The organism is Stenotrophomonas sp. Steno-Z10-BAI, from assembly GCF_056393115.1.
On sequence record NZ_JBWJOZ010000001.1, the window covers coordinates 336,628 to 564,679 of the forward strand.

Here is a 228,052-nt window from a genome sequence, read left to right on the forward strand (position 1 = left end):
GCCGTCGGCACCGGCCAGCGTGCGGCCATCGATGCGGCTCTGGTTGAGGTAGGAAAGCATCGCGGCGTAGTCGTTGGCCTGCTGTGCGTGTGCGGCCACCGGGGCGAGCAGCAGGCCGGTCAGCAGTGCAGTGCGCAGGGCGGTGTTCATTTGCCGGGTCCGCCTGCAGGCTGGCCGAGCGGGAACTGGGCAAGTGCGCCGCGGACCTGGTCGCCGATGCCGCGGGTGGCGTTGCCGACCGCGCCCATGGGGCCGCCGATGGTGTTGCTGAGCTGGCCGCTGGAGAGCATGCCGCTGTCGGTGACCTTGCCGAGCGTGCCGTTGACCGTATGGCCGGTGACGCGTTCGATGGTGGTGGCGTTGCGGGGAATGCCGGCGCCGGTGTTGGAACCGAGCGAGGCGTAATCGTCGTCGCTGAGTTCATCCATGCCGGTGGAGGTGCCGAGGGCGTGGCCGATTTCGCGGCGCGGTGAGGGGTCTGCGATCAGCGCCATGCCGGGGGGCGCAGGGCGGTACGCAGGCCGTGCGGAGACGTCACGCAGCAGGACGATTTCGCCGGATTGTGCTTTGACGCCCTGGCGTGCGCCGGAGGCGTCGGCGGCGGCCGGCACGATGAGTGCGGCGGCAAGCAGCCAGAATGTGGTGTGTCGTGTGCGGTGTGCGGCAACGCTGTCCATGGCGACCTCCGATGACATGCGGAGGGATGGAGCAGCATTCGTGCCAAGTTCCGGACGCCCGTGTTTCCGGGGTTTTTGTGGGAGTCCGGTTAATGGCGCGCAACATTGCTGTTACAGCGGCGTTAGCGTTTGTGCGTATGAATAGGTTTGGCGATGGACGGCGTTGCGCTGAGAGGCAAGCGTGGTGCGGGTGTATCACGGGTGTTACACCGGTTGATACAGGGGGTTACGGTGCGGATTCAGGGTGGATTCCTGGCGAGCGTAGCGCTTCACTATTCACTGGCGGAGGCGGCCGGCGCGTCGAGCGCTGGGCCACGCTACGCTTGCCGGCGGATGTCCCCCGGCGCCGGCCTGCGGCCGTCTCCTCCTCCTTGATTTCGCCCACAAGCGCAGCGCGGCCCATCGTGTCCAGCCACTGGCGCCTCACGGCAAACACCGGTTTGCAGTACGCCTACCACCGCGCACGAGCCCCGAAGCGGCCGGTAGGCGCCTGGGCAAAATAAAGGAGGAGGCCGTCGCCGCCAGGCGGCGGCCGGGGGACATTTGCCGAGGGGCCTGCCGGTCGCTTCGGGGCGTAACGCTCGCGGCGACCCCAAGCGGAAAAAAAGACCGGCTCTCGCCGGTCTTTGGGTGCTGCGTTCGTGCCTGCATCAGGACGTTCGTTCTTCGCCTTCATCCACGCCGAGGTTGGTGGATGGGTTGTCGTAGATCTCGCGGTCGAGCAGGCCGGTTTCCTTGGCGACGATCACCGGGACCAGCATCTGGCCGGTGACGTTGGTCATGGTGCGCATCATGTCCAGGATGCGGTCGATGGCGTAGAGGTAGCCGATGGTTTCCAGCGGAAGGTTGGCGGCGCTGAGGACGACGGTGGCCATGACCACGGCGGTGCCGGGGACGCCCGCGGTGCCGAAGCTGCCCAGGACCGAGGCGATCAGGACGACGATGTACTGCTCGGGGGTGAGCGGCACGCCGGTGTACTGGGCGATGAAGACGGCGCACAGGGCCGGATAGATCGCGCCGCAGCCGTCCATCTTGATGCTGGCGCCGAGGGGGACGGCGAAGGAAGCGTAGTCCTTGTTGACGCCGAGGTTGTGGGTGATCGAGCGCATCGCGGCGGGCATGGCGGCGAAGCTGGAGGAGCTGACGAAGGCGACCTGCATGCCGGGGGCGGCGCCGCGGAAGAACTTGAGCGGGTTCAGGCCGTGCATGAGCAGCAGGCTGCCGTAGACCACCACGATGTGCAGGGCGCAGGCGATGTACAGGGCGAGCACGAAGTTGCCGAGCGGCAGCAGTTTTTCGAAGCCGTAGCTGCCGACCAGGCCGGCGATCAGGCCGAAGGTGCCCAGCGGGGTGATCTCCAGCACGAAGCGGGTGACCTGGATCATGATCTCGCTCATCTGCCCGGTCAGCTTGCGTGCCTCGCTGACCTTGTCGCCGAGCTTGACCATGGCAAAACCGAGCAGGCCGGCGAAGAAGATCACCGGCAGGATCGAGCCGCGCCCGGCGGCCAGGACGGTTTCACCGGCGCTGTTGATGCGGGTGCCGATGCCGGTCAGCGCGTAGAACACGTTGGAGGGCACGACATCCATCAGCACCTTGATCACGCTGGGTACTTCGCGCGGGGTGTAGCCGTGGTCCATGCTCAGGCTGAGCGCGCCGTTGCCGGGCTGCATGACGGTGCCGACGGCCAGGCCCACGCACACCGCCAGCGCGGCAGTGATGATGAACCACAGGAAGGTGCGCCCGCCCAGCGCCGCCACGGACTTCTGACCGTGCAGCGAGGAGATGGCGTTGATCACGGCGAAGAACACCAGCGGCACCGCGATCATCTTGATCAGGGTGACGTAGAGATCGCCCAGCGGGCCGAACCAGGTTTCGGCCGCCGGCCCGAGCAGCCAGCCGGCCAGTGCGCCGAGGACGAAGCCGCCGAGGACCCGTTGCCAGAAGGGGATCCGCAACCAGGCAGAGACCAGCTTCATGCGCATTCCAGAGATGATTTGACAGCTAGGCACCTTAGCCCAAGCGGGGCCGTGGAACGAGGCGTACACGGAAAATCAGCGTGTCATCGGCGTGCCTTGCGGCGTTCTGCATAATGAACGCCCGTTTCACATGTGAGATGCATTCATCCATGTCCCGTTTCACGCCTCTGGTGGCCGCCGTCACCACCCTGCTGCTCGGCGCCTGCGCCACTACCGCTCCCTCCTCCAGCGCTACTGCCGGCGCGGTCCAGGTCGATGTGCCGGCCATTGCCCACCCCGCCGGGGAGACCCCGCAGTGGTGGTACCGCAGCGGTGCGGCGCGCGCGGCCAGCACCGGTGCGATGGACGGCAAGGCCAAGAACGTCATCCTGTTCCTGGGTGACGGCATGAGCCTGACCACGGTGGCCGCGGCGCGCATCTTCGAGGGGCAGCGCAACGGGCATCCGGGCGAGGAGAACCTGCTGTCCTGGGAGCGCTTCCCGGCCACGGCGTTCAGCAAGACCTACAACACCGATTCGCAGACGCCGGATTCGGCCGGCACGATGACGGCAATCACCACCGGCGTGAAGACCCACATGGGTGCAATCGGGGTCAGCGCGGGCACCCGCAATGACTGCGCCGACAGCCTGAACAAGGGGCTGCTGACCTGGTTGCAGCTGGCTGACAGCGCCGGCATGGCGACCGGCGTGGTCTCCACCGCGCGCCTGACCCATGCCACCCCGGCGGCGACCTACGCGCACTCGCCGGAGCGCAACTGGGAAAACGACACCGACGTGCCGGACGAGGCCAAGGCCGCCGGCTGCCGCGATATCGCCCAGCAGCTGTTGTCGACCTCGCGCTTCGGGCGCGGCCCGCTGGTCGCCCTCGGCGGTGGCCGTGGTGAATTCACCACCGTTGAAGAACGCGATCCGGAATACGACGACAAGGTCGGCCAGCGCCTGGACGGGCGCAGCCTGGTGACCGAGTGGCAGCAGGCGCACCCGCAGGGTGCCTATGTGTGGAACGCCAAGCAGCTGCAGGCCGCCGCGAACGCACCGGCGATCCTGGGCCTGTTCGAGCCGGACCACATGCGCTACGAAGCCGAGCGCAAGGAGGATCCGGCCGGTGAGCCCAGCCTTGCCGAACTGACCCAGGCGGCGATCGCCAATCTGTCGCGCCACCAGGAAGGCTATGTGCTGATGGTGGAAGGCGCGCGCATCGATCACGCCAACCACAGCGGCAATGCCCACCGGGCACTGACCGATACCGTGGCACTGTCCGATGCGGTGCGCGCCGCCGTCGAGGCGACCTCGGATCAGGACACCCTGATCATCGTCACCGCCGACCATTCGCATACGCTGAACTTCGTCGGCTACCCGGCACGGGGCAACCCGATCCTGGGCAAGGTCAAGGACAAGGGTGGCGAAGACGGCGCCGGCAAGCTGGACCTGGCCCGCGATGGCCTGGGCCTTCCCTACACCACGCTGACCTACGCCAACGGCCCGGGCTACACCGGTGCCACCAACCAGCAGCCGGTCGGCCCGAAGCGCTACCCGCACAACCCGAGCAGCTTTGATCCGAGCACCGGCCGGCCGGACCTGACCGCGGTGGATACCGAGCATCCCGATTACATGCAGGAAGCGCTGGTGCCCGCCAAGAGCGAATCGCATGGCGGTGAAGACGTCGGCATCTGGGCACGTGGCCCGGGCAGCAAGGCGGTGCGCGGCACGATGGAGCAGAACGCGATCTACCACATGATCGTGCAGGCCACGCCGCGCCTGCGCCTGCGCCTGTGCGAGGCCGGCACCTGCGACGCCAAGGGCGTGCCGGTCGAGCTGCCCAAGCCGACCGCGTTCGAGCGCCAGGCCGGCGATAGCAAGTAATGCGTGGGCTTCGTCACAGCGCAACGAGCAGGGGCCGCCTCGCGCGGCCCCTGCTGCTGGCAGCCAGCCTGCTCGCCTCCGGCATGGCCTGGGGCGCCGGCACCGGGTGCACCGCCTTCACCGAGGAAGACGGCCTGCAGCCCTTGGCCGGGTGCCAGTGGCTCAACGGCCGTCTTGCGTTTGAGACCAACGCGTTGGCGTCGTTGTCCTACGATCAGGACGGGCTGGCCGCGGTCCACGCCGGCGGCGGATTCCACTATGTCCGTGCCGATGGCCGGCAGTTGCCGGTGATCACCTTCGACAACGGCCCGGACTACGTCGTGGAAGGGTTGGTGCGCGGCCGCGTCGGCGCGCGCATCGGCTACTTCGATACCCAGCTGCGCCAGGCGTTCCCGGCCACCTTCGATTTCGGCTGGGCGTTCGATGACGGGGTGGCCCGCGTCTGCCAAGGCTGCCGACCAGGCACGCCGGACGATCATGGCCACATCGCGATGGTCGGTGGCACCTGGTATCGCATCGATCGGCAGGGGCGTCCTGCGATGGATGCCGGCACGCCATGACGGCCCTGCGTGGCAACGTCGCTGCGCAGCGCCGATACTGCCGGTCTGCCTGAGATCGCGCCCCCATGACAGCCCCGCTTCCCCATCCCCCGTCCGTCGCCCATCCCGTGCTGGTGGGCTTCAGCGGTGGGCTGGATTCCACCGTCCTGCTGCACTGGCTGGCCACCTCGCCGGCGCAGCGCACCGCGGGCCTGCGCGCCGTACATATCCATCATGGCCTGCAGGAGCAGGCCGATGCCTGGACCGTGCACTGCACGCAGGTGTGCGCGCGCTGGAATATTCCGCTGCGGGTGCTCCGTGTCCAGGTGCAACGCAACCAGGGGCAAGGGCCGGAAGCCGCCGCGCGGCATGCACGCCGTGAGGCATTCGCCTCGCAGCTGCTGCCCGGCGAACAGTTGGCGCTGGCCCACCATCGCGACGACCAGGCCGAAACCTTCCTGCTGCGGGCGCTGCGTGGCTCCGGGGTGGATGGATTGGCGTCCATGCAGGTCACCAGCGCATTTGGCGCCGGCACCGTGTGGCGACCGTTGCTGGAGGTTCCGCGCAGCACCCTGCGTGCGCATGCCCAGGCCGAGGGCCTGGACTGGATCGAAGACCCCAGCAACGCCAGTGACGATGCCGACCGCAATTTCCTGCGCCTGCAGGTACTGCCGCAGCTTCGTCAGCGCTGGGCGCAGGCCGATGCCGCCTTCGCGCGCAGCGCCGCGTTGTGCGCGCAGTCCCAGCATCTGCTCGACAGTGCCGACCGCGACGCACTGGAACGCTGCAGCGTCGGCCCCGGTGTGATCGACTGCGCGCGGCTGATGCGCCAGCCGGTGGAACGACGTGCACGCCTGCTGCGGCATTGGGTACGTGGCAGTGGCCTGCCGCCACTGCCTGCCGCCGGGGTCGAGGCGGTCGAACGCGAGCTGCTCCCGGCCGCGCACCATGCCGATGCGCAGTTTGCCTGGCAGGGTGCGCGCATCCGCCGTTGGCGCGGGCAGTTGCACTTGCTGTCGGCCAGCCTCGCACTGCCGGCCGACTGGAGCGTGCACTGGGATGGCCGCGCGCCGCTGGCCCTGCCCGATGGGGGCGCGCTGCGGCTGCTCGGCACGGACGCCGGGTTCGACAGCCCCGTGCAGATCCGCGCGCGCCGCGGCGGCGAGCGCATCCAGCTGCCCGGGCGCACACATTCCCATGCGCTCAAGGATCTGCTGCAACAGCAGGGCCTGCCGCCGTGGCAGCGCCGTCAGCTGCCGCTGCTGTTTGATGAAGACACGCTGCTGGCCGCGGGCGACCGCGTGATCGGTGCGGCCCTGCAGCCGTGGTTGCAGGCCCATCATGCGCAGTTGCAGTGGACCCCGGGCGCGGCGTGAATTGACCCCGCCGGGCCAGCAGCCCACACTTGGCGCATGGCAAAGAAGTCCCCCAATGAAACCTCCCCGGTCGCCCACTTCGAGCAGTCGCTGGAAGAACTGGAGCAACTGGTGGAGAAGATGGAAACCGGCGAAATGAGCCTGGAACAATCGCTCAGCGCCTACGAACGTGGCGTCGGGCTGTACCGCCAGTGCCAGCAGGCGCTGGAACAGGCCGAACTGCGCGTGCGCCTGCTCAGCGATCCGGCCCAGCCCGACACCGCCGTGCCGTTCGACCCGCCCAGCCATGACGGTTGAGGCCACGTTCGCGCGGTGGCGCGACCGTATCGAAAGCCAGCTCGACGCCAGCCTGCCTTCCCCGTCCGATGCCCCCCGAGGGCTGCATCAGGCGATGCGTTATGCGGTGCTCGGGGGCGGCAAGCGCATGCGGCCGCTGCTGGTCTATGCCGGCGGCCGGGTCTTCAGCGCCGACGAAAACGCACTGGATGCGCCTGCGATGGCGGTGGAGCTGATCCATGCGTATTCGCTGGTGCACGACGATCTGCCGGCGATGGACGATGACGCCTTGCGGCGCGGCCGCCCGACCACGCATATCGCCTTCGATGAAGCCACCGCGATCCTCGCCGGCGATGCCCTGCAGACGCGCGCTTTCAGCCTGATCGCCGACGCGGCGTTGCCAGCGCAGCTGCGCGTGGAGTGCCTGCAGACCCTGGCGCACGCCTCCGGCGCGGCCGGCATGTGCGGCGGCCAGGCCTTGGATATCGACGCCACTGGCCATCAGCAGCCGTTGCAGGCTCTGGAACGCATGCATGCGCTCAAGACCGGTGCGCTGATCCGCGCAGCGGTGCGCATGGGCGCGCTGTGCGGCCAAGCACCTGCCGCGGATATGGCGACGCTGGATACGGTGGCCTCGGCGCTGGGCCTGGCCTTCCAGGTGCGCGATGACATCCTCGATGTCGAGGCCAGTTCCGAACAGCTCGGCAAGACCGCTGGCAAGGACGAAGCGCAGGCCAAATCGACCTTCCCGGCGCTGCTGGGCATGGACGGTGCCAAGGCGCATCTGCGCACGTTGAGCGAGCAGATGTTCGACGGTCTGGCCGGCTATGGTGAGTCGGCCGATGCCCTGCGTGCGCTGGCCAAGCTGGCGGTTGAGCGGGATCACTGAGCGATCGCGCAGGCCGCCACGCATGGCGTGGCCCTACAACGCCAGGACACAAAAAAACGCCCGGGATTCCCGGGCGTTTTTCGTTCCAGCGCTGCGGATCGATTACTTGATCAGGCGCAGCGTGAACGGATAACGGTAGGCTTCACCGTTGTTGGCCTTGACCGCCGCCAGGATGCACAGCACCAGGTTGGCGATCCATACCAGGGTCAGCAGCAGGCCGCCGATCAACACGACCAGCAGGATGGTGGAGATGACGTAGGCGATCAAGACGGTGATCTGGAAGTTCAGCGCTTCCTTGGCCTGGTCGGTCACGAAGCCCTTCTGCGGGTCATCCTTGTTCACCAGCCAGATGATCAGCGCACCGATGAAACCGGTGAAAATACCCAGCAGGTGGGCTACCAGCGACAGCGTACGCTGGTCGGCCGGTGCAGCGCCGGCCGGCGGCGGCGGCGGGGTGGTGACGTTATCGAAATCGCTCACGTGAAACTCCTTGTTCGAGGTAATGGGTAGTGCACGCGGCAGGCTCCCCGCCTGCCAGGGCAGCCTCCATAGAATACGTCAATCGTTACCAGCAACGGTCATTCGTCCTACAAGGATCGACCCGGTGTGCACGTGCGAGCGCGGGTCGATGTCGGTACCCACCGCTTCGATGCTGGCGAACATGTCCTTGAGGTTGCCGGCGATGGTGATGCCGTCCACCGGGTAGCTGATCTCGCCGTTCTCCACGCGGAAGCCGCCGGCACCACGCGAGTAGTCGCCGGTGATGCTGTTGACGCCCTGTCCCATCAGTTCGGTGACCAGCAGGCCATTGCCCATCTGCCGGGCAATGGAGACCAGATCATCCGCGTTGGCGGTGACCTTGAGGTTATGTACGCCACCGGCGTTGGCGGTGGTCGGCAGGCCGAGCTTGCGTGCCGAGTAGCTGCCCAGGATGTAGCGCTCCAGCACGCCATCGCGGATCAGCGCTGAATTGCGGGTGGCCACGCCATCGCCATCGAAGGCGGCCGAGCGCAGCCCACGGCGCAGCAGCGGCAGCTCTTCGATGCCGAACCAGTCCGGGAACAGGCGCGTGCCGACGCTGTCGAGCAGGAAGCTGGCACGGCGGTACAGCGCGCCACCGGAGACGGCGCCGAGCAGATGGCCGATCAGCGAGCGGGCCACCTCCGGCGAATACAGCACCGGCATCTGCGCCGTGGTCATCGAGCGCGGCTCCAGCCGGGCCACGGTACGCGCGGCGGCACGGCGGCCGATCGACGCCGCATCGTCCAGGTCTTCGCGGGCCAGCGCGCTGCTGTACCAACCGTCGCGCTGCATGCCATCGCCCTGCCCGGCGATCAGCGCGCAGCCGATCGAATGGTGGCTGCTGCGCTCGCGGCCGATGAAGCCATGCGAGTTGGCGTACACCGACAGGCTCTGCGCGGTCGCCGCCGAGGCACCATCGGAATTGCTGATGCGGGTATCGGCCTCACGGCCGGCCGCTTCGCAGGCCAGGGCCAGATCCAGCGCCGCATCGGCGCTGAGTTCCCAAGGGTGCCAGCCGTCCAGATCCGGGAATTCACGGGCCATCAGCGCCGCCTCGGCCAGGCCGGCGGCCTCGTCGTCCTCGGTGTGGCGGGCGATCGCGCAGGCCTGGGCCACGGTCGACTCCAGGCTGCTCTCACGCAGGTCGGCGGTGCTGGCGCTGCCCTTGCGCTGGCCGACGTAGACGGTCACGGCGATGCCGCGGTCACGGGTGGACTCGACCGTTTCGACCTCGCCCAGGCGCACGTTCACATCCAGGCCGCGCTCATCGCTGCAGCTGACCTCGGCCTGGGTGGCGCCCAGGGCCTTGGCCCGCTCCAGCAGGCGCTGGGAGATGTCGGCCAGCTGCTCCAAGCGCTGCAGGCTGTCGTCGGCCGGGGAGACTTCAGGGGAGATCACGTTCAATGCTTTATCCTGTACAGGTGAGTGCCCGGCGCGACGCCGGCACAGTTTACGGATGTGGAAATAAGACGATGCGCGGACGCGACGAAGAAACCGGTGAATTCCTTGATATCAGCCGCAGCCAGAACCGCCGGGCTGCGCTGGACGTGCTGGCCCTGGGCGAAAAGCTGGTCTCGCTGACCCCGGCCCAGCTGGCGCGCCTGCCGGTGCCCGACGATCTGCTGCCGCACATCGCCGAGGCCAAGCGCATCACCGCGCATATCGCCCACAAGCGCCAGCTGGCGTTCCTGGCCAAGCACATGCGCCGCGAAGACGACGCCGTGCTGGATGCGATCCGCGATGCGCTGGATGCCAACAGCGAGACCTCGCGCCGTGAAGTGGCGACCATGCACCGCGTGGAAGACTGGCGCGAACGCCTGCTCAAGGACGGCGACAAGGCGCTGGGCGCGTTGCTGGACGAATACCCGCATGCCGACCGCCAGCAGTTGCGTACGCTGGTCCGCAACGCCCAGGCCGAAAAGGCCAAGAACAAGCCGCCGCGCGCCTACCGCGAGATCTTCCAGCTGCTGCGTGCGCTGCTGCTGCCGGCCGCGCTCGGCCTGGAAGGCGTGAACGCCGGCTCCGAAGACGCGCTGGACGACGCGGTCGACACCGACAGCGACAGCGACGAGAACGCCGAGGACTGAGTCCCGGCGCTCACGCGGCGGCGCCAGCACCCCGCTGGCGGCCGCGTGATCAGGCAGCGCAGGCGAATGCATCCCGGCTCAGGCCTGCGTGCCGCCCACGGTGATGCCATCGATCAGCAGGGACGGCTGGCCCACGCCGACCGGCACGCTCTGGCCATCCTTGCCGCAGATGCCCACGCCCTCGTCCAGGGCCAGATCGTTGCCGATCATGCGCACTTTCTGCATGGTTTCCGGCCCGTTGCCGATCAGGGTGGCGCCCTTCACCGGCGCGGTGATTTTTCCGTCTTCGATCAGGTAGGCCTCGGTGGCCGAGAACACGTACTTGCCACTGGTGATGTCGACCTGGCCACCACCGAAGTTGACGGCGTACAGGCCACGCTTGACCGAGCGGATCATTTCTTCCGGATCGTGCTGGCCGGCGCGCATGTAGGTGTTGGTCATGCGCGGCATGGTCATGTGCGCGAATGATTCACGGCGGCCGTTGCCGGTCGGGGCCACGCCCATCAGGCGCGCATTGAGCGAATCCTGCATGTAGCCGACCAGGATGCCGTCTTCGATCAGTGTGGTGCACTGGGTCGGGTGGCCTTCGTCATCGATGTTCAGCGAGCCGCGGCGTCCGTCCAGCGTGCCGTCGTCAACGATGGTCACGCCCGGTGCGGCCACGCGCTCGCCGATCCGGCCGGCGTAGACGCTGGTGCCCTTGCGGTTGAAGTCGCCTTCCAGGCCGTGGCCGACCGCTTCGTGCAGCAGCACGCCGGGCCAGCCCGGGCCCAGCACCACGGTCATCACCCCGGCCGGGGCCGGAACCGCCTCCAGGTTCACCAGCGCCTGGCGCAGCGCCTCGCGGGCAAAACCTTCCGGGCGCCCATCGGCGAACAGGTCTTCATAGCTGTAACGGCCGCCGCCACCGGAGTAGCCCGACTCGCGCCGGCCGTGCTGCTCGACGATCACCTGTACGTTCAAGCGCACCAGCGGGCGGATATCCGCGGCGAGCACGCCATCGCTGCGCGCGATCAGGACCGTATCCACGCCGCCGGAAAGGCTGACCATCACCTGCTGCACGCGCGGGTCGGCGGCGCGCAGGTAGCGGTCCAGCCGCTTGAGCATCTCCACCTTGGCCTCGTTGCCCATGCCATCGATGGGGTCCAGCGCCGGGTACAGCGCGCGGCCACTGCCACGCACCAGTGAGCGGGCCGACTGTGCCCCGCCCTCGCGGGAGATGGCGCGGGCCGAGTTGGCCGCGGCCAGCAGCGCGTCGCTGTGGATGTCATCGGAGTAGGCGAAGCCGGTCTTCTCGCCGGCGATGGCGCGTACGCCCACGCCCTGCTCGATCGAATGCGCCCCGTCCTTGACGATGCCGTCCTCCACGCTCCAGCTCTCGCGGCGCGCGTGCTGGAAATAGAGATCCCCGAAATCGATGCCCGGGCCCAACAGGGTGCCGAACGTGCGTTCCAGACCGTTCGCATCCAGCCCGGCGGGCAGCAGCAGACGGTCGGTGGCCAGCGAAAGTGCGTTGTTGTTCATGCTCTTTGATCTGTGGGCGCCGGGCGCAATCGCAACCCGGGCGCGGGAAAGGGGTCAGCGCGCCGGCGGTGCGGCCGGGGCCGGCTTGGGCGCTGCGTCGCGGTCGATCACATCGACCTTGGGTTCGGCCCAGGGGCCGGTCACGCGGTACGTCTTGGCGCCGATCTCGCCCAGCGGCTTGGACAGCACCGCGTTGGCCGCCGCACCGACCGCCGCCCCCACCGGCCCGCCGGCGACCGCGCCGACCACGGTCAGCAGGTTGCCGGCGCGCGGGTTGACGTCGATGGTCTGATCGAAGCGTTGCTGGCGCAGGTCGGTCTGGCCGCGGATGGTGATGTTCGCCGCCGGGCCTTCGATCAGCACCTTGTCGGTCGTGGCCATGCCGTCGGCGAACGCCACGCGGCCCTCGACCTGGTTGAAGGCGAAGCCCTTGGAGAAGAAATCGCGGAAATCGAACATCAACCGGCGCGGCAGCTGGGTCACACTGAGCAGGCCGAGCACGCGCCCGGCACCGGGTTCGAGTTCCAGCAACTGGCCGTTGCGGGCCTGCACATCGAGCTGGCCCTGCAGCGCGCCGAGCTGGAAGTCGGATGGGCCGCCCTGCCAACCGGCCGACATGGTCAGCTGGCCCTGACCGCCACGCAGCTGGCCGCCGTAATCGAGATTCTGCATCAGCCCGCCGAGGTCCTCGCTCTTGACCTGCACGTTGAACTGGCTGCGCGCGGCCTCGCCCATGCCCATCCAGCGGCCATTGACGTCGATCTCCTGCTTGGGCGCGCGGAACTGCAGCTGGTCCACGCTCAGGCCGTTGGCCATCGGCCGCGTGCGCAATACCGCCTGGCCGAGCTTGGCCTTGCCGAACTGGAGGTCATCGATATCCAGCGACAGCGGCGGGATTTTGGCCGGATTGGTGTCATTGGCACTGGCCTGGACCCGCGCCGGCAGGGCCACGTCCGGTGGCAGCAGGATCGGAGCGCCATCGCTGGGCGCCTTGACCGGCGTCGGCAGCGATTGCCAGTGCACCCGGCTGAGCTTGCCGACGATGGTGCCGCCCTCGGCATTGGGCACGGTCAGGCCGCCCGCCAGCGAGGGACCGTCCAGGCGCACGTCCACGCTGCTGCTGGTCGGCCGCAGTTGCAGCCGGGTCTGTGGGAACACGCCACCGGCAAGCAGCAGCTGGCCGACCTGCACGTCCACCTGCCGCAGCGGCATCGGGTCCTTGCCGTCGCCGCCGTCCGGCGAGCGGGCCAGGGCGATCCACTCCAACGCATCCAGCGAGCCGCTGCGCCCGTTCACCACCAGCCCGCTGGCCGGCGGATCGCGATCCACGCGGTCGCTGCCGAGGGTGACCTGCACGCCGGTCTGGTTGTCATGCGTGCGCGCGGCCAAGGCCAGGCGCTGGCCGAAGGCGACATCCACACGGCCGCTGCCCATCGGCAGCTGTGCGGTGACGTCCGTCGCCAACGGCGTGGCGGCGGGCTTGTCCAGCGGCGCAGGCAGTTCCAGGGTGGTGCCGACCAGATCCGAATGCAGCTTGAGCACGGTGGGCGGCTCGACCTTGCTGGCGGCCGCGACCTTGGGCAGGGTCACCCCGATGGTCCAGCGTGAGGTGCCCTGGATGTAAGGTTTGAGCCAGTTCAATTCGGGCGCCCGGTCCAACAGCGCGCCGGCTTCCAGCGAGGCGGTCAGCTCGGATTCGAAGGCCTGTTGCGGATCCCGCACGAACTCCCCGGCGCGCAGGCTGAGCAGCCCGTCCTGGCCCTGGTGGCGCACGGCCAGGTGCTCCGCATCGAAGCCGCCGTGGCCATAGCGTGCCGTGCCGCGCATGTTCTCGAAGACCAGGTCGAAACGCTTGTCGGTGAGGGTCGCGCCATTGAGATCGACCGTGCCCTGCAGGTGACCGCCGCCGTCGTCGTGATGCAGTGGCTGCAGCAGGTCGAAGGTGACCGCGGCCGGCCCCTTCGCAGTGAGATTGTCCAGCGTCTCGCCATAGGTGGCCTGCAACGGACTCTGCTTGAGCATGGCCAGCAGTGCACCGGCATCGCTGCGGCTGGTGGCCTTGACGTACAGATCGGTCTCGCCGAAATCGGGAATGCCGGCATCGAAGTGGTCCACCGCCACCCCGGCCAGGTCGCCCTTGCCATGCAGTTCGAAGCCCGGGCCGATGAAGGCGATATCGGCATCGACCTTGTTCATCGCCGGCCAGTCGTGCTGGAAGCGGATGCTGCCGGCGTCGATGTGGCCGGTCGCCTCGAAGCGGCCGTTGTTCTTGTCGAACGGCCAGTCTTCCAGATCGCCGGTCACCAGGCCCACGCCGCCACGCACCTGGCCGGAGACCAGGGCGGCATCCAGCCAATCGGTGGCGGTCTTGCTCATCTTGGAATGGATCCAGAAACGCTTGGCCGCCGTCATCGGCACATCGTCGATCCTGGCCGCCAGTTCCAGCCAGGGGCGCGTGCCGTTGTTCTGGAACCAGATGCCGCCGCGCACATCGGCGGCGTAATCGGTGCCCTGCACGCGCAGCGCCGGGGTGCCGATCCGCCAGCCGCCGGCCTCATCGCGCCAGCCCACCAACCGGCCGGCCAGGCGCACGTCGTGGCGCTCGCCAAAGCCGCTCGGCCAATCGAAATGCATCACCTGCTGCGGCTGCAGATCCAGGGTGAAGCCATCGGCATCGCCGTTGAAGCGCCCGCCCACACCGCTGAGCCCGGGCGAATGCCCGACCGCCGCGAAGCGGATGTCTTCCAGATCCCCGTCGACCGACAGCGGGCCGCCCTGCTCGCCTGCCACCCGTACGCGGGTCATGCGCACCTGCGGTGCGGCCTCGTGCAGCCACTCGCGCAGGCCGGGATCGATCCGGTCGGTCAGCGCCAGCCCCCGCAACAGCGCGGTGGCATCGATGTTGTCGCCGGCCAGCGCGAAGTGCTGCCCGCCGGCCAGCAGCAGCCCATCCAGTTGCTGGGTGCTGCCTTCCATGCCGATCCGCAACCGCGGCGCATCGGCGCGCCAGCCACCCTGCACCCAGCGCCAGCGTGCGCGTAGTTCCAGCGTGTCCAACGCGAGCTGCGGGTGGGTGCCGTCCGCCAGCTTCACGCCGCGCACCTGTACGTTCTGAAGGTCCGCATCGGTGGTGACCATCACCACCCGGTGATCGCGCAGGTCCACCCACGCATTGAACTCACCGGTACCCTGCTGCAGGCCGATGCCGCCGAACTGCAGCAGCGAGGACCACGCCCGGAAGTCGGCCGGGTCGGCCGAGAACCAGGCCTGACCATCGCCGCGCTTGCGCTCGAATTCCAGCACCGCCGTCAGCGGCTGTGCGGACGGGTCGGCCCACGCACGCGCCCCAACCCGCAGGCGCTGGCCGTTGACGCGCAGGCGCAGGTCGATCCGCGGCAGCACGGCGCTTATGCCCAGCGAGGGCGCGTCCACCTTCAAGCGGCCACCGATCACCTGCAGCTCGCCGAGGCGACGCAGTGTCTCCAGTGGATCGCCTGCACCGGACTGCGGCAGGCCCTGCACCGACCAGCGGCCGTCGTCGGCACGCTGCAGCACCAGCGCCAGGCCGCGCAGGCGCAGCTCGGTCAGCGAGTGGCCCGGCAGCAGGCCGGCATACATCGAGACCAGCACCTCGGCCTCGCCGATGCGCAGGCCCTGCCCTTCACCGATGCGCAGCCCTGTGAGCTGCAGCAGCGGGCCGCGCCGGGTCCAGGCGGTATCCAGCGCATCGAAGCGCACCGGTTGGCCCGCGCGCGCACTCAACCACGCCGCCACCTTGTCCGGGTGACGCTCGGCCAAGGGCAACAGCTGGCTGGCAGTGCCGACCAGCAGCGCCACGCCCACGAGCAGGACCGCCACCGCATACACAGCATGGCGGCGGATCCGGCGCAGGCGCAGGCGCAGCGGTGTGCTCATCGGAACGTGGGAATGCCGGACCGGCCGCGGTCAGAGCAGCACGACATCGAACTGCTCCTGCAGGTACTGCTCGTCCGCCTGGAAGCGGATGCTCTTGCCCAGGAACTCCTCCAGTTCGGCCACCGCCGAGGATTCCTCGTCGGTGATGCGTGCGACCACCTTCGAGGAAGCGATCACCAGCAGGCGCGCCGCATCGAACTGACGCACCGCCCGGGTGATCTCGCGGAAGATCTCGTAAGTGACCGTTTCGGCGGTCTTGATCGAGCCCCGCCCACTGCACTCCGGGCACGGCTCGGACAGTTGCCGCTCCAGGCTTTCCACGGTGCGCTTGCGGGTCATCTCGACCAGGCCCAGCGGCGAGAAATCGTAGACGGTGGTCTTGGCATGGTCGCGGGCCAGCGCCTTCTCCAGGGTGCGCAGCACCTGGCGGCGATGCTCGGCATCGTCCATATCGATGAAGTCGATGATGATGATGCCGCCCAGGTTGCGCAGCCTCAGTTGCCGCGCCACCGCCTGCGCGGCCTCCAGATTGGTGCGGAACACGGTCTCTTCGAGGTTGCGCTGGCCCAGGAACGAACCGGTGTTCACGTCGATGGTCGTCATCGCCTCGGTCTGGTCGATCACCAGATAGCCACCGGACTTCAGCGGGACCTGCTTGTCCAGCGCCCGGCCGATTTCATCCTCGACCCCGAACATGTCGAAGATCGGGCGATCACCGCTGTACAGCTCCAGTTTCTCGGCCAGCACCGGCATGTACTTGGCCACGAAGGCCTGCAGCTGGTTGAAGGTCTCCTTGGAATCGACCTTGACCTTGTCCACGTCCTTGCGGATCAGATCGCGCACCGAGCGCAGCGGCAGGCTCAGGTCTTCATAGATCACGCTGAGCGGTGCGGCATCGCGGCCACGGCGCTCCACCACGTTCCAGACCCGCGACAGGTAGGCCACGTCTTCGGCGATCGCCTCCGCCGGCTGGCCTTCGGCATTGGTGCGCACGATGTAGCCGTAGCCGCCGTGCTGGGCCGACAGTTCGGTCACCAGGCTCTTCAGGCGGGCGCGCTCGGCCTCGTCCTCGATCCGGGCCGACACGCCCACCACCTTGGACTGCGGCAGCAGCACCATGTAACGCGAGGGAATGCTGATCTGGGTGGTCAGGCGGGCACCCTTGGTCCCGATCGGGTCCTTGACCACCTGCACCACGATGTCCTGGCCGTCGCGCAGCAGCTCGACGATCGGCACCGAGGACGGCGGCGGCAACGTGGTGCCTTCGGTATCCGGGCTGGCCACCGGGGCCGGGCGGATCACATCGTTGGCGTGCAGGAACGCGGCGCGCTCCAGCCCGACCTCGACGAAGGCCGCCTGCATGCCCGGCATCACCCGCTGCACCTTGCCCTTGTAGATGTTGCCGACCACGCCGCGGCGCCAGCCACGTTCGATGTGCAGTTCCTGCAGCATGCCGTTCTCGATGACGGCGACGCGGGTTTCCCGCGGAGTGACATTGACCAGGATTTCTTCAGACATGGGCGACTCCCTTCAGTTCGAACGTCTGCAGCAACTGCTCGGTCTGTTGCAGGGGCAAACCCATCACACCCGAATAGCTTCCCGCCAGATGGCGGATATATCGTTCGGCGCCACCCTGGATCGCATAGGCACCGGCTTTGTCCATCGGCTCGCCACTGGCCACGTAGGCTGCGATCCGATCCTCCTCGATCGCCGCGAACGTCACCTCCGAGACCACCAGCACGCCCTGTTCCCGGCCGGCAGCGACCAGTGCCACGGCGGTCATCACCTGGTGGGTGCGCCCGGCCAACGCGCGCAGCATCGCGCAGGCGTCAGCAGCATCGGCCGGTTTACCGAACACGCGCCCGTCGAGCACGACCTCGGTGTCCGAGCCCAGCACCACCGCCTCGGGGTCATGCGCGACAAGCGCCAACCCGGCGCGCGCCTTGTCGGCGGCGACCCGCTGCACGTAATCGGCGGCGGACTCGTCGGGCGCGCGGACTTCGGGCACGTGAAGCTCAAGCGCCTGGAAGGGTCGTTCCAGGCGCGCAAGCAGTTCGTTTCGTCGGGGGGATCGAGAGGCAAGATAAAGCATCGAGGAAGCATAACCTGAGCCTACTGTCTGAATCGCGAGCAACACGCTTGAATCGTGATCAACCCCATCAAACCTCACGACGCGTTCATCGCCCCGACACCAACCTCAACGTCTTCACAAGGAGATGTACATGCGCCGCCCGTCCCTGTCCCCGTTGCTGCTCGCCCTGTCCCTTGCCCTGGGAGCTTCGATGACCGCCCACGCCCAGTCCCAGCCCACCATCGCCGTGCCGGCCGACGGCACCCTGCTCAACATCTCGGCCAATGCCGAGGCCAAGCGCGTGCCGGACGTGGCCACGCTCTCGGCCGGCGTGGTGACCCAGGCCGTGGACGGCAACACCGCCATGCGCCAGAACGCCGAGCAGATGACCAAGGTGCTCGCCGCGATCAAGGCCGCCGGCATCGCCGAGCGTGATGTGCAGACCAGCGGCGTCAACCTGAGCCCGCAGTATCGCTATGCCGACAACGAGGCACCGAAGATCACCGGGTATCAGGCCAGCAACACGGTCAGCCTGAAAGTGCGCGACATCGCCAAGCTCGGCAAAGTACTCGACGCACTGGCCGCCCAGGGCGCCAACCAGATCAACGGCCCGCAGTTCGAGATCGACCAGCCCGAACCGGTCTATGACGAGGCCCGCCTGGCCGCGCTGAAGAAAGCCCAGGCCCGTGCGGAGACCTACGCCAAGTCGCTGGGCCTGCGCGTGCGCCGGATCGTGAGCATCTCCGAGAGCGGCGGCGGCAACTTCCGCCCGGTGATGATGCGTGCGGCGGCGGCGCCGATGGCGGCCGACGTGTCCACCCCGGTCTCGCCGGGCGAATCGACCGTGTCGGTCAACCTGGACGTGGTGTTCGACCTGGGCCGGTAACACGTCAGAAGAGAGCGGACCAGCGGTCCGCTCCTGCCTGGCATGACGGCGCCTGCGGGCGCCGTCATGCTGTCTGCGGCTGGATCCTGACTGCCAGCCAACTCGCCACCCTGCCCCTGACTTCCGGCCCACGCCGCGCTCGGGTATTGCTGTCAGTGCGCGGCCCCGCCTGACCCCATGCGCCGCGCAGGCACGTTGATGTTCCCGCACATCTGGCAAGGAGAGTGGAGCATGGTCCGTACCCCGTCCCCGGTTGTCCCGCTGCCCATCGAAGCGTCCCGCGTGCTCGGGTGGAGCACCGCCATCGCGGTCCATGCGCTGGCCCTGATGCTGTTGTTGATTCCTGCCGCACAGCCGCTGATCACGGCCCCGCGCGAGCGCATGCGGGTGAGCTGGGTGCTGCCTCCGCCGCCGCAGCCGGAGATCATCCGTCACCCTCCAGCGGACCCGCAGCGGCTCCCCCCGACCGTGCCCGTGACCACGCAACGCGCGCCGGCACCGCTGCCGACACCCACCGCCACCCTCGACGAGGCGCCCGCGGTGGCACCGATGCCCGCCAGCGAGACCGCCGCACCGGCGCTGGAACCGGCCCCCGCCGCGCCCTCGCCCGCCGCCGGAGCCCAACTGCAGTACCGCAGCGCGCCACCCCCGCCCTATCCCGTCGCGGCGATCCGCCTTGGCCAGGAGGGGACGGTCCTGCTGCGCATCCGGGTGGGCACCGATGGCAACCCCGTCGCGGTCAGCATCGAAAAGAGCAGCGGCTCTCGTGCTCTGGACCAGGCAGCGCGTCAGCAGGTAATGCGTCATTGGCGCTTCGTGCCCGCGACCGTCAATGGGCAGGTGGTCCAAGCCGATGGCCTGGTGCCGGTGGAGTTTTCGTTGCCGCACTGATGGGCTGGGAGGGCCCCGTCGGGGCTCTCCCCATTCACACAAGGCCCTCACACGATCTTTCGCGAATTAAGCAATTTTTCACACTTGCGTCACCTGCCGGAAACCTAGATTGGCGCCGTCGCCAGTGATTTCGATGACGACCCTCACACATGTAGGTTTTCCCAGTCAGGAGAGAAGCTGTGAAACACCCGATCCAACGCCGCGACGACAGCCGCCGCAATACCCTGGCCCATTCCATTTCCACGATCCTGACCAGCGGCGCGCTGCTGCTGGTGGGCGCCATGGCGTCGTCCTCCGCGTTCGCGCAGGAGCAGGCGACCAACCTTGACCGGATCACGGTGACCGGCTCGAACATCCCCCGCACCAACACCGAGACTCCCTCCCCCGTCCAGGTGGTCACCCGCCAGGAGATTGACCGCACCGGCAAGACCACGGTCGCCGAGTACCTGCAGACCCTGACCGCGGATGGGTCCGGCTCCATTCCCAAGACCTTCGGCAACGGCTTTGCCGGCGGTGGCGCGGGCATCTCGCTGCGCGGCCTGGGCGCCGGCTCCACGCTGGTGCTGTTGAACGGCCGCCGCATGGCGACCTACGGCCTGGCCGATGACGGCCAGAAAGTCTTCACCGATCTGAGCACGATTCCGCTGGATGCGGTCGAGCGCATCGAAGTCCTCAAGGACGGCGCTTCTGCGATCTACGGTTCCGATGCCATCGCCGGCGTGGTCAACATCATCCTGCGCAGCGACTTCAACGGCGCCATCCTGCGCGCCTCCTACGGCCTGTCCGGTGACAGCGACGGCGATGCCAAGAAGGCCACCCTGACCGCCGGTACCGGCGACCTGGCCACCGATGGCTGGAATGCGTTCTTCAGCCTGGACGTGGGCAAGACCGACGCAATCAAGATCAGCGACCGCAAGAACCGCAAGTGGATCGGCACCGGCGATATCCGCCCGTGGGGCTACGGCAACAACGCCCAGTTCCTGGGTGGCGCCGCGCTGTCCGGCGGTACCCGTGGCGGTGTGGGTCCGACCGGTTCGGTCTTCGACGATCGCGCCGTGACCGCTGACAATCCGGCCTTCCTCGTTGCGCTCCCAGGCTGTGCGGGCCTTACCACCATTCCTGGCCAGAACGACGTCACCGCACAGCAGCAGGGCTGCCTGTGGGATCCGAACCAGCTGTACCGTGACCTGACCCCGGAAGAGAAGTACGTCAACGTGTTCGGTCGCGCCAGCTTCGCCTTCGGAGAGGGCGGTGAGATCTACACCGAAATCGGCTACTCCAAGAAGGAAACCACCTTCAGCAACACGCCCTCCGGCGTGTCCGGCGGCTGGGGCTATCCCGGCGGCCCGGTCAACGCCAACAGCGGCGATGGCGCCACCGTGCTCGGCCCTACCCATCCGGACAATCCCATCCCCGGCCAGGCCTCGCGCCTGCGCTACTCGGCCTGGGATGTCGGCCCGCGCGTGACGGAGAACACCAACGAGTTCAACCGCTTCCTGGTGGGCGTGAAGGGCAACTGGGGTGAGTGGAGCTACGACACCGCCTACCTGCATTCGGGGACGGATCTGGTCAACAAGCGCACCGGCTTCCTGCGCTACAGCGCCGTGCAGTGCGCGCTTGGGAACCCGGCCTGCCCAGGCGGGGTGTGGCGCATCGGCGACAACGCCGGGCTCAATTCGCAGGCGCTGTATGACTACATCTCGCCTGACATCAGCGCACGCGCCAAGTCCAGCCTGGATATGTTCGACTTCACCGTGTCGCGCAGCCTGATGGACCTCAAAGGTGGCCCGCTTGGCCTGGCGCTGGGTACCGAATGGCGCAAGACCAGCAACAGCCTGACCCCGCAGACCTATACCGACCAGGGCGACATCATCGGCCTGGGTTACTCGGCCTATGACGGCACGCAGAACGTTTACGCCGGTTACGTCGAACTGTCCGCCCCGGTGCTGGAGCAGTTGGAACTGTCCGGCGCGGTGCGCTATGACAAGTATGAAAGCGGCGAGGGCAAGGCGACGCCGAAGGTCGGCATCAAGTGGACCCCGGCCGACTGGATCGCGGTCCGCGGCAGCTATGCCGAAGGCTTCCGCGCGCCGAATCCGGCCGAGAACGGCGACGGTGGCCTGGCCGCGTTCTCCAACGCTGCCGATCCCGTGCGCTGCCCCGGCGGCAACCCGGCCCCGGGCGCGACCGATGACGATTGCGGCGCACTGCCGGTCGCCATCATCACCCGCCCGAACCAGGACCTGAAGCCGGAGGAATCCAAGAGTTATTCAGTCGGCCTGGTGCTGCAGCCGACCTCAAGCACCTCGATGACGGTCGACGCGTGGCAGATCAAGCGTACCAACGAAATCGCCCAGGGCAGTACTGCCGAAGCGATTGCCGCAGGCAACGTGCTGCGTGACAACAACCTGCTCAATGGTGTTCCCGGCACCGGCAGCATCCTGGCGGTCAATACGCAGTACATCAACGCTGCATCGACCCGCGTCCGCGGTATCGATACCGACATCCGCCAGACCTTCGACATCGGTCCGGGCCAGCTGGAGATGGACCTGCAGTGGAGCCATGTGCTCAAGTTCGAGCGTACCGATGCCGACGTGACCGTCGACTATGCCGGCACGCACGGCAACTGCGACGTCACCAACTGCATCGGCACCCCGAAGGACCGCATCAACTTCGGCACCACCTGGAAGCAGGGCCCGTGGAGCGTCAGCGGCGTGGCCAACTACATCTCCAAGATGGAGAACACCGACTTCCGCGGTCCGGACGGCTCGTATCAGTTCGCCTATGCCGACGGCACCGACGTCACCAAGATCTCTTCGTTCACCACCTTCGACCTGTCCGGTCGCTGGAACATCACCGAGGCCTTCGAGTTGAACGCATCGGTGCAGAACCTGTTCGACCGCATCGCTCCGCTGGATCCGACCACCTACGGTGGCGTGAACTACAACCCGCTGCACTTCAGCGGCGCGATCGGCCGTTACTTCACCGTCGGTGCCAAGTACACCTTCGAATGAGGTAAGCGCACTTGGGGAACAAGGAGCCCGGGCATTGCCCGGGCTTTTTGTTTGGATCGCGGCACGCGGGTAAATCGCGGACAAGAAAAAGCCCCGCATCGCTGCGAGGCTTTTCTTCAAATCTTGGCGCCCGAAGTTGGACTCGAACCAACGACCCCCTGATTAACAGTCAAGTGCTCTAACCGGCTGAGCTATTCGGGCGGGGTGCGCATTGTAGCCCGTTTTTCGCGAGATGTAACCCGTCTGGCGACAACTATTTCACGCGCGGTGATACGGATGGTTGGCCAGCATCGCCGCGGCGCGGTACAGCTGCTCGGCCACTACCAGGCGCACCAGCATGTGCGGCAGCGTCAGCGGGCCGATCGACCATTTCTCATCAGCCATTGCCGACACTTCCGCCGAATGCCCTTCCGGCCCGCCGATCAGGAAGGCCAGGTCCCTGCCCTGGCCGCGCCAATGCTCCAGGCGCTGCGCCAGCTGCTCGGAACTGAGCGGGCGTCCCGGTACATCAAGCGCGACCACATAGGCATTTTTCGGCAACGCGGCGATCACCCGCTTGCCTTCGCCATCGGTCGCGCGGCGCGCATCGCGGCCCTTGCCGCGCAGGCCGGGTTCGATCTCGACCAGCTCGAACGGCAACCAGTGCGAGAGCCGCTTCTGGTACTCGGCAAAGCCCTGCGCCACCCAGGATGGGGCGCGCTCGCCGGTGGCGATCAGCTTGGCTTTCATGTCTGTCCTCCGCAGCCACCACAGGCGGCGCCGCAAAAGACAACGGCGCCATCGGCGCCGTTGTCGTGACCGGGCACGCTGCGATCAGCGCGCGTCGTAGTCGTCGTCCGCATCGTCGAGCAGTTCGATCGGCGGCTGGTCGCCCACGGTCCACAGCCGCTCGAGCGCGTAGAACTCACGCACGCGCGGCAGCATCACGTGAACGATCACATCGCCCAGGTCGACCAGCACCCACTCGGCTTCGCGCTCGCCTTCCACACCCAGCGGCATCACGCCCAGCTTCTTGGCGAACTTCACCACTTCGTCGGCGATCGACTTGACGTGACGGCTGGAGGTGCCCGAGGCGATCACCATGTAATCGGCGACGCTGGAGCGGCCGATGACGTCGATCTCAACGAGATCCTTGGCCTTCAGTTCTTCGGTGGCCCCGCGCACGCACTCGAGCAGCTGCAGAACGGAGGGCGCCGGATTGGGCAGTTGGACCTTGATGGTCTGGGGCTGGGCTTGGTTGCTCAAAGCGGGTCAACTCGATAAATGTGGGGCCGATTATACGGGGCGGCGGGCCCGCGCGTATTCACGACGGTGTCGCGCCGTACAGGCGGTGGTCGATGATGTAGCCCGCCACCGCCTCAGGCAGCAGTTGCCGCCAGGGCCCGGCGGCGGCGATCTGCGCGCGCACCGCGGTGGCCGATTCCTCGCGCAACGGCGCCTGCAAGCGCATCAGGCGCCCGGCCGACGCGCTGAACAGCTCACGCTCGTGGCTGGCCCAGCGCCCTTCCAGGGCCTGCGCCAGCACCGGGTCGCAGGCGGCGGCCAGGGGACTGCCGGGGCGGTCGGCGACGATGAAATGGGCCAGCTCGAACAGCGCTTCCCATTCGTGCCAGCTGGGCAGGGCCAACAGGCTGTCGGCACCGACCAGCCAGGCGATCGGCTGGCGCGGGCCCAGCTCGGCGCGCAGCTCGCGCAGCGTATCGACGGTGTAGGACGGCACACCGGGCTGGCGCTCGGCCCGGTCCAGCTCGCGCCGGTCCAGCAGCAGGCCGGGCTCATCGCCGATGGCCAAGGCCAGCATGGCCAGGCGCTGTGCGGCATCAGCGCCGGGGGCGGCACGGTGCGGTGGATCGGCGGCCGGCAGCAGGCGTACGGCTACCTGCAGCTGGTCGCGGGCGGCGCGGGCAATGGCCAGATGGCCCAGATGGACGGGATCGAAGGTCCCGCCGTAATAGATGCGCAGCCCCATGGGCTCAGGCCCGGGCGAGCAGGCGCACAGCGCGAGCTTCGGAGACGGCGATCAGCAGCCGCTCCAGCGCCAGCCAGGCGTCGCCATCGGCGCGCCCCTTGGCGATGCGGTCCACCAGCCCGGCTTCGGCCACGAAGCGCTCCCAGCGCTTGACCTCGGGATGGCGCTGCAGCGCGCGCTTGAACGGCGCCTGCCGCGATTCCCAGATGCCGCGGCTCTTCATTTCCGCAGCCAGGTTGCCACCGCGCGCCTGCACCCGCGCCAGACCGGCGGTGGAGAGCAACTCGCGGATCACGATCGGCGTCAGCGCCGCCACCGCTTCACCTTCGGCACGCAGGCCGGCGATCATGCGCAGCACGGCCGCAGGCTGACCCGAGAAGGTCGCCTCGACCAGACGGAACACGTCATAACGGGCGGCATCGGCCACCAGCGATTCCATCGTGTCCACATCCAGGGTCTGGCCATCGGCCAGCAGCGCCAGCTTGTCGATTTCCTGGGCGGCGGCGAGCAGGTTGCCTTCCACCCGTTCGGCCAGGCGCTGCACCGCCTGCGGGTCGGCGCGCAGGCCCTTGCCACGCAGCCGGCGCTCGATCCACTCGGTGAGTTCATGCGGCTTGATCGCCCAGGCCACCGAGATCACCCCGGCGCGGCCAACGGCATCGGCCCACTTGGTCTGGTGGGCCTTGCTCCATTCATTGCAGGTGATCAGCAGGATCACGTCCGGCGCCGGGTTGGCACAGAACTGGCTGATCACTTCGGCGCCTTCCTTGCCCGGCTTGCCACTGGGCAGGCGCAGTTCCATCAGGCGACGTGCACTGAACAGACTGGGCGCGTTGAAACTGGCATCGAGCTGGTGCCAATCGAAGTCACGGCCATCGGCATCGAAGACTTCGCGCTCGTTGACGCCCTCGGCGCGTGCGCGCGCCCGCACCGCATCGGCAGCTTCCAGCACACGCAGCGTTTCCGGACCGGCGATCAGGTAGACCGGGGCCAACGGCTGGCTGGCCGGTTGGCTGGCAAGCTGTTCGGGGCGCAGTTCCATCCGGGCAGGCCGATCCGCAGGCGGACCGGATTCAGTGTCCCTGCGGGACGTCGGCGGGTACCGCCGGTGCCGGGGTCGGGGTGGTAGTGGGCGTCACGGCCGGAGTCGTGCCGGACTTGGCCGGGGCACGGCCATGCTCCAGTTCCGCGCGGACCACGCTGTCGATACGCCGCATGATCGAGGCGGACATCTCACGGCGCAGTTCGTCGGCGAGGATTTCGCGTTCGGTGGTGGTACCGGTGGCGTCGGTCGGCGGCGACACGTAGTCGCGTGAGAGTTCGATCACCTGCTGCGGCACCAGCTCGCTGCCGTCTTCGCGGCGGAAGATGAAGATCACCGCATAGCGCAGGCTGTACTCCTGGGCACGGCCCTGGGCATCGATCGCAATCGGCAGATCGCCCCAGCGCTCGGACAATACCTGCAGCTGCGAGGCCGGGCCGGTGCTGTCCGGATCCGCCAACTGCGCACCGGAGGCCTGCAGGCCACGGCGGAGCAACTTGACCAGCTCACTGTAAGGCGCGGTGGAGACCACCTGCACCGCGGCCGTATCGGCCGGCAGCATCAACTTGTTGCGCAGATGGAAGCCGCACCCGGCAAGGGTTGCGGTCAGGACAAGGGCAAGCAGGAATCGGGTCATGGATACAGTCTGTAGGAGCGCGGCGGTCGCGGCAACAAGCAGTGATCCTGCCGGATGCCGCGTGAACAGGACTTGATACCGGACGGTCTGCAGGATCTGCCTGCAACCGGCCCTTGGAGATCGGTACCACCGGAGGCGCAGGCCCCCGGTGGCACGACGGGATCAGCCCTGCGGGGCCGCCACGATGTTCACGATCTTGCCCGGCACGATGATGATCTTGCGCACGGTCAGCCCTTCCAGGAACTTGGCCGCATTCGGCTCGGCCAGGCCCAGTGCTTCGATCTGATCACGCGGCGCATCGGCAGCGACGTCGATGGTGCCGCGCAGTTTGCCGTTGACCTGCACCGCCAGGGTCACCGCATCGCGCACCAGCGCCGCCGGATCGGCGTCCGGGAACGCCTGGTCTTCCAGCAGTTCCTCGGCGTGGCCCAGCACCTGCCACAGCGCATGGCTGGCATGCGGCGTGATCGGGTTGAGCAGCAGCACGGTGGCGCGCAGTGCTTCCTGGCGCACCGCACGGCCCTGCTCGCTGACGTCATCGAACTTGGCCAGCGCGTTCATCAACTCCATCACCGCGGCGATCGCGGTGTTGAAGCTGTGGCGGCGGCCGTAGTCGTCGCCGACCTTGCCGATGGTTTCATGGGTCTTGCGGCGCAGCGCCTTCTGCTCGGCATTCAGCGCGGCCACGTCCAGCGCCGGGGCGGCGCCATCAGCGGCATGCTTCTGCACCTGGGCCCACAAGCGGCGCAGGAAACGGGCCATGCCATCCACGCCGGCTTCGTTCCACTCCAGCGACTGTTCCGGTGGCGCGGCGAACATCGAGAACAGGCGCACGGTGTCGGCGCCGTACTTGCCCACCATCACCTGCGGGTCCACGCCGTTGTTCTTGGACTTGGACATCTTCTCGGTGCCGCCGATCACCACCGGCTGGCCGTCGGCGATCAGGGTCGCCCCGACGATGCGGCCGCGCTCGTCGCGCTGCACATCCACATCGGCCGGGTTGATCCAGTCCTTGGAGCCGTCCGGGTTCGGGCGGTAGTAGGTTTCGGCGATCACCATGCCCTGGCACAGCAGATTCTGCGCCGGCTCGTTGCTGTCCACCATGCGCGCATCACGCAGCAGCTTGTGGAAGAAACGGAAGTACATCAGGTGCAGGATCGCGTGCTCGATGCCACCGATGTACTGATCCACCGGCAGCCAGTAGTTGCCCCGCTTGTCCACCGCATCGCGGGCACCCGGCGAGGTGTAACGCGCGTAGTACCAGCTCGATTCCATGAAGGTATCGAAGGTGTCGGTCTCGCGCTCGGCCGCGCCGCCGCAGTCCGGGCAGGTGGTCTTGCGCCATTCCGGATCGGCCTTGATCGGCGAGCCGGTGCCGACGAAGTTGACGTTCTCCGGCAGGACCACCGGCAGCTGCTCTTCCGGTACCGGCAAGGCGCCGCACTTCGGGCAGTAGATCACCGGGATCGGGCAGCCCCAGTAGCGCTGGCGGCTCACGCCCCAGTCGCGCAGACGATAGTTCACGCGGCGCTGGCCCTGGGCCTTGCGCTCGAAACGCTCGGCCAGTGCCTCGAAGGCGCCCTGGAAGTCCAGCCCATCGAACTCTTCGGAGTTGACCAGCTCGGTCTCGCGGGTCTTGTCGCCGTACCAGTCCTGCCAGCGCGTGGCGTCGTACGCGCTTTCTTCCTTGCGCAGCGACTTCAACGCGATGACCTGGCGGATCGGCAGGCCGTACTTGTTGGCAAATTCGTTATCGCGCTGATCATGGCCGGGGACGGCCATCACCGCGCCGGTGCCGTAACCCATCAGCACGAAGTTGGCGACCCACACCGGCACCTGGGCGCCGGTGACCGGATGGATGGCGCGCAGGCCGGTATCCATGCCGCGCTTTTCCTGGGTTTCCAGCTCAGCCTCAGACACGCCGCCCTGCTTCATCTCGGCCAGCAGCGCGGCCAGCGCCGGGTTGGACTTGGCCGCGTGCTGGGCCAGCGGATGTTCGCCGGCGATGGACACGAAGGTCACGCCCATCACGGTGTCCGGCCGGGTGGTGAACACGCGCAGCGGGTCCAGCGTGCTGCCGTCGGCGTCACGCACATCGAACTGGATCTCCAGCCCTTCCGAGCGGCCGATCCAGTTGCGCTGCATGGTCTTGACCGAGTCGGGCCAGCCCGGCAGTTCGTCCAGGCCGTCCAGCAGTTCCTGGGCGTAATCGGTGATGCGCAGGAACCACTGCGGGATCTCGCGCTTTTCCACCAGCGCACCGGAACGCCAGCCGCGGCCGTCGATGACCTGCTCGTTGGCCAGCACGGTCTGATCGATCGGGTCCCAGTTCACCACCGCGTTGCGGCGGTAGGCCAGGCCCTTGCGCATCAGGCGGGTGAACATGCGCTGCTCGTGCACGTAGTACTCGGGCGTGCAGGTGGCGAACTCGCGCGACCAATCGATCGCATAGCCCATGGCCTTGAACTGGCCACGCATGTGCTCGATGTTGGCGTAGGTCCACTTGGCCGGCGCGGTCTTGTTCTTGATCGCCGCGTTCTCGGCCGGCAGGCCGAAAGCATCCCAGCCCATCGGCTGCAGCACGTTGTGGCCGGTCATCCGCTTGTAGCGGCTGATCACGTCACCGATGGTGTAGTTGCGCACGTGGCCCATGTGCAGCGCACCGGACGGATACGGCAGCATCGAGAGGCAGTAGAACTTCGGCTTCTCCGAAGTCTCGGTGACCTCGAAAGCACGGGTGGCATCCCAGTACTGCTGGGCGGCGGATTCAACCTGCTGCGGATCGTAAACGTTGGGTTCGACGCTGGTCATAAAAACGCTAGTGCGGCGGCAAAGCGGCACAGGGTACCGCAGTGCGGCAAAGGGCTCCAATCGACGTGGCCCACCGTCGCGGCCAAACCTGTCATCTCATTGAATTGACTGGGGATTGGCCAAACACCTCCGCCCTCGCCGCGCGCCACGGCGCGTGCCGGGGCGCAGCAACGGCGGCGGCTGTGCTCAGGTGCGCCGCGTGGAGGGCGCCAACGGCAGCACCGCCACCAGCCAGACCAGCCAGACCCCGAAGGCCACGCGCTGGGCCATCGGGGCCGGCAGCAGGGCCTGCAGCGCGAACGCGGCAAGCAGCACCCCCACCCCGCAGGCCAGGTGCAGGCCGCCCACGGCGCGCCACGCCGGCAGCCGCAGCGCGCCGATCCCGGACATCATCGCGCCCGGCACGAAGGCCAGCACCCACACCATCCAGGCACTGGCGTGGTACTGGCTGGCCGGGTTGTCCAGATCACGGGTATCCAGCGGCAGCACGCCCATCGCGGTGAAGCCGACGCCGGCCAGCATCAGCAACTGCGCACCCACCCGCATCGACCACGGCGCGGTGCGCGGCACCCGCAGCAGCAGGCGCAGCGCAACGAGGCTGGCGAGCAGGCCGGGCAGCGCGAAACCGAGCATGTTGAACGCCTGCGCATGCGGCACGTCCATCGCCCCGAGCAGCGCGACCGGATGGCCGACCGGATCGAACAGCGGCAGCGCCGCGCCGAAGCCCAGCACCGCGCCCACGAACAACACCGCGGCGGCAATGCCCAGGCCACCTTCCCAACGTTGGATTCCCTGCATGCGGCTCACCCGGCTGCGTCTGAAGGCCTGCATTGTCGCTGTTCCAAGCGGAATCCGCCCGTTGGGGTTGCGTCCGGCCGCGGGCGGCACCATACACTTCCTCTCCAGTTTCCCGTTGATTTGAAACCATGAGCGATCTGCCCCACGTCTTTGACGCCACCACCGAGACCTTCGAGACCGAGGTCCTGCAGAAATCCCTGCAGACCCCCGTGCTGGTCGATTTCTGGGCCACCTGGTGCGGCCCCTGCAAGACCCTGGGCCCGATGCTGGAAAAGCTGGCCGGCGACTATCACGGCGCCTTCGAGCTGGCCAAGGTCGATGTCGACAAGGAACAGCAGATCGCCGCGGCCTTCCAGATCCGCTCGGTGCCGACCGTGTTCCTGGTCAAGGGCGGTCAGATCGTGGACGGTTTCCCCGGTGCGGTGCCGGAAGGCCAGCTGCGCGAGTTCCTGACCCAGCACGGCGTGGTCCCGCTTGAAGCGGCCCCGGACGAGGCAGAAACCGTCGAAGCGCCGCCGCTCGACCCGCAGGCCCAGGTCGATGTACTGCGCGCGGCGATTGCCGCCGAGCCGGACAAGGAAGAGCTCAAGCTCGATCTGGCCCTGGCCCTGCTGCAGACCGGCGCCACCGCCGAGGCCACCGCCCTGATCGACGCGCTGCCGGCCAACCTCTCCACCGATGACCGCGCCGTGCGCGCCCGCGCCCGTCTGGAATTCGCCAGCGCCCTGCAGGAAGCCCCTGCTCCGGAGGTGCTGGAGGCGCGCATTGCGGCCAATGGCGACGATCTGCAGGCGCGCCACCTGCGCGGCGTGCAGTTGCTGCTGTCCGGGCAGGATGCTGCCGCGCTGGAGCAATTCCTGGACATGCTGCGCCGCGACCGCAGCTACGACGACGGTCGCCCGCGCAAGCTGCTGATCGATGCCTTCAAAGTGATCGAGGATGAAGACTTGGTCGGCCAGTACCGCCGCCGGATGGCCTCGCTGCTGTTCTGATCGGCCACGGCCAGCGCCTTTCGGGGGCGCTGGCCCAACGAAGCCGCCTATCCAGACCGGCAACTTCGATGTGTGACGTGAATCACGTTCAGAAACCCTGCACGACTCCCGGGCAATAATGCCGCCGCGGCCCACTGGAGGCTGCGATCCATCGGGGAGGATGAGGTCTGGGCCATGGCGGCCTACTTGGCTGCGCCCCGCCTTGCAGGGCCGTGAATGACCGTGAGATTGACCCGATTCCTCCGTTTCCCGATGGCCGCCCGCCTGTTGGTGCTGGCCGCCATGATGCTGTCTGCCGCGCCGGTCCTGGCGCAGGACTGGACCTACCGGGTCCGCCCCGGCGACACGATCTGGGACCTCAGTGCCCGCTACCTGAAGCCGTCCATCGCCTGGGAGCAACTGCAGTCGCACAACGGCATCGCCGATCCCTACCGCCTGCCGCCCGGCAGCCAGCTGCGTTTCCCCGTCGCCTGGCTGCAGGTGCAGCCCGCCCCGGCGCGGGTACTGGCCGTGCGTGGCCCGGTGCAGAGCCAGGCCGACGGCCAGCCCCATCGCGAGGTGATCGAAGGCGACCTGCTGCGGATCGGGCAGGAACTGGTCACCGGCGAGGATGCCAGCGTCACCGTGGTGTTTGCCGATGATTCGCGGCTGCAGCTGCGCGAGCGTTCGCGCCTGCGCTTCGACCAGCTCTCCCGCTACGGCCGCACCGGCATGGTCGATACCCGCCTGCGCCTGGAACAGGGGCGCGCCAGCAACCGGGTGACCCCGGCCAACGGCCCCGCCTCGCGCTACATCATCGATGCGCCGACGGCGACCAGCAGCGTGCGTGGCACCGTCTTCCGGGTCAGCGCCGGCCAGGACGGCCGCGGCGCGGCCACCGAAGTGCTGGAAGGCCGCGTGCAGGTCGGCAACCCCCGCGGCCAGCGCCTGGTCAGCCGCGGCCAGGCCACCCGCAGCCCCTCGCTCGACGCACGCCCGGCCGGCGTGGAGGCGCTGCTGCCCGCACCGGTGCTGTCGAGCGAACCGCAGCGGCTGGCCACCCTGCCCGCGGCGCTGGCCTGGCAGCCGGTAACAGATGCCGCCGGGTACCGGGTGGAGGTCGTCCGCGCCGACCAGCCGGAGGTCCTGCTGTTCGCGCGCGATACCGACGCCACCACACTCACCCTGCCCGATCTGCCGCCGGGCGAGCTGCGTCTGCTGGTCCGCGCGGTCAGCGCCGAGCAGGTGGAAGGACTGGATGCCGAGCAGGATTTCCAGGTGCGTGACCAGCCGGTCGCGCCGCTGACCGTGCGGCCGCTGCATGGCCAGACCATCAACAGCGCGCGGCCGCGCTTCGAATGGACCCGGGTGGCCGAGGCCGAGCGCACGGTGCTGCAGATCGCCCGCGATCCGCTGTTCCTCCCTCTCCTGCTCGAACAGGACACCCGCGCCACCCACCTGCGTCCCGTCCTGGACCTCCCCCCGGGCGAGTATGTCTGGCGCGTGGCGTCGGTGGATCGCAACGGCGACCGCGGGCGTTTCGGGCAGCCGCTGCCGCTGACCATCACCGACGAACCGGTCGACCCGGCGCTGCAGCCGCCGGAGGCCGCCAAAGGCCAACTGACGCTGCGCTGGCAGGCCGGCGAACCCGGTCAGCGCTATCGCGTGCAGTTGGACCGTCGTGGCGACTTCCGTGCCCCGCTGCTCGATCAGGAACTGGACCAGCCGGAGGTCTCGATCAAGCGCCCGTGGCACGGCACGCTGCACGTGCGCGTGCAGTACATCGATGAGGACGGTTACGCCGGTCCGTTCTCGCCGGCCCAGCAGATCGCCCTGCCGTGCCGGACCTGTTACGCCACCGGGGGCGGTGCGCTGTTGTTGTTGCTGCTGCTGTGACGCCCCTGCACCTGCCCTGGCCGCAACGCATCGCGCTGGCCGCACTGGTCGGCGCCCTGGCGGTCGCGGCCAGTCATTGGCAGTGGTTCTGGAAACAGGATGAGGTGGTCTACGACGCCTGCGTCGGTGGCTGGGAATACACGCCCGACGCGCGCCTGCTGATCGTGGCCATCGACGACAACAGCCTGCAGCAGCTGGGCCAGTGGCCGTGGCCGCGCGGTACCCACGCGCGCCTGCTGGACCGGCTGACCGACGCCCGCGCCGCGCGCGTCGTGCTGGATCTGATGCTGTCCGAACCGGACCGCCAGGACAGTACCCAGGATGCCGAACTGGCGGCGGCGATCCGGCGCAACGGGCATGTGGTGCTGCCGGTGCTGGCCGCGCCCGCCAGTGGCCCGCGCATGGCCGAAGAACTGCTGCCGATTCCGCTGATCGCCGCCAATGCGGCCAGCCTGGGTCACAGCGACATCGAAGTCGACGGCGATGGCGTCGCCCGCGGCCTGTACCTCACGGCCGGTATCGGCTCACCGCACTGGCCGGCCCTTGGCTTGGCGCTGGCGGACACCCACGGCCCGCTGCCCGGGCTGCACGATGATCAGCCGGACCTGGTGTCGCCGTACCAGTGGCGCCGCGACCACTACGTACGCGTGCGCTACGCCGGTCCGCCCGAACGCTTCCCGCAGGTCTCCTACGCCGATGTGCTCAACGGCGAAGTCGATCCGGCGCTGCTGCGCGGCCGCCTGGTGCTGGTCGGCATGACGGCCAGCGGGATCGCGCCGCGCCTGCTGACCCCAACCACCCGCGAGCGCTGGATGAGTGGCAGCGAGTACCAGGCCAACGTCGCTTCGATGCTGCTCGCCGACAAGGTGATCAATCCCCTACCGCCAGCGTGGCAGAGCGCCCTCAGCGGGCTGCTGGTGGCCCTGTGCTGCCTGTTGTTGACCCTGCCGCGGGCGTGGCTGAGCGGCGTGCTCGCCCTGCCGTTGACGTTGCTGGCGAGCTTCGTGCTGCTGCGCGCCGGCAACCTGTGGTTCGCACCGGCCGCCGCCTTGATCGGCATGCTGGCGGTGATCCTGGCCTGGACGCTGTGGCGGGTCAGCGCCTGGCGCCGCCAGGCCAACAGCGATGCACTCACCGGGCTGGGCAACCGGCTGCGCTTCGAGCAGACCCTGCAGGCCGAGCACGATGCCGGCCGCCGCAGCGGACGGCCGCTGAGCCTGGTGCTGATCGACGTGGATCACTTCAAGCGCCACAACGACGATTTCGGTCATCAGGCCGGCGACACCGTGCTGCGCCGGATCGCGCAGGAGATCCGGGCGCACGCGCGCCGGCCCCGCGACATGGCCGCGCGCTTTGGCGGCGACGAGTTCGCGCTGATCCTGCCCGACACCACGCCGGAAGGCGCAGTACAGGTGGTGCAGGATCTGGTCGCACGGGCGCAGGCGCTGGAAATCCCCGCCGGCCACGGCACGACCACGCACATCACGGTAACCGTCGGCGTGTTCACCCGGGTGCCGACGCCCGGCACCGAGCCGCGGCACTTCTTCGAAGGCGCCGACGCCGCGCTGTACCGGGCCAAGGGAGCCGGACGGAATGGGTATGCGGTCGATGACGGCGGGCCGGGCTGACCCCCCAAGGCACCCATACGCAGGCGAATGGTAGACTCCGGTCACCCTCAGCACCGAGATGCGATCCGAATGAAGGCCTCCGTCTTCCGCCTTGGCCTCAACCTGTGGCCGCCGTTCCTGTTCACGGGTATCCACGTGACCACGGTCAGCCCGGACTACCGCCATGTACGCGTCGAACTGCGCATGCGCCCGTGGAACCGCAACTACGTGGGCACCCACTTCGGTGGCAGCCTGTTCGCGATGACCGATCCGTTCTGGATGCTCACCGTGATGCAGAACCTGGGGCGCGATTACTACGTCTGGGACCGCGCGGGGGAGATCGAATTCCTCAAGCCGGGCCGCGGGACGGTGGTTGCCGAGTTCCGGCTGGACGAGGCGCTGCTGGATCAACTGCGTGCGGCCACTGCCAGCGGGGAAAAGTACCTGCACTGGTTCAGCAATGACATTGTCGATGCGAAAGGCGAAGTGATCGCCCGCGTGCGCAAGCAGGTCTACCTGCGCCTCAAGCCCGAGGCGCGCCAGCGCGCGGGATGAGTCATCGCGCGCTTGCTATGCTCGCGCGCCCGCTTCACCCCACGGACGACCATGCGCCTGCCCCTGCTCGCTGCCCTGCTGCTCACTGCCCTGCCCGCGTTCGCGCAGGAACTGCGGATCCCACCGGTCGACTATCCGATATTGCCCGCCCACGCCACCCGGGCCGAAGGTTTCGTGCCGTCAGGATGGCGCATCGAGCAGCAGCTTCGCGGCGATCTCAACGGCGACAAGCGCGATGATCTCGTTCTGGTGCTGCGCCAGCAGGACCCGCGCAACATCGTCGAACACGATGGCTTCGGCATCAGCCCGCTGGACAGCAATCCACGCATCCTCGCCATCGCCTGGGGCACGCCGGCCGGCTACACGCTCGCTGCGCAGAACCACACATTGATCACCCGCCACGAGGCCCCGAACCTGTCCGATGTGTTCGACGACGGCGACGGCGTATCGATCGTGGGCGGCACGCTGCGCACCACGCTGTTCTTCTTCTCCAACGCCGGCAGCTGGTCGACCGGCTCGGCCAGCTACACCTTCCGCTGGCAGAACGGTGCCTTCGCGTTGATCGGCTATGACCGCAACACGATGATGCGCAACTCCGGGCAGACCGAAAGCCTGAGCATCAATTACTCGACCCGCCGCGTGCGCCATGCCGCGGGCAGCATCGAATCGGACCAGGACAGCGTGCGCTGGGAGACCCTCGCCTCGCCACGCCGCTGGACGCTGGAGACGGTAGGCGATGGCAGCGACTTCGACCCCTTCGGTCCGGCGCAGGATCGGTAAGCACTGCGTCGCCGCACGCCTCTTATCGTGCGGGCGCGCGCATCGGCACCTGCACTGTCGGCCCGGCCTCGTCCATCTCCACACGCCGATCGACCTGCAGCCACTGGCCATCGTCGCTGAGTACCGGTGCGCGCGTGGGCGAACGCAGCGCCTCGGGCAAGCGCTTCAGCGTCTGCGATGATGCCGTGGGCTGCTGCCGCAGCCAGCGCTGCGCGGCGACCAGGCGCAGCATCGCGGCGGCATCCTGCGGGCGGCCGGCGTACTGCCGCATGTCCGGCCCGCCGATGTTGGCCACGGCACAGCCCAGCGGATTGGCGATGCAGGCAAAGCGATCCTGCGCGGGCCCGGGAATGGGCGTGGGCGCGTCGCGCGCTGCTACCCGTTCTGCACTGGCGGCGCACGCCCACGCATAGCGGGGCGCCATGCGCGCCAGAGTGCGCGGCACATCCAGCAACAGGCGATGGCCGTCAGGGTTCCCAGTGGACGGCCGCACGCCCGCCCGGGCCAACGCGAACTCACCGCGCATCGCCGTGCACAGGCTCTGCTCGCCGGCCGTCATCGGCGCCAGTGCCGCCGCGCAGACCGCAGGCAGTGCAGCGTCGGCGGGCAGTTCAACCAGCATGTCCGCCAGCAGCCGCGCGTTGCTCTCCACCATCGCCGCGCCGACCATGCTGGTGATCAGCGTATCGCCCTGCCCCGTCATCGCCCGACCACTGAGGATGTCCGCGCAGGCACCGGCAAGTGCGGTGCCACTGTCGCCCCGTACATGCGCCAGCGCGTGGGCTGACAGCGGATCAAGCAGCGGCTGAAAGACGGGCAGCGGCGCCATCGGGTCCGTGCCGAATGGCTCGAACGGGGAGACGAAGTGACCGTAGCCGGCCAGCGCGGCCACGCGCTGGTGAAGCGCATCGTGGCCGGCATGCGTGGCGGCGAACCCCTCGGGGTCTGCACGCACCGCTGCAAGACAGCCGACACCCCGGCGGCCACAACGCGCCAGCGCCGACAGCGGGACCGCGGGGAACCGCCCTTCCGCGCTGGACGCTAGCGGCCGCTGGCCAGGCGTGCCGTTGCGCCAGCGCTCGACATCCTGTGCGATCAGGGTCTCGCGCCCGCGGGCATCCAAGCCGTCGTAGCGCAGGGTCCACAACGCGGTGAAGCCGTTCTCACCAGGCCTGGGCAGCGGCGCCTGCAGCAGCCGCATCGCCTCACGCTGCTCGGCCGGCAGCGGCCAGAAGCGCGAAGCCGCCCAGAGCCCCGCCACGGCCAGCACCAGGCTCAGGATCGAGATGCCCACCCATTTCAGTCCATTCCTCACCACAGCATTCTCCCCAGACCCCGCGTCCTGCGGGGATGGGCAGCGTAAACCGGGCATCGCCGCCGCTACAATGCGCAGATGTCGCCCGAAGCCCCCCAACTCGTTCCGCGTCCCTCCCTGCAGCGCCTGTTCCTGACCGGCCTGCTGACCCTGCTGCCGATCTGGCTGACCTGGGTGGTGGTCAAATTCGTGTTCGTGCTGCTTTCGGGCATTTCCAGCCCGCTGGTGGTGCCGCTCTCCGAGCAGATCGCCGCCTCGTTCCCGCATTACCTGGGCTGGATCAAGGTCGAGTGGATGCAGGACATCATCGCCCTGGCCGCCACGCTGCTGGTGATTCTCTCGGTGGGCGTACTCAGCCGCCGCGTGATCGGCCAGCGCCTGCTGCGCTGGTTCGGTGCGGTGATCAAGCGCATCCCGTTGGCCAGCATCATCTACGACAGCGCCAAGAAACTGCTGGACATGCTGCAGACCGAACCGGGCAGCACGCAGCGTGTGGTGCTGATCGACTTCCCGCATCGCGACATGAAGTCGGTGGGCCTGGTGACGCGGGTGATGAAGGAAGAAGGCAGCGGCCGCGAGCTGGCCGCCGTATACGTACCCACCACCCCCAATCCGACCTCGGGCTATCTGGAAATCGTGCCGGTTGAGCTGCTCACGCCCACCGACTGGACCGTGGACCAGGCGATGAGCTTCATCATCTCCGGCGGCGCGGTCGCCCCGGAAACCATGCCGTTCACCCGCGCCGGCGATCGTTGAGCATCGCGGCAGCAGCATGCTGCCGCAGCTGACTGGCCGCCGTACATGACAAACCTGACCGGGGGCCGATGCTGGCCGTACGCAGGCGAATCGGGCAAGCTCCCGTGTCTGTGCGTTTACGGAAACAGCCGATGCCCCACCCCGCCCGCGCCCTGGCGCTTGCCATTGCCGTACTGATGGCCTTCAGCGCTGCCGCTCCGGCCGAAGCTGCCAAGAAGAAGGCCACCCGGCCCGCAGCGGCCCAGTCCCGGCCCGCTGCCAAGCCCAAGGCCAAGCCGCGTGCACGCCCAGCCGCCGCCCCTGCCCGCCAGCCGCTGGTGCGCCAGCAGACCAAGGCCGCGCAGCTGGACCGGATCTACGATGAGTACTGGGATGCCTCGATGCGGCTCAATCCGCTGCAGGCCACCTTCCAGGGCGACAGCCGCCACAACGATCAGCTGCCCAACATTCTTTCCGCCGCCTACCGGCAGCAGTCGCATGACTTCACCGTGGAGTGGCTGGGCAAGGTCGAGAAGATCGGGCCGGACGGCCTGACCGGCCAGGACCTGCTCAGCTACGAAATCTTCGTGCGCGACGCGCGCATGTCGCTGGCCGCCGAGCAGTTCCCCGGCTGGATGCTGCCGGTGAGCCAGTACTACAACCTCGGCAGCATCATGGCCATTCTCGGCTCCGGCTCCGGTGCGCAGCCGTTCAACACGGTGCAGGATTACGATGGCTGGTCGCGCCGCTCGCTGGGCATTCCGGCCCTGTTCGAGCAGGCCATCGCCAACATGCGCCAAGGCATGGCCGCCGGTGTGGTGCAACCGCGTGACCTGATGGAAAAAGTACTGCCGCAGCTGGATGCGGTGATCAAGCCGACCGCGGAAGAGAGCATCTTCTGGGGGCCGGTGCGCAATCTGCCCGACGATTTCCCGGCGGCCGACAAGGCGCGCATCACGGCCGAATACAAGCGCATGATCGAGTTCCGCATCATGCCGTCCTATCGCGCCCTGCGCGGCTTCATCGCCACCGAGTACCTGCCGGCCGCGCGCAGCACCGATGGCCTGGCCGGCCTGCCCGGCGGCAAGGCCTGGTATGCGCAGACCATCGTGCAGAGCACCGCCTCCACGCTGACGCCCGAACAGATCCATGCCCTGGCCGAACAACGCGTGGCCACACTGCAGGCGCAGATCGCCACGATCATGAAAGACAACAAGATCCGTGGCTCGCAGCAGAAACTGCTGCGCACCATGCGCACCGACCGCGATTTCCAGTACGCCAACGCCGATGCGCTGCTCAACCGCTACAAGCAGCTGCAGAGCCAGGTCAACGCGCGCCTGCCGACGCTGCTCGGCACGCTGCCCAAGGCCCCGATGGAGATCCGCGCGGTCGAGCCCGAACGCGCGGCCACCGCCGGGGCGGTGAGCTACCAGCAACCATTGCCGGACGGGATGCGCCCGGGCGTGCTGTACATCAACACCGGCGATCTGCCGAGCCGCCGCCGCTGGTCCGCACCGATGCAGTTCCTGCATGAGGGCATTCCCGGCCATCACGTGCAGCTGGGCCTGCAACAGGAGCTGGACAAGCTGCCACGCTTCCGTCGTCTGGGCGGCGATATCGCCTTCGTGGAGGGCTGGGGCCTGTATGCCGAATCGCTGGGTGAGCAACTGGGCGTCTATCAGGATCCCTACGAGCGGATCGGCTATCTGCAGGCCGCGCTGACCCGCGCCGCGCGCATGTCCGCCGATACCGGCGTGCACGCGCAGGGCTGGAGCAAGCGCCAGGCCGTGGACTATCTGGTCAAGACCGCGGACATGAGCGCCAGCGATGCCACCGCGGAAGTGGAGCGCTTCATGGCCCTGCCCGGGCAGACCCTGGCCAATGGCCTGGGCGAGCTGAAGATGATGGAGCTGCGCGACAAGGCCAAGGCCTCACTGGGGGCACGTTTCGACGCGCGTCGCTTCCATGAGGAAGTGCTGCGCGACGGCTCGATGCCGCTGGATATTCTGGACGCCAAGATCGCCCGCTGGATTGCCAGCCAGAGTGGCGCGGCCACGCCCGCGCCCTGAACCCTGAAGGAAACCGAGCATGCACATCGTCGGGCATCTGCGTGTGTGGATCAGCGCGATGTGCATCGCCGGCAGCGGCACCGTCATCGCAGCGCCGGTGCTGACGCCACCGGATCCGGGCATCGATGCGCTGATGCAGCGCTACGATGGTCAGGTCCCCGGCGCGGCGGTACTGGTGCTGCACGACGGCCAGCCGGTGTTCCGGCGCGGCTACGGGCTGGCGGTGCTGGAAGATCGCACCGCGGTGACCGCGCAGACCAATTTCCGCCTGGCCTCGGTCAGCAAGCAGTTCACCGCCGCGGCGATCCTGCTGCTGGCCGAGGATGGTGCGCTGGGCCTGGATGACCCACTCAAGCGCTGGCTGCCCTCGTTGCCGGCGGCCGCCGATGCCATCACCCTGCGCCAGCTGCTCAGCCACACCAGCGGCCTGATCGATTACGAAGACCTGATGGCCACCGACGCGTCCGCGCAGGTGCGTGACCCGGATGTGCTGCACCTGCTGGAAGGCCAGGATCGGACGTACTTTGCACCGGGCACAGCCTACCGTTACAGCAACAGCGGCTACGCGCTGCTGGCGCTGGTGGTCGGCAAGGCCTCCGGCACCGATTTCGCCAGCTTCCTGCGCCAGCGGATTTTCCTGCCGCTGGGCATGCGCGACAGCGTGGCGCATCAGGACGGCGTGGACGATATCGCGCGCCGCGCCTATGGATACAGCGAGCGCGACGGGCGCTGGCAGCGCACCGATCAAAGCCCGACCAGCGCAGTGCTCGGCGATGGTGGCGTGTATTCCTCGCTGGATGACCTGGCGCGCTGGGATGCGGCGCTGTATGACCAGCGCCTGTTGAAGGCGACATCGTTGAAGCAGATGTTCTCCCCTGCCACCCCCACCGCCGAGACGGACGTGCCGTTCTACGGTTTCGGCTGGCGGCTCAACGGTGGCGCGCAGTGGCACAGCGGCGAGAGCATCGGCTTCCGCAACGTGATCCTGCGCTATCCGGCGCAGCGCCTCACCGTGATCGTCCTCAGCAACCGCAATGCCCCCGAACCCTATCCGCTGGCGCTGCAGATCGCCCGGCGCTGGCTGGATACTCTGCAATGAACGCTTCTGACACTTCCCCACTGATCGGCATCCACCACGTGGCCCTGATCTGCGCCGATTACGCCCGCTCCAGAGACTTCTACACCCGGGTGCTCGGCCTGCAGGTGATCGCCGAAAACCACCGCGCGGCGCGCGACTCCTGGAAGCTCGATCTGGCCCTGCCCGATGGCAGCCAGCTGGAGCTGTTCTCGTTCCCGGGCGCGCCCACACGGCCCAGCCGCCCCGAGGCGCAGGGCCTGCGCCACCTGGCCTTCCGCGTGCACACGCTGGAGCCCATGATCGCCCGCCTGACCGCGGCCGCGGTGGCCTGCGAACCGATCCGGGTGGACGAGTACACCGGCCGCCGCTTCACCTTCTTCGCCGACCCGGACGACCTGCCGCTGGAGCTGTACGAGATCCCGGCCGACGCGGGCTGAAGCGTGCACCCGGCACGTTCCGTACCGGAGCGAATGGGTATACAGTCGGCCCTGTACCGGCCACCTGCGCCGGCGTTCACGGACATCCCTGGGAGGGGAACATGCGCAAGACCTTCAAGACCCTGTTGCTGGCGCTGCCGCTGATGATGGCCGCGATGTCGGCCAGCGCCGCCGACGGCGCCGTCGGCCGCTGGAAGACCATCGACGACAAGACCGGCAAGGTGAAGTCGATCGTGGAGATCACCCAGGCCACCAACGGCACCCTGACCGGCAAGGTCGTGGACATCCTGCACTCGGACAAGGGCCCCAATCCGGTCTGCGACGGCTGCGAAGGCGCCAACAAGAACAAGCCGGTCAAGGGCATGACCATCCTGTGGAACCTCAAGGCCGACGGCACCAACGCCTGGTCCGGCGGCACCATCCTGGATCCGGGCAACGGCAAGACCTACAAGTCCAAGATGAAGCTGCAGACCGGCGGCGCCAAGCTGGACGTGTCCGGCTGCGTGGCCTTCATCTGCCGCGCCCAGACCTGGGTGCGCGAGTAAGCCCGGCGCTGCTGTTGAGCCCCCGTAACCCGGCTTCGGCCGGGTTACTGCGTTTTGGCGTGCGATAATCCCCGGTTCCCCTGGCAACAGCGCTCATCATGACCCGCACCGCTCTCGTCACCACCGCCCTGCCCTACGCCAACGGCCCGCTGCACCTGGGCCACCTGGTCGGCTACATCCAGGCTGACATCTGGGTGCGCGCGCGTCGAATGAGCGGCGGCAAGACCTGGTTCGTCTGCGCCGATGACACCCACGGCACCCCGATCATGCTCGCGGCCGAAAAGGCCGGCGTGACCCCGGAGGCCTTCATCGCCAACATCCAGGCCAGCCATGAGCGCGATTTCGCCGCGTTCGGCGTGGCGTTCGATCATTACGACTCGACCAACTCGGCGGCCAACAAGGCACTGACCGAAGCCTTCTACCTCAAGCTCGAGGCCGAAGGCCACATCGCGCGCCGCTCCGTGGCCCAGTTCTACGACCCGGCCAAGGGCATGTTCCTGCCCGACCGCTACATCAAGGGCATCTGCCCGAACTGTGGCACGCCGGATCAGTACGGTGACAACTGCGAGGTCTGCGGCGCCACCTACAGCCCGACCGACCTGAAGGACCCCAAATCGGTGATCTCCGGCGCCACGCCGGAAATCCGCGATTCGGAGCATTTCTTCTTCGAGGTCGGCCGCTTCGAAGGTTTCCTGCGCGAGTGGCTGGCCGGCGACGTCGCCCTGCCGGGCGTGAAGGCCAAGCTGGGTGAGTGGCTCAATGCCGAAGGTGGCCTGCGCGCGTGGGACATCTCGCGCGATGCGCCGTACTTCGGCTTCCAGATTCCCGGCCACCCGGGCAAGTACTTCTACGTGTGGCTGGATGCGCCGATCGGCTATCTCTCCAGCTTCAAGGCGCTGTGCGCGAAGACCGGCGAAGATTTCGACGCCCACCTGCGCGCGGGCACCAGCACCGAGCTGCACCACTTCATCGGCAAGGACATCGTGAACTTCCACGGCCTGTTCTGGCCGGCGGTGCTGCACGGCACCGGCCACCGCGCGCCGACCCGCCTGCACGTCAACGGCTACCTGACCGTGGATGGCGCCAAGATGTCCAAGTCGCGCGGCACCTTCGTGATGGCCCGCACCTTCCTGGATGCCGGGCTGGAACCGGAAGCGTTGCGCTATTACTTCGCGGCCAAGTCCTCCGGCGGCGTGGACGATCTCGACCTGAACCTGGGTGACTTCATCGCGCGCGTCAACGCGGATCTGGTCGGCAAGTTCGTCAACCTGGCCAGCCGCTGCGCCGGCTTCATCAGCAAGCGCTTCGAGGGCCGCCTGGCCGCCGCGCTGCCCGATGCCGCCCAGTACGACCGTTTCGTCGCCGCGCTGGCGCCGATCCGCGAGGCGTACGAGCGCAACGATCCGGCCAGCGCACTGCGCCAGACCATGGCGCTGGCCGACGAAGCCAACCGCTATATCGACGATGAAAAGCCGTGGGTGATCGCCAAGCAGGACGGCGCCGACGCGCAGCTGCAATCGGTCTGCACCCAGGGCCTGAACCTGTTCCGCGTGCTGGTCACCGCGCTCAAACCGGTGCTGCCGGCCACCGCCGCGCAGGCCGAGGCCTTCCTGGCCGCGCCCGTGCAGGCCTGGACCGACATCGCCACCCCGCTGACCGCGCATACCATCGCGGTATACGCGCCCCTGTTCACCCGTATCGACCCGAAAAAAATCGACGCCATGACCGACGCTTCCAAGGACACCCTGCAGGCCGCCACCCCGGCCCCCGCCGCCCCGGCCAAACCGGCCAAGCCCGCTGCCGCACCGGCACCGGTTGCTGCGGCCGATGGCGAGGCCGCACCGGCCTACATCGGCATCGACGACTTCGCCAAGCTGGATCTGCGCATCGGCAAGGTGCTGGTCTGCGAGTTCGTGGAAGGGTCGGACAAGCTGCTGCGCTTCGAACTCGACGCCGGTGAGCTGGGCAAGCGCCAGATCTTCTCCGGCATCCGCGCCAGCTACGGCGAGCCGGAGCAGCTGGTCGGCCGCAGCGTGGTCTTCATCGCCAACCTGGCCCCACGCAAGATGCGCTTCGGCCTGAGCGAAGGCATGATCCTGTCGGCCGGTTTCAACGGCGGCGCGCTGGCCCTGCTGGACGCCGACAGCGCCGCGTTGCCGGGCATGCCGGTCCGCTGATCGCTGCGGCAGGGCGGCCACCGGGTCGCCCTGCCACGCTCTTCTGCCTGGAGGTGTGGGTTGGAACTGGCGCTGTTCGATTTCGACCACACGGTCACCACCTGCGATACCTACGGGCGGTTCCTGCGCCGCGTGGCCACGCCCGAGCAGCTGGCACAGGCCTGGTGGAAAGTCGGCCCGTGGTTGCTGGCCTATCGCCTGAAGCTGATCTCGGCGCAACGCCTGCGCGCCCGTGTCACCCGCCTGACCTTTACCGACCGCCATCTGGAGGACATCACCGCACAGGCCGCCGGCTACGCGCGCGATGTACTGCCCGGCGTAATGCGGCCGGAGATGCTCGAGCAGATCCACTGGCACCTCAAGCAACACCACACCGTGGTGATCGTGTCCGGCTCGCTGGACCTCTACCTGCGCCCTTGGTGCGAGGCGATGGGGTTGCAACTGATATGCAACCGGCTGGACAGCCACGACGGACGCCTCACCGGGCGCTACGCCGAGGGCGACTGCGGCCCGCGCAAGGTCGACCACATCCGCCGGCGGTTCGACCTCTCGCGCTACCTGCGCATCCACGCGTACGGCGACAGCCGCGAAGACCGTCCGATGCTGGCACTCGCCCACGAGCGCTGGTATCGCGGCAAGCCCATGAAGCCGCGTCGGGATCCACCGGCGGGCACACCAACTGCCCGGGACAGCCGGGCCTGATGCCCCACCGCGCAGCCACCGCCACGCCATGAGCCTCCCCATCGACACCCTCACCGAACGCCTCGACCGGCTGTTGCCGCAGACCCAATGCGGGCAATGCGGTTATGACGGCTGCCGTCCGTATGCCGAGGCGATGGCACGCGGCGAGGCGGGCACCGATCACTGCCCGCCGGGCGGTGATGCCGGTGCGCGTGCCTTGGCGAATGTCCTGGGCGTGGCGGCGGTGCCGTTCGACCGCACGCGCGGTGCACATAAGGCACCGCAGGTCGCGGTGGTGATCGAAGCCGACTGCATCGGCTGCACCAAGTGCATCCAGGCCTGCCCGGTGGATGCCATCGTCGGCGGCGCCAAGTACATGCACACCGTCATCGCCGATCTGTGTACGGGCTGCGAGTTGTGCATCCCGCCGTGCCCAGTGGACTGCATCGACCTGGTCAGCGCGCCCTGATCCTTGCGTCGGCCGCTATGCGCCTTGCGGCGGCGGCAGGGTCTGGGCGCACGGCGATGCGTCGATCACCATGGCGCCCAGCGGTGCGCGGTGCGCTTACGGCAATGCCGCCGTCACCACGATCTCCACTTTCCAGCTCGCATCCGCCAGCTTGGCTTCCACCGTCGCGCGGGCCGGGGTCATGCCGGCCACCACCCACTCATCCCACGCGGCATTCATGCCGGCGAAATCATTGATATCGGCCAGGAAGATTTCCGCGCGCAGGATGTGCTGCTTGTCACTGGCCACCAGCGCCAGCAGCTTGTCGATCTCTTCCAGCACCTGGCGGGTCTGGCCGGTGATGTCCTGGCTGGTGTCTTCGGGGATCTGCCCGGACAGATAGGCGACCTTGTTGTGCACGGTCATTTCGGACATGCGCGGGCCAACGTCGAAACGTTCCAACATGGCGATTACTCCTCTGGATGGAACCGCATTGTCACCGATGCGGCGCGCGCCTGCCGGGCCCGGTGCGCAAAGCAGCCACAGCCCGCACACCGCGCCCGCTTGGCAAGCGTCGGCATCAGGCGCACGATTTGCCGGTCAGGCGGCCACGCCTGTGTTGACTCTTTCATCGCCCACCCCGGAGCACGCTGTACCGATGACCGACACCGCCCCTGCTCCCACCCCGGCCCGCGCCCCCTGGCGCCGCGCCGCGACCGTCGTCATCCCGCTGGTGATCCTGGCCTTGGCCCTGCGTGGGCTGGCCAACGAATTCGATGAGCATGGCTACCGCGCGATCCGCGAGGCGTTCCGGCATCTGGGCGCCGGCCAGATCGCGCTGACCGTGCTGCTTGGCCTGGCCAGCTATGCCTGCCTGATCGGTTTCGACGCGATCGGTCTGCGCCGCAGCGGCAAGCGCCTGCATCCGGCGCGGGTCGGCATCACCGCGTTCCTGGCGCATACGCTGGGGCAGACCTTGGGCTTTGCGGCCCTCACCGGCGGTGCCGTGCGCCTGCGTGGCTATGGCCGTGCCGGGCTGAGCCTGGGCGAGATCGGCCAGGTAGTGTTGATGAGCACACTGGGCTTCGTATTCGGTGCGTGGCTGCTGCTGGCGTTGGCCTTCCTGCTTGAACCCGGCGCGGCGGCGCTGGCGCTGCCGATCCCGGTGCAGGCGGTGCGGGTCATTGGCGTTCTCGGCCTGCTGGCCTATGCCGGCACGGTGCTGCTGGTCGGGCGTGAAGGTCGCAGTTTCCAGATCCGCGGGCATGCCTTGTGGCTGCCCGACCGCCGCACGATGCTCGGTGTCACTGCGCTGAGCGTGGTCGAACTGGTGCTGGCCAGTGCGGCGTTCTATGTGCTGCTGCCGATGGATACGCCAACCGGCCTGCCCGGTTTCGTCGGGCTGTATCTGGTCGCGGTGCTGGCGGGCCTGATCTCCAGCGTGCCAGCCGGGCTGGGCGTGTTCGAGTGGAGCCTGCTCAAGCTGTTGCCGCAGGTGGCGCCCGCTGCGGTGCTGGCGGCGGCGCTGATCTACCGCGTGACCTATTACGTGCTGCCGCTGCTGCTGGCCACGGCACTGGCAGTTGCGCCGGCGCTGCGCCGCCCGCTGCGTGCCGGTGCTGGTGCGACCCGGGTCGGCTGGACCGCGCTGCGCCCGTGGCTGCCGCAGATCATCGCGCTGGCGGTGTTCAGCGTCGGCGCCGCACTGGTGATCGACGGCACCCTGCCGACGCCGCGCCGGCACCTGATCTCCGCTTCGCTGCCGATCCTGGAAACCTCGCACCTGCTGGGCAGTCTGGCCGGTGTCGCGCTGCTGCTGATCGGCCAGGGCCTGCAGCGGCGCAGCCACGCCGCGTGGATGCTCGCGCTCGGCATCTGTGTGCTCTCGCCCTTGCCGATCTGGCTGCGCGGTGGGCAGGTGCTGATCGCGCTGTCGGCGCTGCTGGTGGCTGCCGCGCTGTGGGCCTCGCGCCGCGAGTTCTATCGCCAGGGCGCATTGCTGGACGAGGCCTGGTCATGGCCGTGGATCCGCAACCTCGGGCTGGTGCTGGTCGCGGTGATCTGGCTGCTGTTCTTCGTCTACAGCCACGTGGAATACCAGAACGAGCTGTGGTGGCAGTTCGCGCTGCAGGGCAACGCGCCACGCGCGCTGCGTGCCTTGTTGCTGGTAGCGATCGCGCTCACCATCTTCGGCCTGGCACGGTTGCTGCACAGCACGCGCAGCCCGTTGCCAGCCGCCGATGCCTCCACGCTGGACGCGCTCGCCCCGATCCTGGCAGCAGCCGAAGACACCCAGGCGTGCCTGGTACTCACCGCGGACAAGGCGGTGCTGCGTGATGAGGCGCAGCGGGGCTTCGTGATGATGCAGCGCTACGGCGGCTCGTTGATTGCGATGGGCGATCCGGTCGGCCCGCCCGACGTGGTGCGTGCGCTGATCTGGCGCTTCCGTGAGGAAGCCGATCGGCTCGGCCTGCGCCCGGTGTTCTACCAGGTCGGTGAGGCGCACTGGCAGACCTATCTCGACCTCGGCCTGACCCTGGTCAAGCTTGGCGAAGAGGCGATGGTGCCGCTGCAGGCGTTCACGCTGGAAGGCCGCGATCGCGCGGATCTGCGCCAAGCCTGGAACCGCGGCAAGCGCGGTGGCTTGAGCTTCCGGGTGGCGGCGCCCGAGGAAGTACCGGGATTGCTGCCGGCGTTGTCGGTGGTCTCCCAGCAGTGGCTGGATGACAAGGCCGGCGATGAGAAGGGCTTTTCGCTGGGCAGTTTCGATCCGGCCTACCTGTCACGCTTTCCGGTCGCGCTGGTCGAAGCCGAAGGCCGCATCGTGGCCTTCGCCAATCTGTGGCAGGCACCGGCCGGCAATGAGCTGTCGGTCGACCTGATGCGGCATGTCGATGATGCGCCCAAGGGCACCATGGATTTCCTGTTCATCGAGCTGTTCCTGTGGGGCCGCGAGCAGGGTTTCCACCGGTTCTCGCTGGGCATGGCACCGCTGTCCGGGCTGGCCCAGCATCGCCTGGCCGGGCGCTGGAACCGCTTCGCCAACGTGGTCGCGCGGCATGGCGAACGCTTCTACGGCTTCAGCGGCCTGCGCCGTTTCAAGTCGAAGTTCGCCCCGGTCTGGCGCGCACGTTATCTGGCCGCGCCGGGCGGTGTGCACCTGCCCGCCGCCCTGCTTGATGCGACACGGCTGATCTCACTGGACCCGCGCCGGCACGATTGAGTCTGTGCCGGCAGAGACCGCAGGCGCTCAGCGTGCCGGCAGATGCTGGACGATGGTATCGGCGAGGCGGTCGTAATCGCCCTTGAAGTGATGGTCGCCGGGGAGCTTGATGACCTGCGCATTGCCACCGGCCGGAAGCGACGGGCACAGCGCGTCGCCATCGTCTTCGCCGAAGACGCACAACGTTTTGCCGGCAGGCAGCTTGGCCACCTCCGGCGCGATCGGCAGGCCATCGCCACCGCCGCCGAGCCAGTTGCTGACATGGAACTCATAGTCGGCAGTCTTGCCCACCGAGAGCAGCGCGATCATCGAGACCGATTCCCGGGTAGCCGGTGACAGCTGATTGATTGCCGCCGGCAGCACATCGGCGCCCTGCGAGAAACCGACCAGCACCACGTTGCGGCGCTGCCACTGGCGGCTGTAGTGGGTGGCGATGCGCTCCAGATCGCGGGCGAAGCCCTCAGGCGTGCGTGCGGTCCAGAAGTAACGCAGCGAATCCACCCCGACCACCGGCACCCCGGCCTCGCTCAGCGACGCGGCCACTTCCTTGTCCAGCCCGGCCCAGCCGCCATCGCCGGAGACGAAGATGGCGAAGGTGTCGCCCGGCTTGCTCGACGGCACATCGACCACCGGCAGGCCCTTGAGGTCATCCGGCGGCGGCGCCAGGCTGACGCCCTTCTGCGCGCCGATCACCTTGGCCGCGGCCAGCAGGCCGGGCAACGCGTCGCCCCGCGCGGTGCGCTCGAACTGGCGCCCCATGCCGACCTTGCGCACGAATGCGGCCGACTCGCCGGCCGGGCAATGCACATCGCCGGCAGCGTTCAACCACGGGAAATTCAGTTCCGCCGGCTGCAGGCGGCCGTGGCTGCTGCCGGCGCCGCAGACCTTGCGCTCGCGCACGCCCGAGGGGCAGAAGCCGGTGGTAAGCAGTCCAGCGAATACCTGGGTATCGGCCTCGGCGGCCACCGCGTACGCCAGCGCCGCGCCCTCGCCATCGCCGCCGATCAGCGGCAGGTGGTAGCCCGGCACGTGCAGATAGGCCTGGAACCAGCGCGAGAAATTCTCCACATCGCCGGCACCGAAGGCGCAATTACCGCTCTTCTCGCGGGCCAGCACCTGGCGCAGATGCGCGACATCGACCTGGGCAACCAGCGCGCCTTCGGCACGCAGCGCATCGATACGCTGCTGGCTGTCGGGGTGGCCGGCAGTGCCGTCGAACCACACCACCACCCGCTGCGGGTGACCGTCCGGGAGGTACACCGGCACGTTCTCGAAACGACCGTGACTGAGCGGCGGCGGCGCGGCCAGCGCCTGTCCGGACATCCCCGCCAGCACCACACCCAGCATCATCCCCCAACCGGCTCGCCGCATCGTCGCGCATCCCATGACTAGTGTGCCAACGATACGCCCCTGCTCCGCCAAGGGCATGTACAGACCGTGGCCGGACGCTCAGCGCGCGTCGCGACGCGCCTGCCGCCACAGCTGCCAGGCCACCGAGACCAGCCACACCAGCACCACGGCGATCACCAGCTTCTGCCCGGCGCCGCGCGGCGGGCCGCGCCACAGCACGTGCAGCCACAGCAGCACGAAGCACAGCCAGGCCCACCACCAGACCGGCCCGGCCCAGCCGCGCCAGCGCGGATCGGCACGTAGATACCAGCTCTGCAGCAGCATCGCCACACTCACGCACAGGAACGCGGTATTGGCCGACAGCCCGTGCACCAGCGGTGCCAGCAGCGGCGCGCGCTCGGGCAGCCAGCTGTCGCCGATCGCCACGCCCATCAGGCCCAGCGCGGCTACCCAGAACAGCAGGGGGGCCGCTGCACTGCGTCGCGGCGAGCGACTGTTGGCATGCAGGGAGACGGCCAGCAGCATGATCGCCAGCGCCAGCAGGCAGTAAGCGGTGCGCAATGCCAGCCCCCACGGGCCATGCAGGTACAGGCTCAGGGTGGCCTGCACCCAGTCCAGGTCATCGCGTGCCCATTGCGTCCACAGCGCGGTAGCGATGAACAGCCCCAGCGCCATCAGCGTGGTCAGGGCGGCACGTCCGTGATGCTGCGCGGGCCAGCGGGAAGGGCATGGCAGGGGACGCGACATCTCCAGCTCCTGGGGTCAGTCGGTGGACTCGGGGTGACGCTCCTTCCAGGCGGCCAGCGCGGCGCGATAGCGCTGCAGCTCATCGCTGTACAGATCCAGCACGCACAGCGGGCAGCCGCTGCCGCAGCACTCGTTGGGGCCGGGCTCTTCCGGCGGCTGCGGACGCGGATCGGGATCTGGAACGGACACGGACATGGCCACACACGTAGGGAAAACAGCGCGCACAGTGTAGCGGGCGTGGTTCAGCGCTCAACCCGCCGGCGCAGATTGTCGCGCGCGGCCGCATCCAGCCGCTGGTGGAAGAAGTCGCTCAGGAAGATCCGCGGTTGCGCCAGCACCTGCTTGAGAAAGCGCCGGCGGTTGAGCCGGAACAGGAAGCCCGGCACGTGCCCGGCGTACTCCTCGGCGATGCCGCGGTCGTACGCATCGAACACCGCCGCCGGCGCCCCCAGAATGGCCATGTCGCAATCCAGGAACAGCGCCGCCTCCGGGTCGACGTCGCCAGGCGCGAGCTTGCTGTGGCGGGCGGTCAGTTCGATCAGCTCGACCACCCGCGTCGCATCGATCCCGGCCTCCGGCAGCCACCGTGCGATGGCCTGGCGTGCCATGTCGGCCGAGCGCGCTTCGTTGTCGCCCCGGCCCGCGTCGTAGATGGCGTCGTGATAGAGCGCGGCCAGGTGCACCTCACGCGGCCGGACCCAGCCCGGACCGGCCTCGGCAACCGTGCGGCAGTGCTGCAGGACGGCCTGGACGTGCGACCAGTTGTGATACGCCCGCGGCGGCAGGGCGTAGGCGGTTTCCAGCGCGGCAAGCTGCCCGGCGGGCAGCGGAATCGGTTCGACGTGCATGCACGCATGATTGGCCGTCGCAGCGACGCTGGCAAGCCGGGCGGTGCTTTTTTGACCACCTTCACAGAACCGTTGCCGCGCAGTGGGTGCGTCCGGTTATCCACATGTTTGTCGACCGCTGATCCACATCCCCTGTGGATGGCGCGATCGGCCGATGAACGGCATGCCGGCGCCCGACGACGCGCCTAGACTGGCGTGGACGGACCCAACGCCTCGCGAGGTGACGGCGATGACCGCATGCAGACTCTTCCTGATCGCGTGGATGGCCGTGGCCGCTACGCCGGTCTGGGCGGCCGACACGGCGCCGCCGGCCGCAGCTGAGCCAAGCGCCACCGCACTGCCCACGCCGGCGCAGATCCTTGAGGTGCCCGCCCCGCTGCTCGCCCTGCTGCACGAACGGGTCATCGATCCGGGCTACGCGCGCGAGCGCCGCCTGCAGCGGCTGGTCGAGATGATCTTCGACGAACACGGGCTGCACCTGGCCTACGACCCCGACGCGACCCATACGATCGGTGAAACGTGGCAGACGCGGCGCGCCAACTGCCTCTCGTTCACCCTGCTGTTCGTCACCCTTGCCAACCTCGCCGGCATCGATGCGCATGTCCAGGAAGTGGCGCAGGTGGTGAGCTGGTACCAGGCCTCCGGGGTGATCTACAGCGTGGGCCACGTCAACGCGGGCATCGTGCTGGACGGGCGCAGCGGCACGGTCGATCTGGACCACAGCGTGCTGTATGACCGCCTCGGCCCGCAGCGCATCAACCGGCAACGCACGCTGGCGCATTTCTACAACAACCGCGGGGCCGACCGCATGGCCGCCGGCGATACCGGGGGCGCGCGCGCCTACTTCCGCGCCGCGCTGGGCATGGCGCCGGACTTCGTGGCCGCCTGGAACAACCTGGGCGTTCTGGATGCGCGCATGGGCAAGCTGGACCAGGCCCGCAGGGACTATGGAACCGCCCTGCGCCTGCAACCGCGGCATGGCGCCAGCCTGAGCAATGCCAGCGCGCTGTACCGGCGCACGGGCGACACCCGGCAGGCCGGCCTGCTGGCCAGCCGGCTGGCGCGCGTACAGCGCGACGATCCCTTCGCCCAGTACATGTTCGGCGCCCAGGCCGAGCAGCGCCGGGACTACGCCGCGGCGGTGCGTTTCTACCGCCGGGCCGTCCGCCTCTACGAGACCGCCCATCCCTTCCACTTCGCGCTGGCCCGGAGCTACTTCCTGGCCGGCGATGCGCGCCGGGCCTCGATCGAAATGCAGCGCGCACGGGATCTGGCCGGCGAAAACGGCGACGCCCTCAGATCCCGCTACCAGGCCAAGCTGGACAGCCTGCAGCGCTGGCGCCAGCGCGGCACCAACGCCAACTGAGCCGGCTCAGGCCTTCTTGAGGAAGCAGGTCTTCAGGACCAGGCCCTTGATCTTTTCCGAGTTGCCTTCGATGTGCTCGGCATCGTCCTCGACCAGGCGGATATTGCGGATCACGGTGCCCTGCTTGAGCGGGATCGAGGAGCCCTTCACCTTCAGGTCCTTGATCACGGTCACGGTGTCGCCGGCGGCCAGCACGTTGCCGTTGCTGTCGCGTACCACCAGGGCCTCGCCGCCACCGTCACCGGCCGCCCACTCGTGGCCGCAATCCGCGCAGATGAACAGCGCGCCATCGGCATAGGTGTTTTCCAGGGTGCACTGCGGGCAGGCGGGAATGGCGGACATCGACAGCTCTTCGGTTACGAAACGGCCGTTAGTGTAACCGCCCGTTACCGGCTGCCCTTGCGTCGGCGGTCCCGTTGCCGCAAAGTGCGCGCCCCCTGACCACCGGCCCGGCCCCCGCATGAAACTCGGCATCGACTTTGGCACCAGCAACTCCGCCGCCGCCGTGGTGATCGACGGCAAGGTCGTGCCGATCCAGTTCGGCCAGGCCGAACAGTTCCGCACCACGGTGTATTTCCCCGAGGTGATGCGCGACCCGAACGACTTCGAACTGACCCCGGCGCTGGAACACGATCTGGCCCGGCTGGTCGACGCGGCCGCGCGCGATGCCCGCGCCGCCGGCCAGGAGCGTACCCCCGATGCACTGCGCCGCGAGGCCCTGCGCGTGGTGCGCCGGCAGTGGATGGAAGAGCAGATGCGCGCCCCGCTCAGCTCCACCACCCTGCTGCAGAACGCGGTCTACGGCGATGACGCGCTGGAGGCCTACTTCGAAGAGAACGAAGGCAACCTGGTGCAGAGCCCCAAGTCGATGCTCGGCTACAACCTGCACCCCCGTGCGCGCCAGACCATCGCCGGCATCGCCACGCACATCCTCGAGCACATCCGCCTGACCGCCTCGCGCCAGCTGGACACGCCGATCCGCACCGCCACGCTGGGCCGCCCGGTCCAGTTCCGCAGCTCGATCGGCGAGGCCGGCAACGCGCAGGCGCTGGAGATCCTGCACGGTGCGGCGATCGCAGCCGGCTTCGACAGCATCGATTTCCTCGAAGAGCCGGCGGCCGCCGCGATGCATTACCACGCCGAGAGCCCGCAGGAGCATGACGCGGTGGTGGTGGATATCGGCGGTGGTACCACCGATGTCGCCCATGCGCGCGTGGGCGGCGGCCAGGCCCCGACCATCCACCGCGCCTGGGGTATCGCCCGTGGCGGTACCGATATCGATCTGGCGCTGAGTCTGGGCGGCTACATGCCGTTGTTCGGCCGCGGCATCACCCGCGTGCCGGCGCACCACTATGTGGAAGCGGCGATGGTGCAGGACATGACCCGCCAGCGTGATTTCCGCCAGCACACCTACCGTGATGTGGACGCGCCGTTCGGCCCGCGCCTGACCGCCCTGCAGGACACCGGCAATACCGCGCGCCTGTATCGTGAAGTCGAGCGCTGCAAGATCGCCCTCAGCAGCGTGGCCAGCCACGAGAGCGCGCTGGACTTCATCGAGCGCGGCCTGCAGATGCAGATCGATGCCTCGCGGCTGGAGACCGCCGCCGGCGGGTATCTGGGCGAGCTGACCGCCCTGCTGGAGCAGGTGCGCAGCGACATCGGCCACGACCCGGCGGCGGTGTTCCTGACCGGCGGCATGTCGCGCGCCGGCTACCTGCAGCAGGCCGTGGCCAACGCCTTCCCGAGCTCGACCCTGGTCCGCGGGAATCCGTCCTTCGGTGTGGTGCACGGGCTGGCATTGGCCGCCGCCAACTGATCCACCGGCAGCGCCAGGCCTTGCCCCGCAAGGCCTGAAGAGGCGTGAACGGCCTTATTAACAAAACGTTACGCCGAAAGCGCTATCATCTTTCGGCTTCAAAGCGCAATGCGCTTGACGCAACAAGCACCATCTTCCGGGCCTCCCAGGCCACCGTCCTCTTCGATGCTGCCACCGTCCGGACCTGTCCGCGGTGCCGGGATCGCTCATCGCTGTGATCCGGCTCGTTCACAGCCTGCTGCACCCCGAGCCGCCAAGAGACACTCAGATTGGGCGAACGCCTGGCTGCACTTCTTACATCGTCCGAGCCCGACCCCATCGATTGCCGTCGTTGCGACGCGGTGTGCTGTCGGCTCACCGTCACCGTCATGCCTGACGACAACGTGCCCGGTTACCTGCTGGACACCGATGCGCGTGGCGGCACGGTGATGGCACGCAACGAAGAAGGCTGGTGCGCTGCGATCGACCCGTATCACCTGCGCTGCACGATCTACTCGCAGCGACCCGCGATCTGCCGTCAGTTCGACATGGGCGGCGATGATTGCCGCCTCGTGCGGCAGGACTACCGTCGACAACAGCAGGATCTGTCGACGTTTTCTTCCACGCTTCATCCATAGCAGGAGCATCCATGGCTCGTACGCCAAAGACCTCCCCCAAGGCAAGCAACACCGTTCGCGTCGACCGCAAGCAAGGGTCCAACTCCGCCGTCAGCAGCCAGAGCATCGCTGCGGATCTGGCTGCCTTCCGTAAAGGTGGCGGCAAGATCGAAGTGCTGGGCAATACCCTGGCGCTGAAGAAAGCCGGCTGACGTTGCTGCCGACCGCACCGGCATTGGCCGGTGCGGTGGCCGCACTCAGCGGCCCAGGCTGACCCGCACGCTCCCGGAATGGGAGTTGATCGAAATATCCCCATCGCCCGACCCCAGACGCGCATCCAGGCTGCTGCCCGGGCCATAACGCGGCTTTTCCACCTGCCCGGCGTCGGACTGGATGCCACCGCTGAACGTCTTGACGTTCAACTGCGCCGAGACAGTGGCCGGCAGCTTCAGCGCGACCGAACCGCTGACCGTCTGCATCGTCACCTTGCCGCCCGGCGCCATGCCGGTCGCGCTCACGTCCAGGCTGCCCGAGACGGTTTCCACCGCCAGCCGCTGGATCCGCCCGGCATTGACGTTGACCCGGCCGGAAACCGATTCGGCCGCCACTTCCCCTGACGCTCCACCGCCGGCCAGCAACTGGCCACTGACCGTGCGCGCATCCAGGCGTGCGGTCTGCAGCTGCGAGCGGATGCCACCACTGACCGTGTTCAACGTGGTCTCGCCACTGCGCCCGGCCGCGGTGATGCTGCCGCTGACACTGTTGGCCTGCAGGCGGCGCACGTCGATGTCGGCGACGTCGATGTCGGCGCTGATGGTGCCCAGCTGCACTTCCACCGAACGCGGCACGCGCAGCTCCAGGGTCGCCCCGCCGTTGCTGCGGCCACGCGGGTACTCCACTTCCCAGCGCACCCGGTTGCTGCTCTTGTCCTGCTTGAGGGTGAGCCCATCGGCCATCGAACCGGTCAGCGCCACGTCGCTGCGGTCCCAGCCGCGCACGGTCACCTTGCCGGCGATGTTGCTGATCTCCACGCGGCCGCCGGCCCCCAGTGGGTGGCGCTCATTGACGTTGGTGGCGGCCTGGGCAACCAGCGGCAGGCACAGGGCCAGGGCGGCGATCAGGGACAGAGGAATGCGCATGGGGTTCTCCTTCAAGTGGGCAGGCCGGCGGACAGCACCGCCTGCTGGGTGAGTTCCAGCCGCAGCGCGTAGGTACGCTGCAGTTGCCCGAGCAGATAGCGCGAGCGGGGATTTTCAGCGATGGCCGCGCGGATGTTGTCCGCGCTGGCGTCGAGTTCATGCAGGGCCGGGCGCCACTCATCGGTGACACCGGCACTGGGCAGAGCTGCAATGGCCTGCTGGTATTCACCGGCCATCGCATCGGCCTGGCGCTGCAGCAGCGATGGTGCCGGCGTGTGCGGGACCGGCGTCGGCACCACCATCAGCAGCGCCAGCGCGGCGGCCAGGCCGAGCCCGATGCGCAGCGGCCAGCGTTGCCGCCGGCGGCGTGTCGGCAGCGTTGCCACCGCAACCGCCGGGGCCTGGGCCTGGGCCTGGCCTGGCAGCTGCGCGGCAATGCCCTGCCAGACCCGTGCCGGCGGAACGCGCTCGGCAGGCAGGGCACGCAGGCGTGCAGTCAGTTCGTGGTGATCGGAATCATGGGGGTTCATGCGGTTTCTCCTAGGCGTGCACGCAGCAGGCCGCGCGCACGGTGCAGCTGTGCTTTGGAACTGCCGACGGCCATCTGCAGCTGGTCGGCGATTTCCTGGTGTTTCCACCCTTCGATGTCATGCAGGACCAGGACCGCGCGGGCCCGTGGCGGCAGTGTTTCCAGCGCGCGCTCCAGGTCCATCGAGGTGCCGGCGCAGCGGTCCTGGGCGGGCAGCATGGCCAGCGACTCCCAGCCCTCCTCACCGGCATCGCGCGCATCGCCGGTGGCGTTGGCGCGCAGTTCCATCAGCGCTGCATTCACGCCCAGGCGGTGCAGCCAGGTGCCCAGGCTGCTTTCGAAACGGAAGCCCGGCAGGGCGCGCCATGCCTGCAGGAAGGCCTCCTGCAGGGCATCCTCGGCGCGGGCCGCGTGGCCGCCGCACAGCCGCCACAGCACGGCGTATACACGCGGCGAATGCCGTCGGTAGATGCGTTCGTACGCGGTCACGTCGCCGGCCGCCGCGGCACGCACCAGGGCGTGGTCATCGGCGGCGTCGGCCTGGGTCGTGGCGCTGGAGGCGGGCATGGTCGTGTCGAGCATATCTGTTGGATGCGGGGGGCATGGAAAAGGTTTAAGCCCGTTCTGACTTTCTTTTCAGGTGCCTCCGCTTGGGGCTGCTGCGAGCGTGAGGGCCCCGTAGCAACCGGCAGGCCCCTCGGCAAATGTCCCCCGGCCGCCGCCTTAAGGCGACGACCTCCTCCTTGATTTTGCCCAGGGGCCTACCGGCCGCTACGGGACTCGCGTGTGGCACGCGTGCGGCAAGGCGGATTATTTCTGCGGTCTTTAAACCTTCCTGGCCGGCGCTGCATCCAATCCCATGTCACTACCGGCCCCCGCCAAGGAGTATTCCCATGTCTTCCAGTTGCCTGGCCCTGCTGCTCTCGCTGGCCACCGGCTGCACGCTGCCGTGGAGCCCGCTGCAGATCCAGGTCACGTTGAGGTCTGAAGCACCCGATGTCTGTGTGCAGTACGCGCAGAACGCGCCGCTGTGTGCCTCGGCGATGATCGCTGTGTTCGATGTGTACGGCAGGAAGCCGGAGTAAGCCGGCACCACGATGCGGTGAGGCGCATCGGCATTACCATGGCGGGATCGGCACTAACGCTGCAAAGGAATTCCTCCCCCATGAAAGACCATCTGCCCGCCTGGACCCACGAATGGCTGCACTACGGGGTCCCTGCCCTGCAGATTCTGGTGACCCTGCTGGTGGCCTGGCTGCTGCGGCTGGTTGCCCGGCGGCTCATCCGCCGCGTCGGTGAGCACTACACACTCCCGCCGGAAATGATCATGGGCGCACGTCGGGTGTTCACCTTCGTGGTGTATTTCACCGTGCTGCTGATCGTGCTCAACATCGTGGGCGTCTCGGCAACGGTACTTTGGACCGCCTTCACCGGGTTCGCCGCGGTCGGCGCGGTGGCGTTCTTCGCGGCGTGGAGCGTGCTGTCCAACATCTTCTGCACGCTGCTGATCTTCACCACGCGGCCGTTCCGCCTGCACGATTACATCGAGCTGCTGGAGAACGGTGAGAAGCCTGGACTCAAGGGCCGCGTGATCGACATCAACCTGATCTACACCACATTGCAGGAAACCGGCAGCGGGCATGAAGGCACGGTGCTGCAGATGCCCAACAACATGTTCTTCCAACGCACCGTGCGCCGTTGGCGCGATCCTTCGCAGGCGCCGGGCGGGATTCAAGGGGACGGCTGAGTCCCGCCGCCATCGGCCAGGCAATGCCCGGGCGCAGGATCGATACCTAGCGCAGCTGGCTGTCCTTGCTGCCGCGGCGGTTGTAGCCGCTGCCCTCCTGCTGGGCGGCGTCCTCTTCTTCCTGGCAGCGCACGCACAGGCGTACGCCGGGTACGGCCTTCCGCCGCGCCTCGGGAATGGGCGCGTCGCAATGCTCGCAGTGGGTCAAACCGGGGCCGTCGCGCAGCTGCGCGCGTGCCCGCTGGATGGCTTCATCGACGGTGGCGTCGATCTGATCCTGGACGGCACCGTCGCCAGCCCAACCTGTCGCCATGATGTGTCTCCCATGCCGGTGTCAGGCCACCAGCATAGACCCCGTCCACCGCGCCCAGCCAACGTAGGGCTGAACGCCCGCGGCGCCGGGTGAACGCTTCAGACGTGGCTTACCAGACCAGGTCGTCCGGCACCTGGAACTGGGCGTAGTACGCATCGTCCTCGGCGTTGCCGGTGCTCGGTTCGCTGCCGGGCTGGGCGTTGTCGAGCACGATCACACTGGCATCGCGCTCGCGGACCTTCTCGGCCGCAGCCCGCGGCAGCAGTTCGAAACCGTCGCGATGGCGCACGATCACCAGGCTGCCCGAGGCCAGCTGGCGGCGCAGCACGTTGTTGACCAGCAGGGTGCGGATCACGGTGCCGTCGTTGAAGCGGTACTCGCTCTCGCCTTCACGCTTGACCTTGTGCGCCTCGACGATCTGGCGGACCTGGGCCTGCAGCTCCTGGGCGTGGGCCTTGGCCTTGCGCTCGGCTTCCAGCGCACGATCGCGTTCAGCCTTTTCCGCACGCAGGCGCTCGGCCTCGCGCTGGCTGTCGCTGGGCGCGACGGGGGCCTTGCCGTGACGGGCTTTCACCTGTTCACGGGCGGCCTGGGAGACCTGGGATTTCTTGACCAGCCCAGCCTTGAGCAGCTGCTCCTGCAGGGGATTTGCCTTCGCCATACGCCTAGCATCTGTTGTTGCGGGATTCCGGGGGCCATCATACTGGTCTGCCCGCCCCGCCCCAACCGCCCGCATGACCGCCCTGAAGTACCTCGCCGGCTATCCCGACGCCCTGCAGCAGCAGGTGCGCGAGCTGATCGCGGGCGACCGGCTGGGGCCGTGGCTGGAGCGCCGCTATGCCGAACTGCATACCGTCCGCAACGACCGCCAGCTCTACGACTACACCCAGGGCCTGAAAGAGCGCTACCTGCGCCAGTCCGCGCCGCTGTCCAAGGTGATCTACGACAGCAGGCTGCAGGTCCTCAAGCACGCGCTGGGCACGCACACCACGGTCTCGCGGGTGCAGGGCAGCCGGCTCAAGGCCAGCCGAGAGATCCGCATCGCCACGGTGTTCCGCGAGGCGCCGGCCCCGTTCCTGAAGATGATCGTGGTGCATGAACTGGCCCACCTGAAGGAATCGGACCACAACAAGGCCTTCTACCAGCTGTGTACCCACATGGAAGCGGACTACCACCAGCTGGAGTTCGATCTGCGCCTGTACCTGACCCACCTGGAACGCACGCCGGCCTGAGCCGCAGCGACCCTCATCGCGCAGCGCCGGGCCCCAGCCAGTACACTCCCCGCCCGCTTCCCGTTTTATGTTGCCTGCCCCATGACCGACCCGATCCGACTCGACAAACGCCTGACCAGCCTGATCGGCTGCTCCCGTGGCGACGCCCAGCGCTACATCGAGGGCGGCTGGGTGACCGTCAACGGCCAGGTGGTCGAACAGCCGCAGACGATGGTCACCGACGAGGACATCGTACTGCGCGAGAACGCAGAGGCAACCCGCACCGAGACCGTGAGCATGCTGCTGCACAAGCCGGCCGGCATGCGCTCGGACGAACTGTGCGCCCTGGTGACCCCGGAAAGCCGCAGTGAACTCGACGCCACCGGTGTGACCCTGCTGCAGCGGCATTTCCACGCCCTGCAGCTGGTGATGCCGCTGTCCGATGACGAGAGCGGCCTGGTGGTGGTCAGTCAGGACGGGCGCGTGATCTCGCACCTGAAGGATCGCGGCGCAACGCTGGAGCAGGAATACCTGGTGGAAGTCAGTGGCGAGCTGGCGCCCTACGGCATGAAGCGCCTCGCGCACGGCCTGAGCTTCCGCAGCTGGCCGTTGCCACCGTGCAAGGTGAGCTGGCAGAACGAAACCCGCCTGCGCTTTGCGATCAAGCCGGTGCATCCGGGCCAGCTGCGCGACATGTGCGCCCAGGTCGGGCTGGAGGTCATCAGCATCCGCCGCCTGCGCATCGGCCGCGTGGCGATGGGCAAGCTGGTCCCGGGCCAGTGGCGTTACCTGGCGCCGGACGAGCGTTTCTAAACCGCGCCAGCACTCGCCCTGCACGCCCCGGCCGCTTACGATCGGGGCATGACCGAGAAAAAACCGTTCTGGCGCCGGCTGCTGCGCTGGCTGGGGATCGTTGTCGCCCTGCTGATCCTGCTGGTCCTCAGCGGCCTGCTGCTGGCCGATCACCTCACCCCGCAGGCCGTGGGCGAGCGTTCGACGGTGCTGCCCACGCAGGCCGACCAGACCCCGATCGATCGCGAGCTGGTCCGCCTGCAGGCCGAGCACCCCGGCCAGACCGGTGTGGCCTTCCTGTCCGACGGGCTGGACGCATACGCCGCACGCGCGGTGATCACCCAGCACGCCGGGCGCAGCCTGGACCTGCAGTACTACATCTGGCACGACGACCTCATCGGCCATCTCATGGCCAACGAGTTGTACCGCGCCGCCGAGCGCGGCGTGCGGGTACGCATCCTGCTCGATGACATGAACGCGCAGGACAAGGACGCGCTGATGATGGCGCTCGATGCGCACCCCAACATCGAGATCCGCCTGTACAACCCGTTCCGCAACCGCAGCGGGCTCTGGCGCCTGGTCGAGATGGTGCAGCGCGTTTTCAGCGTCAACCACCGGATGCACAACAAGTCATGGATCGCCGATGGGCGCGTGGCGATCGTCGGTGGCCGCAACATCGGCGAGGAGTATTTCAGCGCACGCCCGGATGTGAACTTCCGCGACCTGGACCTGCTGGTGGCCGGCGAAGCGGTGCAGCAGGCCAACACGATCTTCGACGAGTACTGGAACAGCGATACCGCCGTGCCGATCCGTGCGCTGGCGTTCTACACCGAACCGCAGCTGCGCCTGCTGATCCGCGAAAGCGAGCACGAAGCGCGCCTGGACAGTGCCAAGCCCTACCTGGAACGCGTGGCGCGTTCGCAGGCGGAGAAATCGTATTACCGCGATGCGCTGGATCTGCACTGGTCAAACCACGTGGCCATCGCCTCGGACCCGCCGATGAAGCACCGCCGCGACGATCAGGCCGGCTGGCTGGTGACGCGCCTGGTGCAGGAGCTGCAGAGCACGCAGCACAAAGCCTTGCTGATCTCGCCCTACTTCGTGCCCGGCGAGGAGGGCACCGAGGGGCTGGGCGCGATGGTGGCGCGTGGCGCGCAGGTCGGGGTGATCACCAACTCCCTGGCCGCCAATGACGTGGCCGCCGTGCACAGCGGTTACATGCACTACCGGGCACCGTTGCTGCGCAGTGGCGTGCAGCTGTACGAGCTCAAATCGCGCGGCAACGTTGATGGCGGCGGCCTGTTCGGCAGCAGTGGCGCCAGCCTGCATACCAAGGCCTTCATGATCGACGACCAGCGCGGCTTCGTCGGCTCGTTCAATCTGGACCCTCGCTCGGCGTATCTGAACACCGAGATGGGCGTGCTGTTCGACGATCCGGTGCTGGCCGCGCAGCTGCGCGGGGAATACCTGCGCCTGGCCAGCCCACGCCAGAGCTACTGGGTGGCCCTGGGACCGGACGGCGACGTGCGTTGGCTGGAGCGGGATGCGCAGCCGCCGCACTGGCTGTCTACCGAACCGGACACCGGGTTCTGGCTGCGGGCCAGCGCACGCGCGATCAGCTGGCTGCCGCTGGAGTCGCAGCTCTAGCTCAGCCGGCCTGGGCCACGTCCAGCTCGGCCTCTTCGCCCTCCAGCGTTTCCACGGCCCGCCCGTGCACGCGCCGCCAGATCCACTGCAGTGCATGCGGCGGCGTGTCGTCCAGTTGCTCCAGCAACGCCAGCGCCTGGACCTGACCGATCTGGCCATGGCGGCACAGCAGGCTGGCCGCCGCCGCCGCACGCGCAAAGCGCAGGCTGGCCGCCAATCCACTACCACTCTGGCGGATCAAGGCATCGTGCACGGCCTTGGGCAGCTCCCATGCCGCGGCGATGCGGCTGGCCACCGGCAGGGTCCAACCGTCGAGAAGATCGGCCGCCAGCGCACGCGGCGGGGCGGCGAGCGCCTGTTGCGTGCAGGCATCGAGCAGATGGCGCATCACCAGCGCCGCGCCCAGGCCCTGGGTCAGGCCCAGCCACTGCGCCGCGAAGCCATCTTCATGGGTCACGGTGCGTGCGTGGTCGGCGGCAGCGCGCGAGGCCAGCAGCGCATGCTCCCAGATCACCGCGCTGAACTGCGGAAAGGCATCGCACTGCAGTTGCATCACCGGCTGCACCAGCACCGCGCTGATGATCTGGCGGATGCCATCGGTACCGACCAGGGTGACCGCGCGTTGCAGGGTCTCCACCGGGCGCGCCTGCACCCGGTAGACCGGGCTGTTGGCGATGCGCAGCAGATTGCCGGTCAACACCGGGTCCTGGCTGATGATCCCCGCCATTGCGCGCGCCGAGGCGTCGCTGTCGTTGACGGTCTGGATCAGCTGCGGCAGCAGCTGCGGACGGCGGGGCAGGTGTTTGGCCGACCAGTCCCGCGCCAGCAGCGATGCGGTGACGGCATCACGCAGTTCAACGGTGCGCGGGGCCGCCGCGTCGGCGGCATCGCCACTGCGCGGCACCAGTGCCAGCGTATGCAGCCCGGCCTGCAGCACCCCCACCGGATCGGTACCCGGCGCTACCGGGGCGACCGGCAACGCCGCGGCCCGCCCGTGCGTGGCGGCGCCACGCGCCATCGCCCGGGCCACCACGGCACGCCGGTGACCGAGCACAGCGGCCATGCCAAGCAGCGCCAGCACAGCGGCGCCGACAACCATCGCGCCGTTCATGCCCATGGCCCTGGACGCGCCGGGTCCCGCACTTGCCTTGTTGCGACTGCGCCCACGTGATCCTTCCTGCGATGACCGGCCATCCACACCGTTGCCACGGCATCGGCCTGCGCTTCAGCAACTTTAATGGCCGTGGTGCGCAAGACCCCTGACAACACCGTCCGTCGGAATGCACTAGAATGGCGCCGCGCGACCCGTCCGAGACCCGACGACGTCGCTTTTTTTGTTTTACAACCCACCTTTTGCTGGCGCGTTCGCCGCTGTTCGCCACCGTTCGCACCATCGGAGCCACCATGTTATTTGAAACCCTCGAAACCACCGGTCACGAACAAGTGGTGTTCTGCCACAGCCGCGACGCCGGTCTGAGGGCGATCATCGCCATCCACAACACCACCCTCGGCCCGGCCCTGGGCGGTGTGCGCATGCGTCCCTACGCCAGCACCGACGAGGCCTTGGCCGATGCGCTGCGCCTGAGCCGCACCATGACCTACAAGAACGCCCTGGCCGGCCTCAACGTGGGTGGTGGCAAAGCGGTGATCATCGGTGACCCCAAGCGCGACAAGACTGAAGTGCTGTTCCGCGCTTTTGGCCGTTATGTCGATTCGCTGGGTGGCCGCTACATCACCGCCGAGGACGTCGGCACCGATGTCAACGACATGGAAAATATTTACCTGGAGAGCGAGTACGTCACCGGCGTACACCAGGTGCACGGCGGCTCCGGCGACCCGGCACCGTTCACCGCGTACGGCGCGCTGCAGGCGCTGATGGCATCGATGCAGCACAAGCTGGGCCATGAGGAAGTGGGCAAGGCCAGCATCGCGGTGCAGGGCCTGGGCCATATCGGCATGGAACTGGTGAAGCTGCTGCGCGATCGTGGCGCCAAGCTGTACGTCAGCGACCTGGACAGCACGCGCGTGGACCGCGCTGTCACCGAATACGGTGCGGAGGCGGTCAAGCCGGAAGACATCTACGACGTCAACGCCGACATCTTCGCGCCCTGCGCGCTGGAAGGCGCGATCAATCCGGATACCCTGCCGCGCCTGAAGTGCAAGATCGTCTGTGGTACCGCCAACAACCAGCTTTCCAGCCTGGAGGTCGGCGACGAGCTGCACGCGCGCGGCATCCTCTACGCACCGGATTACGCGGTCAACGCCGGGGGCGTCATGAACGTCTCGCTGGAGATCGACGGCTACAACCGTGAGCGCGCGATGCGCCTGATCCGCAGCATCTACCACAACCTCGGCCGCATCTTCGCGCTGTCGCAGAGCGAGGGCATCGCCCCGCAGCGCGCCGCCGACCAGATCGCCGAATCGCGCATCCTGTCGATCGGCAAGCTGAAGATGCCGCTGGGCCGGAGCACGCCGCGCCGGGGCAGCCTGCGCGGCAACTGAGCCGTTGCGCTGACAAACGAAGAGGGCGCGATCATCGATCGCGCCCTCTTTTTTTTTTGCGTCGCGGCCAGGCCCGCGTTTAGAACCCAGCCGAATAGCGCACCTGCACCTGACGCAGATCGCCGCGCGGCCCAAAGCGCTGGTCGTACCCGAACGCCAGTCGGCTGTTGCGGTTCAACCACGACTCCAGCGAGAGCCCGAACAACCCGCCCGAGCGGGCCGGCTGCAACCCTGCTACCGGCGCCCAGGCCTCGACGCCGACGAAGCTGGCCTCCAGCGAAAGGCCGTCGCTGGACAAATGCTGCTGCCATTCGGCATAGCCGCGCAGCGACCAGCCGCCCCAGCGCCGCTCGGCGCGCAGGCCGGCCAACGCCTGGCTGCGCGTACTCACGGCATCGCGCGCGCGCAGCCCGAAGCCCATGCCGCCTGTTTCACTGAAACCATCGCTGTCCACCCGGGCGTACTCGGCGCCCAAGTAAGGCGTCATCGAGGCAGTGGCACTGCCGAAACGGTAGCCCGACTCCACGCTGGCCGCGCTGAAGCTGCCGCCATAGCGCGCATTGACGCCGTACTGCCCGGCACCGAGCAGCAACTGGCGATCGATCTCACGGGTGAACTGGCCGGCGCCGATCTGGCCCATCGCATACGCGCGGCCCGTGCCCCAGCCGGCATACACCTGCGCCTGCGACTGACGGTCGCGACCACGGTCACTGCCCCACGCGCGGCTGCCGTAGCTGCGCGTTTCACCGAATGCGAAACCGAGCATGCCGTGGCTGCCCAATGCCATGTCCTGGCCCATCATCCAGCCCCGGGTCGCCACCCCGTTGCCGGCGAAGCTGCCCTGGCCCGCCTCGCCCAGCGTGCTCTGCCAGGCACCGCGCAGGCGTGGCGCGGCCTGCGCATCACCGACCCGTGCCGACAGCGCACGACGGTTCATGTCGATGCTGTCGAAGGTCGCTGCAGTGGCCAGGGCGTGGGCCTTGCCGGAGAGGCTGTCCAGGCTGGCCTGCAAGGCGCTGGCGCCATCCACCTGCTGCAGCTTCCCGGCCGCGTCGGCAAACCCATCCAGTGCCGCGCCGCTGCGATCCAGCACTTCAAACGCGGATTCGACCCGCGCTGCCGAGGCCAGCGCCGTGCCGCCCAGGCCGGCCTGGAGGCTGGCGCTGGTCACGCTGATGCGGTCGATGACCATGGTGACGTCATTGTTGGCGTGCAGCAGGCTGGCCTGGAGCAGGCTGCCGGGTGTCAGCCCATTGGTGACGCTGGCGAAGGTGCCGGCCACCCCACCATCGGCATGCAGCAGTGGCTGCGTGCGTCCGTCACGGGGCACGTAACCGGCGATGATGCTGTCCACACGGACCGTGCCGGCCAGCGTGGCGGTGCCGTTCACCATGAGCGGGTTGGCCCCCAGTGCGACGACCAGTTGCGCGCCGGCACGCTGGATGTAGTTGCCTTCGATGACCGCATCGATATTGTCGCTGCGCAGCATCACGCTGGCGCCGTTGTCCACGTTGCCGCCCACCCGCGTGGTGCCGTTCATGAACTGCAGCGCCGCGGCGTTGGGATCACCTGCCTGCGGCACGATGAGCACGTTGGAACGCAGCGACGCACCGCCGCGCAACGCAAGGGTGCCGCGCTCGATGAACGTGTCACCGGTGTAGGTATTGGCGCCGGCCAGGGTCAACGCACCCGTACCCTGCTTGGTCAGTCCGCCACTGCCGCTGATGTCGTTGCTCCATACCGAATTCAGCCCCGGCGTGCTGACATTGACCGTCGTATCGCCCCAGTCCAGCCTGGCCGGTCCGTTGATCGCCTTGGCGATGTTGAGCAGGCCATAGCCGAAGGTGCTGTCCACGCCACCCGCGCCGAGATCGGTCGCCGTGCCGAGCAGGGTCTGACGCACCAGGTCGTTGGTGAAGTACGGGTACTTCTGCCACACCAGCGCGGCCGCGCCGGAGACCAGCGGCGCTGCATAGGACGTGCCCGAGCCGTAGTAGTACGTGGGCGTGCCGCCGGTGTTGGCCGGATCGACGTACGCCGCGGTGCCCGGGGCCGCAAGGCAATAGCGTGCTGCCACGCCGCACGCGTTGGCGTAGGAGGCCAGCTTGCTCGGGTCGGCGGTATCGACCGCGGTCACGCTGAGCCACCCGCGCTCCAGATCCGCTGCCGGCAGGCTGCCGCCGGTGCCCGGCTGGCTGGGCAGGGCCGCCATGCTGGAGGGATTGGCCTTGCTCTCGTTGCCGGTCGCGAACACCACCAGGCCGCCATTGCCGATGATGAAAGGACGGTACTCCTGGGCAATCGGCGCGGTGGCGGCCGGATTGGTCCAGTACAGGCCGCCCCACGAGTTGTTCATGATCTTGACGCCGGCATTGATCAGATCCTGGTGCACGGGCGCCAGGCCCAGCGCACCGCTGACCTGGTTGCCGCTGCCGGACCCATCATCGACCGGGCTTTTGTCGGCGATGATCCGTGCCGACACGATCTGCGCATCCGTCGCCACACCGCCTGGCCAGCTTCCCACCCGGCGACCGGCCGCCAACTGGGACACCACAGTGCCATGCCCGACCACATCATCCACGTTGGGGTTGTTCACCCGCGGATCGACGTAGGTGTAACTGGCCACGACGCGCCCGTTGAGCGCCGGATGGCTGCGGTTGACGCCTGAATCGACTACGCCGATGCGCACGCCGGCGCCGGTCCAGCCGGCCGCCTGCGCGGGGCCGGCCTGGATGATGCTCAGGTGCGCATCGAAGGCCGGCTGTGCCGGCGGTGCCGTGGTCGGCGGTGGCGTCGGGGGCGTGGTGGGGGGCGGCGACGGCGGGGTGGTCGGGGGAGGCGACGGCTCCAGATCCCCGCGGACATTGCTGCCCCCGCCTCCGCAGGCACTGAGTGCCAACGCCAACGCCGCGGCCAAGGCCGACCTGCCGATCACAACCTGCTTCATCCCTGCTCCCCTTGTGAATGGACCTTCCCCACCTGCCTGCCCCCGGGCAGACACCGGCAGTCAATGCCGACCCTCTATACTGGACCGACCCCCACGCAGTCTGCCGGGAAATGCGTCGGCTTCCAACGCCCGCGTTCCCATTCCGCTCTTCGCTCACGCACCAAAGAGATTGCACATGTCCAACATCGTCATCGCCGCCGCCAAGCGCACCGCCATCGGCTCCTTCCTGGGCCAGTTCAACGGCGTGCCGTCCCCGACCCTGGGGTCCACCGTGATCGCCGCGGCCCTGGAGCAGTCCGGAGTACCGGCTGCGGACGTTTCCGAAGTGATCATGGGCTGCGTGCTGCCGGCCAACCTCGGCCAGGCGCCGGCCCGCCAGGCCGCGATCGCCGCCGGGATTCCGGTCTCCACCGGCGCCACCACCCTCAACAAGGTGTGCGGCTCGGGCATGAAGGCCATCATGCTGGGGCATGACCTGATCAAGGCCGGCTCGGCCAGCATCGTGGTCGCCGGCGGCATGGAGTCGATGTCCAACGCCCCGCACATGATCCCCAACTCGCGCACCGGCAACCGCTTCGGCAACTTCCAGGTGATCGACCACATGGCCCACGACGGCCTGGTCAATGCCTATGACGGCAAAGCCATGGGCGAGTTCGCCGAGTGCACGGTGGAGAAGTACCAGGTCAGCCGCGAGGACCAGGATGCCTTCGCCATCGAATCGGTGCGCCGTGCGCAGGCCGCCCAGGCCAACGGCGCTTTCGACGGTGAGATCGTCCCGGTGAAGGTCAGCACGCGCAAGGGTGAGGTGGAATACGCACAGGACGAGCAGCCGAGCCGCTCGGACATCGCCAAGATCCCGACCCTGCGCCCGGCGTTCAAGAAGGACGGCACCGTCACCGCCGCCAGTTCGTCGAGCATCTCCGACGGCGCTGCCGCCGTGGTGCTGCTGTCCGAAGAAGATGCCGCCGCCCGCGGCCTGCAGCCGCTGGCCCGCATCGTCGGCCATGCGACCCACTCCCAGGCGCCGGAATGGTTCACCACCGCCCCCATCGGTGCGATCCAGAAGCTGCTGGAAAAGACCGGCTGGACGCTGGACCAGGTGGACCTGTTCGAGATCAACGAAGCCTTCGCCGTGGTCGCGATGGCGCCGATCCGCGAACTGGGCATTCCGCACGACAAGGTCAATGTCAATGGCGGCGCCTGCGCATTGGGTCATCCCATCGGTGCGTCCGGTGCACGGCTGGTGGTCACGCTGGTGAACGCATTGCGCAAGCGTGACGCCAAGCGCGGAATTGCTACCCTGTGCATTGGCGGCGGCGAAGCCACGGCCATCGCTATCGAATTGATTTGATTTGATTTAACGAGCATTTCTCAAAACTGAATGCGCGATCGCTTGACAGCCAATCGTGGCTTGTCATCATGTTGCCGGGCGCGCAATAGCGCGTTGCCTAATCTAACGACGAGGATTCACAACAATGAGCATCAACAAGCTGCTGATCGCGATGGCCCTGGGCCTGGCTCTGACCGCCTGCTCGAAGCAGGAGCAGGCTGCTGACGCCGCCGCTTCGGCCAACGAAGCTGCCGCTGACGCCCAGGCCGCTGCTGACCAGGCCGCTGCTGCTGGCGCCCCGGCTGCTGACGCTGCCCAGGCTGCTGCTGACACCGCCACCACCGCTGCTGACGCTTCGGCTGATGCCGCTGCCCAGGCTGCCGGCGCTGCCACCGACGCTGCTGCCGACCAGGCTGCTGACGCTGCCAAGGCTGCCGAAGGCACCGCCGAGAAGGCCAAGGACGCTGCTGAAGAAGCCAAGAAGTAATAACTTCTTTCTTCAAGCACGTCTGAAGAAGCCGCTGGTTCGCCAGCGGCTTTTTCTTTGGGCGCGGGTTGTGCAGATCCTGCCACCCACCGGTTCTTCACAGACGCATGAATAGGCTGGCCTCCCATCCATCGCCGTTCTGGAGCGCCACATGAAGATCCGTCCGCTGACCACCTCCCTGCTGGCTGCGTCCCTGCTGCTCGGCCTGGCCGCGTGCAAGGGCCCGGAGGCCGAACAGGCCCGCCGTGATGCCGCCCAGGCTGCCGACAGCACCAATGCCGCCGCGCGCGAAGCCGTGGACAAGGCCGCTGCCGCCACCCGCACTGCCGCCGACGATGCCGCTGCCGCCTCCGAGCGCGCCGCCGCCGACACCCAGCAGGCGCTCGACCGCGCAGCCGCAGCGACCTCCGAGGCCGCTGGCGAAGCCAAGTTTGCCGCCAAGGATGCGGCCGCCCATGCCAGCGACTCAACCGCCGACGCGGCGCAGAAAGTCGCCGACAAGGCACGCGACGTTGCCGACGACGCCAAGAAGAACGCCAACGAAGCCAAGCGCTGAATCGGCTCCCTCACGCCGTCTTCGGGTGTGACCAACGCCCCCTCTCCGGAGGGGGCGTTTTCATTGGGGCGCGTTCACGGCAGAGCGCGGCTCAGCACGGCCGCGAAATCCACGTCGGCCGGCAACGTCCCGAAGGCCATCCCATGCTCGGCACCCAGCCGCGAGCGGACGAAGGCCGATGCGTTCGGGCTCTGCGCGCCCAGCAGGACCGCGGCCTGCAAGACCAGCGCCAGGCGTTCGGTGATACGGCGGGCCTGAGCTTCCTGTGGCGTTGCCGCGCGCTGCATGCGTAACGCCCGCAGTGCCGCGTCATAGATCGCATCCACACCGGCCACCGCATCCAGCTCGGCGTCCAGCGCCTGCAGCACCTGTGGTTCGCGCGACAGCGCACGCAGCACATCCAGGCACTGGATGTTGCCGCTGCCTTCCCAGATCGAATTCAACGGCGCTTGACGATACAGCCGCGGCAGCATCGACTCCTCCACATAGCCGGCACCGCCGAGGCACTCCTGCGCTTCATTGACGAACACGGCCGCGCGCTTGCACACCCAGTACTTGCCCACCGCCGTCGTGATGCGTGCGAATGCGGCCTGCTGCGGGTCCGTCCCGGCCTGATCCACCGCCCGCGCCACGCGCAGGGCAAACACCGTGGCCGCTTCGGATTCGATCGCCAGATCCGCCAGTACGTTGGCCATCAGCGGGTGCTCGCTCAGCTGCTTGCCGAAGCTGCTGCGATGCCGGGTGTGATGCAGCGCCTGCGCCAGGGCCATGCGCATCTCGGCGGCGGCACCGAGCATGCAGTCCAGCCGCGTCATCATGACCATGCCGATGATGGTCGCCACCCCGCGCCCTTCCTCGCCCACCCGCTGCGCCCAGGCCCCGCACAGCTCCACCTCGCTGGAGGCGTTGGACCAGTCGCCAAGCTTGTCTTTCAAGCGCATCAGACGGAACGCGTTGCGGTGGCCATCGGCCAGGCGCCGCGGCATGAGGAAACAGCTCAGGCCGCCCGGCGCCTGCGCCAGCACCAGGAAGCCATCGGACATCGGCGCGGAGAAGAACCACTTATGGCCCACCAACGCATAGCTGCCATCGGCCTGGGGCTCGGCCCGCGTGGTGTTGCTGCGTACGTCCGAGCCGCCCTGTTTCTCGGTCATGCCCATACCCAGGGTGATCCCGGCCTTGTCGGCAATCGGTACGTCACGCGGGTCGTAGTGAGGCGCTGCCGCCTTGTCCGCCCAGGCGGCGAGCGACGGATCCTGGCGCAGCACGGCGACCGCAGCGTGGGTCATCGTCAGCGGACAACTGGTACCCGCCTCGGCCTGGTGATGCAGATAGCTCAACGCCGCGCGTGCCACGTGCGCACCGGGGCGACCATCGTGCCAGGACAGCCCGGCCACGCCATGCGTTTTTGCCGCCGTCATCAGCTGGTGGTACGCCGGATGGAACTCGACGGTATCGATGCGATGGCCCTGTGCATCGTGGGTGCGCAGACGCGGGCGATCGCGGTTGGCATCGAAGCCGATCCGATAGAGCTCATCGCCGGCGAGACCGCCATAGCTGGCCAACTGGCCCGCGAACGCGGCGCCGCCTTCGCGCTGTACTGCCTCGGCCAGCGCGACGTCGTCGGCCCACAGATTGCGCCCTCCGAAAGGTGGCGGCTGGTTGCTCACCTGATGCGTTTCGAACGCGGGCAATGCAGACGTCATCACGGCGACCTCCTTGCAGACAGATGCACCGATTCTGCCGCATCCCCCTGCAGGCCGCCGTTCATGCGGATTCTCACCTCCTGCACGAGCGCGGCGGCACAGTGCAGACATGAACACCGATGCCGACAACGAAGACCTGGTGGTGCTCCGGCCCGAGGGGCTGTACTGCCCGGCCGGTGATTTCCACATCGACCCGTGGCGGCCGGTGCCGCGTGCGGTGATCACGCACGGCCATGGCGATCACGCGCGCAACGGCATGGGCCATTACCACTGCACCACGCAGACCCTGCCGATCCTGCGCTGGCGCCTGGGCGATGTGGACTGCACCGCGCACGCGTACGGCGAGCGCTTCCCCTTGGGCGACACCGAGGTCTCGCTGCATTCGGCCGGGCATGTGCTGGGCTCGGCCCAGGTGCGGATCGCGCACGCGGGACGGGTATGGGTGGCCTCGGGCGACTACAAGCGCCAGCCCGATCCGAGCTGCGACCCGTTCGAGGTGGTGCCCTGCGACACCTTCATCACCGAAGCGACCTTCGGCCTGCCGGTCTACCGCTGGCCGGACACCGCGCAGGTCGCCGCCGACATCGTGGCCTGGCGGCGCGAATGCGAAGCACGTGGCGAGGCGGCCGTACTGCTCTGCTACGCGCTCGGCAAGGCGCAGCGGATCCTGGCCGAACTGCTGCCACTGGATGACCAGCCTGCGCTGCTGCATGGCGCGATCGCCACCGGCGTGGCGGTCTACCGCGAGGCCGGCATTGCGATGCTGGCCACCGAGCCGGTCAGCGAGCAGGCGCGCGGTGCCGAGTTCGCCGGCAAGCTGATTCTTGCCCCGCCCTCGGCCGCCGGAAGCGCGTGGATGCGCCGCTTCAAGCGTGCGCAGCTGGGCTTCGCCTCCGGCTGGATGCGGGTGCGTGGCAACCGCCGCCGGCGCAACTACGATCGCGGCTTTGTGGTCTCCGATCACGCCGACTGGCCCGACCTGCTGCGCACCATCGCCGAAACCGGCGCGCGACGCGTGATCGCCACCCACGGCAATACCGATGCGCTGATCCGGTTCCTGCGCGAGCGGGGTGTCGCCGCCGAAGCGTTCGCCACCGGCTACGGGGACGAAGAATGAAACGCTTCGCCGCGCTTTACAACGAACTCGACCGCAGCACCGCTACCGGCGACAAGCGCGCCGCGCTGGTGCGCTACTTCCAGCAGGCGCCACCGCACGACGCGGCATGGGCCCTGTTCCTGCTGGCCGGTGGCAAGGTCACCAGTGCGCGGCAGAAGATCGCCGGCAACGCCGAACTGCGCGCGTGGGTCGCCGAGATGTCCGACACACCGGCGTGGCTGGTGGACGACAGCTATGACCAGGTCGGCGATCTGGCCGAGACCCTCACCCTGCTGATGGACGATCCGGTGCAGGCCGGGGCGGATATCGCGCTCGCCGACTGGATCGAGCAGAAGCTGCTGCCGGTCGCCAATCAACCCGAGCCGGTGCGCCACGCCGCGGTCACGCAGGCCTGGCAACACCTTGCCTTCGACGAGCGGCTGGTGTTCAACAAGCTGCTGACCGGCGCGCTGCGCGTGGGGGTCTCGCAGCGGCTGGTGCAGCAGGCACTGGCCGAATGGTCGGGCCTTGATATCGCGCGCATCGCCCAGCGCATGCTCGGCAGCTGGGTGCCCACGCCCGGGCTGCTGGCGGCGCTGCTGTCACCGGAAGAGCGGCCGGAAGATCGCCAGCAGCCCTACCCGTTCTTCCTGGCCTCACCGCTGGAGGCGGAGGTCGACACGCTCGGGCCGATCGAGGACTGGCTGCTGGAATGGAAATGGGATGGCATCCGCCTGCAGGTGCTGCGCCGCCAGGGCGAGGTCGCGCTGTGGTCGCGCGGCGAAGAACGTCTGGATGGGCGCTTCCCGGAGATTGAAGCGGCGGCGATGGCGCTGCCCGATGGCTGCGTGATCGATGGCGAACTGCTGGCCTGGGCCGACGGCGATGATCTGCCGCTGCCCTTCACCGCGCTGCAGACGCGCATCCAGCGCCTCAAACCTGGCCCCAAGACGCTGCGCGATACGCCGGTGCGCGTGCTGGCCTACGATCTGCTCGAACTGGACGGTGACGACCTGCGCGCCTTGCCGCTCTCGCAACGGCGTGCGCGCTTGGCCGAGGTGCTCGCCACGCTGGCGGACCCGCGCCTGATGCTGTCGCCGGCGGTCCGCGTGGCGGATTGGAGCGCGGCGGCCGCGCAGCGCGATCTGGCCCGCGAGCGCGGTGTGGAAGGGCTGATGCTCAAACGCGGCGACTCGGTCTACCAGGCCGGGCGCCGGCGCGGCGACTGGTGGAAATGGAAGATCGCCCCGCTGACCATCGATGCGGTGATGATCTACGCGCAGTCCGGCCACGGCCGGCGCAGCACGCTCTACACCGATTACACCTTCGGGGTGTGGGACGGCGAAACGCTGGTGCCGGTGGCCAAGGCGTACTCGGGCCTGGACGACAAGGAAATCCTGGCGCTGGACCGCTGGATCCGCGCGAATACGATCGAGCGCTTCGGGCCGGTGCGCAGCGTGCGTGGCGAGCAGGTGTTCGAACTTGGCTTCGAAGCGGTGAACCGCAGCAAGCGGCACAAGTCCGGCATCGCCGTACGCTTCCCGCGCATCCTGCGCTGGCGGCATGACAAACCCGCCAGCGAGGCCGACACCCTGGCCCAGCTGCAGGCGCTGGCGCGGTGACCCGACGCGAGGCCATGGCCCGGCTGACGGCGTGGTTCGCCAGCCGGGGCTGGGCGCCGCTGCCCTTCCAGAAAGCCATGTGGCGGCATTACCTGGCCGGCGCGTCCGGCCTGCTGCACACACCGACCGGCAGCGGCAAGACGCTGGCCATGTTCGGTGGCCCGTTGCTGCAGGCGCTCAACAACCCGCCCCCCCGAACCACCCGCGGCCGCGCGAAGACCCCTGTACCCGTCCTGCAGGTGCTGTGGATCACCCCGCTGCGCGCACTGGCCGCCGACACCGCGCGCGCGCTGCGTGAGCCACTGGATGCCCTCGGGTTGGACTGGCAGGTGGGCCTGCGTACCGGTGATGCCAGCGCGCGCGACAAGCGCCTGGCGCGTGAAGGGCGGCTGGATGTGCTGGTGACCACGCCCGAATCATTGGCGCTGCTGCTGAGCTATCCCGACACGATGGCGCGCCTGCAGCACCTGCGCTGCGTGGTGGTGGACGAGTGGCACGAACTGCTCGGCAACAAGCGCGGCGTGCTGCTGCAGTTGAATCTGCGCCGCCTGCGCGATGCCCTGCCCGCGCTGCAGGTGTGGGGGCTGTCTGCGACGCTGGGCAATCTGGACGAAGCGCGCGAGGTGCTGTTGCCCGATGTGCCCGATGCCCCGCTGGTGGCCGGCGCGCGGCCGCGCCCGGTCAGTGTGGAGACGCTGCTGCCCGCGCAGGGCGAGCGCTTCCCGTGGGCAGGCCACCTGGGTCTGTCGCAGTTGCAGCGCGTGCTCGAAAAACTGCTGACGGTGCGTACCAGCCTGCTGTTCACCAACACCCGTGCGCACGCCGAGCTCTGGCATCAGGCGCTGTCGGCGGTGTGGCCGGAAGACCCGGCCACACTCGCCCTGCATCACGGCTCGCTCGACCCGGCGTTGCGCCGCGCGGCCGAAGAAGGCCTGCGCGAGGGCCGGCTGCGCTGCGTGGTCGCCACTTCCAGCCTGGATCTGGGTGTGGATTTCCCCAGTGTCGACCAGGTGCTGCAGATCGGCAGCCCCAAGGGTATCGCACGGTTGCTGCAGCGCGCGGGGCGCGCCAGGCATCGTCCCGGCGAATCCGGGCACATCGTGTGTGTCCCCTCGCACGCGCTGGAGCTGGTGGAATACGCGGCTGCGCGGCGCGCGCTGGCCCACGGCCACATCGAAGCACGCCGGCCGCTGCGCTTGTCGCTGGATGTGTTGGCGCAGCATGCGGTGAGCTTCGCACTCGGCGGCGGCTTCGATCCGGACGTGCTGTTCGAGCAGGTGCGGCGCACGCACGCGTTCGCCGGTCTGGATCGCGCGCACTGGGAGGGCGTGCTGGAGTTCATCGTGCAGGGCGGCCGCGCGCTGTCGCAGTACCCGGATTTCCACAAGGTCGTGCGCGATGACGATGGCATTTACCGCGTGCACGACCGTCGCGTCGCGCTGCGGCACCGGTTGTCGATCGGCACCATCACCAGCGATGGCAGTGTCATGGTGCAGTTCCTGCGCGGCGGCCGGCTGGGTGCGGTGGAAGAACAGTTCCTCAGCCGGCTGCGGCCCGGTGATCGCTTCCAGTTCGCCGGCCGCCTGCTGGAACTGGTGCGGCTGGAGAACCTGACCGCCTACGTGCGCGTGGCACGCGGCGGCGATGGGGTGGTGCCGCGTTGGCAGGGCGGTCGGCTGCCGCTGTCGGACGCGCTAGGGCATGAAATGGAAACAGTGCTGGCCCACCCGCCCGAGAGCCCGGAGATGCAGTGGCTGGCGCCGCTGTTGGCGCTGCAGATGCGCCTGTCGGCCCTGCCTGGGCCTGAGCTGCTGCTGGTGGAGCATGTCCGCCGGCGCGAAGGCCAGTTCGTGTTCGTGTATCCCTTCGCCGGCCGTCAGGTCAATGAAGGGCTGGCCGCGTTGATGGCGATGCGCTGGACGCGCCTGCAGACCAATACGTTCGGCTACGCGGCCAACGATTACGGTTTCGTACTCGCCCCGGCACGTGCGGTTGAGATCGATGCGGCACGCGTGCGCGCGTTGCTGGAACCACAGGGACTGCTTGCGGATCTGCGCGAGAGCCTCAATCTGGGCGAGCTTGCCCGACGCCAGTTCCGCGACATCGCGCGCGTCTCCGGCATGCTGGTACCCGCGCTGCCGGGGCGGACACCGCGCAGCCTGCGTCAGCTGCAGGCCTCCAGCGGATTGCTGTTCGACGTCCTGCGCCAACATGATCCGGATCACATCCTGCTGACGCTGGCCGAACACGAAGTGCTGCACGATCAACTCGATATTGAGCGTCTGGCCCGCGCCCTCACCCTCTGCCAGGCGCGGACGCTGAGCCTGCAGCATCCGGCCAGCCTGGGCCCACTGTCCTTCCCCCTCTGGGCCGAGCGGCTGCGCGGCCAACTCAGCAACGAAGACTGGAAGACCCGCGTCCTGCGCGCTGCACAGCAACTGGAGAAGCGCCATGGCGCCTGAACTGCCGATCACCCTCGCCGGCGAAGCCGTCCACCTGCTCGGCGCGCGTGCGCTGCATTGGCCGGCGCGCAACGCGCTGTTGATCGCTGACCTGCATCTGGGCAAAGCGGACCTGTTCCGGCGGTCGGGCATCGGCCTGCCCAGCGGCGGTACGTCCGATGACCTGCAGCGGCTGGGCGCGATGGTGCAGCACCACGACGTGCGCCATCTGTGGATTCTCGGGGATGTGCTGCATGGCGCGGCGCATCGCGCGGCGTGGTACCGGCAGTGGCAGGGATGGCGCGAGCAGCATCCTCACCTGTGGATCGGCGCGCTGGAAGGCAATCACGACCGGGTGTTGCCCAAGGCCGACCTGGGCATCGAACTGCTCGGCGAGCGTGTGCAGGAGGGGCCCTTCCTGCTGCGCCATGCACCGCAGCGCCAGCCGGGCCTGCATGTGCTGTGCGGCCATCTGCACCCGCTGGCGCGCCTGCCCGGCATGCAGCGGCGGTGGCCGTCGTTCTGGATGCGCGAGGGAATGACGATCCTGCCGGCGTTTTCCGGATTCACCGCCGGCATCGCACCGGTGCTCGGTGCCGGCGAGCAGCTGGTGGCCTGTGTCGAAGACCAGGCCATCGCGTTGCCGGCGCGCTGATTCGGGCAGCGCGCGACGTCAGTGGCCCCAACTACCTTGCCTGGATCAGGCAGCCGAAGCCAACAGGTCCGGCATCAACCGGATATCCGGTGCGTTCGGATTGGGCCGTACGGGTTGCCGTTGGATCGCGGTCAGCATGTCATGGGCGGCGGCACGGATGCGCGGATGGTGCTCCGGCGCGGCGTGCGTGATGAGGCTGGTCACATGGAACTCGAACACGTCTTCCATCACGTCCGGCTGATCCTCATGCAGCATCTGCAGTAGTCCGCGCAGTTTGCGGATTTCACTTTCCAGAGTTTCGGCCGAGAACAGCATTTCAATCTCCTTGGGTTGCGATCGGTCCACCGGACCGTAGGTCGCAAACGCAGCATCACCGTACCACCCCGCCGTCGCGGGCCTCCAAGCGATCAGGAATCGGACGCGCATGGGCGGTGTCAGCAGGGCGCGCATGGACAAGCGCGAGCGCTGCGTTTGCCAGGGTGTTGTCCCATGCCAGCGGTGAGTCCACCGTCAATGAATGTTATTCACGCCTTCACATCGGCGTGCGCGCACCGATACGCAGGGGTATCAGCGGATGCCATCCGTCGCTCGCGCGGCATGCATCGCCTGCACGAAAGCGGGCGACAACGGCAGTCTGCCCAGCCAGCCACGTTGGGTTCCGCTGAGCACGCGGAGCATATGCCCGCGCCCACCCGGCACGCGGCCCATGGGTTGGAACAGCACATCGCGTGCGCGCGCCAGTCCATCGCGTTCGGACTGGAACAAGGGCGTCAGCCATCGACTCCAGTACTGGTAGATCGCCACGTGGGCGCGCCGCTGCACCTGGTAGGCGCGCAGCGCGACCTCGGCATCGGCGTGCGCGCGCAGTGCGTCGCGCAACGCCAGCGCGTCCATCAGCGCCATGTTCACGCCCTGCCCCAGCTGTGGACTCATCGCGTGCGCCGCATCGCCGACCAGCACCAGCCGCCCGCGATGCCAGCGCGAGAGCACGGCGTCACGGTACCCGGCGCGGGCCAGTTGACCCGGTTCGGTCACGCCGGCGAGGCGCTCGTGCGCCTGCGGCCACAGCGTGGCGATCTCGTCGAGCCAGCGGGCCATGCCGTCACGCTCCCACTGTGCGAAGCGGTCACGCGGCAGGCTCCAGAAGAAACTCAGCTGCGGCGCATCGTTGCCCGGCCGAGTCCCAACCGGCAGCAGCCCGATCATCTTGCGCGCGGCCACATAGCGTTGCCGCAGTTCATCCACGTGCGGCCAGTCGCCGCGCGGCAGCAGGCACCACAGCGCGCCCCACGGGTATTCGCGGTCCAGCGTGGTGCCCTGCACCTGCGCGCGCAGCGAGGAGGCGGCACCATCGGCAGCAATCACCAGATCGTACGGCCCGTGCCAGCGCCCGTCCGCATCACGCACGCGCCCCTGCGCGGTGTCCACCTCGACGATGGCGGTACCGGCCTGCAGGTTGCCCGGCTGTTCCCACGCAGCTGCCAGCAGCGAGAACAACGCGCCGCGCTGCATGCCCACGCCGTGCAGTGCAGCATCCAGATGGACGTACCGCATATCCATCACCGCGCGTCCGCACGGCGTCTCGCCGTACAGGCGGCGCACCGCAGCGCCGTGACGGAGCACCGCGGGAAGCAGCCCCATCTGCCAGAGCACGTCCAGGCCGCTGGGCTGGAGCAGGAAGCCTGCACCGACGGGTCCCGGGGTTGCGGCACGCTCGAACACGTGCACATCGTGATGATCGCGTGAAAGCAGGATCGACAACGCCTGCCCGGCGGTGCCGTAGCCGACGATGGCGATGGTGCGAGGTGGAGACATGCGCGTACTCACTGATGAAAAAAAACCCCGCCGAAGCGGGGTTTTCAATGCGCAGCTGAAAGAATCACTCAGCCGGCACGATGTTCGAGGCTTGGGCGCCCTTCGGGCCCTGGGTCACGTCATAGGTGACCTTCTGGCCTTCCTGCAGACTGCGGAAGCCCTTGGAGTTGATCGCGGAGAAGTGCGCGAAGACGTCGGCGCTGCCGTCCTCCGGCGAGATAAAGCCAAATCCCTTGGCGTCGTTGAACCACTTGACGGTACCGTTCGGCATGGTAATGCGAGACCTTCTTCTATGAATGGGTGGTGTACGCTCAACCAGCGCACTGGCGGAGTATGCAAACCTTGTACGGTAATGACAATCACCCCCGTGCCAATTCACCGATCAATTCGGGCAGACCGGAGGAGGCAGCCTCCACATTGGCCAGCACTTCAGCCATCGTGATTTCATCGCCATCGCCACAGCCGGCGGCCCAGTTGGCCACAATGGCCAGGCAGGCATAGTCCAGGCCGAGCTCGCGGGCCAGGCTCGCTTCGGGCATCCCGGTCATGCCGACCAGATCGCAGCCATCGCGGCGCATGCGCGCGATTTCCGCATTGGTTTCCAGCCGCGGGCCCTGGGTGGCGCCGTAGCAGCCACCGTCCTGCAGGCGCACGCCGGTCACTTTCGCCGCGGCCAGCACCTTGCTGCGCAGCATCGGGGTGTACGGATGGCCGAAGTCCACGTGCAGCACCTCGGTACCCGGCTCTTCGCACAGGGTGGAGATGCGGCCCCAGGTGTAATCGATCAACTGGTCCGGGCAGGCCAGCACGCGCGGGCCGAACTGTTCGGTGATGCCGCCAACCGTATTGAGCGCGAGCACGCGCTGCGCACCGATCTGCTGGAGCGCGGCGAGGTTGGCGCGGTAGTTGATCTTGTGCGGCGGCAGCGAGTGGCCTTCACCGTGGCGCGCCAGGAAGGCCACGCGCTGGCCCAGCAGCGTGCCGACGCGGATCGGACCGGACGGCGTGCCGTACCGGGTCTCGACCTGGTGGCTGCTCACGTCATCGAGCTGGGCCAGCGTGTAGACGCCGGTGCCGCCGATGACGGCAAGAGAAATGTGTTCCATCATTCCTTCATCGCGTAGATGGCCGGCACGCAGCGCAGCGTCTCGTTGACGTCCATGCCGAACCCGAACACATAGCGGTCCGGCAGGTCGATGCCGGCGTAGTCGGCCTTGACGTCCGGCAGCGCGCGGTCGTGCAGCTTGACCGTCAGCGCGGCGATGCGCACATCGGTGGCACCCTGCTCCAGGCACCAGGTGCGCACGCCCTGCAGCGTGTAGCCCTCATCGAGGATGTCATCGACCAGCAGCACGCGGCGCCCGAACAGCGCGGTGGCCGGCTTGTGCTTCCAGACCAGATCGCCGCCGGTGGTTTCACCGCGGTAGCGGGTGGCGTGCAGATAATCGAACTGCACGTCCTGGCCGCGTGCGCCCAGTTCCAGCGCAAGCTGGCCGGCGAACGGCAGTGCGCCGTGCATGATCGACAGGAACAGCGGGACCTCGCCCTTGTAATCGCGCGCGATGGCGTCGGCGATGCCAGCGATGGCCTTGTCGATGGTGGGACGGTCGACCAGCAGGTCGGCCTGGGCCAGGGCCTGGGAAATGGAGAGGTTGGGCATCAGACGGTTCTTCCAAGGGTGTCAAGCAAACGGGATTGGGTGGTGCCATGGCGGGAATCGGCCAACAGGCCGTCCCAGCCCAGCGCGCCGCGACCGATCAGGCCGAGCAGCGCAGCGGTGTTGAGGGTGCGGCCTTCGACCGCGCGCAGTGATTCTTCCACCAGTTCGGGGTGGCAGACCAGCACCACGTCGCAGCCGGCATCCAGATGCGCGTCCACGCGCGCCTTCACGCCACCGGCGGAGAACGAGGCGGCCATGCCGATATCATCGGAGAAGACCACGCCACGGAAGCCCATCTCCTCGCGCAGGATCTGCTGGATCCAGCGCGGCGAGTAGCCGGCCGGTTCCGGCGCGACCTGCGGGTAGACCACGTGGGCCATCATCACCGCATCGGCGCCGGCAGTGATGCCGGCCGCGAACGGGATCAGGTCCAGCGCGCGCAGTTCATCGAGCGAACGCGGGTCGCTGGCATCGTGGAAATGGGTGTCTTCCAGCACGGTGCCGTGCCCGGGGAAATGCTTGAGCGTGGCCGCCATGCCGACGCTGTGCATGCCGCGCACATAGGCGGCGGTGAATGCAGCCACGACCTGCGGGTCCGCGCTGAACGCGCGATCGCCGATGGCCAGGTTGCCACGGCCCAGATCGACCACCGGGGCGAAGCTGAGATCCACGCCGCTGGCGCGCACTTCGCTGGCCATCAGCCAGGCATGCTGTTCGGCCAATGCCAGCGCAGCCTCTGGATCGGTGGCGTACAGGGCATCGAAACCCTGCAGCGGCGGCAGCGCGCTGTAACCGTCACGGAAGCGCTGCACGCGCCCGCCTTCCTGGTCCACGCAGATCAGCTGCGGGCGCGGCGCAGCGGCGCGGATGGCCGCCGACAACTCGGCCACCTGCTCGCGCGAGGCGAAATTGCGCTTGAACAGGATCACGCCGGCAACGGCGTCGTGCTGCAGCCACTCGCGTTCCTGGGCGGTGAGTTCGGTCCCGGCAACGCCGATCACGAGCATGGGGGGTCTCCAATACGGGGCGCCACCATGGCGCACTGCCGCATTGTCGCAGAACCCGCGCGCAGCGTCAGACCTCGCAGCCGTCCGGGCCGCAGCCAGCGCCCTGCCCGGCAGCCCCTGCCGGTGGGGTTTCCGCCGCGATCTGGCGCAGCGCCTGGGCGAAAGCCTCCGGCGGCTGGGCCCCCTGGATGGCGTACGTATCGTCGATCACAAAGGTAGGCACCGACTGAATGCCAAACCGCTGCGCCTGCGCCAGTTGGGCCTGGATCTCCGCCAGCCCTTCGTCGCCGGCCAGCAGTGTGGTGATCCGTTCGGCGCTGAGGCCACCGGCAGCGCCGGCATCGATCAGGGTCTGCGGCTCGGCCAGGTTGCGGCCCTGCGCAAAATGCGCGCGGAACAGCGCCTCGCCGACCGCCGCCTGGACACCTTCACGCCCGGCCAGCCACATCAGGCGGTGCGCCGGCAGCGTGGTGACCCGGACCTGGCCCTGGTCGAAATCCATCGGCAGGCCTTCGGCGCGCGCCGCGGTCTGGGTCTGGGTCAGGATCTGCTCGGTGCGCTCGGCACTGCCGAACTTGGCCGCATATGCCTCGCGCAGCGGTACCGGGGTTGTGCCGGCGTCGGGATCCAGCAGGAAGGGGTGCCAGTGCACCTCCACCTCGGGGGCGTCATCACCCAACAGCGCCAGGCCCTGCTGGAACCGGTGCTTGCCGATCCAACACCAGGGGCACACCACATCCGACCAGATATCGATTTTCATCTCGCCAGATTGTGGGTGCTGCGGGGCGTTTACAAGGTCTGGCGGTCAGCCGCGTTCCGCGCTGGACCAGCGTGAAAACGGATGCGCGGCCAGCGCCAGATTGTAATAACGGACCTCGTCGGTGACTTCAGCGCCGGCCCAGTCGGGCAGCGTGATCGCCTGATCGGCATGCTCGAGCTCGACTTCGGCCACCACCAGCCCGGCGTTCTCGCCGAGGAACTCGTCCACTTCCCAGAGCAGCCCCTGGTGCTCGACCAGATGCCGACGCTTGTCGATCAGCCCGCCGACACACAGCGCCAGCAGCGCGCGTGCATCGTCCACCGGGATCGGGTAATCGAACTCCTGCCGGGTGTGCCCGATCTCGCGTGACTTCATGTTGAGGAAGGCCTGCTCGCCCTGGATCCGCACGCGCACCGAAGCTTTCTGTGCGCCGCTGTCCAGTGCGGCGGTGTCGTTGAGATAGCCCTGCGCCATCGGGATCACCGCGTGCGCGGCCGTGCGCCAGCCCTCGCCGGTGACGCGGTATTTACGTTCGATTTCAATGCCCATGCGCACAGTATGCGGCGATCACGATCATGCGGCCACGGCCTGCTCCTATACTGGCCGGCTGCCCTGCAAGGACGCCCGATGAAGCCGCTCTTCCCTACCCTGTTGCTGACGCTGCTGCCACTGCCCGGGGTCGCCGCGACGCCGCCCACGCCTGCGCAGATCGACGCAGCGATCATGGCCATGATCGAGGCCGAGAAGAAGCCGGCGGCCTCCGCGCAGGATCTGCTGCTGCAATCGATGTTCACCCCGCGCGGGTTCGAGCATGGGCCGTGCTTTGCCAGCGCCACGGTCACCGGCGCCTACGAGTGCCTGGTCGGCATGGAGATCGGGCTCAAGAACCGCTACCGGATGCTGCGCTTCGTGCCCCAGGGCATGGGCTGGGCGATGCAGCGGGCCGATGTCGATGCGCCGGTCCCCCCGCGCGAGCGGGTCCGCGAACTGCTCATCGAACAGCTCGATCATCGTGCCGCATCCATCGACGATGCCGCCGCCCGCGACGCACTGCGCGCCTTCCAGCAGCGCCTGCGGATTTTCGAGATCGAGGACTGCGAACTGCGCAGCACGCAGTCGCCGGACATCCGCTGCGATGTCACCGCGGGGGATGACACCGAGCGCGGCACCGACCCGCAGACCTACGTGTTCGACGCACAGGGCCAGTGGCAGAACGCCGCGCCGGAGGACGCCCGCTGAGGGCGAACGCCGTCAGCGCTTTTCGAACACCGCGATGCTTTCCACGTGCGCGGTATGCGGGAACATGTCCATCGCGCCGGCCGAGACCAGAGTGAAGCCCTGCTCGTTGACCAGGTAGCCGGCGTCGCGCGCCAGCGAGCCGGGATGGCAGCTCACGTAGACGATCCGCTTGAACTGCTTGAGCGGCAGCTGCTGCAGCACTTCGATGGCGCCCGAGCGCGGCGGATCCAGCAACAGCTTGTCGAAGCCCTGGCGCATCCACGGGGTCTGGCGCTGGTCCTGGGTCAGGTCCGCTGCGTAGAACTCGGCATTGTCCAGCCCGTTGCGCACGGCGTTCTCTTTCGCACGCGCCACCAGGCCGGCATCGCCTTCCACACCGACCACGTTGCGCACGGTGCGCGCCAGCGGCAGGGTGAAGTTGCCCAGCCCGCAGAACAGATCCAGCACGCGCTCGTCCGGGCCGGCATCGAGCAGCGCCAGTGCGTGGGCGATCATCTGCACGTTGAGCTTGGCGTTGACCTGGATGAAATCCAGCGGGCGGAACGCCAGTTCGACATCCCACGGTGCCAGCTTGAACGACAGCGGCACCTCGGCCGGCCACAGCGGGTGCACCGACTCCACGCCGCCGGGCTGCAGCGAGATCGCAAAACCATGTTCCTGCCCGAAAGCGGTCCATGCGGCGCGGTCAGCGTCGCTGAGCGGCTGCATATGGCGGATGGTCAGGACGATCGCGTCATCCCCGGCGATGAATTCGATCTGGGGGATATCGCGTTTGCCATCGAGCGTCTCGATGAACTCGGACAGCGCGCCGACCTTCATGCCGATTTCCGGGATGACGGTCAGGCACTGGCTCAGGTCCGCGACGAAGCGCGGATCCAGCTCGCGGAAACCGACCAGGGTCTTGTCCTTCTTCTCCACGCGGCGCACCGAGAAGCGGCCCTTGCGGCGGTAACCCCAGCTGTCGCCGACCAGGGGCGGCAGCACAGTGCCCGGCGTGACGTGGCCGATCCGGGTCAGGTTGTCGATCAGCACGCGCTGCTTGGCCACGATCTGCTGCGACTCTTCCAGGTGCTGCAGCACACAGCCGGCGCAGACGCCGAAATGCGGGCAGCGCGGGGTCACCCGCTGCGGCGAGGCCTGTACGACCTCGATGGTCCGGGCTTCATCGAAATGGCGATTGCGCGCGGTCGGCTCGGCGGTCACCACCTCACCCGGCAGCGCGCCGGTGATGAAGGTGACCTTGCCACCCTCGCCGTCGCGGCGGGCAACGCCACGGCCGTCATGGCTGAGGTCGAGGATGTCGGTCTGGAAGGGGGTTCGGTCGAGGCGGGAGCGGGTTCGGGCCACGTGGCAACAGGCTGCGGGCAAAAAGGGTGCGTATTGTCGCAGATACCAACTGCAAGCTGAGCCGGTATGCAGCCGGGAGGCTTGCGGCGGGCCACTTCACGTTTAAGATGGGCGCAGCTGACATGGAGGCAGCCCAAATGCAGATGACCCCGAGGGATCCCATGCCCCGATTCCTGCTCGTCGAGGATGACACCATCAGCCGCGGCTTCTTCAAGGCCGCGCTGGAAACCCTGCCGGCCCAGGTCGATACCGCCGATTCACTGGCCACGGCCATGGACCGCGCCCGCGGCAGCCAACACGATCTGTGGCTGATCGATGTGAACCTGCCCGACGGCAATGGCACCCAACTGCTGCAGGAGCTGCGCCGCTCGCGTCCGGATACCCCGGCACTGGCGCATACCGCCGACGGCGACACCTCGATCCACTCACGCCTGCGCGATGCCGGTTTCAGCGAGACCCTGGTCAAGCCGCTGAGCCGCGAGCACCTGCTCAAAGCCGTCCGCCGCGCCCTGGTGCATACCGCGGGCAGCCTGTCGGCGCCGCTCGGCCCGGAAGCGGACGACGCCGACGGCCTGCGCCAGGATTGGGACGAAACCACCGCCCTGGCCGCGCTGAATGGACAGCGCCACCACCTCATCGCCCTGCGCGAACTGTTCCTGGCCGAGTTGCCCGGCGTGCGCGATGCAGTGGCCCAGGCCCTGCGCGAGGACGACGTGCAGGCTCTGCGTGGGCAGCTGCACCGGTTGCAGGCCAGCTGTGGGTTCGTCGGCGCCGCACGCCTGGCGCGGGCAGTCCGGCAGTTGCACCAGGCCCCGGACTCGACCGGTGCGCAGAGCCGCTTCCGCGTGGCAGTGGACGCCCTGTTGCAGTGAACACGGGGCGGCAGCCGGGGCACCGGCGCCGCTTGAGTCACCCCGCAACGGTGCCGCGGCCCGCCAGCGCTTACGTGCGCCGCCGGGCCAGGTCCTCCAGCATTTCCCAGGATTTCAGCCCCCGCCCGCCCAGATGGTGCATCAGCACCGCGCGCATCGGTCGGCGCAGGCTGCCCAGATCCTCGGGCCCCGGCATGTCATCGGCGGCCAGCGCCAGCAGCGCGCTGCCGGTGGCGGTGCCCCGGCGTTGATCCACGCCACGGTCGCTGAGCAGGCGGCGCGGCCCCTCCTGGGGATCCAGCTCATAGCGTGCCGCCGGGTCGACCGGCTCCTCATCGCTGCCATGCAACAGATCGAAACCGAAGCCCAAGGCCTCCAGCAGGTCGCGCTCGAAACGTCGCAGGGTCCAGGCCAGCGGCTCGCCATCGCGCAGCCGCGCGCGCACCTGCGCGTAGTGGTCGTAGAGCTCCGGCAGCGGATCCTGGCGGGGCGCCAGCCGCATCATCAGTTCGTTGATATAGAAGCCGGCCAGCATCGCCTCACCGGTGAGCCGGGGCGCAGCGTCCAGGGCTTCTGCACCGCGCAGCTGGGCCAGTTCGCCCCGCTGCACGGCCGTGAGCCGGATCCATTGCAGCGGCTGCAGGGCCGCGCGCAACGCTTGGCTGCGCGGGCTGGACACGCCCCGCGCCAGCACCCCGATGCGGCCGTACTGCTCGGTCAGCACCTCGACCAGCAGACTGGTCTCCCGCCAGGCCCGGGCGTGCAATACGAAGGCCGGCTCATCCTCGATGCGCATCACTCAACCGCCCGGGGCCGTGGCCGGCTTATTCGTAGCCGAACGCCTTGAGCGCGGCTTCGTCGTCGGACCAGCCCTCGCGCACGCGCACCCAGGTCTCCAGGAAGACCTTGGCGCCGAACAGGCGCTCCATCTGCAGGCGCGACTTGGCGCCGATTTCCTTCAGGCGGGTGCCGGCCTTGCCGATCACGATCGCCTTCTGGCCTTCGCGTTCGACCCAGATCACCGCGCCGATGCGCAGCAGGTTGCCGTCTTCGACAAAGCGCTCGATCTCGACCGTGGTCGCGTACGGCAGTTCTTCACCCAGCTGGCGCATCAGCTGCTCGCGGACCAGTTCACCGGCGAGGAAGCGCTGGCTGCGGTCGGTGATCTCGTCTTCGCCGAACATCGGCGGGGCTTCCGGCAACAGCTTCATCAGGTCGCGGACCAGCGATTCCAGGCCGTTGCGCTTCTGCGCCGAGATCGGGTGCACCGCCGCGAACGTGCGGCCTTCGGTGACCTGCTGCAGGAACGGCAGCAGCGCGCCCTTGTCTTTCAGGCGATCGATCTTGTTGACCACCAGCACCACCGGGATGCCCGAGTCGCTGAGCACATTGAAGGCCAGGGTGTCTTCGTCATCCCAGCGGCCGGCCTCGATGACCAGCATGCCGGCGTCCACGCCCTCGAGCGAGCCGCGCGCGGCGCGGTTCATCACCCGGTTCATGGCGCGCTTCTGCGCACGGTGCAGGCCGGGGGTATCGACCAGCACGATCTGGCCTTCCGGGTAGCTGGCAATGCCCAGCAACCGATGCCGCGTGGTCTGAGGGCGGTTGGAGACGATGCTGACCTTGGCGCCCACCAGGGCGTTGGTCAGGGTGGATTTGCCGACGTTGGGGCGACCGATGACGGCCACGCTGCCGGAACGATGGGGGGTTGCTTCGTTCACTTGGAATCCAGTTGCTCAAGGGCGGCGGCAGCCGCTTGTTGTTCGGCCAGCCGTCGCGAGGCACCTTCGCCTTCGGTGCTGACAGCGGGGTCGGTTACGCCGCAGCGTACCCGGAAGGTCTTGGCGTGATCGTCACCTGATTCTGACACCAGCTCGTACAGCGGCAGCGCCTTCTGCCGGGCCTGCAGCCATTCCTGCAGCCGCGTCTTGGGGTCCTTCTCGGGCTTGCCGGTGGCCGGCAGGGCCTGCATCGAGGCGTTGAACCAGGGCAGCACCACGGTCTGGCAGACGGCGAAGCCGGCATCGAGGTAGATCGCTGCGACCACGGCTTCCAGCGCATCGGCCAGGATGGAGTCGCGGCGGTGGCCGCCGGTCTTCATCTCGCCGGGCCCCAGGATCAGGCGCTCGCCCAGCTGCAGCTCGCGCGCGATCACCGCCAGCGCGCCTTCGCGCACCAGCTCGGCCCGGGCACGGGTCAGCGCGCCCTCGTCGGCTTTGGGCCAGCGTTCGTAGAGCGCCTGGGCCACCATCATGTTGACGATGCTGTCGCCGAGGAATTCCAGCCGCTCATTGTTGGGCGTACCGGCGCTGCGATGCGTCAGCGCCTGCTGGAGCAGGCCCGGATCGTTGAAGGCGTGACCGATCAGGTCACCGCGTTGGAAGGTCTTAGTCGGCACCGCTACGGGTCAATTCCTGGTTTGAATCAAATTTGCCCACCACGTCCAGATTGCCGATCATTTCACGGCGCACTTCGTAGTAGACCTTCATGTTCCAGCCGCCATCGATGCGATCGAACTTCACGTCGGCGGGTTTCACGTTTTCGGAGTAATTGATGTACAGGCGCTTGAAGAACATCTCCTGGATGCGGCGCGGCTCCATGTTGCCCACGCCCGGCTCCTTGGCCAGGCTCTTCATCGCCGAACGCACGGCGTAGTACTCCTGGTACATCGGGAACAGCTTCATCCCGATGTACAGGAAGAAGGCGACCACGATCAGCACCACCAGGAACGAGGTCAAGGTGATGCCGCGCTGCGATGTCATGTTCTTCATTGCGTTCTCCCCAGATACGCGTGTGCCATGAATCAATGGATGGCCGTGCCGATCCGCGACGGTTCGAAGCCGTCCTTGCAGAACCAGCCCGAGCAGTTCAGCCAGATCAGGAACGCCTTGCCACGGAGATTCTCCTCCGGCAGCAGGCCCCAGAAACGGCCGTCGTCGCTGTTGTCGCGATTGTCGCCCATGACCAGGTACTTGCCGGCCGGGACGGTCCACTGCCCTTCGCCTCGGGCGTAGTCGGTCTCCAGCACGGTATGCGTGCGGCCCGGCAGGTGCTCGACCAGCAGCGAGCTGCCCTCGCCCTGGCCGTTGTGGCCTGCGTACAGACCCTTGTTGTCGTATTTGACCGGCTCGCCGTTGAGGATCAGGCCGTTGCCCTGGAACTCGATCTCGTCGCCCGGCACGCCGATCACGCGCTTGATGAAGTTCTCACCCTTGGCCGGATCGTTGTCCGAGTGGCCCGGGAAATGGAACACCACCACGTCGCCGCGCTTGGGCTCGCCGAACGGGATCACCTTGGCGTTGTTCAGTGGCAGGCGCAGGCCGTAAGAGAACTTGTTGACCAGGATGAAATCGCCGATCAGCAGGTTGGGCATCATCGAGCTGGACGGAATCTTGTACGGCTCGGCGATGAAGCTGCGCACCACCAGCACGATCGCCAGCACCGGGAAGAACGCCCGCGCGTAGTCGACCATCACCGGCTCGGTGTCCAGCAGGCCGGCGCGCTGGGCGCGGCGCTTGGCGAAGTACAGCTTTTCGGCCAGCAGGATCAGGCCCGAGGCCAACGTCAGTACGACCAGGAGGAGCTCAAACAATTTCATGCAGTGTCCTTGGGAACGATTGCAGCGGTGTGGTGTGCCCCTGCGCGTCCGGCGACACCGATCCGGTGCCGCCCGCCGCTGCCGGGAAAGCCATCCGGCCTTACTTGTCCATCTGCAGCACGGCCAGGAAGGCTTCCTGCGGGATTTCCACGCGGCCGACCTGCTTCATGCGCTTCTTGCCTTCCTTCTGTTTCTCGAGCAGCTTCTTCTTGCGCGAAACGTCGCCACCATAGCACTTGGCCAGCACGTTCTTGCGCATCGCCTTGACCGTGGTGCGCGAGATGATCTGCGAGCCGACGGCGGCCTGGATGGCCACGTCGAACTGCTGGCGCGGGATCAGTTCCTTCATCTTCTCGCACAGCTCGCGGCCACGGCGGTCGGCATGGCTGCGGTGCACGATCAGCGACAGCGCATCGACCTTGTCGCCGTTGATCAGCACGTCCACACGGACGAACGGACCGGCATCGAAACGCACGAAGTGATAGTCCAGCGAGGCATAGCCACGGCTGACCGACTTCAGCTTGTCAAAGAAGTCCAGCACCACCTCGGCCATCGGCAGCTCGTAGCTGATCTGCACCTGGCTGCCCAGGTAGTTGATGCCGATCTGGCTGCCGCGCTTTTCTTCGCACAGCTTGATGATGTTGCCGATGTACTCCTCGGGGGTGAGCACATTGGCGCGGATGATCGGCTCGCGGATCTCATCGACCATGTTCACCGGCGGCAGCTTGGCCGGGTTGTCCATGTTGATGATGGTGCCGTCGGTCTTGAGCACTTCATAGACCACGGTCGGCGCGGTGCTGATCAGGTCCAGGTTGTACTCGCGTTCCAGGCGCTCCTGCACGATTTCCATGTGCAGCATGCCCAGGAACCCGCAGCGGAAGCCGAAGCCCATCGCCTCGGAGCTTTCCGGCTCGAAGCGCAGCGCGGCATCGTTCAGGCGCAGCTTGTCCAGCGCTTCGCGCAGGTCCGGGTAATCCTCGGCATCGACCGGGAACAGGCCGGCGAACACGCGCGGCTGCATTTCCTGGAAGCCCGGCAGCGGCTTGGCGGCCGGATCGGCGGCCAGGGTCAGGGTGTCGCCGACCGGGGCACCGTGCACGTCCTTGATGCTGGCCGTCACCCAGCCCACCTCACCGGCGTTCAGTGTCGGCAGCACCTTGCGCTTGGGGGTGAACACGCCGACGTTGTCGACCTGGTGATTGCGGCCGGTGGACATCACCTGCAGCTTGTCGCCGGCCTTGATCTGGCCCTGCATCACGCGCACCAGCGAGACCACGCCGAGGTAATTATCGAACCACGAGTCGATGATCAGCGCCTGCAGCTTGTCGGTATCGCGCGGCACCGGCGGCGGGATGCGATGCACGATCGCCTCCAGCACGTCGCCCACGTTCAGTCCGGTCTTGGCACTGACCGCCACGGCGTCGGTGGCATCGATGCCGATCACGGCCTCGATCTCGGCCTTGGCACGGTCGATGTCGGCGGTGGGCAGGTCGATCTTGTTGATCACCGGCACCACTTCCAGCCCCTGCTCGACCGCCGTGTAGCAGTTGGCGACGGACTGTGCTTCCACGCCCTGGGCGGCATCGACCACCAGCAGCGCGCCTTCGCAGGCGGCCAGCGAGCGGCTGACTTCATAGGAGAAGTCGACATGCCCGGGGGTGTCGATGAAGTTCAGGTGGTAGGTGTGGCCGTCTTTGGCGACATACGGCAGCGAGACCGACTGGGCCTTGATGGTGATGCCACGCTCGCGCTCGATCGGGTTCGAGTCGAGCACCTGCGCCTCCATCTCACGGGCCTGGAGGCCGCCGCAAAGCTGGATGATGCGATCGGCCAGCGTGGACTTGCCGTGGTCGACGTGGGCGATGATGGAGAAGTTGCGGATGAACCGCATCGAATCAGAAGACATAGGTGGCGGCGGCGCGTCGCGTCGTCAGGATGACTGCGGATTATCGCATGGCCGGCCCCATCCCGCGTGGGCCCGGCAGCGATTGTCGCCAACGGCCCCCCAGAAACGACCGGGCCCGCCGAAGCGGGCCCGGAAACGCAGGCGGGGCGGGGCTTACTGCCCGGCCTTGACCGCCACGAAGGCGCTGTTGCCGTTGGCGCGGATCAGCAACATGACCACGTCACCCTTGCTGTATCCGGCCAGCGCCTTGTTCAGCGCGGCCACGCTGCCGACCGGGGTACGGCCGACCTGCAGCACCACCAGGCCCGGCGACAGGCCGGCGTCACGCGCGGACTGGCCGTTGACCCGGGTGATGCGCACGCCCTCGCCCGCCGACAGGCCCAGCTGCTGGCGCTGCGGGGCGGTCAAGTCGGCCACCTCCAGCCCCAGCAGGGCATTGGCGCCGGCCTCGGGCTTGGCCGCTTCCGCGGTCGGACGGGCGGCGCCACGCTCGGCGTCTTCGGCCAGTTCGGTCAGGGTGGCGGTGATCTCCCGCTCCTTGCCATCGCGCAGCACGCTCAGGCGGACCTTGCTGCCCGGCGGCAGCGCGCCGATGGCCGGCGGCAGATCGCTGAAGGTATTGATCGGGCTGCCATTGACCGAGCGGATCACATCGCCCGGCTCGATACCGGCCTTGAGCGCCGCGCTGCCCGCGACCACCTCGTTGACCAGCGCGCCACGGCTGTCCGGCAGGCCCAGCCCCTGGGCCTTGAGGCCATCGATCGGGCCGACCGCCGCGCCGAGCTGGCCACGGCTGACCCGGCCGGTCTTCTTGATCTGCTCCACCGCACCCATCGCAAGGTCGATCGGGATCGCGAAGCTGATCCCCATATAGCCACCGGAAGCGGAGAAGATCTGCGAGTTGATGCCGACCACTTCACCGCGGGTGTTGAGCAGCGGGCCACCGGAGTTGCCCTGGTTGATCGCCACGTCGGTCTGGATGAAGGGCACATAGCGCTGGTCCGGGCCGCCGGTGCTGCGGCCGACCGCGCTGACGACGCCGGCGGTGACGGAGTGGTCCAGCCCGAACGGCGAACCGATCGCGACCACCCATTGACCCGGCTTGAGGGTGTTGGAGTCGCCCACGCGCACGGTCGGCAGATTCTTTCCGTCGATCTTGAGCAGCGCCACGTCGTACTGCTGGTCGCTGCCGACCACCTTGGCAGTGAACTCACGGCGATCGCCAAGCTTGACCTTCACTTCGCTGGCATCAGCGACCACATGGTGATTGGTCAGCACGTAGCCGTCGGCGGAGATGATGAAACCCGAACCCATGCCGCGGCCGCGGATGCTCGGGGTGCCGTCATCGGGACCGTCGGCACCCTGCCCCGGCATCTGGAAATCCGGGCCGAAGAAGCGACGGAAGAATTCCGGCATGTCCTGGTCGGACGGCCCGGCCATGCGTGCCTGGCGGTTGCTGCGCACGATGGTGGTCTCGACATTGACCACGCCCGGCCCGACCTGTTCGACCAGATTGGTGAAGTCCGGCAGGCCACTGACCAGCTGCGGCGCCGGCGCGCGGGGTGCAGCGGCGGCCGCCGGCGCGGCAGCGGTGGCCGGCGATGGCGACGGCGACTGCGCGCAGGCCACCAGTGGGAGCGTCATGGCGATCAGCGCCAGGGCATGGGTACGGATACGGGCGGTCATCAGACACGAACCTCCGGGTCAGGGAACAAAGGGGGAACGCTCCGGCGCACAGGCCGGAGCGGAGCGTCAGCGCGACGATGCTCAGTCGCGGTGCCGGCGCGCAGGTTCGGCCGACTCGGCCGACTCCTGCAGGCGCGGCTCGAACGGATAGAACGCGGCCTGCGGCGCCTGTGTGGAGAAGCTCGCATTGAGCGCGCCGCCGGCGGCCGGGACCAGGCTGGAGCGCGGCCAAGGCTTGGCCTGCAGCGTGCCGACCTCACCGAACGGGAACTGCCGCGCGGCGGCCGCCGGCATGGCCGGGGCCAATGGCGCCTGGCTGGCGATCGCCCGCTGCGGCTCGGCACTGCGCTCGGCGGCGCTGCGCGCGGCCTGCTGGGTACGCGTGGCACTGGCGCTGGCGCGGCGTGCCGTCGCCACGTCCTGGCGGCGGCTGGCGGCAGCCACCGCAGCAGCGGGCACCGCCGCCACGGCGAGCGCCTGTTCGGCGGCAGAGGCTTCGGTCACCGGTGCAGCAGGCAGCTCGGCCTGGCTGGCGATGATGGTGGTCGGCGCGTCCAGCGGGGCCGGGGCCGGCAGCTGCTCGCGGGTCATGAACATCGCCACGGCCGCGACGGAGGCGGCCAACGCCGCCCCCCCGCCCCAGCGTCGCCAGCCGCCACGCCGTTCCTGACGGTCATGGCTGCGCTCGACATTGGCCTGCATCGCGGGTGCCGGCTCAGCGGCCACGGAAATGCGCACCCGCTCGGCGAAATCGACCGGCGCCGGTGCGCAGGCCTGCCCGCGCAGCACATCGCCGAGCATCTGCCAGCGTTCGTTGCAGCTGGACAAGGCCTCATCGTGTTCCAGCCGGCGCAGCATGAAACGTGCTTCATCGGCTGACAGCTCGCCATCGATCAACGAGGACAGCTGCTGCCGGTAATGGGCGTCGAATTTATCGGGGGACGCGCCCCGGGAAGCATCATTGGACATATCGTGGCTCATGCGCGGCTCTTCTCGCGGGTGGCGCTGCCCACATCGAGCAGCGGCCGAAGTTCAGTGTCGATCGCCTCGCGGGCACGGAAGATCCGCGACCGCACGGTGCCGATCGGGCACCCCATCTTCTGCGCGATTTCGTCGTAACTCAGGCCGTCCACCTCGCGCATGGTGATGGCCGACCGCAGCTCTTCAGGCAGCGCCGACACCGCCTTCATCACCGTCTGTTCCAGCTCCTGGCGCATCAACTCGCGTTCGGGCGTGTCGGTGTCGCGCAGGCGGGTGCCGCTGTCGTACTGCTCGGCGTCCCCGATCTCGATGTCATCGGTGGGCGGGCGGCGGTTGTGGGCGGCGAGATGGTTCTTGGCAGTGTTCACGGCGATCCTGTGCAGCCAGGTATAGAACTGGGCGTCGCCCCGGAAACTGCCGATCGCGCGATACGCGCGGACGAAAGTGTCCTGGGCCACGTCCTGACATTCACTCCAGTCCGCGATGTAGCGCCCGATCAGCGCGATGACCCGATGCTGATACTTGCGTACCAGGACATCGAACGCCCCGCTCTCGCCACGCTGCACACGTCGGACCAGCTCCAGGTCCAGCTCCTGTGGTGTTTCAACCTCGGCCATGGGGGGCCGCACTCCTGTCAGCCCAACCGACGTCGGGCAATGAGACTGCCAATCCCGGGAAAAGTTCAGCGCTCGATCACACCGCGCCGCACCAGCTTTTAACCACCGTTCCGTTAAGGTTTCCGATCCAGGCAATGAATCGGCGGTATCTCTCCCCCAGCTATAGGGATTTGACGGGGAGGAAACAACCTCTGGATCATAGCCCCCTTCTCCATACACAACCGGATGGAACGTTCCCATGCTCTCAGGCTTCGATGGGCTCCGCTTCTCGCATTGGCACCCGCAGATCCGTGACGATGGCGTCGTCGTGCTCAGCCTCGACCGCCACGACAGCAGCGTCAATGCCATGTCGCAGGACGTGCTGCTCGAACTGGGCGACCTGATCGAGCGGATCGGGATGGACCCGCCCAAGGCGGTGGTGATCCAGTCGATCAAGGCGGCCGGCTTCATCGCCGGGGCGGACCTGAAGGAATTCCAGGAATTCGACCGCCGCGGCACCGTCAATGACGCGATCCGCCGTGGCCAGAGCACCTACCAGAAGCTGGCCGAACTGCCCTGCCCGACCGTCGCGGCGATCCACGGTCATTGCCTGGGCGGCGGCACCGAGCTGGCCCTGGCCTGCCGTTACCGCGTGGCCTCCAACGATGCCTCCACCCGCATCGGCCTGCCGGAAACCCAGCTGGGCATCTTCCCGGGCTGGGGCGGCAGCTCGCGCCTGCCGCAGCTGGTGGGCGCCCCGGCGGCGATGGACATGATGCTGACCGGCCGCAATCTGTCGGCCTCGGCCGCGCGCAACATCGGCCTGGTCGACAAGGTCGTCGCGCCGGCCGTGCTGCTCGATACCGCCGTATCGCTCGCGCTGAAGGGCACCACCCGGCCGTTCAAGCAGCGCGCGACCGCGTGGATCACCAACACCTGGCTGGCGCGCAAGCTGCTCGCACCGCAGATGGCCAAGCAGGTCGCCCGCAAGGCGCGCAAGGAGCATTACCCCGCTCCCTACGCACTGATCAACACCTGGGCACGCACCGGTGGCAGCCCGATCCAGACCCGTCTGGATGCCGAACGCCGCGCCGTGGTGAAGCTGGCCGGCACCCCGACCGCCCGCAACCTGATCCGTATCTTCTTCCTGACCGAACGCCTGAAGGCACTGGGCGGCAAGGACCACGGCATCCAGCACGTGCACGTGGTCGGCGCCGGCGTAATGGGCGGCGACATCGCGGCATGGTCGGCCTACAAGGGCTTCAACGTCACCCTGCAGGATCGCGAGCAGCGCTTCATCGACCCGGCCATGGAACGCGCGCAGGCGTTGTTCGCCAAGCGGGTGAAGGACGACAGCAAGCGCCCGGCCGTGGCCGCGCGCCTGAAAGCCGATCTCGCGGGCGAGGGCGTGGCCCAGGCCGATCTGGTGATCGAAGCCATCATCGAAAACCCGGAAGCCAAGCGCGAGCTGTACCAGTCGCTGGAGCCGAGGATGAAGGCCGATGCGCTGCTGACCACCAACACCTCCTCGATCCCGCTGGACGAACTGCGCGACCACATCCAGCGCCCGGCGCAGTTTGCCGGCCTGCATTACTTCAACCCGGTCGCGCAGATGCCGCTGGTGGAAATCATCCATCATGACGGCATGGCGCCGGAGACCGAGCGCCGCCTGGCCTCGTTCTGCAAGGCGCTGGGCAAGTTCCCGGTGCCGGTGGCCGGCACCCCTGGCTTCCTGGTCAACCGCGTGCTGTTCCCGTACATGCTTGAAGCTGCCACCGCGTATGCCGAAGGCGTGCCGGGCCCGGTGCTGGACAAGGCCGCGGTGAAGTTCGGCATGCCGATGGGCCCGATCGAACTGCTCGACACCGTTGGCCTGGATGTGGCCGCCGGCGTGGGCAAGGAACTGGCGCCCTTCCTTGGCCTGCAGGTACCGGCCGCCCTGGCGACCGTGGAACAGGGCAAGCGTGGCAAGAAGGACGGCCAGGGCCTGTACAAGTGGGAGAACGGACGCGCCCAGAAGCCGGACGTCCCCGCCAACGACGAGGTCCCGGCCGATCTGGAAGACCGCCTGATCCTGCCACTGCTCAACGAAGCGGTGGCCTGCCTGCACGACGGCGTCGTCGCCGACGCCGACCTGCTCGATGCCGGCGTGATCTTCGGCACCGGCTTCGCCCCGTTCCGCGGCGGCCCGATCCAGTACATCCGCGCCACCGGCGCCGATGCCCTGGTCGAACGCCTCAAGGTCCTGCAGCAGCGCTATGGCGATCGCTTCGCCCCGCGCCCGGGCTGGGAGTCGCCGGTACTGCGCGAACCGGTGATCTGAGGATCGCGAAAACGCCAGCGCACGCTGGCGTTTTTTGTGTGTGCTCGCGCGTGAAACCAGAACACCCTGTTACCGATACAGGCCTCCCACCTCCACACCCCGCATGCGATCCTCCCGCTCTGTCCCCGCCAGCGAGACCGCCCGCATGACGACCATCATCGCCCCCCGCATCCATGACATCGGTGGCCTGCAGGTGCGCCGCGCCGTGCCGACTCTGCAGGCGCGTAGCGTCGGTCCGTTCGTCTTCGTCGACCAGATGGGCCCGGCCGTCCTCTCTCCCGGCACCGGCATCGACGTCCGCCCGCATCCGCATATCGGCCTGGCCACCGTCACCTTCCTCTGGTCCGGCGCCATCGGTCACCGAGACACACTCGGCTCGGACCAGGTCATCCGCCCCGGCGACGTCAACTGGATGACCGCCGGCCGCGGCATCGCCCACTCCGAACGCACGCCTGCCATCGAGCGCGAACACGACCATCCGCTGCACGGCATGCAGACCTGGCTGGCGCTGCCGAAGAGTGCCGAAGAGACCGATCCCGCGTTCTATCACCATGCCGCCGCCACCCTGCCCCAGCAGCGCCGCAACGGTGCCTGGCTGCGCGTCATCGCCGGCCGCGCATACGGCGAAGAATCCCCGGTCAAGGTGTTCGCCGATACCCTCAACGTGGCCATCGATCTCGACGCCGATGCGGAAATCGACCTGGATACCGGCCACGCCGAACGTTCGCTCTACATCCTCGACGGCCAGGCCCAGCTCGACGGCGTGGACATTCCCGCCCAGCACCTGATCATTCCCGAGCCCGGTGCACGCGGCCGCCTGCGCGCCAAGACCCCGATCAAGGCAATGCTGATGGGGGGCGAACCGCTCGACGGGCCACGCCACCTCTGGTGGAACTTCGTCTCCAGCTCCAGCGAACGGATCGAGCAGGCCAAGCACGATTGGGAATCGGGCCGCTTCGGCACGATTCCGGGGGACGATAAAGAGTTCATTCCGCTGCCCGCGTACTGAGCCGATCCCCCGGCGGGCAACCGTTCGTCGGATGTTGACGCGGCCGTCACCCCGATGAACCCCGATTCAGCTACGTTGCGCCTGCCCACCCCGGGCATAACGTGGAGCACGTCGATGAGCATGGGCAAACGTCTGGCCGCCGAGTTCCTGGGCACGTTCTGGTTGGTGTTGGGCGGGTGTGGCAGCGCGGTGCTGGCGGCCAAGTTCGGTGGTGATGGCAATCCGCTGGGGATCGGTTTTGTGGGCGTGGCATTGGCCTTCGGCCTGACCGTGCTGACCGGCGCGTATGCGTTCGGGCATGTCTCCGGCGCGCACTTCAATCCGGCGGTCAGTGTCGGCCTGTGGGCCGGCGGCCGTTTCCCTGCCCGTGACCTGCTTCCCTACATCGTGGCGCAGGTGCTGGGTGGCGCGCTGGCCGGTTTCATTCTGCTGCAGATCGCCTCCGGTGCGCCGGGTTTCCAGATCGATGGCAGCCAGGCCGGCGCGTTCGCGAGCAATAGCTACGGCGCCCTTTCACCGGGCGGCTACAGTGTCGCCGCCGCCTTCCTGTGTGAAGTGGTCCTCACCGCGTTCTTCCTGATCGTGATCATGGGCGCGACCCACGGCAACGCGCCGGCCGGCTTCGCCCCGATCGCGATCGGCCTGGCGCTGACGTTGATCCATCTGATCAGCATTCCGGTCACCAATACCTCGGTCAATCCGGCGCGCTCCACCGCCGTGGCGCTGTTCGCCGGCAGCGGCGCGCTCAGCCAGCTGTGGCTGTTCTGGCTGGCACCGCTGCTGGGTGGCCTGATCGGCGGCATTGTCTACAAATGGATGGGAGCCGCGCCCCGCTGACGGGTGTGGCCGGGCGGCCCCCGGACCGCCCGGCGTCGGCGCAGAAAGGTTCACCTGAAACCGTTATTTGTACACTGAGTCACATTCCGTTAAGGTCCCGATCACTCGTCCGACACTGACGGCAGCGAGTGATCCGGTACGCGCGCGGGGAATGCGCCACCACGGCCTGGGTTGTCGACGGCCACCGGAATGCCTGTCAGCGACGGACGCGATCATCGACCTTGGGGGAACCATGAACGTCCTGCGCGCTGTCGTCTGTGTGTGTCTGCTGGTCACTGCCGGCGCCGTTGCGGCGCAATCGACCAGCGAATGTCCGTCCCTGCCCGCCAGCAGCGGCCTGCAATGGCAGGCGCTCGCCCAGCGCGACTTCATCCTGTGCAAGGCCACCGCCGCCGATGGGCGCGAAGTGCTCAGCCTGACGCTGAGCGCGCGCAATCCCGAGCTGCCGTTGAACCGCGCGCTGCGTCAGGAAAAAGGCAGCTTCGCCGGTGAAACGCTGTACTGGTACCAGCCCGACCTGGGCGGCCAGAAACCGCCGGGCTATGAGACGCGCCGGATCACGGTGGTGAAATTCGACAAGAACCGTTTCGCGCAGATTGCGCTGTACGCCGGCGACAACAGCGAACTGGGTTCGCTGCAATCGCTGGCGCAGGGGATGAACCTGACGCCCTCGGCTGTGGCCGCCGGGCGCTGAGGAAGAGGCCGGGACGGTGCACCGCACTCATCCCGTCATCCAAGGGAGCGCCGGCCACTGGCCGGCGCCTCCCGCACCGTCAGGTGTCATGCGCTGGCCGGCCAGCGGCCGGCGCCCACGTGCCTCAGAAGCGGCCTTCCTGGAAATCCACGAAGGCCTGCATCAGCTCCTGCTTGGTGTTCATCACGAACGGCCCATGCCGCATGACCGGCTCGCGCAGCGGGCGGCCGGCCACCAGGATCAGGCGCGCACCGGTGTCGCCCGCGCGCAGGGTCAGCTGCTCACCGCCGCCGAGCACCGCCATTTCCTGTCTGGCCACCGGGCGCGCATCGTCGCCCTCGCCGATCTCCAGCCCGCCTTCAAACACGTAGGCAAACGCGTTGTGGCCCTCCGGCAGCGTGTAGCGCCAGTCCGCACGCGCGTCCAGGGTGATGTCCAGGTACACCGGATCGGTGGCCGGCTGCACGATCGGCCCCACGGTGTCACCCACCTGGCCGGCGATGACCTTGACCTGCACGCCGTCGGCCGGCGCGTTGACCGGAATATGGTCCGGTGCGAACTCCTGGTACTTCGGGTCGGTCATCTTGTCGCGCGCTGGCAGGTTCACCCACAGCTGGAAGCCGCGCATCTGGCCCGATTCCTGTTCGGGCATTTCCGAGTGGATCAAGCCGCGGCCCGCCGTCATCCATTGCACGCTACCCGGCGTGAGCAACCCCTCGTTGCCGTGGTTGTCCTTGTGCCGCATGCGGCCGTCGAGCATGTAGGTGACGGTTTCAAACCCGCGGTGCGGATGACTGGGGAAGCCGGCGATGTAGTCCTCGGCGCGGTCCGTGCCGAATTCATCCAGCAGCAGGAACGGGTCCAGGTCGGGCAGCGACGGCCCACCGATCACCCGCGTCAGGCGCACGCCGGCGCCATCGGAGGTGGCCATGCCACGGATGGTGCGCAGCACGCGCACCGGGGTTGGGCTGCTCATGGTGACTCCAGGGTCGGTGATCGATCAACAAGATGGCCTCGCCGGCCCCGCCGGCCAACCGTCATGCCCGCAACCGATTGTTCCAAGCGTGATGTTCCGATGACGTGCACGGGCACGCGCCCCCCACCCTACGACCAAAGTACTAGCGGCAAGCCCCCGCCATTGCATTGACCGCGTCGGTGCCAAGGCGGACTCTTACGACGATCTCCAGGGAGACGCAATCTCATGAAAGGTTTTTCGAAACTGGGTTGGGCAGTCATCGCACTGCTTGGCGCATTCTGTCTAGGCACCGTCGCACTGCGCCGCGGTGAACCCATCAATGCGCTGTGGATCGTCGTCGCTGCGGTCTCCATCTATCTCATCGCGTATCGCTTCTACAGCCTGTTCATCGCCGACAAGGTGATGCAGCTCGATCCGACCCGGGCCACGCCCGCGGTGATCAACAACGACGGCCTGGATTACGTCCCGACCAACAAACACGTGCTGTTCGGCCACCACTTCGCCGCCATCGCCGGTGCAGGCCCGCTGGTCGGCCCGGTGCTGGCCGCGCAGATGGGCTACCTGCCCGGCCTGCTCTGGCTGGTGGTGGGCGTGGTCGTCGCCGGCGCGGTGCAGGATTTCATGATCCTGTTCCTCTCCAGCCGCCGCAACGGCCGCTCGCTGGGTGACCTGGTGCGTGAGGAAATGGGGCCGGTACCCGGCACCATCGCCTTGTTCGGTGCCTTCCTGATCATGATCATCATCCTGGCGGTGCTGGCGATGGTGGTGGTCAAGGCGCTGGCCGAAAGCCCGTGGGGCATGTTCACGGTCATCGCGACCATGCCGATCGCGATCCTGATGGGCGTGTACATGCGCTACATCCGCCCGGGCAAGATCGGCGAGATCTCCGTGGTCGGGCTGATCCTGCTGCTGGCCGCGATCTGGTTCGGTGGCAAGGTCGCGGCCGATCCGGTCTGGGGCCCGGCCTTCACCTTCACCGGCATCCAGATCACCTGGATGCTGATCGGCTACGGCTTCGTGGCCTCTGTGCTGCCGGTGTGGCTGCTGCTGGCCCCGCGCGATTACCTGTCCACCTTCCTCAAGATCGGCACCATCGTGGCGCTGGCGATCGGCATCCTGATCGTGATGCCGGAACTGAAGATGCCGGCCCTGACCCAGTTCGCCGCCAGTGGCGACGGCCCGGTCTGGAAAGGCGGGATGTTCCCGTTCCTGTTCATCACCATCGCCTGCGGCGCGGTGTCCGGTTTCCATGCCCTGATCGCCTCGGGCACTACGCCCAAGCTGCTCGCCAATGAGCGCCACATGCGCTACATCGGCTACGGCGGCATGCTGATGGAATCGTTCGTCGCGGTGATGGCGCTGGTGGCCGCCTCGATCATCGATCCGGGCATCTACTTCGCCATGAACGCACCGGCCGCCGTGATCGGCCCGGATGCGGTCTCCGCTGCGGCCTACATCAGCAATACGTGGGGCTTCATCATCACCCCCGAGCAGCTGGAGGCCACCGCAGCGGCAATCGGCGAGCCGACCATCTTGCACCGCGCCGGTGGCGCACCGACGCTGGCGGTGGGCATCGCGCAGATTCTGCACGAGGCGATCCCGAGCGGCAGCAACGCGATGATGGCGTTCTGGTACCACTTCGCGATCCTGTTCGAAGCGCTGTTCATCCTCACCGCGGTCGATGCCGGTACGCGTGCCGGTCGCTTCATGCTGCAGGACCTGCTGGGCAACTTCATCCCGGCCCTGAAGAAGACCGAATCGTGGACCGCCAACATCATCGCCACCGCCGGTTGCGTGGCGCTGTGGGGCTACCTGCTCTACACCGGCGTGGTGGATCCCTTCGGTGGCATCCAGACGCTGTGGCCGCTGTTCGGCATCTCCAACCAGATGCTGGCCGGTATCGCGCTGATGCTCGGCACGGTGGTGCTGTTCAAGATGAAGCGTGACCGCTTCGCCTGGGTGACCGGCGTGCCGGCCGTGTGGCTGCTGATCTGCACCACGTATGCGGGCCTGATCAAGATCTTCGACAGCAACCCGGCCCAGGGCTTCCTGGCCCAGGCGCACAAGTACCAGGATGCGATCGCCAGCGGCACGCTGACCGCCCCGGCCAAGACCGTCGGCCAGATGCACCAGATCGTGGTCAACGCCTACGTCAACACCGGCCTGACCGTGCTGTTCCTGTTCGTGGTGTTCTCGATCCTGTTCTACGCGATCAAGACCATCTTCATGGCCCGCCGCACGCCGCAGCGCACCGACAAGGAAACCCCGTACGTGGCGCTCGAGCCGCACCAGATGGCGGACCTGTGATGAGTACCGAACTCGTCCCCGCCGGTCAGTACCAGGCCCACCGCCGCATCTGGCGGCGCCTGGTGCAGACCGCACGGCTGTGCTGCGGCATTCCCGACTACGACAACTACGTCCGGCATGTGCTGGAGAAGCATCCGGACCGCGTGCCGATGGACTACAAGACGTTCTTCCGCGAGCGCCAGGAGGCGCGTTACAGCGGCAAGAACGGGGGACGCTGCTGCTGACCTCCAGCAGCGGATGCACTCGAAAACGGCGGCGCGAAAGCGCCGCCGTTTTTTGTCGGGTCGCGTTCGCCACTGCCTGCGACAGGCCTCGAGGGGAGCCGGCCAGCGGCCGGCGCTACTGGAGCGTAAGGGGGCTCAACGTCACCTGTGCATTGTTCGCCGCCCCCATCCGTCCGGTATAGGTCTGGCCGCGTTGCAGCAGGTAGAAACTGTCCAGGTAGTCGGTATCGTTGGTGAACCAGCTGCTCGGCATGGCCTTGAGGATCGCACCGCCGATCTCGGCAATCACCGCGTACTCCGGGGCGACGGCGCCCAGCGCAAGCTTCACGCCTTCGGTGAGGGCGATCAGCAGGTCTTTGTAGTTGGTGTCGCCATCGTCTTCGAACAGTTGCACGTTGGCGGTATCGAACCGGTAGTTGCCCCAGATCACCAAGGGTTGGCCCGGGGTGTAATCGGTCTTGTCATGGTCCAGGTACGGCAGTGACACCGTGGCCATCTCCGGCTCTGCCTTGTCTGTCTGCAGCCCGGACACCACGGCGAACACTTCCGCGCCGCCCAACGCCCACGGCTCGCCGTCATTGGCCAGGCGGATACGGTCAAGCCGGGTGACATCCAGGGAGGTCGCTCCATCGGCGGCCACCGTGAGCCGGTCGGCCGACTGCAGTCCCCTCGCCTGCAACCCGGCATTGATCAGGGCCATGCCTTCCTGGACCGCCTGCCCGGTATCGATGTCCACGATCAATACCGGGAAGGTCGGGGCTACCTGCGCGTCCAGCAGATGCTGACGCCCGTGCCGGTCGTAGGCCACCAGGGAGGTCCAGGTGCGGTCGTCTCCCTTGGGCAACACTGCCACCCAGAGATCGGCAGGCGCCACTGCGCTCAGCGTCTGCCCGGCAGGCACGAAGCTGCGGACCTGCAGCAAACCGCGATCTGCGGCTGGCAGGCCCTTGTATCGGCGGACCAGAGCATCGCGTTCGGACAGCATCCGCGACGCCAGGCTGTTCCCACCCGGATCGCTCTCGGCCAGGACCGCGGTCAACGGCAGCCCGCGCTCGGGGTGGGCCGCCAGCGCAGCGACGAGGGCGCCGGCCCGTGCCGGCTGCCCGAGCCACGCAGCCACATCGCGTGCACTTGCATCGGCCACGGCGTGCACATCCCCTCGCTCGCCCGGGGCGGCCTTTACGGACACTACAGAAGCGAACATCAGTACGCCGGCGGTGATCACCGACATCAACACGTCTTTCGTCTTCATCGTGCTTCCTGATAGGTGTCGACTGCCGTCGACAAAGGATCCATGCCATGCGCGTTCGGCGCACAGCACAGTGCATGCCGCCGGACCTTACGCGGCCGTGCCAGCACGATTCCGTACGCCCTTCACAGTTCGTGTCGCATGCAGCCATTTCTGACACCGGCGCGTGACCTGGGTCCCAGACGCATGACGTTCAGCGGGTCATCGCCGCCCAAAAAAGAGGCGGCCATCAAGGCCGCCCCGGGAGTCGACAACGTGGCGCGCGCTTACGCGCCCGCCATCCATTTCAGGATCAGCCCGGTCACATACGCCAGGCCGGTCCCGGTGGCATAGCCCACGGTGCCCAACAGCACGCCGACCGGCGCCAGCGACGGATGGAACGCGGCAGCGACCACGGGTGCCGATGCCGCTGCACCGATGTTGCCCTGCGAACCGATCGCGAAGAAGAACAGCGGCGCGCGCAGCAGCTTGGCGGCGATCCACAGCACCAGGATGTGGGTCAGCATCCAGATCGCGCCGAGCGCGAACAGCCACGGCCGGTCGAGCAGCGAGAGCAGGTCCATCTGCATGCCGATGCAGGCGATAAGGAAATACAGGAACAGGGTGCCAAGACGCGAGGCACCGGCCGATTCCAGGCGCCGCGCGCGGGTGAAGCTCAGGCCCAGGCCGAGCGCCGTGGACAGCAGCACCACCCAGACGAACGCGCTGTCCAAGCTGAACTGGCTGGCCCAGCTCACATTGGCCTTGAACCAGCTGCTCAGCGGCGCGGCGATGGCATGCGCCAGGCCGACGCCGCCCAGCCCCACACCGACGATCACCATCAGGTCGGTCAGGCTGGGAATGCGGGCATTCTGTGCTTCGTATGCCGAGATGCGCTCCTTCATCTCATCAATGGCGCGGGTATCGGCCCCGCTGCGGGCATCGATCTGCTTGGCGCGGTTGGCCAGGAACAGCAGGACCGCCATCCACAGGCTCGCGCAGGCCACATCGACCACGGCGAACTGGCCGAACGTCGTCGCATCGGTGCCAAACACTTCACGCATCGCCACCATGTTGGCGCCGCCGCCGATCCAGCTGCCGGCCAGCGCCGCCATGCCCTTCCAGGTGTCACCGGCCACGGTGGCCGGGTGGATCCAGGACATCGCCTGGAACGACACGATGGCGCCGAGGATGATGCCCAGCGTGCCGGCGCAGAACATCACCAGCAGCTTCGGGCCCAGCTTCATGATGCCCTTGAGGTCGATCGACAGGGTCAGCAGCACCAGCGCGGCGGGCAGCAGCACGTCGCGGGCGATCGGGTTGTAGAGCGAGGTGTTGTGGCCATCGATGAGGCCGGCGGTGTTGTAGATGGCCGGGATGAAGTAGCACAGCAGCAGGGCCGGTACCCACGCGAAAATCTTCTTGAGGAGCGGGGTCGGGCCGCTGGCGGCCCAGAAGATCACCGCCAGGGTGGCGGCGATCAGGCCGAGGCCGACGATGTCATTGGTGATCAGGGCAGTACTGGGTTCGGTCGGCATCAAGCCATCCTCTGTCGATCGAAGGGATAAAAAAAAGCGCCGCATAGAGCGGCGCATCCGGAGCTTAACATTGTCTTCACGACGCCACACTTTGCGGCGCAGCGAGCAGGGCGATTACGACGCAGGCAGCGATGGACGTTCACTGCGCCCGGGCAGCGAGGCCCCCAGATCGAGGATCACGCAGGTGCCCCGGGGAACGCAGGGCTCGATCTGCAGCGCCCAGCCCAGATGTTCACAGAGCCGGGCGATCAGTTCCAGGCCGATCCCGCTCTGCTCGTTGCGGTCGCCCCGCGCCATGCGCGCATGCACCGCCGCGATCTCTTCCGGACTCATGCCGAGCCCGGGATCCTGCAGCGTCACCACCGCCTGGCCGGAGACCTGGATGTGGATGGTGCCACGGCCGCTGTTCTCGATCGCGTTGCGCAGCAGATTGCCGATCGCCGCCTGGACCACGCCCAGTGGCGCGACGATATCCACCCGCGCCAGGCCGTCGATCTCGATGCGCAGGTCCTTGTCGCCCATCAGGTGACGGTGGTCTTCAATGATGTCCGGCACCAGCAGATCCAGCGGGATACGCTCGCCCAGTGCAGCCAGCCGCGCCGGGTCGCGCGCCAGCACCAGCAGCAACTGGATCAACTGCTCCACGCCCTGCGCGGTGCGGTGCACCCGCTGCATCTGCTGGCGGGCGCGGTCGGGAATCTCCGGCTGGCCGAGTGCCAGTTCCGAGGCGCCGGTGATCACCGCAATCGGCGTGCGCAGTTCATGGCTGGCCGTGCTGATGAAGATCCGCTCGCGTTCAACGAACTGTTCGTTGCGCGCCAGGTAGTCGTTGAGCGCGTTGGCGATCACGTACAGCTCGGAGCTGGCCCGTGGGTCCACCTCCACCCGTTGCCCGGGAACACCCGGCCGCAGCTCGTCGATGCGCCGGGCCAGCGAGCTCAGCGGCCGTACCAGGCGACCGACGCCGAAGGACGCCATCACCACGGTGACGATGATCATCAGCACACCGGCCAGCAGCACCCAGCGCGTGGCGAACTGCTCCAGCTCATGGAAGTCATTGATGTCCAGCACCAGTGCCAGCCGCCCCAGCTGCGTGGTTTCGCGGACCATCACCGCGCTGGCGCGTCCGTTGACCTCCACACCGTCGTGCAGCCCCGGATGCAGCGTGCGCAGGCTCTCCGGCACCGTCGGGCTGCCATTGATGTAGAACAGCCGCAGGGTGTCCGAATCCTGCCAGCGGTAGTGCGGCTCGTGTTCGATGTGGTTGACGATGCTGTCCAGCTCGGAGTTGAGCAGCGCGCGCCATGCCGAGTGCTCGGCGTGTTCGTGCACGTAGTTGCCCACGCTGAATACCGCCAGCGAGATCAGCGCGAGGTAGCCCAGCAGCCACCACACCATGCGCCGGTGCATGGGCGCTGGCTTGGGCGGGCGCTTATGCCACTTCATCGGCACTGTCCGCAGCCGACACGCCGAGGCGGTAGCCGACCCGCGGCAAGGTGTGGATCAATTTCTGCTGGAACGGGCCATCGACGCTGCGGCGCAGTTCGTAGACATGCGAGCGCAGCAGATCGCCATCGGGCAGTTCATCCCCCCAGAGCGCAAATTCAAGCTGCTGGCGCGTGACTGCGCCGGGGCTGGCGCGCATCAGCACTTCCAGCAGCTTCCGGCAGGCCGGATACAGATGCAGCGGCTTGCCGTCGCGTTGCGCTTCCAGCGTAGAAAGATCCAGCTTGAGGTCGGACACCTCCAGCACCTTGCGCGGGTTACGCCCTTTGGCACGCACCATCAGCGCTTCCAGGCGCACTTCCAGCTCGGGCAGCGCGAACGGCTTGGTCAGGTAATCGTCGGCGCCGGCACGAAACCCCGCGATCTTGTCCGGCAGCTCATCGCGCGCGGTGAGCATGATCACCGGCACTTCCGAGCCGTGGTCAGCACGCAACCGGCGCAGCACCTCCGGGCCTTCCATGCGCGGCAGCATCCAATCCAGGATCAGCGCGTCATAGGGCTGCGACACGGCCAGGTGCAGGCCGGTGACGCCATCGGGCGCGACATCGAGCACATGGCCCCGCGACTCGAAATAATCGAATAGATTGGCAACCAGCTGACGGTTGTCTTCAATGACCAGCAGCCGCATGGGAGACTCTCTTGACCGGTTGAATGCATGGTAGCGGGAACCGTGTCGGAATCCGGTCGCAATGGGTGGTTTTACGACGCTTTTCCTACGCTGTCGGGGAGACAGTGGCTGTTTTGCCGACGAGCCTGGGCGTGACCGAATCCTTCTTCCTGCGGCGCTGGCCGCGTGTGCTGGTCTGCCTTGCCCTGCTGCTGGCACTGGCCGCCGGCATCGGCCTGCGCCAGCCCTCCCCGCCCGATGAACCGCGTTTCGTGCTCGCAGCGCGTGCCATGGTCGAGTCCGGCCAGTGGCTGCTGCCCCACCGCGGCAGCGAACTGTATGCGGAAAAACCGCCGGTCTTCATGTGGATGCAGGCCGCCAGCCACCAACTGTTCGGCGGCTGGGCGCTCGCCTTTCTGGTGCCTTCGCTGCTGGCTGCGCTGCTCACGCTGTGGCTGACCTGGGACCTGGGCCGGCGCCTGTGGAACCGCCGGGTCGGGTGGTGGGCCCTGCTCGCCTTGTTCAGCTGCCTGCAGTTCGGCCTGATGGCCAAACGGGCCCAGATCGACATGGTGCTGGTAGCGATGACCACCCTGTCGCTGTGGGGGCTGCTGCGCCACCTGCTGGAGGGCCGCAACCGCCCGGCGCTGTGGTTGGCGGGCGTTGCTGCCGGGGTGGGCACGGTGACCAAGGGCGTCGGCTTCCTGCCGTTGCTGGTGCTGGTGCCGTTTGCCCTGTGGCGCTGGCGCGCCCGTGGCACGGCGTTGCCGCCGGGCACCGCGCGCGATCTGTGGTGGCTGCTGCCGGCCTTCCTGCTCGGCACGGCGGTCTGGCTGGCACCGTTGGGCATCGCCCTGCTCAACGCGTCCGATCCGGCACTGCACGCGTATGCGCGCGAACTGCTGTTCAAACAGACCGGCACCCGCTACGCCAACGCCTGGCACCACGTGAAGCCGGTCTGGTACTACCTGCAGGTGATGGTCACCTTGTGGTTGCCGGGCAGCCTGTTGCTGCCGGCGCTGATCCCCGCGTGGTGGCGCCGCCTCAACCGCCTGGACGGGCGCTGGTGGCTGCTGCTGGGGTGGGCGCTGCTGGTACTCGTCTTCTTCAGCGCCAGCCCGGGCAAGCGCGAGGTGTACATCTTCCCGATGCTGCCCGCGCTGTGCCTGGCCGCCGCACCGCTGCTGCCCGGGCTGCTGCGCCGGGCCGGGCTGCGCTGGCTGCTGTGGGCGTATGTCGCGGTGCTGGGCACGGCGGCGCTGTACATCGGCACACAGCTCTGGAGCGGTAGCGCGTGGGCGCACCTCCAGCTGGCCCGACGTGCCATGCCCGATGCCCTGCTGCCCGTATTGGGCGGCTGGCTGATCGCCTTCGGCGTGGTGCTGCTGGCCTTGGCACTGTGGTGGCGCCAACGGCGCGCGGGCGCACTGGTGGTGGCGACCGCCTTCCTGCTCTGGAATCTGTACGGCTGGGTGTTGATGCCGACGCTGGATCCGTACAGCTCCGCGTCCGCCGTGATGCAGCGGGTGGGCACGCGGATCGGGCCGGAGGCCGAGCTGGGCGTGGTGGCCTGGCGCGAGCAGAACCTGCTGCAGGCCGACCGCCCGGTGACCGATTTCGGCTTCAAAACGCCGTGGGAGCAGCAATGGCAGGCCGCAGGCCCGTGGTTGGCGCAGGCCCCGCAGCGCCGCTGGCTGCTGGTGCTTGATGAGGCGATCAGCCCCTGCGTGGACCCGTCGGCGGTGATCGAGATCGGCAGCGCCAATCGGAACCGCTGGCTGCTGTTCCCGGGCACCGCCTGGCAGGCGGACTGCCATGCCGCCGTGACGGCGACCGACACCGCGCAGGATGAGGAAGACTGAACGGAAGGTCGCGCTTAACCGGCGGCCAACATCGCTCCGACCCCTCTCCGACAACCCGCTGACGACCATGGCGCCGGAATCTCCCGCCGGCCCCATTGTCCATGTTCCCAGCGTCCACCGTTGCTCTCTCCTCCGCGCCGGCTGCGTCGGCCACGCCGCGCTTCCTCCGCGATCACCTCTGGGCTCCGCTGGCGTTGACCGCGCTCGCCAGCGCTGCGCTGATGGGCGCCGGGGGCGACCAGTGGCTGGCCGACCAGTGGTATCGCCTGGAAGGGCAGCAGTGGGCGCTGCAGAACGCGTGGGTCACCACCCACCTGATCCATCAGGCCGGCAAATGGGCCAGCAGTGCAGCTGCGCTGGTGGCGATCGTGCTGTGCTTCCACGCGTGGCGCAGCGAACGTGCGGCCCGGTGGCGCTGGCCCTTGCTGTACCTGGTGCTGGCGGTCGCACTGGGCACCGGCCTGGTCTCGCTGCTCAAGGCATTGACCAACATGGACTGCCCGTGGGATCTCACCCGCTACGGCGGCACCCGCGAGTTCATCGGCCTGTTCGCCACACGCCCACCGGGCATGCCGCGCGGGGTGTGCTTCCCGGGTGGGCACTCCAGCGCTGGCTTTGCGTGGGTCAGCCTGTACTTCGTCGCCTTGATGGTGCGCCCCGCCTGGCGCTGGCGCGGCCTGGCGGTCGGCCTGCTGGCCGGCGGCGTGTTCGGGTTCTCGCAGCAACTGCGTGGCGCGCATTTCCTGTCGCATGATCTGTGGACACTGGCCACCTGCTGGGCGGTGTCGCTGGGCCTGTACCTGCTGGTTGAACGCATCCGGCTGCACGAACGCAGCACGGCGCCGGTCAGTGGGCAGGGAGACGCGGCATGAGCGCCACCCTCCCGCGTACTACACGCTTCCCGGCGCTGGCTGCCGTGCGCGCCTGGCGCCCGCAGTGCACCACCGAGACCTTGATCCTGCTCACCAGCGTGTTCTTCGCGGTCGCCTGCAACGGCTTGTTCTGGCACAGCGCAATGGCGACCCACCCGGGCAGCATGGGTTTCGCCCTCTCGCTGTTCCTGTTCCTGGTCGGCGCGCACAGCCTGCTGATGGGGCTGCTGGTCTGGCGCTGGAATGCCAAGGTGGTGCTGAGCGTGCTGCTGATCGGCACCGCGCTGGCTGCGCACTACATGAGCAGTTACCACATCTATCTGGATGCGGACATGCTGCGCAACATACTGGCCACCGACCACAAGGAAAGCCGCGAACTGATCACGCCGACCCTGATCCTGCCGCTGCTGCTGTTGGCCTTCGTACCGATGCTGCTGCTCTCGCGTGTGCAGCTCCGCCGCCGCACGCTGGGCAGGGCCCTGCTGTGGCGTATCGGTTTTCTGCTGCTGTCGGCACTGATCGCCTTCGGCGGGGCGATGCTCTCCTTCCAGGAGATGTCCTCGCTGATGCGCAACCAGCGCGAAGTGCGTTACCTGGCCACGCCCGGGAACTTCCTGCTCGGCCTGCCCAAGGCGCTGCGCGGTGACAATCCGATCCAGCGTGCGCCCAAGCTGCCGATCGGCATGGATGCCAACGTGACCCCGCGTGCCGCGGGCAGCCGCCCGCGCCTGCTGGTGATCGTGATGGGCGAGACCGCACGCGCACAGAACTGGGGCCTCAACGGCTATGCCAAGCAGACCACGCCGGAACTGGCCCAGGCCGGGGTGATCAATTTCCCCGACATGCATTCGTGCGGCACCAGCACCGAAGTCTCCCTGCCCTGCCTGTTCTCGCCCTATGGACGGCATGACTACGACGAAAAAAAGATCCGCGCGCACCAGTCGCTGCTGCACGTGCTGGATCACGCCGGCATTGCCACGCTGTGGCGCGACAACCAATCCGGTTGCAAGGGCGTGTGCGAGGGCCTGGAAATGCAGGCACTGGACGATGCCAAGCACCCGACCCTGTGCGCCAACGGGCGCTGCATGGACGAGATCCTGATCGACGATCTGGCCACCCAGGTGCGCGCCAGGCCCGGTGACCGCGTGGTGGTCCTGCACCAGCTGGGCAACCACGGGCCGAGTTACTTCGAACGCTATCCGCCGCGCTTCCGCCGCTTCACCCCGACCTGCGATACGCCGGACCTGGGCAAGTGCAGCCGCGAGCAGATCACCAACAGTTACGACAACGCGCTGTTGTACACCGATCACCTGCTCTCGCGCACGATCGGCACACTGAAGGGCATGGACGACTACGACACGGCGATGATCTACCTCTCCGATCATGGTGAATCGCTGGGCGAGAAGGGCCTGTATCTGCACGGTGTGCCGTATGCGATCGCCCCGCAGGAGCAGACCCGCGTACCGATGACGATGTGGTTCTCGCCGTCCTTCGCCGCCAACCGCGGGCTCAACCTGGCCTGCGTGCGGGAGCGCGCGGGCAAGTACACCGACCACGACAATCTGTTCCCGTCGGTGCTGGGGCTGATGCAGGTCAAGACGTCGGTGTACGAACGTGACCGGGATCTGTTTGCGTCGTGCGAGGTTTGAAGCGGAACGACCACTGCTGTCAGCTATTCGCTCTTCCGTTTTGGTCGAGGCAGGCCAGACCGTGGCGGGACCGTTATGCGCCATGGATGGCGCATATCGAGCCCCCATGGACGGGTTCACGGCGGGTCCCGACAACCCGCCCGCACCGACCCAAACCACGATGCAATGACGCCACGCCGTTGACGTTGGCGCTACGATCCCACCCGAACCCTGCTGCCCTGCCCCTTGCGGTGCGCCCGGCGCTTCACTAGCCTTCGCCGGTCTGTCACCACCCAAGGATGTGCCCGTGAACCACCGCCCGCTCCTGCTGGCCCTGGCTGTCAGTGCTGCCGCACTGACGCTGGCGGCCTGCCAGAAGGAACCGTCCCCCGCCGATGCACCGGCCACGGGCACCACCCAGTCCAAGGAAACCGCGGACCAGTTCATCGCCCGCGTCAACGCCGAGTACAAAGCCATGTACCCGGAAATGACCTCGGCCCAGTGGCTGTCTTCGACCTACATCAATGACGATTCCGAACGCGTCGCGGCCAAGGCCAACGAACGCTGGCTCACCGTGCTCAACGGCTGGATCGCCCAGGCCGGCCAGTACGACGGCCAGCCGATGAGCGAAGACACCAAGCGCCAGATCCACCTGCTCAAGCTGATGACCTCCATGCCCGCCCCGCGCGACCCGGCCAAGCTCTCCGAGCTGACCCGCATCGCCAGCCGCATGGAAGGCGCCTACGGCTCCGGCAAGTACTGCACCGATGAAGCCAACCCCCAGACCTGCCGCCAGCTCGGCGATCTGGAACAGGTCCTCGCCCGCAGCCGCGACTACGACGCGCAGCTGGACGCCTGGCAGGGCTGGCATGGCACCACCAAGCCGATGCGCGCTGATTACGAGCGTTTCGTCAGCCTGGTCAATGAAGGTGCCAAAGAAATGGGCTTCGCCGACGCCGGGCAGATGTGGCGCAGCGGCTACGACATGCCGGCCGACCAGATCGGCCCGGAAACCGACCGGCTGTGGGACCAGGTCAAGCCGATGTACGAGCAGTTGCACTGCTATGCCCGTACCAAGCTCGATGCCACGTACGGCAAAGACAAGGCCGAGGTCAACGGCGGCCTGATCGCCGCGCACCTGACCGGCAACATGTGGCAGCAGGACTGGTCCAACCTGTGGGACCAGCTGGAACCGTATCCCGGTGCCGGCAACCTGGACATCACCGCCGCACTGGAAAAGCAGTACCAGACCAACCTCAGTGGCGCACTGGCCAAGGCCGGCAGCGGCGCGAACGTGGAAGCGCTGTACAAGGCGCAGCGTGAGGCCGAACTGCGTACCGCCAAGCAGATGACCGAGCGCGCGCAGGACTTCTATGTCTCGCTCGGCATGCCGGCACTGCCGAAGTCGTACTGGGACAAGACCCAGTTCATCAAGCCGCTGGACCGTGACGTGGTCTGCCACGCCAGCGCGTGGGACATGAACATGGAAGGCGACGTGCGCACCAAGATGTGCATCAAGCCGAACGAAGAGAACTTCACCACGATCTACCACGAGCTGGGCCACATCTATTACGACCTGGCCTACAACCCGCTGCCGCCGTTGTTCCAGGGCGGTGCCAACGATGGCTTCCACGAGGCGATCGGCGACACCATCGTGCTGGCGATGACCCCGCAGTACCTCAACTCGATCGGCCTGGTCGACACCCCGCAGGAGAGCCGCGAGGCGACCATCAACGCGCAGATGCGCATGGCCCTGAGCGGCGTGTCGTTCCTGCCGTTCGGCCTGATGATCGACCGCTGGCGCTGGGGCGTGTTCGATGGCTCGATCACCCCGGACCATTACAACCAGGCGTGGTGGGACCTGAAGGCCAAGTACCAGGGCGTGGCCCCGGCCAGCGCGCGCGGTGAGGAATTCTTCGATGCGGGCGCCAAGTACCACGTGCCGGGCAACACCCCGTACACCCGCTACTTCCTGGCGCGCATCCTGCAGTTCCAGTTCTACAAGGGCCTGTGCGATGCCTCCGGTTACAAGGGTCCGCTGCATCAGTGCAGCTTCTACGGCAACAAGGAAGCCGGCCAGAAGTTCTGGGCCATGCTGAGCAAGGGCGCCAGCCAGCCGTGGCAGGCCACGCTGAAGGAAATCACCGGCGGCGACAAACTCGATGCCGGCCCGATGATCGAGTACTTCACCCCGGTCAACGAATGGCTCAAGCAGCAGAACCAGGGCCAGATGTGTGGTTGGCAGGTGCCGGCGGCCACCGCTGCGGCCCCGGCCACACCGACGGCGCCCGCGGCACCGTAACCCGTGGGTTGGGCCGGGCCCGGCCCGGCCGCAGCCCGCAACGAAAAAACCGGCCGAAAGGCCGGTTTTTTCATGCGCTTCCACGCAGGGCGTGGCGCTACGACGTGGGTTTCAGGGCGGCCGCCAGCTCGGTCTTGAACTGCTCGAAGTCCATGCCGTCGGCCTTGGCCTCGGCGTGCGCGGCATCCTTCAACGCATCCGAGTACACCAACCGGACCGGCGTGCCCTGCCGCTCGTGCAGTTCGGCGGCCTGCATGATCAAGGCCAGCACGCGTGCCGCGCTGGTGGTCTGCCCCGCGATGCGTCCGTCCATGCCCAGCACCCACTCACCCTCGCGGCGCACCACACCGGCCAGCAGCGTGCGTTGCTGGTCGCGCAGTTCGGCATGCGGCTCGACCGGCGGGGTGGCGGCCTGCTCGCGGTTGGCGGCCTGGGTTTCGCGGCGCCGGCGGATGTCGCGGCGCAGTTTGGAGGTGGTCGACATGGGGAAATCCGGACTGCGGCAAAGCGCCAAGGATACCGCACGGACCCTGGCGAGCCCGTATCGCAGCACGGGCGGCCCTCTCAATCCAGGACCTTGCCGTGCCGCCAATAGCCCATGAAGGTGATGGCCTGGCGGTCGATACCACAGGTTTTGACCAGGTGCCGGCGGACCGCCATCACCGCGCCGGCCTCGCCGGCGACCCAGGCATACAGCCCGCCGCCCGGCGCACTGGCCTGCTCCCACAGGATGTCCTGATCGATGTCGATCTCGGCCAGTTCCTGCTCACCATGGCGCGTACCGGAGGGACCGACCCGGGCCCGTACCGCGTCCTGCAGCCGCTGACCATGCGCGGCGCCCTCGCGGGCCAGCCAGAACAGCTGCGCACCGGGCGGTGCCTGCAGCGGCATTACATCCGCCTCGTGCTCCACCTCCAGGAAGGCCTGCACGTCCGGCGGCTGCGGCCACTGCGCCAAGTCTTCCAGAATGCCGGCCACGGCTGGCAGCGCAGTGTCATCGGCCACCAACAGCACGCGCTTCACCTGCGCCGGCGGCTTCCACTCGTAGCCCTCGCTGCTGGCCTCGACCCGCGCATCGGGCGCCAGCAGTCCGACCCGATCGCCGACACGTGCCTGCATGGCCCAACGCGAGGCGGGGCCGGTCTCGCCGTGCAGCACGAAATCGACATCAACTTCGCCCACTTCAGGGCGCAGCGCACGGATGGTGTAGGTGCGCATCGGCGCACGCTCGGTGTCGGGCAGCGCGCGATAACGCGCGTACCAGTCCTCGCCCTGCGGCACCTCGGGGGCTGGCTGGCCGGGTAGCGGGAAGAACACCTTGATACGCTGATCCGGCCCGTCGGTCTTCATGTTGGCCACATCGGGCGCAGCGAAGACCATGCGGGTAAGCGACGGAGAGAGAACGGTGCGCTGCTTGAGCGCGACATCGAACAGGCGGTAGGTCTGATGGGCAGCCATGCAATCACCCTGAGTTGCGGCGGACGCGGCGTCCGCAGGGGAGCGTATTGGCTGTCGTGGAGCACGAACTGGCTGGCGAAGGCACAGGATACGCCGCAGTCGCGCAATGGCAATGCCGCCACGCCTGCGTTGTGTGCAGGCGTGGCATGCATGCGGCTCACTCGATGGGCGTGAGCAGGTCGCGGCGGCGTTCGCAGCGCCGCTCCCAGTACCAGAAGACGGCACCGATGGCGAAGAAGCCCGCGTAGCCCAAGGCCAGGTGCATCGGGCTGCTGCTGAGCATCGGCGAGACCACGCCGGCCACCACCGTGTTGATCATCAGCTGGATGAACATCTGCATCGAGGAGGCCAGGCCGCGCTGATGCGGGTACATGTCCAGCACGGCCAGCGCCAGGATCGGGAAGATCAAGGCCATGCCGACGCCGCCCAGGAAGATCGGCATCACCGCCCACGGCAGCGCGATCTGCGGTACCGATGCCACGTAGCCGAAGTTCAACAGCGCCGAGACCGCGCACAACGCAAACCCGATCGCGATCTGTCGCTGCGGCACGATCCGCCCGGCCATGCGCCCGGACAGGAACGAGCCCACGGTCATGCCGCCGATGGTGGGAATGAACAACCAGGCAAATCCGCCTTCGCCGAGCTTCAGGTGCTGCATCACGAACACCGGCGCCGAGGCGATATACAGGAAGATGCCGGAGAAATTGAACGCACCGGCTGCAGCAAGACGCAGCAGGCGCGCATTGGAACCCATCCGCGCATAGCTGCGCAGCAGTTCCCGCATCGACAGTGGCGTGCGCGCCTCGACCGGATGGGTTTCGGGCAGCCACTTGCCGGTGGCCAGCAGCAACACCACGCCGAACAGCACCAGGAACCAGAAGATCAACGGCCAGTCGCCGCCGCCGAGCAGGATCCAGCCACCGATGATCGGGGCGATCGCCGGGGCGACGCCGAAGATCATCGAGACCTGGCTCATCAAGCGCTGCGCGTCGGCACCGTGGTACAGATCGCGGATCACGGCGCGGCCGACGATCACACCCACACCGGCCGTCACGCCCTGCAGCGCGCGGAACACCAGCAAGGTGGTCATGTCCCGCGACAGCGCACAGCCGATCGAGGCGCCGATGAACAGCACCAGCCCACCGATGATCACCCGCTTGCGGCCGAACGCATCCGAGAGCGGGCCGTGGGCCAGGCTCATCAGGCCATAGAACAGCAGGTACACGCTGATGGTCTGCTGCACCGCAACCTGGTCCACCTGCATGCGGTCGCCCAGCAGCAGGAAGGCGGGAAAGATGGTGTCGATCGAGAACGGACCGAACATCGCCAGGCCTGCGAGCAGCAGGGCCAAGCGGCGGGTCGAGGGTGAGGCGGGCGTCATGCGGGCTTCCGTCAGCGGCCATGCGCACTGCACGGCGGGCGCCTGGCCCGGAACGGGCGGCGCCAGATGAATACGAGGATCCAGTGATCATAGGCCTTTGCCGCCCCCGGCACCATGCCCGGGCCGGGTTTCCGGGGTCCTGCGCGGCTGCGTATTCATGTGCCGGAAAGGCCCAGTGCCCGAAACGGCTGGGCTATAATCGCCGCGCTACATGGTGGGAGAAGCGGACACCCGCTGCCGAAGGCGCAACGCCCGTAATCGCTCAGGCCCGATACCACCCGTACCAAAACTCTGGAGAGACCGGCGAATGCCGGCGCCGAAGGGGCACGAAGCACGCCGATGCGCGCTTTTAAACTCTCAGGCAAAAGGACAGAGGGGCACCCAGGAAGACCGCAAGGTCCGGTGGATCGCTGTCGTCCGCGACGCGCCCTGGCCCGGCCGCCTTCCGAACGTGCGTGCCCACTCTCCGAGATGCCAGCCATGTCCCAGAACACCCCCTCCCTGCGCGAGCTTGAACACAGCCACGCGTTCGTCGAACGCCATATCGGCCCCAACGACGCCGAAATCGCGCAGATGCTCGACGTGGTCGGCCACGCCTCGCTGGACGCACTGACCGATGCGATCGTCCCGGCCGGCATCAAGTCGCCGGCACCGCTGGATCTGCCCGAGTCCCTCACCGAAGTGCAGGCGCTGGCCAAGATCCGCGCCATCGCCGACAAGAACCAGGTGTTCCGCACCTTCATCGGCCAGGGCTACTACGGCACGCTCACCCCGAACGTCATCCTGCGCAACGTGCTGGAAAACCCGGCGTGGTACACCGCCTACACCCCGTACCAGGCCGAGATTTCACAGGGCCGCATGGAAGCGCTGATCAACTTCCAGACCCTGTGCGCCGACCTCACCGGCATGGAGATCGCCAACGCTTCGCTGCTGGATGAAGCCACCGCCGCCGCCGAAGCGATGACGCTGGCCAAGCGCTCGGCCAAGTCGAAGTCCGATACCTTCTTCGTGCACGACGCCGTGCACCCGCAGACGCTGGAACTGCTGCGCACCCGCGCCGAGCCGATGGGCATCGTGCTGCGCGTGGGCACCCCGGCCGAGGCGATGGAAGCCGAAGCCTACGGCGTGCTGCTGCAGTACCCGGATACCTTCGGCCATATCGGCGATTACAAGGCGCTGGCCGATGCCGTGCACGCGCGCGGTGGCCTGGTCGCCGTGGCCACCGACCTGCTGGCGCTGACCCTGATCGCCGCCCCCGGCGAATGGGGCGCGGACATCGTGGTCGGCAACTCGCAGCGCTTCGGCGTGCCGTTCGGCTTCGGCGGCCCGCATGCCGCTTTCATGGCCTGCCGCGACGCCTACAAGCGCTCGATGCCGGGCCGCCTGATCGGTGTCTCGGTCGATGCGCAGGGCAACGCTGCCTACCGCTTGACGCTGCAGACCCGCGAGCAGCACATCCGCCGCGAGAAGGCGACCTCCAACATCTGCACCGCGCAGGTGCTGCTGGCGGTGATGGCCTCGATGTACGCCGTGTACCACGGCCCGGAAGGCCTGACCCGCATCGCCCGTCGCACCCACCGTCTGGCCGCGATCCTGGCCGCCGCACTGCGCGGCGCCGGCGTCAACGTGGGCGAGCACTTCTTCGACACCCTGCACGTCAAGGATGTGGACGCCAAGGCGATCCACGCCAAGGCTGCGGCGGCGCGCATCAACCTGCGTGCGATCGACAGCGATGCGGTCGGCATCAGCCTGGACGAAACCGCGACCCGCGCCGACATCGTCGCGCTCGGCCAGCTGTTCGGTGCCACGGTCGACGTGGATGCACTGGATGCGGCCACCGCCGATGCGTTGCCGGCCGATCTGGTGCGCACCAGCGAATTCCTGACCCACCCGGTGTTCAACACCCACCACAGCGAACACGAACTGCTGCGTTACCTGCGCTCGCTGGCGGACAAGGACCTGGCGATGGATCGCACCATGATCCCGCTGGGCAGTTGCACCATGAAGCTCAACGCCACCGCCGAGATGATCCCGGTGACCTGGCCGGAGTTCGCCAACATCCATCCGCTGGCCCCGGCCGACCAGGCTACCGGCTACAAGGAACTGATCGACGGCCTGGAAGCGATGCTGGTCGAGTGCACCGGTTACGACGCGGTGAGCCTGCAGCCGAACTCCGGCGCGCAGGGCGAGTACGCCGGCCTGCTGGCGATCCGCGCCTACCACCGCTCGCGCGGCGAGGGCCATCGCGACGTCTGCCTGATCCCGGATTCGGCGCACGGCACCAACCCGGCCTCGGCGCAGATGTGCGGCATGAAGGTCGTGGTGACCAAGACCGATGCCAACGGCAACGTCGACCTGGAGGACATCCGGGTCAACGCGGAGAAGTACAGCGACCGCCTGGCCGCGCTGATGATCACCTACCCGTCCACGCATGGCGTGTTCGAGGAAGAGGTGGTGGAGATCTGCGAGATCGTGCACAAGCACGGCGGCCAGGTGTACACCGACGGCGCCAACATGAACGCCCTGGTCGGCGTGGCCAAGCCCGGCAAGTGGGGCTCGGACGTCTCGCACCTGAACCTGCACAAGACCTTCTGCATCCCGCACGGCGGCGGTGGCCCGGGTGTCGGCCCGTGTGCGGTCAAGTCGCACCTCGCCCCGTTCCTGCCGAAGGTGCTGGGCGGCGAAGGCGATGTCGGCATGGTCAGCGCGGCCAGCTTCGGCAGCGCCTCGATCCTGCCGATCAGCTGGATGTACATCACGCTGATGGGCACCGCCGGCCTGCGCAAGGCAACCCAGGTGGCCCTGCTCAACGCCAACTACATCGCCAAGCGCCTGGCCCCGCACTTCAAGACCCTGTACACCGGCCGCAACGGCCTGGTGGCGCACGAGTGCATCCTGGACGTGCGACCGCTGGAGAAGACCTCCGGCATCGGCGCCGAGGACGTGGCCAAGCGCCTGATCGATTTCGGCTTCCACGCCCCGACCCTGAGCTTCCCGGTCGCCGGCACGCTGATGGTGGAACCGACCGAGAGCGAATCGCTGCACGAGCTGGATCGCTTCATCAACGCGATGATCCAGATCCGTGAGGAAATCGCCGCGATCGAAGACGGCCGTCTGGACCGCGAGGACAACCCGCTCAAGCACGCACCGCACACCGCCACGGCGGTCTCGGCCAGCGAGTGGGCCCACGCCTACCCGCGCGAGCTGGCGGCCTTCCCGCTGGCCAGCCTGCGCCAGCAGAAGTACTGGCCGCCGGTGGCACGCGTGGACAACGTCTACGGCGACAAGAACGTGATGTGCGCCTGCATCCCGGTCGATGCGTACAAGGAAGACGAGGGCGTGGAGGTCTGAGCCTCCCTGCCCTGACGCAACAGCAGACGGCCCGCGCAAGCGGGCCGTTTTTGTTATGGGCTGCTGCCGACTCCCCGTCTCCCGGCTCCTGCGCGCCGTGGAGGAGAGCCGCCTTTGGATTCTGCCGGCTGGCGGGGCTGTGTGGGTTCGCGGGACACGCCGTGAATCCGTCCATGGAGGCTCATGTCGCGCCATCCATGGCGCTCATGGTCCCGCCAACCCCCACACCCCCGCCCTCGACAGCCTGTCGGCCGCCCATGAAAAAACAAACGCAGATGCCCTGCGGCGGAGATGAGCGTCAGTAGGTCATGCCGTCGTCGCGTCACGTTGCAGTCAATCACCCAGGCATCAGCATCAGCATCAGCATCTGCATCGGCGTTGAACATCGAGCACTGTGCATCGAGCATCGAGCATCGAGCACTGAGTACTTGGCACTGAGCACTGAGAATTGAGATGAACGCCGAGTATCCAGATTCGAGAAGCGAGCAGCGCAGCACCAGCTCGGCTGCTTTCTGCTTTGGACTTTCTGCTTTGGACTTTCCATCGCCCACCAGCCCCCTGTCAAAGGGTGGGCACGGGTGGGTTGGCGGGACCGTGTGTTGCCATGGATGGCAACACACGAGCCTACAGGGACGTACTTGCGGCGGGTCCCGACAACCCACCCGTGCCCGCCCCAACCAGCGGACCCCAAAACCTGCGGCTGTTAGCTGTTAGCTGTTAGCTGTTAGCTGTTAGCTGTAGCACGCACCCGACGCGCGATCTCACTGCTCGCCGCAATCACCACCGTCAGCGCCGCCATCGACAGGAACTGCACCCGCGTGTGCGCTTCGGACAGCAACAGACCGAAGATCAGCGCCAGCACCCCCAACCCGATCACCGTCAGATACGGATATCCCGCCATCCGGAACGGCAACCGCGTCCCATCCCGGTTCGCACGATGGCGCAGAATCAACTGCGACAGCAACGAAATCGTCCACACCAACAGACACGTCGAGCCCACGATGTTGAGCAGCACCGGCAACACCTTGTCCGGGAACACCAGCTCCATCACCGTCGCCGCAAAACCGAACAGCACACTGGCCAGCACCGCGATGATCGGCACCTGGCGCGGATCGGTCCAGCCCAGCACCGCCGGCGCCTCGCGGCGCTGCGCCAGCGAATACATCATCCGCGACGCACCGTAGAGATTGGCGTTCAACGCCGACAGCAGCGCGATCACCGCGATCAGCGTGATCGCCGTCGCCGCGCCCGGAATCTTGGCCGCTTCCAGCACCGCCGCGAACGGCGACCTGAGTGCCTCGCTGGTCCACGGGACCACCGCGATGATCACGCTCAGCGAGCCGATGTAGAACACCAGGATGCGCCAGGCCACGGTGCGGATCGCACGGGCGATGCTGCGCTCAGGATCTTCGGTTTCGGCCGCGGCCACCGCCACGATCTCGGTGCCGCCAAAGGCGAATATCACCACCAGCAGCGCCGCGCCGATCCCGGCCAGGCCCTTGGGCATGAAGCCACCGTGCTCGGTGAAGTTGCGCAGGCCCGGCGAGGCCACGTCCGGCAGCCAGCCCATCAGCAGCGCCACGCCGATCAGGATGAAGCCGACGATCGCGGCGACTTTGAGGATCGCGAACCAGAATTCGAACTCGCCGAAGTTCTTCACCCCGAGCAGATTGATGGCGGTGAAGAACAGCATGAAGGCCAGCGCCGCCATCGGCACCGGAATCGCCGGCCACACCGTGGCGAGCAGGCCGGCCGCACCGACCGCTTCAGCGGCGATCACGATCACCAGCTGCACCCACCACAGCCAGCCCACCGTGGCGCCGGCGGTGGCGCCCATGGCGTCGGCGGCGTAGACCGAGAACGCGCCGCTGGTCGGCTTGGCCGCGGCCATTTCGCCGAGCGCGTTCATCACGATGATCACCAGCGCGCCGGCGACCAGATACGACAGCAGGACCGCCGGGCCGGCGGCCTGGACGCCCACCCCGGAACCGAGGAACAGGCCGGCGCCGATCGCGCTGCCCAGGCCCATCATGATCAACTGGCGGGGCTTGAGCGCGTGTCCCAGGCGGGTATCGGCGGGCGGAGTGGCAGGAGCCGGAGTCTGGGATGCGGGCATCGGAATCGATTGGCGGGCAACAAGTGCGACACCATACCCTGTCGGCCGCGCGACGGCATAGGCCGGAAGCCCCACCCCGCCTCAGGCAGCGGCACGCTCGCCGATCTGGGCACGGTAGGCCCGCGGCGACAGCCCGACCTCGGCCTTGAACTTGCGGGTGAAGGCGCTCTGGTCGGTGAAGCCGCAGGCCTGGCCGATGCTGGCGATGCTGTCCGGGCCATGCAGCAGGTGCACCGCCATCTGGATGCGCAAGCGGGTCAACACCTGTTGCGGGGTCATCTGGAACACCTTGCGGAAGGTGCGCTCCAGCTTGGACAGCGAGAACCCGGTGATGTCCAGCAGGGTCTGCATGCGCACGTTGTCGGCGTAATGCGCATTCAGATGGGCAAGGGCCAGGCGCAGCTGCTCGTACTGGGTGCCCAGGCTGTCCTTCTGGCCCAGGTCGCGCGAGATCCCGATCAGCCCGCGGATCTGCCCCTCCACCAGCAGCGGCCGCTTGCAGGTCAGGCACCAGCCCGGCTCGCGGTTGGCGAACAGATGCAGTTCCATCAGGTTTTCGATGACCTTGCCAGCCAGCACCTGCTCATCCTGGGTGGCGTAGTCCGCGCCCAGCCCGGTCGGATAGATCTCCGCCGCGGTGCGTCCGATCACGTCCTTGCGCGACTTCAGGCCCAGCCGGCGCAGCATGGTCTGGTTGATATGCGTGTAGCGCCCGTCGCAGTCCTTCATGAAGAACAGGACGTCGGGGATCGCATCAAACAGGGCTTCGATGTCGGCGGGTTCAACGCGCATGCGGTTGGGGAGAACAGGGGAAGACGCGCCCAAGGATACCTGCCCGCACGCGCGCCACCCAGCGCCGGGGCACCGCATGTGAAGCGCGGGTGCAAGCAGCGCCCGGTTTTCGCACCCTCGATTAACGCCCCGGCCGCCAGTGTGAAGCGATCCCCCTTCCCGCCAGCTCCCGGAGTCGCCTCATGGCCGCCAGCAAGAAAAGCACGAAGAACGCCCCTGCACCCGCCACCGATGTCCGCGGCGAGGGGGATGAACTGCACCAGCGTGCGGGCAACGGCCACCCGGTGCTGACCACCAACCAGGGCATCCCGATCGGTGACAACCAGAACTCGCTGCGGGCCACCCCGCGCGGGCCGACCCTGCTGGAAGACTTCATCCTGCGCGAGAAGATCACCCACTTCGACCATGAGCGCATCCCGGAGCGCATCGTGCATGCGCGCGGCAGCGCAGCGCACGGTTACTTCGAGCTGACCCGCTCGCTGGGTGAGTACACCCGCGCCCGGATCCTGAGCGAAGTGGGCGTGCGCACCCCGCTGTTCACCCGCTTCTCCACCGTGGCCGGCGGCGCCGGTTCGGTCGATACCCCGCGCGATGTGCGCGGCTTCGCGGTGAAGTTCTACACCAAGGAAGGCAACTGGGACCTGGTCGGCAACAACATCCCGGTGTTCTTCATCCAGGACGCGATCAAGTTCCCTGACCTGATCCATGCAGTGAAGATGGAGCCGGACCGTGCCTTCCCGCAGGCGGCCAGCGCACACGATACTTTCTGGGACTTCGTGTCGCTGATGCCCGAATCGATGCACATGATCATGTGGGCGATGAGCGACCGCACGATCCCGCGCTCGCTGCGCACCATCGAAGGCTTCGGCATCCACAGCTTCCGGCTGATCAACGATGCCGGCGAGTCGACCTTCGTCAAATTCCACTGGCGGCCGAAGCTGGGTATCCAGTCCACCGTGTGGGATGAGGCGGTCAAGCTGCAGAGCGCGGACAACGACTTCCACCGCCGCGACCTGTTCGAGGCGATCACCGCCGGCGATTTCCCCGAGTGGGAGCTGGCGGTGCAGCTGTTCACCGAGGAACAGGCCGAGGCCTTCCCGTTCGACCACCTGGATTCGACCAAGATCATTCCCGAGTCGCTGGTGCCGCTGACCGTGATCGGACGCATGGTGCTGGACCGCTGGCCGGACAACTTCTTCGCCGAGACCGAGCAGGTCGCCTATTGCCCGGCCAACGTCCCGCCGGGCATCGACTTCAGCAACGATCCGCTGCTGCAGGGCCGCCTGTTCTCCTATCTGGATACCCAGCTCAGCCGCCTGGGTGGGCCCAACTTCCACCAGATCCCGGTCAACGCGCCCAAGTGCCCGTTCGCCAACCACCAGCGCGACGGCCACATGCAGATGAACATCCCGAAGGGCCGGGTCGCTTACGATCCCAGCTCGCTGCAGGGCGACAGCCCGCGTGAGACCGCCGATGGCTTCCCCAGCCATGCCACCGCGCCGGATGACGGCCGCAAGGGCCGCGTGCGCGCGGAGAGCTTTGCCGATCACTACAGCCAGGCCCGGATGTTCTTCCGCAGCCTGGAAGCCCCGGAGCAGGCGCACCTCGCCTCCGCACTGGTGTTCGAGCTGTCCAAGGTGGAAACGGTCAAGGTGCGCGAGCGTACGGTGAGCCACCTGCGCAACATCGATGAATCCCTGGCCAAGCGGGTCGCCGATGGCCTGGCGATGCCCGCGCTGCCCGAGCCGGCCGCCACGCAGACCCCGGCGCAGGATTTCCCGAAGGCGCCCGAGGTACGGATCATCGGCCGCACCAAGGACCTGCTCACCGGCCGCTGCATCGGCATCCTGTTCGACGAAGGCTCCGATGCGGCGCTGATCGCCAACCTGCGCAAGGCCGCCGACAAGGCCGGGGCCAGCGTGAAGCTGGTCGCACCGAAGATCGGTGGCGCCAGGCTCAGCGATGGCAAGACGCTCGCCGCGGACGGCCAGTTGGCCGGCACGCCGTCGGTGGTCTTCGATGCGGTCGCCGTGGTGCTCAGCAGTGATGCCGCCAAGAAACTGAGCAAGGAATCGGCCGCGATCGATTTCGTCAGTGATGCCTGGGCCCACCTCAAGGCGATCGCCGCCGACGACGGCGCACAGGCGCTGTTGAAGGTCGCCCGGGTCGGCAACGATGCCGGGGTGGTCGAGGCCGAGGACGCAAAGGCCTTCCTTGCTGCCGCCGCTACGCGGCAGTGGGCCCGCGAACCGAAGGTGCGCGCGCTCGCCTGAGCGGCGCCACCTTCGTCACCAGACAGGAGCACGACCATGCCACGCGGTGATAAATCCAGCTATACCGACAAGCAGAAGCGCACAGCCGAGCACATCGAGGAAAGCGAGAAAGCGCGGGGCCGCAGTGAGGCCACCGCCGAACGCATCGCCTGGGCCACGGTCAACAAGCAGGATGGTGGCGGGAAGAAGCGCGGCAGTGCGAACAACACGGCCGCCAAGACCGCGAAGACCTCGCCGACGAAGAAGGCAGCGGTAAAGAAAACCGCTGCCAAGAAGGCCACTCCGAAAGCAGCCGCCGGGAAGGCCACCAAGAGGACCGTAACGAAGACGGCGAAGAAGGCCGCTGAAAAAGCGACAGCGAAAACCGCGGTCAAAAAGACGACAAAAAGAGCGGCGAAGAAGACCGTCGCGAAGCAGGCCACCCGGAAATCCGCATCAACGACCGGCGCCCGAAAGCGAGCGGCCGGCAAGGCCTGACCTGCGCACAGGGCCCGCCGTGCATCTACCGCGTGCTGCCTGGAGCAGCACGCGGCAGAGCGCAGGCGCAGCGCTTACCGCGGCACTGGCACGGTGGACGGCTTCGATGGCGTGACCGTTCCAGGTGCTACCGGTTTCACCGGCAGCGGCATCGACTGCAGCCGGCGGATCGAGCCGATCGGCACGGCTTCCGCCCGCCGCTGCGCCGGCCACCACAGGAACACGAACGCACTGCTGGATCCCAGCAGCTTCGCGTTGCCCGGAAGCGCAGACGCGTCACCCTCAAGCACGACCTGTACGGGCGTACCGCCCTTGCCATCGAGGATCTTCTCGGCCGTGCTCAGGGCATACAGCGCCGCGCCGAATGCCATGAAGCAGACCACCGCAATGCACATGCCGGTCAGCGGGCGCAGCCCGGAGAATTCCCAGTTCATCCACGGCGACTCCGAGAACAGCATCCGCCATCCCCAGTGCCTCGCGCGCAGGCGTGCCACCTTGGCAGGATTGCGCCGCCGCAGCGTCTCCGGCCAGCCCAGCACCACGGCAAGCAGGGCCCCCAGCAACAGGATCAACAGGTAGGCCGGATCGCGCAGCCCGGCGACCAGGAAGTCACTGACCTGCAGGTAGTCCAGGATCGACAGCCGGAATTTGAAATAGAAAAAGTAGCTCGACCACAGCCCCAGCACGGAGAGGAACACATATCCCGCGCTCACCATCAGCGCCGGCTCCTGCCGCAGCAGGCGCCAGATCACGGCCACCATCGAATCTTCGTTGCCATGCGTGATCGGCAGCAACGACCAATCGGTCGGCGTCTGCTCCGCCGGGACATCCCCGTGAATGCTGCCCTCGTCCCTGTTGCCCATGCGCCCCTCCCCCGTTCGGCAGAGCATCGCGCACTTTGGCGATGGACGGAAGCGGGCCCGCCCCGGATGGCACCCGGTCGCCGCGGCCGCCATGCCGGATCGCCTCACTGCACGCTGAAACTGGCCACCGTGGCGTGCTCGCTCCCTTCGATGCGCAGGTCGATGGCGAAGCGGGCGCACAATCGCTGCACGATCGCCAGGCCGAGCCCGAACCCGGCACTGCCCTCGCCCTTGGTGAACGGCCGCATGATCGCCTCGGCATCGCCCGCCAGGGCGGTGTTGCGGATCCGAAGCCGCCCGCTCGCCACCTCGATGTGCACCTCACCCGAACGGGTATGCGCGAATGCATTGCCGACCAGATTGGCCAGCAGCATGTGCAGCACCGGCCCGGGCACCGGCAGGCGCACGTCGGCCGGCACGTCGACCCGCACTTCCACCGGCTTGCCCTCCAGCAGCGCGGCCTGCTCGATCACCACCTGTTCCAGTACCGGCAGCACCGCCAGTGGTGTCGCGTCCTGTTCCACGTTCTCTTCGCGGGCCAGCGTGAGCAGGGTGATGACGGTCTGTTCGAGCTGCCGCGCCGAGTGCTGCACATGCTCAAGCTGCTGCCGCCCACGCTCGGACAGGCCCGGTTCGCTGGCCAGCTGTTCGGTAGCGCTGCGGATCACTGCCAATGGCGTGCGCAGCTCATGGCTGGCATCACGGGTGAAGGCATGCTCGCGCGCAATGAAGGCACGCACGCGCCCGCTCAGATTGTCCAGGCCGCGGGCGAGCACGCCGACCTCGTCATCGGGGAAGCCCCCGGCGAACCCCACCGGCAGCCTGTCCGGCACCATCTCATCGACCAGCGCTGCCAGCTTCGACAAGGGCCGCGTGGTACGTCGAGCCAGCCATGCGCCGGCCAGAATGGCGACCACCACCACGGCCAGTCCGGACCAGGCCAGCAGCGCCAGGATCTGGCTGCGCATCGGCCGCACCACCAGCTGCTGGCTGACCTCGGCGACCAGCCACCCTGGCGTGGCGGCTCCTTCCGGCTGCACCGGCCGCAGGTGATAGTGCCGCCCCTGCGTACCGGCGATCTCGCGGCGCCAGGGCTCGGCATCGAAGGTGGCCTTGAGATCGGACGGGAACGTGGCAGGGCTGTCGTGGATCGTCGTGAACGCATTGCGCGGCGGCGACCACGTCCCACGGGTGGCCCGCTGATCCAGCTGCTGCTGCGCTTCCTGCTCAAGCATCGCATCGAAGAAGCGATCCTCCACGCTGTACACGAATACCGCCACGTACAGGCCGAACAGGCCGGCCACCACCAATGCGAACACCGCGAAAGCCAGCATCAACCGGTTGCGCAGGCAATGCACCCGTGCCGTCATGCGTCGGCCTCCAGCTTGAAGCCGACATCGTGCACGGTCTTGAGCATCGGCCGCTCGAACGGTTTGTCCAACGCCTGGCGCAGCAGGTACAGATGCGAGCGCAGCGGATCCGACGGCGGCGCCTCATCGCCCCAGAGACGGCGGATCAACTCGCTGCGGGTCACCGTGCGCGGCCAGGCTTCGGCGAGCAGCACCAGCAGCCGATAAGCGGTCTGCGGCAACTCGATCGCCTGCTCACCGCGGCACACGGCGCCGCTACGGCGGTCGATGCCGAGCGATCCGATACGCAGCATGTGCCCGCCGCGTCGGCCGTGTCGGTGCGCCAGGGCCAGGCATCGCGCCAGCAGTTCCTCACCTGCGAACGGTTTGACCAGGTAGTCATCGGCACCGGCCTGGAAGCCGACCAGCTTGTCGGCCAGCGTGTCGCGCGCGGTCAGCATCAGGATCGGGATGTGGCGGTCGGCCTGTTCACGCAGATGGCTGCACACGCGCAGGCCATCCATGCCCGGGAGGGTGAGGTCCAGCACCAGCACCTCCGGCGGCTCTTCCAGCGCCATCTGCAGGCCGCTGCGGCCATCGGCGGCGAAGGCCACGCGATGGCCGCGGGCCTCCAGCAGCGTGGCCATGCCGGCGCGCAGCGCCGGGTTGTCCTCGATCACCAGGATGTGCAGGCCGTCGTCCATGGTGTCAGCCTTCGATCGTGTCCTTGAGCTGCTTAGCTTCGGCCATGTCCGGGTGGGTTTCCAGCAGTTTGCCGAGCACCGTGCGCGCCTGTGCCACCTCGCCCAGCCGCCAATGCGCCTGGGCGATGCCCAGCGGCAGCTGCGGTTCGCTCATGTACGGCGCGGCCAGCTGCATGATCGCCAGCGCGTCACGTACGGCAGCATCGTCCTGCGCGGCCTGCAGCTGGTAGTAGCCGAGCACGCCGATCAGTTGGTCGTGATAGCCCGTACGGTTGCTGGCCAGCTCGTGCTTGACCGCCTCCCCCTCACCGGCCAGCAGGCGCTGCACCAGCGCCATGCTGGCCTCATCGCGCCAGGGCGTGCGCGTGACCGGGGTGCGACCGGTGGCGCGCACGATCGCCTCGGCGACGGCCGGTGTCGAATACGGGTTCTGCCCGGTGATCAGGCGACCGTCCACCACCAGTCTGGGCATCATCAGCGGCGCCTGTTCCCAGCGCGCGCCGCGCTCGCGCAGCGCCGTTTCCAGCAGGAACGGGAATTCCTTCGCCCAGCGCTTGCCGAACACGCCCTCCTCTGCATTGGTGAAGCCGGTCACGCGCCGCCCGGCCACCAGCAGCGATCCGTCCGCCAGCCGCACGTCCACCAGCGCAGCCGGGCCGTGACAGACCGCCGCGACCACCGCGCCGCGATCGTGCATCGCGCCCAGCAGACCGCGCAGTGCGGCATCGGCGGGCAGATCGAACATCGCCCCCTTGCCCCCGACCACGTAGACGGCCGCATAGTCGGCCGCCCGGAGGGTGGCGGTGGCGCGGGTATCGGCCAGCAACGCGGCCGCGGCCGGATCGGCGAGGACGCGTGCATTGAAGGGCTCCTTGGCATCGAACTTGTCGGCCTCCACCGGCCCGCCGCGTGGGCTGGCCACCTGCACGGCCAGGCCGTTGTCGCGGAAGATCAGGTAAGCCTGGGCGAATTCGTCCATCTCGAACCCGGGGCGGGTCTTGCCCTGCTCACGGCCCTCGCCGCTGACCACGATGAGCACCGTATCGCCCGCCGAAGGGCGGGCATGGAGCAAGGGAACGGCCAGCAACAAGGCCAGCACGGCACCGGTATGGCGCAACAGGGACAGCATCATGGGCGGCACTCCTTGGGAAAGTGACGTCAGCCTGCAGGCCGGATGTGAATCAGAGTTCAAGCCCGCGTGGACGTGCACGCAGCTGAACAACCGGGCCGCCGAGCGCCGTGTCGATGGCTCCATCGGCCCGAAGATGCGAAAATCCCTCCCCCTCCAGGGCAGGCCCCGCGCCAGCCGATTCCCGAGATACCGTGAAGACCCCCCAAGGCTTGCAGGCGCTGATCGACGACGGCGTGATCGATGAAGTGCTCCGCCCGCTCAAGAGCGGCAAGGAAGCAGCGGTATACGTGGTCCGCAGCGGCGACGATGTGCGCTGCGCGAAGGTCTACAAAGACATGGCGCAGCGCAGCTTCCAGCAGCGCGTGCAGTACCAGGAAGGCCGCAAGGTCCGTGGCAGCCGCGAAGCGCGCGCCGTGGGCAAGGCCAGCAATTACGGCCGCAAGCAGCAGGAAGCGGCCTGGAAGAACACCGAAGTGGAGGCGCTGTACCAGCTGCGCGATGCCGGCGTGCGCGTACCCGAGCCGTACGGCTACTTCCACGGCGTGCTGGTGATGGAGCTGGTGACCGATGCCGAGGGGTATTCCGCCGCGCGCCTGGGCGAGGTCGAGCTCAGTCCGGAACAGGCCCGCGAGTTCCACCAGATCCTGGTCCGCCAGGTCGTGCGGATGCTGTGCTGCGGCCTGATCCACGGCGATCTGTCGCCGTACAACGTGCTGGTCGGCCCGGAAGGCCCGGTGGTGATCGATTTCCCCCAGGTGGTCAGTGCGGCGGGCAACAATGCCGCGCGCACGATGCTGCTGCGCGACGTCAACAACCTCACCGCGTACCTGGGCCGCTGGGCGCCGGAGTTGCTGGAGACCTGGTATGGCGAGGAGATGTGGGCGCTGTTCGAGGCCGGCGATCTGCTCCCGGACAGTGTGCTGACGGGCGAGTTCGAACAGGATGAAAGCAGCATCGATCTGGATGGCGTGCGCCATGCGATCAACGATGCGCGCGAAGAAGCGCTGATCCGCCAGCAGGGCCGGGAAGCAGCGGAAGAGAACGAGGACTGATCGGGGCGCGCCGCTGCGCCGGGCGGCTGGATCGGCATGAAAAAAAGCCCCGCCGATGCGGGGCTTTTCCGTCCAACTCAGCGCGCGCGTGCCGTCACGCGGCCTGCAGTGACGCCGGGCGGCGCAGGCCTGCAGAGGGGTCCTCCAGCGTGAACACCGCCACCGATTCGGTCAGTGCGTGCGCCTGCTGCTCCAGCGCGCGGCTGGCGGCGGTGGCTTCTTCCACCAGCGCCGCGTTCTGCTGGGTCACCTGGTCCATCTGCACGACCACCTGGTTGACCTGCTCGATGCCGGCGGCCTGTTCCTTGGTCGCGGCGGCAATGTCGCTCATCAGCTGATTGGTGCGCGAGCTGGCCTGGGTCAGGCGGGCGATCGCCGCTTCGGACTGCACGGTGACGCTCAGCCCGGTCTTGACCTTGCTGCTGGACTCATCGATCAGGTCCTTGATCTCCTTGGCCGCCGTGCCGGCGCGCTGCGCCAACGTGCGTACCTCGGTGGCCACCACCGCGAAGCCGCGTCCGTTCTCACCGGCACGGGCCGCTTCGACGGCCGCGTTCAGGGCGAGGATGTTTGTCTGGAAGGCGATGCCGTCGATCACCGAGGAAATCTCGGAGATACGCGCCGAGGACTGGTCGATCTCGCTCATCACCGCGGCCATCTGCGCGATCGCCTGCTCGGTCGCCTTGACCGCCGCACCCGCCGCATGGGCTTCATGGTCGGCCTGGTTGGCCAGCTCAGCGTTCTGCCGGACCGTGGAGGTCAGCTCCTCCATCGAGGCCGCCGCTTCTTCCAGGTTGGCTGCCTGCTGCTCAGTACGGCGCGACAGGTCATTGTGGCCGGCCGCCAATTCCTGCGCGGCATCGTTGATACTGCCGGCCGCGCCCTGGATCTGCTGCACGATGCCGGTCAGCTGCACCGCGGTGGCGTTGGCATCGTCGCGCATCTGCGCAAAAACACCTTCGTACCGGCCGTCCATGCGCGAGGTCAGGTCGCCGGTGGAAATCGCGCGCAGTACCTGCGACAGGTCGGCGATGCTGGCCTGCGAGCTGGCCATCATCCCGTTGAGCTGGGCGACCATCGCGCGGAACTGGAACTGGAACGCCGGCTCGTCGCCGCGCACGGAGAAGTCGCCGGCACGTGCGGCCGAGGCCAGTGTCTCGATCTGCTGGTTGATCGCCATCAGGCTGGCCTTGACGGTGGCCATGGTGGTGGTCAGCACGGCCTTCTCGCCCGGGTAGCTGTCCAGATCACGGCTCAGGTCGCCGATGGCGTAGCGCTGCATCACCTCGACCATGTGGAACTCGACGGCCACGTGCGAACCGACCAGCTCGTTGGTGGCCCGGATCATCCGGCCGAAATCGCCCGGGAAGGCCGTTTCGTCCATGCGATGGCTGATGGCACCGGCCTCATGCTGGCGGGCCATGTCCAGCTGCGCGGTGATCGCGCCCTGGACGCCCTGGCGGACCGTGGCCATGGCGTTGCCGAGCTGGGTGATCTCATCGCGACCGCCCAGATGGACGTCATGGGCCAGATCACCCTTGGCCATCCGGGTGGCCAGGCCGACGGCGCGGGCCAGCGGACCGGTCAGGCTGCGGCCGATCAGCACGGAGGCGGCGATGCCGACCACCAGCGCGATCGCGCCCAGCACCAGCAGCTGCAGCAGGGTCCGCTCGCCCAGCCGGATCGCTTCGGCAGCGGCCTCGCGGCTTTCCTTTTCCTCGTAGACCACGCCATCGCTGAGCGCCTGGTTCCAGCCATTGGCAGCGGCCTGCACGGCGCCCAGGGTGAGGGCCGTGGCAGCGGCAAAATCGCCCTGCTGCAGCTGTTCGCTCATCTGCTTGTTGAGCGGACGCGCCACCGCGCGGGCGGCCGCGATGGCGTCTCCGACGGCCTTGTCTTCCGGCTGTGCGGGCAAGGCCTGGTAGCCGGCCCAGCTGGCTTCATAGCGCGCGACCAGCGCGGCGATGCGCGCCTCATCCTCGGCCAGACCGTCGCCCTGGCGGATCAGCATCTCCCGGCGCACGACCATCATCTGATTGTTGGCATCGAGCATGTCCGAGAGCAGCCGCACCTTGGCCAAGTTGACCTCGACCACCTGCTGCATCGCGCGCTTCTGTACCGCACTCCCGGTGGCGCCGGTGGCGACGACGGCCGCGACCAGCAGCAACAACAGGCCAAAGCCCATACCTAGACGCCAGACAACGCTGACGTTCCGCAAAAATTCCATGAGACATCCGAAAAACGTGGGGGGGTGGGCCGGTATCGGCGCCAGACGCAGCGCCTTGACCGACGGCCGTGAGCCCGCTGTGAATGGATTCACATAACCCCGGCGTTGCCCCCGCATTGCCGCTCAGCCCTCCGTCAGGCTTTTCACGGCAAGTGCGCACGCCCGGCAGGCATGGTGGAAACACGTTCCCGCTGGAGTTGCCGATGTCCCTTCGCCTGCACCGTATCGCCCGCCTCACCGCGCTCTCCCTCGCCCTGGGGGCCTCCTCCGGTTGGGCGGTCGCACAGACGGCACCCGCGCCCGCCGCGATCCCGGACGCCGACGCGACGCCGCTGGCGACCGGGCCACGCTCGGATCTGCATGCGCAGGTGCTGCTGGACCGCGCGCATTTCTCCCCCGGCCAGATCGATGGGGAGCGCGGCTCCAACCAGAAGCGCGCCGTGTCCGGCTTCCAGGCCGCACGCGGGCTGAAGGTCAGCGGCGAACTGGACGATGCCACCTGGCAGGCGCTGCAGCCGGATGCCGCCCCGCCGCTGGTGCGCTACACGCTCACCGCGGAAGACGTGGCCGGTCCGTTCCAGCCGGTGCCCAAGGGTCCGGCCGCGCAGGCCAAGCTGAAAACCCTGGGCTTCGGTTCGATCGAAGAAGCGCTGGGCGAGCGCTTCCACGCCTCCCCCGAGCTGTTGAAGACGCTCAATCCGGGCGTGGACCTGGGCAAGGCCGGCAGCGTGATCCAGGTGCCGAACATCGCGGCCGCCCCGCTGCCGAAGGCCAGCAAGCTGGTGATCGACAAATCCGACTCCACGCTGCGGCTGTTCGATGCGGACGGCAAGGTCTACGCGCAGTTTCCGGTGTCCTCGGGCAGCAAGCATGACCCGCTGCCGATCGGGAAATGGAAGATCCTGGGCATCTCCCGCGATCCCACCTTCCACTACAACCCCAAGCTGTTCTGGGATGCCAAGGCGGGCGACAGCAAGGCGGTCCTGCCGCCGGGCCCGAACAATCCGGTCGGCGTGGTCTGGATCGACATCTCCAAGCCCCACTACGGCCTGCACGGCACGCCCGAACCCGGCCATGTCGGCAAGACCGAATCGCACGGCTGTGTGCGCATGACCAACTGGGATGCGCTGCAGGTCGCCGCTGCGGTCGATGCCTCGGTGCCGGTCGTGATGCAGGAGTAAGCCATGAAGACCTTTCGACTGCTGGCAGTAGGACTGGTGATCGGCGTGGTCGGCTACTGGCTGCTGGGGCCCGGCCCCTCCGCCCGGCTCGGCGCCGCCGAACCGGCCAAGGTGGGATCGGCCACCAGTTCGGCCCGCGCAGCGCTTGATGCCCCGCCGCCGACGACGCCGGCCACGAACCCGGTGCCTGCCGACACGTCAGCCACACCGCCCGCGCCGGACGCGGGCGGTTCGACACCCGCACCGACAAGCGGCGCGGCGGGCGCGCTGCTGCTGCCCGTGCAGGGCATCGGGGCCGATCAGCTGCAGGACACCTTCACCGATGCGCGCAGCGAAGGCCGCGTGCATGATGCGATCGACATCCTGGCGCCGAACGGGACCCCGGTGCTGGCCGTCGCGGACGGGACGGTGGAGAAACTGTTCGACAGTGTGCGCGGCGGACTGACGGTGTACCAGTTCGAGCCAAGCGGTCGCTACTGCTACTACTACGCGCATCTGGACCGCTACGCCGATGGGCTGGCCGAGAAGAAGACGATCAAGCGCGGTGAGGTGATCGGCTATGTCGGCAGCACCGGCAACGCCAGTCCCGAGGCGCCCCACCTGCATTTCGAGATCCATGTACTGGGTCCGGAAAAGCAGTGGTGGAAAGGCGAATCGATCAATCCTTATCCGGTGTTGAAGGGGCAGCAGGCCCTTTGATCAACGCGTACCGGGGGGGCGTCCCGGATCGCCCGCGCCAGTTGCCAGGCGCGACCGCGCAGTGCATCCAGGCGCTCATTGAGTTCACCCGCGTCTGCGCGCCACTGGAAGTGGCCGTTGCTGTAATCCAGGCCCAACGCAACATCATTGAACGACCCCATGCCGCCATAGGCGCGCAGCACGCTCTCCGGCGCGCCTGGATCGCCCTGCTCAAGCTGGGTGATGACCCGCTGCATCCAGTCGGCCCAGTGGGTTTCCCCGTCGCTGCGCAGCAACGCTTCAAGCTCGGACACCACCGCATGCAACGCGCGGTCCGCGCTGCTCATGCCGGTGGCCACGTGATCTTCAGACACCCTGTCGCCCCTGCTGATTGGTGAGGCTGCACAGCATGCCATGGCCCCGCGCTGGCGGACGTGGTCACGCCGGTCCGATGGGCGCGGGCAACCAGTAAAACTACTGTCGCGAATGCGGGAAATTGCCGTTGCCCCGGGCATCGACGCGGCGGACACTGCGTGCTGAAGGCATGCCCCCCTCCCCCTGCGGTCTTGGAGACAACTGTGATGATGCTCGCGCACCGCGTTGCCCTGCTCCTTCTCTGCGGCGCTGTCGCCGCAAGCGCCGCCGCGGCGCAGGACCTGCCCGCCACCGCGCCGGATCGTTTCGCGATGCTGGACCGCAATGGCGACGGCAAGGTCAGTCGCGATGAGTACGACGGAGATGCTTTTTTCCGCCTGGTCGATGCGGATCACAATTACCGGGTGAGCGTGGATGAAGTGCAGGCGGTGCTCGGCCCGCAACGCGATGGCGAGTTCTCGGCGGCCGAATGGGTCCGCATCGCCGACCTCAACGGCGACGGCGAATTGAGTGCCGAGGAGATGCGTCGCTCCTCGCAGATGCGTTTCCAGAGTCTGGATGCCAACCACGATGAGAACCTTGAACTGTCGGAACTGCAGATGGGCGTCGGCCGGCGCTGAAGGGGGCGAGGCAACGAAAAAGCCCCGCTTGCGCGGGGCTTCGTTTCACACCTTGCACCTTACACAGTCACGCAATGCCGGACATGGCCCGGCACTACGCGCCTGATCAGGCGAACGGATCCTGCAGGACCATGGTGTGGTCGCGGTCCGGGCCGGTCGAGACGATGCTCACCGGGCAACCGGCCAGCTCTTCCAGCGCGCGCAGGTAAGCGCGGGCGGCCGGCGGCAGGTCATCCCAGTTGGTGATGCCGTGGGTGTTCTCGGTCCAGCCCGGGAACTCCAGGTACACCGGCGTGCATTCTTCCCAGCCCTGCGCGTCCAGCGGGGCGTACTCGGTACGCTTGCCGCGGTATTCGTACGCGATGCAGACCTTGAGCTTTTCCATGCCGTCGAGCACGTCGAGCTTGGTGATGCACAGGCCGCTGATGCCGTTGATGGCCACCGCGCGCTTGAGCGCGACGATGTCCATCCAGCCGCAACGACGCGGGCGGCCGGTCGAGGCGCCGTACTCGGCACCGCGGTCACGGATGCCCTGGCCGACTTCATCGTCCAGCTCGGTCGGGAACGGGCCACCGCCGACGCGGGTCGCGTAGGCCTTGGCGATACCCAGCACGTAGTCGATCGCATCGGCGCCGACGCCGGCCCCGGCCAATGCGCCACCGACGGTGGTGTTGGAGCTGGTGACGTACGGGTAGGTGCCGTGGTCGATGTCCAACAGGGCGCCCTGGGCGCCTTCGAACAGCACGCGCTTACCCTGCTTGCGCAGGTCATGCAGGATGCCGGCAACGTCGGACTTCATCGGCTCGACGTATTCGCCGAAGGCCAGTGCTTCGTCGTAGGTCTTCTGGAAATCGACCGCGTCGGTCTTGAGGTAATTGGTCAGCACGAAGTTGTGGTAATCCAGCGCGGTGCGCAGGAGTTCTTCCAGCTGGGCCGGGTAATGCAGGTCGGCGATGCGGATGCCGCGACGTGCCACCTTGTCTTCATACGCCGGGCCGATGCCACGGCCGGTGGTGCCGATCGCCTTGCCGCCGGCGGCGCGTTCGCGCGCCTGGTCCAGGGCGATGTGGTACGGCATGATCAGCGGCGCGGCCGGGGAGATCTTCAGGCGCGAACGCACTTCCACGCCGGAGGTTTCCAGCTCGGCGATTTCCTTCTGCAGCGCGGCCGGCGAGATCACCACGCCGTTGCCGATCAGGCACAGCGCGTCTGCACGCAGGATGCCGGATGGAATCAGATGCAGCACGGTCTTCTTGCCATTGATGACCAGCGTGTGGCCGGCATTGTGGCCGCCCTGGAAGCGCACGACAGCGCCGATTTCCTCGGTGAGCAGATCGACGATCTTGCCCTTGCCTTCATCGCCCCACTGGGCACCCAACACGACAACTGACTGACCCATGACGGGTAACTCCTGGTTTTTGTGCGGCCATCGGGGCCGCGGGTTTGGGACCATGCCGGGGTCGCCGCGCAGCGCTGGGTGGCGGGCTCCAGCGGGGAGCGCGCCGACGCTGGGGTACCCAGACACGGAAAAAGCCGGACGAGTGACTCTGAAACAGAGTGCCCGTCCGGCTTTTGTGCATTATCCGGGTTTCCGGTGGCCGCTGCCACCCCGGGGGCCGGTGGACTTCACCGGCCGGTCAGGACCGCCGCGGCAGGTGCCGGCCACTGGCCGGCTCGCGGGATGGCATGGAGCCGGCCAGCGGCCGGCACTACCAACCAGCGCATGGCGGTAACCCGCTCAGTGCTTGAGCCACCACAGGGTGGTCAGCCCGGCCAGCAGGATCACTCCGCCCCAGGTGCGCAGGGCGCTGCTGCGCAGCATCAGCAGCTGCTCGGCCATCCGCTTCCAGGCCAACGGGGCGGCGAACAGGAACAGGCCTTCGAGCACGGCGACCAGGCACAGGGCCGAGAACAGATCTTTCATGACATCTCCACAAACAAAACGGGGACCCGGTCTGCACCGGGTCCCCGTGGATGACTACCGCCTGCGGCCTCAGCGATCGCTCTTGAGGTACTGCAGGAACGGGTCGTTCTTGTCGAGCACGATCACGCCGTTGCCGTCGGTCATGGAGCCGCGGTAGGCCTCCAGGCTGCGGTAGAAGGCGTAGAACGACGGGTCGGCCGAGCCGGCCTTGCCGTAGATGCGGGCGGCATCGGCATCGCCGGCACCGCGCAGCTGCTGGGCGTCGCGCTCGGCTTCGGCCACGATCACGGTGCTCTCGCGGTCAGCCTGGGCACGGATGGTCAGCGACTGCTCTTCACCCTCGGCGCGCAGCTTGGCCGCTTCCTGCTTACGCTGGGCGCGCATGCGCTCGTACACATCGTTGATCACCTGGCTGTCGGTCGGCAGGTCGATCTGCTTGATGCGCAGGTCGATGATCTGCATGCCCAGCGCCTTGACCGACTCGTTGATGCCGGTCAGCTGGTTGGCGATCAGTTCGCTGCGATCCCCCGACACCAGCTGCTGCAACGAACGCGAGTTGATCTGGTTGCGCAGGGAGTCGGTGATGATCGGGGCCAGACGGGCATTGGCCACGCGGGCATCGCCGCCGGTCGCACGGAAGTACGCGCGCACGTCGGAGATGTAACCGATGGCGAAGAAGTCGACGCTGACGTCCTTCTGCTCGGCAGTGAAGTAACGCGCCGGGGCGGTATCGAGCACCTGGAAGCGACGATCGAACACGCGCACCGTTTCCACCAGCGGCACCTTGAAGTGCAGGCCCGGCTTGATGTCCGCACGGACCACCTTGCCCAGGTTCAGCACCATCGCAGTCTGGTCCTCACGGACCACGTAGACCGAACCCAACAGGCCGAGCAGGACCGCTACGGCCAGACCAATCCACAGTGAACTTCTCATCGGCTGCCCTCCTCACGACCGGTCGGGCGCGTCGTCGGACGCTCCGCATTGCGAACGCCATCCACCGCCGTGCTGGCAGGCAGCGACGGCAGCATGACTTCCGGGGTCACCGCCGGGGCGGCATTGGTGCTGGTGCGGTTGTCGCCCGGCATCGGCACGTAGATCAGCTGGCGGCCATCGCCACCGATGATCTTGCGGTTCTCCGAGAGCACCTTCTGCACCGTTTCCAGCCACAGGCGCTTGCGCGTGACTTCCGGGGCGTCCTTGTACTGGACCTGCAGCAGGCTGAAGCGCGAGGCATCACCCTCGGCCTTGGCGACCACGGCCTGCTTGTAGCCTTCGGCGGTGGTCCGGGCCCGCGAGGCCTGGCCGCGCGCTTCCGGAACCACCTTGGCCGCGTAGGCCTGGGCTTCGTTGATCAGACGCTCCTTGACCTGCTGGGCACCGTTGACCTCGTCGAAGGCCGGCTTGACCTCCTCGGGCGGGCGGGCATCGGGCAGGGTCAGGCCGGTCACCGACAGACCGGTGCGGTAGCTGCCGAGCGAGGCCTGCAGGCGCTCTTCGGCGGCCACGGCCAGCGGGCCACGGTTGTTCAGCACGTTGTTGAGGTCGGCACGACCGACCTGCTCACGCACGGCGCTCTGCGCGGTCTGTTCCAGCACCTGGTCGGCATCGACCGAGCCGAACAGGTACAGGCGCGGATCGTCGATGCGGTACTGGACGTTGAGCGAGACGTTGACGATGTTCTCGTCGCGGGTCAGGACCGGCACCTGGCTGCTGAACGTCTTGATCTCGGTGGCATTGACCTTGGTGACCGATTCCAGCGGCCACGGCAGCTTGAAGTTCGGGCCAGGCTGCAGGATGCGATGGAACTGACCGAAGCGCAGCACGACGCCGCGTTGCTGTTCGCCGATCAGCTGGAAGCTGGAGAACAGCAACAGCAACACCGCCGCCACTGCAACCCACCGCAGGATGCCGCCATCGAACAGGTCTTTCAGCGGACCGGGCAAACCGCCCCAACCGCCGCCATTGCCGCCACCGCGAGGACCGAACGGCCCACGTCGATTCTCGTCGGGGCCTTGTCCGCCCTTGTTGCCGCCGGGTGTATTCCAGGCCATGCACGCTCCATCAAGGTAAGGTTGCCTGCGGGCCATTCCCGCACCGTCAACCGTTAAAACGTTAAATCGCTGTCGATTCTACTAGATGGGGCAGATCGACAGGATTGGAAGGGGTCACCCATCTCGGGGAACGATTCATAACCGCATCCGCGAAGGTCCGTGAGGGTCCCCGCGCGCCGGAGCAGCGGGTAAGGTGGTGTTTTCCCCCGTCAGGCATCTTCATGGCAATTCCCGACCGGTTCAACGCTTTCCGCATCCACCAGGACGATACCGGCTACCACGCCGGGCTGGAACCGATCGGCCTGGACCAGCTCAACCCTGGCGAGGTGGTCCTGCGCGCGCACTGGTCCTCGGTCAACTATAAAGATGCGTTGGCCGGTACCGGCAAGGGCAGGATCCTGCGGCGCTTCCCACTCGTCGGCGGCATCGACGTGGCCGGCACGGTGGTCGCTTCGACCGACCCGGCCTACCGCGAAGGCGATGCGGTGCTCGCCACCGGGTGCGGGCTGAGCGAGACCCGCGATGGCGGGTACAGCCCGTATGTGCGCCTGGCCGCCAGCGCGGTGATCCCGCAGCCCGCCGGGCTGACCCCACGCGAGGCGATGATCCTGGGCACGGCCGGCTTCACCGCTGCGCTGGCCCTGGTGCGGATGCTGGACAACCGGCAGACCCCCGCCCACGGGCCGCTGGCCGTGACCGGGGCCACCGGCGGGGTCGGCTCGCTGGCAGTGGATATCTTCACCCGGGCCGGTTTCGAGGTGCACGCGATCAGCGGCAAGGCCGACCAGGTCGGCTATCTGCGGAACCTGGGAGCCCGCGAGGTTCTGCCGCGTGATGTGCTGGCGACCTCCCGCCCGATGGAATCGGCCCGCTTCGGCGGTGGCCTGGACAATGCCGGCGGCGCGATGCTGACCAGCCTGCTGGCCCAGACCGTGCCCTACGGTTCGGTGGTCAGTGCCGGCCTGGCCGCCAGCCCCGCGCTGGAGATGACGGTGATGCCCTTCATCATCCGCGGCGTGTCGCTGCTGGGCGTTTCGTCCTCCAGCGCACCGCGTGATCTTCGCGAAGCGGTCTGGGACAAGCTGGGCGGCGCGTGGAAGCCGGCGCATCTGGAGACGATCTGCACCGGCGAGGTCGGGCTGGATGGCCTGCCCGCGGCGTTCGACACCCTGCTCGCGGGTGGCAACCACGGCCGCACGGTGGTACGAATCGACTGAGCGTGGCAGCCGGGCGACGGACGGCACGCCCGGCGCTTCACGACAATGCGAGGCCCGCACTACACTGCGGGCATCACACGGGGAACACCATGGCACGCATTCTGATCGTCGACGATTCACCGTCGCAGCTGTTGGGGATACAGCGGATCGTCGAAAAACTCGGGCACCAGATCCTGACCGCCACCGATGGCGCCGCCGGGGTGGAAACGGCCAAGGCCGAGCTGCCCGATCTGGTGCTGATGGACGTGGTCATGCCCAACCTCAATGGCTTCCAGGCGACCCGCACGCTGGCACGCGACGCGGCGACCAAGCACATCCCGGTGATCCTGGTGACCACCAAGGACCAGGACACCGACCGCATGTGGGGCATGCGCCAGGGCGCCAAGGCCTATATCACCAAGCCGTTTTCCGAAGACGAGCTGTCCGAGGTGCTGGAGCGCGTTTTCAGCCACCAGGAACCGCCGACGGCGTGAGCTGATGGCACGGTGAGCCGACCAACGGTCGGCTTCTACCGCGAAGGCAATCGCGGCCGCCCCGGTAGACACCGACCGTTGGTCAGTGCGCAACGATGACCCGGACGCCGCGCACCACCTGCCTCAGACCTTCTCGCCGAATGCCTTGGCCAGCGTCTTGTACGCTTTCTTCTGCGCCTCATCGGTGGGCGCCGGCGCAATGATCTCCAGCTCCACGATCTGATCGCCATCCGGGTTGCCCGGCAGGCCGCGGCCACGCAGGCGCAGCTTGCGGCCGGCATCGGACTCGGCCGGCACCTTCAGCTCCACCGCACCACCCAGGGTCGGCACGCTGATGCTGGTGCCCAGCGCGGCCTGCCACGGCGTCACCTGCAGGGTGTACAGAATGTTGCGGCCATCCACCTCGAACTGCGGGTGCTCGGCGTATTCCACTTCCAGCAGCAGGTTGCCGCCACCGGTGCCCTGCCCGCCCAGCCGGATCACCTGGCCCGGGCGGATGCCCTTGGGCACGCGCACATCCAGCTGCCTGCCGCCCACGTTGATGCGCAGGCTGTCGCCCTGGTAGGCGGCCTCCAACGGCACCGACAGCTTGGCACGGGTATCGCGGGTCGGCTGCGGGCCCTGGCTGGCGCCGCCGAAGCCACTGGCGCGGCCACCGCCACCGCCGCGCTGGCGCGCGAACAGGCTCTCGAAGAAATCGCTGAAGCCGCCGCCACCGGCGCCGCCCCCGAACACCTCTTCGAAGTCATAGCCCTGGCCACCGCCGTAGTTCGGCGGGGTATGGAACTCCTCGCCGGGCCGGTAGCCCTGTGCCTTGAGCTGGTCATAGGCCGCGCGCTTCTGCGGATCGCGCAGCGCCTCGTAAGCCTCGTTGACCGCCTTGAATTTGTCCTCGGCCCCGGCTTCCTTGCTCACATCCGGGTGGTACTTGCGCGCCAGCCGGCGGTAAGCGGTCTTGATCTCAGCATCGCCCGCGGTGGGTTCCACCCCGAGCGTGGCGTAGTAATCCTTGAATTCCATCCAAACACCTCGACTAAGTTCGGCCACCCGCGTGGGCGGGCGCCGTCCGCGCAATTCTAGCCGCTGCGGACCGGCCCACCGTGACGCCGGGCGCGAATGATCCTGCGCAATGCGGCGGACATGACGGACGGCTACGCTGCCCCCGTGGCCCGCCTTTCCCGCCACAGATGGGTCTGCACGGCGGCTTTTCAACGTGTTGACATGGCCATCCCATGCCCCTCACTACCCTGCCTGTGTCCAAGGAGTCCGCATGACCATCCACGTTGGCGACCGCATTCCCGAAGTCACCCTCAAGCGCATCCGCGAGGGCATGGAGACCATCGATACCCATGCCCTGTTCGATTCGCGCAAAGCGGTGCTGTTCGGCGTGCCCGGCGCATTCACCCCGACCTGTTCGGCCCGGCACCTGCCCGGCTTCATCGAGCAGTTCCCCGAATTCCGCCACCGCGGGATCGAAGTGTTCTGCATGGCGGTCAACGACCCGTTCGTGATGAAGGCCTGGGGCGAGAGCCAGCAGGTGCCCGACGGCCTGCAGCTGCTGTCTGACGGCAATGGGGAGTTCACCCGTGCGCTGGGCCTGGAAATGGATGCCAGCAGCTCGGGCATGGGCATCCGCTCGCGCCGCTTCGCGCTGTATGTCGAAGACGGTGTCGTGCGCGAGACCTTCATCGAGGAACCCGGAAAATTCGAGGTGTCTTCGGCGCAGTACGTGCTGGAGCATCTCCCCCGCTAGACCCACGCAACAGAGGAACCCGGCCAGCCATGTCAAAGCCAGCCAAGAACACCCCCAACACCGCCCCGGACAACGCCCGCCCGCCGGGCATCAGCGACACCGCCACCCTGCGGGCCAAGGCCCGCAAGGACATCGAAGACGGCGCCATCACCGACAGTTACAGCGCCGACCGCGAAGCGGTGATCAAGCTGCTCAACGATGCGCTCGCCACCGAGTACGTGTGCGTGCTGCGCTACTACCGCCATTACTTCATGGCCAAGGGCATGCTCGCCGATTCGATCAAGGCCGAGTTCCTGGAACACGCACAGCAGGAACAGGCGCACGCCGGCAAGCTGGCCGAACGCATCGTGCAGCTTGGAGGCGAGCCGGATCTCAACCCGGATACGCTCACTGCGCGCTCGCATGCCGAGTACAAGGAAGGCAGCGACCTGCGCGACATGGTCCGCGAGAACCTGATCGCCGAGCGCATCGCGATCGACAGCTACCGCGAGATGATCAACTTCGTGGGCGACAGGGACACCACGACCAAGCGCATCCTCGAAGAGATCCTGGCGCAGGAAGAAGAACACGCCGACGAATTCGCCGACCTGCTGGACGGCTGGATCGGGGAGTAATGTTGGACGGCAGTGCCGGCCCGTGGCCGGCACTGCCAGACCCTGCGCACCGCATGATCAGCGCAGGATCCGGAACCGCACCTGCGTCCAGGCACCGTCAGCAGCGAGCGCGGTCAACGTGTGCTCACCCACCTCATCAAAATCGCGCTGGAACAGTCGCGCCCCTTCGGTGCGGGCAATCCAGCGGTCATCCAGCAACCAATCCACCGTTGATTCGTTGCCCAGTGCACGCAGCTGCAGGCGCACGCCGTGCTCGGCATTCGGTGCGCGTGCGAGGGTGGCGCGGTCGTTGAGCCCCTCGATATGCAGGGTGCCGCCACTCTCGCGGCCGTCGGCGCTGCAGTCCGGGGACAACGCAGGCAACTGCGAGGCCTGGCGCTGGGCCTGTGGCAACCACGGCGACAACAGCGCTGGCCAGCGCGCGATCTCACGCGGCTCCGCCGCATGCGGCCGGCTGCACTCCGGCGACAGCCGCAGCCCCGTGCGCGCATCCACCTGGAAACGCTGCAGCCCCGGCTGCCACAGCCGCGCCTCGCGTTCGGCGAAGGTCGGCGGCACTACCCCGTCCAGCACGAAGGCCGGCATCCGGCGTTGGCACAGGGGCGCTGCGGTCTGCTCTACCAAGCCGCCGGTCGGCCAGCAGATCTCGGCCTGCGCCACGCTCGCCGGCATCGGCGCCGCACTGGCATCGCCGGCCTGGCGCGGCAGACTGTCGATCACTTCGAACATCAGCGGCAGGGCGGTCACCGCACCGTATTGGCCGGGCAGCGGCGTGCCATCCGGGCGCCCCACCCACACGCCTACCGTGTAATGGCGCGTCGTGCCGATCGCCCAGGCATCGCGGTAGCCGTAACTGGTGCCGGTCTTCCAGGCCACACGTGGGCGGCCGGTGACATCCAAGGTGCCGGTGCCGTAGCCCGGGCGTGGATTGGACTCGAGTACCTCGCGGGTGATCCACGCCGCACCGGGGGACATCAGACGCCGCTCGATCACCGCATCCTCGGCGGTGTAACGCACCCGCCCGGCGATGCCGTTACGGTTGAACGCGGCGAAGGTGCCGACCAGATCCTCCAGCCGCGCACCGGTGCCGCCGAGAATCAGCGAGAGATTGGGCGCACTGCCATGCGGAAAGCGCAGGTTGATGCCGGCATGCGACAGGCGTGCGGCGAAACGCGCCGAGCCGACCCGATCCAGCAGGTCCACCGCCGGCACGTTGAGCGACAACCGCAGGGCCGTGGCGGCACTGACCGGCCCATTGAATGCCGCATCGAAGTTGCCCGGCCGGTAGCCACCGAAGCTCTGCGGCGCATCCACCATCAGGCTTTCCGAATGGATCAGGCCATCATCCAGCGCCATGCCATACAGGAACGGCTTGAGCGTGGAACCCGGTGAGCGCCACGCCTGCACCATGTCCACATGGCCGAGCCGCTGCTTGTCGCCGAACGCCACCGAACCGACGTAGGCGCGTGCCTCCAGCGTGCGGTTGTCCACCACCAGCAATGCCGCCGAGGTGCGCTCGGGCAGCTGCGAAAAGTAGGACGACACACGCTCTTCCAGCGTGCGCTGCAGGCCGATATCCAGCGTGCTTTCGATCCGCGCCGCCCGCGGCTGTGCCGAGCGCAGCCGCTGGGCGAGCAGCGCCGCATGCAGCGGGGGCTGCAGCGCGCGGGTGACCACCGGCTCGATGCGCGCATCGTCGACCTCCTCGCGTGACCACACACCGAGTGACACCATCCGCTCGAGCACCTTGTCGCGCGCCCGCTGTGCCGCCTCCGGGTGGCGATCCGGGCGCAACCGGCTGGGCGACTGCGGCAGCACCGCCAGCAACGCCGCCTCGGCATGCGACAACTGCGAGGCCGGCTTGCCCAGATAGGCCCAGCTCGCCGCCTCCACGCCTTCGATGGTGCCGCCATAGGGCGCGCGTTCCAGATACAGCGCCAGGATCTGCGCCTTGCTCAGGTGCAGTTCCAGCTGCACCGCGCGCAGCAGCTGCTTGGCTTTGCCCCACGGCGTGCGCGTATGCGGATCGAGGATCCGCGCCACCTGCATGGTCAGCGTTGAACCGCCGGAGACGATCCGCTGCGCGAACAGCCATTGCTTGCCGGCGCGCAGCAGGCCCCACGGGTTGATGCCGGGATGCCGCCAGAACCAGCGGTCTTCGTAGTTCAGCAGGGCCTGCAGATACAGCGGCGAGACGCTGTCGGCCGAGGCCGGGTAGCGCCACACCCCGTCGGCATCGGCGAAGGCGCGCAGTGGCGTGCCATCGCGCGCCACCACCAGGGTGCTGGTGTCGCGCTGCCTGGGCAGCGGTGGCGGGAACGCGAGGTCCAGCGCCAGCAGCAACGCGAGCACCGCGGCCGTGCCCCATCGCAGGTACGGCAGCACGCCGCGCAGCACCGACGCCCACCACCGCTTGGAGAAAAGAGACGTCATGTCGATTCAGCAGCAAGGCAGGCGGGCCGTCACCGGGACGGCCCGCCCTGCGATCAGGGCTGCACCACGGTCAGCGACGCCGGGAGGCTGCGCCCCACCCCGCGCAGGTCGGGACGGTACATGTCCTCCACCAGCGGCGGCGGCACGCGATACGTACCCGGCGTGACCGCACGCACCAGATAGAACACCTTGGCAGTGCTGCCACGCGAGAGTTTCAGCGCGGCCACGTAGCGGTCGTCGCGGAACTCCTCGTGCTTGATGTTGGCCGCATCGCCACGATCGTTGACGCTCAACCCGTCGACCACCACATCGGCCCACTGCTTGGCATCGCCGAGGTTGAAGTTCTCGATCTCCAGCCCGGCCGGCAGCAGATCGGTCAGCAGCGCATCGGGCATGTCCACGTTCGGGGTGACGCTGACCCGCACGATCAGGGCCTCGCCTTCCTTCAGCGGACGCGGCGTCCACGGCTTGCCATCAGTGGTGTACCAGCTGCGCTCCACGCCGAGCGTTCGGCTGTCCGGTTCCGGCGGGTTGCGCGGAATGCCGGCCACTTCCAGGCTGGCGAACATCGGCGGCTCCCCCTGCGGGGTGAAGCGCACACCCTTGGCCAGCGCGGCGTAGTCGAAGCTGCGGCCGAACATGCGCCGTGCCGGGATGCTCTCGCTCTCGCCACCCACCACCAGTTCGCCGGAGACCAGTTTCTTCTGGTTGGCCGACAACGCCTTGCCCATGCGGGCCAGCGCCACCTGCTCCTGGGTGCTCAGCCACATCCAGCCACTGTTGCGGCGGGCATCCAGCGCGCGGCCGAGATCGACCGCGCGTGCATCGTAGGCGGGCTTGGACAACTTGCGCTCGTGCAGCAGCGCGATCATCAGCGCGTCGTCGCGCACCGCGCTGCCGTAATCGCCGAAGTACGCCGGCCGGTCACTGCCTGTCTTGGCGAAGCCGGCGGCAATGGCCGCATCGCCGCGCTTGTGATCGCCCTGCAGGGACAGTGCGATGCCCAGGTGCACCAGCGACAGGCCGGTCAGCGACTTGCTGCGCTCGTTGTCGTACAGCGCACGCAGGGTACCCAGTGGCGCGCGGTTGACGCGCGCCAGCACGTAGCCCGAATAGGCCTGGTTGGCGAACTTCAGGTTCTCGCGGCGGTCCTCGCCATAGAACTGGTTGCCGCCGGAGAGCAGATCTTCGCTCAGACGGTTCAGCGCCTTCTGCAGCACGTTGTCCGGTACCGCGAAGCCGGCGTCCTTGGCGTCGAGCAGGAACTCGGCGATGTACGGCGTCAGCCACGGATTGATGTAGCCGTCGTCGCCCCACATCGAGAAGTTGCCGTTGGCCACCTGCATCGAGGCCAGGCGGCCGAAGGCACCTTCCATGCGCTCGCGGCGGGTCTTGGCATCCAGCCCGTCCGCACCGAGCATGGCCGAGGTCGCCTCATCCAGCATCAGCGCGGCGTAGCCCTTGCTGGTGGTCTGCTCGGCGCAGCCATACGGATAGTTGAGTGCACCGTTCAAGGCACTGGCGAACGGAATCGGCGGCAGCGCGCTGACCAGCATGCGTGCGGTCACCGAGTCGTTCATCAGGCCATCGGCCAGGCCGGCTTCCATCGTGACGGCGGCCAGCGGATCCAGCGTGCGGGTCTGCGCGCGCAGCACCTGCGGCCACGCCGCGCGCACCGGCAGGTCATAGCGGCGATCAACCTTGAAGCCGTTGCCATCCACGCGCACGCGCACCTTGGCCACGGTATAGCCCTCGCGCGCGGTCAGCGGGAAGCTCAGCGTGCTCTTCGCATCGGCGTTGAGCTTGAGCGTGCGGCTGGATTCGCCCAGGGTCAGCGGGCCGATGCCATCCACCTGCACCTTGAACTCGCCCGGCGTGCCGGTGAAGTTCTGCACGTCCAGGGTGACTGTACTGGTATCCCCGGGCGCCATCACGCGCGGCATGCTGGCTTCGGCCAGGATCGGCGCGCGCACCACGGTTTCCACGTCGCGCTTGCCGTACTGGTCGTCGGCATAGACCAATGCCGACACGCGCAGCGTGCCGTTGAAATCCGGCACCTTCAGCGCGATCCGCGCGATGCCCTTGGCATCGAGCTTCACCGGGCCGGAGAACAGGTCCACCGTCTGCACCCGCGCGGTCGGGCGCTTGGCCTGCGGCATCGCCGCCAGCGCCATGTCGCCACCGAACTTCAGCTTGCCGCTGCTGCCGTCGAAGCTCTCGATCACGCGGCTGTAGATGTCATACGCATCCACACCCAGGCGACGCTGCGCGAAGAAGTGCGCGGCGGCATCGGGCACCGGGAAGCGGGTGATGTTGAGGATGCCCACATCCACGGCCGAGACGGTCACATGCGCGACCTTGCCGGCCAGCTGCGGGGCACTCACGGTGACCGGCAGCGTCTGCTCCGGGCGCATCTGCTTGGGGGCCACCAGGCCGACGGCGATCTGCCGCGCCTTGCGGTCCATCGGCACATGCACCACGCCGACCGCACGGGCCGGGGTGATCTTGCTCGGGGCACTGCCGCCACGGAACACCAGCGCGGTGATGTAGACGTCGTGACGTTCCCATTCGGCGGTGACCGGAATGTCGTAGGTGCTGCCCGGCTTGGCGTCGATATCCTGGACGTAGAGCATCTTGTCGCTCTCGACCATCAGCACACCCTTGCCGGCATGCGGCGGGGTCACGGTGACGCGCACCGTGTCGCCGGCCTTGTAGCCGGTCTTGTCCAATGCCAGCTTGACCTTGTCCGGGCGCGCATCCAGGCCGCGGTTGTCGTCGTTCCAGCTCCAGCCAGCATTGAAGGGATAGCGGCTGGTCAGCCCGGTGGCCGGATCGAACACGTCCAGCCGGTACTCGCCCCACTCCACCGGGAAATCAACGCCGACCGCCGCACTGCCGGCATCGACGGTGCGGGTGTCCTTGTTCTCGAAGCGGCGGGTGAAGTCGTAATCCCAGCGGTTGTCGTTGAAGGTCCAGTGGTAATCGCGCAGCTCGCGCACCAGCGTGACCTTCAGGCCCTTGGCCGGCTGCGGCTTGCCCGCCGCGTCCACGCGCATCAGTTCGAAGCGCGCGTTGCTGTTGGCATCCGCGCCGTCCTTGGGATCGAACAGCGGGCGCACACCGACCAGCGCCGCGGCCGGCCACATCACCCGCTTCAGCGTGCGGGTCACGGTGCGGCCACCGGTTTCATACACGCTGCCGGAGAGCACCACGGCGATCGGTGCGGTTGGCTTGACCTCGGCCGGCAGCTCCACGTCCTGGCGAAGTTTGCCGTCGGCCGGGAACTCGGTATCGATGACGTCGCGCGCCTCGCGCGGCAGCGCGGTGGTCGGGTCGCCGAAGAAGTAGCCCGGCAGCGACTCGACCGGCGACTGCTCAGCCGCTACGGCCAATCGCGCGGTGAAGCGGTTGCCGTCCGCCGGCGCACCGTACAGATACGCCGCATCGGCCTGCAGCTTGAGCGGCTCGCCCGGCTTGAGCGTCTTCTGCGCGCTGTCCAGGTCCAGCTTCATGCGCTCGGGCAGGAACTCCTCGATGCGCAGGGTCATGCCCTGGATCGCTTCTTTGCTGGCCGGGTTGGTGCGGAACTCCACCTGCCAGCGCCCGGTCGGGGCCTCGGCCGGGATCAGTTGCTCGAAGCTGAAGTAGCCCTGCTCGCCGGGGGTCAGGCGGGTCTCGCGGAAGGTCTTGCCGTCCGGCTGCTTCAGGCGCAGGAAGACGGGCTGTGGCTTCACCGGCTTGCCGTCGTTGTCGCGCAGCAGGGCCGAGATGCGCACGGTCTCGCCGGGGCGGTACAGGTCGCGACCCGACCAGGTGAACACGTCGAACCAGGCGTTGTCGCGGCCGGCCACGGCGAACTCGCTCAGGTCCAGCGCGGGCTGGTTGAACGGCAGCATCGAGGTATCGCCGCCACTGCTGGCGATCAGCACATGGCTGGCATCGAGGGTGTAATTGAGCAGCGCATTGCCGTTGCCGTCGGTCGCCCCCTTGAGCACCACCTCACCCTTGCCATCCAGGATGCGCAGCTCGATCTTCTTCAGCGACGCCCCGCTCTGCAGCGAGGCGGTGTGCACGAACAGCGTGTCCTTGTAGGCACGCGTATGCAGGCCGATGTCGCTGACGGTGAAGAAGGCAGTGTCGTACTCGCCTTCGAACGAGCCGCTGCGTTTCATCACCGCGAAATACAGACCGGGCTGCTGCAGCTCCTTGATGTCCTGCGTGGGCAGGTAGGTGAGCACGCGCTCGTTCTGCTTGCCGCCGATCACGAAGCGGTTGACGTACACCGGCTCGGCCAGCTGCGACATCGGCGTCTTGTCGCCGTACTCGCTCTCCAGCTCCCAGCTGCCGCGGCGGCCACCGCGCTGGTACTGGCTGAAGAAGGCAGGCAGTTCCTTCTCGCGCACGCGCAGGAACTCCACGTCCACCTCCGGCACGTTGACCGACACCACCGGCAGGCCACGGCTGTCCTTGGCCGGCAGCACGCTGCCCTGGGAGGCGAACCCGGCCACCGGCTTGAGCTCGCCGGTGAAGACCTTCTGGCGCAGCTCCTTGCCGATCCGGCTGCCATCGGCGGCGAGCAGGTCGGGCGAGACGATCAGCGAATATTCCTTGGCCGCCTCCACGAACGGATAGCGCAGGGTCTTGCCGTCATCGGACAGCGACCAGCTGCTGTCCTCGGTGCCGACCTTCTCGGCAAAGCGGACCAGCGCGTCGAAATCCTGGGTGCCGACCAGCGGGCGCGAGAACTCCAGCGCCAGCGACAGGCCATCGCTCTTCTGATCCGGGTAGGCCCGGACCAGGGTGAACTCGGTGACGGCCTCGGCCTTGGCCGCGATCGGTGCGCCGGATGGGGCGGGCAGCTGGCCGCTGTCGTTGCGCTTGCAGCCCCCGACGCCGATGGCCAGGCCGGCGACCAGCGCCAGGCCCGCGATTCCCTTCCAGCTCCACTGCCCGAACCGACTGCGGCTAGCCATGACGTCACTCCTTGAACAAGGCGGCCAGTATACGGGCCGTCCCCGCTCGTTCGCGGGCGACCCCGGGCGATCCGGGCGTCATGGGTGGCCGGCAGGGCCACCGCCAAGGACAGCCGACCAACGGTCGGCTCTACCCGGCGACGTAGAGGTCCACGTACTCATGCACCGGCATCGCTTCCAGCGCGACCGGGTCCAGCGAGGCCTCGAGGATCCGGCGCTGCTGCACGGTCGGGAACACCCCGGCCAGGTGACGGCGGAACTTGTCCTCCAGCAGCGGGATGCCCTCGGCCCGGCGCCGGGCGTGGCCCAGCGGGTACTCCACCACGGCCTCCATCGTGCTGCCATCGGCGAAGGTCACGTGCAGTGCGTTGGCGATGCTGCGCTTGTCCGGGTCCAGGTAGTCGGCCGTGAACTGCGGCGCTTCCACGCAGGTGATCTTCGCCCGCAGCGGATCGATGCGCGGATCGGCCGCCACGTCATCCTCGTAGTCCTCGGCAACCAGCCGGCCGAAGATCAGGCCGATCGCCACCATGTACTGCACGCAGTGGTCACGGTCGGCCGGGTTATGCAGCGGACCGGGTTTGTCGATGATGCGCAGGCAGGCCTGCTGGGTGCGCAGGGTGATCTGCGCGATGTCTTCGCTGCGTCTGCCGCTGGCGCGCATCTGCGCATGCACCTGCATCGCCGCTTCGACCGCGGTCTGGCCATGGAACTCGGCCGGATAGCTGATCTTGAACAGCACGTTCTCCATCACGTAGCTGCCGTACGGCCGCTGGAAGCGGAACGGCTGCCCGCCGAAGGAGACATCGTAGAAGCCCCAGGTCGGCGCGGTCAGCGCGCTGGGGTAACCCATCTCGCCGGCCGCGGCCATCAGCGACAGGCGCACCGCACGGCTGGTGGCATCGCCCGCTGCCCAGCTCTTGCGCGAGCCGGTGTTGGGTGCGTGCCGGTAAGTACGCAGTGACTGGCCGTCCACCCAGGCCAGCGAAAGCGCGTTGAGCATGCGCTCGCGGTCCAGCCCGAGCATGTGCGACACCACCGCGGTGGAGGCGACCTTGACCAGCACCACGTGGTCCAATCCAACCCGGTTGAACGCATTCTCCAGCGCCAGGCAGCCCTGGATTTCATGCGCCTTGACCATCGCCTCCAGCACATCGCGCATGGTCAGCGGTGCCCGCCGCAGCGCCTCGGCATTGCGGCTGAGCCAATCGGCGGTGGCGAGGATGCCACCGAGGTTATCGGACGGATGCCCCCACTCCGCCGCCAGCCAGGTGTCGTTGAAATCCAGCCAGCGGATCATCGCGCCGATGTTGAACGCGCCCTGCACCGGATCAAGCTCGAACCGGGTGCCGGGCACCCGCGCGCCGTTGATCACCTGCATGCCGGGCACCAGCGGCCCGAGCAGCTTGCTGCAGGCCGGGAACGAAAGCGCCGCCAACCCGCAGCCCAGCGTATCGATCAGGCAGTGCCGCGCGGTGGTGTACGCCAGCGGCGAGCTGACCTGGTAATCGCGGACGTAATCGACGATGTCGGTCAGGACCGTGTCCCATGCGGGGCGCTGGTTGCTGTGGCTGTCATGACCGGACATTGCGATTCTCCTGTTGGGACTTACACAGTGGTGGCAGGCACCCGTACCGCACCGTCCATCAATACGCGGGCACTGCGGCTCATGATGGCCTTGGTGACCGTCCACTGACCGTCAACGAGCGCCGCCTGCGCGCCCACCCGCAACGTGCCGGAGGGATGGCCGAAGCTCACCGATTCACGCTCGCCCCCCCCGGCGGCCAGGTTCACCAGCGTGCCCGGGATCGCCGCCGCGGTACCGATGGCGACCGCGGCGGTGCCCATCATCGCGTGGTGCAGCTTGCCCATGGACAGCGCGCGCGCATGCAGATCGATCTCGCCGGCGACGATCTGCCTGCCACTGGAGGACACATAGTCCTGCGCGGGGGCGACGAAGGCGACCTTGGGCGTGTGCTGGCGGGTCGCGGCCTGTTCAATGGTCTCGATCAGCCCCATGCGCACCGCGCCATGCGCGCGGATCGCTTCGAAACGCGCCAGGGCCGCCTTGTCCTCATTGATCGCCGGCTGCAGTTCGGTGCCGGTGTAACCCAGATCCGCGGCATTGAGGAAGATGGTCGGAATGCCGGCGGTGATCATCGTGACCTGGAAGCTGCCCACGCCGGGCACGTCGAGCGTGTCGACCAGGTTGCCGGTCGGGAACATCGCCCCGCCCTCGCCATCATCGGAGGGATCCAGGAACTCCAGCTGGATCTCCGCGGCCGGGAAGGTCACGCCATCCAGTTCAAAATCGCCGTCCTCCTGCACCTGGCCCTCCACGATCGGCACGTGCGCCAGGATGGTCTTGCCGATGTTGGCCTGCCAGATCCGCACGGTGCACAGGCCGTTGTGCGGAATCCGCGCCGGATCCATCAATCCGTTGCTGATCGCGAACGGTCCGACCGCGGTGCTGAGGTTGCCGCAGTTGCCGCTCCAGTCGACGAACGCCGTCTCGATCGCCACCTGGCCGTACAGATAATCCACGTCGTGGTCCGGCACCGACGGCGCGGAGATGATCACGCACTTGCTGGTGCTGGAGGTCGCGCCGCCCATGCCATCGGTGTGCTTGGCATACGGATCAGGCGAGCCGATCACGCGCATCAGCAGCGCATCGCGCGCCGGGCCAGGCACCTGCGCGGCGGCAGGCAGATCGGTCAGCTTGAAGAACACCCCCTTGCTGGTACCACCACGCAGGTAGGTGGCCGGAATGCGGAGCTGGGGAAGAAACGCCATATCGAAGTCCTGATGGAACGACGGCCCGTTGCCGGGCCGTCGTGATGCGGGTGGGATCAGGCGACCTGCGCCGATTCCAGGAAGTCCTGGGCGAACCGCTGCAGCACGCCACCGGCCTCGTAGATCGAGACCTCTTCGGCGGTATCCAGCCGGCAGGTGACCGGCACCCGCAGCTGTTCACCATTGCGGCGATGGATGACCAGGGTCAGCTCGGCACGCGGCACACGCTCGCCGAGCACGTCGAAGGTTTCGGTGCCATCGATGCCCAGGGTCTTGCGGTTGACACCTTCCTTGAACTCCAGTGGCAGCACGCCCATGCCGATCAGATTGGTGCGATGGATGCGCTCGAAGCCTTCGGCGGCAATGGCTTCCACGCCGGCCAGGCGCACGCCCTTGGCGGCCCAGTCACGCGAGCTGCCCTGGCCGTAGTCGGCACCGGCGATGATGATCAGCGGCTGCTTGCGGCCCATGTAGGTTTCGATCGCTTCCCACATGCGGGTGACCTGGCCTTCCGGCTCCACGCGCGCCAGCGAGCCCTGCGTGACCTGGCCATCGACCACGGCCATTTCATTGATCAGCTTCGGGTTGGCAAACGTCGCGCGCTGCGCGGTGAGGTGGTCGCCACGATGGGTCGCGTAGGAATTGAAGTCTTCCTCGGGCAGGCCCATCTTGGCCAGGTACTCACCGGCCGCGCTGCTGGCCATGATCGCATTCGACGGCGACAGGTGATCGGTGGTGATGTTGTCGCCGAGCACGGCCAGCGGGCGCATGCCGGTCAGGCTGCGGGCACCGGCCAGCGCGCCTTCCCAGTACGGCGGGCGGCGGATGTAGGTGCTCTGCGGGCGCCAATCGTACAGCGGGCTGATCGGGGCGCCGTGCTCCACCTTGAAGGTGAACATCGGGTCGTAGACCTTGCGGAACTGTTCCGGCTTGACGCACGCCTTGACCACCGCGTCGATCTCGGCATCGCTCGGCCACAGATCCTTCAGCGTGATCGGGTTGCCGTCGGCGTCATGGCCGAGCGCATCCTTTTCGATATCGAAGCGCACCGTGCCGGCGATCGCATAGGCCACCACCAGCGGCGGCGAGGCCAGGAAGGCCTGCTTGGCGTACGGGTGGATGCGGCCGTCGAAGTTGCGGTTGCCCGAGAGCACGGCGGTGGCATACAGATCGCGATCGATCACTTCCTGCTGGATCTTCGGGTCCAGCGCGCCGCTCATCCCGTTACAGGTGGTGCAGGCAAACGCCACGATGCCAAAGCCCATCTGCTCCAGTTCGGTCAGCAGCCCGGCTTCTTCCAGATACAGCTGCACCGCCTTGGAACCGGGCGCCAGCGAGCTCTTCACCCACGGCTTGCGGGTCAGGCCGGCGCGGTTGGCGTTGCGCGCCAGCAATGCCGCGGAGATCACATTGCGCGGGTTGCTGGTGTTGGTGCAGCTGGTGATCGCGGCGATGATCACCGCGCCATCGGGCATCAGGCCATCGGCCTGTTCGAGCTTGCCCGAGGCCAGCTTGCCTTCATCGGCGATGCCGCGCGCCGCCAGATCGGTGGTCGCCACGCGCTTGTGCGGGTTGGACGGGCCGGCCATGTTGCGCACCACGGTGGACAGGTCGAACTGCAGCACGCGCTCGTACTGCGCGGTGACCAGATCGTCGGCCCACAGGCCGGTGGCCTTGGCGTAGGTTTCCACCAGCGCGACCTGCGCATCCTCGCGGCCGGTCAGGCGCAGGTAGTCCAGGGTCTGCTGGTCGATGTAGAACATCGCCGCGGTGGCGCCAAACTCCGGCGTCATGTTGGAAATGGTGGCGCGGTCACCGATGGTCAGCGCATTGGCACCCTCCCCGTAGAACTCGATCCACGCGCCGACCACGCGCTCCTTGCGCAGGAACTCGGTCAGCGCCAGCACCACGTCCGTGCAGGTGATGCCGGGCTGCGGGCGGCCGGTCAGCTCCACGCCGATGATGTCGGGCAGGCGCATCCAGGAGGCGCGGCCGAGCATCACGCTCTCCGCTTCCAGGCCACCCACGCCGATCGCGATCACGCCCAGCGCGTCCACATGCGGGGTATGGCTGTCGGTCCCCACGCAGGTATCCGGGAAGGCCACCCCATCGCGCACCTGCACGACCGGCGACATCTTCTCCAGGTTGATCTGGTGCATGATCCCGTTGCCCGGCGGAATCACGTCGACGTTCTTGAAGGCCTTCTTGGTCCAGTTGATGAAATGGAACCGGTCTTCATTGCGGCGGTCCTCGACGGCGCGGTTCTTCTCGAACGCGGCCTTGTCAAAGCCCGGGAATTCCACCGCCAGCGAGTGATCCACGATCAGCTGGGTCGGCACCACTGGATTGATCTGGGCCGGGTCACCGCCGGCATCGGCGATGGCATCACGCAGGCCAGCCAGATCGACCAGGGCGGTCTGGCCGAGAATGTCATGGCACACCACGCGGGCCGGGAACCACGGGAAATCCAGGTCCTGGCGGCGCTCGATCAGCTGGCGCAGCGAGGGCTCCAGCGTGGCCGGATCGCAGCGGCGCACCAGGTTTTCGGCCAGCACGCGCGAGGTATACGGCAGCGTGGCATAGGCACCGGGCTGGAGCGCGTCGATCGCGGCACGGGTATCGAAATAGTCCAGCGCGGTGCCGGGGAGATTCTTGCGGTACTGAGTATTCATGGCTGGCGATAGCTGCTTGTTGGCGGGCCGGGGCGTCGTGACACCGGCGAAGAAGGAGTAGCGACGCCGCAACGGAGCAGACCGGCATCGCGCCGGCCTGCTCCGCAATGCACCCGCGAACGGGTGCGGTACGTCTGTCTTACTTGCGCTGGTCGATCGGCACGAAGGCCTGGTCTTCCGGGCCGGTGTAGTTCGCGCTCGGGCGGATGATCTTGCCATCGATGCGCTGCTCGATGATGTGCGCGCTCCAACCGGAGGTGCGGGCGATCACGAACAACGGGGTGAACATCGCCGTCGGCACGCCCATCATGTGGTAGCTGACCGCGCTGAACCAATCCAGGTTCGGGAACATCTTCTTGATGTCCCACATCACCGACTCCAGACGCTCGGCGATGTCGTACATCTTGACGTTCTGCTGCTCGGCGGACAGGTCGCGCGCCACGTCCTTGATGATGCTGTTGCGCGGATCGCTGACGGTGTACACCGGGTGGCCGAAACCGATCACGACTTCCTTGCGCTCCACGCGGGCCTTGATGTCGGCCTCGGCATCGTCCGGACTGTCGTAGCGCTTCTGCACTTCGAAGGCCACTTCATTGGCGCCGCCGTGCTTGGGACCGCGCAGGGCGCCGATGCCGCCGGTGATCGCGCTGTACATGTCGCTGCCGGTACCGGCGATGACGCGGCAGGCGAAGGTCGAGGCGTTGAACTCGTGCTCGGCGTACAGGATCAGCGAGGTGTGCATCGCCTTGACCCACGAATCCTGCGGCTTCTCACCGTGCAGCAGGTGCAGGAAGTGGCCACCGATGGAGTCGTCGTCGGTCTCCACGTCGATCGCGCGGCCGTTGTGGCTCCAGTGATACCAGTACAGCAGCATCGAGCCCAGGCAGGCCATCAGCTTGTCGGCGATGTCGCGCGCGCCCGGATGATTGTGGTCGTCCTTCTCCGGCGACACGCAGCCGAGCACGGATACGCCGGTGCGCATCACGTCCATCGGGTGCGCCGACGGCGGCAGTTCTTCCAGCGCGGCCTTGACCGCGGCCGGGATGCCACGCAGCGACTTCAGCTTGGTCTTGTAGGCCACCAGCTCGGCGCGGGTCGGCAGCTTGCCGTGGACCAGCAGATGCGCGATTTCCTCGAACTCGCTGGTGTTGGCCAGATCGGCGATGTCATACCCGCGGTAGTGCAGGTCGTTGCCGCTGCGGCCGACGGTGCACAGCGCGGTGTTGCCGGCAGCGGTGCCCGACAGGGCGACGGATTTCTTCGGCTTGAAGCCGGGGGCGGTAGTGGTGTCGCTCATGATCCCTCCAGAAAACAGTGTGCGGTCTTACTTCTTGGCGGCGAACAACGCATCGAGCTGCTGCTCGAAGGCGTGGTAACCGATACGGTCGTACAGCTCTTCGCGCGTCTGCATCGCCTCCACCACATTACGCTGGTGGCCCTCGCGGCGGATGGTCTCATACACGTTCTCTGCCGCCTTGTTGGCCGCGCGGAACGCCGACAGCGGGAACAGCTGGATGGCGACGCCGGCCGAGGCCAGTTCATCGCGGCTGAACAGCGGGGTGGCGCCGAACTCGGTGATGTTGGCCAGCACCGGCACCTTCACCGCATCGACAAAGCGGCGGTAGGTCTCCAGATCGTAGGCGGCCTCGGCGAAGATGCCATCGGCACCGGCCTCGACGCAGGCGATGGCCCGTTCGATCGCCGCATCCACGCCATCGACCTGGATGGCATCGGTGCGCGCGATCAGGAAGAAGTCCGGATCGGTCTTGGCATCGGCGGCGGCCTTGACCCGGTCCACCATCTCACCCTGAGACACGATCTCCTTGCCCGGACGATGACCGCAGCGCTTGGCGCCGACCTGATCCTCGATGTGGCAGGCGGCCGCGCCGGCCTTGATCAGCGACTTGACCGTACGCGCGATATTGAACGCGCTCGGGCCGAACCCGGTGTCGATATCCACCATCAGCGGCAGGTCGCACACATCGGTGATGCGGCGCACATCGATCAGCACGTCTTCCAGCGTGTTGATGCCCAGGTCCGGCAGGCCCAGCGAGCCGGCCGCGACGCCGCCGCCGGAGAGGTAGATCGCCCGGTAGCCGGCGCGCTTGGCCAGCAGCGCGTGGTTGGCGTTGATCGCGCCGATCACCTGCAACGGCGATTCGGCGGCCAGTGCGGCGCGGAAACGGGCGCCAGCGGAGGAAACAGGGGTGCTCATGCGGCATTCCATCGTGGTTGACCTGTCGATAAGCGCAAGGGCCGTGCCAGGTGGCAAGTGTCTGATTTCATTGAGGCAGCGCGATGACCACAGTGTTTCACCTTGAACCATTGAAACATCTGTAACATGGATGGAACTGAAACATCGAAACACACCCATGTCCATCAGCCTGCCCCGCTCCCGCCTGTCCGATCCGGATGCCGGCCCACTGCCCGTGATCTGGACGGTCAGCGTGTCACGTCTGACCGGCCTGCTCGGCGATGTGATCCCGGAATTCGACCGCCGCGCCCGCATCGTGCCGATCAATCTCGGCTTCGAGGAGGCGGTGGATGTGATCGGCCAACGCCTGCGGCGCGAACACTGCGACGTGGTCATCGCCGGCGGCTCCAATGCCGCCTACCTGCGCAGCCGGCTGGAGGTACCGCTGGTGCCTATCCAGGCCAACGGCTTCGACCTGATGGAAGCGCTGGCACGGGCACGCCGGATCGCCCCGCGGATCGGTCTGGTCACCCATGCCACCGATGTGCCGACCTTCGGCAGCTTCCAGCACAGCTTCGGGCTGGACATCGAGCACCGCCGCTTCGTGACCCGTGAGGATGCGCGCGACTGCATCGCCGATCTGCGTGCCAACGGGATCGAGGTGATCGTCGGCACCGGCATGGCGATCGACCATGCCGAGCAGGTCGGCCTGCCCGGGGTGCTGCTGTACTCGGCGGACTCGGTGCGGCAAGCGTTCGAACATGCCTTGGAGCTGACCCAGACCCTGGCCCGTTCCGGGGCATCGTCACTGCGGCGGCGGGCACCTGCCAAGCGCCGGGAGGCGGACCACGCCCTGCTCGGCGACAGCACGCCGATGCAGCAGGTGCGCGAGCACATTGCGCTGTACGCCCCGTACGACAGCACCGTGCTGGTGACCGGCGCGACCGGCACCGGCAAGGAGCTGGTGGCGCGGCAACTGCATAGCGCCAGTGGCCGCCGGGGTCGTTTCGTCGCGCTGAACTGCGGGGCGATCAGCGAGTCACTGCTGGAAGCCGAGCTGTTCGGTTACACCGAAGGCGCGTTCACCGGCGCACGTCGTGGCGGCCGTGTCGGTCTGGTGGAAGCGGCCGAGGGCGGCACCCTGTTCCTCGATGAAATCGGCGAACTGCCGCTGCCGCTCCAGACCCGGCTGCTGCGAGTCCTGGAAGAGCGCGAAGTGCTGCGCGTGGGCGCCACCGAGCCGACGCCGGTGGACGTACGCGTGGTCGCTGCCACGCTGCAGACGCTGGAATCGCTGGTGGACACACAACGCTTCCGCCGCGATCTGTACTACCGTCTGGCCGCGCTGCGCATCGCGCTGCCCACGCTGGACGAACGGCGCGAGGATGTCCCCGTGCTGGTGAGCCACTTCTTCCGGCAGCTCGCCGGCATGGACGCACCCTTGTCCGCCGAGGCGATGGCGCGACTGCGCGACTACGCATGGCCGGGCAATGTGCGCGAACTGCGCAACATGGTCGACCGCCTGCGCATCCACTGGCAGCAGCAGCCGGGCACGTTGTCGCTGCCGCAGATGCTGCAGTGGTTGCCGGAGCTGCATGCGGTGCAGCGCCCAGGGGGGCTGCCAGGCCCCGGCGGCCCGGCAGCGCTCACCGCTGCCTCGCCGGCGCGACCGGATGCGGCCGCGCTGCAGCAGTTGCTGGCCGACTGCGGCGGCAACCGCGAGCAGGCCTGCGCGCAGTTGGGGGTCTCGCGGACGACGCTGTGGCGTTGGCTGCGCGAGGCAACGCCTGCCTAGATCAGGGGAACAGCATCCGCTTGCTCCACTGCCCGTCCGCGCCGATCTCATAGCACCAACGCTCATGCAGGCGGAACTGCGCGCCGTACCAGAACTCGATCCGCTGCGGCACCACGCGCAGCCCGCTCCACCCTTCCGGGCGAGGCACGTCGCGGCCGTCGAAGCTGGCTTCGGTGGCGGCCACGCGCGCATCGAATTCCTCGCGCGAGGTCAGCGTCCTGGACTGCAGCGACGCCCACGCACCGATCTGGCTCATGCGCGGCCGCGAGGCGAAATACGCATCGGCCTCGGCATCGCTGACCTGCTCCACGCGGCCTTCGATACGCACCTGGATGCCGGCCTCGCGCAGACTGCGCCACAGCAACAGCAGCGCCGCCTGCGGATTGGCCTGCAGCTCACGGCCCTTGTGACTGTCCAGGTGGGTGTAGAACACGAAGCCGCGCTCATCGAACGCCTTCAACAACACCGTCCGCGCGGAGGGCTGGCCGTTCTGGTCGGCCGTGGCGACGGTCATCGCATTGGGTTCAACTTCGCGGCTGGCCTTGGCTTCCTCGAACAGCCCGGCAAAGGTGGATAGCGCTTCGGCATACAGATCGGTCATGGCGGTTTTCTTGTCACGCGGTTTGGGTTTATTGTCGCTGCATGCCTGCACCTGCGTACATGCCCCCGACGAAAGGTTTTCCGGATGCACTGGTCGCGCAGGCGCTGGACGACGCGCTGGGCTGCGGCGCGGCGGTTCCAGTATTGGCGATCAGCGGCCTGCAGGGGAGCGGCAAATCGACGCTGGCGGCCCAGGTGGTCGCATTGGCGGCATCGCGCGGCCTGCGCGCGGCCATGCTCTCCATCGACGATGTGTACCTCACCCGTGCCCAACGCCAACGTCTGGCACGGCAGGTGCATCCGCTGCTGCTTACCCGCGGTCCGCCGGGCACCCACGACCTGGCCTTGGCCCATGCCACGCTGGATGCCGTTGCGGCCGGCGGCCCGGTCGCACTGCCCCGCTTCGACAAACTAGCCGATGAGCGCCAAGCCGAAACGGACTGGCCGCGCATCGACGGCCCGCTTGACCTGCTGGTGTTCGAAGGCTGGTTCCTCGGGACCCCGGCGCAGGACGAGACCGATCTAGACCCACCGCTCAACGCACTCGAGCGCGAGGCCGACGCGGACGGCCGCTGGCGGCGCTGGTGCAATCACGCCCTCGCCACCGACTACCCCGCGCTCTGGCAGCGCTGCGACCGGCTGTGGTTCCTGCAGCCGCCGGATTTCTCGGTGATCCCGCGCTGGCGCTGGCAGCAGGAGCAGAACCTGCAGGCGGCCCAGCCCGACCGAAGCAGCATGAGCCGCGCCCAGCTGGAGCGCTTCGTCCAATATTACGAACGGGTCAGCCGGCAGGCACTGCGTACCTTGCCCGCGTTGGCAGACACCGTCATTGCGCTGGACGAGCAGCGCCGGATCATTCCGACGCGCTGACCACGGCCACCAGAAGGTGCGCGGGGATCAACCGACCAGGAAGGTCACCCGCAGGTTCACCCGCCACTCGGTGATGTTGCCCTCGCCATCGGTCACCACCTTGGTTTCATTGATCCAGGCGCCCTGGATGCCTTTGACCGTCTCGGACACCTTCTTCAGGCCACTGCGTACGGCGTCTTCCACGCTGGTTTTGGAGGACGCGTTGATCTCGATGATTTTGGCGACGGACATGGGGCGCTCCGGTAGCGCGCGGGACAGTCCGCGCCGGCCCACCATGGGGGCCGGCGCGTAAAGGCGATGGCACGGAGATGTTAGGATCGAGGGTAATGAACCCCGCTCCGAACCTCATCCTGATTGGCCCGATGGGCGCCGGCAAAACCTGCATCGGGCGCCGGCTGGCCGAGCGCTTCACGCTGGACTTCGTGGATGCCGACCAGGCCATCGTGGACAGCACCGGGGCCAGCATTCCGGCGATCTTCGAGCACTCCGGGGAGGCCGGCTTCCGCCAGCACGAGCGGCAGGTCCTGCACGCCCTGCTGGACGGCCACGGTCAACTGATCTCCACCGGCGGTGGCGCGGTGCTGGATCCGGACAACCGCGCGGCGATCGCCCGCCGTGGTTTCGTGGTCTACCTGCGTGTCAGCGTGCCGGCCCAGCTGGAGCGGCTGGCCCGTGACCGCGGCCGCCCATTGCTGCAGCGCCCGGACCGCGAACAGGTACTGCACGACATGGCCGCCGCCCGTGACCCGCTGTACCAGGGCTTGGCCGACCTCACCCTGGATACCGATCTTTACACGCCCGCCGAGGCCACCGCGCAGTTGGTGCTGCGCCTGGCCGCGCAGTGGCAGCGACAGGAAACACCCGAATGACCCCTTCCCCGCGCACCGTTGCCGTCAGCGGCGACACCCCCTACACCATCCACATCGGCCCGGGCCTGCTCGGCCAGGGCGAGCTGCTGGCCCGCCATGTGCGCGGCCGCCATGTGCTGCTGCTCAGCGATTCCTCGGTCGCCCCGCTGTATCTGGCCGAGGTGACATCGGCGCTGCTGGCCGTGCGCCCGGACCTGCTGATCGGTGAGCTGGTGCTGCCGGCCGGCGAGGCCTCCAAGACCCTGGCCCACTTCGGCGATGCGATCACCGCACTGGCCGCCCTCGGTGCCACCCGCGATGCCTGCGTGATGGCGCTCGGTGGCGGCGTCGCCGGCGATCTGGCCGGCTTCGCGGCCGCCTGCTGGATGCGCGGTGTGGACTGCGTGCAGTTGCCGACCTCGCTGCTGGCGATGGTCGATTCCTCGGTCGGCGGCAAGACCGCGGTGGACATCCCCGAAGGCAAGAACCTGGTCGGCGCCTTCCACCCGCCGCGCGCCGTCATCGCCGATACCGCCGCCCTGCGTACCCTGCCCCCGCGCGAGCTGCGGGCCGGCCTGGCCGAGGTGATCAAGTACGGTGCGATCCGCGACCCGCTGTTCTTCCAGTGGCTGCAGGCCGAACATGCCGCGCTGCTGGCCGGCGATGACACCGCGCTGGCCCAGGCCATCGCGCGCAGCTGCGAGCACAAGGCCGAGATCGTGGCGCGCGATCCGCTGGAAAAAGGCGAGCGCGCCCTGCTCAACCTCGGCCACACCTTCGGCCACGCGATCGAAACCGAACAAGGCTACGGCGCCCCGGGCAACGACAACCTCAACCATGGCGAAGCCGTCGCGGTCGGCATGGTCCTGGCCGCGCGCCTGTCGGCCCAGCTGGGCATGAGCGGGGACGCTGATACCGACAAGCTGCGCGACCTGCTGCTGCGCTACGAACTGCCGGTGGCCATTCCTGCCGGCCTGCAGCCCGAGGCGCTGCTGGCCCGGATGCGGCTGGACAAGAAGAACGTCGCCGGCCGGTTGCGCCTGGTGCTGTGGCGCGGGATCGGCCGGGCCGAAGTGGTCGCCGATGTCGACGAGGCCAACGTGCTGCGCGTGCTCGCCGCCGGTTGAGCCTGCGACGTTCCGCCGCACCTGCCCGTCGCTGACGGCCGCCTGCGGCGTTCACGGCTACAATCGGGGCATGCGCGTCTTCCTGCACCACCACGCCCGCGGTGCCGATCCGGCCCGCTATCTCCAGCTCACCCTGCAACCGGACCTGTTCGGTGGCTGGGAGCTACTGCTCGAGTCCGGGCCCATCGGCGGGCGCGGGCAGCTGCGCCGCGAGCAATACCTGCAGGAAGACCTGGCGCTGGCCGCGTTCGAGAAGGCACGCGATGCGCACCTGCACCGCGGCTACGAAGTGACCTATACCAGTGGCGATCCGCCGCGCTGAGCGGCCCCCACCGCCCTGCCCCCATTCGGCCCCGCGCCACCAGATCCCAAGGAAGCGTTCCGTGACCATCCCCTCCCGCCATGATCGCCTGCTGCGCGCCCTGCGCCGCGAACCGGTGGACTGCACCCCCGTCTGGCTGATGCGCCAGGCCGGCCGCTACCTGCCCGAGTACCGCGCCACCCGCGCCAAGGCCGGCAGCTTCCTGGCGATGGCCAAGAACCCGGATATCGCCTGCGAAGTCACCCTGCAGCCGCTGCGCCGCTTCGACCTTGATGCCGCCATCCTGTTCTCGGACATCCTCACCATCCCCGACGCGATGGGCCTGGAGCTGTACTTCGTCGAAGGCGAAGGCCCGAAGTTCCGCCACCCGGTCCGCGACGCGGCCGCCATCGCCAAGCTGGCCGTGCCGGACATGGAAACCGAACTGCGCTACGTGATGGACGCGGTGCGTGTGATCCGTCGCGAACTGGATGGCAGCGTGCCCCTGATCGGCTTCTCCGGCAGCCCGTGGACGTTGGCCTGCTACATGGTGGAAGGCGGCGGCAGCAAGGACTTCGCCCGCATCAAGGCGATGGCCCTGAACGAACCGGCCGCCCTGCACCAGCTGCTCTCGGTCGTCACCGACGCGGTGATCGCCTACCTTGCCGCCCAGCGCGCGGCCGGCGCCCAGGTGCTGCAGGTGTTCGACACCTGGGGCGGCGTACTCAGCCCCACCATGTACCGCGAATTCTCCCTGCGCTACCTGACCCGCATCGCGCAGGAACTCGAACGCGGTGAAGGTGCCGAACGCACCCCGCTGATCCTGTTCGGCAAAGGCACCGGCCTGCACCTCGGCGCCCTGGCCGACACCGGCGCCGACGCCCTCGGCGTTGACTGGACCCTGGACCTCGCCGACGCCGTCGCCCGCACCGGCGGCCGCGTCGCCCTGCAGGGCAACCTCGACCCCACCACCCTCTACGGCAACCCCGCCGCCATCGAACGCGCTGCCGGCCAGGTGCTCGACAGCTACGCCCAAGGCAACGGCGGCTCCCGCGAAGGCCACGTCTTCAACCTCGGCCACGGCATGTCCCCGGACATGAATCCCGAGCACGTGCAGGTCCTGGTGGAAGCCGTCCACCGCTTGAGCCGGCGCTGATCGCCGCTGGTGGATAGCCGGCCAGCGGCCGGCACTACCCGGGCATGGCCAGCGACGCACGCGTTCTGCATCCAGAACGCGTGCTTTCGTTTCCACCCTCGAGACGGACGACGCATGCCGTCAGCAGTTGATCGGCGCCGATCATTGCCGCGCGGCGCGCGGCCATCCACGCATTGCGTGGATCTACCCATCTCATTCCCGGCATCACGTCCATTCCCGGCCATCAAGACGAGCGTGTGATGGCCTGCATTTTCCGTGGCAGCCAACCAATTGTCATGGGTGTGGCACGGGTGGGTTGGCGGGACCATGAGCGCCATGGATGGCGCGACATGAGCCTCCATGGACGGATTTACGGCGTGTCCCGCCGACCCACCCGTGCCGCAGCCTCTCCGGGACACCGACCGCACCAATGCTTCGGCTTCGGCTTCGGCTTCGGCTTCGGCTTCGTCTCTTGACCACACCCTGATCCCACATCGGCGATCATATCGCCCTCGTTGACGAAGGCCCGCACCATGACGACCAGCAGCTACGCCTCGATCCGGCCCCTGTTGTGGCTCGTATCGCTGGCCATCTTCATGCAGATGCTGGACTCCACCATCGTCAACACCGCCCTGCCCGCCATGGCCCGCAGCCTCGGCGAAAGCCCCCTGCAGATGCAGTCCGTCGTCTTCAGCTACGCCCTCGCCGTCGCCACCTTCATCCCCGCCTCCGGCTGGATCGCCGACCGCTTCGGCACCCGACGCACCTTCCTGGTCGCCATCATCCTGTTCACCCTGGGCTCGCTCGCCTGCGCCCTCGCCCAGACCCTGCACCAGCTCGTCGGTGCACGCGTCCTGCAGGGCATCGGCGGTGCCATGCTGCTGCCGGTCGGCCGCCTGGCCGTCATGCGCTCGGTCTCGCGCGAAGAATTCCTGCGCGCCATGAGCTTCATCGCCATCCCCGCCCTGATCGGCCCGCTGATCGGCCCCACCCTGGGCGGCTGGCTGGTCGAAGTCGCCTCGTGGCACTGGGTGTTCCTGATCAACCTGCCGATCGGCATCATCGGCTACGTCGCGGCCATGAAAATCATGCCCGACCACTACGCCGAGCACCGCACCCGCTTCGACATCGCCGGCTACCTGATGCTGGCCTTCGGCATGGTCGTGCTCTCTCTCGCGCTGGACGGCATCTCCGGCATGGCCACGCCCCATGCCTTGGTCATGCTCATGACCGTCGCCGGCCTCGCCGCGCTTGTCGGCTACTGGCTGCATGCGGCCAACTCCACGGCGCCGCTGTTCTCGCTCGCGCTGTTCCATGTGCCCAGCTACCGCATCGGCATCCTCGGCAACCTGTTCTCGCGCATCGGCAGCAGCGCCATGCCGCTGCTGATTCCACTGCTGCTGCAGGTCGGCATGGGCATGAGCCCGATGAACGCCGGCCTGTTGATGATCCCGGTCGCCGCCGCCGGCATGGTCTCCAAGCGCTACGCGGTCAAACTCGTCGAGCGCTTCGGCTACCGCCGCGTGCTGATGGTCAATACCGTTCTTGTCGGCCTGGCGATGGCCAGTTTCATCTTCATGACACCCGGCCAGCACCTGTGGATCCGCATCGTGCAGCTGGCGCTGTTCGGCGCGGTCAACTCGCTGCAGTTCACCGTCATGAACACCGTCACCCTGCGCGATCTGGATCGCGACTTCGCCAGTGCCGGCAACAGCCTGCTCTCGATGGTGATGATGCTCGCCACCGGCTTCGGTGCCGCGGCGGCGGGCAGTCTGCTCGCGGCCTTCAATCACCTCGATGCCTCGCACGGCGCGACCGCCGCGCTGCACGCCACCTTCGTCTGCGTCGGCGCTATCACGCTGACGTCCACGCTGATCTTCTGGCAGCTGCCCGATACCCGGCCGTCGCCGCGGGATGTCGAAGAAGTCGCCGAGTAACGACAGGCACGTGACGGCAGGCACACCGTCAGCGGACCAACGGTCCGCTGCTACCGGGTGGCGTGCAATACGCGCGCGATTGCCTCCACCAGCAGATCGCCGGTCACCGGCTTGCGCAGGAACGCATCGAAGCCGGCCTGGCGTGCCTGCTGCTCGATCGACGGATCCGTCCGCGCCGTCACCGCGATCAACGGCATCTCGAATCCCTGGCTGCGCAGATGCTCGGCCAGCGCGATGCCACCCAGCCCGGGCAGATCCAGGTCCATCAGCACCACCTCGAACGGCGCCTCGCTGACCTCGCGCAACGCCGACAGCGCGTGCTCGGCGTGTACCACCTCATGCCCGCGCGCCGACAACAACCCGCTGACCACCTCGGCCACGGTCAGATCGTCCTCCACCAGCAGGATACGCAACGGTGGCAATACCCATTGCCCACCTTCGGCCGTTCCGCTCGCGTTGGTCGTCCCGGCCTCCAGCGGCAACGGCAGTGTCACCGTGAAGCGCGTGCCCACGCCGAGCTGGCTCTGGACGCCAATCTGCCCCTGCATGGCCAGTGCCAGTTCGCGACAGATCGCCAGGCCCAGCCCGCTGCCCCCGTACTGCGCGGCGGTGCGGGCGCCATCGGCCTGCTCGAAGCGACGGAACAAGCGCTCCTGCTGATCGGCGCTGATGCCCGGTCCGGTATCGGATACTTCGATGTGCAACCCGCGGCCAGGCGTGATCGCCCGCAACGTCAGGCGTACTTCGCCGTGGCTGGTGAACTTGACTGCGTTGCCCAGCAGATTGAGCAGGATCTGACGCACACGCAGTTCGTCGCCGATGGTGCGCGTGCCGGGCGATACCGTGTTGTCGACCACGAACCGCAGCCCTTTCTGTTCGGCCAGTGCCGCCATCAGCGCACAGACATCGCCGATCGGCCGCTGCAGTTGGAAGGACTGCGCCTGCAGTTCCAGCCGCCCCGATTCGATCCGGGCCAGGTCGAGCGCATCGTTGACCAGGTGCAGCAGATGCTCACCGGCATGCCGGATCGACTCGGTGTAGCCGCGCTGCTGCGCGTTCAACGGCGAGGACAGCAAGAGCTCGCTCATGCCCAGCACCCCGGTCATCGGCGTGCGTACTTCGTGCCCCAGATTGGCCAGAAAGCGCGTCTTGGCCATCGAGGCCTGCTCGGCGAGCTCCTGCTTCTGCAGCGCCAGCTGATAGGCATGCCGGCGCTGCAGCCGGCGCCGGTACAACCAGGCGAACAGGCTGAGCAGCAACAACACCGCCGAGGTCAGCAGCAACAGTCCGGACAGGCTGCGCCACCACGGTGGCAGCACGCGGAACTCCAGTACCTGCACCCGCGACCAGATATGGTCGGCCGAGCGTGCCTGCACCTCCAACCGGTAGCGGCCCGGTGGCAGACGGGAGAACAGGCGCTCACCGCCCGGCCCCACTTCAACCCAGTCCGGATCGTAGCCGGCCAGGCGGTAACGATAGTTGTTGGAGGTGGAATCGGCGAAGGACAGCAGCCGCGCCACGATCCGCAGGTCGCGATCACCGTCGGCGATGTCCAGCGGCACCGCATGGGTCAGGTCCAGCACGCGCTCGCCGCGGCGCACCTCCACCCGTTCGATCACCAGCGGTGCACGGCGGGTCGCCGGCTTGACCAGCGCCGGATCGAACACCACCACCCCGGCTGGTGTGCCGCCAACGATGCGTCCGCTCGGCGTCAACGTCAGGGTGCGGCGGCGGAACTCCTGGCTGGGCAGGCCATCGTGCACGCCGTACTGGCGCACACTACCGGCCTCCGGATCGACCCGCACCAGCCCGCGTGCATTGGCTGCCCACACCACGCCCTGCCGGTCCACCACCAGCCCGGTCGCGTTGATCGCCGGGTAGCCCGCACTGCTGCCGATCACTTCCTGCAGGGTCAGCCGATCGCCCTGCCAGGCATAGTGCGAGAGTTTGCCGTCCTCGGACAGCCACACCGTGTCATCGCCGGCCAGCGCCATGGCGTAGACCCCTGCCGCAGGGCCACCCGGCAGGGGTTCGAACCGCGAACGCGCCGCCACCCACTGCAGCAGGCCCTGGCCGGTGGCCACCCACAGCCGATCCTGCGGGCCGCACCGGATATCCAGCACGTTCTGCCCCGTGCTCAGCCCGGCATGGCCCAGTGCCACCCGGTGCAGCACGCGTCCCTCCAGGTCGCGCTGCTGCAGGCCATTGGCCGATGCGGTCCACAAGCGCTGGCCGTCGCAGATCGCCAGGGATTCGATCGCGCCGTCCATCGCCGCATCGACCGCGGCATCGCGCCCCCAGCGCCGTATGCGCTTCTGCCCCGGGTCGTAACGCAACAGCGCATCCCAGGAGCCGATCCAGACCTGACCGCGCGGATCTTCGAGCACCGACTGCAGCCACTGCGTGCCGTCCACCCAGGTCCGGTGCTGCTCGACCCGCCCGCTCACCGGATCGAACTTGTCCAGCGCACCATGCGTGCCGACCGTCCACACGCCCCCGTCGGCGGCCGCGCCCATGCCCAGCACATACGCGTTGCGCAGCGAGGCCGGATCATCTTCCAGCCGCGACAGCACCGAGAACTGCCACCAACGCGGCAGCAGATGCCACAGGCCGCCGTTGGTGCTGGCCAACCAGATGCCGCCCTCGCGATCTTCATAGGCACCGGTCCAGTTCGGGCGCACCTGCCCACGCGCGATCGCGCTGTACAGCGGCACCTGCTGGAACTGACCGTCCATGGCGCGGCCCAGGCCGGAGCGGGTATCGAGCCAATACCCGCCCTGTTCGTCGCGCAGCATCATGCCCAGGATCTGATCGCCTTCGGCCACCGCCCAGGGCGCCGGTTCGAAGCGACCGTCCGGCCGACGCACCGTGACCCCGGCATTGCTGTTGATCCACAGACTGCCATCCGCCTCGGGGGTGAGCCCGTTGATGACACGCGCCGGCAGCTGCGCGCTGGGCACGAGCTCGAAATCCTGGCCGGTCCAGCGGGCCAGCCCGGCCTGCGAGCCGATCCACAATGTTCCATCGAGCGTGGTGGCCAGTGAGCCGACCGATGCGGCCGGCAGACTGCGTGGATTGCCGGGCTCAGGCATGAAGCGCGTGAGCGTACCGTCGCGCTCCAGCCGATGCAGGCCGCCCTGGTAGGTCCCGAACCAGATCGCTCCATCCGGCGTGGACGCCACGCTCCAGATCGTGTTGCTGCCGATCTCCGGGTGGCTGTCACGGTCGTAGAAGCGGATCTCGCGGCGATCGGCCGACATCATCGCCAGGCCGGCATTCTCCGTACCGATCCACAACTGATTGCGCGCATCCACGTGCACACTCCAGACGTGGTTGTCGCGCAGGCCGTCCTCGGCACGCCAGATGCGGTAATTCCGGCCGTCGTAGCGGGCCAGGCCATCGTTGGTGGCGATCCACAGATAGCCGTAGCGATCTTCGGCCATGCGGTTGACGGTGTTGGATGGCAGACCATCGAACACGGTGAGTTGCCGCGGCGTCGGCGGTACCGGCTGGGCCGACGCAAGCGTCGGCCAGAGCACACACAGACCGATAAGCAACGGCCACAGCACTCGCAACACCAATGGCTCTCCCGGGTCTATCCGTTCATTCACCGCCGCCGCCCGGAACGGGCCTGCCGCCCCTGCCCCCCCCGGTCGTCGGGCAACGCCCCGCATAGTAAACCGTTCCCCGCACCGGCACGATCCACACCCGGCGGCCCCATCCGCTGCATCGCAGCCCGCAGCGCATCGCCCTGCAGCGGCTTGTGCACCAGGCCGTCGCCCCCCGCGGCCACGACCTGCGCTTCAAGATCCGGATCCCGACGCGCCGTGAGTACCAGTACCGGCAGGCGGTGCCCCTGCTGACGCAGCAGGCGCAGCAATGACAGTCCATCCATGCCCGGCAGGTCCAGGTCCAACAGCATCAGTTGCGTGCCGGGGCGGGCCAGCGCAGTCAGCGCAGCCAGCGCGTGCTCCGCATGGACGACAACGTGGCCGCGTACCTGCAGCAGACCCGTGACCACCTGCGCAACGAGAGGATCATCTTCCACCAGCAACACCCGCAGACCATCGATGTCATCGTCGATGTCCTGCGCGTCCTGACCCGCCAGCAGCGATGGGCAACGGTCCAATGGGACGCTCAATGTGGCCTGCCAGCGACGATCGGGCAGCTGCAGGACACACAACCGCCCCTGCATCGCATCAGCCAGCACATCGACATCGGCCAGTGCCTCGCGCACCCGGGACAGCCGAGGAGACGGACAGGCGCCCGGCTCGGCCATGACATCCAGCAGCAGACCGGTGCGTCCTGGTCGCCAGGCCATGCGCAGAGTCACCAGGGTGGCACCGCTCTGCGCGGCGAGTCCGCAGGACAGCCATTGCACTGCCTCCCGCAACCGGTCCGGATCGCCCTCGACACAGGCGTCGGCCGGCAGTGGATGTGCCGATGACAGCTGGCAACCGGACACCGCCAGACCGCACGCCACCGCGGCATGCACGTCGAGCCACCATGGCCCGAGGGCAAAACGCCGCCGCTGCAAGGTCACCTTGCCGGCCTGCAGCCTGGCGTTCTCCAACGCTTCATCGACCACTTGCAGCAGTGCACGTCCGCCCTGTTGGATGTGCAATACCTGTTCGCGCGCGTCCGCGGGCAGCGGCGCCTCCAACAGCAGCTCGCTCATGCCCAGCACACCGGTCAGCGGCGTCCGCACTTCATGGCCCAGCGTGGCCAGATAACGCGCCTTGGCCTGCGCGGCCTGTTCGGCCCGCGCCTGCCGGCGCGTGGCCGCCCGCCACGCGTTTGTACGTCCGCGGTGACGCCGCAATCCCCAGGTTGCCAGCACCGCCCCTGCGAGCGCGCCCATCCACAGCAGCGCCCAAGCCCCGGGATGCGCCCAGCCGCTGTAGGCCACCTGCAGATGCGTCTGCTGGATCGGCGACCAACGCCCATCCTCGCCACGCGCCTGGAATTCCAGTACATGTTCGCCCGCGGGCAGGCGCGGAAAGCCGCGCGTACCGCGTTGTCCGGCACGGACCCACTCCGGGTCTTCGCCACGCAGCCGGAATCGATAGTCGACGGCCCCCCCCTGGCTGCTGCTGAGCAGGCGCGCTGACAGCTGGATGTCGCGATCATCGGCGTTCAGGCGCAGCGGCTCGGCGGCCGGCAACTCGATCCAGCGCCGCTGCCGGCGCACTTTCACACGGTCGATGACCAAGGTGGGAAGCACCGTCGCCGTCAACATCCCGGCCGGATCCAGCGCAAGCACGTTGCCGGTCTGATCCATCGCCAGCAGATGGCCGCCGGCTGCCACCAGGCTGTCGTCCAATGCCATCACCGGCAGTCCATCGTCGGCCGTGTAGAGCCTGGCACTGCGACCGTCCAACGCCAGACGCACCACGCCGCGCGCGGTAGTCGCCCAGACCGCCCCGTCGCTGGCGCCGGCCAGTCCCCGCGCAAGCGCCATGGGCAGGCCGTGCGAGGCATCCAGGCGCAGCGTGGGATGCAGGCGACCTGCGTCGCTCCGGAATACCGTCCATCCCTCCACATCAGCAACCCATAGCCGGCCGTCGGCATCCAGGTGCAAGGCACTGACCTCCCGTCGCGGGCCGCCCGGCACGGGATCGAAACGGCCGGCCGCGGGTTGCCACTGCTTGAGTCCGTCGCGGTCGCCCAGCCACACCTGCCCGGCGATGTCACAGTGCAGGGCGAATGCCGCGGTGCCGGGACGGAGCCCCACTGACTCGTAAGTGGCACTGCCCAGCAGGCGCCCATCACCTGCGCGCTGTTCCAACCGGCCATTCCCGGCAAGCCACAGCTGATCGCCACACTGCTGCAATGCGGCGTGCGGCGACGCCACCGGGCCACCGGTGGACCCCACCCGCCAGCGCCGCTGCCGTCCCCGCACGGGATCGATACGGGTCAGCCACGGCGCCGCGAACACCCAGACGCCGCCGTGACCGTCGTCGCTCACCACATGGCGATCGGGGCGCTCGGGTGCACGCGCATAGGCCCATCGCGGCCGGTTGAATCCGTGCTCCGGCGAAATGCGTGTCAACCATCCATCGCGCACCCACCACGCCTGCCCGTCGGCGGCAGGGGCCAGCCCGCCCGGTGCGGTGGAGGCGTGGGCAAGGGGCGCGGCGAAGCGCTCCAGGTGGCGCCACTGCGCGCCGAGCCGCCAGACCCCCTGATGGGTGCCCAGCAGCCAGACCCGTCCCTGGCGATCTTCCAACACGCGCACGATGCGCGGCTCATTGGGCCCCTGCAATCTCGGCAGAGTGAGCGCGTGACGATGCTGCCCCTGCCAGTCCTGCCACCACAGCGTCGACCCGTCAGCGAACCAGTCCCCGCCTGCGCGGCTATGGCCGAGCCAGCGTCCGCGTTCGCGCCCCTCGCGCTGTATCTGCCACGCCGGCAACTGCCGCCGCACGGTGCCTTCTGCGGTGCTCGACCACAACCGCCCCTGCGCGTCCAGGCCCAGGGCGGTCACCGCCGCGGACGATGCCCCCAGCGTCGCCGGTGACTGGAACCGGCCCTCCTGCCAGCGGGCCAGGCCCGCAGCGCTGCCGATCCACACAGCGCCCTGGGCATCGGCAACCAGGTGCTCCACCCGGGCCGACGGCAGGCCGCGGCCATCGGTCGCGGGCAGGTACTGGTGCAGGCGACGATCGCGGGTGAGGCGGAACAGCCCGGCATCCCGGGTGCCGAACCAGACGCTGCCGTCGACCATCGGCTGGATTGCCAGCACCGGACTGGCCGCCATCGCCGGGGCGGACGGTCCTGCCCACCGCGCAAACTGTTGGCGATCGGCCGACAGGCGCTGTAAGTAGCCGTTGGCCGTGCCTATCCAGAGCTGATCGCAGGCATCCAGCGCGATGCTGCGGACCTCGTTGTCGGCCAGCCCATGCTCCATCCGCCAGACGCGGAAACCACTGCCGTCATAGCGGGCCAGGCCATCGCCGGTGGCGAACCAGAGGTAGCCCTGCCGGTCCTCCACGATCTGATGCACCACATTTGATGGCAACCCATCCACGGTCGTGATGCGTACTGCGGGACTCGGGAACGCCAGCACGGCGGCCGGCAGCAGGCAGCACAGCAGCGCGAACAGACACCGCAGCATGCCGCCCCGGCTCATGGGCCGCGCCGGCATCGGGCCAGACACGCCGTCAGAGTCGCCCGGCTCACCGGCAGCCGCAGGAACAGGTCGAACCCCGCCGCAATCGCCTCACGCTCGGCGCCGATGTCCGCGCGCGGTGTCAGGGCCACCCTGGGGATCCCCGGCCAGCGACGCGATAACCATGCGCCCGCCCGCTCGCCGCCTACGCACAGGACCGGGTCCACCACGATGACATCCCAGCGCCCGTGCTCCCTCAGTGCCTTGGGCATGGCCTCCAGCCCGGGCACGCACAGCCCCACATGGCCGAGCGAGACGAGCAGAGCGCGCAGCACATCGGTCACACTCGTGGCCGGATACACCACCAGCACCCGCAGCTCGCCGGCGCCGTTCGCATCCTGTGGTGCGCACGATGGTGCATCGCTGGGAATGGCATCGCTGCGCGGCAACGGCAATCGCACCTGGAAGCAGGCGCCGTCGCCGGGACGGCTGGTCACCGTGATGTCACCGCCCATCGCCAGGGCCAGGTCGCGGGAAATGGACAGCCCAAGGCCGCTGCCGCCGTAACGCGCGGCCGTCTGTGCCCCGTCGGCCTGTTCGAAACGCTGGAACAGGCGCTGGCACTGCGCTGCGGTCATGCCCGGGCCGGTATCGACAACCCGCAGCAGCACGTTCTGGTCCTGGCCTGCGCACTGTACCTGCAGTCGCACCTCTCCCTGTGCGGTGAACTTCAGTGCGTTGCCCAGCAGATTGAGCAGGATCTGGCGCAGGCGCGGGGCGTCGCCGATGAAAACCGCCGTCGCCGGCAGCGTGCTGTTCCACACCAGCGCGAGCGACTTGCCCTGCGCTACCGGGAGCAACAGCGCATGCACCTCTTCGATCAACCGTTGCAGCAGAAAGGGGCCCGGCTGCAACTGCAGCTGACCGGATTCGATGCTGGCCATGTCCAGGGCGTCATCCACCAGCCGCAGGAGATGTGCGCCGGCGTAGTGCAGGCTGTCGACCTGGCTCCGCTCCGCCGGTGTGAGCTGCGTACGCTGCAGCAGCTCGCTCCAGCCCAGCACCACGGTCATCGGGACGCGTATGCGGGCGCCCAACGTCCCCAGGAAACGGGTGCGCTGCAGGGACGCCCGCTCGGCGCGGTGCTGCCGCGCATGCAGCCGGCGCCAGCGGCGTTGCCGCCGGCGCCGCGCCAGCCCGCCCCAGGCCCCAAGCCACAGCGCCGCCGTTCCACCGGCCACCGCCGCGTACCGCGCGGTCCGCGTCTGCCACCAGGCCGGAACCACCTGCAGCGCAATGCGGCGAATCGGCGACCAATCCCCATCGCCTTGCCGCGCCTGGACCTCCACCGTCTGCAGACCCACCGGCAAGCGCTCGAACACGCGCTGCCCCGCAGCACCGTTCTCCTGCCAGTCCGCGTCGTGCCCATGCAATCGGAACCGGTAGCGCACGCGCGAGGGTTCGCCGCCGGACAACAGGCGCGCGGATACGCGCACGTGCCGATCGCCGCCGGACAGCGGCACCGGCGCAACGCCGACCGGCAGGGTGACCTGCACGTTGCCGCGCCGCGCGGTGATTGCGTGGACCACGAGCCCGGCATGCCCCGCCGGGCGCACGATCGTGGCCGGATCGAACAGCAGCACACCGCCTTCGTGTACGGCAGCGACCACATGATCCCCAGCGGTGCGTACCATCCGTCGCGGCAACACGTCATGTCCGGGCAGGCCATCGTCGCTGCCGAACTGGCGTATGCCGCCGCCATGCGGGTCGACCCGGATCAGGCCACGGGTGCCACCGGCCCACGCCACGCCACGCACGTCCACCACCAGCGCCCGTGCCAGCAGGTGCGGATAACCGTGTACCACGCCGAAGCTGTGTGTCTTGCGCAGCCGCTGCCCATCCCACCGGTAGCGCCGTAACACGCCTGGACTGCTGATCCAGTAGTCGCCATCCGCACCCCGCGCGATTGCGCCCACGTCGTCCTGCGGGGCACCGTCGACCGCCGCGAAACGCTCCTGCGCTGGCAGCCAGCGTTTGAGCCCGGTGCGATCGGTTGCCCACAGCACGCCGTCGTCGGTACACAGCAGTTGCGGGCCGTTCGCCGGGGGCATCAGGCCAAGTGCCTGTGGAACAGCGGACAACTGCAGGGCGCCGTCGGCATCACGTCGCTGGATCCGGTCAACACGCGCCAGCCACAGCGAGCCGTCGCGGCAGGACTCCAGATCGACCGCGCCCGTACTGCCCTCCCAACCCAGCAACCAATGCCGCAACTGGCCTGTGCCGGGCGTGTATCGAGACAGGGTGTTGCCGCTGGTCAACCAGAGCCGCCCGTGACGATCTTCGGCCATGCCCACTGCCTCGGGGTGCAGGCGTTCGGGCCGGTAGTGGAATCCGGTATCGCTCTGTCCGGTCCGCACATCCACGCGCTGCACGCGCCCATTGTCACCGGCGATCCACACCTGTTCGCCGGCGGACGCTGCCAAGGCCAGCACGTAGTGCGCATCCAGGCCGGGCCAGCCATCCCGGGCCGCGGGCAGCAGGGTGAACTGGCGCCAGCGCGCAGGAAGATGCCACAGTCCCCGCCCCTGCCCGATCCACCACACCCCACCGACCCGGTCCTGCAGGGCATGACTCACCCCTGCGGTCCTGCGGATCGTGCCGTCGAGGTCGCGCAGCGGCACTGGCTGCGGTGCGCGTCCGTGAGGGTGCCGTACCAGGCCGGTTGCATCGGTGGTCCATAATTCGCCTTCGCGGCTGCGCAGTACCGGCATGCCGGGCGCCGTCGGCACCCCCGGTGTGCCAACGGCATCCCAGCGGTGCACGCCGCTGCGGGTGGCCGCCCACACACCGCCGTCCGGATCGGGCCAGAGCGACTGCACATCCACCCGCCCACCGCGCCGCAGCGGCACGGCGACGAAGTGCGTGCCTGCACGACGCAACACCCCGTGCGAGGTGCCGACCCACAGGCTGCCGTCGCGGTCGACGGCCAAGGCATTCACCCGCAGCGCGCGTCCGAACGGGTGCGGTAAGGGGACGGCGCACCAACGGCCATCGGCCTGCCGTGAAAACAAACCGTCCGCGACCGTGCCCACCCAGAGCGTGCCATCAGGCGTGCTGGTCACCTGCACAATGCCAGTGCGCGGCAGTACCGCGGCCGCATCCCCGGGCATGCTCTGGAACACGCTTCGATCAGCGGACAGCTTCACCAGCCCCTGGGAGGCGGTGGCCAGCCAGAGCCGATCCTGCGCATCGACATGCAGCGCGCGCAGGTCCAGATCGAGCAGGCCCTGTTCCCGTCGCCATGCGCGGAAGCGATGGCCATCGAAGCGCAGCAGACCATCATCGCTGGCGAACCAGAGGTAGCCTTCCCGGTCTTCGTCGACCGCACGGATCACCGGGGTCGACAGCGCGTCGGCCGGACCGAGTGGGCGTGGCCACGGCAACGTGACAAGCGTACCCGCCGCGGCAACCATCGGCAGCCAGAGCAGGACCACCAGCATCCGGCCTGCCCAGCGCCTGCCCCCCTGTCCGGATCGGCCCTCTGACACTCCCTACCCCGACCATCCTTCGCAGCGTGAACCGCACGATAGGCCGAAGCCATCGGAACGAAGCCGATCAGGCCGGTACCGCGTCACAGGTCGATGAGTGAACTTTCCGATCAATAGAGCAATTGCGAAACATCGCGACAATCGTGGCCGCGGAACCGCGAGCACTCAGTACCGGAGTGACTTGCCCGCGCGCGCCTGCACGATCGCATCCACCAGCATGTCGCCGGTCACCGGCTTGCGCAGGAAGCCATTGAATCCGGCGGCCAGCACCTGCTGCTCGGCGTAAGCATCCGAGCGCGCAGTCACCGCGATCAGGGGCAGCTCATAGCCCATCGCGCGCAGCTGCGCGGCAATCGCGATGCCATCCAGCGCCGGCAGGTCCAGATCGAGCAGACCTACATCGAAGCTGCCTGCCGCTACTTCTGACAATGCCCCCAGGCCATGCAGCACGTGCACCACGTCGTGCCCGCGGGTGCGCAGCAGACCGGCGATGACATCGGCCACGGTGGCATCGTCCTCCACCAGCAGGATGCGCAGCGGTGGCAGCTGCGTGCGCGTCTCCTGGCCCGGGTCACGTGGCGTGCCAACCGGCTGTACGGTCCACGGCAGCGGCAGCGATACAGTGAAACGGGCCCCGTCACCCGGCCGGCTGTCGATCTCGATCCGGCCGCCCATCGCCACCGCCAGTTCCTGGCAGATCGCCAGGCCCAGGCCGCTGCCGCCATAACGCGACGCGGTCCGGGGACCGTCCGCCTGTTCGAAGCGATGGAACAACCGCTCCTGCTGGTCCTGGTTGATGCCTGGCCCTGTATCGGAGACCTCGAAGATGATCGCGCGCCCGTCATCGGCCAGCTCGACACCGAGCCCGACATGACCATGTTCGGTGAACTTGATCGCATTGCCGAGCAGGTTCATCAGGATCTGCCGCACGCGCATCTCATCGCCGCTGACCTGCACTGGGCCGGGCAGGTTGAAGCTGCGCTCGAACGCCAGGCCACGGTGATGGGCCATCGGCTCCATCAACGCCTCGACCTGATCCAGCAACGACATCAGATCGAACGGCCGCAGATCCAGTTCCAGCCGCCCTGCCTCGATGCGGGCCAGATCCAGCGCATCGTTGACCAGACGCAGCAGATGCTTGCCCGCATGCTGGATCGAGCCGGCATAGCCGCGCTGCACCTCATCCAGCGTGGTGGACAGCAACAGCTCGCTCATGCCCAGCACACCGGTCATCGGTGTGCGCACTTCGTGCCCCAGCGTGGCCAGGAACCGGCTCTTGGCCTGCGAGGCCTGCTCGGCCAACTGCTGCTTGTGCACCGTCAACTGCCACTGCTGGCGGCGGCGCAGGCGTGCACGTGCGACATACGCCAGCGCTGCGACCCCGATCAGACCGAGCAGCACGTAGCCCACGACCGCCCAGCCACTGCGCCACCACGGCGGGCGCACCTCCAGCTCCAGGGTACGGGGCGGCGTCCAGGCGCCCTGCGGGGTCGCCGCCTGCACCTCGATGCGGTAGCTTCCGGACGGCAGGCGCGACAGCAGGCGCTCGCCGTCGGCCGCCTGCATCACCCAGTTCTGGTCATACCCGGAGACCCGGTAGCGATAGCGGTTGCCGTGTGGGTTGGCGAATGAAAGCAGACGCGCGGACACGATCAGATCGCGGTCCTGCGGCCCCAGCACGATCGGTGCCTGCGTCGGCAGCATCTGCTGCCCTTCGGCATCGTCGCGGCGGACCTGCACGCTGTCGATCACCAGCTGCGATGGCGACAACAGCATGTCCGCCGCATCCGGATCGAAGCCGACCAACCCGGTCGCGGTGACTGCCAGGACGCGACCATCGCGCGCCTGCACCGGTGGGCGGTTGCTGAACTCCACATCCGGCAGCCCATCGCGTTCGCCATACAAGCGCAGCCGACGCTCGGCGCCCTGCCAGCAGATCAACCCACGCGGGGTGGTTGCCCAGACCTGCCCGTGACTGCCCAGCGCGAGCCCGCCCATCGACACAGCGGGCATGCCCTGGGCAGCGCCGACACGTTCGCGCAGGCTCATGCTCAGCCCATCCCAGCGATAGCGCTCCAGCGCGCCCTGACGTGCCAGCCACAGTTCATCCGGGCCGGTCCAGGCCGCATCGTAGATGCTGCCGCGGGAAATGCCCGGCACCTGCTCGAAGCGGCCATCGCGCCACCGCATCAGGCCCATGCTGTCGCCCATCACCCAGAGCTGCCCACGCGGATCGAACACCATCTGCTCAACCGGGTTCTCGGTCAGCCCACGGTGCTGGTCATTGCGGATGGTATCGAGCACGTTGCCCTGGGCATCGCGGCGCTGGATGCCGAAGTTCATGATCGACAGCCACAGCTCGCCGTTCGGCGCCTGGCGGATCAGATCGATGCGTTGGCGCACATCGGCACCACCGCCGATCTTCCATTCGCGCAGCATGCCGGTGGCCGGCTGGTAAAGATTCAAACGACCCGCGCGACCGATCCACACCGCGCCGTCCTCGCGGGGCAGCAGCGACCACGCGGCCCCAACCCCGATCTGTTTGTCGTCGGCGATCTGGCGCAGCTGGCCCTGCGCATCCAGCGTATAGAGGCCGTGCGCACCGGAGATGTAATAGGTATCGCCCCGCGCGGCCGCGCCGAGCAGATAGACGCTGTCCAATGGCTTGCCGTCGAGCTGGTACCAGCTGGAGAAGCGCTTCCAGTCCGGCGGCAGATACGCCAGCCCCTGGGTCAGCATCGCCACCCACAGCCCACCTTCGTGGTCCTGCAGCATGTCCAGCACGCCGCTGCGCGCGGTGAGGAAGCCACTGCCGGCGTCGCCGGCGAGCAGCCGCACCGCGCTCGCATCACCGCGGTACAGGCCATCGGCCGTGCCCAGCCAATAACCGCCATTGCGATCATGGATGACCGTGGCCGCGCGTACATCGGCACTGAGCTTCCAGGGTGCGGGATGGGCCTGGTCGTCGGCACCGATCTGGAACAACCCGCCTTCGGTGCCCGCCCATACGGTGCCATCGGGCTCTCGGGTCAGGCGGAATACGCTTTTACCGCCCAGCAGGGCCGGCGCGATCCGCGTGAAGCGGTCGCCATCCCAGCGGGCGACACCGTTGGAGGTCCCCACCCAGACCCGCCCCTGCGGATCGGCCAACAGACTGTAGATGGTGTTGTCGGGCAGGCTGCGCGGATCGTTCGCGTCGGCCTGGTATCTGACCAGCGTCCCGTCCTCGCTGCGCCGGCAGATACCGTGCTGGTTGGTGCCGATCCACAGCGATTGCGCGGCATAGGCCAGCGACCAGAACTGGCCCTCGCACGCCGCATTGAGCTCGGGGAACCGCGCGAACGCGCTGCGGTCGGGGCCGAGCATGCTCAGGCCAACGCCATTGCTGCCTACCCAGACACGATCCTGTGGATCGATGAGCAGGGTTTCCACTTCGTTGCCGGGTAGCGAGCCGGGCTCGGCTGGATCGTGCCGCCAGACCCGCAGGCCGACCCCGTCCACGCGGGCCAGGCCGTCATCGGTACCGGCCCAGATATAGCCTTGGCGATCCTGTGCCAGCGCCAGCACCATGCGCGACGGCATGCCTTCGGCCGCACCCAGGCGGCGCAAGCGTGGCGTCTCTGCCGATGTCCCTGCGGCTTCCAACACTGACGGCACTGCGCACAGCCACAGCCCCAACAGCACGATGCCTGCACCCCAGCGGCGCGTGCTCATCGATCCGGATCTCCCTGTTGGTGCGGATTGTCACACAGCGATCAGGACGGTGTCCGCATTCTGGGGGCCGCTGCCGCGGATGGAACGGGCTGTTTCCGTCCCGTGCAAGGAAGGCAGCATTGGCCGCCCGTGCTGTTGTCGGGCGCACCACGATCTGTTGCAGCCATGACGCTGCATCCCATGACACAGCTGTGCGTATGATCGCCCCAGACCCTTATGGAGCCAGCGCCTTGCTCAAGCGCCTGACCCTTTCCCTGCTGCTGGCGGCCACGCCGCTGCTCGCCATCGCCGCCCCGGACAGCTATCGGCTTGATCCGGTGCACACCCGTGTGCTGTTCGCGGTGGAGCATGCCGGCTTCTCCCACGCGCTGGGCACCGTGTCCGGCAGCGAAGGCGTGCTGGTGTTCGATCCGGAGGACTGGCGCAGCGCGCGACTGGAGGTCAGCGTGCCGATCCAGCGCCTGGACCTGGGCGATGACAAATGGAACACCGCCACACTGGCGCGCAACCTGCTCGACGGCGAGCGCTTCCCCGAGGCGCGGTTTGTCTCGACCCGGGTTGAACCGATCGATCCGAACCACGCCAACGTCATCGGCCAGCTCACCGTACGCGGCGTGACCCGTGAGGTCACCCTGGCCGTCACCCTCAATGCGCTCAAGCGTCATCCGCTGCCGCCGTTCCGCCGCACCGCCGGTTTCTCGGCCACCGCCACGCTCAGCCGCAGCGCCTTCGGCGTGGACGGCTGGGCCTCGATGATCGGCGATGAGGTGCAGCTGCGGATCGAAGCGGAGGCGGTGCGCGATCGCAACGCCGGTGATCCCGCCGACGCCCCCCCCACCGATGCGCCGGGAACTCCGGCCCCGCCGGTTGACTCAGATACCCCACAGCCGGTCCAGGAGACCACGCCATGACCGCCAAGAACACCCCGACCCGCTGGGGCGGCGTCAGCCAGACCCTGCACTGGTTGATCGCCGTGTTGATCCTCGCCCTGGGCATCGTCGGGCTGACCATGGGCGAATTGCCCAGGACCCCGAAGTATTTCTGGGTCTACACGATGCACAAATCGATCGGCATCACCGTCCTGGCCCTGGTCGTGACCCGCCTGCTGTGGCGTCTGTACGCGGGCGCGCCACATCCGGTGCCGGGCACGCCGACCTGGCAGGAGCGCGTCGCCTCGGCCACGCATTGGCTGCTGTACGTGCTGATGTTCGCCATTCCGCTGTCGGGCTGGCTGTACGACTCGGCCAGTGGCCTGCGTCCGTTCCGCTGGTTCGGCCTGGTCGATGTGCCCAAGCTGAGCGCGCCGGATGAACGTGTCACCCAGATCTCGCACGCCATCCATGAGTGGGGCTTCTGGCTGCTGATCGCCGTGGTCGTGGCCCATGCCGGCGCCGCGCTTTACCACCATTTTTACCAACGCGATGCCACGCTTGCGCGCATGCTCCCGCAGCGCTGGCTTGCCTCCCCCCAGAAGGATTGACCATGAACATCAAGCTCACCTCCCCGGCCGCGGTCGCCGCTGCCCTGGCCGGCCTGCTGGCCACCGCCCCGGTGCTGGCCGCCGACTACGTGCAGGCACCCGGTTCGGTGCTGGCCTTTGCCACCAAGTACGACGGTGAAGTGTTCACCGGCACCTTCCCGGGCTTTGATACCAAGCTCAGCTTCGATCCGGCCAAGCTGGACGATGCCAAGCTGGAAGTGACCATTCCGCTGGCCGGTGCCAAGAGCGGCAACAGCGACCGCGATTCGACCCTGCAGGGCGCGGACTTCTTCAACGTGGGCAAGTTCGCCCAGGCCAAGTACAGCGCCACCAAGTTCCGCTCGCTGGGCAACAACCAGTACGCCGCCGACGGCACGTTGGAGCTGCGTGGCGTGAGCAAGCCGGTCACGCTCACCTTCACCTGGACCCCGGGCGCCCAGCCGGTGCTGGCCGGCAAGGCAACGGTCAAGCGCCTGGACTTCGGCGTGGGCGGCGGTGATTGGGCCGATACCAAGACCATCCCGAACGAGACCGCGATCAGCACGAAGGTGGTCCTGAAGGCGAAGTAACGTCAGATGGCGGTAGTGCCGGCCGCTGGCCGGCTCCTCGCGCGATGATCGACTCCCGGGAGCCGGCCAGCGGCCGGCACTACCGCATACAGCACCGCCAAGCGGCGCTGCGTGTCAGCCGATCCAGGCCTGCAGCCCCGCCACATCGAACGGCCAGTCCAGTTCCCGCCCCTGCGCATCGCGCAACACGGGCACCCGCAGCCCGTAGCGGGCCTCCAGCGCGGTGTCGTCATCGATGAACACACTGTCCAGATCGGCCACCCGGGCCTGCGCCAGCACCGTCAAGGCCTGGTCGCACAAATGGCAGTCATCACGCTGGTACAAGGTAAACACCGGCCCACCCACCTTGGAAAATGTTGCGCCGCACTCAAGGCTGGCGCCTGCGACAGCATAGAATAGTGCTCCATCCGATACCCGCAGTTTGGCAATCATGGCTGTCAGCACGTTCGACGTTTTCAAGATCGGCATTGGCCCGAGTTCTTCGCACACCGTGGGACCGATGAAGGCTGCCGAACGTTTCGTGCACCGCTGGCTGCTCGATCCGGGCCATCTGCAGGACGTGGTGCGCATCCGCGCCGATGTCTACGGCTCGCTGGCCCTGACCGGCCGTGGCCATGGCACCGACAAGGCCGTGCTGCTCGGGCTGGAGGGCCAGCGCCCGAACCTGATCGATCCGGACATCATCCCCGAGACGCTCGAGCGCATCCGCAGCAGCAAGCGCATCCGCCTGATGGGGCAGCATGAGATCGCCTTCGACGAGAAGCGCGACCTGGGCCTGAACAAACGCCAGAAGCTGCCGTACCACACCAACGGCATGCGCTTCACCGCGTACGGCGCGGATGAGCAGGTGATCGCCACGCGCGATTACTATTCCGTCGGCGGCGGCTTCGTGGTCAACCAGGACGACGCGGCCGATGACCGCATCGTGCCCGATGAAACTCCGCTCCCCTACCCGTTCAAGAGCGGCGATGAGCTGCTCGCGCAGACCGCACGCAGTGGCCTGAGCATCGCCCAGATGATGTTCGAGAACGAGAAGTGCTGGCGCACCGAAGAGGAGATCCGCGACAGCCTGCGCGAGATCTGGAGTGCCATGCAGGCCTGCGTGGAGCGCGGCATCCGCCAGGAAGGTACCCTGCCCGGCGGCCTGCATGTCTCCCGCCGCGCGCCGGCGTTGTACCGCGAACTGTCCTCCAAACCGGAAGCGGCGATGCGCGACCCGTTGACCACGCTGGACTGGGTCAACCTGTACGCGCTGGCGGTGAACGAAGAAAACGCCGCCGGTGGCCGCGTGGTCACCGCCCCGACCAACGGCGCTGCCGGCGTACTGCCGGCCGTGCTGCATTATTTCGATCGCTTCTGCCCCGGTGCCAACGAACAGCGCGTGTTCGATTTCCTGCTGACCTCGGCGGCGATCGGCATTCTGTACAAGGAAAACGCCTCGATCTCCGGTGCCGAAGTCGGCTGCCAGGGCGAAGTGGGCGTGGCCTGCTCGATGGCGGCCGGCGGGCTGGTCGCTGCACTCGGCGGCAACCCGAGCCAGATCGAGAACGCCGCTGAAATCGGCATGGAACACAACCTCGGCCTGACCTGTGACCCGATCGGCGGGCTGGTGCAGATCCCCTGCATCGAGCGCAATGCAATGGGCGCGGTCAAGGCGATCAACGCCTCGCGCATGGCGATGCGTGGCGATGGCAAGCACAAGGTCTCGCTGGACAAGGTCATCAAGACCATGCGCGATACCGGCCGCGACATGCAGGACAAGTACAAGGAAACCAGCCGCGGCGGGCTGGCGGTCAACGTCATCGAGTGCTGATCGACCGTCCCCGGGGGTAGCGCCGGCCGTTGGTCGGCTGCCCCCCCCGGTCGCATCATCGGCACGCCTCCACGGCCGCTCCGGTACAGTCAGGGCTCCCCCGTTCCGGAGACCGCCATGCGCATCCTGGCTGCCGCCCTGCTTGCCTGCCTGCCGCTGACCACTTTGGCCGCCGACACCTACGGCCCGCGGCTGGAAGGCTTCGACTATCCGTATCCGGTGAAGATCTTCCGGTTCGCGTCCCAGCGCCAGCCGCTGGAGATGGCCTACATCGACGTCCCCGCCGGTGGCAAAGGCTTTGCCGGGACGGTCGTGCTGCTGCACGGCAAGAATTTCTGCGCAGCCACCTGGAAGGACACCATCGCGGCACTGAGCGCGGCCAGCTACCGGGTGATCGCGCCGGACCAGATCGGTTTCTGCAAATCGAGCAAGCCCGAGCGCTATCAATACTCGTTCGGTCAGTTGGCTGCCAATACCGAAGCGCTGCTGGAGCATCTGGGCTATGGCGAGGGCAAGCTGCACATCGTCGGCCATTCAATGGGCGGCATGCTGGCGGCACGTTTCGCACTGATGTATCCGCAGCGCACGATCAGCCTGTCGCTGGTCAACCCGATCGGACTGGAAGACTGGAAGGCCAAAGGCGTGCCATGGCGCAGCATCGATGCCTGGTATGCAGGTGAGCTGAAAACCACCTTCGAGAGCATCAAGAAGTACCAGCTCGATGTGTACTACAACGGCCAGTGGAAGCCCGAGTACGAGCAGTGGGTGCGCATGCAGTCGCGCATGTACGACGGCCCTGGCAAACAGGCGGTGGCGTGGAGCCAGGCATTGACCTCGGACATGGTGTTCAACCAGCCGGTCGTCCATGAGCTGCCCAAGCTGACGGTGCCGACCACGTTGTTCGTCGGCCAGACCGACCGCACTGCGATCGGCCGTCATCTGGCACCGCCGGCGCTGAAAGCGACGCTGGGCAACTACCCCGCCTTGGGCAAGGCAGCCGCCGCGGCGATCCCGGGCGCCACCCTGGTGAGTTTCGAAGACCTGGGCCACTCGCCGCAGGTGCAGGACCCCGCCCGGTTCAACGCGGCACTGCTGAAGGCGCTCTCACAACACGACTGACCTGCCCACCCGGTAGTGCCACGCCATGGCTGGCAGCGGCCGTCCTCAGCGTTCTCCGCCGACGCAGCCAGCCCATTCCTGGCGCTAGCGTGTGTCTTGATGGGATCGCGCGGCAATCAGCGCCGCACGATCGCCAGCACGTCGTCCAGCAACGCGGCGGCAGTGACCTCCGCCCCGGCACCCGGCCCCTGGATCAGCAGCGGCTGGGCGTGATACCGGTCGCTGTGGATCGCGACCCGGTTGTCGGTCTGTGCCCCACCGGCCAGCGGATGGTCGCGCGGCAGGACGCGCAGGCCCACCGAAGCACCGTCGTGATCGAAGCCACCGACGAAGCGCAGGCAATCGCCTTGTTCGTTGGCCTGCTGCCAATACTGCTGCAGCGGTGCATCCAGCAGTGACAGTTGCGCCAACGCATCGGCCGGCGGCAACGCGGCGAGTACCTCCGGCACCAGCGAGGCGACCTGTACCTGCTCGGCACGCAACGCGATGCCGCTGGCCCGCGCCAGGATCAGCAGTTTGCGCCGGACATCTTCGCCGGACAGATCCACCCGCGGGTCCGGCTCGGTGTAGCCGGCCTCGGCCGCCTCCCGCACCCACGCAGAGAACGGACGCTGGCCATCGTAGTGATGGAACAACCACGCCAGCGAACCGGACAGCACGCCCTCCACGCGATGGATGCGGTCGCCGCCAGCGACCAGCGCGCGCAGGCTGCTCAGCAGCGGCAGGCCTGCGCCCACGGTGGCACTGTCGCCATAGCGCGCGTCACCCTGCTGGCCGCTGTCGGCGATGGCCTGCGCACGGGCCAACTGTGCGCCTTGGCCGAGCTTGTTGGCAGTCACCACGTGCACGCCCCGCGCCAGCCACTGTTCGTGCCAATTGGCGACCGCGTCACTGGCGGTTGCATCGACCACCACATCACCGCGCCGCAGGCCCTCGGCTTCCGCCCACGGCTGCAATGCGACCGCACCGCGCGCGGCCAGGTTGGCCTGCACGAGCTCATCGGCGGGGGTCTGTTCGCAGGCGCGCGCCGTGCGCGAGTTGGCCAGCCACGAGAACGAGGGCAGCGTGACGCCGCGATCCTGCAGGGCGGCGTACCGCTGCACGAAGGCGGTGCCGACCGTGCCGGTGCCGAGCAGGGCCAGCTTGCGGTGGGCCGCCAGCGGCAGGTTCAGCACGGCGCTCATGCATCCACCTGTTTACGGCGCTGCACGTCCCGGTGCTGGTCGATCACGACCTGCGCGCGCTCCAGCCCGGCCTGCAGATCGGCCACCAGGTCTTCCGGTGACTCGATACCGACCGACAGGCGCAGCAGCCCTTCGCTGATCCCGGCGTGCGCACGCGCTTCCGGGGTCATGGCCGCGTGGGTCATGGTCGCCGGATGCGCGACCAGGCTTTCCACGCCGCCCAGCGATTCGGCCAGGGTGAAGCAGCGCAGGCCATCCACGAAGGCGCGCACCGCCGCATGCGGATCCTCGCCCGGGCACGAGGCCAGTTCGAAGGACAGCATCGCGCCAAAGCCGCTCTGCTGACGGGCTGCGATGGCGTGGCCGGGGTGATCGGCCAGGCCCGGGTAGTACACGCTGGCGACTGCATCGCTGGCGGCCAGCAGCTCGACCACGGCCGCCGTGTTTTCCTGGTGTGCGCGCAAGCGTGCACCCAGCGTACGCAGGCCACGCAGGGTCAGGAAGGCATCGAACGGCGAACCGGTCAGGCCCAGCGCGTTGGCCCACCACACCAGCTGCTCGTGCACCGCCGGATCCCGCGCGATCACCGCCCCACCGACCACATCGCTGTGACCGTTGATGTACTTGGTGGTGGAGTGCAGCACCACATCGGCACCGAAGCTGATCGGCTGCTGCAGCGCCGGGGACAGGAAGGTGTTGTCGACGACGACCTTGGCACCGGCCTTGTGCGCGGCATCGATGACGAAGCGCAGGTCGGTGATGCGCAGCAGCGGGTTGGACGGGGTTTCGATCAGCACCAGCGTCGGCGACTGCGCCAGCGCGTCGGCCAACGAGCGCGGGTCGGTCAGGTCGGCGGTGATCAGGCCGAAGTGGCCCTTCTTCGCCAATGCGTTGAACAGGCGCCAGCTGCCGCCGTACGCATCGTGCGGCACAACCAGCGTATCGCCGGGCTGCAGCAGCGCATTGAGCACCAGATTGATCGCGCCCATGCCGGTGGAGGTGATCACCCCGCCCGCGCCGCCTTCCAGTTCGGCCAGCGCTTCACCGAGCAGATCGCGGGTCGGGTTGCCGCTGCGCGTGTAGTCGTACTGGCGCTTGTTGCCGAAGCCATCGAAGCTGAAGTTGGAGGACAGCACGATCGGCGGGGTCACCGCGCCGTGGGCGGTGTCACGGTCGATGCCGGCACGCACGGCGGCGGTGACGCGGCTACAGGACGGCTCGGTACCAGCGGAACGGCTCATGCGGTTTCTCCGGGGGATCGAAAAGCGGTGGCGAGGATCGCGTCGATGCGATCGGTTTCTTTCAGGAAGGCGTCATGGCCATACGGCGAGCGCAGCACGCGCAGGCTGCCGCGCGGGCCCAGCCCCTCGACCAGGCCGACGCAGTCGGCCAGCGGGACCAGGCGATCGCCTTCCACAGCGACCACGACGGTCGGCACCTGGATGGCGGCCGGGTCGATGCGGTGCAGGTCGATCGATTCGGACAGGCGCAGATAAGCATCGACCGGGGTGCGGGCGACGTACTGCGCACCGGCCGCGTCCAGATAGTCCTCGGCGGCAACGCGCACGCGGCCATTGACCACTTCCGGCGCGGCATCGAAGCGCTCGCCGAATTCTTCCGGCGTGCGGTAGCTGAGCATGGCGAACTGGCGTGCCAGCGACAGCCCGTGGCTCTCGGCGCACTGCAGTTGACCCAGCGCGACCGCACGGCGCTGCAGCGCGCGCCAGGCTGCGGCATACGGGTGCGGGCGATGCGCACCGCTCACCGCGATCAGCTTCTGCACGCGCTGGCGGTGACGGATCGCGAACTGCTGGCCGACCAGCGCGCCGTAGGAGTAGCCAACGAAGCACTGCAGGCGGGCGATGCCGAGATGGTCGAGCAGCAACGCCAGCGCATCGGCCTGGTCGGCGGTATCGATCGGCAGATCGAGCGCGCCGTCGGCGCCGATGAAATCGAACGCCAGGATGCGCAGCGAGGCCGGATCCAGCGCGCGACCCGCGGCCACCAGGCCCTCGGCCCAGCCCTTTTCCGGGAACTCGGCATTGGCCGCCACATGGCGGTGCGCGGAGATACCGCCGGCCAGCACCACCACCGGCGCATCGGCACGGCCGACGCATTCGTAGCGCAGGCGTACCGGCCGCGGCCCGCCGTGACGCATCGACAGCACCGCCGCGATATCGCCGCGCACGGCGTTCAGCCCGGCGTCGACGGGGACGCTGAGCGGGGCGAGGGAGTCGGTGGCGACAGGGGCGGCGGTGGCGAAGCGCATGGCGGTATCCAAAGTAGGAAAACGGCCATCGAGCTTTCGCGGAGCTCGCGTTCGAAGCGCACGCACGGTGCACGGTTCGAACCATCTTTCGGAAGACACCAACGGTCTCCGCAGGATTTGGCACCTACGCAGGTCGCTTTCGCGTCTGCGGGCTGCCCCGGCTTCAAAGGGCCTGTCCCTCTGCCGGTCTCGATGGTGGAGCCACGATGCCAGCGCTTCCGGCCCATGTCAATCCCTTCATCGGCATGAAGCGATATATATTCCAGATAATCATCAGTCGCGCATACTCCGGGATCCTCCCTGCCCGGCCGACGCCTTGCGCTGCCTACGTTTCACTGCCCTGACGCTGATGATGATCCCGGTGCTGAGCGCCTCGGCCGGCCCGGGTGCGAACTGGCGGGAGGGCTGGCAGGTCGATCGACCTGCCGCGTCCACCCCAGCGCAGCGGGCCGCTGGCGTGGACGCGCCCGCCCTGGCCGTGGTGGCCCTGGAAGGGGCTGGCGACCGCTGGCAGGCCCGGGTCGACAACCGCGTGGCCGGGCCGGTCCAGGTCGAACTGCGCCCCGCCGCCGGCGCCCCCGCGCTACCGGGGCTCCCCCTTCAGACGGTGGTCGCCGCAGGCGCCAGCATCGTGGTGACCCGCCTGCAGCCGCCGGCGGGCAGCACCACGATCCGCTTGGATCTGACGGCCGTTCCGGGCGACCCGGGCGCGCGCCCGCAGGACGTGACCTACCAGCTGCCGTTCGATGCCGCGCGCATCCAGGTCAGCCAGGCACCGCGGGGGCAGTTCAGTCACAGCGATACAGAGAACCGCGAGGCCATCGACTTCGCCCTGCCCGAGGGCACGCCGGTACTCGCCGCGCGCGCAGGAACCGTCATGCAGATCCAGGCCGGGTATGAGGGCCATGGGCAGGACCGGGACCACGATCTGGGCCGGGCCAACCTGGTGCGGGTGCTGCATGAGGACGGCAGCATGGCCCTGTATGCCCACCTGCAGCACCACGGCGTGCTGGTCCGCCCGGGCGAGCAGGTCCAGGCGGGGCAGCGCATCGGCCTATCGGGCAACACCGGCTACAGCGCCGCGCCCCATCTGCACTTCGCGGTCCAGGTCAATGCCGGGATGCGGCTGCGCTCGATCCCGGCACGGATCATGAGCCCGCAGGGCGAGCTGCGCTTCGCCCGCACCACGGGCGCGACCGGGGCCACCGCTCTGCCCTGACCCCGGCCACGCCCGCCCCCGCTATACTGGGCGGCTTATCTCCATGAAAAGCGCCCCGGGCGGGCGCGTCACGCCATGTCCGAAGTCGCTACCGAAGCTGCGCGCCGCCGCACCTTCGCCATCATTTCCCATCCTGACGCCGGCAAGACCACGTTGACCGAAAAGCTGCTGCTGTTCGGCGGTGCGATCCAGATGGCCGGTTCGGTCAAGGGCCGCAAGGCCGCGCGCCATGCGACCTCCGACTGGATGGCGCTGGAAAAGGAGCGCGGGATCTCGGTCACCTCCTCGGTGATGCAGTTCCCCTACGAAGGCAAGATCGTCAACCTGCTCGATACCCCCGGCCATGCCGACTTCGGCGAGGACACCTACCGCGTGCTTACCGCGGTGGACTCGGCGCTGATGGTGATCGACGTGGCCAAGGGCGTGGAAGAGCGCACCATCAAGCTGATGGAAGTCTGCCGGCTGCGCGACACGCCGATCATGACCTTCATCAACAAGCTCGACCGCGAGGGCAAGGAGCCGATCGATCTGCTGGATGAAGTGGAAAGCGTGCTCGGCATCCAGTGCGCGCCCGTCACCTGGCCGATCGGCATGGGCCAGCGCCTGAAGGGCGTGGTCCACCTGATCAGCGGTGAGGTGCACCTGTACGAACAGGGCCGCAACTTCACCCGCCAGGATTCGACCATCTTCCCCTCGATCGATTCGCCGGGGCTGGCCGAGAAGATCGGCGAGCGCATGCTGGCCGACCTGCGCGACGAACTGGAACTGGTGCAGGGCGCCAGCCATCCGTTCGACGTGGAGGCCTACCTGGCCGGCAAGCAGACGCCGGTGTTCTTCGGCTCGGGTGTGAACAACTTCGGCGTGCAGCCGCTGCTGGACTTCTTCGTCGAGCACGCGCCCTCGCCGCAGCCGCGCGCCACCACCGGCCGCGTCATCGCGCCGCAGGAAAACAAGCTGACCGGCTTCGTGTTCAAGATCCAGGCGAACATGGACCCGCAGCACCGCGACCGCGTGGCGTTCATGCGCGTGTGCTCGGGCCGTTTCGTGGCCGGCATGAAGACCTTCCACGTGCGCACCGGCAAGGAAATGAAGCTGGCCAATGCACTGACCTTCATGGCCAGCGACCGCGAGATCGCCGCCGAAGCGTGGCCGGGCGATGTGATCGGCATCCACAACCACGGCACGATCTCCATCGGTGACACCTTCACCGAAGGCGAAGCGGTCAGCTTCACCGGCATCCCGAACTTCGCCCCGGAACTGTTCCGTCGCGCACGCCTGCGCGATCCGCTCAAGCTCAAGCAATTGCAGAAGGGATTGGCGCAGCTCTCCGAAGAGGGCGCGACGCAGTTCTTCCGCCCCCTGATGAGCAACGACCTGATCCTGGGCGCGGTGGGTGTGCTGCAGTTCGATGTGGCGGCGTATCGCCTGAAGGACGAGTACGGCGTGGAAGCGACCTTCGAGCCGGTCAGCGTGACCACGGCGCGCTGGGTCACCTGCAGCAACGAGAAGAAGCTGGAAGAGTTCCGCGAGAAGAACGCGGGCAACCTGAGCATCGATGCGGCCGGCCAGCTGGTGTACCTGGCACCGACGCGGGTCAACCTGCAGCTGGCGCAGGAGCGCGCGCCGGAGGTTCGCTTCGCGGCCACGCGCGAAGCCGCGCACAGCATCTCGGTCAGCTGATCGCTCGGCCGATCTACCGGCTGAACAGGCGCGCGTGCATGCGCGCGCCATCGCGGCGATGATAGGGGGGAGCGGGCTCCCCCTCCCCGCACATCCGATCATCGCCATGACCTCTGTCGTTTCCGTTCGAGAAGAAATCGCCAGCGCCCTGACCCACGGGCTTGGCGCCGTCGCTGCACTGGCTGGCAGTGCGGTACTGATCACCTTGGCCGCCATCTATGGCGACGGCTGGCAGCTGGCCAGCGCGATCGTGTTCGGGGTGGCATTGCTGCTGTTGTATACGGCGTCCACGCTCTATCACGCGATCCAGCACCCGGTCGCCAAGGGCCGGTTGAAGGTGTTCGATCACTGTGCGATCTATCTGTTGATCGCCGGTACGTACACGCCGTTCACGCTGATCGGTCTGCGCGGGGGGCCGTGGGGCTGGGGCATGTTCACCGCGATCTGGGCGCTGGCGCTGTTCGGGGTGGTGTTCAAGCTGTTCTATACCGGCCGGTTCAAGCTGCTGTCGACGATCATCTATGTCGCGATGGGCTGGATGGTGATGGTGGCGATCAAGCCGATGTGGCATTCGCTGGATGCGTGGACGCTGGGGTGGCTGTTGGCGGGCGGTGTGTTCTATACGTTGGGGACGGTGTTCTATCACCGGGAGTCGGTGCCGTATTCGCATGCGATCTGGCATCTGTTCGTGATCGGCGGGAGTGTGTGCCACTTCGTTGCGGTGACTGCGCAGATTCTCTGACTGCCCTGTTCCTGCCAGGTAAGAGCAACGGCAACGGCACCCGCAGTAGCAAGAACAACTGCAAGAGCGACTCGGGCGTCAGGAATGCGCCAGGCGGGGTCGGCACGGGTGGGTTGGCGGGACACGCCGTGAATCCATCCATGGAGGCTCATGTCGCGCCATCCATGGCGCTCATGGTCCCGCCAACCCACCCGCACCGCCCTGCTCACGGCTGGCTGGTGGCCTGGGAAGGTCAAGATCCTGGCTGGATCGGGTGCCGAGACTGGCCTCACATGGGGACCGCGCCGCGCCTCCCGAAGGCGTCTACAACGGCGACGCCGATGGTCGACACGCCTCACCCTGACACTACCCTTACCAATGCTTCGCGTTGCCTGCACGATGCAAGGGCAACCATGGGGATGTGAATACTGTGCCCTCCCCTGTTCCGTCCGAGGCTCCTTCCCGTTCCCGCTGGCGCTGGCGTCGTCCTGGCAAGCGGGGGCAGCGGTGGTTGGCGATCCTGGTGTTTCTGTTCGCTGCGCTGCTGATCCTGATCGCGTTGTGGGATTGGAATTGGTTCAAGGGGCCGGTGGAACGGGCGGTGCAGGCCAAGACGGGGCGGGAGTTCAATATCAACGGGGATCTGGATGTCGATCTGGGCCGGGTGACGACGGTGCGGGGCGATGGGCTGACCTTTGCGAATGCGACGTGGGCCAAGCAGCCGCAGATGGCGACGGCGGATCGGGTGGAGATCGATGTGCGGGTGTGGCCGCTGCTGCGTGGGCAGGTACGGATTCCGGAGATCCGGTTGACGCGGCCGGATCTGTTGCTGGAAACGGCCCCGGAGAAGAATCAGCCGGGCAATTGGGATTTCCTGGGGCCGAGCGACGGTGATCCGCCGGTGCTGCAGCGGTTGTTGGTCGATGATGGGCGGCTGCAGTTCCGGGATGCGGCGGGCCGGACCGATGTGCTGGTGTCGCTCGACAGTGGCAAGCCACGCGACAAGGACAGTGGTCCGCCGCTGCTGGTGAAGGGCAAAGGGCGCTGGCAGGGTAATCCGTTCTCGCTGGCGGGCAATACCGAGTCGCCGCTGGAGCTGACCAATACCGGGCATCCGTTCCGCGTCCATCTGGATGGGCGCGCCGGCAATACGCACGCGATCGCCAGTGGGACGTTGACCAATCCGTTCCAGTTGCGCGTGTTCGATCTGGAGTTGATGCTGAGCGGGCAGGACATGGAGGATCTGTTCCCGCTGATCGGCGTGGCGATTCCCTCCACCCCGCCCTACCGGCTCAAGGGTCGGTTGAAGCGCGACAATGCGATCTGGCGCTATGAGAATTTCACCGGTACCGCCGGTGACAGCGATCTGGGCGGGACCGCGCAGATCGATGTGAGCGGTGACCGGCCGTTCCTGACGGCCGATCTGGTCTCCAAACGGTTGGACTTCGACGATCTGGCCGGCTTCATCGGGGCACCGCCGAAGACCGGCGCGGGGGAGTCTGCCAACGCCGAGCAGAAGGCGAAGGCGGCCGCGCTGGCATCCAGTGCCAAGGTGCTGCCGGATACGCCGTACAACCTGTCCAAGCTGCGCGCGATGGATGCCGATGTGCGCTGGAAAGCACAGCGGATCAATTCACCGGCACTGCCGCTGGATGACATGGATGCGCACCTCAAACTCAATGACGGGCTGCTGCGCCTGGAACCGCTGAACTTCGGTGTGGCCGGCGGTGATATCCGCAGCACGATCCGGATGGATGCCCGCAAGCAGGCTATTTCCACGCAGTTGCAGGCCACCATCCGCAACGTGCAGCTGGGCAAGCTGTTCCCCGATGCGACACTGGCCGAGCAGGCCTCCGGCGGCATCAGTGGTGAGGTCAAGCTGACCGGCCAGGGCAATTCCATCGCCGCCATGCTGGGCAGTTCCGATGGCACGGTGGCGGTCGGGATCGGCCGCGGCCATGTCGGCAATCTGATCATGGAGCTGGCCGGGCTGGACGTGGCCGAATCACTGAAATTCCTGTTCACCGGTGACAAGCAGATCCCATTGCGCTGCGCATGGGGCGACTTCGGGGTGGACAACGGCGTGATGCAGTCCCGTTCGCTGGCCTTCGACACCACCGATACGCTCATTCTCGGCGAGGGCAAGGTGGACCTGAAGCAGGAGCAGCTGGATCTGCTGCTGCGGCCGCGGCCGAAGGACATGAGCATCCTGGCGCTGCGCTCGCCGCTGCGCATCGGTGGCACGTTCAAGGATCCCTCGTTCCGGCCGGACTTCAAGGCATTGGGCATCCGCGGGGCGATCGCCCTGGCGCTGGGCAGCATTGCCCCGCCCGCTGCGCTGCTGGCGACGATCGAAACCGGGCCGGGCGAGGACAGCAACTGCGGTGGCCGCTACGCCAAGTGATTCCGGCCCGTTCTGGCCGGATGCCGACGCATGGCCGGCATGCCGGACAGCATGGATCGACGCTCAACCGGCGACGATGTACTGCTGCAGCTGATCGAGTTTCTGTGCCTGTTCGTCGATCACCGACTTGACCAGGTCGCCGATCGAGATGACGCCGAGGACACCGTTGCCATCGACCACCGGAAGGTGACGGATGCGGTAATCGGTGACCAGTTGCAGGCAGTGTTCGACCTGCTCGCCTGGCGCGACGGTCACCACCTTGGGGGTCATGATCTCGCGGACTTCGGTCGTGCGTGACGAGCGTTCGTGCAGCACGATCTTGCGTGCGTAATCGCGTTCGGAAAGAATGCCGACCAGTTGCCGGCCTTCCATCACCAGGACCGCGCCGATGCCCTTTTCAGCCATCAACCGGATAGCGTCGATCACCGCCGACGTCGGGGCTACTGCGAATACCTCAGGGGACTTGCCTTCCAACAGCTGTCGTACCGTGGTCATCTCGCTGCTCTCCACCGATGGGATGCAGGGCCGAGTCTGCCACGAACGGGGCCTGCCAGGTGTCAATCAGGTACAGCGGGCGCTGTTTGGATTCTTCGTACAGCCGGCCCAGGTATTCACCGATCAGGCCCAGCGCGATCAGCTGTATCCCGCCAAGGAACAGGATCACCGCCATCATCGTCGGCCACCCAGCGACACGGTCGCCGTACAGCGCGGCCTTGAGCACCACGACCAGCGCGAACAGGAACGCGAAACTCGCCGCCGCCAGGCCCAGATAGGTGGTCACCCGCAGCGGCGCGGTCGAGAACCCGGTGATCCCTTCCAACGCGAAGTTCCACAGCCGCCAGAAACCGAACTTGCTCTCCCCGACCAGCCGCGCATGGCGATGGTAAGGCAGGGCCTTGCGCCGGAAGCCCACCCAGCCGAACAGCCCCTTCATGAACCGGTGGCGCTCACGCAGCTGACCCAGGGCCTGCAGCGCGCGCGGCGACAACAGGCGGAAGTCGCCGGTATCGGCCGGAATCGGTGTCTTGGACAGCCGCCCGATCACCCGGTAGAACGCCTTGGCTGTTGACCGCTTGAGCCAGCTTTCGCCGTCGCGCACCAGGCGCGTGCCGTACACGTTGTCATAGCCCTGCTGCCACAGCGCAACAAACTCGGGAATCAGTTCCGGCGGATCCTGACCATCGGCATCGAGAATCATCACCGCACCGTCGTCGACGAAATCCAGCCCGGCGGTGAGCGCCGCTTCCTTGCCGAAATTCCGCGAGAGCCGCAGCACGCCGACGCAGCCGTCCGCAGCGGCCAATCCCTGCATGACGTCCCATGTCGTATCGGTACTGCCGTCGTCCACATACAACACCCGGCCGTCGATGCCCGCCAATCCATCGAGCACCGCACGCAGCCGTGGGTGCAGCATCGGCAAGGCAAGCGCTTCATTGTGGGCGGCGACGACGACGGTCAGGCGTGGGCTGTTCATGCGGCGATTGTAGCGTTCGCCAATCACGTACATGAACGCTCAGTCTTCGCTGAGGTAACCACTCCCGCCCAGCTGCCGCGCCTGCCGCTGGATCCATGTTGCGCGGCGCTGGACGTAGGGCCCCGGCTGGGCCGCGTTGTAACGCCGCGGTGCTGGCAGCACCGCCGCCAGCCGCGCGCTTTCGGCCGGGCTCAGCCGCGACGCGTCCTTGTTCCAGTACTGCCGGGACGCGGCCTGCGCGCCATAGATGCCGTCGCCGAACTCGGCGATGTTGGCGTACATCTCCAGGATCCGCGACTTCGGCCACAGCGCTTCGATCAACACCGTGTACCAGACCTCCAGGCCCTTGCGGATCCAGCTGCGGCCCTGCCACAGGAACAGGTTCTTGGCGACCTGCTGGCTGATCGTACTGGCCCCGCGCAGGCGGCCGCCGCGTGCGTTGTGGTCGCGCGCCTTCTCGATGGCCTGCAGGTCAAAGCCGTTGTGCTCCGGGAAGCGCTGGTCCTCGGCGGCCACCAGCGAGATCGGCAGGCTCGGCGCCATCTGGTCCAGGTCGCGCCACTGGTAGTGCAGCCGGTAGCTCCAATCGCCCTCCCCCAACGCTTCGCCGTAGCGCCACAGCATCACGCTGGATACGGGGGGGTCGATGAAACGCAGGGCCAGCACCTGCAGCACGCTGAAGCCGACAAACAGTACCGGCAGCCACAGCAGCCGCTTCCAGTGCCGGCGGCGGGGACGTGACGGTTCCAGGTCCGGCTCGACCTTGAGGTTGCTGCGCTCTGCCCCCATTACTGGTGCATCCTTTACTTGCACGGTTGTCGGCGCATTATCCGGCAACCGGCACTCCTTTCGCGCAGCCACCGAACCGATGACCGCCCAATCCGACTCCCTTGTCCGTTTCCTGCTCCCCGATGCCGGCGTCCGCGGCGTGCACGTGCACCTTGATGACACCTGGCGGGAGATCCTGTCGCACGCGGTCTATCCGCCCGGCGCCGCTGAACTGCTCGGCGAGGCCAGCGTGGCCTCGGCGCTGTTCACCGGCCACACCAAGGTCGATGGCCGCCTGTCGATCCAGCTGCGCAGCAACACCGCGATGCGCACCCTGTTCGCCGAGTGCACCGCGGCCGGCACGCTGCGCGGCATCGTCCAGCTGGCCGACGGCGGCGGCGACGCGCCGCGCGACCTGACCGCGCTGGGCGAGGATGCGCTGCTGGCGATCACCATCGAAAACCCCGGCTTGGACCCGCGCGAACCGCAGCGCTACCAGAGCCTGGTCGGTCTGACCGCAGCCGGTCTGGACGAAGCCTTCGAAGATTATTTCCGCCAGTCCGAACAGCTGCCCACCCGCCTGCTGCTGGCCGCCGACGGCACCCGCGCCGCAGGCCTGCTGCTGCAGAAGCTGCCGGGCGATGAAGGCGATCAGGACGGCTGGTCGCGTGCCAGCGCGCTGTTCGAGACCCTGGGCAAGCAGGAACTGCTGGAGGTGCCGGGCCATGACCTGCTGCACCGCCTGTTCCATGAAGAGACGCCGGAACTGCTCGGCGACAAGGCCCTGCGCTTTGCCTGTTCGTGCTCGCGCGAGCGGGTCGAAGGCATGCTGCAGTCCATTGGCGAAGAGGAGGCCCGGGCCGCCGCCGAGCCTACGGGCGCGGTCGAAGTGCGTTGCGAATTCTGCGGGCAGGAGTATCACTTTCCCTTGACGGAATTCGACATACTGTTCCGCGAGATGGACGTATCTTCGCCGGCACCTGAACGGCTTCAGTAATTTTGCTACGAGTTTTGTTCTGGGGAGAACCAAGACTTGTTAAGAAATCATAAACGCCCTAGGATCAATCTCCCGCTTCGGCGGGAACTTGTGTTCACCGCGCTTGTCTGAGAGTTCCCATGCATTCCCTTCTGCGTCTACCGCTGGCCCTGATGATCGCCCTAGGCGCGATCTCGGGCGCGCATGCGCAGGCCAAGGGCAAGCAGGACGGCACCGTGCTGCCGGTCTGGAACAAGGGCAGCGGCAAGGTCGAGGCGCTGCTCTACCTGGAGCCGACCGGCGAACAGGCCGTTGGTGCCCGTTGGCACTTCGGGCGCAGCTCGCTGGATGCGGCCTTCGGCCTGTCCTCGGGTGACTCTCTGGGGCTGCTGTGCAACAGCAGCCGCGGCACCAGCATCAGCGGATTGGCCAGTCACTGCATGCTGGCGACGCTGGGCGATGAGGAGGACAACACGCTCAGCCGCCGCGTCAGTGGGACCGCCGCGTTCAACCGCCCCGGTGGCCGTGTGGGCATCACCGCCGGCAGCGGCCGCGACACTTTACCCGCCTGGCTGGCTGGCCCCAACAAATCCCCATCGCTGCGCGCCGAACAGAACGATCTGACTGTTTTCGGGCAGAAGAACATCGGCCGTGAGGGCTTCGTCTCGATCGGTGGTACCTACGCCAAAGCGCGACTGGTCCCCATCGCGGATGCCTCACCGGCGATCGTCGACCGCTGGGACAGCAAAAGCCTCACCATCGGCGCCGGCTATGGCAACTTCAGCGGCAACATCATTGGCCGTGTGGTCGATGTACCCGGCCAGCCCGGGAAGTGGGAAGGCCTGGGCGTCGGCCTGACCTGGCGCACCCCGTGGAGCGGCCAGCTCACCGTCGGTGCCGAAAACGTGGTCACCCGTGGCAAGAATCCGTTCGCCCCGCGCAACGAGAGCACCGACGAAGGCACCGTGCCCTACGTGCGGTACGAGCAGGATCTCTGACCTGTCTTTGCGACGACCCGTCAATACACGTGATCCAAAGGGCGCCTCCATGAGGCGCCCTTTTTCATTTGGGCTGCCTGTCAAGGGCGCGCACGGCCCATTCAGGGTGAATTTTTTTTAACAAAAATCTTAACAAATGAGACTGTTTAGGCTGTAGATATCGCTTAAAGCCTTACACCGCAAAGGCTTTGCCGAATTTCACCTAAATCACATGGAACATTAACGGCTCTTTAATTTTTAGTTGCACGTGGTTACTATCGAGTCAGCTTCACGGATTGGGAACGCCTTTCGTCCCCGCGCTGAAGCCCATCCCAACACGTTGCACCCAAGTCAACTTGGAGAGAGAGCCCAATGAACCGCAACAGCAACAAACTGCGCGACGCCGTCGTCCTCGCGCTGATCGCCAGCGCTGCCGGCACCGGCAGCGCCGTCGCTCAGGAAACCACTGGCACCACCAACCTGGACCGTATCTCGGTCACCGGTTCGCGCATCCGCCAGGTTGACGTGGAAACCGCCCAGCCGGTCCTGACCATCACCCGCGCAGACATCCAGAACCAGGGCTTCAGCTCGGTCGCGGACATCCTGCAGAACATCTCTGCCGCGGGCAGCCCGTCGTTCAGCCGCGCCTCGCCGCTGACCTCCAACCAGGAAGCCGGTGGTTCGTACATCGATCTGCGCAACCTGGGCCCGCAGCGTACGCTGGTGCTGGTCAACGGTAAGCGTCTGGGCATTTCGCCGGACGGCTTCCAGGACGTCTCGACCATCCCGACCGTCATTGTTGAGCGCATCGACGTCCTGAAGGACGGCGCCTCGTCGATCTACGGCTCCGATGCCATGGCCGGCGTGATCAACATCATCACCCGCAAGAACTTCGACGGTGCTGAAGCCAACTTCTACACCGGCCAGTACAGCCAGGGCGACGGCAAGAAGGAAACCGCTGATTTCATGGTCGGCTTCTCCGGCGATCGCGGTTCGGTCACCGTCGGTGCCGAGTACCACAAGGAAGAGGGCGTCTGGGCGAAGGATCGTCCGTTCAGCCTGGACACCTACCCGGGCGTCGGTGACGGTGGCGCTTACTCCGTCGTCGGCCAGTGGGGTAACTGGCGTCGCGGCACCACCGGCGCTTGGCAGGCACCGAACCGTGGCGGCACCGCCCTGGGCGCGAGCCAGTTCCATGACCAGAACGCCGATGACCGCAGCCGTTCGACGGAGCAGATGCACCTGCTGACGCCGCTGGAGCGCCGTTCGCTGTACGTCAACACCAACTACGACATCACCGACAACGTCCGCTTCACCAGCGACCTGTCCTACACCAAGCGTGAGTCGAACCGTCAGATCGCAGGCTACCCGCTGCAGTCGCAGGCCGCCGGCGTGAACACCCCGATGTCGGCGCTGAGCGCCTTCAACCCGACCGGTGGCGCTTCGGCCGTCAACTGGCGCCGTCGTGGTTGGGAAGTGCCGCGTACCACCGATACCGACATGACGACCTGGCGCTTCACCGCGTCGCTGGAAGGCGCGTTCGAGATTGGTGACCGGTACTTCAACTGGGATGCCGGCTACCTGTACAACGAAAACAACGTCAACATCACCAACAACGGCAACTTCTACATCCCGGCCGTGCGCAATGCGGTGGGCCCGTCGCGCGTCAATGCGCAGGGGCAGCTGGAGTGCTACACGCCCGCAACGGGCACCTCGCCCGCCGCGGCGATCCCGGGCTGCGTGCCGTGGAATCCCTTCGCGGGCTTCGGCACCGGCGCGGTTGCCAATTCGCTGGCGGATCCGAACGTTCAAAAGTACCTCTATCGTGAGGAACATGCGACCGGCAAGACCACCACGAACAACTACTTCGCCAACCTGTCGGGTACCATCGTCCCGCTGCCGGCCGGCGACCTGGGCTTCGCGGTCGGCTACGAGTACCGCAAGGAGGATGGTAACTTCCGTCCGGATGCCATCGCCCAGTCGGGCGACTCGACCAACCTGGCCTCGGGCCCGACCCAAGGCTCCTACGCGGTCGACGAGTTCTACCTGGAACTGAACATCCCGATCCTGGCCGACCTTGCCTTCGCCAAGGAACTGACGCTGGACGTGGCTACCCGTTACTCCGACTTCAACACCTTCGGTGACACGGTCAACAACAAGTTCGGCCTGAAGTGGCGTCCGATCGACGACCTGCTGGTCCGGGCCACCTATGCCGAGGGCTTCCGCGCCCCGACCATCGGTGACCTCTACGGCGGCGGTTCGCAGACCTTCGTGACCAGCTTCGTCGATCCGTGCGACAGCGTCTATGGCAGCGTCGGCGGCAGCCCGCAGTGCTTGGCCGCCGTCGGCCCGGGTTACCGTCAGCTGCAGCAGGGCTTCATCCCGACCGTCGGCTCGGCAGCACAGAGCCCGGTGCCGTTCGTTTCGGGCTCCAACCCGCTGCTGACCCCGGAAAGTTCGGAGTCCAAGACCGTCGGTTTCGTATACAGCCCGAGCTACGTCAGTGGCCTGAGCGTGGGCGTCGACTGGTGGAACATCCGCATCGACAACACCATCGTCTCGGACAGCGCCAACACGATCCTGCGCGACTGCTATGTCAACCAGGTCACCTCGCGTTGCGCACTGTTCCAGCGTGATCCGTCGCTGGGCAACATCGTCGGCACCCTGGTCTACGGCAACCGCAATGCCGGCTATACCGAAACCGAAGGTTTCGATATCGACGTCAACTATGCTCTGGACACCGACTACGGTCGCGTCAGCGCCAAGTGGGCCACCACCTACGTCAGCAAGTACGAGACGAAGACCACCAACGAAGCTGACACCGTGCCGAATCAGGCCAACGGCTACGGCAGCACCTTCCGGATCCGCTCCAACTTCAACCTGGGCTGGAGCCTGAATGACTGGTCGGTGAACTGGGGCCTGCGCTACTTCTCCGGCACCAAGGAACCGTGCTACTTCGATGATCGCTGCAACCTGCCGGACTTCTCGGCACCGGAAACGCAGGGCAACATCGATCCGCAGAACCGTACCGGCGCAGTGACCTTCCACGACCTGCAGGTGTCCTACGCAGCTCCGTGGAACGCCAGCATCTCCGTCGGCGCCAACAACGTGTTCAACAAGGTCGGCCCGGCAATGTATGCGCAGCCGAATTCCAGCTTCTCCTACTACGGCGGCTTCGACATCGGTCGCTTCGTCTACCTGAAGTACAACCAGAAGTTCTGATCGATCCACTGATCGACAACGTCTGATGCAACGGCCCCGAAAGGGGCCGTTGTTTTTTGTGCTGGTGCGCGTGGCCAGCAAACGGCACGCATGGAAAAGGCCGCGTTTCCGCGGCCTTCTGCATGCCTGTCACGGGCCGGTCAACCGAGCGGAATCAACGTCTCGATCACGTGCTCCACATAGGCCTCGAAATCTTCGCGGGCCTGCTTGGGCTGCTGCAGCTGCAGCGACAGCTGGAGGAAGCCGACATAGGCCGCGTAGGCCAGTCGCGCGCGGTGTTGCGCATCCGTCCGGCTCAGCCCCGCCTGGCGGAACGAGGCGACCAGATACTCCAGGCGACGATGCGAGACCCGGTCGATGACCGGACGCACCATCGGGTGGTCCAGCGCCTTGAGCAGTTCGCTGTAGATGATGTGCGGCTGCACCTCATGCGCCACCACCTGGAACAGCTGGCGCAGGCGCACGCGCGGATCGGTCACGTCGGCCAGGCTGCCGAACACCTGCTCCTGTTCGAACAGCTCCCAGCGCTCCAGCGCGGCCTGCAGCAACGCATCGCGCGAGGGGAAGTGCCAGTAGAAGCTGCCTTTGGTGACACCCAGGCGCCGCGCCAGCGGTTCCACCGCGACCGCGCCCACGCCTTGTTCGGCAATCAGATCCAGTGCGGCCTGGGCCCAGTCTTCAGCACTGAGGCGGCTGTTGCGGCCGGCACGTGGCTCGCCGGCGGAAGCTTCGGGTTCATTCATAGGTGGATTTAACCATACGCCGGGGTTGGTTGCAGTACGTCAATGTGCTCATGGGGGCCTGGAGCCTCGCCGCACAAGGGATGTGCCCACCATACCCCCAAGTATTGACATCGCACAGGGCAGGTCCATACTAGCGAGTATGGTCACTCCTTCTTCTACTCTGCCCCGTTTTGACGATGAGCGACTGACCGGCGCGCACAACGCCGTGCTGGCCGCCACCCGGTCGGGTCCGGGGCGTCGCGGCACCGTGCTGTTCGCCCACGGCTTCGGCCAGACCCGGCATGCCTGGCAGGCCACCGCCTCCGCGCTGGTCGGCGCCGGTTACCAGACCCTGTCCTACGACGCACGCGGCCATGGCGATTCAGACTGGAATCCGGCCGAACGCCCTTACCACGGCGAACAGTTCGCCGATGATCTGATCGTGCTGGCCGGCGAGCAGGCGCAGCCGCCGATCCTGATCGCCGCCTCGATGGGCGGCCTGTTCGGCCTGCTCGCCGAGTCGCGCTGGCCGGGCCTGTTCTCGGCGATGGTGCTGGTGGACATCACCCCGCGCTGGGATACCGCCGGCGTCGAAAAGATCCTGATGTTCATGACCGCGCACCCGGACGGCTTCGCCTCGCTGTCGCAGGCGGCCGATGTGATCTCCGCCTACGTGCCGCACCGCCCGCGCAAGTCGGACGATTCCCTGCGCGCGTTGCTGCGCGAGGACGGTCACGGCCGCTGGCGCTGGCATTGGGACCCGCGTCTGGTCGCCGAGCTGGCCCGTGACAGTGAACACCACCAGGACGCGCTCGCCGAGGCGGCGCGCCAGGTGAAATGTCCCTTGCTGCTGGTGAGCGGCGGCCGCAGCACCCTGGTCACCCCGCAGACGGTGGCCGAGTTCCTTGCGTTGGTGCCACATGCACGCCACGTGCAGCTGCCGGAGGCCACGCATATGGTCGCCGGTGATGACAACAACGCCTTTACCGCTACTGTGTTGGACTATCTGGACGTATTGCCCTCGGCCTCCGCCGTCGCATCGTCCGCCATTACCGAGCACGTCACCGGAGCACGCTCATGAGCATTGTCGTTCCCTTCCTCGTCGTCCTGTTGGCAGGTGCGTTCGTCGCCTACCACCGGATGCGCCTGATCACCTGGACGATCATCAGCCTCGTGCTGCTGGCCGCCTGCTGGTTCATCCCGTACGTCAACCAGACCGCCACGATCGTGGCTGCGGCCATCGTCGCCGTCATCGCCGTGCCGCTGCTGCTGCCCTTCATCCGCAAGCCGCTGCTGACCGCGCCGATGATGAAGGTGTTCCGCAAGGTGCTGCCGCCGCTGTCGCAGACCGAGCGCATCGCGCTGGAAACCGGCTCGGTCGGTTTCGAAGGCGAGCTGTTCACCGGCGATCCGGACTGGAACATCCTGCTGAACTACCCCAAGCCGCAGCTCACTGCGGAGGAACAGGCGTTCCTGGACGGCCCGGTCGAAGAGCTCTGCAAAATGGTCAACGACTGGGAAATCACCCACGTCTACGCCGACCTGCCGCCAGAGCTGTGGAGCTTCATCAAGAAGAACAAGTTCTTCGGCATGATCATTCCGAAGGAATACGGCGGCCTGGGCTTCAGCGCGCTGGCCCACCACAAGGTGATCCAGAAGCTGGCCTCGGTGTCGAGCGTGGTCAGCTCCACCGTCGGCGTGCCCAACTCGCTGGGCCCGGGTGAACTGCTCAACCATTACGGCACCCAGGAACAGAAAGACCAGTACCTGCCGCGCCTGGCCGATGGCCGTGAAGTGCCCTGCTTCGGCCTGACCGGTCCGTTCGCCGGCTCGGACGCCACCTCGATTCCCGATTACGGCATCGTCTGCAAGGGCGAGTGGAACGGCGAGCAGGTGCTCGGCGTCAAGCTCACCTTCGACAAGCGTTACATCACCCTGGCGCCGGTAGCCACGCTGATCGGCCTGGCCTTCCGCATGTACGACCCGGATGGCCTGATCGGCACCACCCGCGACATCGGCATCACCCTGGCGCTGCTGCCGCGTGACACCGCCGGCGTGGAAATCGGCCGCCGCCACTTCCCGCTCAACTCGACCTTCCAGAACGGCCCGATCCGCGGCAAGGATGTGTTCATCCCGCTGACCCAGCTGATCGGCGGCGCCGAGAAGGCCGGCAAGGGCTGGAACATGCTCAACGAGTGTCTGGCCGTGGGCCGCTCGATCACCCTGCCCTCCACCGCCAGTGGCGGTGCCAAGGCCGGCGCCGTGGTGACCGGTGCCTACGCGCGCATCCGCAAGCAGTTCGGCCTGTCGGTCGGCCGCTTCGAGGGCGTGGAAGAAGCGCTGGCCCGCATCGGTGGCAAGGCCTACGCGATCAGCGCGCTGTGCCAGGCAACGGCCGCTGCGGTGGACCGCGGCGACGTGCCGTCGGTGCCATCGGCCATCGCCAAGTACCACTGCACCACCATGAGCCGTGAAGTGATCTCGGACGTGATGGATGTGATCGGCGGCAAGGGCATCATCCTGGGGCCGCGCAACTTCGCCGGCCGCAGTTGGCAGGCCGCGCCGATCGCGATCACGGTCGAGGGTGCCAACATCATGACCCGCAGCCTGCTGATCTTCGGCCAGGGTGCGATCCTGTGCCACCCGTGGGTGCTGAAGGAAATGAAGGCCGCGCAGGATCCGGACACCCGTGCCGGCCTGCAGGAATTCGACCGCAGCCTGTTCGGCCACATCCGCTACGGCATCTCCAACGCCGTGCGTTCGTTCTGGTTCGGCCTCACCGGTGCCCGTTTCGGTGCCGCCCCGGGCGATGCCTACACCCGCCGCTACTTCCGCAAGCTGGACCGTTACTCGGCCAACCTGGCGCTGATGGCCGACATCTCGATGATGACGCTGGGCGGCAAGCTGAAGTTCAAGGAATCGCTGTCCGGCCGCCTGGGCGATGTGCTGAGCCACATCTACATGACCAGCGCCATGCTCAAGCGTTACCACGACGAAGGCGCCCCGGCCGCCGACCAGCCGTTGCTGGCCTGGGCCTTCCATGACAGCGTGCACAAGATCGAAGAGTCGCTGTCGGCCGCGCTGCGCAACTTCCCGGTGCGTCCGATCGGCTGGCTGATGTGGGCGCTGATCTTCCCGTTCGGCCGCCGTGCCGAGGCCCCGGGCGACCGCCTGGGCCACCGCGTGGCCGCACTGCTGATGGCACCCAACGAAGCCCGCGACCGTCTGGCCAATGGCGTGTTCCTGACCCCGTGCGAGAACAACCCGGGTGGCCGCATCAACAGCTACCTGTCCAAGGCGATCATGGCCGAGCCGGTGGAGCGCAAGTTCATCAAGGCACTCAAGACCAAGGGCATCGAAGCGCTGGACTTCGTTACCCAGCTGGACGAAGCCGTGGCCGAAGGCGTGATCACCCAGGACGAGCGCACCCTGCTCGAAGAGCTGCGCACGCTCACCCTGGAAACGATCACCGTGGACGACTTCGATCCGGAGGAACTGCGCTCGGCGGGCTACTACAAGCGCCAGCAGAAGGACGCGCAGTCGCAGGCCGCGTGATCACGGCCACCATGTAAACGACAACGGCGGACTTCGGTCCGCCGTTTCTTTAGGGAGACCCCCGATGTCCGCTCCACTGCTCACGCTCTACCGCCGCATGCAGCGCTGGCCTGCCGGCACCTGGCTGTTCTCGCGCGCGGTGTGCGTCAAGGCGCCCTACTTCGCCAGCATCGCCCCGCGCATCACGCTGCTCGAGCCGGGCCGCTGCGAAGGCCGCATCGCGCACCGGCGCAAGGTCACCAACCACATCGGCACAGTGCACGCGATCGCGCTGTGCAACCTGGCCGAACTCACCGCCGGGCTGATGGTGGATGCCTCGCTGCCCAAGGGCATGCGCTGGATCCCGAAGGGCATGGAGGTGCAGTACCTCGCCAAGGCGACCGGCACGCAGCATGCCGTGGCCACGCCGGAGCAGCCGATCGTGGCGGCCGAGACCGGCTACGCGCTGCCGGTGAAGGTGCAGGTGCGCGATGACGCCGGCACGGCCGTGTTCGAGGCCCGGATCGCGATGTGGGTGTCGCCGGTCAAACGTTGATCGTTGGCGCAGCCACCCATGGGGTGGCTCTACATCCGATCCGTCTGTCGCAGGGTAGCGCCACGCCATGCGTGGCTGGCGCCTGTCAGGCCGGCACCATCCACCACGCGGCCACGGCCAGGATCGCCGGCACAGCCTGGATGAAGAAGATCCGCTTGTTCACGCTGTACGCGCCATAGCAGCCGGCCACGATCACGCAGCCCAGCATGAAGTTGACCAGCATCGGCAGGTGATCGAACAGGCCCCAGAACAGGCCGGCGGCAAGGAAGCCGTTGTACAGCCCTTGATTGGCCGCCAGCACCCGCGTGGCCTGCGCCTTTTCCGGCGTATTGCGGAAGGTCTTCAGGCCCAGCGGCTTGGTCCACAGGAACATTTCCAGGACCAGGAAATACACGTGCAGCAGGGCGACCAACAGGGTCAACGACAGCGCGATCCAATACATGGGCTCAGGTTCCTGGAAGACTGCAGAGAGCTTACTCCGGGCGCTCGCCCGGCAGCTTCTTTTCCTCGCGCAGAAGGCCCAATGCTGCGACGGTCATCGCCCCGGCCACGACCAGCCCACCGACGAACACAATGTGCGAACCAAACAGGGACAGCCCCTTGTGCACCCAGGCGAAGGTCAGATCGCCACCGCGGTAGACCACGGTGTCGATCGCCGCGCCGGCCTTGTAGCGCCACTGGCGGTCCACACGGGTGTAGATCGTCTCGCGCGCCGGCTTGGCCAGTGAGAACTCGCTGGCGCGGGTCATCACCTGCACCATCGCCACCATCAGCGGCAACGGCGAGGCCGCCAGGATCGAGAAGCCGATGATGATCGCAACGCCGGGAATCAACAGCGCCGGGGCGATCCCATACCGCGACAGCAACCAGCGCGTGAAGCCAAGCTGGATGATCAGGGTCAGCGTGTTCACCGCCAGGTCCACGCGTGAAAAGAACGCCGTGCTTGCCGCTGCATCGGGGTACAGGCGGCGCACAATCGAGGCCTGCTCGTTGTAGAGCATCGTGCCTACGCCCACGCCGAACAGCACCAGCACGGCCAGCCAGCGCAACAGCGGCTCACGCACGATCAGCTTCAGGCCGTCGAGCACGCTGCCGCCCATCGGGGTTTCACCCGACACCAACTGCTGCTCCTGCTCCCGGGCCACCGCCCACAACCGCAGCCGCCAGATGCAGACCAGGCAGGCACTCAGAAAGCCGGCCGAGACCAGCATCAGGTTGGCAATGCCCACCCGCTCCACCAGCGCCGCAGTGATGATCGGCCCCAGGAACGCACCGAGAGTGCCCGCCGCGCCGATGTAGCCGTACACCTCGCGCGCCTGAGCGTTCGAGAACACGTCGGCCATGAAGCTCCAGAACACCGCCACTGCAAAGAGGTTGAACACTGCGGCCCAGAAGAAGAACGCCATGCCACGCCCTGGCACGCCACTGTCGAACAGCAGGTAGAAGCCCAGCAGGGAGACGATGAAGAAGACATACACCGCGGGCAGGAATACCCTCCGCGCATAGCGGCTGACCACCGCGCCGTACAGCGGCTGCAGCACCAGCATGATGAAGAACACCCCGGTGAACAGGAACTGCAGCACGAAGTCCTGCACCGCAATGCCATGCGCGCTGAACCAGTCGATCAGTACCGGCGGGAACACCGCCCTAGCGTCGGCCGAGGCAGCCATTGCCTCGCGCACCGGACGCAGCACGTAATAGCCGCTCAAGAGGCAGAAGAAGTACAGGCATGCCCAGATCAGGGGCGGCGACTGCCGCAGCGCCCCGCGCAGGCCCGATTGCACCGGTGCTGCTGCGGCAGCACTCATCGCACCCACTCCCGGCTTGGGCGGCGAGACAACGGCGGCATCGTGGAAACTCCGGGCATCGAAGCGCGCAAGGTAAACGATGCACCGCAACATCGCCAGCCTCCGGCACGCCCATCGGTGCAACGCTGCGTGGCTCACCACTCAGCCCCTGCCTGCCCCAACCTGTCTTATGCTCGGTGCGCACCCGGCAAGGAGCGGCATGTACGACTACATCGTCATTGGTGCCGGCTCTGCCGGCTGCGTGCTGGCCCACCGGCTCAGCGAAGACCCGGCCTGCCGGGTGCTGCTGCTGGAAGCCGGCCCGCGCGATAGCAACCCCTTCATCCACATGCCGGCCGGGTTGGCGCGGCTGGTCAACAATCGTCGCATCAACTGGAACCTGGAGACCGAGCCGGAGCCTGCCCTGGATGGCCGTCGTCTGTGGTGGCCGCGCGGCAAGGTGCTGGGCGGCTCCAGCTCGATCAATGCGATGTGCTACATCCGCGGCGTCCCCGCCGACTACGACGGCTGGGAAGCGGGTGGCGCCATCGGCTGGGGCTGGGACCAGGTGCTGCCCTGGTTCCTGCACAGCGAGCGCAACAGCCGCGGCGCCAGCGCGCTGCACGGCGCCGCAGGACCGCTGTCGGTGTCCGACCTGCGCCACCACAACCCCCTCTCGGCCGCGTTCATCGCCGCCGCGCAGGAAGCCGGCCATCCCCACAATGCAGACTTCAACGGTGACCAGCAGCTCGGCGTAGGGCTGTACCAGGTCACCCAGCGCGACGGCGCACGGTGTTCAAGTGCGGACGCCTACCTGCGCCCGGCACGCCACCGGCGCAACCTGACGGTGCTCACCGGCGCGCAGGCGACCGCGCTGAGCTTCGAGGGCACGACGGCGACCGGCGTGCACTATCGGCGTGGCGCGCACCACCTCCACGCACGCGCGGGCGCGGAGGTGATCCTCAGCGCCGGCGCGCTCCATTCCCCCACCTGCTGATGCTCTCCGGCATCGGCGAGGCGGACACGTTGCGCTGCCACGGCATCACCCCGCGCGTGGATCTGCCCGGTGTCGGCCGCAACCTGCAGGACCACCTGGACATCTGCACCGTCGTGCACACCACACCGGGCGTCAGCTACGACCGCAGCAACGAGCTGCGCATCGCCTTCGACTACTTCCTGCGCGGCCACCGTGGTGCCGGCACCAGCAACCTGGCCGAGGCCGGCGGCTTCGCCCGCTCGTCGCTGGCCACCGATGCGCGCGCCGACATCCAGTTCCATTTCGTCCCGGCAATGCTGGACAACCACGGCCGCCACCGGCTGCCGGCGATGGCTATACCCTGCATGCCTGCCCGCTGCACCCACGCAGCCGCGGGCAATTGCGCCTGCGTGATGCCGATGCGCGCTCGCCGCCGCGCATCCACGCCAACTACCTGGGTGACCCCGCGGGCCACGATCTGAAGAGCATGCTTGAATGCGCCCGGCTGTCGCGCGAGATCCTGCAGCAGCCTGCGTTTGACCGCTGGCGCGGCGCGCCGGTGTTCCCCCCGCACAACGCGCTGGACGAGGCGGCACTGGAAGCCTTCATCCGGGCCAAGGCCGAGACCATCTACCACCCGGTCGGGACCTGCGCGATGGGGCAGCATGCCGAGGCGGTGGTCGATCCGGGCACCCTGCGCGTGCACGGCACCGAACGGCTGCGGGTGGTGGATGCCTCGGTGATGCCGCGCCTGGTCAGCGGGAACACCAACGCCCCGACCCTGATGATCGCTGAGCGTGCCGCTCATTGGATCCGGACCGCTGCAACTGCCTGAACAGGGGTGCGCTGGACCGCCCTTACCGCCCGGGTGACGGATCCTTTGGAGATTGGCAAAACCCGCGTATTTTCAATGCGATACGCATTCATCTTCGATTCGTTTGTGCAATCACGAAAAGCGGCGCTAGAATCGGTCACAGCAGTCGCGCACGGGCACCCATACGATGAACCAGAACAACAGGCGCCGACCGATCCGTTCGGCGGCAACCGGGTTGTTGGGCATGTTGATGCCCATCGCCATGTCTTCCACTGCACAGACACCCGCCGCTGCGCCAGCCGGGTTCCCGGTCAACATCGAGGAATCGGCGCCGAGCGCCGCCCCGCATACCCAACCTGCCGCCTACCGCACCACGCCGGCCGGCCTGAAAGTGCAGCCGCCCGCGCAGGGCTTCAACGTGGCCTCGATCGAATCGATGGCGCAGCAGCTCACCTACGGTGAGCGCGTACCCGGCATGGCCGTTGCGATCGTCCAGGGGGGCCGCGTGCTCAGCGCGCGCGGCTACGGCGTCACCGACGTCAACAACCCGCAGCAGGTCGACGCGCACACCGTGTTCCGGCTGGCCTCGTTGTCCAAGGCTTTCGCCGGCACCATGGCCGGCCTGCTGGTCAACGACGGCACGCTGCGCTGGGACAGCAAGGTCACCGACTACGTGCCCGGCTTCCAGTTGAGCACGCCCGAAGCGACCGAGCGCCTGACCGTGGCCGATCTGCTCAGCCACCGCGTCGGCCTGCCCTACAACGCCTATGACCGCGACGTCGAAGCCAACGCCGAGTACTACACGCTCACCCACAAACTGGCGGCCACCTCGCTCAAGTGCCTGCCCGGCGACTGCTACGCCTACCAGAACGTGGCCTTCAGCCTGATTGGTGATGTGGTCTACGCCGCCTCCGGCAGCTTCTACGAACAGTCCGTCGAGCGCCGTCTGTTCAAGCCGCTGGGCATGGATGACGCCAGCCTCGGCCTGGCCGGCATCCAGGCCAGCTCGCGCTGGGCACGCCCGCATGTGCGCAGCCGCAATGGCTGGGTTGCGCTCACGCCCAAGCCCACCTACTACCGCCTCGCCCCGGCCGCCGGCGTCAACGCCAGTGCCAGCGACATGGCGCAATGGCTGCTGGCACACACCGGCCATCGCCCCGACGTCCTGCCCGCCCCGTTGCTGGCCACGCTGCATGCGAGTCTGATCAGCACCCCCGGTGAAATGCGGTCCGGCTGGCGCCGCGAGCGCCTGAACTCAGCCGGCTACGCGCTTGGCTGGCGCACCTTCGATTACGCCGGCCATGAAGTGATCTTCCACGCCGGTGCCGTCCAGGGCTATCGCGGCCTGGTCGCCCTGGTGCCCGAGCGCGACCTCGGCATTGCCATCATGTGGAACGGCGAAAGCAGCCTGCCCAGCGGCCTGCTGCCCACCGTACTGGACCAGGCGATGGGCCTGCCGACCCAGCGCTGGCTGGACGTGGACACCGACTTCGGCAGCGACAACCTGATGGCCGAGGACGCCGCCCCGCAAGGCAAGCGCAAGGGCGTCTCGTCGAACCGCGCGGTCGCATCACCGCGCTGATCCCGCCCGCACGTGGCATCGCAAAAGGCGGCCGGATGGCCGCCTTTTTTGTGGTTTTTGGTATCGCACATAAAAAAACTCCTTCCCCGCTGGGCTGCCAGGGAAGGAGTCTCAGGTACGGCTATCGGGAAAAACTCAGATCAGCGGTGCCGGGGTTGCCGGCAGTGCGACCGGCGCGGCCTTCTTCTTGCGAACGGCCGGCTTGCGCTTTGCGACCTTCTTCACTGCCTTCTTCGCGGATGCCTTCTTGGCCGGAGCCTTGCGGGCAGTCGCCTTCTTGGCGGTGGCCTTCTTGGCTACCTTGCTGGTGGCCTTTTTGGCGGTCTTTTTGGCGGTCTTCTTGGCAGCCTTCTTCGGAGCGGCCTTCTTGGCTACCTTGCGGGTCGCCTTCTTGGCCGTCTTCTTTACCGCCTTTTTCGCGGTCTTCTTGGCGGCTGCCTTCTTTGCAGTCTTCTTGACGGCCTTCTTCGCCGTCTTCTTCACTGCCTTCTTCGCGGTCTTCTTGGTGGCGGCCTTCTTTGCAGTCTTCTTCACTGCCTTCTTTGCCGTCTTTTTCACTGCTGCCTTGCGAGCGGTCGCCTTCTTGGCCGCCTTCTTCACCGTCTTCTTGGCAGCCGCCTTCTTGGCTACCTTCTTCACGGCCTTCTTGGCAGTCGCCTTTTTAGCGACCTTCTTGGCTGCCTTTTTGGCGGCCGGCTTTTTCTTCGCAGCTTTCTTGGTTGCCATGGGATGGCTCCTCGTCAGTGATCTATGGAGTGGAAACGCCCAGGTAAAGCAAACCCGCCGTTGCTGCGTCGCGGGGACCGCCGTCGCGTCATGCGCGTCGTGACGGATACGGAGACACCTGCCACATGCGGCCAGGCAGATATCGGATCAGGAAGGGTCTTGCGGTTCGCTGAAGGAAGCGAAGCCATCTCCACCGTCATCGGACGCGAGGTGGATGTCCAGGTTGTGCTTCGCGACTTGATGTCGATTCTGCTCACTCTGTTCGCAGGCAAGGTCTGCTGAGGCGAAACCTAATCACGCTTTTTTTCACTGTCAACAACCCCGGCGAAAAATTTTCACACCGGCGCCCTGCGGCGCCCCCCTCTCCGAACCCGTCATCGAGCCGACGAGAGCGCCATGCCAACGCCACCGCGAACACCCCACGCAATCAAACGCTGACAACGCAGAAAAGAAAAACACTTAAAAGAAGCACTTTCGTGTAGCGACATCGCAACATCGCCGTGTACCACCCTGCAACGCCACGCGCGCATCGCATGCGATCACCCCCGCCACGGGACTCCCCGTGCGCACCTTAAACAGACCGCAAAACTTTTCACATCTGCCCGCGTTTTTTTCGACCCGATTCGCGTAACTGCGCAAACTTTTGACCGCTCGGCACCGACGCGTTCGTACCTGGCATTCGCCGTTGAGCATCGTCGCAGGTCCACCGGGAAGCCTGTTCGGCATGCCATCGGCGCGTCGGCGAAGACCAGATCACCGGCGCGCATCGGCACCGAACCGATCGTCATGAGCCGGCCGTCGCGACCACCGCCCATCGCCCGTGCACTGCAATCCTCACGCACTACTAACGCGATCGGCGCGTTCTCGACGCGCGGGCAAAAAAAAACGGCCGCACCGGGCGGCCGTTCTTCAGCGGAAACGACGATCAGTGATCTTCGTTTTCCAGCAGCTCGGCGTAGTCGTCCGGACCCAACAGGTCGTTGACTTCGTCCAGGCCAGCCACTTCGACGACATAGATCCAGCCGTCGCCGTAGGCGTCTTCGTTGATGGTTTCCGGCTTGTCGCTCAGGGCCGCATTGACCTCGACCACCGTGCCGGTGATCGGGCTGTACACGTCCGAAGCGGCCTTGACCGACTCGACCACGGCCGCCTGTTCGCCGGCCTTGACCTCCTGGCCAACCTCCGGCAGTTCAACATAGACCAGGTCGCCAAGCAGGCCCTGGGCGTGGTCGGAAATACCGACGGTGACGCGGCCGCTGCCTTCAACGCGTGCCCACTCGTGGGACTTGAGGAATTTGAGGTCGCCGGGGATCTCGCTCATGGGACTGCTCCGAGGAATATCAGGGGGGTCAAGAAACGGGGGTAGTGTAACCAACCGGCGCGGACACGAACGCGTCCGCACCGGATACATCACGGCATCAGCCGTCGATCAACACGCCAGGCTGGGCCTGGCCTTCGCGCACGAACGGGAACTTCACCACGCGCACCGGAATCTGCTTGCCGCGGATATCCACGCGAACGTCCCCCAGTTCGCCGCCCGGCACGCGGGCGAACGCGATGCCCTTGCCCAGGGTCGGCGAGAAGGTGCCGGACAGGATCTCGCCCTCGCCGCTGGCGGTGAGCACGACCTGGCCGTGACGCAGCACGCCCTTCTCATCCATGACCAGGCCGATCAGCTGGCGGGCGTTGCCGGCCGCCTTCTGCGCCTCGAGCACATCGCGCCCGATGAAGTCGCGGCCTTCGTCCAGTGCCACGGTCCACGCCAGGCCGGCTTCATAAGGCGTGATCTCCTCGTCCATGTCCTGGCCGTAGAGATTCATGCCGGCTTCCAGGCGCAGCGTATCGCGCGCACCCAGGCCGGCCGGGCGCACACCCGCAGCGCTCAGCGCATTCCAGAAGGCGACCACGGCGGTCTGCGGCAGCAGGATCTCGAAACCGTCTTCACCGGTGTAGCCGGTACGCGCCACGAACAGCGCGGTGCCGTCGGCGGTGGCGGTCTCCAGGGCGGCGAAGCGGCCCAGCTTTTCCAGCGCGGCGCGGTCGCTCTCGCCCAGCAGGCCGATCACGCGCTCGCGTGCGGTGGGACCCTGCACGGCGATGATGGCCAGCTCTTCGCGCTCGAGGACCTCCACGTTGAAGGCGGCCGCCTGCTCGCGGATCCAGGCCAGGTCCTTTTCGCGGGTGGAGGCATTGACCACCATGCGGAAGAAATCGTCAGCCATGTAATAGACGATCAGGTCGTCGATCACGCCGCCGCGGGCATTGAGCATGCACGAGTAGAGGGCCTTGCCGGTGGCCTTGAGCTTGTCCACCGAGTTGGCCAGCAGCGTGCGCAGAAACGGCTTGACCTGCTCCCCGCGCAGATCCACCACGGTCATGTGGCTGACGTCGAACATGCCGGCATCGCTGCGCACCAGGTGGTGCTCGTCCAGCTGCGAACCGTAATGAATGGGCATGTCCCAGCCACCGAAGTCGACCATCTTGGCGCCGAGTGCGCGGTGGGTATCGTTGAGAAGCGTCTTCTGGGTCATGACCGGTTCCGGGGGAAATGAAGGCAAGCCATCATTATCCCAGAACCGTCTTCACAACGCCTGCGGCGGTGCGGGAAAACCGCGGATCAGGCCTGCTGCACCTTCAGCGTCATCCCTTCCACCGCCACCACGCGCACCGGGCTGCCGGCCGGCAGATCCGGCCCGGCGACCACCCAGAACGCATCGTCGATCTTGGCCCGGCCCCTGCCGGCCACGATGCCCTGGTCGAGCAGGACCACCCGCCCGATCAACTGCTCGGCGCGCCGGTTCAACAGCGGCTGATCACTCTGGCGATCGTGCGATCGCCCCCAGCGCCGGTAGCACTGGATGGAGACCACGCTGAGCACCACGAAGGCAACCACCTGCCACAGCAGCGGAATGTCGGCGAACACCGCGACCAGCACGAACACCGCCGCGGCGCCAATCCCGATCCACAACATGAAAGCGCCGGGCGCGAGCGCCTCGGCGGCGAACAGCACCAGTGCCAGCGCGCCCCAGGCCACCACTTCCCAGCGCATGTCAGCCCCCGATCCGCGGCGGGACGCCGCGCGTGGCTTTCTTCTCTTCCTGCTTGGCGAACGCCTCGCGCGTCAGTTCGGCCACGCCGGCGATCGAGCCGATCACGCCGCTGGCCTCCATCGGCATCAGCACCAGCTTCTGGTTCGGCGAGGTCGCCAGTTCCTTGAATGCTTCCACATACTTCTGCGCGATGAAGTAGTTGATCGCCTGCACGTCGCCCTGGGCGATCGCCTCGGAGACCATCGTGGTCGCCTTGGCCTCCGCCTCGGCCAGGCGCTCGCGCGCTTCGGCATCGCGGAAGGCGGCCTCCTTGCGGCCCTCGGCCTCCAGCACGGTGGCCTGCTTCTCGCCTTCGGCGCGCAGGATCTCGGACTGACGCGAGCCTTCGGCCTCCAGGATCTGCGCGCGCTTTTCGCGCTCGGCCTTCATCTGCCGCGCCATCGCATCGAGCAGATCGCGCGGTGGCTGGATGTCGCGGATCTCGATGCGGTTCACCTTCACGCCCCACGGGTTGGTGGCATGGTCGACCACGCTCAGCAGCTGGGCATTGATCACCTCACGCTGGCTGAGCGATTCATCCAGATCCATCGAGCCGATCACGGTGCGGATGTTGGTCTGCACCAGCGCGATCATCGCCACCTCCAGGTTGGCGACCTCGTAGGCCGCCTTGGCCGCATCGAGCACCTGGAAGAACACCACGCCATCCACGCGCACGGCGGCGTTGTCCTTGGTGATCACTTCCTGGCTCGGCACGTCCAGCACCTGCTCCATCATGTTCACCTTGCGGCCGACCCCGTACACGATCGGGATCAGGAAGTGCAGGCCGGGCGACATGGTGTGGGTGTAGCGGCCGAAGCGCTCCACGGTCCATTCGTAACCCTGCGGCACCATCCGCACCGCCTTGAAGAGGATGACAACGGCCACGAAGGCCAGCACCAGCGAGAACAGCATGGTCGGAAACATCAGGTCACTCCCTTTCCCCGGAATCGTAGGCCCGAGTATAGCCACGCCGTCTTCACGCCGGCGTCGGGGAGTGTCCTGGGTGCCCGTCAGGCAGGATCAGGCGGTGCGCGGGGCGAACATGATCACCATCATCCCGGCCAGGCACAGGCCGACGCCGAGCAGGTCCCAGCGGCTGGGACGGATGCCATCCACCAGCCACAGCCACATCAGTGCAGTGCCGATATAGACCCCGCCATAGGCGGCATAGACGCGGCCGCTGGCCGCCGGGTGCAGGGTCAGCAGCCAGGCGAACAAGGCCAGGCTGGCGGCCGCCGGCAACAGCAACCAGGCGCTGCCGTCCCTGCGCAGCCACAGCCAGGGCAGGTAGCACCCGACGATCTCGGCCACGGCGGTCAGCGCGAACAGCAGCAGCGTTTTCACGGTGCGGGTTCGCCGGCCTTGGCCCGCTGCCAGAGCGCTTCCTGCGCCTCCAGATCGAGCGCGCCCATGGACTGTCCGGCCGCCTCGGCCTGCGCTTCCATCGCGCGGAAACGCCGTTCGAATTTGTGGTTGGCCAGGCGCAGCGCGGCGCCCACATCCACCTTGGCGTGGCGGGCCAGATTGGCGCAGACGAACAGCAGATCGCCCAGCTCTTCCTGCAGGCGTGCGTGATTCTCCTCGACCGGGCCGCGCGCGAATTCCGCGGCGACTTCGTCCAGTTCCTCGCGCACCTTGTCCATCACCGGTGCAGGGCCCGGCCAGTCGAACCCTACCCGCGCCGCGCGTGCCTGCAGCTTCACCGCCCGCTGCCACTCCGGCAGGCCACGCGAGATCCCGGCCAGCGCCGAGGTATCGGTGTGGCCCTTGGCGGCACGCTCTGCGCGCTTGATCGCCTCCCAGTTGCTGTTGACGTCCTCGGCCCCGTCCACCTGGACCTGGGCGAACACGTGCGGATGGCGGCGCTCCATCTTGTCGCTGATCGCGCGGGCCACATCGGCAAACCCGAACGCCCCCTGCTCCTGCGCCATCTGCGCGTGGAAGACCACCTGCAGCAGCAGATCGCCGAGCTCATCCTTGAGGTCATCCAGATCGCCGCGGTCGATCGCATCGGCGACCTCGTAGGCTTCCTCGATGGTGTACGGCGCGATGCTGGCGAAGTCCTGCTGCAGGTCCCAGGGGCAGCCCTGCAGCGGGTCGCGCAGGCGCGCCATGATGCCCAGCAGGCGGTCCAGTTCGGGGGTGGCAGGCATCGTTGCTCCAGTCAGGTCAGGCGGGCAGCCACGCGCGCCACGGCAGGCGGGTATCGCCCAGCGCGATGAAGTCGCCGTTCAACAGGCTCTCGCGGCGGTTGTAGCGGAACGGCTTGCCGGTCTCGGCCGAGAGCACCGCGCCCCCGGCGGCGTGCAGTACGCACTGCCCGGCGGCGGTGTCCCATTCCGAGGTCGGGCCCAGCCGCGGGTAGACGTCCAACGTGCCTTCGGCTAGGCGGCAGAACTTCAGCGAGGAGCCCTGGGCGAGCACCTCGATATCGCCCATGCGGTCCAGCATGGCCTGCGTCTGCTCGCTGCGATGCGAGCGGCTGGCGGCCACCCGCAGCGGCGCCGAGGCGGGCGTGCGGGTCCGCAGCACCGAATCGCGCATGCCGTCGCGGCGGTAGGCGAGTTCGCCGCGCATCGCATGCCAGATCTGGCCGGTGGCCGGGGCGAGCACCACGCCGAACGCCGGCGCGCCCTGGTAGATCAGCGCGATGTTGACGCTGAACTCGTCGTTGCGTTTGACGAATTCGCGGGTGCCATCCAGCGGGTCGACCAGCCAGTAAGCACCCCAGTGCTGGCGGATCTCCCATGGCACCTGCGCCGATTCCTCGGAGAGGATCGGCAGCTCCGGGGTCAGCTGCGCCAGCCCGCGCTCGATCACCTGGTTGGCGCCGAGATCGGCCGCCGTGACCGGGCTGTGGTCGGATTTGATCTCAACATCGAACGGCGTGGCATACACCGCCATGATGGCGGCGGCCGCGTCCTGGGCGATGGCGATGACGGTTTCGCGCAGATCCGTCGTGAGTTTGATCATTCCTTCCGTCCCAGCCACTCGCGGGCGATGAACAGTGCCGCCAGCGAGCGGCCTTCGGAGAAGTCCTCGCGCAGCATCAACTGGTCCAGATCGGCCAGCTTCCACGGCACGACCTCCAGTTCCTCCGGCTCATCACCGACCAGGCGCTCGGGGTACAGATCACGCGCCACCACCAGCCAGGACTGATGACTCATATAGGTGGGGGCCAGGGTCATCGCGCGCAGCACGTCGACCCGGCGGGCACCGTAACCGGCCTCTTCCTTCAACTCGCGGTCGGCGGCCTGTTCGGGGGTTTCCCCGGCATCGATGCGGCCTTTCACCAGCCCCAACTCATAACGGTGCATGCCGGCGGCGTATTCACGCACCAGCAGCACGGTCTCGTCATCGAGCATCGGCACCACCACCACCGCACCGTGGCCGCGGGTTACCAGCCGCTCGAAGCGGCGGCGTTCGCCATTGGAAAACTCCAGATCCAGATGCTGGCGCTGGAACGGCCCGCTTTCCTCGTCCGTGATCTGGTGGATGATGGGCAGGCGACGGCTCATGCGAGCATCTCTAGAATGGGTACTGGTGAAAACGTGTTCATGAGCCCGAAATGCTAGCAGACCCAGCCCCCCTCACGCTGGCCGATCAGTGGCGGCAACGCGATCTGGCCGTGCTGTGGCACCCGTGCACGCAGATGCGCGAGCATCCCGACACCCTGCCCCTGCTGCCGATCGCCCGCGGCGAAGGCCCCTGGTTGATCGACCATGACGGCTACCGCTACCTGGATGCGGTGAGCAGTTGGTGGACCAATCTGTTCGGCCATGCGCAACCGCGCATCGGCGCGGCCATCGCCCAGCAGGCCACCCAGCTGGAACAGGTGATGCTGGCCGGCTTCAGTCACGCGCCGGCGGTACAGCTGGCCGAGCGCCTGCTGGCGATTGCGCCACGCCAGACCGGACGCGACCCGCTGGCCAAGGTGTTCTACGCCGACAACGGCTCGGCCGGGGTCGAGGTGGCGCTGAAGATGGCCTTCCACTACTTCCGCAATCGCGGCGAGAATCACCGTACCCGGTTCGTCGCGCTGGAGAACGGTTATCACGGCGAAACGCTGGGGGCGCTGTCGGTCGGCGATATTCCGCTGTATCGGCGTGTATATGCCCCGCTGCTGACCGAGGCGCTGTTCGCGCCCTCGCCCGATGCCTACCTGGCCGAGCCGGGCCAGAGTGCCGCCCAGCGCGCGCACCAGGCGGCCGATGCGCTGGCCACGCTGTTCGACCAGCACCCGGGCGAGATCTGCGCGGTGATCCTGGAACCGCGCCTGCAGTGTGCGGGCGGCATGCGCATGTACGACCCGGTCTATCTGCAGCGTGCGCGCGCGCTGTGCGATGCCAATGGTGCCTTCCTGATCGCCGATGAGATCGCCACCGGCTTCGGCCGCACCGGCACGATGTTCGCCTGCGAGCAGGCCGGGGTAATGCCGGACCTGCTGTGTTTGTCCAAGGGCCTGACCGGTGGTTTCCTGCCGCTGTCGGCGGTGCTGGCGACGCAGGCGCTGTACGACGCCTTCCTGGATGATTCACGCGAGCGCGCCTTCCTGCATTCGCACAGCTACACCGGCAATCCGCTGGCCTGCGCCGCCGCGCTGGCGACCCTGGACATCTTCGCCGGCGAAGACGTTATCGCACGCAACCGCAGCACCGCCGAAGTGATGCGCACGCTCGCCGCGCCATTCGCCGACCACGCGCATGTCGCCGATGTGCGGCAGGCGGGGATGGTGGTGGCCTTCGAACTGACCCGCAACGGCGACAAGCGCACACCGTTCCCGGCCGAAGCCCGGATCGGGTTGCACGCTTATAAAGCCGCGCTCAAACGCGGGGTGGTGCTGCGCCCATTGGGCAATGTGCTGTATTGGATGCCGCCGTACTGTGTAGAGGATGAACACTTGGATCTGCTTGCCCTGACCACCCTCGCCGCCATCGACGAGGCCGTCGCATGCGCGTGACCCGCAGCCATATCGACCATCCGCTGGCGGTCGGCCAGGTGCTGTCACTGCCCGAGGACGCCGCCAACCATCTGGTCCGCGTGATGCGCCTGCGCGAAGGCGACGGCTGCGTGCTGTTCAATGGCGATGGCCAGGATTACAGCGCCACGCTGGTGGCAGTGGGCAAGCGCGATGCGCAGGTGCGTATCGAGAGTGCCATCGCGCTGGACAACGAGTCGCCCTTGCACATCACCCTGCTGCAGGGCATCGCCCGCGGGGAAAAGATGGACCTGATTCTGCAGAAGGCCACCGAACTCGGTGTACAGGCCTTCATGCCGGTCAACGCCGAACGCACCGAAGTAAAGCTGGATGCGGCGCGTGCCGGGAAGCGGCTGGCGCACTGGCACAGCGTAGTGGTCTCGGCCTGTGGCCAATCCGGCCGCGCCCGCGTGCCGAGCGTGGCCGCGCCGCGATCACTGCAGGACGCCGCCAACGCGGTTCCAGCCGGGGCACTGAAGTTGACTCTGGATCCACAGGGCGAGCATCGCTTGTCGACGCTCTCGGCCGCTCCGGGCGGCGTGGTGATCGCGATCGGCCCGGAAGGCGGCTGGTCGCCGCGCGACCGCCAGGCGCTGACGGCAGCAGGCTTCCAAGGCTTGCAGCTGGGCCCGCGGGTGCTGCGCACCGAGACCGCGGGCTTGGCCGCCATCGCCGCCGTGCAGGCGCGGCTGGGCGATCTGGGCTGAAAAATAACGGGGACTGAAAAATAACGGGGACGGGGGTAGTTAATCGGCACGATTAACTACCCCCGTCCCCGTTATTGATTTACCCCGCGACGGGGAATGATTCGTCCAGTGCCGCTTCCAGCGCGTCCAGGTCCGGCAGCAGCGCGCTCTGCTCGCCCAGCAGCACGCGCATGTGCACGCCCTGCGGCAGGGTTTCCTCGGAGGCATCGGCCAGCAGACCGTCGCGCGGCACCGCGATCAGCTGCGGGAAGGTCTGGGTCAGCAGGGCGAAGTAGGGACGGCGCGGATTGCCGCCCAGCGCCTTGAGCACCACGACCTTGTTGTTGGCCACGACCGGCTCGTCACCCTGCCCGGACAGCCGGGCGAAGGACAGCAGCGGCACGTCCCAGCCGTGCCAGGCGATCTGCCCGACCAGCCAGGCCGGCGCATCGGGAACGGTTTCGACCGGCACCTTGGACATCATTTCGGCCACGGTGGCGTTGGGCAGCAGCACGCGTTCGTGCCCGGCCTGGATCAGGACACCGCGGATTTCGTCGTTGCTGGCGTAGCTCATGGGTTTTCCTTCAAAGGTGCGTCGGCGCCACTCAGGCGTCCACGCCCCAGCGTTCGGCGATGGTGGCGGCCAGCTGCGGCGGTTCCCCGGCGTCCTGCCCGGCCGCAACGACGGCACTGGCCGCGGTCGGGTCATAGCAGCCTTCGCCGATCTGACCGGCCACCCAGGCACCGGCGGCGGCCAGGGCGAGCACGGCGTCCACCTGGGCGGCATCCGCACCGCTGAGCAGGACCACGCCGCTGTGCGCGGCCGGCAATGCCTCGATCTGGATGCCGGCGGTATCGGCGATGAACTGCAGACCGCCCTGGCGCATGGCGATGCCGATGTCGTCCGGCAGGATGTAGGCCTGGCCGGCTTCAACCGGCTGGGCGTCCTCGGCCAGCAGCACCGGCAGTGCGGACACCCGTGCCATCTGCTTGACCAGATTGCCGTAGCGGCCGCCGTCCAGGCGCATATGCACCAGGACGGCGGTGCTCAGCGATTCGGGCAGCGCGGCCAGCAGGCGGCGCAGCGCATCCGGCCCGCCGATGCCGGCCAGGACCAGCACCGCGCCCGCGCAGCCACCGGCGGAACCGGCCTCGGGTTCGAGCTCGACCAGCGACAGACGTTCAATGCCGAAGCGCTCGGGTGCGGGCGCCGTGTCGTTGATCGACGGGGGCGCAGCGACAACACCGTCATCCTCCACCAGCGACCAACGGCTGTGATCGCCGATGGATACGGCCGCGGCGGGCGGTGCCGAGGCCGGAATGGGCGGAATCGCCGGGGCGACCGGATCGGGTTCCAGCGGCTGCAGCGCGGCCAGTGCCTCTTCCAGCGACACCGGCTCATGCAACTCCGCCGGCGCCTGGTACAGGCCATCGGCCGGCACCTCGGCGGCCGCATCCTCGGCTTCGCGCAGATGGAACTCCAGCGGTGCGTCGGCATGCAGCTGCGCCGGGGTGACCGGCAGGCCCGGTTCGGGCTGCAGTTGCTGGTCCTGTTCCGAACCCGGCGGCAGCACGTCCTGATGGCCGTGCAGCTTGGCCACCAGATGCCGTGCCCAGCGCTGCGCTTCCCAGCCATCGCGGCGTGCAGCCAGCTCGGCTTCGTCGAAGATCACGGTCAGTGACGGCGAACCCAACACCGGATCCAACCGCTCCAGGGCGTCTTCGATCGCCGGTTCCAGCGCGATCAGGACCGCACCGGGATCGGCATCACGCAGCGCCTGCAGGTCGAGCGTGTTGGGGTCGTCCTCCAGCACGAGGCGGGCGCCGGCATGGCCGAGTGCTTCGCGCAGGCGGTCGCGTGCCGGCCCGGAACGGGCCAGCAGGGCCACCGACAACAGGGGATGGGCATCACTCGCGTGCACGGGCGATCCCCAGCAGGTCATACACGTTGCGCATCAGATCCAGTTCCTGGTACGGCTTGCCCAGGTAGCGCTGGACACCGAGTTCAAAGGCACGTTGACGGTGCTTGTCGCCGCTGCGCGACGTGATCATCACGATCGGCACACCCTGGTAGCGCGGGTCGGCGCGCATGACGCTGGCCAGCTCGTAACCGTCCATGCGCGGCATTTCGATATCCAGCAGCATCAGGTCGGGCACCCGCTCATCCAGGCGCTCCAGTGCTTCGATACCGTCACGGGCGACCGTGACCTCGAAGTTGTGGCGTTCCAAGATGCGGCCGGTGACCTTGCGCATGGTCAGCGAATCGTCGACCACCATCACCAGCGGCACATCGCGATCACTGACCTTGGCTGCAGCGGTGATCGGCTTGTGCGGGTTGGCCAGGTAGCGGCGCACCAGCGGCGCCACGTCCAGGATCACCACCACGCGGCCATCGCCGGTGATCGTCGCACCGTAGATGCCCGGCACCGAGGCGATCTGCAGGCCGACCGGCTTGACCACGATTTCGCGGTTGCCCAGCACCTGGTCGATCGCCACGGCCACGCGCAGGTCGCCGGCGCGGACCAGCAGCAGCGGTACCTGGGCCTGGCCTTCGGCGCGGGCCTGGGCCTGGCCGATCAGCGTACCCAGATCGTGCAGGGCGAATTCTTCGCCACCGTAGTGGTACCCGCCGTTGGCGGTTTCAAAGCGCTCGCGCGAGATCCGGCCGATACCACTGACCGAGGCCACCGGCACTGCAAAGGTGGTCTCGCCGATCTGCACGAACACCGCCTGGGTGACCGCCAGCGTCTGCGGCAGGCGCAGGGTGAAGGCAACGCCCTGGCCGCTGACCGAGTGGATGTCCACCGAACCACCCAGCTGGCGCACTTCGTTGTGCACCACGTCCATGCCCACGCCACGGCCGGCCAGCTGGCTGACCTGGTCGGCGGTGCTGAAGCCGGGCGAGAAGATCATCGCATCCAGTTCGGCATCGCCGAGCACGGCATCGGCGGCGATCAGGCCCCGCTGTTCGGCGCGGCGACGGATCGCCTCACGGTCCAGCCCGGCGCCATCGTCGGCCACTTCCAGCACGATTTCCGAGCCTTCGCGGCGCAGGCGGATGGCGATTTCGCCCTCGTCCGGCTTGCCCGCGGCACGGCGCTGTTCCGGGGTTTCCAGGCCATGCGCCACCGAGTTGCGCAGCATGTGTTCCAGCGGCGCGACCATGCGGTCGAGCACGTTGCGATCCAGTTCGCCGTGGGTCCCTTCGAGGGTGACGTGAACCTGCTTGCCGGTGTCCTGGCCCGCCTGGCGCACGACCCGGCGCAGGCGCGGCACGAGACCATCGAACGGCACCATGCGCGCGCGCATCAGGCCGTCCTGCAGCTCCGAACTGACGCGCGACTGCTGTTGCAGCAGCACGTCGTACTGGCGCGAGAGATCATCGAGCACGCCTTGCAGACCGCCCAGATCGGCCGCCGATTCATTCAGCGCGCGGCTGAGCTGCTGCAGCGTGGAGAAGCGGTCCAGTTCCAGCGGGTCGAACGTGTGATCGGCCTGGTCCTGCTCACG

Annotated in this window: 193 protein-coding genes, 1 tRNA gene, 1 pseudogene and 2 riboswitches (2 of these 197 running past the window's edge); of the genes and pseudogenes, 89 read left to right on the forward strand and 106 right to left on the reverse strand. The window is 67.6% G+C overall.

Annotation, left to right across the window (positions count from 1 at the left end; genetic code table 11):
• The 3 genes from AC06E9_RS01705 to AC06E9_RS01715 all read right to left on the reverse strand — a co-directional run.
• Positions 1 to 150: the start of a hypothetical protein gene (locus tag AC06E9_RS01705; RefSeq protein WP_478055380.1), read on the reverse strand. The gene continues 489 nt to the left of window position 1, outside the view; only the first 150 of its 639 coding nucleotides appear in the window; its start codon is at positions 148 to 150; the stop codon falls past the left edge of the window.
• Complete coding sequence (locus AC06E9_RS01710) at positions 147 to 677, reverse strand: hypothetical protein (protein ID WP_478055381.1); 531 nt, start codon at positions 675 to 677, stop codon at positions 147 to 149. Before AC06E9_RS01710 ends, AC06E9_RS01705 begins: the two co-directional genes overlap by 4 nt.
• 650 nt (positions 678 to 1,327) lie before the next feature.
• On the reverse strand, positions 1,328 to 2,656 hold the full coding sequence (locus tag AC06E9_RS01715) for a dicarboxylate/amino acid:cation symporter (protein WP_121038546.1): 1,329 nt from the start codon (positions 2,654 to 2,656) through the stop codon (positions 1,328 to 1,330).
• 149 nt (positions 2,657 to 2,805) lie between these two features.
• On the opposite strand from AC06E9_RS01715, the gene AC06E9_RS01720 reads away from it, so the two are divergent.
• From AC06E9_RS01720 to AC06E9_RS01740, 5 genes are all read left to right on the forward strand, one after another.
• Positions 2,806 to 4,518 carry an alkaline phosphatase gene (locus AC06E9_RS01720; RefSeq protein ID WP_478055382.1) on the forward strand — a complete coding sequence of 571 codons (1,713 nt, stop codon included), beginning with the start codon at positions 2,806 to 2,808 and terminating at the stop codon, positions 4,516 to 4,518.
• Positions 4,518 to 5,078 carry a WG repeat-containing protein gene (locus AC06E9_RS01725; protein ID WP_478055383.1) on the forward strand — a complete coding sequence of 187 codons (561 nt, stop codon included), beginning with the start codon at positions 4,518 to 4,520 and terminating at the stop codon, positions 5,076 to 5,078. The genes AC06E9_RS01720 and AC06E9_RS01725 overlap by 1 nt, the downstream gene beginning before the upstream one ends.
• A 65-nt stretch (positions 5,079 to 5,143) precedes the next feature.
• Positions 5,144 to 6,433 (forward strand): tRNA lysidine(34) synthetase TilS, encoded by a 1,290-nt coding sequence (gene tilS, locus AC06E9_RS01730; protein ID WP_152154188.1) that lies wholly within the window; start codon positions 5,144 to 5,146, stop codon positions 6,431 to 6,433.
• Between the two features lie 36 nt (positions 6,434 to 6,469).
• Positions 6,470 to 6,730: an exodeoxyribonuclease VII small subunit gene (locus AC06E9_RS01735; RefSeq protein WP_019182618.1), complete on the forward strand. Its 261-nt coding sequence runs from the start codon at positions 6,470 to 6,472 to the stop codon at positions 6,728 to 6,730.
• Positions 6,720 to 7,598 carry a polyprenyl synthetase family protein gene (locus AC06E9_RS01740; RefSeq protein ID WP_152154192.1) on the forward strand — a complete coding sequence of 293 codons (879 nt, stop codon included), beginning with the start codon at positions 6,720 to 6,722 and terminating at the stop codon, positions 7,596 to 7,598. Before AC06E9_RS01735 ends, AC06E9_RS01740 begins: the two co-directional genes overlap by 11 nt.
• 102 nt (positions 7,599 to 7,700) lie before the next feature.
• On the opposite strand, the gene AC06E9_RS01745 is transcribed toward AC06E9_RS01740, so the two are convergent.
• Together AC06E9_RS01745 and pmbA are read right to left on the reverse strand one after the other, a co-directional pair.
• Complete coding sequence (locus tag AC06E9_RS01745) at positions 7,701 to 8,078, reverse strand: DUF4870 domain-containing protein (RefSeq protein ID WP_121038561.1); 378 nt, start codon at positions 8,076 to 8,078, stop codon at positions 7,701 to 7,703.
• Positions 8,079 to 8,156: 78 nt separating this feature from the next.
• Entirely contained in the window at positions 8,157 to 9,524 is a 1,368-nt protein-coding gene (gene pmbA, locus AC06E9_RS01750) for a metalloprotease PmbA (RefSeq protein WP_478055384.1), read from the reverse strand.
• Between the two features lie 68 nt (positions 9,525 to 9,592).
• On the opposite strand from pmbA, the gene yjgA reads away from it, so the two are divergent.
• Positions 9,593 to 10,207 carry a ribosome biogenesis factor YjgA gene (gene yjgA / locus AC06E9_RS01755; RefSeq protein WP_478055385.1) on the forward strand — a complete coding sequence of 205 codons (615 nt, stop codon included), beginning with the start codon at positions 9,593 to 9,595 and terminating at the stop codon, positions 10,205 to 10,207.
• A 78-nt stretch (positions 10,208 to 10,285) separates the two neighbouring features.
• Here the strand turns inward: yjgA and tldD are convergent, their stop codons facing one another.
• From tldD to AC06E9_RS01775, 4 genes are read right to left on the reverse strand one after another with little or no spacing between them, the layout of a single operon-like run.
• Positions 10,286 to 11,731, reverse strand: a complete 1,446-nt coding sequence (gene tldD, locus AC06E9_RS01760) for a metalloprotease TldD (RefSeq protein WP_121038570.1) — start codon at positions 11,729 to 11,731, stop codon at positions 10,286 to 10,288.
• A 54-nt stretch (positions 11,732 to 11,785) separates the two neighbouring features.
• Complete coding sequence (locus tag AC06E9_RS01765; protein ID WP_478055386.1) at positions 11,786 to 15,646, reverse strand: YhdP family protein; 3,861 nt, start codon at positions 15,644 to 15,646, stop codon at positions 11,786 to 11,788.
• Between the two features lie 30 nt (positions 15,647 to 15,676).
• Positions 15,677 to 17,164 carry a ribonuclease G gene (rng, locus tag AC06E9_RS01770; protein ID WP_121038576.1) on the reverse strand — a complete coding sequence of 496 codons (1,488 nt, stop codon included), beginning with the start codon at positions 17,162 to 17,164 and terminating at the stop codon, positions 15,677 to 15,679.
• Positions 17,157 to 17,738 carry a Maf-like protein gene (locus tag AC06E9_RS01775; protein ID WP_152154219.1) on the reverse strand — a complete coding sequence of 194 codons (582 nt, stop codon included), beginning with the start codon at positions 17,736 to 17,738 and terminating at the stop codon, positions 17,157 to 17,159. Before AC06E9_RS01775 ends, rng begins: the two co-directional genes overlap by 8 nt.
• Positions 17,739 to 17,868: 130 nt before the next feature.
• Between AC06E9_RS01775 and AC06E9_RS01780 the strand changes: the two genes are divergently transcribed.
• The 3 genes from AC06E9_RS01780 to AC06E9_RS01790 all read left to right on the forward strand — a co-directional run bounded on the left by AC06E9_RS01780 (position 17,869) and on the right by AC06E9_RS01790 (position 22,508).
• Positions 17,869 to 18,603, forward strand: a complete 735-nt coding sequence (locus tag AC06E9_RS01780; protein ID WP_478055387.1) for an SIMPL domain-containing protein — start codon at positions 17,869 to 17,871, stop codon at positions 18,601 to 18,603.
• Positions 18,604 to 18,834: 231 nt separating this feature from the next.
• The gene (locus AC06E9_RS01785; protein WP_282261833.1) at positions 18,835 to 19,494 is read left to right on the forward strand and encodes an energy transducer TonB; all 660 of its coding nucleotides are present in this window, start codon (positions 18,835 to 18,837) and stop codon (positions 19,492 to 19,494) included.
• 179 nt (positions 19,495 to 19,673) lie between these two features.
• On the forward strand, positions 19,674 to 22,508 hold the full coding sequence (locus tag AC06E9_RS01790) for a TonB-dependent receptor (protein WP_121038585.1): 2,835 nt from the start codon (positions 19,674 to 19,676) through the stop codon (positions 22,506 to 22,508).
• A 124-nt stretch (positions 22,509 to 22,632) separates the two neighbouring features.
• Here the strand turns inward: AC06E9_RS01790 and AC06E9_RS01795 are convergent.
• From AC06E9_RS01795 to AC06E9_RS01830, 8 genes are all read right to left on the reverse strand, one after another.
• Positions 22,633 to 22,709: transfer RNA gene (locus tag AC06E9_RS01795), tRNA-Asn, on the reverse strand.
• Between the two features lie 57 nt (positions 22,710 to 22,766).
• Entirely contained in the window at positions 22,767 to 23,237 is a 471-nt protein-coding gene (gene rlmH, locus AC06E9_RS01800) for a 23S rRNA (pseudouridine(1915)-N(3))-methyltransferase RlmH (RefSeq protein ID WP_478055388.1), read from the reverse strand.
• A gap of 84 nt (positions 23,238 to 23,321) precedes the next feature.
• The gene (gene rsfS / locus AC06E9_RS01805; RefSeq protein ID WP_121038588.1) at positions 23,322 to 23,753 is read right to left on the reverse strand and encodes a ribosome silencing factor; all 432 of its coding nucleotides are present in this window, start codon (positions 23,751 to 23,753) and stop codon (positions 23,322 to 23,324) included.
• A gap of 58 nt (positions 23,754 to 23,811) precedes the next feature.
• Positions 23,812 to 24,477: a nicotinate-nucleotide adenylyltransferase gene (nadD, locus tag AC06E9_RS01810; RefSeq protein ID WP_478055389.1), complete on the reverse strand. Its 666-nt coding sequence runs from the start codon at positions 24,475 to 24,477 to the stop codon at positions 23,812 to 23,814.
• A 4-nt stretch (positions 24,478 to 24,481) separates the two neighbouring features.
• Positions 24,482 to 25,519, reverse strand: a complete 1,038-nt coding sequence (gene holA / locus AC06E9_RS01815; protein ID WP_121038594.1) for a DNA polymerase III subunit delta — start codon at positions 25,517 to 25,519, stop codon at positions 24,482 to 24,484.
• Positions 25,520 to 25,550: 31 nt separating this feature from the next.
• Positions 25,551 to 26,156: an LPS-assembly lipoprotein LptE gene (locus AC06E9_RS01820; RefSeq protein ID WP_152154206.1), complete on the reverse strand. Its 606-nt coding sequence runs from the start codon at positions 26,154 to 26,156 to the stop codon at positions 25,551 to 25,553.
• 162 nt (positions 26,157 to 26,318) lie between these two features.
• Positions 26,319 to 28,967 carry a leucine--tRNA ligase gene (gene leuS, locus AC06E9_RS01825; RefSeq protein WP_121038600.1) on the reverse strand — a complete coding sequence of 883 codons (2,649 nt, stop codon included), beginning with the start codon at positions 28,965 to 28,967 and terminating at the stop codon, positions 26,319 to 26,321.
• Positions 28,968 to 29,153: 186 nt separating this feature from the next.
• Positions 29,154 to 29,765 carry a DUF998 domain-containing protein gene (locus AC06E9_RS01830; RefSeq protein WP_152154207.1) on the reverse strand — a complete coding sequence of 204 codons (612 nt, stop codon included), beginning with the start codon at positions 29,763 to 29,765 and terminating at the stop codon, positions 29,154 to 29,156.
• Between the two features lie 128 nt (positions 29,766 to 29,893).
• Between AC06E9_RS01830 and trxA the strand changes: the two genes are divergently transcribed.
• From trxA to AC06E9_RS01855, 5 genes are all read left to right on the forward strand, one after another.
• Entirely contained in the window at positions 29,894 to 30,757 is an 864-nt protein-coding gene (trxA, locus tag AC06E9_RS01835; protein ID WP_121038603.1) for a thioredoxin, read from the forward strand.
• Positions 30,758 to 31,009: 252 nt separating this feature from the next.
• Positions 31,010 to 32,632, forward strand: a complete 1,623-nt coding sequence (locus AC06E9_RS01840) for a FecR family protein (protein WP_152154221.1) — start codon at positions 31,010 to 31,012, stop codon at positions 32,630 to 32,632.
• The gene (locus tag AC06E9_RS01845; RefSeq protein ID WP_478055390.1) at positions 32,629 to 34,260 is read left to right on the forward strand and encodes a CHASE2 domain-containing protein; all 1,632 of its coding nucleotides are present in this window, start codon (positions 32,629 to 32,631) and stop codon (positions 34,258 to 34,260) included. The genes AC06E9_RS01840 and AC06E9_RS01845 overlap by 4 nt, the downstream gene beginning before the upstream one ends.
• Before the next feature lie 69 nt (positions 34,261 to 34,329).
• Positions 34,330 to 34,794: a DUF4442 domain-containing protein gene (locus AC06E9_RS01850; RefSeq protein WP_121038612.1), complete on the forward strand. Its 465-nt coding sequence runs from the start codon at positions 34,330 to 34,332 to the stop codon at positions 34,792 to 34,794.
• Between the two features lie 51 nt (positions 34,795 to 34,845).
• Positions 34,846 to 35,574: a hypothetical protein gene (locus tag AC06E9_RS01855; protein ID WP_461770148.1), complete on the forward strand. Its 729-nt coding sequence runs from the start codon at positions 34,846 to 34,848 to the stop codon at positions 35,572 to 35,574.
• A 22-nt stretch (positions 35,575 to 35,596) separates the two neighbouring features.
• Here the strand turns inward: AC06E9_RS01855 and AC06E9_RS01860 are convergent, their stop codons facing one another.
• Positions 35,597 to 36,868 (reverse strand): hypothetical protein, encoded by a 1,272-nt coding sequence (locus AC06E9_RS01860; RefSeq protein ID WP_461770149.1) that lies wholly within the window; start codon positions 36,866 to 36,868, stop codon positions 35,597 to 35,599.
• Positions 36,869 to 36,967: 99 nt separating this feature from the next.
• Between AC06E9_RS01860 and AC06E9_RS01865 the strand changes: the two genes are divergently transcribed.
• The 8 genes from AC06E9_RS01865 to rnfB all read left to right on the forward strand — a co-directional run bounded on the left by AC06E9_RS01865 (position 36,968) and on the right by rnfB (position 45,080).
• Complete coding sequence (locus tag AC06E9_RS01865) at positions 36,968 to 37,645, forward strand: DUF502 domain-containing protein (RefSeq protein WP_070425632.1); 678 nt, start codon at positions 36,968 to 36,970, stop codon at positions 37,643 to 37,645.
• A gap of 131 nt (positions 37,646 to 37,776) precedes the next feature.
• Positions 37,777 to 39,693 carry a DUF885 domain-containing protein gene (locus tag AC06E9_RS01870; protein WP_152154213.1) on the forward strand — a complete coding sequence of 639 codons (1,917 nt, stop codon included), beginning with the start codon at positions 37,777 to 37,779 and terminating at the stop codon, positions 39,691 to 39,693.
• A 58-nt stretch (positions 39,694 to 39,751) separates the two neighbouring features.
• The gene (locus AC06E9_RS01875; RefSeq protein ID WP_428999848.1) at positions 39,752 to 40,792 is read left to right on the forward strand and encodes a serine hydrolase domain-containing protein; all 1,041 of its coding nucleotides are present in this window, start codon (positions 39,752 to 39,754) and stop codon (positions 40,790 to 40,792) included.
• Entirely contained in the window at positions 40,789 to 41,208 is a 420-nt protein-coding gene (gloA2, locus tag AC06E9_RS01880; protein WP_478055391.1) for an SMU1112c/YaeR family gloxylase I-like metalloprotein, read from the forward strand. The genes AC06E9_RS01875 and gloA2 overlap by 4 nt, the downstream gene beginning before the upstream one ends.
• Before the next feature lie 101 nt (positions 41,209 to 41,309).
• A complete protein-coding gene (locus tag AC06E9_RS01885) occupies positions 41,310 to 41,753 on the forward strand; it encodes a DUF2147 domain-containing protein (RefSeq protein WP_121038630.1) in 444 nt (147 codons plus the stop codon).
• A 98-nt stretch (positions 41,754 to 41,851) separates the two neighbouring features.
• Complete coding sequence (gene metG / locus AC06E9_RS01890; RefSeq protein WP_478055392.1) at positions 41,852 to 43,930, forward strand: methionine--tRNA ligase; 2,079 nt, start codon at positions 41,852 to 41,854, stop codon at positions 43,928 to 43,930.
• A 60-nt stretch (positions 43,931 to 43,990) separates the two neighbouring features.
• Positions 43,991 to 44,632, forward strand: coding sequence for an HAD family hydrolase (locus AC06E9_RS01895; protein ID WP_121038638.1), 642 nt, complete (start codon positions 43,991 to 43,993; stop codon positions 44,630 to 44,632).
• A 28-nt stretch (positions 44,633 to 44,660) separates the two neighbouring features.
• The gene (rnfB, locus tag AC06E9_RS01900; protein ID WP_121038641.1) at positions 44,661 to 45,080 is read left to right on the forward strand and encodes an Rnf electron transport complex subunit RnfB; all 420 of its coding nucleotides are present in this window, start codon (positions 44,661 to 44,663) and stop codon (positions 45,078 to 45,080) included.
• A gap of 96 nt (positions 45,081 to 45,176) precedes the next feature.
• On the opposite strand, the gene AC06E9_RS01905 is transcribed toward rnfB, so the two are convergent.
• On the reverse strand, positions 45,177 to 45,524 hold the full coding sequence (locus AC06E9_RS01905) for a RidA family protein (RefSeq protein ID WP_121038644.1): 348 nt from the start codon (positions 45,522 to 45,524) through the stop codon (positions 45,177 to 45,179).
• Between the two features lie 193 nt (positions 45,525 to 45,717).
• On the opposite strand from AC06E9_RS01905, the gene mprF reads away from it, so the two are divergent.
• Complete coding sequence (gene mprF, locus AC06E9_RS01910; RefSeq protein ID WP_478055393.1) at positions 45,718 to 48,282, forward strand: bifunctional lysylphosphatidylglycerol flippase/synthetase MprF; 2,565 nt, start codon at positions 45,718 to 45,720, stop codon at positions 48,280 to 48,282.
• A 27-nt stretch (positions 48,283 to 48,309) separates the two neighbouring features.
• Here mprF and AC06E9_RS01915 read toward each other — a convergent pair whose 3' ends face one another.
• From AC06E9_RS01915 to AC06E9_RS01930, 4 genes are all read right to left on the reverse strand, one after another.
• Positions 48,310 to 49,653 carry a virulence factor family protein gene (locus tag AC06E9_RS01915; protein ID WP_478055394.1) on the reverse strand — a complete coding sequence of 448 codons (1,344 nt, stop codon included), beginning with the start codon at positions 49,651 to 49,653 and terminating at the stop codon, positions 48,310 to 48,312.
• Between the two features lie 78 nt (positions 49,654 to 49,731).
• Positions 49,732 to 50,379, reverse strand: coding sequence for a DUF998 domain-containing protein (locus AC06E9_RS01920; protein ID WP_183073682.1), 648 nt, complete (start codon positions 50,377 to 50,379; stop codon positions 49,732 to 49,734).
• A 15-nt stretch (positions 50,380 to 50,394) separates the two neighbouring features.
• Complete coding sequence (locus AC06E9_RS01925; protein ID WP_121038654.1) at positions 50,395 to 50,574, reverse strand: oxidoreductase-like domain-containing protein; 180 nt, start codon at positions 50,572 to 50,574, stop codon at positions 50,395 to 50,397.
• 47 nt (positions 50,575 to 50,621) lie between these two features.
• Positions 50,622 to 51,227, reverse strand: coding sequence for an HD domain-containing protein (locus tag AC06E9_RS01930; protein ID WP_121038657.1), 606 nt, complete (start codon positions 51,225 to 51,227; stop codon positions 50,622 to 50,624).
• Between the two features lie 229 nt (positions 51,228 to 51,456).
• On the opposite strand from AC06E9_RS01930, the gene AC06E9_RS01935 reads away from it, so the two are divergent.
• On the forward strand, positions 51,457 to 52,593 hold the full coding sequence (locus tag AC06E9_RS01935) for a tetratricopeptide repeat protein (RefSeq protein ID WP_121038661.1): 1,137 nt from the start codon (positions 51,457 to 51,459) through the stop codon (positions 52,591 to 52,593).
• A 6-nt stretch (positions 52,594 to 52,599) separates the two neighbouring features.
• Here AC06E9_RS01935 and AC06E9_RS01940 read toward each other — a convergent pair whose 3' ends face one another.
• Positions 52,600 to 52,935 (reverse strand): zinc ribbon domain-containing protein YjdM, encoded by a 336-nt coding sequence (locus AC06E9_RS01940; protein WP_019183411.1) that lies wholly within the window; start codon positions 52,933 to 52,935, stop codon positions 52,600 to 52,602.
• 118 nt (positions 52,936 to 53,053) lie between these two features.
• On the opposite strand from AC06E9_RS01940, the gene AC06E9_RS01945 reads away from it, so the two are divergent.
• The 3 genes from AC06E9_RS01945 (at position 53,054) to AC06E9_RS01955 (ending at position 55,217) form a co-directional block, all read left to right on the forward strand.
• Positions 53,054 to 54,409, forward strand: coding sequence for an Hsp70 family protein (locus tag AC06E9_RS01945; protein WP_478049408.1), 1,356 nt, complete (start codon positions 53,054 to 53,056; stop codon positions 54,407 to 54,409).
• A gap of 317 nt (positions 54,410 to 54,726) precedes the next feature.
• Complete coding sequence (locus AC06E9_RS01950) at positions 54,727 to 55,026, forward strand: YkgJ family cysteine cluster protein (RefSeq protein ID WP_080114834.1); 300 nt, start codon at positions 54,727 to 54,729, stop codon at positions 55,024 to 55,026.
• An 11-nt stretch (positions 55,027 to 55,037) separates the two neighbouring features.
• Entirely contained in the window at positions 55,038 to 55,217 is a 180-nt protein-coding gene (locus AC06E9_RS01955; protein WP_019183415.1) for a hypothetical protein, read from the forward strand.
• A gap of 45 nt (positions 55,218 to 55,262) precedes the next feature.
• On the opposite strand, the gene AC06E9_RS01960 is transcribed toward AC06E9_RS01955, so the two are convergent.
• Genes AC06E9_RS01960 through AC06E9_RS01970 form a run of 3 tightly spaced genes read right to left on the reverse strand, consistent with a single transcriptional unit; the run spans position 55,263 to position 57,255 of the window.
• Positions 55,263 to 56,144, reverse strand: a complete 882-nt coding sequence (locus AC06E9_RS01960) for a DUF4097 family beta strand repeat-containing protein (RefSeq protein ID WP_121038667.1) — start codon at positions 56,142 to 56,144, stop codon at positions 55,263 to 55,265.
• A gap of 11 nt (positions 56,145 to 56,155) precedes the next feature.
• Positions 56,156 to 56,674, reverse strand: coding sequence for a hypothetical protein (locus tag AC06E9_RS01965; protein WP_478055395.1), 519 nt, complete (start codon positions 56,672 to 56,674; stop codon positions 56,156 to 56,158).
• Positions 56,671 to 57,255: an RNA polymerase sigma factor gene (locus AC06E9_RS01970; protein ID WP_121038673.1), complete on the reverse strand. Its 585-nt coding sequence runs from the start codon at positions 57,253 to 57,255 to the stop codon at positions 56,671 to 56,673. Before AC06E9_RS01970 ends, AC06E9_RS01965 begins: the two co-directional genes overlap by 4 nt.
• A 311-nt stretch (positions 57,256 to 57,566) precedes the next feature.
• Here AC06E9_RS01970 and AC06E9_RS01975 point away from each other — a divergent pair, with 311 nt between their 5' ends.
• Positions 57,567 to 57,758 carry a hypothetical protein gene (locus tag AC06E9_RS01975; protein ID WP_121038676.1) on the forward strand — a complete coding sequence of 64 codons (192 nt, stop codon included), beginning with the start codon at positions 57,567 to 57,569 and terminating at the stop codon, positions 57,756 to 57,758.
• A gap of 80 nt (positions 57,759 to 57,838) precedes the next feature.
• A complete protein-coding gene (locus AC06E9_RS01980; protein ID WP_121038679.1) occupies positions 57,839 to 58,420 on the forward strand; it encodes a mechanosensitive ion channel family protein in 582 nt (193 codons plus the stop codon).
• A gap of 46 nt (positions 58,421 to 58,466) precedes the next feature.
• On the opposite strand, the gene AC06E9_RS01985 is transcribed toward AC06E9_RS01980, so the two are convergent.
• On the reverse strand, positions 58,467 to 58,733 hold the full coding sequence (locus AC06E9_RS01985; RefSeq protein ID WP_121038682.1) for a DksA/TraR family C4-type zinc finger protein: 267 nt from the start codon (positions 58,731 to 58,733) through the stop codon (positions 58,467 to 58,469).
• A gap of 109 nt (positions 58,734 to 58,842) precedes the next feature.
• Positions 58,843 to 59,394, reverse strand: a complete 552-nt coding sequence (locus tag AC06E9_RS01990; protein ID WP_121038685.1) for a DUF2058 domain-containing protein — start codon at positions 59,392 to 59,394, stop codon at positions 58,843 to 58,845.
• Positions 59,395 to 59,467: 73 nt separating this feature from the next.
• Here AC06E9_RS01990 and AC06E9_RS01995 point away from each other — a divergent pair, with 73 nt between their 5' ends.
• The 3 genes from AC06E9_RS01995 to AC06E9_RS02005 all read left to right on the forward strand — a co-directional run bounded on the left by AC06E9_RS01995 (position 59,468) and on the right by AC06E9_RS02005 (position 62,383).
• A complete protein-coding gene (locus AC06E9_RS01995; protein WP_121038688.1) occupies positions 59,468 to 59,965 on the forward strand; it encodes a M48 family metallopeptidase in 498 nt (165 codons plus the stop codon).
• Positions 59,966 to 60,046: 81 nt separating this feature from the next.
• Positions 60,047 to 60,757: an rRNA pseudouridine synthase gene (locus AC06E9_RS02000; RefSeq protein ID WP_121038691.1), complete on the forward strand. Its 711-nt coding sequence runs from the start codon at positions 60,047 to 60,049 to the stop codon at positions 60,755 to 60,757.
• 48 nt (positions 60,758 to 60,805) lie between these two features.
• Positions 60,806 to 62,383, forward strand: a complete 1,578-nt coding sequence (locus AC06E9_RS02005; RefSeq protein ID WP_121038694.1) for a phospholipase D family protein — start codon at positions 60,806 to 60,808, stop codon at positions 62,381 to 62,383.
• Between the two features lies 1 nt (position 62,384).
• Here AC06E9_RS02005 and AC06E9_RS02010 read toward each other — a convergent pair whose 3' ends face one another.
• On the reverse strand, positions 62,385 to 63,446 hold the full coding sequence (locus AC06E9_RS02010; protein WP_121041182.1) for an HDOD domain-containing protein: 1,062 nt from the start codon (positions 63,444 to 63,446) through the stop codon (positions 62,385 to 62,387).
• Positions 63,447 to 63,787: 341 nt separating this feature from the next.
• Here AC06E9_RS02010 and AC06E9_RS02015 point away from each other — a divergent pair, with 341 nt between their 5' ends.
• Positions 63,788 to 64,885, forward strand: coding sequence for a Glu/Leu/Phe/Val dehydrogenase dimerization domain-containing protein (locus AC06E9_RS02015; RefSeq protein WP_121041184.1), 1,098 nt, complete (start codon positions 63,788 to 63,790; stop codon positions 64,883 to 64,885).
• A gap of 79 nt (positions 64,886 to 64,964) precedes the next feature.
• On the opposite strand, the gene AC06E9_RS02020 is transcribed toward AC06E9_RS02015, so the two are convergent.
• Positions 64,965 to 67,832: a S8 family serine peptidase gene (locus AC06E9_RS02020; protein ID WP_478055396.1), complete on the reverse strand. Its 2,868-nt coding sequence runs from the start codon at positions 67,830 to 67,832 to the stop codon at positions 64,965 to 64,967.
• A 175-nt stretch (positions 67,833 to 68,007) separates the two neighbouring features.
• On the opposite strand from AC06E9_RS02020, the gene AC06E9_RS02025 reads away from it, so the two are divergent.
• The 3 genes from AC06E9_RS02025 to AC06E9_RS02035 all read left to right on the forward strand — a co-directional run bounded on the left by AC06E9_RS02025 (position 68,008) and on the right by AC06E9_RS02035 (position 70,205).
• On the forward strand, positions 68,008 to 69,183 hold the full coding sequence (locus AC06E9_RS02025) for a thiolase family protein (RefSeq protein WP_121038700.1): 1,176 nt from the start codon (positions 68,008 to 68,010) through the stop codon (positions 69,181 to 69,183).
• Between the two features lie 124 nt (positions 69,184 to 69,307).
• On the forward strand, positions 69,308 to 69,649 hold the full coding sequence (locus AC06E9_RS02030; protein ID WP_088434503.1) for a hypothetical protein: 342 nt from the start codon (positions 69,308 to 69,310) through the stop codon (positions 69,647 to 69,649).
• Between the two features lie 151 nt (positions 69,650 to 69,800).
• Positions 69,801 to 70,205 (forward strand): hypothetical protein, encoded by a 405-nt coding sequence (locus AC06E9_RS02035; RefSeq protein ID WP_478055397.1) that lies wholly within the window; start codon positions 69,801 to 69,803, stop codon positions 70,203 to 70,205.
• A gap of 74 nt (positions 70,206 to 70,279) precedes the next feature.
• Here the strand turns inward: AC06E9_RS02035 and AC06E9_RS02040 are convergent, their stop codons facing one another.
• The gene (locus AC06E9_RS02040) at positions 70,280 to 71,911 is read right to left on the reverse strand and encodes an isovaleryl-CoA dehydrogenase (RefSeq protein ID WP_282261477.1); all 1,632 of its coding nucleotides are present in this window, start codon (positions 71,909 to 71,911) and stop codon (positions 70,280 to 70,282) included.
• A gap of 109 nt (positions 71,912 to 72,020) precedes the next feature.
• Here AC06E9_RS02040 and AC06E9_RS02045 point away from each other — a divergent pair, with 109 nt between their 5' ends.
• The 4 genes from AC06E9_RS02045 to pdeM are packed head-to-tail and all read left to right on the forward strand — an operon-like array spanning position 72,021 to position 77,725.
• Positions 72,021 to 73,028: a ligase-associated DNA damage response exonuclease gene (locus AC06E9_RS02045; RefSeq protein WP_121038709.1), complete on the forward strand. Its 1,008-nt coding sequence runs from the start codon at positions 72,021 to 72,023 to the stop codon at positions 73,026 to 73,028.
• On the forward strand, positions 73,025 to 74,629 hold the full coding sequence (locus tag AC06E9_RS02050; protein ID WP_478055398.1) for an ATP-dependent DNA ligase: 1,605 nt from the start codon (positions 73,025 to 73,027) through the stop codon (positions 74,627 to 74,629). Before AC06E9_RS02045 ends, AC06E9_RS02050 begins: the two co-directional genes overlap by 4 nt.
• 14 nt (positions 74,630 to 74,643) lie before the next feature.
• Positions 74,644 to 77,091 carry a ligase-associated DNA damage response DEXH box helicase gene (locus AC06E9_RS02055; RefSeq protein WP_121038715.1) on the forward strand — a complete coding sequence of 816 codons (2,448 nt, stop codon included), beginning with the start codon at positions 74,644 to 74,646 and terminating at the stop codon, positions 77,089 to 77,091.
• On the forward strand, positions 77,081 to 77,725 hold the full coding sequence (gene pdeM, locus AC06E9_RS02060) for a ligase-associated DNA damage response endonuclease PdeM (RefSeq protein WP_121038718.1): 645 nt from the start codon (positions 77,081 to 77,083) through the stop codon (positions 77,723 to 77,725). The genes AC06E9_RS02055 and pdeM overlap by 11 nt, the downstream gene beginning before the upstream one ends.
• A gap of 45 nt (positions 77,726 to 77,770) precedes the next feature.
• Here the strand turns inward: pdeM and AC06E9_RS02065 are convergent, their stop codons facing one another.
• The 8 genes from AC06E9_RS02065 to AC06E9_RS02100 all read right to left on the reverse strand — a co-directional run bounded on the left by AC06E9_RS02065 (position 77,771) and on the right by AC06E9_RS02100 (position 83,516).
• Positions 77,771 to 78,175: a hypothetical protein gene (locus tag AC06E9_RS02065; RefSeq protein ID WP_259462112.1), complete on the reverse strand. Its 405-nt coding sequence runs from the start codon at positions 78,173 to 78,175 to the stop codon at positions 77,771 to 77,773.
• A 117-nt stretch (positions 78,176 to 78,292) separates the two neighbouring features.
• Positions 78,293 to 79,540 carry an FAD-dependent oxidoreductase gene (locus tag AC06E9_RS02070; RefSeq protein ID WP_121038724.1) on the reverse strand — a complete coding sequence of 416 codons (1,248 nt, stop codon included), beginning with the start codon at positions 79,538 to 79,540 and terminating at the stop codon, positions 78,293 to 78,295.
• 64 nt (positions 79,541 to 79,604) lie between these two features.
• Positions 79,605 to 79,811, reverse strand: a complete 207-nt coding sequence (gene cspE / locus AC06E9_RS02075) for a transcription antiterminator/RNA stability regulator CspE (protein ID WP_019183439.1) — start codon at positions 79,809 to 79,811, stop codon at positions 79,605 to 79,607.
• Between the two features lie 88 nt (positions 79,812 to 79,899).
• A complete protein-coding gene (locus AC06E9_RS02080) occupies positions 79,900 to 80,646 on the reverse strand; it encodes an S-methyl-5'-thioinosine phosphorylase (RefSeq protein WP_152154104.1) in 747 nt (248 codons plus the stop codon).
• A complete protein-coding gene (locus AC06E9_RS02085; protein WP_152154102.1) occupies positions 80,646 to 81,200 on the reverse strand; it encodes a hypoxanthine-guanine phosphoribosyltransferase in 555 nt (184 codons plus the stop codon). Before AC06E9_RS02085 ends, AC06E9_RS02080 begins: the two co-directional genes overlap by 1 nt.
• A complete protein-coding gene (gene nagZ, locus AC06E9_RS02090; RefSeq protein ID WP_265309282.1) occupies positions 81,200 to 82,207 on the reverse strand; it encodes a beta-N-acetylhexosaminidase in 1,008 nt (335 codons plus the stop codon). Before nagZ ends, AC06E9_RS02085 begins: the two co-directional genes overlap by 1 nt.
• A 67-nt stretch (positions 82,208 to 82,274) precedes the next feature.
• A complete protein-coding gene (locus tag AC06E9_RS02095) occupies positions 82,275 to 82,967 on the reverse strand; it encodes a DsbA family oxidoreductase (protein ID WP_152154098.1) in 693 nt (230 codons plus the stop codon).
• A gap of 45 nt (positions 82,968 to 83,012) precedes the next feature.
• Complete coding sequence (locus tag AC06E9_RS02100; RefSeq protein WP_152154096.1) at positions 83,013 to 83,516, reverse strand: CYTH domain-containing protein; 504 nt, start codon at positions 83,514 to 83,516, stop codon at positions 83,013 to 83,015.
• 78 nt (positions 83,517 to 83,594) lie between these two features.
• Here AC06E9_RS02100 and AC06E9_RS02105 point away from each other — a divergent pair, with 78 nt between their 5' ends.
• Positions 83,595 to 84,206 carry a hypothetical protein gene (locus tag AC06E9_RS02105; protein WP_282261432.1) on the forward strand — a complete coding sequence of 204 codons (612 nt, stop codon included), beginning with the start codon at positions 83,595 to 83,597 and terminating at the stop codon, positions 84,204 to 84,206.
• Between the two features lie 12 nt (positions 84,207 to 84,218).
• Here the strand turns inward: AC06E9_RS02105 and rlmD are convergent, their stop codons facing one another.
• On the reverse strand, positions 84,219 to 85,553 hold the full coding sequence (rlmD, locus tag AC06E9_RS02110; RefSeq protein WP_282261430.1) for a 23S rRNA (uracil(1939)-C(5))-methyltransferase RlmD: 1,335 nt from the start codon (positions 85,551 to 85,553) through the stop codon (positions 84,219 to 84,221).
• Positions 85,554 to 85,690: 137 nt separating this feature from the next.
• Between rlmD and AC06E9_RS02115 the strand changes: the two genes are divergently transcribed.
• Positions 85,691 to 86,425 (forward strand): Hpt domain-containing response regulator, encoded by a 735-nt coding sequence (locus AC06E9_RS02115; RefSeq protein WP_152154090.1) that lies wholly within the window; start codon positions 85,691 to 85,693, stop codon positions 86,423 to 86,425.
• A 70-nt stretch (positions 86,426 to 86,495) separates the two neighbouring features.
• Here AC06E9_RS02115 and recO read toward each other — a convergent pair whose 3' ends face one another.
• The 9 genes from recO to rpoE form a co-directional block, all read right to left on the reverse strand.
• Entirely contained in the window at positions 86,496 to 87,221 is a 726-nt protein-coding gene (gene recO / locus AC06E9_RS02120; protein WP_121038748.1) for a DNA repair protein RecO, read from the reverse strand.
• A gap of 28 nt (positions 87,222 to 87,249) precedes the next feature.
• Positions 87,250 to 88,146 carry a GTPase Era gene (gene era, locus AC06E9_RS02125; RefSeq protein WP_121038751.1) on the reverse strand — a complete coding sequence of 299 codons (897 nt, stop codon included), beginning with the start codon at positions 88,144 to 88,146 and terminating at the stop codon, positions 87,250 to 87,252.
• A complete protein-coding gene (rnc, locus tag AC06E9_RS02130) occupies positions 88,143 to 88,823 on the reverse strand; it encodes a ribonuclease III (protein ID WP_121038754.1) in 681 nt (226 codons plus the stop codon). Before rnc ends, era begins: the two co-directional genes overlap by 4 nt.
• The gene (locus tag AC06E9_RS02135; RefSeq protein WP_088434521.1) at positions 88,813 to 89,196 is read right to left on the reverse strand and encodes a DUF4845 domain-containing protein; all 384 of its coding nucleotides are present in this window, start codon (positions 89,194 to 89,196) and stop codon (positions 88,813 to 88,815) included. The genes rnc and AC06E9_RS02135 overlap by 11 nt, the downstream gene beginning before the upstream one ends.
• Before the next feature lie 32 nt (positions 89,197 to 89,228).
• Complete coding sequence (gene lepB, locus AC06E9_RS02140; RefSeq protein WP_121038757.1) at positions 89,229 to 90,023, reverse strand: signal peptidase I; 795 nt, start codon at positions 90,021 to 90,023, stop codon at positions 89,229 to 89,231.
• A 100-nt stretch (positions 90,024 to 90,123) separates the two neighbouring features.
• Positions 90,124 to 91,914: a translation elongation factor 4 gene (gene lepA, locus AC06E9_RS02145; RefSeq protein ID WP_183073750.1), complete on the reverse strand. Its 1,791-nt coding sequence runs from the start codon at positions 91,912 to 91,914 to the stop codon at positions 90,124 to 90,126.
• Between the two features lie 168 nt (positions 91,915 to 92,082).
• Positions 92,083 to 93,615, reverse strand: coding sequence for a DegQ family serine endoprotease (locus AC06E9_RS02150; protein ID WP_121038763.1), 1,533 nt, complete (start codon positions 93,613 to 93,615; stop codon positions 92,083 to 92,085).
• 81 nt (positions 93,616 to 93,696) lie between these two features.
• Entirely contained in the window at positions 93,697 to 94,596 is a 900-nt protein-coding gene (locus tag AC06E9_RS02155) for a sigma-E factor negative regulatory protein (RefSeq protein WP_478055399.1), read from the reverse strand.
• Positions 94,593 to 95,213: an RNA polymerase sigma factor RpoE gene (rpoE, locus tag AC06E9_RS02160; RefSeq protein ID WP_121038769.1), complete on the reverse strand. Its 621-nt coding sequence runs from the start codon at positions 95,211 to 95,213 to the stop codon at positions 94,593 to 94,595. The genes AC06E9_RS02155 and rpoE overlap by 4 nt, the downstream gene beginning before the upstream one ends.
• 238 nt (positions 95,214 to 95,451) lie before the next feature.
• On the opposite strand from rpoE, the gene AC06E9_RS02165 reads away from it, so the two are divergent.
• The 4 genes from AC06E9_RS02165 to AC06E9_RS02180 all read left to right on the forward strand — a co-directional run bounded on the left by AC06E9_RS02165 (position 95,452) and on the right by AC06E9_RS02180 (position 100,055).
• Positions 95,452 to 97,515 (forward strand): 3-hydroxyacyl-CoA dehydrogenase NAD-binding domain-containing protein, encoded by a 2,064-nt coding sequence (locus AC06E9_RS02165; protein ID WP_121038773.1) that lies wholly within the window; start codon positions 95,452 to 95,454, stop codon positions 97,513 to 97,515.
• A gap of 145 nt (positions 97,516 to 97,660) precedes the next feature.
• Entirely contained in the window at positions 97,661 to 98,524 is an 864-nt protein-coding gene (locus AC06E9_RS02170) for a pirin family protein (protein ID WP_121038776.1), read from the forward strand.
• Between the two features lie 114 nt (positions 98,525 to 98,638).
• Entirely contained in the window at positions 98,639 to 99,361 is a 723-nt protein-coding gene (aqpZ, locus tag AC06E9_RS02175) for an aquaporin Z (protein WP_478055400.1), read from the forward strand.
• Between the two features lie 232 nt (positions 99,362 to 99,593).
• Positions 99,594 to 100,055, forward strand: a complete 462-nt coding sequence (locus AC06E9_RS02180) for a hypothetical protein (protein WP_121038781.1) — start codon at positions 99,594 to 99,596, stop codon at positions 100,053 to 100,055.
• Positions 100,056 to 100,179: 124 nt separating this feature from the next.
• On the opposite strand, the gene AC06E9_RS02185 is transcribed toward AC06E9_RS02180, so the two are convergent.
• Positions 100,180 to 101,031, reverse strand: a complete 852-nt coding sequence (locus AC06E9_RS02185) for a pirin family protein (protein ID WP_478055401.1) — start codon at positions 101,029 to 101,031, stop codon at positions 100,180 to 100,182.
• A 225-nt stretch (positions 101,032 to 101,256) separates the two neighbouring features.
• Between AC06E9_RS02185 and AC06E9_RS02190 the strand changes: the two genes are divergently transcribed.
• Positions 101,257 to 103,338, forward strand: coding sequence for a carbon starvation CstA family protein (locus AC06E9_RS02190; protein WP_121038787.1), 2,082 nt, complete (start codon positions 101,257 to 101,259; stop codon positions 103,336 to 103,338).
• The gene (locus tag AC06E9_RS02195; RefSeq protein WP_019183464.1) at positions 103,338 to 103,562 is read left to right on the forward strand and encodes a YbdD/YjiX family protein; all 225 of its coding nucleotides are present in this window, start codon (positions 103,338 to 103,340) and stop codon (positions 103,560 to 103,562) included. Before AC06E9_RS02190 ends, AC06E9_RS02195 begins: the two co-directional genes overlap by 1 nt.
• A gap of 115 nt (positions 103,563 to 103,677) precedes the next feature.
• On the opposite strand, the gene AC06E9_RS02200 is transcribed toward AC06E9_RS02195, so the two are convergent.
• The 4 genes from AC06E9_RS02200 to AC06E9_RS02215 all read right to left on the reverse strand — a co-directional run bounded on the left by AC06E9_RS02200 (position 103,678) and on the right by AC06E9_RS02215 (position 108,462).
• Positions 103,678 to 104,814 (reverse strand): DUF3103 family protein, encoded by a 1,137-nt coding sequence (locus AC06E9_RS02200; protein WP_478055402.1) that lies wholly within the window; start codon positions 104,812 to 104,814, stop codon positions 103,678 to 103,680.
• Between the two features lie 263 nt (positions 104,815 to 105,077).
• Complete coding sequence (locus AC06E9_RS02205) at positions 105,078 to 106,328, reverse strand: DUF819 family protein (RefSeq protein ID WP_121038793.1); 1,251 nt, start codon at positions 106,326 to 106,328, stop codon at positions 105,078 to 105,080.
• A 114-nt stretch (positions 106,329 to 106,442) separates the two neighbouring features.
• Positions 106,443 to 107,774, reverse strand: a complete 1,332-nt coding sequence (locus AC06E9_RS02210; RefSeq protein WP_152154075.1) for a sensor histidine kinase — start codon at positions 107,772 to 107,774, stop codon at positions 106,443 to 106,445.
• On the reverse strand, positions 107,761 to 108,462 hold the full coding sequence (locus tag AC06E9_RS02215) for a response regulator transcription factor (protein WP_121038799.1): 702 nt from the start codon (positions 108,460 to 108,462) through the stop codon (positions 107,761 to 107,763). The genes AC06E9_RS02210 and AC06E9_RS02215 overlap by 14 nt, the downstream gene beginning before the upstream one ends.
• A gap of 125 nt (positions 108,463 to 108,587) precedes the next feature.
• On the opposite strand from AC06E9_RS02215, the gene AC06E9_RS02220 reads away from it, so the two are divergent.
• From AC06E9_RS02220 to AC06E9_RS02235, 4 genes are all read left to right on the forward strand, one after another.
• Positions 108,588 to 110,303, forward strand: coding sequence for a glycosyltransferase family 39 protein (locus AC06E9_RS02220; RefSeq protein WP_478055578.1), 1,716 nt, complete (start codon positions 108,588 to 108,590; stop codon positions 110,301 to 110,303).
• Between the two features lie 101 nt (positions 110,304 to 110,404).
• Positions 110,405 to 111,175 (forward strand): phosphatase PAP2 family protein, encoded by a 771-nt coding sequence (locus tag AC06E9_RS02225; protein WP_478055403.1) that lies wholly within the window; start codon positions 110,405 to 110,407, stop codon positions 111,173 to 111,175.
• Complete coding sequence (locus AC06E9_RS02230; protein ID WP_478055404.1) at positions 111,172 to 112,824, forward strand: phosphoethanolamine transferase; 1,653 nt, start codon at positions 111,172 to 111,174, stop codon at positions 112,822 to 112,824. Before AC06E9_RS02225 ends, AC06E9_RS02230 begins: the two co-directional genes overlap by 4 nt.
• Before the next feature lie 286 nt (positions 112,825 to 113,110).
• Positions 113,111 to 115,105, forward strand: coding sequence for a M2 family metallopeptidase (locus AC06E9_RS02235; protein ID WP_478055405.1), 1,995 nt, complete (start codon positions 113,111 to 113,113; stop codon positions 115,103 to 115,105).
• A gap of 97 nt (positions 115,106 to 115,202) precedes the next feature.
• Here the strand turns inward: AC06E9_RS02235 and AC06E9_RS02240 are convergent, their stop codons facing one another.
• The 3 genes from AC06E9_RS02240 to AC06E9_RS02250 all read right to left on the reverse strand — a co-directional run bounded on the left by AC06E9_RS02240 (position 115,203) and on the right by AC06E9_RS02250 (position 117,944).
• Entirely contained in the window at positions 115,203 to 115,589 is a 387-nt protein-coding gene (locus AC06E9_RS02240; protein ID WP_121038811.1) for a hypothetical protein, read from the reverse strand.
• An 80-nt stretch (positions 115,590 to 115,669) separates the two neighbouring features.
• Positions 115,670 to 116,563: a siderophore-interacting protein gene (locus AC06E9_RS02245; protein ID WP_121038815.1), complete on the reverse strand. Its 894-nt coding sequence runs from the start codon at positions 116,561 to 116,563 to the stop codon at positions 115,670 to 115,672.
• A gap of 157 nt (positions 116,564 to 116,720) precedes the next feature.
• Positions 116,721 to 117,944, reverse strand: a complete 1,224-nt coding sequence (locus AC06E9_RS02250) for a multidrug effflux MFS transporter (protein ID WP_121038818.1) — start codon at positions 117,942 to 117,944, stop codon at positions 116,721 to 116,723.
• Positions 117,945 to 118,225: 281 nt separating this feature from the next.
• Positions 118,226 to 118,327: riboswitch (glycine riboswitch) on the forward strand.
• A gap of 88 nt (positions 118,328 to 118,415) precedes the next feature.
• Between AC06E9_RS02250 and gcvP the strand changes: the two genes are divergently transcribed.
• Positions 118,416 to 121,295, forward strand: a complete 2,880-nt coding sequence (gene gcvP / locus AC06E9_RS02255) for an aminomethyl-transferring glycine dehydrogenase (protein WP_478055406.1) — start codon at positions 118,416 to 118,418, stop codon at positions 121,293 to 121,295.
• Between the two features lie 724 nt (positions 121,296 to 122,019).
• Here the strand turns inward: gcvP and AC06E9_RS02260 are convergent.
• Positions 122,020 to 123,411, reverse strand: coding sequence for an amino acid permease (locus tag AC06E9_RS02260; protein WP_121038824.1), 1,392 nt, complete (start codon positions 123,409 to 123,411; stop codon positions 122,020 to 122,022).
• 81 nt (positions 123,412 to 123,492) lie between these two features.
• Complete coding sequence (locus AC06E9_RS02265) at positions 123,493 to 124,203, reverse strand: AraC family transcriptional regulator (RefSeq protein ID WP_478055407.1); 711 nt, start codon at positions 124,201 to 124,203, stop codon at positions 123,493 to 123,495.
• A gap of 182 nt (positions 124,204 to 124,385) precedes the next feature.
• On the opposite strand from AC06E9_RS02265, the gene AC06E9_RS02270 reads away from it, so the two are divergent.
• Both AC06E9_RS02270 and AC06E9_RS02275 read left to right on the forward strand, forming a co-directional pair.
• Positions 124,386 to 126,476 carry a catalase gene (locus AC06E9_RS02270; RefSeq protein ID WP_478055408.1) on the forward strand — a complete coding sequence of 697 codons (2,091 nt, stop codon included), beginning with the start codon at positions 124,386 to 124,388 and terminating at the stop codon, positions 126,474 to 126,476.
• Positions 126,477 to 126,512: 36 nt separating this feature from the next.
• Complete coding sequence (locus AC06E9_RS02275; RefSeq protein WP_282263195.1) at positions 126,513 to 126,953, forward strand: HupB; 441 nt, start codon at positions 126,513 to 126,515, stop codon at positions 126,951 to 126,953.
• A 74-nt stretch (positions 126,954 to 127,027) separates the two neighbouring features.
• Here the strand turns inward: AC06E9_RS02275 and AC06E9_RS02280 are convergent, their stop codons facing one another.
• The 4 genes from AC06E9_RS02280 to AC06E9_RS02295 are packed head-to-tail and all read right to left on the reverse strand — an operon-like array spanning position 127,028 to position 131,001.
• Positions 127,028 to 127,909, reverse strand: coding sequence for a hypothetical protein (locus AC06E9_RS02280; protein ID WP_282263192.1), 882 nt, complete (start codon positions 127,907 to 127,909; stop codon positions 127,028 to 127,030).
• An 11-nt stretch (positions 127,910 to 127,920) separates the two neighbouring features.
• Entirely contained in the window at positions 127,921 to 129,186 is a 1,266-nt protein-coding gene (locus AC06E9_RS02285) for a sensor histidine kinase (protein ID WP_282263190.1), read from the reverse strand.
• Complete coding sequence (locus tag AC06E9_RS02290) at positions 129,183 to 129,869, reverse strand: response regulator transcription factor (RefSeq protein WP_121038839.1); 687 nt, start codon at positions 129,867 to 129,869, stop codon at positions 129,183 to 129,185. Before AC06E9_RS02290 ends, AC06E9_RS02285 begins: the two co-directional genes overlap by 4 nt.
• A gap of 4 nt (positions 129,870 to 129,873) precedes the next feature.
• Positions 129,874 to 131,001, reverse strand: coding sequence for a type 1 glutamine amidotransferase domain-containing protein (locus AC06E9_RS02295; protein WP_282263188.1), 1,128 nt, complete (start codon positions 130,999 to 131,001; stop codon positions 129,874 to 129,876).
• 191 nt (positions 131,002 to 131,192) lie between these two features.
• Here AC06E9_RS02295 and AC06E9_RS02300 point away from each other — a divergent pair, with 191 nt between their 5' ends.
• Positions 131,193 to 132,053: a PA4780 family RIO1-like protein kinase gene (locus AC06E9_RS02300; RefSeq protein WP_121038845.1), complete on the forward strand. Its 861-nt coding sequence runs from the start codon at positions 131,193 to 131,195 to the stop codon at positions 132,051 to 132,053.
• Positions 132,054 to 132,147: 94 nt separating this feature from the next.
• Here the strand turns inward: AC06E9_RS02300 and AC06E9_RS02305 are convergent, their stop codons facing one another.
• Positions 132,148 to 134,280, reverse strand: coding sequence for a methyl-accepting chemotaxis protein (locus AC06E9_RS02305; RefSeq protein ID WP_478055409.1), 2,133 nt, complete (start codon positions 134,278 to 134,280; stop codon positions 132,148 to 132,150).
• A 203-nt stretch (positions 134,281 to 134,483) separates the two neighbouring features.
• Between AC06E9_RS02305 and AC06E9_RS02310 the strand changes: the two genes are divergently transcribed.
• Together AC06E9_RS02310 and AC06E9_RS02315 are read left to right on the forward strand one after the other, a co-directional pair.
• Positions 134,484 to 135,461 (forward strand): L,D-transpeptidase family protein, encoded by a 978-nt coding sequence (locus AC06E9_RS02310; RefSeq protein WP_282263186.1) that lies wholly within the window; start codon positions 134,484 to 134,486, stop codon positions 135,459 to 135,461.
• Positions 135,462 to 135,464: 3 nt separating this feature from the next.
• Positions 135,465 to 136,160: a M23 family metallopeptidase gene (locus AC06E9_RS02315; protein ID WP_121038854.1), complete on the forward strand. Its 696-nt coding sequence runs from the start codon at positions 135,465 to 135,467 to the stop codon at positions 136,158 to 136,160.
• On the opposite strand, the gene AC06E9_RS02320 is transcribed toward AC06E9_RS02315, so the two are convergent.
• Positions 136,127 to 136,513: a DUF6966 domain-containing protein gene (locus AC06E9_RS02320; RefSeq protein WP_478055410.1), complete on the reverse strand. Its 387-nt coding sequence runs from the start codon at positions 136,511 to 136,513 to the stop codon at positions 136,127 to 136,129. The genes AC06E9_RS02315 and AC06E9_RS02320 overlap by 34 nt on opposite strands.
• Positions 136,514 to 136,720: 207 nt before the next feature.
• On the opposite strand from AC06E9_RS02320, the gene AC06E9_RS02325 reads away from it, so the two are divergent.
• Complete coding sequence (locus AC06E9_RS02325; protein WP_121038860.1) at positions 136,721 to 137,134, forward strand: EF-hand domain-containing protein; 414 nt, start codon at positions 136,721 to 136,723, stop codon at positions 137,132 to 137,134.
• A 106-nt stretch (positions 137,135 to 137,240) separates the two neighbouring features.
• Here AC06E9_RS02325 and AC06E9_RS02330 read toward each other — a convergent pair whose 3' ends face one another.
• The 4 genes from AC06E9_RS02330 to hflK all read right to left on the reverse strand — a co-directional run bounded on the left by AC06E9_RS02330 (position 137,241) and on the right by hflK (position 141,109).
• Positions 137,241 to 138,533 carry an adenylosuccinate synthase gene (locus AC06E9_RS02330; RefSeq protein WP_038686937.1) on the reverse strand — a complete coding sequence of 431 codons (1,293 nt, stop codon included), beginning with the start codon at positions 138,531 to 138,533 and terminating at the stop codon, positions 137,241 to 137,243.
• A gap of 339 nt (positions 138,534 to 138,872) precedes the next feature.
• Complete coding sequence (locus AC06E9_RS02335; protein ID WP_121038863.1) at positions 138,873 to 139,058, reverse strand: DUF2065 domain-containing protein; 186 nt, start codon at positions 139,056 to 139,058, stop codon at positions 138,873 to 138,875.
• 69 nt (positions 139,059 to 139,127) lie between these two features.
• Positions 139,128 to 139,991: a protease modulator HflC gene (hflC, locus tag AC06E9_RS02340; RefSeq protein ID WP_019186091.1), complete on the reverse strand. Its 864-nt coding sequence runs from the start codon at positions 139,989 to 139,991 to the stop codon at positions 139,128 to 139,130.
• A complete protein-coding gene (gene hflK / locus AC06E9_RS02345; protein WP_121038866.1) occupies positions 139,988 to 141,109 on the reverse strand; it encodes an FtsH protease activity modulator HflK in 1,122 nt (373 codons plus the stop codon). Before hflK ends, hflC begins: the two co-directional genes overlap by 4 nt.
• Positions 141,110 to 141,330: 221 nt before the next feature.
• On the opposite strand from hflK, the gene AC06E9_RS02350 reads away from it, so the two are divergent.
• Positions 141,331 to 142,326: a YhdH/YhfP family quinone oxidoreductase gene (locus AC06E9_RS02350; RefSeq protein WP_282262355.1), complete on the forward strand. Its 996-nt coding sequence runs from the start codon at positions 141,331 to 141,333 to the stop codon at positions 142,324 to 142,326.
• Between the two features lie 89 nt (positions 142,327 to 142,415).
• A complete protein-coding gene (gene pilH, locus AC06E9_RS02355) occupies positions 142,416 to 142,799 on the forward strand; it encodes a twitching motility response regulator PilH (RefSeq protein WP_121038872.1) in 384 nt (127 codons plus the stop codon).
• Positions 142,800 to 142,922: 123 nt separating this feature from the next.
• Here the strand turns inward: pilH and AC06E9_RS02360 are convergent, their stop codons facing one another.
• Complete coding sequence (locus AC06E9_RS02360) at positions 142,923 to 143,819, reverse strand: DnaJ C-terminal domain-containing protein (protein ID WP_282262356.1); 897 nt, start codon at positions 143,817 to 143,819, stop codon at positions 142,923 to 142,925.
• 250 nt (positions 143,820 to 144,069) lie between these two features.
• On the opposite strand from AC06E9_RS02360, the gene AC06E9_RS02365 reads away from it, so the two are divergent.
• Together AC06E9_RS02365 and AC06E9_RS02370 are read left to right on the forward strand one after the other, a co-directional pair.
• On the forward strand, positions 144,070 to 144,552 hold the full coding sequence (locus tag AC06E9_RS02365; RefSeq protein ID WP_102788119.1) for a peroxiredoxin: 483 nt from the start codon (positions 144,070 to 144,072) through the stop codon (positions 144,550 to 144,552).
• Between the two features lie 29 nt (positions 144,553 to 144,581).
• Positions 144,582 to 145,166, forward strand: coding sequence for a ferritin-like domain-containing protein (locus AC06E9_RS02370; protein WP_282262362.1), 585 nt, complete (start codon positions 144,582 to 144,584; stop codon positions 145,164 to 145,166).
• Between the two features lie 57 nt (positions 145,167 to 145,223).
• On the opposite strand, the gene pbpC is transcribed toward AC06E9_RS02370, so the two are convergent.
• The 7 genes from pbpC to prpB form a co-directional block, all read right to left on the reverse strand.
• The gene (pbpC, locus tag AC06E9_RS02375; protein WP_478055411.1) at positions 145,224 to 147,599 is read right to left on the reverse strand and encodes a penicillin-binding protein 1C; all 2,376 of its coding nucleotides are present in this window, start codon (positions 147,597 to 147,599) and stop codon (positions 145,224 to 145,226) included.
• Between the two features lie 53 nt (positions 147,600 to 147,652).
• Positions 147,653 to 152,572 carry an alpha-2-macroglobulin family protein gene (locus AC06E9_RS02380; protein ID WP_478055412.1) on the reverse strand — a complete coding sequence of 1,640 codons (4,920 nt, stop codon included), beginning with the start codon at positions 152,570 to 152,572 and terminating at the stop codon, positions 147,653 to 147,655.
• Positions 152,573 to 152,702: 130 nt separating this feature from the next.
• Positions 152,703 to 154,160 carry a bifunctional 2-methylcitrate dehydratase/aconitate hydratase gene (locus AC06E9_RS02385; RefSeq protein ID WP_478049430.1) on the reverse strand — a complete coding sequence of 486 codons (1,458 nt, stop codon included), beginning with the start codon at positions 154,158 to 154,160 and terminating at the stop codon, positions 152,703 to 152,705.
• A gap of 20 nt (positions 154,161 to 154,180) precedes the next feature.
• A complete protein-coding gene (prpF, locus tag AC06E9_RS02390; RefSeq protein WP_478055413.1) occupies positions 154,181 to 155,365 on the reverse strand; it encodes a 2-methylaconitate cis-trans isomerase PrpF in 1,185 nt (394 codons plus the stop codon).
• Positions 155,366 to 155,421: 56 nt separating this feature from the next.
• Positions 155,422 to 158,037 (reverse strand): Fe/S-dependent 2-methylisocitrate dehydratase AcnD, encoded by a 2,616-nt coding sequence (gene acnD, locus AC06E9_RS02395; protein WP_478055414.1) that lies wholly within the window; start codon positions 158,035 to 158,037, stop codon positions 155,422 to 155,424.
• Between the two features lie 139 nt (positions 158,038 to 158,176).
• A complete protein-coding gene (prpC, locus tag AC06E9_RS02400) occupies positions 158,177 to 159,334 on the reverse strand; it encodes a bifunctional 2-methylcitrate synthase/citrate synthase (protein ID WP_088432970.1) in 1,158 nt (385 codons plus the stop codon).
• A 27-nt stretch (positions 159,335 to 159,361) separates the two neighbouring features.
• Positions 159,362 to 160,252: a methylisocitrate lyase gene (prpB, locus tag AC06E9_RS02405; protein ID WP_123730476.1), complete on the reverse strand. Its 891-nt coding sequence runs from the start codon at positions 160,250 to 160,252 to the stop codon at positions 159,362 to 159,364.
• A gap of 163 nt (positions 160,253 to 160,415) precedes the next feature.
• On the opposite strand from prpB, the gene prpR reads away from it, so the two are divergent.
• Positions 160,416 to 162,026 carry a propionate catabolism operon regulatory protein PrpR gene (prpR, locus tag AC06E9_RS02410; protein WP_478055579.1) on the forward strand — a complete coding sequence of 537 codons (1,611 nt, stop codon included), beginning with the start codon at positions 160,416 to 160,418 and terminating at the stop codon, positions 162,024 to 162,026.
• 1 nt (position 162,027) lies between these two features.
• On the opposite strand, the gene pdxH is transcribed toward prpR, so the two are convergent.
• Positions 162,028 to 162,627, reverse strand: a complete 600-nt coding sequence (gene pdxH, locus AC06E9_RS02415) for a pyridoxamine 5'-phosphate oxidase (RefSeq protein ID WP_121038902.1) — start codon at positions 162,625 to 162,627, stop codon at positions 162,028 to 162,030.
• Positions 162,628 to 162,668: 41 nt separating this feature from the next.
• Here pdxH and AC06E9_RS02420 point away from each other — a divergent pair, with 41 nt between their 5' ends.
• Positions 162,669 to 163,496: a kinase gene (locus tag AC06E9_RS02420; RefSeq protein ID WP_152151978.1), complete on the forward strand. Its 828-nt coding sequence runs from the start codon at positions 162,669 to 162,671 to the stop codon at positions 163,494 to 163,496.
• A gap of 27 nt (positions 163,497 to 163,523) precedes the next feature.
• Here the strand turns inward: AC06E9_RS02420 and AC06E9_RS02425 are convergent, their stop codons facing one another.
• Positions 163,524 to 163,727: a dodecin family protein gene (locus tag AC06E9_RS02425; RefSeq protein WP_121038908.1), complete on the reverse strand. Its 204-nt coding sequence runs from the start codon at positions 163,725 to 163,727 to the stop codon at positions 163,524 to 163,526.
• Between the two features lie 95 nt (positions 163,728 to 163,822).
• Between AC06E9_RS02425 and AC06E9_RS02430 the strand changes: the two genes are divergently transcribed.
• The 5 genes from AC06E9_RS02430 to mdtD all read left to right on the forward strand — a co-directional run bounded on the left by AC06E9_RS02430 (position 163,823) and on the right by mdtD (position 168,844).
• On the forward strand, positions 163,823 to 164,365 hold the full coding sequence (locus AC06E9_RS02430; RefSeq protein ID WP_455947241.1) for a shikimate kinase: 543 nt from the start codon (positions 163,823 to 163,825) through the stop codon (positions 164,363 to 164,365).
• Positions 164,362 to 165,471, forward strand: coding sequence for a 3-dehydroquinate synthase (aroB, locus tag AC06E9_RS02435; protein WP_478055415.1), 1,110 nt, complete (start codon positions 164,362 to 164,364; stop codon positions 165,469 to 165,471). Before AC06E9_RS02430 ends, aroB begins: the two co-directional genes overlap by 4 nt.
• A 70-nt stretch (positions 165,472 to 165,541) precedes the next feature.
• Complete coding sequence (locus AC06E9_RS02440) at positions 165,542 to 165,793, forward strand: WGR domain-containing protein (protein ID WP_478055416.1); 252 nt, start codon at positions 165,542 to 165,544, stop codon at positions 165,791 to 165,793.
• 61 nt (positions 165,794 to 165,854) lie between these two features.
• On the forward strand, positions 165,855 to 166,928 hold the full coding sequence (gene hemE, locus AC06E9_RS02445; protein ID WP_478055417.1) for a uroporphyrinogen decarboxylase: 1,074 nt from the start codon (positions 165,855 to 165,857) through the stop codon (positions 166,926 to 166,928).
• Between the two features lie 512 nt (positions 166,929 to 167,440).
• Entirely contained in the window at positions 167,441 to 168,844 is a 1,404-nt protein-coding gene (gene mdtD, locus AC06E9_RS02450) for a multidrug transporter subunit MdtD (protein WP_121038923.1), read from the forward strand.
• Between the two features lie 50 nt (positions 168,845 to 168,894).
• On the opposite strand, the gene AC06E9_RS02455 is transcribed toward mdtD, so the two are convergent.
• The 4 genes from AC06E9_RS02455 to AC06E9_RS02470 all read right to left on the reverse strand — a co-directional run bounded on the left by AC06E9_RS02455 (position 168,895) and on the right by AC06E9_RS02470 (position 183,217).
• Complete coding sequence (locus tag AC06E9_RS02455; RefSeq protein WP_259462113.1) at positions 168,895 to 172,425, reverse strand: hybrid sensor histidine kinase/response regulator; 3,531 nt, start codon at positions 172,423 to 172,425, stop codon at positions 168,895 to 168,897.
• Between the two features lie 26 nt (positions 172,426 to 172,451).
• The gene (locus AC06E9_RS02460) at positions 172,452 to 175,976 is read right to left on the reverse strand and encodes a two-component regulator propeller domain-containing protein (RefSeq protein ID WP_478055418.1); all 3,525 of its coding nucleotides are present in this window, start codon (positions 175,974 to 175,976) and stop codon (positions 172,452 to 172,454) included.
• Complete coding sequence (locus AC06E9_RS02465; protein ID WP_478055419.1) at positions 175,973 to 179,449, reverse strand: ATP-binding protein; 3,477 nt, start codon at positions 179,447 to 179,449, stop codon at positions 175,973 to 175,975. Before AC06E9_RS02465 ends, AC06E9_RS02460 begins: the two co-directional genes overlap by 4 nt.
• A gap of 219 nt (positions 179,450 to 179,668) precedes the next feature.
• A complete protein-coding gene (locus AC06E9_RS02470) occupies positions 179,669 to 183,217 on the reverse strand; it encodes a hybrid sensor histidine kinase/response regulator (RefSeq protein ID WP_478055420.1) in 3,549 nt (1,182 codons plus the stop codon).
• A gap of 197 nt (positions 183,218 to 183,414) precedes the next feature.
• Between AC06E9_RS02470 and AC06E9_RS02475 the strand changes: the two genes are divergently transcribed.
• The 3 genes from AC06E9_RS02475 to AC06E9_RS02485 are packed head-to-tail and all read left to right on the forward strand — an operon-like array spanning position 183,415 to position 185,266.
• Positions 183,415 to 184,128: a YceI family protein gene (locus AC06E9_RS02475; RefSeq protein WP_478055421.1), complete on the forward strand. Its 714-nt coding sequence runs from the start codon at positions 183,415 to 183,417 to the stop codon at positions 184,126 to 184,128.
• A complete protein-coding gene (locus tag AC06E9_RS02480; protein WP_121038941.1) occupies positions 184,125 to 184,697 on the forward strand; it encodes a cytochrome b in 573 nt (190 codons plus the stop codon). The genes AC06E9_RS02475 and AC06E9_RS02480 overlap by 4 nt, the downstream gene beginning before the upstream one ends.
• Before the next feature lie 2 nt (positions 184,698 to 184,699).
• A complete protein-coding gene (locus AC06E9_RS02485; RefSeq protein ID WP_121038945.1) occupies positions 184,700 to 185,266 on the forward strand; it encodes a YceI family protein in 567 nt (188 codons plus the stop codon).
• A 114-nt stretch (positions 185,267 to 185,380) separates the two neighbouring features.
• Here the strand turns inward: AC06E9_RS02485 and AC06E9_RS02490 are convergent, their stop codons facing one another.
• Complete coding sequence (locus AC06E9_RS02490; protein WP_478055580.1) at positions 185,381 to 185,599, reverse strand: glutaredoxin family protein; 219 nt, start codon at positions 185,597 to 185,599, stop codon at positions 185,381 to 185,383.
• A 97-nt stretch (positions 185,600 to 185,696) separates the two neighbouring features.
• Here AC06E9_RS02490 and AC06E9_RS02495 point away from each other — a divergent pair, with 97 nt between their 5' ends.
• Positions 185,697 to 187,079: an L-serine ammonia-lyase gene (locus AC06E9_RS02495; protein ID WP_121038948.1), complete on the forward strand. Its 1,383-nt coding sequence runs from the start codon at positions 185,697 to 185,699 to the stop codon at positions 187,077 to 187,079.
• A gap of 117 nt (positions 187,080 to 187,196) precedes the next feature.
• Positions 187,197 to 188,198 carry an alpha/beta fold hydrolase gene (locus AC06E9_RS02500; RefSeq protein ID WP_478055422.1) on the forward strand — a complete coding sequence of 334 codons (1,002 nt, stop codon included), beginning with the start codon at positions 187,197 to 187,199 and terminating at the stop codon, positions 188,196 to 188,198.
• A gap of 116 nt (positions 188,199 to 188,314) precedes the next feature.
• On the opposite strand, the gene AC06E9_RS02505 is transcribed toward AC06E9_RS02500, so the two are convergent.
• The 3 genes from AC06E9_RS02505 to metX are packed head-to-tail and all read right to left on the reverse strand — an operon-like array spanning position 188,315 to position 191,651.
• The gene (locus AC06E9_RS02505) at positions 188,315 to 189,382 is read right to left on the reverse strand and encodes a homoserine dehydrogenase family protein (RefSeq protein WP_152151959.1); all 1,068 of its coding nucleotides are present in this window, start codon (positions 189,380 to 189,382) and stop codon (positions 188,315 to 188,317) included.
• On the reverse strand, positions 189,379 to 190,623 hold the full coding sequence (locus tag AC06E9_RS02510) for an O-succinylhomoserine (thiol)-lyase (RefSeq protein ID WP_121038957.1): 1,245 nt from the start codon (positions 190,621 to 190,623) through the stop codon (positions 189,379 to 189,381). Before AC06E9_RS02510 ends, AC06E9_RS02505 begins: the two co-directional genes overlap by 4 nt.
• Positions 190,620 to 191,651: a homoserine O-succinyltransferase MetX gene (gene metX, locus AC06E9_RS02515; protein WP_478055423.1), complete on the reverse strand. Its 1,032-nt coding sequence runs from the start codon at positions 191,649 to 191,651 to the stop codon at positions 190,620 to 190,622. Before metX ends, AC06E9_RS02510 begins: the two co-directional genes overlap by 4 nt.
• Before the next feature lie 78 nt (positions 191,652 to 191,729).
• Positions 191,730 to 191,850, reverse strand: a riboswitch (SAM riboswitch).
• Positions 191,851 to 192,000: 150 nt separating this feature from the next.
• Between metX and AC06E9_RS02520 the strand changes: the two genes are divergently transcribed.
• From AC06E9_RS02520 to AC06E9_RS02535, 4 genes are all read left to right on the forward strand, one after another.
• The gene (locus tag AC06E9_RS02520) at positions 192,001 to 192,870 is read left to right on the forward strand and encodes a M23 family metallopeptidase (RefSeq protein ID WP_478055581.1); all 870 of its coding nucleotides are present in this window, start codon (positions 192,001 to 192,003) and stop codon (positions 192,868 to 192,870) included.
• 75 nt (positions 192,871 to 192,945) lie between these two features.
• Positions 192,946 to 194,550 carry a peptide chain release factor 3 gene (locus AC06E9_RS02525; RefSeq protein ID WP_121038966.1) on the forward strand — a complete coding sequence of 535 codons (1,605 nt, stop codon included), beginning with the start codon at positions 192,946 to 192,948 and terminating at the stop codon, positions 194,548 to 194,550.
• 106 nt (positions 194,551 to 194,656) lie between these two features.
• The gene (gene trhA, locus AC06E9_RS02530) at positions 194,657 to 195,292 is read left to right on the forward strand and encodes a PAQR family membrane homeostasis protein TrhA (RefSeq protein ID WP_478055424.1); all 636 of its coding nucleotides are present in this window, start codon (positions 194,657 to 194,659) and stop codon (positions 195,290 to 195,292) included.
• A gap of 400 nt (positions 195,293 to 195,692) precedes the next feature.
• Positions 195,693 to 197,675 (forward strand): AsmA family protein, encoded by a 1,983-nt coding sequence (locus AC06E9_RS02535; protein WP_478055425.1) that lies wholly within the window; start codon positions 195,693 to 195,695, stop codon positions 197,673 to 197,675.
• Positions 197,676 to 197,738: 63 nt separating this feature from the next.
• On the opposite strand, the gene AC06E9_RS02540 is transcribed toward AC06E9_RS02535, so the two are convergent.
• From AC06E9_RS02540 to mtgA, 3 genes are read right to left on the reverse strand one after another with little or no spacing between them, the layout of a single operon-like run.
• Complete coding sequence (locus AC06E9_RS02540) at positions 197,739 to 198,170, reverse strand: CBS domain-containing protein (protein ID WP_121038972.1); 432 nt, start codon at positions 198,168 to 198,170, stop codon at positions 197,739 to 197,741.
• Positions 198,130 to 199,149 (reverse strand): glycosyltransferase family 2 protein, encoded by a 1,020-nt coding sequence (locus AC06E9_RS02545; protein ID WP_152151953.1) that lies wholly within the window; start codon positions 199,147 to 199,149, stop codon positions 198,130 to 198,132. The genes AC06E9_RS02540 and AC06E9_RS02545 overlap by 41 nt, the downstream gene beginning before the upstream one ends.
• Positions 199,150 to 199,188: 39 nt before the next feature.
• Positions 199,189 to 199,938, reverse strand: a complete 750-nt coding sequence (gene mtgA, locus AC06E9_RS02550; RefSeq protein ID WP_152151951.1) for a monofunctional biosynthetic peptidoglycan transglycosylase — start codon at positions 199,936 to 199,938, stop codon at positions 199,189 to 199,191.
• A gap of 79 nt (positions 199,939 to 200,017) precedes the next feature.
• On the opposite strand from mtgA, the gene hslO reads away from it, so the two are divergent.
• The 3 genes from hslO (at position 200,018) to AC06E9_RS02565 (ending at position 205,092) form a co-directional block, all read left to right on the forward strand.
• On the forward strand, positions 200,018 to 200,914 hold the full coding sequence (gene hslO / locus AC06E9_RS02555; protein ID WP_121038977.1) for an Hsp33 family molecular chaperone HslO: 897 nt from the start codon (positions 200,018 to 200,020) through the stop codon (positions 200,912 to 200,914).
• Positions 200,915 to 201,066: 152 nt separating this feature from the next.
• Complete coding sequence (locus AC06E9_RS02560; RefSeq protein WP_183073752.1) at positions 201,067 to 201,891, forward strand: XOO1806 family protein; 825 nt, start codon at positions 201,067 to 201,069, stop codon at positions 201,889 to 201,891.
• A 351-nt stretch (positions 201,892 to 202,242) separates the two neighbouring features.
• Positions 202,243 to 205,092, forward strand: a complete 2,850-nt coding sequence (locus tag AC06E9_RS02565; RefSeq protein WP_121038983.1) for a TonB-dependent receptor — start codon at positions 202,243 to 202,245, stop codon at positions 205,090 to 205,092.
• Between the two features lie 140 nt (positions 205,093 to 205,232).
• Here the strand turns inward: AC06E9_RS02565 and AC06E9_RS02570 are convergent, their stop codons facing one another.
• A complete protein-coding gene (locus AC06E9_RS02570; RefSeq protein ID WP_019185113.1) occupies positions 205,233 to 205,835 on the reverse strand; it encodes a TetR/AcrR family transcriptional regulator in 603 nt (200 codons plus the stop codon).
• A gap of 139 nt (positions 205,836 to 205,974) precedes the next feature.
• Here AC06E9_RS02570 and AC06E9_RS02575 point away from each other — a divergent pair, with 139 nt between their 5' ends.
• From AC06E9_RS02575 to AC06E9_RS02585, 3 genes are all read left to right on the forward strand, one after another.
• The gene (locus AC06E9_RS02575; RefSeq protein ID WP_121038986.1) at positions 205,975 to 206,895 is read left to right on the forward strand and encodes an alpha/beta fold hydrolase; all 921 of its coding nucleotides are present in this window, start codon (positions 205,975 to 205,977) and stop codon (positions 206,893 to 206,895) included.
• Positions 206,892 to 209,369, forward strand: a complete 2,478-nt coding sequence (locus AC06E9_RS02580; protein ID WP_121038989.1) for an acyl-CoA dehydrogenase — start codon at positions 206,892 to 206,894, stop codon at positions 209,367 to 209,369. The genes AC06E9_RS02575 and AC06E9_RS02580 overlap by 4 nt, the downstream gene beginning before the upstream one ends.
• 64 nt (positions 209,370 to 209,433) lie before the next feature.
• A complete protein-coding gene (locus AC06E9_RS02585) occupies positions 209,434 to 209,904 on the forward strand; it encodes a hotdog fold domain-containing protein (protein WP_152151947.1) in 471 nt (156 codons plus the stop codon).
• An 85-nt stretch (positions 209,905 to 209,989) separates the two neighbouring features.
• On the opposite strand, the gene AC06E9_RS02590 is transcribed toward AC06E9_RS02585, so the two are convergent.
• Together AC06E9_RS02590 and AC06E9_RS02595 are read right to left on the reverse strand one after the other, a co-directional pair.
• A complete protein-coding gene (locus AC06E9_RS02590; RefSeq protein WP_121038995.1) occupies positions 209,990 to 210,346 on the reverse strand; it encodes a DUF1304 domain-containing protein in 357 nt (118 codons plus the stop codon).
• 31 nt (positions 210,347 to 210,377) lie between these two features.
• Positions 210,378 to 211,712 carry an NTP/NDP exchange transporter gene (locus AC06E9_RS02595; protein WP_313219744.1) on the reverse strand — a complete coding sequence of 445 codons (1,335 nt, stop codon included), beginning with the start codon at positions 211,710 to 211,712 and terminating at the stop codon, positions 210,378 to 210,380.
• A gap of 199 nt (positions 211,713 to 211,911) precedes the next feature.
• Here AC06E9_RS02595 and AC06E9_RS02600 point away from each other — a divergent pair.
• Together AC06E9_RS02600 and AC06E9_RS02605 are read left to right on the forward strand one after the other, a co-directional pair.
• Positions 211,912 to 213,502, forward strand: a pseudogene (locus tag AC06E9_RS02600) (GMC family oxidoreductase).
• A 166-nt stretch (positions 213,503 to 213,668) separates the two neighbouring features.
• On the forward strand, positions 213,669 to 215,063 hold the full coding sequence (locus AC06E9_RS02605) for a serine hydrolase domain-containing protein (protein ID WP_152151943.1): 1,395 nt from the start codon (positions 213,669 to 213,671) through the stop codon (positions 215,061 to 215,063).
• A 135-nt stretch (positions 215,064 to 215,198) separates the two neighbouring features.
• On the opposite strand, the gene AC06E9_RS02610 is transcribed toward AC06E9_RS02605, so the two are convergent.
• From AC06E9_RS02610 to nudE, 9 genes are all read right to left on the reverse strand, one after another.
• A complete protein-coding gene (locus AC06E9_RS02610; RefSeq protein ID WP_478055426.1) occupies positions 215,199 to 215,789 on the reverse strand; it encodes a hypothetical protein in 591 nt (196 codons plus the stop codon).
• 925 nt (positions 215,790 to 216,714) lie between these two features.
• A complete protein-coding gene (gcvH, locus tag AC06E9_RS02615; RefSeq protein WP_121039009.1) occupies positions 216,715 to 217,110 on the reverse strand; it encodes a glycine cleavage system protein GcvH in 396 nt (131 codons plus the stop codon).
• Between the two features lie 97 nt (positions 217,111 to 217,207).
• On the reverse strand, positions 217,208 to 218,320 hold the full coding sequence (gene gcvT, locus AC06E9_RS02620; RefSeq protein ID WP_121039012.1) for a glycine cleavage system aminomethyltransferase GcvT: 1,113 nt from the start codon (positions 218,318 to 218,320) through the stop codon (positions 217,208 to 217,210).
• Between the two features lie 86 nt (positions 218,321 to 218,406).
• A complete protein-coding gene (locus AC06E9_RS02625; protein ID WP_478055427.1) occupies positions 218,407 to 218,838 on the reverse strand; it encodes an NfeD family protein in 432 nt (143 codons plus the stop codon).
• Position 218,839: 1 nt separating this feature from the next.
• Positions 218,840 to 219,802 carry an SPFH domain-containing protein gene (locus AC06E9_RS02630; RefSeq protein WP_478055428.1) on the reverse strand — a complete coding sequence of 321 codons (963 nt, stop codon included), beginning with the start codon at positions 219,800 to 219,802 and terminating at the stop codon, positions 218,840 to 218,842.
• Positions 219,803 to 219,898: 96 nt separating this feature from the next.
• Positions 219,899 to 220,222, reverse strand: a complete 324-nt coding sequence (locus AC06E9_RS02635; RefSeq protein WP_121039018.1) for a YnfA family protein — start codon at positions 220,220 to 220,222, stop codon at positions 219,899 to 219,901.
• Positions 220,219 to 221,031 (reverse strand): nucleoside triphosphate pyrophosphohydrolase, encoded by an 813-nt coding sequence (gene mazG, locus AC06E9_RS02640; RefSeq protein WP_478055429.1) that lies wholly within the window; start codon positions 221,029 to 221,031, stop codon positions 220,219 to 220,221. Before mazG ends, AC06E9_RS02635 begins: the two co-directional genes overlap by 4 nt.
• Positions 221,032 to 221,047: 16 nt before the next feature.
• Positions 221,048 to 221,851: a 3'(2'),5'-bisphosphate nucleotidase CysQ gene (gene cysQ, locus AC06E9_RS02645; RefSeq protein ID WP_478055430.1), complete on the reverse strand. Its 804-nt coding sequence runs from the start codon at positions 221,849 to 221,851 to the stop codon at positions 221,048 to 221,050.
• The gene (gene nudE / locus AC06E9_RS02650) at positions 221,848 to 222,396 is read right to left on the reverse strand and encodes an ADP compounds hydrolase NudE (RefSeq protein ID WP_121039027.1); all 549 of its coding nucleotides are present in this window, start codon (positions 222,394 to 222,396) and stop codon (positions 221,848 to 221,850) included. Before nudE ends, cysQ begins: the two co-directional genes overlap by 4 nt.
• A 50-nt stretch (positions 222,397 to 222,446) precedes the next feature.
• On the opposite strand from nudE, the gene bioA reads away from it, so the two are divergent.
• Positions 222,447 to 223,838 carry an adenosylmethionine--8-amino-7-oxononanoate transaminase gene (gene bioA, locus AC06E9_RS02655; RefSeq protein WP_478055431.1) on the forward strand — a complete coding sequence of 464 codons (1,392 nt, stop codon included), beginning with the start codon at positions 222,447 to 222,449 and terminating at the stop codon, positions 223,836 to 223,838.
• Entirely contained in the window at positions 223,829 to 224,563 is a 735-nt protein-coding gene (locus AC06E9_RS02660) for a 16S rRNA (uracil(1498)-N(3))-methyltransferase (protein WP_461770184.1), read from the forward strand. Before bioA ends, AC06E9_RS02660 begins: the two co-directional genes overlap by 10 nt.
• A 79-nt stretch (positions 224,564 to 224,642) precedes the next feature.
• On the opposite strand, the gene AC06E9_RS02665 is transcribed toward AC06E9_RS02660, so the two are convergent.
• The 3 genes in view from AC06E9_RS02665 to AC06E9_RS02675 are tightly spaced (at most 31 nt apart) and all read right to left on the reverse strand, a layout consistent with a single transcriptional unit that may run on beyond the window.
• Positions 224,643 to 225,116 (reverse strand): chemotaxis protein CheW, encoded by a 474-nt coding sequence (locus tag AC06E9_RS02665; RefSeq protein WP_121039036.1) that lies wholly within the window; start codon positions 225,114 to 225,116, stop codon positions 224,643 to 224,645.
• 31 nt (positions 225,117 to 225,147) lie between these two features.
• Complete coding sequence (locus AC06E9_RS02670) at positions 225,148 to 226,464, reverse strand: chemotaxis protein CheB (protein ID WP_428999408.1); 1,317 nt, start codon at positions 226,462 to 226,464, stop codon at positions 225,148 to 225,150.
• Positions 226,451 to 228,052 carry the end of an Hpt domain-containing protein gene (locus tag AC06E9_RS02675; RefSeq protein WP_478055432.1) on the reverse strand. It continues 5,232 nt past the right edge of the window, so the window shows 1,602 of its 6,834 coding nt (coding positions 5,233-6,834); its start codon lies off the right edge, out of view — the gene reads right to left on this strand; its stop codon occupies positions 226,451 to 226,453. The genes AC06E9_RS02670 and AC06E9_RS02675 overlap by 14 nt, the downstream gene beginning before the upstream one ends.

What these genes read in the sequence shown, in the direction of transcription:
- AC06E9_RS01710 (WP_478055381.1), bottom strand. Translation starts at nt 677, where the DNA reads ATGGACAGCGTTGCCGCACACCGCACACGACACACCACATTCTGGCTG.
- AC06E9_RS01715 (WP_121038546.1), bottom strand. Translation starts at nt 2,656, where the DNA reads ATGAAGCTGGTCTCTGCCTGGTTGCGGATCCCCTTCTGGCAACGGGTC.
- AC06E9_RS01720 (WP_478055382.1), top strand. Translation starts at nt 2,806, where the DNA reads ATGTCCCGTTTCACGCCTCTGGTGGCCGCCGTCACCACCCTGCTGCTC.
- AC06E9_RS01725 (WP_478055383.1), top strand. Translation starts at nt 4,518, where the DNA reads ATGCGTGGGCTTCGTCACAGCGCAACGAGCAGGGGCCGCCTCGCGCGG.
- tilS (WP_152154188.1), top strand. Translation starts at nt 5,144, where the DNA reads ATGACAGCCCCGCTTCCCCATCCCCCGTCCGTCGCCCATCCCGTGCTG.
- AC06E9_RS01735 (WP_019182618.1), top strand. Translation starts at nt 6,470, where the DNA reads ATGGCAAAGAAGTCCCCCAATGAAACCTCCCCGGTCGCCCACTTCGAG.
- AC06E9_RS01740 (WP_152154192.1), top strand. Translation starts at nt 6,720, where the DNA reads ATGACGGTTGAGGCCACGTTCGCGCGGTGGCGCGACCGTATCGAAAGC.
- yjgA (WP_478055385.1), top strand. Translation starts at nt 9,593, where the DNA reads ATGCGCGGACGCGACGAAGAAACCGGTGAATTCCTTGATATCAGCCGC.
- tldD (WP_121038570.1), bottom strand. Translation starts at nt 11,731, where the DNA reads ATGAACAACAACGCACTTTCGCTGGCCACCGACCGTCTGCTGCTGCCC.
- AC06E9_RS01765 (WP_478055386.1), bottom strand. Translation starts at nt 15,646, where the DNA reads ATGAGCACACCGCTGCGCCTGCGCCTGCGCCGGATCCGCCGCCATGCT.
- rng (WP_121038576.1), bottom strand. Translation starts at nt 17,164, where the DNA reads ATGTCTGAAGAAATCCTGGTCAATGTCACTCCGCGGGAAACCCGCGTC.
- AC06E9_RS01775 (WP_152154219.1), bottom strand. Translation starts at nt 17,738, where the DNA reads ATGCTTTATCTTGCCTCTCGATCCCCCCGACGAAACGAACTGCTTGCG.
- AC06E9_RS01780 (WP_478055387.1), top strand. Translation starts at nt 17,869, where the DNA reads ATGCGCCGCCCGTCCCTGTCCCCGTTGCTGCTCGCCCTGTCCCTTGCC.
- AC06E9_RS01785 (WP_282261833.1), top strand. Translation starts at nt 18,835, where the DNA reads ATGGTCCGTACCCCGTCCCCGGTTGTCCCGCTGCCCATCGAAGCGTCC.
- rlmH (WP_478055388.1), bottom strand. Translation starts at nt 23,237, where the DNA reads ATGAAAGCCAAGCTGATCGCCACCGGCGAGCGCGCCCCATCCTGGGTG.
- nadD (WP_478055389.1), bottom strand. Translation starts at nt 24,477, where the DNA reads ATGGGGCTGCGCATCTATTACGGCGGGACCTTCGATCCCGTCCATCTG.
- holA (WP_121038594.1), bottom strand. Translation starts at nt 25,519, where the DNA reads ATGGAACTGCGCCCCGAACAGCTTGCCAGCCAACCGGCCAGCCAGCCG.
- AC06E9_RS01820 (WP_152154206.1), bottom strand. Translation starts at nt 26,156, where the DNA reads ATGACCCGATTCCTGCTTGCCCTTGTCCTGACCGCAACCCTTGCCGGG.
- leuS (WP_121038600.1), bottom strand. Translation starts at nt 28,967, where the DNA reads ATGACCAGCGTCGAACCCAACGTTTACGATCCGCAGCAGGTTGAATCC.
- AC06E9_RS01830 (WP_152154207.1), bottom strand. Translation starts at nt 29,765, where the DNA reads ATGCAGGGAATCCAACGTTGGGAAGGTGGCCTGGGCATTGCCGCCGCG.
- trxA (WP_121038603.1), top strand. Translation starts at nt 29,894, where the DNA reads ATGAGCGATCTGCCCCACGTCTTTGACGCCACCACCGAGACCTTCGAG.
- AC06E9_RS01840 (WP_152154221.1), top strand. Translation starts at nt 31,010, where the DNA reads ATGGCCGCCCGCCTGTTGGTGCTGGCCGCCATGATGCTGTCTGCCGCG.
- AC06E9_RS01850 (WP_121038612.1), top strand. Translation starts at nt 34,330, where the DNA reads ATGAAGGCCTCCGTCTTCCGCCTTGGCCTCAACCTGTGGCCGCCGTTC.
- AC06E9_RS01855 (WP_461770148.1), top strand. Translation starts at nt 34,846, where the DNA reads ATGCGCCTGCCCCTGCTCGCTGCCCTGCTGCTCACTGCCCTGCCCGCG.
- AC06E9_RS01865 (WP_070425632.1), top strand. Translation starts at nt 36,968, where the DNA reads ATGTCGCCCGAAGCCCCCCAACTCGTTCCGCGTCCCTCCCTGCAGCGC.
- AC06E9_RS01870 (WP_152154213.1), top strand. Translation starts at nt 37,777, where the DNA reads ATGCCCCACCCCGCCCGCGCCCTGGCGCTTGCCATTGCCGTACTGATG.
- AC06E9_RS01875 (WP_428999848.1), top strand. Translation starts at nt 39,752, where the DNA reads ATGTGCATCGCCGGCAGCGGCACCGTCATCGCAGCGCCGGTGCTGACG.
- gloA2 (WP_478055391.1), top strand. Translation starts at nt 40,789, where the DNA reads ATGAACGCTTCTGACACTTCCCCACTGATCGGCATCCACCACGTGGCC.
- AC06E9_RS01885 (WP_121038630.1), top strand. Translation starts at nt 41,310, where the DNA reads ATGCGCAAGACCTTCAAGACCCTGTTGCTGGCGCTGCCGCTGATGATG.
- metG (WP_478055392.1), top strand. Translation starts at nt 41,852, where the DNA reads ATGACCCGCACCGCTCTCGTCACCACCGCCCTGCCCTACGCCAACGGC.
- rnfB (WP_121038641.1), top strand. Translation starts at nt 44,661, where the DNA reads ATGAGCCTCCCCATCGACACCCTCACCGAACGCCTCGACCGGCTGTTG.
- AC06E9_RS01905 (WP_121038644.1), bottom strand. Translation starts at nt 45,524, where the DNA reads ATGTTGGAACGTTTCGACGTTGGCCCGCGCATGTCCGAAATGACCGTG.
- mprF (WP_478055393.1), top strand. Translation starts at nt 45,718, where the DNA reads ATGACCGACACCGCCCCTGCTCCCACCCCGGCCCGCGCCCCCTGGCGC.
- AC06E9_RS01915 (WP_478055394.1), bottom strand. Translation starts at nt 49,653, where the DNA reads ATGCGGCGAGCCGGTTGGGGGATGATGCTGGGTGTGGTGCTGGCGGGG.
- AC06E9_RS01920 (WP_183073682.1), bottom strand. Translation starts at nt 50,379, where the DNA reads ATGTCGCGTCCCCTGCCATGCCCTTCCCGCTGGCCCGCGCAGCATCAC.
- AC06E9_RS01925 (WP_121038654.1), bottom strand. Translation starts at nt 50,574, where the DNA reads ATGTCCGTGTCCGTTCCAGATCCCGATCCGCGTCCGCAGCCGCCGGAA.
- AC06E9_RS01930 (WP_121038657.1), bottom strand. Translation starts at nt 51,227, where the DNA reads ATGCACGTCGAACCGATTCCGCTGCCCGCCGGGCAGCTTGCCGCGCTG.
- AC06E9_RS01935 (WP_121038661.1), top strand. Translation starts at nt 51,457, where the DNA reads ATGACCGCATGCAGACTCTTCCTGATCGCGTGGATGGCCGTGGCCGCT.
- AC06E9_RS01940 (WP_019183411.1), bottom strand. Translation starts at nt 52,935, where the DNA reads ATGTCCGCCATTCCCGCCTGCCCGCAGTGCACCCTGGAAAACACCTAT.
- AC06E9_RS01945 (WP_478049408.1), top strand. Translation starts at nt 53,054, where the DNA reads ATGAAACTCGGCATCGACTTTGGCACCAGCAACTCCGCCGCCGCCGTG.
- AC06E9_RS01955 (WP_019183415.1), top strand. Translation starts at nt 55,038, where the DNA reads ATGGCTCGTACGCCAAAGACCTCCCCCAAGGCAAGCAACACCGTTCGC.
- AC06E9_RS01960 (WP_121038667.1), bottom strand. Translation starts at nt 56,144, where the DNA reads ATGCGCATTCCTCTGTCCCTGATCGCCGCCCTGGCCCTGTGCCTGCCG.
- AC06E9_RS01965 (WP_478055395.1), bottom strand. Translation starts at nt 56,674, where the DNA reads ATGAACCCCCATGATTCCGATCACCACGAACTGACTGCACGCCTGCGT.
- AC06E9_RS01970 (WP_121038673.1), bottom strand. Translation starts at nt 57,255, where the DNA reads ATGCTCGACACGACCATGCCCGCCTCCAGCGCCACGACCCAGGCCGAC.
- AC06E9_RS01975 (WP_121038676.1), top strand. Translation starts at nt 57,567, where the DNA reads ATGTCTTCCAGTTGCCTGGCCCTGCTGCTCTCGCTGGCCACCGGCTGC.
- AC06E9_RS01980 (WP_121038679.1), top strand. Translation starts at nt 57,839, where the DNA reads ATGAAAGACCATCTGCCCGCCTGGACCCACGAATGGCTGCACTACGGG.
- AC06E9_RS01985 (WP_121038682.1), bottom strand. Translation starts at nt 58,733, where the DNA reads ATGGCGACAGGTTGGGCTGGCGACGGTGCCGTCCAGGATCAGATCGAC.
- AC06E9_RS01990 (WP_121038685.1), bottom strand. Translation starts at nt 59,394, where the DNA reads ATGGCGAAGGCAAATCCCCTGCAGGAGCAGCTGCTCAAGGCTGGGCTG.
- AC06E9_RS01995 (WP_121038688.1), top strand. Translation starts at nt 59,468, where the DNA reads ATGACCGCCCTGAAGTACCTCGCCGGCTATCCCGACGCCCTGCAGCAG.
- AC06E9_RS02000 (WP_121038691.1), top strand. Translation starts at nt 60,047, where the DNA reads ATGACCGACCCGATCCGACTCGACAAACGCCTGACCAGCCTGATCGGC.
- AC06E9_RS02005 (WP_121038694.1), top strand. Translation starts at nt 60,806, where the DNA reads ATGACCGAGAAAAAACCGTTCTGGCGCCGGCTGCTGCGCTGGCTGGGG.
- AC06E9_RS02010 (WP_121041182.1), bottom strand. Translation starts at nt 63,446, where the DNA reads ATGGCCGCTGTGCTCGGTCACCGGCGTGCCGTGGTGGCCCGGGCGATG.
- AC06E9_RS02015 (WP_121041184.1), top strand. Translation starts at nt 63,788, where the DNA reads ATGTTATTTGAAACCCTCGAAACCACCGGTCACGAACAAGTGGTGTTC.
- AC06E9_RS02020 (WP_478055396.1), bottom strand. Translation starts at nt 67,832, where the DNA reads ATGAAGCAGGTTGTGATCGGCAGGTCGGCCTTGGCCGCGGCGTTGGCG.
- AC06E9_RS02025 (WP_121038700.1), top strand. Translation starts at nt 68,008, where the DNA reads ATGTCCAACATCGTCATCGCCGCCGCCAAGCGCACCGCCATCGGCTCC.
- AC06E9_RS02030 (WP_088434503.1), top strand. Translation starts at nt 69,308, where the DNA reads ATGAGCATCAACAAGCTGCTGATCGCGATGGCCCTGGGCCTGGCTCTG.
- AC06E9_RS02035 (WP_478055397.1), top strand. Translation starts at nt 69,801, where the DNA reads ATGAAGATCCGTCCGCTGACCACCTCCCTGCTGGCTGCGTCCCTGCTG.
- AC06E9_RS02040 (WP_282261477.1), bottom strand. Translation starts at nt 71,911, where the DNA reads ATGACGTCTGCATTGCCCGCGTTCGAAACGCATCAGGTGAGCAACCAG.
- AC06E9_RS02045 (WP_121038709.1), top strand. Translation starts at nt 72,021, where the DNA reads ATGAACACCGATGCCGACAACGAAGACCTGGTGGTGCTCCGGCCCGAG.
- AC06E9_RS02050 (WP_478055398.1), top strand. Translation starts at nt 73,025, where the DNA reads ATGAAACGCTTCGCCGCGCTTTACAACGAACTCGACCGCAGCACCGCT.
- AC06E9_RS02055 (WP_121038715.1), top strand. Translation starts at nt 74,644, where the DNA reads ATGGCCCGGCTGACGGCGTGGTTCGCCAGCCGGGGCTGGGCGCCGCTG.
- pdeM (WP_121038718.1), top strand. Translation starts at nt 77,081, where the DNA reads ATGGCGCCTGAACTGCCGATCACCCTCGCCGGCGAAGCCGTCCACCTG.
- AC06E9_RS02065 (WP_259462112.1), bottom strand. Translation starts at nt 78,175, where the DNA reads ATGCGCGCCCTGCTGACACCGCCCATGCGCGTCCGATTCCTGATCGCT.
- AC06E9_RS02070 (WP_121038724.1), bottom strand. Translation starts at nt 79,540, where the DNA reads ATGTCTCCACCTCGCACCATCGCCATCGTCGGCTACGGCACCGCCGGG.
- cspE (WP_019183439.1), bottom strand. Translation starts at nt 79,811, where the DNA reads ATGCCGAACGGTACCGTCAAGTGGTTCAACGACGCCAAGGGATTTGGC.
- AC06E9_RS02080 (WP_152154104.1), bottom strand. Translation starts at nt 80,646, where the DNA reads ATGGAACACATTTCTCTTGCCGTCATCGGCGGCACCGGCGTCTACACG.
- AC06E9_RS02085 (WP_152154102.1), bottom strand. Translation starts at nt 81,200, where the DNA reads ATGCCCAACCTCTCCATTTCCCAGGCCCTGGCCCAGGCCGACCTGCTG.
- nagZ (WP_265309282.1), bottom strand. Translation starts at nt 82,207, where the DNA reads ATGCTCGTGATCGGCGTTGCCGGGACCGAACTCACCGCCCAGGAACGC.
- AC06E9_RS02095 (WP_152154098.1), bottom strand. Translation starts at nt 82,967, where the DNA reads ATGAAAATCGATATCTGGTCGGATGTGGTGTGCCCCTGGTGTTGGATC.
- AC06E9_RS02100 (WP_152154096.1), bottom strand. Translation starts at nt 83,516, where the DNA reads ATGGGCATTGAAATCGAACGTAAATACCGCGTCACCGGCGAGGGCTGG.
- AC06E9_RS02105 (WP_282261432.1), top strand. Translation starts at nt 83,595, where the DNA reads ATGAAGCCGCTCTTCCCTACCCTGTTGCTGACGCTGCTGCCACTGCCC.
- AC06E9_RS02115 (WP_152154090.1), top strand. Translation starts at nt 85,691, where the DNA reads ATGCAGATGACCCCGAGGGATCCCATGCCCCGATTCCTGCTCGTCGAG.
- recO (WP_121038748.1), bottom strand. Translation starts at nt 87,221, where the DNA reads ATGCGCATCGAGGATGAGCCGGCCTTCGTATTGCACGCCCGGGCCTGG.
- AC06E9_RS02135 (WP_088434521.1), bottom strand. Translation starts at nt 89,196, where the DNA reads ATGAAGAACATGACATCGCAGCGCGGCATCACCTTGACCTCGTTCCTG.
- lepB (WP_121038757.1), bottom strand. Translation starts at nt 90,023, where the DNA reads ATGAAATTGTTTGAGCTCCTCCTGGTCGTACTGACGTTGGCCTCGGGC.
- lepA (WP_183073750.1), bottom strand. Translation starts at nt 91,914, where the DNA reads ATGCGGTTCATCCGCAACTTCTCCATCATCGCCCACGTCGACCACGGC.
- AC06E9_RS02150 (WP_121038763.1), bottom strand. Translation starts at nt 93,615, where the DNA reads ATGACCGCCCGTATCCGTACCCATGCCCTGGCGCTGATCGCCATGACG.
- AC06E9_RS02155 (WP_478055399.1), bottom strand. Translation starts at nt 94,596, where the DNA reads ATGAGCCACGATATGTCCAATGATGCTTCCCGGGGCGCGTCCCCCGAT.
- rpoE (WP_121038769.1), bottom strand. Translation starts at nt 95,213, where the DNA reads ATGGCCGAGGTTGAAACACCACAGGAGCTGGACCTGGAGCTGGTCCGA.
- AC06E9_RS02165 (WP_121038773.1), top strand. Translation starts at nt 95,452, where the DNA reads ATGCTCTCAGGCTTCGATGGGCTCCGCTTCTCGCATTGGCACCCGCAG.
- AC06E9_RS02170 (WP_121038776.1), top strand. Translation starts at nt 97,661, where the DNA reads ATGACGACCATCATCGCCCCCCGCATCCATGACATCGGTGGCCTGCAG.
- aqpZ (WP_478055400.1), top strand. Translation starts at nt 98,639, where the DNA reads ATGAGCATGGGCAAACGTCTGGCCGCCGAGTTCCTGGGCACGTTCTGG.
- AC06E9_RS02180 (WP_121038781.1), top strand. Translation starts at nt 99,594, where the DNA reads ATGAACGTCCTGCGCGCTGTCGTCTGTGTGTGTCTGCTGGTCACTGCC.
- AC06E9_RS02185 (WP_478055401.1), bottom strand. Translation starts at nt 101,031, where the DNA reads ATGAGCAGCCCAACCCCGGTGCGCGTGCTGCGCACCATCCGTGGCATG.
- AC06E9_RS02190 (WP_121038787.1), top strand. Translation starts at nt 101,257, where the DNA reads ATGAAAGGTTTTTCGAAACTGGGTTGGGCAGTCATCGCACTGCTTGGC.
- AC06E9_RS02195 (WP_019183464.1), top strand. Translation starts at nt 103,338, where the DNA reads ATGAGTACCGAACTCGTCCCCGCCGGTCAGTACCAGGCCCACCGCCGC.
- AC06E9_RS02200 (WP_478055402.1), bottom strand. Translation starts at nt 104,814, where the DNA reads ATGAAGACGAAAGACGTGTTGATGTCGGTGATCACCGCCGGCGTACTG.
- AC06E9_RS02205 (WP_121038793.1), bottom strand. Translation starts at nt 106,328, where the DNA reads ATGCCGACCGAACCCAGTACTGCCCTGATCACCAATGACATCGTCGGC.
- AC06E9_RS02210 (WP_152154075.1), bottom strand. Translation starts at nt 107,774, where the DNA reads ATGAAGTGGCATAAGCGCCCGCCCAAGCCAGCGCCCATGCACCGGCGC.
- AC06E9_RS02215 (WP_121038799.1), bottom strand. Translation starts at nt 108,462, where the DNA reads ATGCGGCTGCTGGTCATTGAAGACAACCGTCAGCTGGTTGCCAATCTA.
- AC06E9_RS02225 (WP_478055403.1), top strand. Translation starts at nt 110,405, where the DNA reads ATGTTCCCAGCGTCCACCGTTGCTCTCTCCTCCGCGCCGGCTGCGTCG.
- AC06E9_RS02230 (WP_478055404.1), top strand. Translation starts at nt 111,172, where the DNA reads ATGAGCGCCACCCTCCCGCGTACTACACGCTTCCCGGCGCTGGCTGCC.
- AC06E9_RS02240 (WP_121038811.1), bottom strand. Translation starts at nt 115,589, where the DNA reads ATGTCGACCACCTCCAAACTGCGCCGCGACATCCGCCGGCGCCGCGAA.
- AC06E9_RS02245 (WP_121038815.1), bottom strand. Translation starts at nt 116,563, where the DNA reads ATGGCTGCCCATCAGACCTACCGCCTGTTCGATGTCGCGCTCAAGCAG.
- AC06E9_RS02250 (WP_121038818.1), bottom strand. Translation starts at nt 117,944, where the DNA reads ATGACGCCCGCCTCACCCTCGACCCGCCGCTTGGCCCTGCTGCTCGCA.
- gcvP (WP_478055406.1), top strand. Translation starts at nt 118,416, where the DNA reads ATGCCAGCCATGTCCCAGAACACCCCCTCCCTGCGCGAGCTTGAACAC.
- AC06E9_RS02260 (WP_121038824.1), bottom strand. Translation starts at nt 123,411, where the DNA reads ATGCCCGCATCCCAGACTCCGGCTCCTGCCACTCCGCCCGCCGATACC.
- AC06E9_RS02265 (WP_478055407.1), bottom strand. Translation starts at nt 124,203, where the DNA reads ATGCGCGTTGAACCCGCCGACATCGAAGCCCTGTTTGATGCGATCCCC.
- AC06E9_RS02270 (WP_478055408.1), top strand. Translation starts at nt 124,386, where the DNA reads ATGGCCGCCAGCAAGAAAAGCACGAAGAACGCCCCTGCACCCGCCACC.
- AC06E9_RS02275 (WP_282263195.1), top strand. Translation starts at nt 126,513, where the DNA reads ATGCCACGCGGTGATAAATCCAGCTATACCGACAAGCAGAAGCGCACA.
- AC06E9_RS02280 (WP_282263192.1), bottom strand. Translation starts at nt 127,909, where the DNA reads ATGGCGGCCGCGGCGACCGGGTGCCATCCGGGGCGGGCCCGCTTCCGT.
- AC06E9_RS02285 (WP_282263190.1), bottom strand. Translation starts at nt 129,186, where the DNA reads ATGACGGCACGGGTGCATTGCCTGCGCAACCGGTTGATGCTGGCTTTC.
- AC06E9_RS02290 (WP_121038839.1), bottom strand. Translation starts at nt 129,869, where the DNA reads ATGGACGACGGCCTGCACATCCTGGTGATCGAGGACAACCCGGCGCTG.
- AC06E9_RS02295 (WP_282263188.1), bottom strand. Translation starts at nt 131,001, where the DNA reads ATGATGCTGTCCCTGTTGCGCCATACCGGTGCCGTGCTGGCCTTGTTG.
- AC06E9_RS02305 (WP_478055409.1), bottom strand. Translation starts at nt 134,280, where the DNA reads ATGGAATTTTTGCGGAACGTCAGCGTTGTCTGGCGTCTAGGTATGGGC.
- AC06E9_RS02310 (WP_282263186.1), top strand. Translation starts at nt 134,484, where the DNA reads ATGTCCCTTCGCCTGCACCGTATCGCCCGCCTCACCGCGCTCTCCCTC.
- AC06E9_RS02315 (WP_121038854.1), top strand. Translation starts at nt 135,465, where the DNA reads ATGAAGACCTTTCGACTGCTGGCAGTAGGACTGGTGATCGGCGTGGTC.
- AC06E9_RS02325 (WP_121038860.1), top strand. Translation starts at nt 136,721, where the DNA reads ATGATGCTCGCGCACCGCGTTGCCCTGCTCCTTCTCTGCGGCGCTGTC.
- AC06E9_RS02330 (WP_038686937.1), bottom strand. Translation starts at nt 138,533, where the DNA reads ATGGGTCAGTCAGTTGTCGTGTTGGGTGCCCAGTGGGGCGATGAAGGC.
- AC06E9_RS02335 (WP_121038863.1), bottom strand. Translation starts at nt 139,058, where the DNA reads ATGAAAGATCTGTTCTCGGCCCTGTGCCTGGTCGCCGTGCTCGAAGGC.
- hflC (WP_019186091.1), bottom strand. Translation starts at nt 139,991, where the DNA reads ATGAGAAGTTCACTGTGGATTGGTCTGGCCGTAGCGGTCCTGCTCGGC.
- hflK (WP_121038866.1), bottom strand. Translation starts at nt 141,109, where the DNA reads ATGGCCTGGAATACACCCGGCGGCAACAAGGGCGGACAAGGCCCCGAC.
- AC06E9_RS02350 (WP_282262355.1), top strand. Translation starts at nt 141,331, where the DNA reads ATGGCAATTCCCGACCGGTTCAACGCTTTCCGCATCCACCAGGACGAT.
- pilH (WP_121038872.1), top strand. Translation starts at nt 142,416, where the DNA reads ATGGCACGCATTCTGATCGTCGACGATTCACCGTCGCAGCTGTTGGGG.
- AC06E9_RS02360 (WP_282262356.1), bottom strand. Translation starts at nt 143,819, where the DNA reads ATGGAATTCAAGGATTACTACGCCACGCTCGGGGTGGAACCCACCGCG.
- AC06E9_RS02365 (WP_102788119.1), top strand. Translation starts at nt 144,070, where the DNA reads ATGACCATCCACGTTGGCGACCGCATTCCCGAAGTCACCCTCAAGCGC.
- AC06E9_RS02370 (WP_282262362.1), top strand. Translation starts at nt 144,582, where the DNA reads ATGTCAAAGCCAGCCAAGAACACCCCCAACACCGCCCCGGACAACGCC.
- pbpC (WP_478055411.1), bottom strand. Translation starts at nt 147,599, where the DNA reads ATGACGTCTCTTTTCTCCAAGCGGTGGTGGGCGTCGGTGCTGCGCGGC.
- AC06E9_RS02380 (WP_478055412.1), bottom strand. Translation starts at nt 152,572, where the DNA reads ATGGCTAGCCGCAGTCGGTTCGGGCAGTGGAGCTGGAAGGGAATCGCG.
- AC06E9_RS02385 (WP_478049430.1), bottom strand. Translation starts at nt 154,160, where the DNA reads ATGTCCGGTCATGACAGCCACAGCAACCAGCGCCCCGCATGGGACACG.
- prpF (WP_478055413.1), bottom strand. Translation starts at nt 155,365, where the DNA reads ATGGCGTTTCTTCCCCAGCTCCGCATTCCGGCCACCTACCTGCGTGGT.
- acnD (WP_478055414.1), bottom strand. Translation starts at nt 158,037, where the DNA reads ATGAATACTCAGTACCGCAAGAATCTCCCCGGCACCGCGCTGGACTAT.
- prpC (WP_088432970.1), bottom strand. Translation starts at nt 159,334, where the DNA reads ATGAGCGACACCACTACCGCCCCCGGCTTCAAGCCGAAGAAATCCGTC.
- prpB (WP_123730476.1), bottom strand. Translation starts at nt 160,252, where the DNA reads ATGAGCACCCCTGTTTCCTCCGCTGGCGCCCGTTTCCGCGCCGCACTG.
- pdxH (WP_121038902.1), bottom strand. Translation starts at nt 162,627, where the DNA reads ATGACCGATCTGTATGCCGAAGCGCTATCCACCTTTGCCGGGCTGTTC.
- AC06E9_RS02420 (WP_152151978.1), top strand. Translation starts at nt 162,669, where the DNA reads ATGCCTGCACCTGCGTACATGCCCCCGACGAAAGGTTTTCCGGATGCA.
- AC06E9_RS02425 (WP_121038908.1), bottom strand. Translation starts at nt 163,727, where the DNA reads ATGTCCGTCGCCAAAATCATCGAGATCAACGCGTCCTCCAAAACCAGC.
- AC06E9_RS02430 (WP_455947241.1), top strand. Translation starts at nt 163,823, where the DNA reads ATGAACCCCGCTCCGAACCTCATCCTGATTGGCCCGATGGGCGCCGGC.
- aroB (WP_478055415.1), top strand. Translation starts at nt 164,362, where the DNA reads ATGACCCCTTCCCCGCGCACCGTTGCCGTCAGCGGCGACACCCCCTAC.
- AC06E9_RS02440 (WP_478055416.1), top strand. Translation starts at nt 165,542, where the DNA reads ATGCGCGTCTTCCTGCACCACCACGCCCGCGGTGCCGATCCGGCCCGC.
- mdtD (WP_121038923.1), top strand. Translation starts at nt 167,441, where the DNA reads ATGACGACCAGCAGCTACGCCTCGATCCGGCCCCTGTTGTGGCTCGTA.
- AC06E9_RS02460 (WP_478055418.1), bottom strand. Translation starts at nt 175,976, where the DNA reads ATGAGCCGGGGCGGCATGCTGCGGTGTCTGTTCGCGCTGCTGTGCTGC.
- AC06E9_RS02470 (WP_478055420.1), bottom strand. Translation starts at nt 183,217, where the DNA reads ATGAGCACGCGCCGCTGGGGTGCAGGCATCGTGCTGTTGGGGCTGTGG.
- AC06E9_RS02475 (WP_478055421.1), top strand. Translation starts at nt 183,415, where the DNA reads ATGATCGCCCCAGACCCTTATGGAGCCAGCGCCTTGCTCAAGCGCCTG.
- AC06E9_RS02480 (WP_121038941.1), top strand. Translation starts at nt 184,125, where the DNA reads ATGACCGCCAAGAACACCCCGACCCGCTGGGGCGGCGTCAGCCAGACC.
- AC06E9_RS02485 (WP_121038945.1), top strand. Translation starts at nt 184,700, where the DNA reads ATGAACATCAAGCTCACCTCCCCGGCCGCGGTCGCCGCTGCCCTGGCC.
- AC06E9_RS02495 (WP_121038948.1), top strand. Translation starts at nt 185,697, where the DNA reads ATGGCTGTCAGCACGTTCGACGTTTTCAAGATCGGCATTGGCCCGAGT.
- AC06E9_RS02500 (WP_478055422.1), top strand. Translation starts at nt 187,197, where the DNA reads ATGCGCATCCTGGCTGCCGCCCTGCTTGCCTGCCTGCCGCTGACCACT.
- AC06E9_RS02505 (WP_152151959.1), bottom strand. Translation starts at nt 189,382, where the DNA reads ATGAGCGCCGTGCTGAACCTGCCGCTGGCGGCCCACCGCAAGCTGGCC.
- AC06E9_RS02510 (WP_121038957.1), bottom strand. Translation starts at nt 190,623, where the DNA reads ATGAGCCGTTCCGCTGGTACCGAGCCGTCCTGTAGCCGCGTCACCGCC.
- metX (WP_478055423.1), bottom strand. Translation starts at nt 191,651, where the DNA reads ATGCGCTTCGCCACCGCCGCCCCTGTCGCCACCGACTCCCTCGCCCCG.
- AC06E9_RS02520 (WP_478055581.1), top strand. Translation starts at nt 192,001, where the DNA reads ATGATGATCCCGGTGCTGAGCGCCTCGGCCGGCCCGGGTGCGAACTGG.
- AC06E9_RS02525 (WP_121038966.1), top strand. Translation starts at nt 192,946, where the DNA reads ATGTCCGAAGTCGCTACCGAAGCTGCGCGCCGCCGCACCTTCGCCATC.
- trhA (WP_478055424.1), top strand. Translation starts at nt 194,657, where the DNA reads ATGACCTCTGTCGTTTCCGTTCGAGAAGAAATCGCCAGCGCCCTGACC.
- AC06E9_RS02540 (WP_121038972.1), bottom strand. Translation starts at nt 198,170, where the DNA reads ATGACCACGGTACGACAGCTGTTGGAAGGCAAGTCCCCTGAGGTATTC.
- AC06E9_RS02545 (WP_152151953.1), bottom strand. Translation starts at nt 199,149, where the DNA reads ATGAACAGCCCACGCCTGACCGTCGTCGTCGCCGCCCACAATGAAGCG.
- mtgA (WP_152151951.1), bottom strand. Translation starts at nt 199,938, where the DNA reads ATGGGGGCAGAGCGCAGCAACCTCAAGGTCGAGCCGGACCTGGAACCG.
- hslO (WP_121038977.1), top strand. Translation starts at nt 200,018, where the DNA reads ATGACCGCCCAATCCGACTCCCTTGTCCGTTTCCTGCTCCCCGATGCC.
- AC06E9_RS02560 (WP_183073752.1), top strand. Translation starts at nt 201,067, where the DNA reads ATGATCGCCCTAGGCGCGATCTCGGGCGCGCATGCGCAGGCCAAGGGC.
- AC06E9_RS02565 (WP_121038983.1), top strand. Translation starts at nt 202,243, where the DNA reads ATGAACCGCAACAGCAACAAACTGCGCGACGCCGTCGTCCTCGCGCTG.
- AC06E9_RS02570 (WP_019185113.1), bottom strand. Translation starts at nt 205,835, where the DNA reads ATGAATGAACCCGAAGCTTCCGCCGGCGAGCCACGTGCCGGCCGCAAC.
- AC06E9_RS02575 (WP_121038986.1), top strand. Translation starts at nt 205,975, where the DNA reads ATGGTCACTCCTTCTTCTACTCTGCCCCGTTTTGACGATGAGCGACTG.
- AC06E9_RS02580 (WP_121038989.1), top strand. Translation starts at nt 206,892, where the DNA reads ATGAGCATTGTCGTTCCCTTCCTCGTCGTCCTGTTGGCAGGTGCGTTC.
- AC06E9_RS02585 (WP_152151947.1), top strand. Translation starts at nt 209,434, where the DNA reads ATGTCCGCTCCACTGCTCACGCTCTACCGCCGCATGCAGCGCTGGCCT.
- AC06E9_RS02590 (WP_121038995.1), bottom strand. Translation starts at nt 210,346, where the DNA reads ATGTATTGGATCGCGCTGTCGTTGACCCTGTTGGTCGCCCTGCTGCAC.
- AC06E9_RS02595 (WP_313219744.1), bottom strand. Translation starts at nt 211,712, where the DNA reads ATGAGTGCTGCCGCAGCAGCACCGGTGCAATCGGGCCTGCGCGGGGCG.
- AC06E9_RS02605 (WP_152151943.1), top strand. Translation starts at nt 213,669, where the DNA reads ATGAACCAGAACAACAGGCGCCGACCGATCCGTTCGGCGGCAACCGGG.
- AC06E9_RS02610 (WP_478055426.1), bottom strand. Translation starts at nt 215,789, where the DNA reads ATGGCAACCAAGAAAGCTGCGAAGAAAAAGCCGGCCGCCAAAAAGGCA.
- gcvH (WP_121039009.1), bottom strand. Translation starts at nt 217,110, where the DNA reads ATGAGCGAGATCCCCGGCGACCTCAAATTCCTCAAGTCCCACGAGTGG.
- gcvT (WP_121039012.1), bottom strand. Translation starts at nt 218,320, where the DNA reads ATGACCCAGAAGACGCTTCTCAACGATACCCACCGCGCACTCGGCGCC.
- AC06E9_RS02625 (WP_478055427.1), bottom strand. Translation starts at nt 218,838, where the DNA reads ATGCGCTGGGAAGTGGTGGCCTGGGGCGCGCTGGCACTGGTGCTGTTC.
- AC06E9_RS02630 (WP_478055428.1), bottom strand. Translation starts at nt 219,802, where the DNA reads ATGTTTCCGACCATGCTGTTCTCGCTGGTGCTGGCCTTCGTGGCCGTT.
- mazG (WP_478055429.1), bottom strand. Translation starts at nt 221,031, where the DNA reads ATGCCTGCCACCCCCGAACTGGACCGCCTGCTGGGCATCATGGCGCGC.
- cysQ (WP_478055430.1), bottom strand. Translation starts at nt 221,851, where the DNA reads ATGATCAAACTCACGACGGATCTGCGCGAAACCGTCATCGCCATCGCC.
- nudE (WP_121039027.1), bottom strand. Translation starts at nt 222,396, where the DNA reads ATGAGCCGTCGCCTGCCCATCATCCACCAGATCACGGACGAGGAAAGC.
- bioA (WP_478055431.1), top strand. Translation starts at nt 222,447, where the DNA reads ATGCTAGCAGACCCAGCCCCCCTCACGCTGGCCGATCAGTGGCGGCAA.
- AC06E9_RS02660 (WP_461770184.1), top strand. Translation starts at nt 223,829, where the DNA reads ATGCGCGTGACCCGCAGCCATATCGACCATCCGCTGGCGGTCGGCCAG.
- AC06E9_RS02665 (WP_121039036.1), bottom strand. Translation starts at nt 225,116, where the DNA reads ATGAGCTACGCCAGCAACGACGAAATCCGCGGTGTCCTGATCCAGGCC.